The organism is Vibrio agarivorans (genome assembly GCF_030409635.1).
In the GTDB taxonomy this organism is placed as follows: Bacteria; Pseudomonadota; Gammaproteobacteria; order Enterobacterales; family Vibrionaceae; genus Vibrio; species Vibrio agarivorans.
In genome coordinates, this window is the sequence record NZ_JAUFQF010000001.1 from 1 (window position 1) to 230,686 (window position 230,686).

The 230,686-nt window shown below is 44.6% G+C and carries 196 protein-coding genes, 3 pseudogenes and 1 riboswitch; of the genes and pseudogenes, 116 read left to right on the forward strand and 83 right to left on the reverse strand.

Annotation, left to right across the window (positions count from 1 at the left end; genetic code table 11):
• Positions 1-112: 112 nt before the first annotated feature.
• The 16 genes from gmtY to QWZ05_RS00080 all read left to right on the forward strand — a co-directional run bounded on the left by gmtY (position 113) and on the right by QWZ05_RS00080 (position 15,638).
• The gene (gene gmtY, locus QWZ05_RS00005; protein ID WP_290295786.1) at positions 113-1,570 is read left to right on the forward strand and encodes a gamma-mobile-trio recombinase GmtY; all 1,458 of its coding nucleotides are present in this window, start codon (positions 113-115) and stop codon (positions 1,568-1,570) included.
• The gene (locus QWZ05_RS00010; RefSeq protein ID WP_290295788.1) at positions 1,570-1,839 is read left to right on the forward strand and encodes a VPA1269 family protein; all 270 of its coding nucleotides are present in this window, start codon (positions 1,570-1,572) and stop codon (positions 1,837-1,839) included. The genes gmtY and QWZ05_RS00010 overlap by 1 nt, the downstream gene beginning before the upstream one ends.
• Before the next feature lie 79 nt (positions 1,840-1,918).
• Positions 1,919-4,225 (forward strand): gamma-mobile-trio integrase GmtZ, encoded by a 2,307-nt coding sequence (gmtZ, locus tag QWZ05_RS00015; protein WP_290295790.1) that lies wholly within the window; start codon positions 1,919-1,921, stop codon positions 4,223-4,225.
• Positions 4,225-4,902 (forward strand): gamma-mobile-trio protein GmtX, encoded by a 678-nt coding sequence (gene gmtX / locus QWZ05_RS00020; protein WP_290295792.1) that lies wholly within the window; start codon positions 4,225-4,227, stop codon positions 4,900-4,902. Before gmtZ ends, gmtX begins: the two co-directional genes overlap by 1 nt.
• Positions 4,902-5,339, forward strand: a complete 438-nt coding sequence (locus tag QWZ05_RS00025; RefSeq protein WP_290295794.1) for a VPA1267 family protein — start codon at positions 4,902-4,904, stop codon at positions 5,337-5,339. The genes gmtX and QWZ05_RS00025 overlap by 1 nt, the downstream gene beginning before the upstream one ends.
• The gene (locus QWZ05_RS00030; RefSeq protein WP_290295796.1) at positions 5,336-7,504 is read left to right on the forward strand and encodes an AAA family ATPase; all 2,169 of its coding nucleotides are present in this window, start codon (positions 5,336-5,338) and stop codon (positions 7,502-7,504) included. Before QWZ05_RS00025 ends, QWZ05_RS00030 begins: the two co-directional genes overlap by 4 nt.
• Before the next feature lie 82 nt (positions 7,505-7,586).
• Positions 7,587-8,240, forward strand: a complete 654-nt coding sequence (locus QWZ05_RS00035; protein WP_290295798.1) for an AbiV family abortive infection protein — start codon at positions 7,587-7,589, stop codon at positions 8,238-8,240.
• On the forward strand, positions 8,222-8,767 hold the full coding sequence (locus QWZ05_RS00040; protein ID WP_290295800.1) for a hypothetical protein: 546 nt from the start codon (positions 8,222-8,224) through the stop codon (positions 8,765-8,767). Before QWZ05_RS00035 ends, QWZ05_RS00040 begins: the two co-directional genes overlap by 19 nt.
• A 223-nt stretch (positions 8,768-8,990) precedes the next feature.
• On the forward strand, positions 8,991-9,284 hold the full coding sequence (locus QWZ05_RS00045) for a hypothetical protein (protein WP_290295802.1): 294 nt from the start codon (positions 8,991-8,993) through the stop codon (positions 9,282-9,284).
• A gap of 31 nt (positions 9,285-9,315) precedes the next feature.
• Positions 9,316-10,086 (forward strand): sulfite exporter TauE/SafE family protein, encoded by a 771-nt coding sequence (locus QWZ05_RS00050; RefSeq protein WP_264875931.1) that lies wholly within the window; start codon positions 9,316-9,318, stop codon positions 10,084-10,086.
• Between the two features lie 148 nt (positions 10,087-10,234).
• Positions 10,235-10,441 carry a hypothetical protein gene (locus QWZ05_RS00055; RefSeq protein ID WP_264875930.1) on the forward strand — a complete coding sequence of 69 codons (207 nt, stop codon included), beginning with the start codon at positions 10,235-10,237 and terminating at the stop codon, positions 10,439-10,441.
• A gap of 314 nt (positions 10,442-10,755) precedes the next feature.
• Positions 10,756-11,469: an amino acid ABC transporter ATP-binding protein gene (locus QWZ05_RS00060; RefSeq protein WP_290295805.1), complete on the forward strand. Its 714-nt coding sequence runs from the start codon at positions 10,756-10,758 to the stop codon at positions 11,467-11,469.
• 1 nt (position 11,470) lies between these two features.
• The gene (locus QWZ05_RS00065) at positions 11,471-12,265 is read left to right on the forward strand and encodes an amino acid ABC transporter permease (RefSeq protein ID WP_264875928.1); all 795 of its coding nucleotides are present in this window, start codon (positions 11,471-11,473) and stop codon (positions 12,263-12,265) included.
• 20 nt (positions 12,266-12,285) lie between these two features.
• Positions 12,286-13,137, forward strand: a complete 852-nt coding sequence (locus QWZ05_RS00070; protein WP_264875927.1) for a transporter substrate-binding domain-containing protein — start codon at positions 12,286-12,288, stop codon at positions 13,135-13,137.
• A gap of 20 nt (positions 13,138-13,157) precedes the next feature.
• Positions 13,158-14,072 carry an amino acid ABC transporter permease gene (locus tag QWZ05_RS00075; RefSeq protein WP_390216820.1) on the forward strand — a complete coding sequence of 305 codons (915 nt, stop codon included), beginning with the start codon at positions 13,158-13,160 and terminating at the stop codon, positions 14,070-14,072.
• Positions 14,073-14,375: 303 nt separating this feature from the next.
• Positions 14,376-15,638 (forward strand): hydroxymethylglutaryl-CoA reductase, encoded by a 1,263-nt coding sequence (locus QWZ05_RS00080; RefSeq protein ID WP_290295809.1) that lies wholly within the window; start codon positions 14,376-14,378, stop codon positions 15,636-15,638.
• Positions 15,639-15,689: 51 nt separating this feature from the next.
• Here the strand turns inward: QWZ05_RS00080 and QWZ05_RS00085 are convergent, their stop codons facing one another.
• The 3 genes from QWZ05_RS00085 to QWZ05_RS00095 form a co-directional block, all read right to left on the reverse strand.
• Complete coding sequence (locus QWZ05_RS00085; RefSeq protein ID WP_264875925.1) at positions 15,690-16,082, reverse strand: ribosome recycling factor family protein; 393 nt, start codon at positions 16,080-16,082, stop codon at positions 15,690-15,692.
• Positions 16,083-16,143: 61 nt separating this feature from the next.
• The gene (locus QWZ05_RS00090) at positions 16,144-17,298 is read right to left on the reverse strand and encodes an MFS transporter (RefSeq protein WP_290295811.1); all 1,155 of its coding nucleotides are present in this window, start codon (positions 17,296-17,298) and stop codon (positions 16,144-16,146) included.
• A gap of 176 nt (positions 17,299-17,474) precedes the next feature.
• The gene (locus QWZ05_RS00095; protein WP_290295813.1) at positions 17,475-17,903 is read right to left on the reverse strand and encodes a VOC family protein; all 429 of its coding nucleotides are present in this window, start codon (positions 17,901-17,903) and stop codon (positions 17,475-17,477) included.
• Positions 17,904-18,005: 102 nt separating this feature from the next.
• On the opposite strand from QWZ05_RS00095, the gene soxR reads away from it, so the two are divergent.
• Entirely contained in the window at positions 18,006-18,428 is a 423-nt protein-coding gene (gene soxR / locus QWZ05_RS00100) for a redox-sensitive transcriptional activator SoxR (protein WP_290295815.1), read from the forward strand.
• A 70-nt stretch (positions 18,429-18,498) separates the two neighbouring features.
• Here the strand turns inward: soxR and QWZ05_RS00105 are convergent, their stop codons facing one another.
• The 4 genes from QWZ05_RS00105 to QWZ05_RS00120 all read right to left on the reverse strand — a co-directional run bounded on the left by QWZ05_RS00105 (position 18,499) and on the right by QWZ05_RS00120 (position 21,580).
• Entirely contained in the window at positions 18,499-18,996 is a 498-nt protein-coding gene (locus QWZ05_RS00105) for a YchJ family metal-binding protein (protein WP_290295816.1), read from the reverse strand.
• On the reverse strand, positions 18,993-20,222 hold the full coding sequence (locus QWZ05_RS00110) for an EAL and HDOD domain-containing protein (RefSeq protein WP_290295817.1): 1,230 nt from the start codon (positions 20,220-20,222) through the stop codon (positions 18,993-18,995). The genes QWZ05_RS00105 and QWZ05_RS00110 overlap by 4 nt, the downstream gene beginning before the upstream one ends.
• Before the next feature lie 82 nt (positions 20,223-20,304).
• Positions 20,305-21,030: a UDP-2,3-diacylglucosamine diphosphatase gene (gene lpxH / locus QWZ05_RS00115; RefSeq protein WP_264875919.1), complete on the reverse strand. Its 726-nt coding sequence runs from the start codon at positions 21,028-21,030 to the stop codon at positions 20,305-20,307.
• 55 nt (positions 21,031-21,085) lie between these two features.
• Positions 21,086-21,580, reverse strand: coding sequence for a peptidylprolyl isomerase (locus tag QWZ05_RS00120; RefSeq protein ID WP_264875918.1), 495 nt, complete (start codon positions 21,578-21,580; stop codon positions 21,086-21,088).
• A 202-nt stretch (positions 21,581-21,782) separates the two neighbouring features.
• On the opposite strand from QWZ05_RS00120, the gene cysS reads away from it, so the two are divergent.
• On the forward strand, positions 21,783-23,165 hold the full coding sequence (gene cysS, locus QWZ05_RS00125; RefSeq protein WP_264875917.1) for a cysteine--tRNA ligase: 1,383 nt from the start codon (positions 21,783-21,785) through the stop codon (positions 23,163-23,165).
• A 104-nt stretch (positions 23,166-23,269) separates the two neighbouring features.
• Positions 23,270-23,848, forward strand: coding sequence for a thymidine kinase (locus tag QWZ05_RS00130; RefSeq protein WP_264875916.1), 579 nt, complete (start codon positions 23,270-23,272; stop codon positions 23,846-23,848).
• 79 nt (positions 23,849-23,927) lie between these two features.
• Here the strand turns inward: QWZ05_RS00130 and infA are convergent, their stop codons facing one another.
• The 3 genes from infA to aat all read right to left on the reverse strand — a co-directional run bounded on the left by infA (position 23,928) and on the right by aat (position 25,679).
• Positions 23,928-24,146 (reverse strand): translation initiation factor IF-1, encoded by a 219-nt coding sequence (gene infA, locus QWZ05_RS00135; protein ID WP_001040192.1) that lies wholly within the window; start codon positions 24,144-24,146, stop codon positions 23,928-23,930.
• An 80-nt stretch (positions 24,147-24,226) separates the two neighbouring features.
• Complete coding sequence (locus tag QWZ05_RS00140; protein WP_290295818.1) at positions 24,227-24,925, reverse strand: arginyltransferase; 699 nt, start codon at positions 24,923-24,925, stop codon at positions 24,227-24,229.
• A gap of 46 nt (positions 24,926-24,971) precedes the next feature.
• The gene (aat, locus tag QWZ05_RS00145) at positions 24,972-25,679 is read right to left on the reverse strand and encodes a leucyl/phenylalanyl-tRNA--protein transferase (RefSeq protein ID WP_290295820.1); all 708 of its coding nucleotides are present in this window, start codon (positions 25,677-25,679) and stop codon (positions 24,972-24,974) included.
• A gap of 242 nt (positions 25,680-25,921) precedes the next feature.
• Here aat and aroA point away from each other — a divergent pair, with 242 nt between their 5' ends.
• Complete coding sequence (aroA, locus tag QWZ05_RS00150) at positions 25,922-27,202, forward strand: 3-phosphoshikimate 1-carboxyvinyltransferase (protein WP_290295823.1); 1,281 nt, start codon at positions 25,922-25,924, stop codon at positions 27,200-27,202.
• 113 nt (positions 27,203-27,315) lie between these two features.
• Here aroA and QWZ05_RS00155 read toward each other — a convergent pair whose 3' ends face one another.
• Positions 27,316-27,564, reverse strand: a complete 249-nt coding sequence (locus QWZ05_RS00155; protein WP_264875894.1) for a YciN family protein — start codon at positions 27,562-27,564, stop codon at positions 27,316-27,318.
• A gap of 323 nt (positions 27,565-27,887) precedes the next feature.
• Here QWZ05_RS00155 and topA point away from each other — a divergent pair, with 323 nt between their 5' ends.
• The 4 genes from topA to QWZ05_RS00175 all read left to right on the forward strand — a co-directional run bounded on the left by topA (position 27,888) and on the right by QWZ05_RS00175 (position 34,628).
• On the forward strand, positions 27,888-30,518 hold the full coding sequence (topA, locus tag QWZ05_RS00160; protein WP_290295825.1) for a type I DNA topoisomerase: 2,631 nt from the start codon (positions 27,888-27,890) through the stop codon (positions 30,516-30,518).
• A 452-nt stretch (positions 30,519-30,970) separates the two neighbouring features.
• Entirely contained in the window at positions 30,971-32,218 is a 1,248-nt protein-coding gene (gene glgC, locus QWZ05_RS00165) for a glucose-1-phosphate adenylyltransferase (protein WP_264876241.1), read from the forward strand.
• Between the two features lies 1 nt (position 32,219).
• Positions 32,220-33,677: a glycogen synthase GlgA gene (gene glgA, locus QWZ05_RS00170; protein ID WP_264875892.1), complete on the forward strand. Its 1,458-nt coding sequence runs from the start codon at positions 32,220-32,222 to the stop codon at positions 33,675-33,677.
• 150 nt (positions 33,678-33,827) lie between these two features.
• Complete coding sequence (locus tag QWZ05_RS00175; protein ID WP_264875891.1) at positions 33,828-34,628, forward strand: alpha/beta fold hydrolase; 801 nt, start codon at positions 33,828-33,830, stop codon at positions 34,626-34,628.
• Between the two features lie 41 nt (positions 34,629-34,669).
• On the opposite strand, the gene QWZ05_RS00180 is transcribed toward QWZ05_RS00175, so the two are convergent.
• The 5 genes from QWZ05_RS00180 to torD form a co-directional block, all read right to left on the reverse strand.
• Complete coding sequence (locus QWZ05_RS00180) at positions 34,670-34,981, reverse strand: putative signal transducing protein (protein WP_264875890.1); 312 nt, start codon at positions 34,979-34,981, stop codon at positions 34,670-34,672.
• 13 nt (positions 34,982-34,994) lie between these two features.
• The gene (locus tag QWZ05_RS00185) at positions 34,995-35,696 is read right to left on the reverse strand and encodes a TVP38/TMEM64 family protein (protein WP_290295829.1); all 702 of its coding nucleotides are present in this window, start codon (positions 35,694-35,696) and stop codon (positions 34,995-34,997) included.
• A 136-nt stretch (positions 35,697-35,832) separates the two neighbouring features.
• On the reverse strand, positions 35,833-36,423 hold the full coding sequence (locus tag QWZ05_RS00190; protein WP_264875888.1) for a TfoX/Sxy family DNA transformation protein: 591 nt from the start codon (positions 36,421-36,423) through the stop codon (positions 35,833-35,835).
• Positions 36,424-36,534: 111 nt separating this feature from the next.
• Positions 36,535-36,645: riboswitch (cyclic di-GMP riboswitch) on the reverse strand.
• Between the two features lie 143 nt (positions 36,646-36,788).
• Entirely contained in the window at positions 36,789-37,796 is a 1,008-nt protein-coding gene (gene purR, locus QWZ05_RS00195) for an HTH-type transcriptional repressor PurR (RefSeq protein ID WP_264875887.1), read from the reverse strand.
• Between the two features lie 191 nt (positions 37,797-37,987).
• Complete coding sequence (gene torD, locus QWZ05_RS00200) at positions 37,988-38,641, reverse strand: molecular chaperone TorD (RefSeq protein WP_264876240.1); 654 nt, start codon at positions 38,639-38,641, stop codon at positions 37,988-37,990.
• A gap of 369 nt (positions 38,642-39,010) precedes the next feature.
• Between torD and torR the strand changes: the two genes are divergently transcribed.
• From torR to secF, 7 genes are all read left to right on the forward strand, one after another.
• Positions 39,011-39,724 carry a two-component system response regulator TorR gene (gene torR, locus QWZ05_RS00205; RefSeq protein WP_264875886.1) on the forward strand — a complete coding sequence of 238 codons (714 nt, stop codon included), beginning with the start codon at positions 39,011-39,013 and terminating at the stop codon, positions 39,722-39,724.
• 287 nt (positions 39,725-40,011) lie between these two features.
• Positions 40,012-40,569, forward strand: coding sequence for an alkyl hydroperoxide reductase subunit C (gene ahpC, locus QWZ05_RS00210; RefSeq protein WP_290295831.1), 558 nt, complete (start codon positions 40,012-40,014; stop codon positions 40,567-40,569).
• 208 nt (positions 40,570-40,777) lie between these two features.
• A complete protein-coding gene (gene ahpF / locus QWZ05_RS00215) occupies positions 40,778-42,370 on the forward strand; it encodes an alkyl hydroperoxide reductase subunit F (protein WP_290295833.1) in 1,593 nt (530 codons plus the stop codon).
• Positions 42,371-42,591: 221 nt separating this feature from the next.
• On the forward strand, positions 42,592-43,248 hold the full coding sequence (locus tag QWZ05_RS00220) for a nitroreductase family protein (RefSeq protein WP_264875883.1): 657 nt from the start codon (positions 42,592-42,594) through the stop codon (positions 43,246-43,248).
• Positions 43,249-43,368: 120 nt separating this feature from the next.
• On the forward strand, positions 43,369-43,833 hold the full coding sequence (locus QWZ05_RS00225; protein WP_290295836.1) for a hypothetical protein: 465 nt from the start codon (positions 43,369-43,371) through the stop codon (positions 43,831-43,833).
• A gap of 133 nt (positions 43,834-43,966) precedes the next feature.
• On the forward strand, positions 43,967-45,760 hold the full coding sequence (secD, locus tag QWZ05_RS00230; protein ID WP_264875881.1) for a protein translocase subunit SecD: 1,794 nt from the start codon (positions 43,967-43,969) through the stop codon (positions 45,758-45,760).
• Positions 45,761-45,763: 3 nt separating this feature from the next.
• Positions 45,764-46,663, forward strand: a complete 900-nt coding sequence (secF, locus tag QWZ05_RS00235; RefSeq protein WP_264875880.1) for a protein translocase subunit SecF — start codon at positions 45,764-45,766, stop codon at positions 46,661-46,663.
• Positions 46,664-46,739: 76 nt separating this feature from the next.
• Here secF and QWZ05_RS00240 read toward each other — a convergent pair whose 3' ends face one another.
• The 5 genes from QWZ05_RS00240 to cmoA form a co-directional block, all read right to left on the reverse strand.
• Positions 46,740-47,705 (reverse strand): alpha-L-glutamate ligase-like protein, encoded by a 966-nt coding sequence (locus QWZ05_RS00240; protein WP_290295838.1) that lies wholly within the window; start codon positions 47,703-47,705, stop codon positions 46,740-46,742.
• 3 nt (positions 47,706-47,708) lie between these two features.
• On the reverse strand, positions 47,709-49,214 hold the full coding sequence (locus QWZ05_RS00245; RefSeq protein WP_264875878.1) for an inactive transglutaminase family protein: 1,506 nt from the start codon (positions 49,212-49,214) through the stop codon (positions 47,709-47,711).
• Positions 49,215-49,225: 11 nt separating this feature from the next.
• Positions 49,226-49,987 (reverse strand): ATP-dependent zinc protease family protein, encoded by a 762-nt coding sequence (locus QWZ05_RS00250; RefSeq protein WP_290295839.1) that lies wholly within the window; start codon positions 49,985-49,987, stop codon positions 49,226-49,228.
• 118 nt (positions 49,988-50,105) lie between these two features.
• Positions 50,106-51,077: a tRNA 5-methoxyuridine(34)/uridine 5-oxyacetic acid(34) synthase CmoB gene (cmoB, locus tag QWZ05_RS00255; RefSeq protein WP_290295840.1), complete on the reverse strand. Its 972-nt coding sequence runs from the start codon at positions 51,075-51,077 to the stop codon at positions 50,106-50,108.
• A gap of 95 nt (positions 51,078-51,172) precedes the next feature.
• Positions 51,173-51,901, reverse strand: coding sequence for a carboxy-S-adenosyl-L-methionine synthase CmoA (gene cmoA, locus QWZ05_RS00260; protein ID WP_290295841.1), 729 nt, complete (start codon positions 51,899-51,901; stop codon positions 51,173-51,175).
• Between the two features lie 313 nt (positions 51,902-52,214).
• Here cmoA and QWZ05_RS00265 point away from each other — a divergent pair, with 313 nt between their 5' ends.
• Positions 52,215-53,387, forward strand: a complete 1,173-nt coding sequence (locus tag QWZ05_RS00265) for a D-alanyl-D-alanine carboxypeptidase family protein (RefSeq protein WP_290295843.1) — start codon at positions 52,215-52,217, stop codon at positions 53,385-53,387.
• 3 nt (positions 53,388-53,390) lie between these two features.
• On the opposite strand, the gene QWZ05_RS00270 is transcribed toward QWZ05_RS00265, so the two are convergent.
• Positions 53,391-54,272: a DUF72 domain-containing protein gene (locus QWZ05_RS00270; protein WP_290295844.1), complete on the reverse strand. Its 882-nt coding sequence runs from the start codon at positions 54,270-54,272 to the stop codon at positions 53,391-53,393.
• A gap of 292 nt (positions 54,273-54,564) precedes the next feature.
• Between QWZ05_RS00270 and aspS the strand changes: the two genes are divergently transcribed.
• From aspS to QWZ05_RS00285, 3 genes are all read left to right on the forward strand, one after another.
• The gene (gene aspS / locus QWZ05_RS00275) at positions 54,565-56,343 is read left to right on the forward strand and encodes an aspartate--tRNA ligase (RefSeq protein WP_264875872.1); all 1,779 of its coding nucleotides are present in this window, start codon (positions 54,565-54,567) and stop codon (positions 56,341-56,343) included.
• Between the two features lie 399 nt (positions 56,344-56,742).
• Entirely contained in the window at positions 56,743-57,525 is a 783-nt protein-coding gene (locus QWZ05_RS00280; protein WP_290295846.1) for an SDR family NAD(P)-dependent oxidoreductase, read from the forward strand.
• A gap of 58 nt (positions 57,526-57,583) precedes the next feature.
• Positions 57,584-58,576: an AraC family transcriptional regulator gene (locus tag QWZ05_RS00285; RefSeq protein ID WP_290295847.1), complete on the forward strand. Its 993-nt coding sequence runs from the start codon at positions 57,584-57,586 to the stop codon at positions 58,574-58,576.
• Positions 58,577-58,732: 156 nt separating this feature from the next.
• Here QWZ05_RS00285 and QWZ05_RS00290 read toward each other — a convergent pair whose 3' ends face one another.
• Positions 58,733-59,437, reverse strand: a complete 705-nt coding sequence (locus QWZ05_RS00290) for an NAD-dependent deacylase (RefSeq protein WP_264876239.1) — start codon at positions 59,435-59,437, stop codon at positions 58,733-58,735.
• A 471-nt stretch (positions 59,438-59,908) separates the two neighbouring features.
• On the opposite strand from QWZ05_RS00290, the gene QWZ05_RS00295 reads away from it, so the two are divergent.
• Positions 59,909-63,349: a 1,3-beta-D-glucan phosphorylase, GH149 family gene (locus tag QWZ05_RS00295; RefSeq protein WP_290295848.1), complete on the forward strand. Its 3,441-nt coding sequence runs from the start codon at positions 59,909-59,911 to the stop codon at positions 63,347-63,349.
• A 77-nt stretch (positions 63,350-63,426) separates the two neighbouring features.
• Here the strand turns inward: QWZ05_RS00295 and QWZ05_RS00300 are convergent, their stop codons facing one another.
• Positions 63,427-64,425, reverse strand: a complete 999-nt coding sequence (locus QWZ05_RS00300) for a LacI family DNA-binding transcriptional regulator (RefSeq protein ID WP_290297078.1) — start codon at positions 64,423-64,425, stop codon at positions 63,427-63,429.
• A 385-nt stretch (positions 64,426-64,810) separates the two neighbouring features.
• Between QWZ05_RS00300 and QWZ05_RS00305 the strand changes: the two genes are divergently transcribed.
• The 3 genes from QWZ05_RS00305 (at position 64,811) to gltS (QWZ05_RS00315) (ending at position 69,828) form a co-directional block, all read left to right on the forward strand.
• Positions 64,811-65,911: an ABC transporter ATP-binding protein gene (locus QWZ05_RS00305; RefSeq protein WP_290295850.1), complete on the forward strand. Its 1,101-nt coding sequence runs from the start codon at positions 64,811-64,813 to the stop codon at positions 65,909-65,911.
• A 286-nt stretch (positions 65,912-66,197) separates the two neighbouring features.
• The gene (locus QWZ05_RS00310) at positions 66,198-68,411 is read left to right on the forward strand and encodes a glycoside hydrolase family 3 N-terminal domain-containing protein (protein WP_290295852.1); all 2,214 of its coding nucleotides are present in this window, start codon (positions 66,198-66,200) and stop codon (positions 68,409-68,411) included.
• Positions 68,412-68,610: 199 nt separating this feature from the next.
• Complete coding sequence (gene gltS / locus QWZ05_RS00315; protein ID WP_290295853.1) at positions 68,611-69,828, forward strand: sodium/glutamate symporter; 1,218 nt, start codon at positions 68,611-68,613, stop codon at positions 69,826-69,828.
• Between the two features lie 101 nt (positions 69,829-69,929).
• Here the strand turns inward: gltS (QWZ05_RS00315) and xylA (QWZ05_RS00320) are convergent, their stop codons facing one another.
• The gene (gene xylA, locus QWZ05_RS00320) at positions 69,930-71,249 is read right to left on the reverse strand and encodes a xylose isomerase (protein ID WP_290295855.1); all 1,320 of its coding nucleotides are present in this window, start codon (positions 71,247-71,249) and stop codon (positions 69,930-69,932) included.
• Positions 71,250-71,588: 339 nt separating this feature from the next.
• Here xylA (QWZ05_RS00320) and QWZ05_RS00325 point away from each other — a divergent pair, with 339 nt between their 5' ends.
• The 9 genes from QWZ05_RS00325 (at position 71,589) to QWZ05_RS00365 (ending at position 84,786) form a co-directional block, all read left to right on the forward strand.
• Positions 71,589-72,689: an AraC family transcriptional regulator gene (locus tag QWZ05_RS00325; protein ID WP_290295857.1), complete on the forward strand. Its 1,101-nt coding sequence runs from the start codon at positions 71,589-71,591 to the stop codon at positions 72,687-72,689.
• A gap of 236 nt (positions 72,690-72,925) precedes the next feature.
• The gene (locus tag QWZ05_RS00330) at positions 72,926-74,521 is read left to right on the forward strand and encodes an endo-1,4-beta-xylanase (protein WP_290295859.1); all 1,596 of its coding nucleotides are present in this window, start codon (positions 72,926-72,928) and stop codon (positions 74,519-74,521) included.
• 84 nt (positions 74,522-74,605) lie between these two features.
• Complete coding sequence (locus QWZ05_RS00335; protein WP_264875858.1) at positions 74,606-75,889, forward strand: carbohydrate porin; 1,284 nt, start codon at positions 74,606-74,608, stop codon at positions 75,887-75,889.
• 195 nt (positions 75,890-76,084) lie between these two features.
• Positions 76,085-77,131 carry an ABC transporter ATP-binding protein gene (locus QWZ05_RS00340; protein WP_264875857.1) on the forward strand — a complete coding sequence of 349 codons (1,047 nt, stop codon included), beginning with the start codon at positions 76,085-76,087 and terminating at the stop codon, positions 77,129-77,131.
• Positions 77,132-77,143: 12 nt separating this feature from the next.
• Positions 77,144-78,400: an ABC transporter substrate-binding protein gene (locus QWZ05_RS00345; protein WP_264875856.1), complete on the forward strand. Its 1,257-nt coding sequence runs from the start codon at positions 77,144-77,146 to the stop codon at positions 78,398-78,400.
• Positions 78,401-78,455: 55 nt separating this feature from the next.
• Complete coding sequence (locus QWZ05_RS00350) at positions 78,456-79,433, forward strand: carbohydrate ABC transporter permease (RefSeq protein WP_290295862.1); 978 nt, start codon at positions 78,456-78,458, stop codon at positions 79,431-79,433.
• Positions 79,433-80,263: a carbohydrate ABC transporter permease gene (locus QWZ05_RS00355; protein WP_264875854.1), complete on the forward strand. Its 831-nt coding sequence runs from the start codon at positions 79,433-79,435 to the stop codon at positions 80,261-80,263. The genes QWZ05_RS00350 and QWZ05_RS00355 overlap by 1 nt, the downstream gene beginning before the upstream one ends.
• Before the next feature lie 161 nt (positions 80,264-80,424).
• Positions 80,425-82,671 carry an endo-1,4-beta-xylanase gene (locus tag QWZ05_RS00360; RefSeq protein WP_290295866.1) on the forward strand — a complete coding sequence of 749 codons (2,247 nt, stop codon included), beginning with the start codon at positions 80,425-80,427 and terminating at the stop codon, positions 82,669-82,671.
• A gap of 147 nt (positions 82,672-82,818) precedes the next feature.
• Positions 82,819-84,786, forward strand: a complete 1,968-nt coding sequence (locus tag QWZ05_RS00365; RefSeq protein ID WP_290295867.1) for a methyl-accepting chemotaxis protein — start codon at positions 82,819-82,821, stop codon at positions 84,784-84,786.
• A gap of 87 nt (positions 84,787-84,873) precedes the next feature.
• Here the strand turns inward: QWZ05_RS00365 and QWZ05_RS00370 are convergent, their stop codons facing one another.
• The 3 genes from QWZ05_RS00370 to xylA (QWZ05_RS00380) all read right to left on the reverse strand — a co-directional run bounded on the left by QWZ05_RS00370 (position 84,874) and on the right by xylA (QWZ05_RS00380) (position 89,190).
• Complete coding sequence (locus tag QWZ05_RS00370) at positions 84,874-85,923, reverse strand: glycoside hydrolase family 43 protein (RefSeq protein WP_264875851.1); 1,050 nt, start codon at positions 85,921-85,923, stop codon at positions 84,874-84,876.
• A 167-nt stretch (positions 85,924-86,090) separates the two neighbouring features.
• Positions 86,091-87,704: a glycoside hydrolase family 43 protein gene (locus tag QWZ05_RS00375; protein ID WP_290295869.1), complete on the reverse strand. Its 1,614-nt coding sequence runs from the start codon at positions 87,702-87,704 to the stop codon at positions 86,091-86,093.
• A gap of 166 nt (positions 87,705-87,870) precedes the next feature.
• The gene (gene xylA / locus QWZ05_RS00380; protein WP_290295871.1) at positions 87,871-89,190 is read right to left on the reverse strand and encodes a xylose isomerase; all 1,320 of its coding nucleotides are present in this window, start codon (positions 89,188-89,190) and stop codon (positions 87,871-87,873) included.
• Between the two features lie 338 nt (positions 89,191-89,528).
• Here xylA (QWZ05_RS00380) and QWZ05_RS00385 point away from each other — a divergent pair, with 338 nt between their 5' ends.
• From QWZ05_RS00385 to QWZ05_RS22335, 6 genes are all read left to right on the forward strand, one after another.
• Complete coding sequence (locus QWZ05_RS00385) at positions 89,529-90,917, forward strand: glycoside-pentoside-hexuronide (GPH):cation symporter (RefSeq protein WP_290295873.1); 1,389 nt, start codon at positions 89,529-89,531, stop codon at positions 90,915-90,917.
• 89 nt (positions 90,918-91,006) lie between these two features.
• The gene (locus tag QWZ05_RS00390) at positions 91,007-92,131 is read left to right on the forward strand and encodes a substrate-binding domain-containing protein (protein ID WP_264875847.1); all 1,125 of its coding nucleotides are present in this window, start codon (positions 91,007-91,009) and stop codon (positions 92,129-92,131) included.
• Between the two features lie 134 nt (positions 92,132-92,265).
• Positions 92,266-94,623 carry a glycoside hydrolase family 3 N-terminal domain-containing protein gene (locus QWZ05_RS00395; RefSeq protein ID WP_290295875.1) on the forward strand — a complete coding sequence of 786 codons (2,358 nt, stop codon included), beginning with the start codon at positions 92,266-92,268 and terminating at the stop codon, positions 94,621-94,623.
• 103 nt (positions 94,624-94,726) lie between these two features.
• Positions 94,727-94,879 carry a hypothetical protein gene (locus tag QWZ05_RS00400; RefSeq protein WP_264875845.1) on the forward strand — a complete coding sequence of 51 codons (153 nt, stop codon included), beginning with the start codon at positions 94,727-94,729 and terminating at the stop codon, positions 94,877-94,879.
• Between the two features lie 352 nt (positions 94,880-95,231).
• Complete coding sequence (locus QWZ05_RS00405) at positions 95,232-95,543, forward strand: isoamylase early set domain-containing protein (RefSeq protein ID WP_264875844.1); 312 nt, start codon at positions 95,232-95,234, stop codon at positions 95,541-95,543.
• A gap of 210 nt (positions 95,544-95,753) precedes the next feature.
• Complete coding sequence (locus QWZ05_RS22335) at positions 95,754-96,419, forward strand: ComEA family DNA-binding protein (protein ID WP_290295877.1); 666 nt, start codon at positions 95,754-95,756, stop codon at positions 96,417-96,419.
• A 106-nt stretch (positions 96,420-96,525) separates the two neighbouring features.
• On the opposite strand, the gene QWZ05_RS00415 is transcribed toward QWZ05_RS22335, so the two are convergent.
• From QWZ05_RS00415 to QWZ05_RS00425, 3 genes are read right to left on the reverse strand one after another with little or no spacing between them, the layout of a single operon-like run.
• Positions 96,526-98,751, reverse strand: a complete 2,226-nt coding sequence (locus QWZ05_RS00415) for a heparinase II/III domain-containing protein (protein WP_290295879.1) — start codon at positions 98,749-98,751, stop codon at positions 96,526-96,528.
• Between the two features lies 1 nt (position 98,752).
• Entirely contained in the window at positions 98,753-99,301 is a 549-nt protein-coding gene (locus QWZ05_RS00420) for an acyltransferase (protein WP_264875841.1), read from the reverse strand.
• A 44-nt stretch (positions 99,302-99,345) separates the two neighbouring features.
• Positions 99,346-101,136, reverse strand: coding sequence for a sodium:solute symporter family transporter (locus QWZ05_RS00425; protein WP_264875840.1), 1,791 nt, complete (start codon positions 101,134-101,136; stop codon positions 99,346-99,348).
• A gap of 185 nt (positions 101,137-101,321) precedes the next feature.
• Between QWZ05_RS00425 and QWZ05_RS00430 the strand changes: the two genes are divergently transcribed.
• Complete coding sequence (locus QWZ05_RS00430) at positions 101,322-102,227, forward strand: LysR family transcriptional regulator (RefSeq protein WP_264875839.1); 906 nt, start codon at positions 101,322-101,324, stop codon at positions 102,225-102,227.
• Positions 102,228-102,276: 49 nt separating this feature from the next.
• Here the strand turns inward: QWZ05_RS00430 and QWZ05_RS00435 are convergent, their stop codons facing one another.
• Positions 102,277-102,534 (reverse strand): hypothetical protein, encoded by a 258-nt coding sequence (locus QWZ05_RS00435; RefSeq protein WP_264875838.1) that lies wholly within the window; start codon positions 102,532-102,534, stop codon positions 102,277-102,279.
• A gap of 401 nt (positions 102,535-102,935) precedes the next feature.
• Between QWZ05_RS00435 and xylF the strand changes: the two genes are divergently transcribed.
• The 3 genes from xylF to QWZ05_RS00450 are packed head-to-tail and all read left to right on the forward strand — an operon-like array spanning position 102,936 to position 106,696.
• Positions 102,936-103,931 (forward strand): D-xylose ABC transporter substrate-binding protein, encoded by a 996-nt coding sequence (gene xylF, locus QWZ05_RS00440; RefSeq protein ID WP_264875837.1) that lies wholly within the window; start codon positions 102,936-102,938, stop codon positions 103,929-103,931.
• A gap of 55 nt (positions 103,932-103,986) precedes the next feature.
• Entirely contained in the window at positions 103,987-105,516 is a 1,530-nt protein-coding gene (locus QWZ05_RS00445; RefSeq protein ID WP_290295884.1) for a xylose ABC transporter ATP-binding protein, read from the forward strand.
• Between the two features lie 4 nt (positions 105,517-105,520).
• Complete coding sequence (locus tag QWZ05_RS00450) at positions 105,521-106,696, forward strand: sugar ABC transporter permease (protein ID WP_289962859.1); 1,176 nt, start codon at positions 105,521-105,523, stop codon at positions 106,694-106,696.
• Positions 106,697-106,878: 182 nt separating this feature from the next.
• Here QWZ05_RS00450 and QWZ05_RS00455 read toward each other — a convergent pair whose 3' ends face one another.
• Positions 106,879-108,075: a XylR family transcriptional regulator gene (locus QWZ05_RS00455; protein ID WP_264875835.1), complete on the reverse strand. Its 1,197-nt coding sequence runs from the start codon at positions 108,073-108,075 to the stop codon at positions 106,879-106,881.
• A 250-nt stretch (positions 108,076-108,325) separates the two neighbouring features.
• On the opposite strand from QWZ05_RS00455, the gene xylB reads away from it, so the two are divergent.
• The 3 genes from xylB to QWZ05_RS00470 all read left to right on the forward strand — a co-directional run bounded on the left by xylB (position 108,326) and on the right by QWZ05_RS00470 (position 111,298).
• The gene (gene xylB, locus QWZ05_RS00460; RefSeq protein ID WP_290295887.1) at positions 108,326-109,777 is read left to right on the forward strand and encodes a xylulokinase; all 1,452 of its coding nucleotides are present in this window, start codon (positions 108,326-108,328) and stop codon (positions 109,775-109,777) included.
• 172 nt (positions 109,778-109,949) lie between these two features.
• Positions 109,950-110,762 carry a crotonase/enoyl-CoA hydratase family protein gene (locus QWZ05_RS00465; RefSeq protein ID WP_290295889.1) on the forward strand — a complete coding sequence of 271 codons (813 nt, stop codon included), beginning with the start codon at positions 109,950-109,952 and terminating at the stop codon, positions 110,760-110,762.
• 86 nt (positions 110,763-110,848) lie between these two features.
• Positions 110,849-111,298, forward strand: a complete 450-nt coding sequence (locus tag QWZ05_RS00470; RefSeq protein WP_390216815.1) for a YHS domain-containing (seleno)protein — start codon at positions 110,849-110,851, stop codon at positions 111,296-111,298.
• 168 nt (positions 111,299-111,466) lie between these two features.
• On the opposite strand, the gene gnd is transcribed toward QWZ05_RS00470, so the two are convergent.
• Genes gnd through zwf form a run of 3 tightly spaced genes read right to left on the reverse strand, consistent with a single transcriptional unit; the run spans position 111,467 to position 115,169 of the window.
• Positions 111,467-112,915, reverse strand: coding sequence for a decarboxylating NADP(+)-dependent phosphogluconate dehydrogenase (gene gnd, locus QWZ05_RS00475; protein WP_264875831.1), 1,449 nt, complete (start codon positions 112,913-112,915; stop codon positions 111,467-111,469).
• Positions 112,916-112,953: 38 nt separating this feature from the next.
• Positions 112,954-113,670 (reverse strand): 6-phosphogluconolactonase, encoded by a 717-nt coding sequence (gene pgl / locus QWZ05_RS00480; RefSeq protein WP_290295891.1) that lies wholly within the window; start codon positions 113,668-113,670, stop codon positions 112,954-112,956.
• Entirely contained in the window at positions 113,667-115,169 is a 1,503-nt protein-coding gene (zwf, locus tag QWZ05_RS00485; RefSeq protein ID WP_290297082.1) for a glucose-6-phosphate dehydrogenase, read from the reverse strand. Before zwf ends, pgl begins: the two co-directional genes overlap by 4 nt.
• 424 nt (positions 115,170-115,593) lie before the next feature.
• Here zwf and QWZ05_RS00490 point away from each other — a divergent pair, with 424 nt between their 5' ends.
• Complete coding sequence (locus tag QWZ05_RS00490) at positions 115,594-116,337, forward strand: phosphatase (RefSeq protein WP_290295893.1); 744 nt, start codon at positions 115,594-115,596, stop codon at positions 116,335-116,337.
• Positions 116,338-116,496: 159 nt separating this feature from the next.
• Positions 116,497-116,886 carry a cytochrome b562 gene (locus QWZ05_RS00495; protein ID WP_290295895.1) on the forward strand — a complete coding sequence of 130 codons (390 nt, stop codon included), beginning with the start codon at positions 116,497-116,499 and terminating at the stop codon, positions 116,884-116,886.
• Here the strand turns inward: QWZ05_RS00495 and QWZ05_RS00500 are convergent.
• Positions 116,869-117,786 carry a LysR family transcriptional regulator gene (locus QWZ05_RS00500; protein ID WP_264875827.1) on the reverse strand — a complete coding sequence of 306 codons (918 nt, stop codon included), beginning with the start codon at positions 117,784-117,786 and terminating at the stop codon, positions 116,869-116,871. The genes QWZ05_RS00495 and QWZ05_RS00500 overlap by 18 nt on opposite strands.
• 118 nt (positions 117,787-117,904) lie before the next feature.
• On the opposite strand from QWZ05_RS00500, the gene QWZ05_RS00505 reads away from it, so the two are divergent.
• From QWZ05_RS00505 to QWZ05_RS00525, 5 genes and pseudogenes are all read left to right on the forward strand, one after another.
• A complete protein-coding gene (locus tag QWZ05_RS00505; RefSeq protein WP_290295898.1) occupies positions 117,905-118,609 on the forward strand; it encodes a trypsin-like serine peptidase in 705 nt (234 codons plus the stop codon).
• Positions 118,610-118,765: 156 nt separating this feature from the next.
• Positions 118,766-119,449, forward strand: coding sequence for a spondin domain-containing protein (locus tag QWZ05_RS00510; RefSeq protein ID WP_264875825.1), 684 nt, complete (start codon positions 118,766-118,768; stop codon positions 119,447-119,449).
• 10 nt (positions 119,450-119,459) lie between these two features.
• Positions 119,460-120,167: pseudogene (locus tag QWZ05_RS00515) on the forward strand (spondin domain-containing protein).
• A gap of 70 nt (positions 120,168-120,237) precedes the next feature.
• Entirely contained in the window at positions 120,238-120,972 is a 735-nt protein-coding gene (locus QWZ05_RS00520) for a response regulator transcription factor (protein WP_264876235.1), read from the forward strand.
• 17 nt (positions 120,973-120,989) lie between these two features.
• Positions 120,990-122,366, forward strand: a complete 1,377-nt coding sequence (locus QWZ05_RS00525; RefSeq protein WP_290297085.1) for a sensor histidine kinase — start codon at positions 120,990-120,992, stop codon at positions 122,364-122,366.
• A gap of 83 nt (positions 122,367-122,449) precedes the next feature.
• Here the strand turns inward: QWZ05_RS00525 and QWZ05_RS00530 are convergent, their stop codons facing one another.
• Positions 122,450-122,929 carry a phosphate-starvation-inducible protein PsiE gene (locus QWZ05_RS00530; protein ID WP_264875823.1) on the reverse strand — a complete coding sequence of 160 codons (480 nt, stop codon included), beginning with the start codon at positions 122,927-122,929 and terminating at the stop codon, positions 122,450-122,452.
• 274 nt (positions 122,930-123,203) lie between these two features.
• Here QWZ05_RS00530 and QWZ05_RS00535 point away from each other — a divergent pair, with 274 nt between their 5' ends.
• Positions 123,204-124,397, forward strand: a complete 1,194-nt coding sequence (locus QWZ05_RS00535) for a glycine C-acetyltransferase (protein WP_264875822.1) — start codon at positions 123,204-123,206, stop codon at positions 124,395-124,397.
• A gap of 121 nt (positions 124,398-124,518) precedes the next feature.
• Positions 124,519-125,550, forward strand: a complete 1,032-nt coding sequence (gene tdh / locus QWZ05_RS00540; RefSeq protein WP_264875821.1) for an L-threonine 3-dehydrogenase — start codon at positions 124,519-124,521, stop codon at positions 125,548-125,550.
• A 97-nt stretch (positions 125,551-125,647) separates the two neighbouring features.
• On the opposite strand, the gene QWZ05_RS00545 is transcribed toward tdh, so the two are convergent.
• The 6 genes from QWZ05_RS00545 to QWZ05_RS00570 form a co-directional block, all read right to left on the reverse strand.
• Positions 125,648-127,105, reverse strand: a complete 1,458-nt coding sequence (locus QWZ05_RS00545) for a phospholipase D family protein (RefSeq protein ID WP_390216814.1) — start codon at positions 127,103-127,105, stop codon at positions 125,648-125,650.
• A gap of 76 nt (positions 127,106-127,181) precedes the next feature.
• Positions 127,182-129,365: a carboxylesterase family protein gene (locus QWZ05_RS00550; RefSeq protein WP_290295902.1), complete on the reverse strand. Its 2,184-nt coding sequence runs from the start codon at positions 129,363-129,365 to the stop codon at positions 127,182-127,184.
• A 210-nt stretch (positions 129,366-129,575) separates the two neighbouring features.
• Positions 129,576-131,240: a hypothetical protein gene (locus tag QWZ05_RS00555; RefSeq protein WP_264875819.1), complete on the reverse strand. Its 1,665-nt coding sequence runs from the start codon at positions 131,238-131,240 to the stop codon at positions 129,576-129,578.
• A gap of 294 nt (positions 131,241-131,534) precedes the next feature.
• Entirely contained in the window at positions 131,535-132,935 is a 1,401-nt protein-coding gene (locus QWZ05_RS00560; protein WP_264875818.1) for an FUSC family protein, read from the reverse strand.
• A gap of 12 nt (positions 132,936-132,947) precedes the next feature.
• Positions 132,948-133,808 carry an HlyD family secretion protein gene (locus QWZ05_RS00565; RefSeq protein WP_264875817.1) on the reverse strand — a complete coding sequence of 287 codons (861 nt, stop codon included), beginning with the start codon at positions 133,806-133,808 and terminating at the stop codon, positions 132,948-132,950.
• A 9-nt stretch (positions 133,809-133,817) separates the two neighbouring features.
• Entirely contained in the window at positions 133,818-134,021 is a 204-nt protein-coding gene (locus QWZ05_RS00570) for a DUF1656 domain-containing protein (protein ID WP_264875816.1), read from the reverse strand.
• Positions 134,022-134,422: 401 nt separating this feature from the next.
• On the opposite strand from QWZ05_RS00570, the gene aspT reads away from it, so the two are divergent.
• From aspT to QWZ05_RS00625, 11 genes are all read left to right on the forward strand, one after another.
• Entirely contained in the window at positions 134,423-136,138 is a 1,716-nt protein-coding gene (aspT, locus tag QWZ05_RS00575; protein ID WP_290295906.1) for an aspartate-alanine antiporter, read from the forward strand.
• Between the two features lie 116 nt (positions 136,139-136,254).
• A complete protein-coding gene (locus QWZ05_RS00580) occupies positions 136,255-137,850 on the forward strand; it encodes a bifunctional aspartate transaminase/aspartate 4-decarboxylase (RefSeq protein WP_290295908.1) in 1,596 nt (531 codons plus the stop codon).
• Positions 137,851-138,356: 506 nt separating this feature from the next.
• Positions 138,357-139,952: a bifunctional aspartate transaminase/aspartate 4-decarboxylase gene (locus QWZ05_RS00585; RefSeq protein WP_290295910.1), complete on the forward strand. Its 1,596-nt coding sequence runs from the start codon at positions 138,357-138,359 to the stop codon at positions 139,950-139,952.
• Between the two features lie 70 nt (positions 139,953-140,022).
• Positions 140,023-141,231 carry a sodium/glutamate symporter gene (gene gltS / locus QWZ05_RS00590; protein ID WP_264875812.1) on the forward strand — a complete coding sequence of 403 codons (1,209 nt, stop codon included), beginning with the start codon at positions 140,023-140,025 and terminating at the stop codon, positions 141,229-141,231.
• Between the two features lie 98 nt (positions 141,232-141,329).
• Positions 141,330-142,187, forward strand: coding sequence for a pyridoxal kinase PdxY (pdxY, locus tag QWZ05_RS00595; RefSeq protein ID WP_264875811.1), 858 nt, complete (start codon positions 141,330-141,332; stop codon positions 142,185-142,187).
• A gap of 128 nt (positions 142,188-142,315) precedes the next feature.
• Positions 142,316-143,221 (forward strand): LysR family transcriptional regulator, encoded by a 906-nt coding sequence (locus QWZ05_RS00600; protein ID WP_264875810.1) that lies wholly within the window; start codon positions 142,316-142,318, stop codon positions 143,219-143,221.
• 122 nt (positions 143,222-143,343) lie between these two features.
• The gene (locus tag QWZ05_RS00605) at positions 143,344-145,044 is read left to right on the forward strand and encodes a cation:proton antiporter domain-containing protein (RefSeq protein ID WP_264875809.1); all 1,701 of its coding nucleotides are present in this window, start codon (positions 143,344-143,346) and stop codon (positions 145,042-145,044) included.
• 211 nt (positions 145,045-145,255) lie between these two features.
• Positions 145,256-146,437, forward strand: a complete 1,182-nt coding sequence (locus QWZ05_RS00610; RefSeq protein WP_264875808.1) for a patatin-like phospholipase family protein — start codon at positions 145,256-145,258, stop codon at positions 146,435-146,437.
• Positions 146,438-146,456: 19 nt separating this feature from the next.
• The gene (locus tag QWZ05_RS00615; RefSeq protein WP_264875807.1) at positions 146,457-146,885 is read left to right on the forward strand and encodes a hypothetical protein; all 429 of its coding nucleotides are present in this window, start codon (positions 146,457-146,459) and stop codon (positions 146,883-146,885) included.
• Positions 146,886-147,090: 205 nt separating this feature from the next.
• Positions 147,091-148,290, forward strand: coding sequence for a BamA/TamA family outer membrane protein (locus QWZ05_RS00620; protein ID WP_290295915.1), 1,200 nt, complete (start codon positions 147,091-147,093; stop codon positions 148,288-148,290).
• 71 nt (positions 148,291-148,361) lie between these two features.
• Positions 148,362-148,625 carry a DUF3012 domain-containing protein gene (locus tag QWZ05_RS00625; RefSeq protein WP_264875805.1) on the forward strand — a complete coding sequence of 88 codons (264 nt, stop codon included), beginning with the start codon at positions 148,362-148,364 and terminating at the stop codon, positions 148,623-148,625.
• Positions 148,626-148,707: 82 nt separating this feature from the next.
• On the opposite strand, the gene QWZ05_RS00630 is transcribed toward QWZ05_RS00625, so the two are convergent.
• Complete coding sequence (locus QWZ05_RS00630) at positions 148,708-149,580, reverse strand: B12-binding domain-containing radical SAM protein (RefSeq protein ID WP_290295918.1); 873 nt, start codon at positions 149,578-149,580, stop codon at positions 148,708-148,710.
• Between the two features lie 177 nt (positions 149,581-149,757).
• Positions 149,758-150,552 (reverse strand): SDR family NAD(P)-dependent oxidoreductase, encoded by a 795-nt coding sequence (locus QWZ05_RS00635; RefSeq protein ID WP_290295920.1) that lies wholly within the window; start codon positions 150,550-150,552, stop codon positions 149,758-149,760.
• 245 nt (positions 150,553-150,797) lie between these two features.
• Here QWZ05_RS00635 and QWZ05_RS00640 point away from each other — a divergent pair, with 245 nt between their 5' ends.
• The 4 genes from QWZ05_RS00640 (at position 150,798) to QWZ05_RS00655 (ending at position 154,933) form a co-directional block, all read left to right on the forward strand.
• Positions 150,798-151,103 carry a DUF1330 domain-containing protein gene (locus QWZ05_RS00640; RefSeq protein WP_264875802.1) on the forward strand — a complete coding sequence of 102 codons (306 nt, stop codon included), beginning with the start codon at positions 150,798-150,800 and terminating at the stop codon, positions 151,101-151,103.
• A gap of 189 nt (positions 151,104-151,292) precedes the next feature.
• Entirely contained in the window at positions 151,293-152,906 is a 1,614-nt protein-coding gene (locus QWZ05_RS00645) for a glycoside hydrolase family 43 protein (RefSeq protein ID WP_264875801.1), read from the forward strand.
• Between the two features lie 338 nt (positions 152,907-153,244).
• On the forward strand, positions 153,245-154,000 hold the full coding sequence (locus tag QWZ05_RS00650) for an SDR family NAD(P)-dependent oxidoreductase (RefSeq protein ID WP_264875800.1): 756 nt from the start codon (positions 153,245-153,247) through the stop codon (positions 153,998-154,000).
• Positions 154,001-154,237: 237 nt separating this feature from the next.
• Positions 154,238-154,933 (forward strand): hypothetical protein, encoded by a 696-nt coding sequence (locus QWZ05_RS00655; protein WP_290295924.1) that lies wholly within the window; start codon positions 154,238-154,240, stop codon positions 154,931-154,933.
• Between the two features lie 43 nt (positions 154,934-154,976).
• Here QWZ05_RS00655 and QWZ05_RS00660 read toward each other — a convergent pair whose 3' ends face one another.
• Complete coding sequence (locus QWZ05_RS00660; protein ID WP_264875798.1) at positions 154,977-156,986, reverse strand: methyl-accepting chemotaxis protein; 2,010 nt, start codon at positions 156,984-156,986, stop codon at positions 154,977-154,979.
• A gap of 382 nt (positions 156,987-157,368) precedes the next feature.
• Between QWZ05_RS00660 and QWZ05_RS00665 the strand changes: the two genes are divergently transcribed.
• Positions 157,369-157,617, forward strand: a complete 249-nt coding sequence (locus tag QWZ05_RS00665; protein ID WP_264875797.1) for a hypothetical protein — start codon at positions 157,369-157,371, stop codon at positions 157,615-157,617.
• A 143-nt stretch (positions 157,618-157,760) separates the two neighbouring features.
• Here the strand turns inward: QWZ05_RS00665 and QWZ05_RS00670 are convergent, their stop codons facing one another.
• The 5 genes from QWZ05_RS00670 to QWZ05_RS00690 form a co-directional block, all read right to left on the reverse strand.
• Entirely contained in the window at positions 157,761-159,161 is a 1,401-nt protein-coding gene (locus QWZ05_RS00670) for an MATE family efflux transporter (protein WP_290295927.1), read from the reverse strand.
• Between the two features lie 157 nt (positions 159,162-159,318).
• Positions 159,319-162,597, reverse strand: a complete 3,279-nt coding sequence (locus tag QWZ05_RS00675; RefSeq protein ID WP_290295928.1) for a mechanosensitive ion channel domain-containing protein — start codon at positions 162,595-162,597, stop codon at positions 159,319-159,321.
• Between the two features lie 138 nt (positions 162,598-162,735).
• Positions 162,736-164,400, reverse strand: a complete 1,665-nt coding sequence (locus QWZ05_RS00680; protein WP_264875794.1) for a methyl-accepting chemotaxis protein — start codon at positions 164,398-164,400, stop codon at positions 162,736-162,738.
• A gap of 273 nt (positions 164,401-164,673) precedes the next feature.
• Positions 164,674-166,827, reverse strand: coding sequence for a heparinase II/III domain-containing protein (locus QWZ05_RS00685; protein ID WP_264875793.1), 2,154 nt, complete (start codon positions 166,825-166,827; stop codon positions 164,674-164,676).
• Positions 166,828-168,984 (reverse strand): heparinase II/III domain-containing protein, encoded by a 2,157-nt coding sequence (locus QWZ05_RS00690; RefSeq protein ID WP_290295931.1) that lies wholly within the window; start codon positions 168,982-168,984, stop codon positions 166,828-166,830.
• Positions 168,985-169,297: 313 nt separating this feature from the next.
• Between QWZ05_RS00690 and QWZ05_RS00695 the strand changes: the two genes are divergently transcribed.
• The 4 genes from QWZ05_RS00695 (at position 169,298) to QWZ05_RS00710 (ending at position 173,325) form a co-directional block, all read left to right on the forward strand.
• Positions 169,298-169,633, forward strand: a complete 336-nt coding sequence (locus QWZ05_RS00695; RefSeq protein WP_264875791.1) for a cupin domain-containing protein — start codon at positions 169,298-169,300, stop codon at positions 169,631-169,633.
• A 33-nt stretch (positions 169,634-169,666) separates the two neighbouring features.
• Complete coding sequence (kdgK, locus tag QWZ05_RS00700) at positions 169,667-170,593, forward strand: 2-dehydro-3-deoxygluconokinase (RefSeq protein WP_264875790.1); 927 nt, start codon at positions 169,667-169,669, stop codon at positions 170,591-170,593.
• Positions 170,594-170,624: 31 nt separating this feature from the next.
• Positions 170,625-171,248: a bifunctional 4-hydroxy-2-oxoglutarate aldolase/2-dehydro-3-deoxy-phosphogluconate aldolase gene (locus tag QWZ05_RS00705; protein WP_264875789.1), complete on the forward strand. Its 624-nt coding sequence runs from the start codon at positions 170,625-170,627 to the stop codon at positions 171,246-171,248.
• A 328-nt stretch (positions 171,249-171,576) separates the two neighbouring features.
• Positions 171,577-173,325, forward strand: a complete 1,749-nt coding sequence (locus QWZ05_RS00710; RefSeq protein ID WP_290295935.1) for a sodium:solute symporter family protein — start codon at positions 171,577-171,579, stop codon at positions 173,323-173,325.
• Positions 173,326-173,447: 122 nt separating this feature from the next.
• Here the strand turns inward: QWZ05_RS00710 and QWZ05_RS00715 are convergent, their stop codons facing one another.
• Positions 173,448-173,927, reverse strand: coding sequence for a copper resistance protein NlpE (locus QWZ05_RS00715; RefSeq protein WP_290295937.1), 480 nt, complete (start codon positions 173,925-173,927; stop codon positions 173,448-173,450).
• A 436-nt stretch (positions 173,928-174,363) separates the two neighbouring features.
• On the opposite strand from QWZ05_RS00715, the gene QWZ05_RS00720 reads away from it, so the two are divergent.
• The 3 genes from QWZ05_RS00720 to QWZ05_RS00730 all read left to right on the forward strand — a co-directional run bounded on the left by QWZ05_RS00720 (position 174,364) and on the right by QWZ05_RS00730 (position 175,965).
• On the forward strand, positions 174,364-174,759 hold the full coding sequence (locus QWZ05_RS00720; RefSeq protein WP_290295939.1) for a hypothetical protein: 396 nt from the start codon (positions 174,364-174,366) through the stop codon (positions 174,757-174,759).
• 496 nt (positions 174,760-175,255) lie between these two features.
• Entirely contained in the window at positions 175,256-175,453 is a 198-nt protein-coding gene (locus QWZ05_RS00725; protein WP_264875785.1) for a hypothetical protein, read from the forward strand.
• Between the two features lie 251 nt (positions 175,454-175,704).
• The gene (locus QWZ05_RS00730; protein ID WP_264875784.1) at positions 175,705-175,965 is read left to right on the forward strand and encodes a MarR family transcriptional regulator; all 261 of its coding nucleotides are present in this window, start codon (positions 175,705-175,707) and stop codon (positions 175,963-175,965) included.
• A gap of 223 nt (positions 175,966-176,188) precedes the next feature.
• Here QWZ05_RS00730 and QWZ05_RS00735 read toward each other — a convergent pair.
• Positions 176,189-177,311: pseudogene (locus QWZ05_RS00735) on the reverse strand (IS3 family transposase).
• Between the two features lie 239 nt (positions 177,312-177,550).
• Between QWZ05_RS00735 and QWZ05_RS00740 the strand changes: the two are divergent.
• Positions 177,551-178,198: a hypothetical protein gene (locus QWZ05_RS00740; protein WP_264875782.1), complete on the forward strand. Its 648-nt coding sequence runs from the start codon at positions 177,551-177,553 to the stop codon at positions 178,196-178,198.
• Positions 178,199-178,264: 66 nt separating this feature from the next.
• On the opposite strand, the gene QWZ05_RS00745 is transcribed toward QWZ05_RS00740, so the two are convergent.
• Both QWZ05_RS00745 and QWZ05_RS00750 read right to left on the reverse strand, forming a co-directional pair.
• On the reverse strand, positions 178,265-178,804 hold the full coding sequence (locus QWZ05_RS00745; protein ID WP_264875781.1) for a phosphatase PAP2 family protein: 540 nt from the start codon (positions 178,802-178,804) through the stop codon (positions 178,265-178,267).
• Between the two features lie 71 nt (positions 178,805-178,875).
• Positions 178,876-179,196 carry a DMT family transporter gene (locus QWZ05_RS00750; protein WP_264875780.1) on the reverse strand — a complete coding sequence of 107 codons (321 nt, stop codon included), beginning with the start codon at positions 179,194-179,196 and terminating at the stop codon, positions 178,876-178,878.
• Between the two features lie 353 nt (positions 179,197-179,549).
• Here QWZ05_RS00750 and QWZ05_RS00755 point away from each other — a divergent pair, with 353 nt between their 5' ends.
• From QWZ05_RS00755 to QWZ05_RS00770, 4 genes are all read left to right on the forward strand, one after another.
• Positions 179,550-180,824, forward strand: coding sequence for a serine hydrolase domain-containing protein (locus QWZ05_RS00755; RefSeq protein WP_264875779.1), 1,275 nt, complete (start codon positions 179,550-179,552; stop codon positions 180,822-180,824).
• A gap of 178 nt (positions 180,825-181,002) precedes the next feature.
• Complete coding sequence (locus QWZ05_RS00760; protein ID WP_290295947.1) at positions 181,003-181,785, forward strand: hypothetical protein; 783 nt, start codon at positions 181,003-181,005, stop codon at positions 181,783-181,785.
• Positions 181,786-182,061: 276 nt separating this feature from the next.
• Complete coding sequence (locus QWZ05_RS00765; RefSeq protein ID WP_264875777.1) at positions 182,062-183,333, forward strand: serine hydrolase domain-containing protein; 1,272 nt, start codon at positions 182,062-182,064, stop codon at positions 183,331-183,333.
• A gap of 328 nt (positions 183,334-183,661) precedes the next feature.
• Positions 183,662-184,480, forward strand: a complete 819-nt coding sequence (locus QWZ05_RS00770) for a hypothetical protein (protein ID WP_290295949.1) — start codon at positions 183,662-183,664, stop codon at positions 184,478-184,480.
• Positions 184,481-184,814: 334 nt separating this feature from the next.
• Here QWZ05_RS00770 and QWZ05_RS00775 read toward each other — a convergent pair whose 3' ends face one another.
• The 6 genes from QWZ05_RS00775 to QWZ05_RS00800 form a co-directional block, all read right to left on the reverse strand.
• Positions 184,815-185,420 carry a thioredoxin domain-containing protein gene (locus QWZ05_RS00775; RefSeq protein WP_290295951.1) on the reverse strand — a complete coding sequence of 202 codons (606 nt, stop codon included), beginning with the start codon at positions 185,418-185,420 and terminating at the stop codon, positions 184,815-184,817.
• A 776-nt stretch (positions 185,421-186,196) separates the two neighbouring features.
• Positions 186,197-187,087 (reverse strand): DMT family transporter, encoded by an 891-nt coding sequence (locus QWZ05_RS00780; RefSeq protein ID WP_290295952.1) that lies wholly within the window; start codon positions 187,085-187,087, stop codon positions 186,197-186,199.
• A 9-nt stretch (positions 187,088-187,096) separates the two neighbouring features.
• The gene (locus QWZ05_RS00785; RefSeq protein WP_290295954.1) at positions 187,097-187,345 is read right to left on the reverse strand and encodes a hypothetical protein; all 249 of its coding nucleotides are present in this window, start codon (positions 187,343-187,345) and stop codon (positions 187,097-187,099) included.
• Between the two features lie 172 nt (positions 187,346-187,517).
• The gene (locus tag QWZ05_RS00790; protein WP_290295956.1) at positions 187,518-188,666 is read right to left on the reverse strand and encodes a glycoside hydrolase family 5 protein; all 1,149 of its coding nucleotides are present in this window, start codon (positions 188,664-188,666) and stop codon (positions 187,518-187,520) included.
• A gap of 154 nt (positions 188,667-188,820) precedes the next feature.
• Entirely contained in the window at positions 188,821-190,152 is a 1,332-nt protein-coding gene (locus tag QWZ05_RS00795; protein WP_290295957.1) for a ferredoxin reductase family protein, read from the reverse strand.
• 325 nt (positions 190,153-190,477) lie between these two features.
• Positions 190,478-190,999 (reverse strand): DUF2058 domain-containing protein, encoded by a 522-nt coding sequence (locus tag QWZ05_RS00800; protein WP_264875770.1) that lies wholly within the window; start codon positions 190,997-190,999, stop codon positions 190,478-190,480.
• 109 nt (positions 191,000-191,108) lie between these two features.
• Between QWZ05_RS00800 and QWZ05_RS00805 the strand changes: the two genes are divergently transcribed.
• Positions 191,109-191,708 carry a pentapeptide repeat-containing protein gene (locus QWZ05_RS00805; RefSeq protein ID WP_290295960.1) on the forward strand — a complete coding sequence of 200 codons (600 nt, stop codon included), beginning with the start codon at positions 191,109-191,111 and terminating at the stop codon, positions 191,706-191,708.
• Positions 191,709-192,493: 785 nt separating this feature from the next.
• On the opposite strand, the gene QWZ05_RS00810 is transcribed toward QWZ05_RS00805, so the two are convergent.
• Positions 192,494-192,742 carry a DUF2860 family protein gene (locus tag QWZ05_RS00810; protein WP_290295962.1) on the reverse strand — a complete coding sequence of 83 codons (249 nt, stop codon included), beginning with the start codon at positions 192,740-192,742 and terminating at the stop codon, positions 192,494-192,496.
• A gap of 359 nt (positions 192,743-193,101) precedes the next feature.
• Between QWZ05_RS00810 and QWZ05_RS00815 the strand changes: the two genes are divergently transcribed.
• Positions 193,102-193,344, forward strand: a complete 243-nt coding sequence (locus QWZ05_RS00815; RefSeq protein WP_290295964.1) for a hypothetical protein — start codon at positions 193,102-193,104, stop codon at positions 193,342-193,344.
• 78 nt (positions 193,345-193,422) lie between these two features.
• Here the strand turns inward: QWZ05_RS00815 and QWZ05_RS00820 are convergent, their stop codons facing one another.
• Positions 193,423-193,914: a VOC family protein gene (locus QWZ05_RS00820; RefSeq protein WP_290295966.1), complete on the reverse strand. Its 492-nt coding sequence runs from the start codon at positions 193,912-193,914 to the stop codon at positions 193,423-193,425.
• 178 nt (positions 193,915-194,092) lie between these two features.
• Positions 194,093-194,467 carry a DUF2237 family protein gene (locus QWZ05_RS00825; protein WP_290295967.1) on the reverse strand — a complete coding sequence of 125 codons (375 nt, stop codon included), beginning with the start codon at positions 194,465-194,467 and terminating at the stop codon, positions 194,093-194,095.
• Positions 194,468-194,618: 151 nt separating this feature from the next.
• On the opposite strand from QWZ05_RS00825, the gene QWZ05_RS00830 reads away from it, so the two are divergent.
• A complete protein-coding gene (locus QWZ05_RS00830) occupies positions 194,619-195,362 on the forward strand; it encodes a nuclear transport factor 2 family protein (RefSeq protein ID WP_290295969.1) in 744 nt (247 codons plus the stop codon).
• Between the two features lie 49 nt (positions 195,363-195,411).
• On the opposite strand, the gene QWZ05_RS00835 is transcribed toward QWZ05_RS00830, so the two are convergent.
• A complete protein-coding gene (locus QWZ05_RS00835; RefSeq protein ID WP_264875764.1) occupies positions 195,412-195,600 on the reverse strand; it encodes a hypothetical protein in 189 nt (62 codons plus the stop codon).
• A gap of 228 nt (positions 195,601-195,828) precedes the next feature.
• Here QWZ05_RS00835 and QWZ05_RS00840 point away from each other — a divergent pair, with 228 nt between their 5' ends.
• The 3 genes from QWZ05_RS00840 to QWZ05_RS00850 all read left to right on the forward strand — a co-directional run bounded on the left by QWZ05_RS00840 (position 195,829) and on the right by QWZ05_RS00850 (position 197,202).
• Positions 195,829-196,116 carry a carboxymuconolactone decarboxylase family protein gene (locus tag QWZ05_RS00840; protein ID WP_264875763.1) on the forward strand — a complete coding sequence of 96 codons (288 nt, stop codon included), beginning with the start codon at positions 195,829-195,831 and terminating at the stop codon, positions 196,114-196,116.
• 82 nt (positions 196,117-196,198) lie between these two features.
• Positions 196,199-196,891 (forward strand): AzlC family ABC transporter permease, encoded by a 693-nt coding sequence (locus tag QWZ05_RS00845; protein ID WP_264875762.1) that lies wholly within the window; start codon positions 196,199-196,201, stop codon positions 196,889-196,891.
• Positions 196,888-197,202 carry an AzlD domain-containing protein gene (locus QWZ05_RS00850; protein ID WP_264875761.1) on the forward strand — a complete coding sequence of 105 codons (315 nt, stop codon included), beginning with the start codon at positions 196,888-196,890 and terminating at the stop codon, positions 197,200-197,202. The genes QWZ05_RS00845 and QWZ05_RS00850 overlap by 4 nt, the downstream gene beginning before the upstream one ends.
• Before the next feature lie 123 nt (positions 197,203-197,325).
• Here QWZ05_RS00850 and QWZ05_RS00855 read toward each other — a convergent pair whose 3' ends face one another.
• Positions 197,326-198,207, reverse strand: a complete 882-nt coding sequence (locus QWZ05_RS00855; protein WP_264875760.1) for an NAD(P)-dependent oxidoreductase — start codon at positions 198,205-198,207, stop codon at positions 197,326-197,328.
• A 343-nt stretch (positions 198,208-198,550) separates the two neighbouring features.
• On the opposite strand from QWZ05_RS00855, the gene QWZ05_RS00860 reads away from it, so the two are divergent.
• Positions 198,551-199,357 (forward strand): hypothetical protein, encoded by an 807-nt coding sequence (locus QWZ05_RS00860; protein WP_290295972.1) that lies wholly within the window; start codon positions 198,551-198,553, stop codon positions 199,355-199,357.
• A gap of 293 nt (positions 199,358-199,650) precedes the next feature.
• On the opposite strand, the gene QWZ05_RS00865 is transcribed toward QWZ05_RS00860, so the two are convergent.
• Entirely contained in the window at positions 199,651-200,370 is a 720-nt protein-coding gene (locus tag QWZ05_RS00865; RefSeq protein WP_264875754.1) for an SDR family oxidoreductase, read from the reverse strand.
• Positions 200,371-200,537: 167 nt separating this feature from the next.
• On the opposite strand from QWZ05_RS00865, the gene QWZ05_RS00870 reads away from it, so the two are divergent.
• The 5 genes from QWZ05_RS00870 to QWZ05_RS00890 all read left to right on the forward strand — a co-directional run bounded on the left by QWZ05_RS00870 (position 200,538) and on the right by QWZ05_RS00890 (position 206,552).
• The gene (locus tag QWZ05_RS00870; protein WP_264875753.1) at positions 200,538-201,437 is read left to right on the forward strand and encodes a LysR family transcriptional regulator; all 900 of its coding nucleotides are present in this window, start codon (positions 200,538-200,540) and stop codon (positions 201,435-201,437) included.
• A gap of 91 nt (positions 201,438-201,528) precedes the next feature.
• A complete protein-coding gene (locus tag QWZ05_RS00875) occupies positions 201,529-203,292 on the forward strand; it encodes an ABC transporter ATP-binding protein (protein WP_264875752.1) in 1,764 nt (587 codons plus the stop codon).
• Positions 203,286-205,064 (forward strand): ABC transporter ATP-binding protein, encoded by a 1,779-nt coding sequence (locus QWZ05_RS00880; protein ID WP_290295976.1) that lies wholly within the window; start codon positions 203,286-203,288, stop codon positions 205,062-205,064. The genes QWZ05_RS00875 and QWZ05_RS00880 overlap by 7 nt, the downstream gene beginning before the upstream one ends.
• Before the next feature lie 154 nt (positions 205,065-205,218).
• The gene (dmeF, locus tag QWZ05_RS00885; protein WP_290295978.1) at positions 205,219-206,136 is read left to right on the forward strand and encodes a CDF family Co(II)/Ni(II) efflux transporter DmeF; all 918 of its coding nucleotides are present in this window, start codon (positions 205,219-205,221) and stop codon (positions 206,134-206,136) included.
• On the forward strand, positions 206,136-206,552 hold the full coding sequence (locus tag QWZ05_RS00890) for a MarR family winged helix-turn-helix transcriptional regulator (RefSeq protein ID WP_290295980.1): 417 nt from the start codon (positions 206,136-206,138) through the stop codon (positions 206,550-206,552). Before dmeF ends, QWZ05_RS00890 begins: the two co-directional genes overlap by 1 nt.
• 103 nt (positions 206,553-206,655) lie before the next feature.
• On the opposite strand, the pseudogene QWZ05_RS00895 reads toward QWZ05_RS00890, so the two are convergent.
• The 3 genes and pseudogenes from QWZ05_RS00895 to QWZ05_RS00905 form a co-directional block, all read right to left on the reverse strand.
• Positions 206,656-207,838, reverse strand: a pseudogene (locus tag QWZ05_RS00895) (MFS transporter).
• Between the two features lie 52 nt (positions 207,839-207,890).
• Positions 207,891-208,397 (reverse strand): GNAT family N-acetyltransferase, encoded by a 507-nt coding sequence (locus tag QWZ05_RS00900; protein WP_290295982.1) that lies wholly within the window; start codon positions 208,395-208,397, stop codon positions 207,891-207,893.
• 64 nt (positions 208,398-208,461) lie between these two features.
• Entirely contained in the window at positions 208,462-208,833 is a 372-nt protein-coding gene (locus tag QWZ05_RS00905) for a hypothetical protein (RefSeq protein ID WP_290295984.1), read from the reverse strand.
• Positions 208,834-209,147: 314 nt separating this feature from the next.
• Between QWZ05_RS00905 and QWZ05_RS00910 the strand changes: the two genes are divergently transcribed.
• The gene (locus QWZ05_RS00910; RefSeq protein WP_264875745.1) at positions 209,148-209,273 is read left to right on the forward strand and encodes a hypothetical protein; all 126 of its coding nucleotides are present in this window, start codon (positions 209,148-209,150) and stop codon (positions 209,271-209,273) included.
• Positions 209,274-209,408: 135 nt separating this feature from the next.
• Here QWZ05_RS00910 and QWZ05_RS00915 read toward each other — a convergent pair whose 3' ends face one another.
• The 7 genes from QWZ05_RS00915 to QWZ05_RS00945 form a co-directional block, all read right to left on the reverse strand.
• Complete coding sequence (locus QWZ05_RS00915; protein WP_290295985.1) at positions 209,409-210,074, reverse strand: porin family protein; 666 nt, start codon at positions 210,072-210,074, stop codon at positions 209,409-209,411.
• Positions 210,075-210,083: 9 nt separating this feature from the next.
• The gene (locus QWZ05_RS00920; RefSeq protein ID WP_290295986.1) at positions 210,084-211,691 is read right to left on the reverse strand and encodes an Ig-like domain-containing protein; all 1,608 of its coding nucleotides are present in this window, start codon (positions 211,689-211,691) and stop codon (positions 210,084-210,086) included.
• Complete coding sequence (locus tag QWZ05_RS00925; RefSeq protein ID WP_264875742.1) at positions 211,688-212,221, reverse strand: hypothetical protein; 534 nt, start codon at positions 212,219-212,221, stop codon at positions 211,688-211,690. Before QWZ05_RS00925 ends, QWZ05_RS00920 begins: the two co-directional genes overlap by 4 nt.
• 111 nt (positions 212,222-212,332) lie before the next feature.
• The gene (locus QWZ05_RS00930; protein WP_290295987.1) at positions 212,333-212,566 is read right to left on the reverse strand and encodes a hypothetical protein; all 234 of its coding nucleotides are present in this window, start codon (positions 212,564-212,566) and stop codon (positions 212,333-212,335) included.
• A gap of 288 nt (positions 212,567-212,854) precedes the next feature.
• Positions 212,855-213,367 carry a DUF3299 domain-containing protein gene (locus QWZ05_RS00935; RefSeq protein WP_264875740.1) on the reverse strand — a complete coding sequence of 171 codons (513 nt, stop codon included), beginning with the start codon at positions 213,365-213,367 and terminating at the stop codon, positions 212,855-212,857.
• A gap of 81 nt (positions 213,368-213,448) precedes the next feature.
• On the reverse strand, positions 213,449-215,074 hold the full coding sequence (locus tag QWZ05_RS00940; protein ID WP_264875739.1) for an amidohydrolase family protein: 1,626 nt from the start codon (positions 215,072-215,074) through the stop codon (positions 213,449-213,451).
• 203 nt (positions 215,075-215,277) lie between these two features.
• A complete protein-coding gene (locus QWZ05_RS00945) occupies positions 215,278-216,219 on the reverse strand; it encodes a helix-turn-helix domain-containing protein (RefSeq protein WP_290295990.1) in 942 nt (313 codons plus the stop codon).
• A gap of 229 nt (positions 216,220-216,448) precedes the next feature.
• Here QWZ05_RS00945 and QWZ05_RS00950 point away from each other — a divergent pair, with 229 nt between their 5' ends.
• The 3 genes from QWZ05_RS00950 to QWZ05_RS00960 all read left to right on the forward strand — a co-directional run bounded on the left by QWZ05_RS00950 (position 216,449) and on the right by QWZ05_RS00960 (position 221,228).
• The gene (locus tag QWZ05_RS00950) at positions 216,449-217,579 is read left to right on the forward strand and encodes a DcaP family trimeric outer membrane transporter (protein ID WP_290295991.1); all 1,131 of its coding nucleotides are present in this window, start codon (positions 216,449-216,451) and stop codon (positions 217,577-217,579) included.
• Positions 217,580-217,614: 35 nt separating this feature from the next.
• Positions 217,615-218,346, forward strand: a complete 732-nt coding sequence (locus QWZ05_RS00955) for a hypothetical protein (RefSeq protein WP_290295993.1) — start codon at positions 217,615-217,617, stop codon at positions 218,344-218,346.
• 407 nt (positions 218,347-218,753) lie between these two features.
• Positions 218,754-221,228: a hypothetical protein gene (locus QWZ05_RS00960; RefSeq protein ID WP_290295995.1), complete on the forward strand. Its 2,475-nt coding sequence runs from the start codon at positions 218,754-218,756 to the stop codon at positions 221,226-221,228.
• A 642-nt stretch (positions 221,229-221,870) separates the two neighbouring features.
• Here QWZ05_RS00960 and QWZ05_RS00965 read toward each other — a convergent pair.
• Both QWZ05_RS00965 and QWZ05_RS00970 read right to left on the reverse strand, forming a co-directional pair.
• Positions 221,871-222,029, reverse strand: a complete 159-nt coding sequence (locus QWZ05_RS00965) for a hypothetical protein (RefSeq protein ID WP_290295996.1) — start codon at positions 222,027-222,029, stop codon at positions 221,871-221,873.
• Between the two features lie 310 nt (positions 222,030-222,339).
• Positions 222,340-224,475 (reverse strand): hypothetical protein, encoded by a 2,136-nt coding sequence (locus tag QWZ05_RS00970; protein WP_264875734.1) that lies wholly within the window; start codon positions 224,473-224,475, stop codon positions 222,340-222,342.
• Between the two features lie 241 nt (positions 224,476-224,716).
• Between QWZ05_RS00970 and QWZ05_RS00975 the strand changes: the two genes are divergently transcribed.
• Both QWZ05_RS00975 and QWZ05_RS00980 read left to right on the forward strand, forming a co-directional pair.
• Complete coding sequence (locus QWZ05_RS00975; RefSeq protein ID WP_290295997.1) at positions 224,717-226,099, forward strand: FAD-dependent oxidoreductase; 1,383 nt, start codon at positions 224,717-224,719, stop codon at positions 226,097-226,099.
• Between the two features lie 125 nt (positions 226,100-226,224).
• Positions 226,225-227,163 carry a LysR substrate-binding domain-containing protein gene (locus QWZ05_RS00980; protein WP_264875732.1) on the forward strand — a complete coding sequence of 313 codons (939 nt, stop codon included), beginning with the start codon at positions 226,225-226,227 and terminating at the stop codon, positions 227,161-227,163.
• Between the two features lie 107 nt (positions 227,164-227,270).
• Here QWZ05_RS00980 and QWZ05_RS00985 read toward each other — a convergent pair whose 3' ends face one another.
• The 3 genes from QWZ05_RS00985 to QWZ05_RS00995 all read right to left on the reverse strand — a co-directional run bounded on the left by QWZ05_RS00985 (position 227,271) and on the right by QWZ05_RS00995 (position 230,591).
• Positions 227,271-227,621 (reverse strand): hypothetical protein, encoded by a 351-nt coding sequence (locus QWZ05_RS00985; protein ID WP_264875731.1) that lies wholly within the window; start codon positions 227,619-227,621, stop codon positions 227,271-227,273.
• 289 nt (positions 227,622-227,910) lie between these two features.
• Complete coding sequence (locus tag QWZ05_RS00990) at positions 227,911-229,905, reverse strand: metallophosphoesterase family protein (protein WP_264875730.1); 1,995 nt, start codon at positions 229,903-229,905, stop codon at positions 227,911-227,913.
• Between the two features lie 293 nt (positions 229,906-230,198).
• Entirely contained in the window at positions 230,199-230,591 is a 393-nt protein-coding gene (locus QWZ05_RS00995) for a hypothetical protein (RefSeq protein ID WP_290296000.1), read from the reverse strand.
• Positions 230,592-230,686: the final 95 nt, after the last annotated feature.

Genomic DNA, 230,686 nt, shown 5'->3' on the forward strand with positions numbered 1-230,686 from the left:
TTAAAGGGTGTATATTGTGTATTAAGGCAGAGAAATCTGCCTTTTTATTGCACAACTAATTATATGGGTATATAGTAAATATTGTGTACACTGTGTATAAGGAAAGCATAGCTTGTCATCAGTAAAAGTCAGAGCGACGATTGTAGAGGACAATACGGGCATCAAAAGCCAACTGCCTATCTTGCTAACTGAGCAAGGCGAGTTGAGCACGGTGACAGATTACCTACTCAAATTAGAAGCTGACGGAGTGAGCAATTCAGTGATGAATGGCTTTCTTCAAGCGGTATCTTTGTTGTTGGATTATATGGAAGCAAATAGAGGGTTGTTCGACGATCCGAAGTTACTCTTCCAGACCTTCTCTAAACGTTTATATACAGGAACCATTGGTGAGGATGGGATTGACCCCTCTGGTTTATATTGGGTGCCAAGTTCAACCAGTAACGTGAATAAGCATATTCATCGACTGACGGCATTTACCGACTGGTTGGCAGAAAAGCAAGGTACTGCGTCCATGAACCCCTTGCGTGATGCTACCCCGCATGAGCAGCGATTGAATTACGCTGCATGGTATCGCAAAAACCAAAATGATTTCCTTGGTCATATCGAAGATAAGACTGTGAACAAAACCATCCGTAAGGCGCGAACCATTAAAGGACGCACGCCGCTCACCAAAACCGAAGATGACGCCATCGCCTTTCCTGAAAAGCATTGGGAAGATTTTTATATAAATGGCATCGGTGGCGCGAGCGACCCACGAGTGGCACTCAGGGACAAGTTAATACTCCTTCTAATGCACGGTGGCGGGTTACGCGAAAGTGAAGCTTTAACGCTTTGGGTGACAGACGTGTTTGAAGATCCCTATGAGCCAGATAGTGCTATCGTTCGAATTTACAACGAAACAGATGGCAAAGCCCCTGATGGTTGGCGAAGTCGTTCTGGTACACCAAACAGAGAAGCATATCTAAAGGAGCAATATGCTCGCATCCCTCGTCAGCGCATGAAAGGCACAGCTCATCTTGGTTGGAAGAACCGTGTGGTTGACCACAAAGACAACTACATACAGGTTCAATGGTTTCCAACTGACTATGGCAAAGTGTTTATGTCACTTTGGAAAAACTACCAAAAGTACCGAGCCAGCATCGACTGTCATCACCCTTATGCGTTTATTTCGTTTCATCATAGCGCTATCGGCAACCCTTACACCATCAACGCCTTCCATGATAACTACGCCAACGGCTTGAAGCGCATTGGTTTAGAGCCGAGCAAGGCAGAAGGCTTAGATCCACATGGGCATCGACATAATTACGGCAGACGATTAGAACGTTCAGGATTGAACCCGTTGGTAATTCGACGCTGTATGCACCATAAGTCCCTAGACTCACAAATCCCCTACACAGGCAAAGGCCAGCAGGAAATCTCTGATGAACTGACCCAAGCGACGTTGCAACTGGCAAACCCTGAATCCAAAGTCAAAGCGCTCGACTGGAAAGCACTCGTTGAGCATGGGTTTGATGACGTCGACCCGCAGGGCTATTTCACAGGCAAGCATCCTAAATTGAGAGGTAAATAATGGCGAGAAAAAATGACGGACGTTCATCGGATTCATCCTTCTCTTGGATGCTCACCACACTTGGTGCTGAGTGGCAACAATGGCAGGAGTTGGCAGCCGAGTGGATGGCCGCACAAACCACATCGATTGACACTAAACAATTTGCTTTGGCTCGCTTCTTCGAATCCTATATTAGAGAGCGCGCAAGCTATGCGATAGGCGACATATCATTATTTTTAAGGGACACCGAGGACACCAATGTTCTAGTGAAGAGCTGGAGACGTTGTTAAGAGAAACACAAAACTCTCCTAAAGTATCCAATCAGGAGTAAACATCTCCTGTGACTTTATTGACTTTGTTGTCCAAAAGGTGTTTTCTGAAGAGGATGACAATGGCGAGTTAGTGTCATTGGTTGAAAACCCGCTGAGCAAAATCAAACGACAGGAATCACTAACAGAAACTGTACGTACCCCCCTGCCGTATCGCTACATTCATAATTTGCGCCAAATCCTCTGTCCGCTACCTGATAAAGACGAACTCACCGTCATTGAACAAAACCTCAAGCAAGGTGAAACCCTGCTTCCCACTTATCACTATCGTAATTTCAAACACTGGACATGGGCGCAACAGCAGACAGGTCAACGTCTATCAGGTAATGATGGCGATTGGTTTGAAGTTGAACCAGAACTGATTGATAAAACCGACCCCGACTGTGTATGGCGTACTATAAAAACAACTCGCAAAGGCAATAAAATCATCCTTCACCAAATCTGGTCACCCGTCAAAGCGATGGTGGTTTTCATGAAGCTCCATCTGCCACTGCGTACCTATCAGGTGCGGATGCTAGATAGCGGTGAAGCCGATACGTGGCGCTACGAAAACGCTCAATGGGTACTTAACACTAAAAATGACTTTGCACTTGGCAGTGAAAAGCGCCCATTTAGTAAAGGCATATTCCGCCGAATTCACGACACCATGACAGGGCTGTATTCAACAGGCTTGTATATCAATACCAATAAGACCGCCGACCAAAACAAGGACGAACTAGAGCGTGGTTACATCATTCCGTGGCAAAATAATGAAGTATTGTACTGGATAGAGAAATTACGCAATTGGCAAGAAAAGTACAACCCAATTGATAAACCAACCGACTGCACCACATTACTTACCAAGCACACTGATAAGAAAAAATCGAAAGCACAACTGGAAAGTATGGGGGAAATTTCATTTCTATTTAGAGAGGCCTCGGCAAGGGGGGATGATAGAACTAAACCCATTAGGGACGATGCGCTAGACTCTTTCTGGTATCAACTCCTCTTCGCTCTAGAAAATCAATTGGCTGAACATGGTGATAGTCTCGATGGCGGGGGAAGATTGAGGTTAGTTTCCGAGTATCCAGAGGATATACCTAAGTCGCGACGTTACAAAACTAGCTTTCCATTGCACAGCTTGCGAGTCTCACTCATCACTGCCTATACGATGGACACCCAACTGCCATTACCTGTAATCTCTAAACTATTAGCAGGGCATACGCGTCTATTGATGACCATCTACTACAACAAGATTACCCCATCAGTAATGGCTGAAAAAATGGATGAAGCGCATGGAGAGCTAGACGCAAAATCCAAACAATCGGTGCGCAACTTCCTTAAAGATGCCTCATTGGAGCAAATTCAATGCAAGATGGTGTATCACAACGATGACAGCATTCAGGCGGCACTGGTTAATCGTAATCCGGTTGGCTGGGAAGAACGCTCGTGCGGTATGTGTCTGGTAGGCGGTAACACCGTGAAATCGGATGAAGTCAGTACCCTTGGTGGTTGCTGGAACGGTGGTAAGTTGATTAATGATGTAAAAGCTGCTACCCACCGCATTTACGGCAGTGTGCCTCACGGCCCTGAAAACTGTATTCGCTGCCGCTGGTTTATTACCGAAGCTCGATACCTGCCTGCGCTCAATGCCCACTTCAACCAACTGAGCTACAAAGCACATCAGGCTGCGAACCTATCTGTGGAAATTGAAGGTGAGCTGGAAGCCCTAAAAGACGAGCAGTTCTTTTGTGAAGAGCAAGGCAAACCGTTTACCAAGCACTATGAGCTGCAAGCCCTACAGCGCCGCTATGAAAAGCAGCAAGTTGAAGCCGATGAATACGCCAAAGACTGGATTGCGTGCTTTGAACTTATTCAGAAAATCATTCGTGTTGAAGAGACCAGAAATGAAGATGACAGCAAAGATAAACTGATTGCGGTTGGCTATGAGCAAGATGTCAGCCATGCCTTAAAGTTTATCGAAACCGACTCTGAGTTACTGCATCTATCACTGCTTTGTGATGATGCAGAATTCTTTCCTGATTTACAGGACGAACTGCGTAAAACCCCTGCTATTCAAAAGCGCTCGATGCAACTCAGTCGTGTGCTAATGAAAAAAGGCTTCGAGCCGATTTTCATGGAAATGGACGACAAACAACAACTCATAGCCGCCAATGCCATGCTGCGCCAAATGGCGAAAATTGCTGACCCTGACGATAAGCTCGAAGGCTACCGCAAGGTGGCGAACCACATCGAAGCGGAAGAATACCTGACCGATAACAAGCTGCTCTCTCAGGGTATTCATGCACTGACTAATAAAGCCATTAATCTAGATGGCATAGCACTACCGAACTTATTGGAGGACTAATGGAACTCGATATTGATGTTATTTTGGCTGACTTAAAAGAAGGCAAAGTGCCTCGCACGCAGCAAAACCTCGATAAGCTCAATGACACGCTGAAAGCCTATGCAGAATCAGGTCAGCGTGATTTCTCCATCACGCAAATTGGTCGGGTGTCTGCTGAAAATGGCGGATTGGCGTATGAAGCTTTGCGTGCTACCCGTAATAAGCACTACCGAACACTCATCGAAGCGTGGGCGGCAAAGTGCAATACCAGTACCAAAAAGCCGCTATCCAACACCTCACGGTCTAAATCCATCCCTGCGGATAATAAGCTGTTAGAGCGCATCCCAGACCCTGCGGTACGCGCCTTGTTTGGTCAAATCATTGCCGAGCGTAACCGCTACCGCAAAGAGGTCAATTTGCTCAAGCAACACGCCAATATCACTATCGACAAGCGCCCTGTGCGCCAGTTTGATACCACCGCAGAGCCAAGCGTCGAAGTGCTGCCATCCCTATCAGGCGTACTCACCGAATCAGAGAAAAAAGCCTTAGCGTATGTCATTTCTGATGAATGCATGGAAAAGAACGACTGGCAAACTACTCAGGCGGGTCAAGTAAAAGACATGGAATACAACAGCGAAGTATTCCCTAGAGGCTTTGTCACAGGGCTTCGCAAGCTATTGGGTGAGGTAGATGACTAATGGCAAGTGGGCAGCAAAAAGCACAGCAAAACCTTGAGGCATTTGAGGTCTGGAAAGCCACACAGACGGACGATGACTTTAAACAAATCGTGTTCAGAGGTCAGCTTAACCGTATTGAAGTGGCAAAGGGTATTGGTTGTGGCAAATCGGCGTTAAACCAAAATCCTGCCCTCAAGAAAGCACTCAAAGCCTTAGAAGATGAGCTGCGCAGTAAAGGTGTCCTGCCACCGTTGACCGCCGCTGCCAAGAAGAATGAGGGCAAACCTCAAGCCTACGACAACACAGCAAATCGAAAGCTGCTCGATTCAAAGCGGGTGTCATCATTAGAGGCTGAAAACATCGAGTTGAAAGCCAAGGTCAAGGAGCTTGAAAAGCGACTTGAGCGCTTTGGTGAGCTATCTGAAACCTTATCCGAAATGGGGTTGATGCCACGATGAATACCGCTTTGCATGAAGACCAAATGCGTGTCACCAGTATCCCTTATCACTCGACCAAGATGGTGATATTCAGCGGTGTACCGCTGGCGAAAGACTCTTACAAAACCAATAGTGGGAAGTATTACGTCACCATCAAAGCCGACCCCGATAGCATCCCTGTACTTCCAACGCTGGGTCAGCATTGGTCAGTCAGAGGTGCTCGACAGATAGAAAATATGGAGATGGGTGATTATGTAATGCAGCAGCACACGTATGAATCACCCAAGCATATTGAATGCACTTTACCCGAAACAGGTGAGCAACTGATACGATTTATCGCCAGAGAAAGTGACTTCAAGGGTATTGGCGAAAGCAAAGCTAGAGCGCTCTGGCAGCTCTTGGGTAAAGACTTCCATGCCACACTGAGAAATGACACCCCAGAGTCCAGAAAGCGTCTGACATCGATTTTGAGTGAAGATTCAGTGGAAGCGCTCTTTAAGGGGTACGCCAAATATAAAAATCTGGCTCATTGCAACTGGATGAGCGAGTACAACATCCCTGCCAGTGTGCAGCAACGACTACTCAAGCATCACGGTGAAGCCTCCATCGATGTTATCAAGGATAATCCTTATGCTTTAATGGGCTTTGGTCTTTCGTTCAGTGCCATTGAAGACATTATCAAGTTAACGGATTTTAAGAGCGATGTTGCGAAGGATGACCCAAGAAGGCTCAGCGCTGCTCTGGAAATGGCGATTCGCAAGGAGATTGAAAAAGGTCACACCTATACCACTCATGCCAATGTGCGCCCTTACCTCAACAAGCTATTAAGAGACAAAACACTGGTCACTCAGGCGTTCAAATCAGGTCATGATAAAGCTCAGTATGTTTTAAATCCCGACACAGGAGCCTACCATCCAACAGCGCAACTTCTGATGGAAAGTGTTGTTGCCAAGCGCTTAAAAACACTGATTAAGCGAAATAACTTGTTTGATGAAAACGCCAATGCTGCGTATTGCTCTGCGGCTGCGGAGCTTCCCTACGAATTAACCCCTAAACAAATCGAAGCCGTCACAACGTGTCTGGATAATTCGGTAAGCTGCATTACGGGTGGTGCAGGAACAGGCAAAACAACGGTACTCAGGACGGCTCTCAGGACATATCATCAACTTGGATTTGAAATACACGCCGTTGCGCTCAGCGGTCGTGCTGCAATGAGACTTCATGAGTCCATCGGTTTTGTTACCTCAACCATTGCCAAATTGCTGCGTGAAGAACCTATTGAACCCAGTGTCGAGAAAACAAATCATCTATTAGTGATTGATGAAGCGAGCATGATTGACCTGCCAACTATGTATCGCCTAGTAAATCACATTCACCCCTCTGTACGATTGATATTCAGTGGCGACCCTGACCAACTCCCACCAATAGGTTGTGGCAAGGTATTGGAAGACATCGTTGAAGCAAAAACGGTGGCGAATACGATGCTGGATATCGTCAAACGGCAAGAAGGTTCAACGGGTATCCCCGAATACTCAAAACTCATCAATCAAGGAGTGATGCCTGAACAATTAAGCTCAGGTGCAATACACTTTCACGAAACCAGTAAAACAGACATTGCCAAAGTCTGTTGCGAGCTTTATCAAGAGTTCCCTGATAGCAGTCGTGTCATGGCTCCAACCAAGGCACTCGTATCAGAAATCAATAAGCTCACCCAGCAAGCCGTTAACCCAGATAGCGCCAGCCTTGAGTTCGAAATCAATGGTAACAAGTTCTTTCTGCCACTTAGCCTCAATGATGCGGTGTTATTCACGCAGAATCATTACGATAAAGGCATTCAGAACGGCTCACTTGGCACACTAACCAGTACCAAACCTTCTGGTGACAGTTATGGTGAAGTGACGCTAGATACAGGTGAAAAGGTCGAGATAACACAATCCGTTCTCGACTGCATGGAGTTGGGTTACGCAATCACTCTACATAAAGCTCAAGGATCACAGTTTCCACGCATCATCATCGCTCTGCAAAACGGAAGAATAGTGGATAGAGCATGGTTCTATACGGCAATCACTAGAGCGGAAAGTGAAATCCATATCGTTGGTAGTAGTGATGACATGAAGCAGATCACCAAGGCACCTAGTCACTCTCATAAGCGGAATAGCTACCTGAAAGAACTATTACAATGCTGAAGTTTTATTGTGCAGACTTGCGTTTACTGCAATTCTGGTCTTGTACATAATGGCTTAATATTTAGGGGAACTAAAGTTATCAATGGAAAAATTAGACGGATTGAGCAAGTACAAGTTTGAGAAAATAGCGGTAGAGTCTTTACACAATGCTCTCAGACTCTTAAATGACTCAATATTACTATTCGAACATGGTTCATATCCATCCAGTTTTCAGTTAGCGGTACTTTCACTGGAAGAGTTTTCAAAAGCTAGTTGGGTTGAACACTATTATTACACAGCACTAACGAATGAAGGGTTCATGCCTGAAGACATTGAACAACAGTGGTTAAAGTTACTTTTCAATCACCCCAAAAAGCAAACTCATTTTATAAGTCGTGATTTATTTGAGTTTTCACCGAAGTTTGTAAAGAAGATTGAAGAGAAAGAGATTGAAGTAAAGAAGCAAAAGGCAACTTACGTTGGCTTAAGCAGGATTAAAGGTAAAGTCGATGTTGATAGCAGAGTGTCTATACCTATAAAAGTGACCTCTGAGAATGATGCAAAGCAATTTATTTCACTTATGGTTGGTGAGTTTAGGGATATAAATGAGAAAATTGCTCTAAATGACATGTATTGGGATATTCCTGATATGGATTTGATAACGCAAGGCCCCTTGTTCGATAGAGTTTTGGCATGGCCGTTTGAGAGTGGCTTGAAGGGTAAGCGTTGGTATGAGGAGTGGAAGAAGAAATTGTGATTGAGTCTCGTTACTGGAAGGAAGACTTAGCTGCTTATGCCAGAAGGTTTAAACCCGTTTCTAAACCGCTAAGATATACCGAGAAGCGGCAAGTCAACTTCGAAAAAGATGTAATTATATCGTTATTTATGGTTCGAAAGCTTACTGAAGCAAATAAGCTTTCCTCGCGCACAACGAGTAAACAATTTAATGTCTACGGTTCTAAATGTATCAAACCTGTCAATAGCTTGAACTTCTGGGACATTGATGAACTGTATGACCTATCTAAAGAAGATAAGCTTACAAAGACAGTCCAGTTTATTGCAAACCAATTAGTACATGGCAGTGCTTTGTATGCCTACAGAGATAAAGATCGCAACTGGGGAGGCGTCTATACTTGCTCTGATTTTGAGCGCCATAAATATGTATATAAAATCCCAGTTACTACCATTATCGAAATACTTGAAATTGCATCTGAAGATTACCCTACTGAGATTCATTATGATTACAACGAGGGGAAAGGTGACTATTCAGTCACCACAGATTAATAGAAAGTGTGAAATGTTATCGGCTCTTTAATCCTTGAGGGATTGAAGTGCGTACACACTATTATACATAGTGTGTACGTTTGTCACCTATGGGAAGAGCATTGTCAGTAATGGTCTTCCACTCACTCACTCGCAAATAGACACGATTTTTACTGTATACTCCATTTCGTTGGGGGATTTAACTAAAGAGCAAGAGGTACTTATCCAGCTTTGGACGAGTGAAATGGAAATTACGGTCAATGATTGGGTGAGCTATCAAACTCAAGTTCGCTTACAGATCAAAGAGATGCTTGCACAGCGAGCAGATACTGTTACTCTGGAACGCAAACTAAACAGTGTGTTAACTGACCCTGAGCGCTTTTACAGTAGCGAGTTGAATCGTAAGCTTGAGCATAATCGGCAGGTGATGGACCTCTATTTTGTCCAGCTGGTGAATATTGCGACAGACAAGCAGGCCCATCACTATCGAGAGACTCTTGAGGACTGGAAAGAAGTGGCTCTTGATATCATGCAGTAGTGCTGATCAATACACCCCAACGAATCAAGGATTGATTTTGGAATGGATTCTTCTGTTTCTTGCTGGTTTTGCAGGAGGCATTCTCAATAGCATCGCCGGTGGCGGTAGTTTCATCACCTTTCCTGCATTGATGATGGCAGGCGTGCCTCCCATACAAGCTAATGCGACGAATACCTATGCTTCGTGCGCTGGCTACATCAGTGGTGCAGTAGGCTTTCGTCAAGACATTGCACAAAATGCACGTCAACTCGCTTTCACAATAATCGGCAGTCTCATTGGAGGCGCATTGGGTGCCTATCTGCTCCTCACAGTCGATGAGCAACAGTTTCTTACTGCAATACCCTGGTTACTACTATTTGCAACCCTACTGTTTATTTTTGGAGCCAAGATTACACAGCTTTTGGGGCAATTAACCGGTAGTAACAAATCAAGTGCGGTATGGTCTAGTGGATTGATTGGCCTTTGCTTGATCGGAGTTTCTGCCTATGGCGGTTTTTTCAATGCTGGCTTAGGAGTTATTGTCTTGAGCTATCTGGTGATCGCAGGGTACAGCGACATCAACCAGATGAACGGGCTTAAATTGCTAATATCTTCTTGCGTCTCTTTGATCGCCATCGTCATCTTTGTTTATGAAGGCGCGATCGACTGGCAGCGGGGAAGTGTCGTCATGGTCGGTACTTTGCTTGGTGGCTACTGTGCTGCGAGAATCTCTAGGAATATTAAGCAAAGCTATGTTAAAAATTTCGTCGCTTTGTTCAGTATCGCCTTAACTGTTTACTTCTTTTATGACGTGTATATCTAGATCACGCTTTCACAAGTTTTGAGGATAATTTAGCCAATTTTTTGGTGATTTATGGCATATTGAATGTGGCCTTAAGGACACTGAAGTTAGCCCTAAAGTAGAGCCTATCGCTCCCTTTTATTGGTCTTTTCCATAGGTAGGAGGGGTTATGAATAAGAAACTAGGTCAAGTGATGACAAGCAGCCGCATGATATCGTTCATTGCGTTTTTAGCGGCTACATTCGCATGGGTCTTAGACCTCAAGGCACTGTTTACATTCTCAATCATTGCTTTCATCGCGAGTGCAACTCTCTATTGGACAGAGCGTTACCAATCCAAGCGCAGTGAGGATCAAGATGAGCACTCACAGCTATAAGTACCCGTCAGGGCTAATTTCTCCAAGAAGTTGGCCCTTTTTATTGCCTGCTAATTATCATGCCTGTCCCAGTTTAGATAACGTAATTATGCCTGTCCCATTAAGTTCGGCCTAGCTAGAGGGTTCTTTTCTTGATAGAGAATTTATGGTGGCTGTCCCATTAGTGCCATTAGTGCCATTAGTGCCATTAGTGAAGTTGTGTGTTTCTTGGCCAAGCACGGCAGCTATTCACATCTTGTTAAAATAAATACCCCTAAGGTGTGTATGGCTTGTTATGATAGGAGTCATCTAGGCGTAATAACTAAAGAATGAAAATGAACGCAATAGAGTTCAACAACATCAATAAATGGTATGGCAGTTACCAGGCTTTGAAAAACGTCAACTTGTCAGTGGCAAAAGGAGAAATCCTGGTCGTATGTGGTCCCTCTGGTTCCGGTAAGTCGACCTTGATTCGCACCGTCAATGGGCTTGAAGCTATCTCTAGTGGTGAGATTTCTGTCTTACCTTATCTTGAGCAAGACTTAACGGGTAAAGTGGGGATGGTGTTCCAGCACTTTAATTTGTTCCCTCATCTGACCGTAATGGAAAATTTAACCTTAGCCCCGATCAGAACCCTCAAACTCTCTAAACAAGAAGCGCAAGAGCGCGCTCGTCATTATCTTCAGCGTGTAAATATCAGTGAGCAGGCGGATAAATATCCTGTGCAGCTTTCTGGCGGGCAACAACAGCGAGTGGCTATCGCACGCTCACTATGTATGCAGCCTGAGGTGCTGTTGTTTGATGAGCCAACATCCGCACTAGACCCTGAAACCATTCAAGAAGTGCTTGATGTCATGATTGACTTAGCGCAAGACGGTATCACCATGATGTGTGTGACTCATGAAATGGGTTTTGCTCGCAAGGTAGCAGATCGCGTTATCTTTATGGATGAAGGTGAGATCCTGGAAGTCGCAACGCCAGAAGAGTTGTTTTCTAACCCTAAGCATCAACGCACTCAGCAGTTCTTGAATCAGATTTTGAGTCACTAATATGCAGAGGCTATTTAAACCTGTTCTATCCGCCATTCTACAGATTATCCTCTTGGTCATAGCGTTAAGCTGGGTGTTGGACTCTGGTGCACAAGCCATGGGCTATCGATGGCAGTGGGAGCGTGTACCAGATTATCTCTTCTTTTATGAAGACGGAGAGTGGTGGCCCGCTGAGCTTATGGAAGGGTTGTGGGTGACGATTAAGATCTCTGCGATGAGCTTACTCTTTACTCTGATTTTTGGTTTAACTACCGCGCTTCTAAAATTGTCGAACTCAATTGTCGGTCGAACTATTGCGAGTGCGTATATCGAGATCATTCGTAATACCCCATTACTGGTGCAAATCTATCTACTCTACTTCGTTTTCGGCCCCGTTATAGGCTTAGACCGCTTTTATACCGCGGTGTTAGCACTCTCTTTATTCCAAGGGGCTTATACAGCAGAAATATTCCGCGGAGGTTTAAATAGTATTGATAAGGGGCAGTTTGAAGCATCGAAAACTCTCGGTTTATCGCCGTTTTATACTTACCTTGATGTGATATTCCCTCAGCTGCTTCAACGGACTTTGCCACCAATGACGAATGAGGTGGTATCACTGATCAAGAACTCCTCGATCGTCAGCGTTATGGCAATTTTCGACTTAACGACAGAAGGGCGCAATATTGTTTCAGAAACAGCAATGCCTTTCGAGATCTGGTTTACTGTCGCAGCAATCTATCTCATGTTGACCTTAACGTTGTCAGGCTTATCGGCGTTACTCGAACACAAATTGGGCGCGCAATGGCGCACTCAATAACTTCCCTTAAGGAGAAAACAATGAAAAATAAAGGACTAGGCTCAATGTTCCGTTTGCTAGGAAAAAAAGGCTTTAAAGCTTCAATAACTGCGCTACTCGGGTTAGCGGTTAGCTTACCTTCGTTTGCTGCAGATACCCCAAACCTTGATCAAATCAATGAGCGAGGTACATTGCGAGTGGGTATGTCGACGTTTGTTCCGTGGGCAATGCGTGATAAACAGGGTGAACTTATTGGTTTTGAGATTGATGTTGCAAAGCGTCTTGCTCAAGATTCGGGCTGGCAGGTGGAGTTTGTACCAACTGCTTGGGATGGAATTATACCAGCACTGTTGGCACAAAAATTTGACGTGATTATCGGTGGCCTATCGATCACGGAAGAGCGTTCAAAGAGTGTTCTTTTCTCTGACCCATACTCTCACTCAGGCATTCAAGTCGCCGCTAGCAAATCTTTGGCGGGGGATATGACTGAGCTGAGTGATTATGATTCACGCCGTATTAGCATTGCGGTTCGTCGCGGTGCAACACCGGTGCAAGTTGCACGCGAAACCTTTCCAAAAGCGAAACTTCTTCAATTTGATGATGAAGCCCAAGCGTTCCAAGAAGTGTTAAACGGTAATGCTCACGCAGTGATAGCATCTAGCCCGAAACCAGAGCATGAAGCGGTTAAGCACGCAGATAAGCTGTTTATTCCATTTACTGAGCGTCTTGCTCAGGGTAATGAAGCTTTTGCCGTACGTTTAGGTGAAGAGGATAAAGCGGCATTCTTTAATGAGTGGATTGCTGCACGCACAGCCGATGGATGGCTCAAAGAGCGCTATGAATTCTGGTTCTCGACGCTTGATTGGCAAGATCAAGTTGCCTCTGGTCAGTAGACAATAATGATAGTGATTTTGTGGAAAGAAGTCGTACTTTAAACCAGCCAGAGCAGCATCAATCATCAAGCAAGCGCCTAAATAAATTAGATTGGGGTTTGTTATTGGTGCTTGGTGCCGTTGTGGCTTGGCTATATTACCGCTCCTCTGTTGGTGTAAATTATCACTGGCAGTGGGAGAAAGCGGTTGATTTGATATTTACGCCTAGAGCAGATGGCAGTTTACCGTATTTTTTTCAAGGCTTGGTGGCAACGCTGAGGTTGAGTTTGTGGGGAATACTGTTGGCATTAGTGCTTGGTACAATACTAGGCATTGCTCGCCATAGCAAGGTCATGCTGGTTCGTATCCCTGCTAACCTGTTTGTGCAGTTAGTAAGAAACAATCCACCATTAGTGTTCATCTTTATTTTCTACTTCTTTATCTCTAATCAGTTGATTCCGCTGCTTGGGCTAGAAGAAATGCTACGCGGAAATCGAGCAGAGCCCAATGTGTTACAGCTATTCTTGTTTGGCCCTGTAAACCTGTGGGAAAACTTGTTGTCCGGTGTCTTGTGCGTTGGCTTGCTATCATCGGCGTATGTCGCAGAAGTCGTGCGCTCTGGTTTGATAGCTGTTCCCAAAGGTCAGTGGGAGGCGGCCGATTCGTTAGGCTTGTCGTTTTGGACTAAATATCGTTATGTTATCGCACCCCAAGTGCTGGCGAGTATTACTCCTGCGTTGGCAGGTCAGGCAATTTCTCTGGTTAAAGACACCTCGATAGTCTCGCTCATTTCCATTCAAGAAATGACATTCGCAGGAACAGAGATCGCTAATTCATCCGGCCTCATTTTTGAAATCTGGCTGATTGTCGGCTTGGTTTATTTCTTACTCTGCTTTGGTTTATCATTGCTGTTTAAGAAGGTGGAAAAGCGGAGTCTACGACACCTCTCCCGTTAACCCTCAAGAGCCGCCATCGCGGCTCTTTCTTTTTCAAGCAGTATAGCCTTTGTTATATTTTTATAAGGACAGGCACAGCTATCACTTACTCGAACAAGGACTTATTGGGACAGGCACCGTTTTAAGGGGGTTGTATCAAACGAGGACAGGCATGACTTGGAGTTTGGCTTTGGGTGCATAGGTCATACTAGGACAGGCACCTTTGAAATTGTAACCTGGTATAGAAGGGGGGTTGTATCTAATAGGTGAGGCGGTAGAATCAGCGCTCTTAATTGTTTTGTCCCCAAACATAACGAACCACTTATGCCAAAAATCAATTTACATCGACGTGACCATGCTTCTGCACTAGCCAATGAAATGAGTCCTGAAACACTCCAACAAAAGCTTGCGCCTCGCTTTGGAAGACCGCAAAAGCGCCTGACACCTAGCCCTTACATTAGTGATAAGAACCTAGAGCGTCGTTGGAGTAAAATTGATAACCCTGAGTGGCAAACTTTGCTGCTAGATGATGTGACCTGTGAGCAGGCAGAACTCTACAACAAGAACATTGAGTACTTTATCGGTACGGTTAATGTGCCAGTAGGCGTTGCAGGGCCACTGCGTGTAAATGGACTTTTTGCTGAAGGCGATTATCTCGTTCCGTTAGCAACAACGGAAGCGGCGCTGGTGGCTTCTTATCACCGAGGCTCACAGTTGCTTACTGCAGCTGGTGGGGCAAGCGCCATGCTGCTTAATGAGGGAGTGACTCGTACGCCGGGTTTCGCGTTTTACAATCTTGCAGAAGCAGGGCAGTTTGTTGCGTGGGCAGTGACGCAATATGCCCAGTTTAAGCAAATCGCAGAATCAACCACGTCACATGGCAAACTTAAAGACATCAATATCAATATTGAAGGCAACCACGTTTACCTGGTATTCGAGTATCTGACAGGTGATGCTTCTGGGCAGAATATGGTCACCATTGCCACCAATGCGGTGTTTGAATTTATCATGCATAACTCACCCATTGAGCCGGAGTTCGCGTTCCTAGATGGTAATTTGTCCGGCGATAAAAAAGCCACAGCCCAAACGCTGCGTAGCGTGCGCGGTAAAAAGGTGACAGCCGAAGCTAACATTCCTGCTGAGCTAGTTGAAAAATACCTCCACACTACCCCAGAGAAGATGATGCAATTTGCACAGATGACAACGGTAGGCGGCACGTTGAGTGGCACTATTGGTATTAATGGTCATTATGCTAATGCACTCGCCGCGCTGTATATTGCTTGCGGTCAAGATGCTGCATGTGTTGCTGAATCGGCGGTGGGGATGACTCGTTTAGAGATCAACCGTGATGGTGGTCTTTATGCGAGTGTCACGTTGCCAAATATCATGGTAGGCACAGTGGGTGGTGGGACAGGCTTACCTACACAAAAAGCCTGTCTTGAAATGATGGGCTTACATGGTAATGGTCAATCGCAAGCGTTGGCAGAGGTAGTGGCAGCGCTATGTCTCGCGGGTGAGCTCTCTATTGTCGGTGCTTTTTGTGCGGGCCATTTCTCACGCGCTCACCATAAACTGGCTCGCGACTAGTAAGCGATCTTTATATTGTGCGAATCGCAGCTTCTGAACTGCGATCAGTGTTCACTCGTCTTCAATTTTGAATCGCGCGTGTCTTGCTTGAGTAATTGAGCATCGCGTTTGACTCATGAGCTGATGCAGAGTCATTTCAGGGCTCTCTTTTAGCAACCGTATCAGTTTGGCCTCTAGGGGCTCAAGCTTATCTTGGTGCTGACTGAGCACATCGTCGACTTTTCGGCATAGAAAACAACGCTCATTGATAGCGTAATGCCTAAATGCTTCAACAAAGTTTAAGAGATTGGGCGCGGCCCCAATAAGCTGCCAATTGCGCGAGCGCCTGACCCGTTTCAATGTGCAGTGATACTCCTGACTCAACTGCTTTGCGAGTTCAACTTGAGTACGCTCAAGTCGGTGCAAAAGAGAGGGCAGAGAGACGGTGATAAGTGAGTCGGGCATGAAAAAGGCTACAAGATACGGAAGTATTTGTAGCCTAGGTTAGAGTGATAAGCGTTTTACTTCAAGACATCATCACTTCGCGGCGTGCTTTCACACTCATCAACAGCATGTAGATGCAAGTTGCTAATAGTGACAAGAACAGATAGCTCATTAAGCCATGGTTTTGTCCCATTGAACGATCAGCAATCACAGGGCCAAGCACGGAACCAATACTGTAACTGAACAGCATGACTTGCGTTGCTGAAACAATATAGCGTGTATCGAGTTTGTCACAGGCTAGGTTAATAGCGATTGGGTAGAGAGCGAATGTCGCCATACCCAACAAAAACAAGTTAACGGCTAGCGTAGCGATATCACCCTGCAAAAACGTCATGGCTAATGCCCCTACGCCCAGTAGTGAGAACATGGCCATTAGTAATGTGCGGCCTAGGTACTTTGATAGCCAAGACACCATAGGTTGTACAGCCATTCCACCAAGAATGATCAACGCCATTAAACTGCCAACTTCTTCTCGAGCAATGCCACGATTAGAGAGTTCAAGTGGCATCAGGCCATAGATTGCCCCTAGGGTTTGCCCCGAAACGATGCAGCCGATAAGCGCTGCTTGGTTAAGTTTAGAGATCTGTTTTAGGCTTAAGCTGTCACTATGCCCTGCATCCGGTTGATCTGATTCACCAAACATTAGGCTAACCACAGCCAAAAGTAGCAAGCCTAAGATAGTCGCGACAGGTAGCATGCCTTCAATACCAATGATGCCGATACCGAGTTGCCCCAGTGCTGCGCCGCCATATAGCGACCCCATGTACAGGCCGAGTCGTTTCGCGCGACCCGCTTCGTCACCATGTAACAGCCAAGACTCTACGGTAACAAACACACCTGCAACCGCGATACCTGCCAAGAAACGCGCTGCCAACCAAACGGCGGCGTGAGGCAGGGCAACCAGCACAGCAATGGTGAAAATAAATACAACGAGAGAGGCAATAAAGGCGACTCGGTGACCAATGCGGTTGACCATCGGTTCCATCATCATGGCACCGACTAATAAACCAGCGTAAAACGCACTCGCCAGCCAACTCGCGAGTGAGCTTTCAAGGCCATATTGTGGCAACGCGAGTGGGATAATACTCATCAAATAACCCGAGGCTACGGCGTATAAAAACAGGGCAATAACCGGCACTGTGATGCGTGGTTTTGCTACGGCCAAAGTCGAGTTCATGATGATGCGCTCCTAAAATTGAGTGATTGGTTCGTTGATTTAGGGCGCGAATATGGGGGAAATAACTGTTAGGGTAAAACGATTGTTTTTTCTCTTTACGACAAAGAATTTTTATCGACAAAAAAGCACAGCTAGCGACTAGGCTAGCTGTGCTTTTGACTGCTAGAGAGGGCGTACTATGCGACGTTGTCGTAGCGATATCTCAGTTTAGGATCATTGGTAAAGTATTCAACGAGCTCCCATTCAAATCCGGCATTATCCCAGAAGTAAACCCGCTTGCGACTCGTCTCATCGGCAATTTGACCATTCATGCGATAGCCTTTATCGAGAAGGTTTTGTTTAATTTGCTCAACGTCGGTGACGACTAATGCCAGATGGTTAATGCCGATATCATAATAGGGGCGACGGTTGTCTTTGGCGGTTTGATCCAGTTGTGGCTCTTGAAGTGCGAGGTAGTTTTCGTTGTTCCCCACATGTGCCCATCGATAGCTATCTTCGGGCTCATTGTCTGCCCTCACTTCAAAGTCTGGGGCGACGATTTTCAAAAAATCAACGGCGGCATCAATGCTTGGTACGGTGATATTTGCATGCTCTAGTTTGGTCATCCTTCATTCCCTCTCGATAACGATATGTGTTTTTTGTTGAATTGTTTGTATAGATAGAGCGTAAAACCTAAACTTAACTTGAGGTCAAGAAGGAATATGAAAATGATGTTATCTGTAGGGCAAGTGGCCAAGCGTGCCGATGTTGCAGTATCGGCCATCCATTTTTATGAAAAGAAAGGTTTGATTACTTCAGCCCGAAATAGCGGTAATCAAAGACAGTACACAAGCGATGTCTTACGACGAATCGCTGTGATAAAAATCGCGCAGCAAGTGGGGCTCTCACTGCAAGAGATCAGGCAGGCGATGTCGGTCTTGCCGATCAATAAAGCTCCCTCGCAAGATGAGTGGCAATTAATGAGTCAAATCTGGCGTGAAGAACTACAAGCAAGAATCGACAACATGCAAAAGCTACATAGCCAGTTGGGGCACTGTATCGGTTGTGGCTGCCTTTCAATGAAAACTTGCCATCTTTACAACCCAGATGATGAGAAGGGGATAGACGCCAAAGGCGCAACGTTATGGTGACCAGTGAAATTAAGGTATGAAGGGACAAAAAAGGTGCCTCGTGGCACCTAGTTGTGTTTTATCTTAAGTGTTATCCGCAGCACTTTTTGAACTTTTTACCGCTACCACACGGGCACGGGTCGTTGCGACCGATTTTATCGTGAGCGAAAGGTTGCGGTTTCTTCACCGTTTCGATGACTGGCTCGGGGAATGTTCCGTCGATGTAGTACCAGAGGCCCTCTTCGCGCACAAAGCGTGAACGCTCCTCTAGACATAGCGTTTCACCGTCTTGATTCAGATACGCTTTAAAGGTGACAAAACCTTCGTCGCTGTGTGAACCATTTTCACGGCTTGTAACTTCGAGGTTGATCCAGTCACTGCGTACTGAATCTGCAATTGCATCGTAATCGTCTTGTGCATTGCAGCTTGGGTGATACGTAGCCACAACAAAATCCACTAGGTCGAGAACATGGGCGCAATATCTTGCGCGCATAAGCTGCTCAGGAATAGAGGCATTATGGTGGTTTTGATGTACAGGCTCACAGCATTGTGCGTAGGCTTGGCCGCTTTTACATGGGCATGTTGTCATGATGGTGTTCCAGTTTCTGCTGATGCAAGTAAATCTCCGGTCCATTGCACGGCATCATCGTAGCATTGACTGAGTGATTCATCAGATAATTTGAGAGTTGCAGAGAGTTCAGCGAGGGCTTGCCAGTTCGCTTGTTCGTAGCTGATGGCGGTACCAAGAATATTGGCTAGTGTGCCTGTCCCATCAGCCAGAGCGGTTTTGACGGCTTCATCAACAGGCATAGACTCAAGCAAGTCGGCAATTGGCTGATCAAGCAAGCTGTCGAGTAATGAGAACATTCCGGTCAAAAACGCATCGCCAGGGTCAACATCGCCTTTGACTTTGCGTGCAACCAACTCGCAAAAACGCGCGCGCTGAACAGAGAGGCGATACAGATAGTCTGGTTTCGACTCTTTGGTCGATGCGATTGCAACCAAAGCCACAAACTTTCTTAAGCGCTCTTCACCTAAATAGACTAGCGCTTGTTTAAAGGATTTTATCTTGGCAGACACCATCACTGAAGAGTTGACATAGGTCAGCAACTTATACGACAGCGACAGGTCTTGGCTGAATAGGTTTTCCAGCGCTTTGTAGTCGATGGAAGGTTTAGCCAATTGCTTACACAGTTGCACAACCGTGATGAATGATGGCTCAAGGGCTTTGCGCTGTATCATCTCTGGCTTACTGAAAAAGTAACCCTGAAAGTAATCAAATCCAGCATCATGGGCGCGTTGGAAATCTTCGTAGGTTTCAACTTTTTCAGCTAGGAAGCGAATTTTGGTGTGCTCAAGTTTGTGAATGAAGATTTCTGCTTTTTCAATTGAGATCGAGCGAATATCAAATTTGATGATAGAGACAAACGGCAAGAACGGTCTCCACTCTTTGCTCGGTACAAAGTCATCAAGTGCAATAGTGTAACCCGCGAGTGCCATTTCTCGAACAGCAGAGAGCAGTTCAGAGGTTGGTGCACAGTCCTCTAATATTTCAACAACGAGGTTGTCGCTCGGGAACAAGGTTGGAATGCGATTAATCAAGCTCTGGTAAGGAAAGTTAACAAAGCCGAGGTTATCCCCAAGAGTGCTGTAGTGGGTCGATAAAAAATGATCAGACAAAAGTCGACTGGTCGCGAGATCAGGATCGATTTCAGGAAAGGTATTGTTCGGGCCATCACGGAACAGCAACTCGTAACCAATGGTCCGTTTGGAGCGATCGAGTATCGGCTGTCTTGCTATATACGAGTACTTCAAGGGTGTTCTTATTTTTGTCTGCAGACGTTTAATATTACTGATAGTAGAAACAATTACTCAATGCTATCTCAAATTTGTGACATTAATCGATAGCGAATGAATCGAGAGACATTGTCTCGTCATCGATACGTAAAACGTATCCTTGATCTCCCCAGTCGCCAAGTACGACACGACTGGCTGGTTGGTGGTTGAGCGTAAAGCGATGTACGTTAGGGCGATGAGTATGACCATGAATCATTAAGTCGACTTGATGATCTCGCATCACTTTTTCCACTTCGCTTTGCGTCACATCCATAATATCGAGAGACTTACTCTGTTTATCGTGCTTAATATCCCCTTTGATCTTAGCGACGATTTTTTCGCGCACAGAAAACGGTAGATGATTAAACAACCATTGAAGCCATGGAAGGTGCACTTTTTTACGGTAGTTGAGATAGGCTTCATCAAGTGTACACAGTGTATCGCCGTGCAGCACGACCGCTTTTCTTCCGTAGAGATCGATCACGGTTTCATCACCAAGCAGTGTTACCCCAGTCTCTTTCGTAAATCGCTTTCCTACTAGAAAATCACGGTTTCCTCGCGTGAAATAACAAGGCACGCCCTGGCTGGTGAGTTGCTTGAAGGCTTCGATAATGGAGCGACAGAACGGTGAAGGGTCATCATCCCCAGTCCAAAAATCAAAAAGATCACCTAAAACATAAACGGCATCTGCGTGAGGCGCTTCTTCTTGCATGAAGTGAAAAAAAGCCTGGTTGAGCTTTGGAACATTAGGAGAGAGATGAAGATCAGAAATAAACAGTGTGGTCATAGAGTCATACTTAATCAAATGATTGGGGCAGCAAAAGAGCCGCCCCGATATCGAATTATTCTTCGATAGTTGTACCCGTGATCAGTACGTCTTCTAGCGGTACGTCTTGGTGCATACCGTAAGAACCCGTGCTAACCCCTTTGATTTGGTTTACAACGTCCATGCCTTCAATAACTTCAGCAAATACACAGTAACCCCAACCGTCTAGGCTTTCGCTACGAAAGTCTAGGAATGTGTTGTTGTTTACGTTGATAAAGAACTGAGAGCTTGCTGAGTGCGGTTCCATAGTACGCGCCATTGCTAACGTACCTACTTTGTTGCTTAGGCCGTTGTTTGCTTCGTTTTTGATTGACTCGCGAGACGCTTTCTCACGTAGACCAGATTCCATGCCGCCGCCTTGGACCATGAAACCGTCAATAACACGGTGGAAAAGCGTGTTGTCGTAGAAACCATCACGACAGTACTGTAGGAAGTTTGCACATGTTACTGGTGCTTTCTCTTCGTTAAGTTGGATTTTGATGTCACCAAAGTTTGTGTGAAGGGTGATCATGATGATGTCCTTTGTTCATATAGATAGGTTTAGGATAGCAATTCTATCTTAACTACTTTGATAATCCTACGTGAAAAAGGGCCCTTTGATTGAAATTGGTGGTGTTTATGCTGCGTTTTTGCACGATAGAGGATTACTTAAGTCCGGCCATGTTGGTATACTGAGCGCCAGATTTTTTTACACCAATATTTAGATAGAGATCATGCTGAAAATATATAACTCACTTACACGCAAGAAAGAGGAATTCAAGCCAATCGAAGCCGGTAAAGTCGGTATGTACGTGTGTGGGGTAACCATCTACGATCTCTGTCATATTGGTCACGGTCGTACATTCGTTTCTTTTGACGTGGTATCACGTTACCTACGCTACCTTGGGTACGACTTGAACTTTGTTCGTAACATCACTGACATTGATGACAAAATCATCAAGCGAGCGGCTGAAAATGGTGAGTCTTGTGAAGCATTAACTGAACGATTAATCGGTGAAATGCACGCAGACTTTGATGCGCTAAATATGGCACGCCCAAATGTGGAGCCACGCGCAACACAATATATCCAAGAGATCATTGATCTAGTAGAAAAGCTCATCAAACGTGGCTTTGCTTATGTTGCCGATAACGGCGATGTGATGTTCGAAGTAAGCAAGTACGATGATTACGGCAAACTATCAAAGCAAGACCTTGACCAGTTGCAAGCAGGCGCTCGTGTAAGCATTGAAGTGACTAAGCGCAGCCCGCTTGATTTTGTACTTTGGAAGATGTCTAAGCCGGGCGAACCAACTTGGGAATCGCCTTGGGGTCCTGGCCGCCCTGGTTGGCACATCGAATGTTCAGCGATGAACTCGTCTATCTTAGGCGATCATTTCGACATTCACGGTGGCGGTTCTGATCTGCAGTTCCCACACCATGAGAATGAAATTGCGCAATCATGCTGTGCACACGATACACAATACGTGAACACTTGGATGCACAGTGGCATGGTGATGGTTGACCGCGAGAAGATGTCTAAATCTCTGGGTAATTTCTTCACTATTCGAGATGTTCTTGGTCACTACGATGCGGAAACTGTACGTTACTTCCTAATGTCAGGTCACTACCGTAGCCAGCTTAACTACAGTGAAGAGAACTTGAACCAAGCACGCGCTTCCCTTGAGCGTCTGTACACGTCATTACGTGGTTTGGATACAACAGTTGAAGCCCAAGGTGGCGATGAGTATGTTGCACGCTTTGAAGCTGCAATGAATGACGACTTCAACACACCAGAAGCGTACTCAGTGTTGTTTGATATGGCTCGTGAAATAAACCGTGTGAAAGCGGAAGATATTGCAGCGGCAAACGCAATGGGCGCAGTGATGCGCAAGCTTGCCGAAGTGATTGGTATCCTATACCAAGACCCTGAAGCCTTCCTTAAAGGCGATGCAGGTGACGACGACGAAGTGGCAGAGATCGAAGCACTGATCAAACTGCGTAACGACTCTCGCGCTGCAAAAGACTGGGCGAATGCAGATATGGCTCGTGACAAGCTGACGGAGATGGGCATCGTTCTAGAGGACGGCCCGGAAGGCACTACGTGGCGTCGTAAGTAGTTTATTTTAAGTAATCTATTATTAAGCAAATAGTGGTTTAAGAAGGGCTGAGGTTTCAGCCCTTTTTCTTAACTCAGTTTTAAATTTCAACTAGGTAATTTCTCTTGGCTCAGATGTACTTCTATTACTCTGCAATGAATGCGGGTAAGTCGACAACACTTCTTCAATCTTCTTTTAACTACCAAGAACGTGGCATGAATCCATTGATTTTGACTGCCGCGTTAGACGATCGTTACGGCGTAGGAAAAGTCAGTTCACGTATCGGTTTGCAAGCGGAAGCGCAATTATTCAATGCTGAAACGGATCTGTTTGCTGAGATCAAAGCAATTAATGAGCAAGAGAAGCGTCACTGTATTCTGGTGGATGAGTGTCAGTTTCTAAGTAAAGAGCAGGTCTATCAGCTCACTGAGGTTGTTGATAAACTGCATATCCCAGTACTTTGCTACGGTTTGCGTACCGATTTCTTGGGTGAGTTATTTGAGGGTAGTCGCCATTTGTTAGCCTGGGCAGATAAGCTGGTTGAGCTTAAGACGATTTGTCATTGTGGTCGTAAGGCAAACATGGTGATCCGTACTGATGAGCACGGTAAGGCGATTGCAGAGGGTGATCAGGTTGCGATTGGTGGTAATGACCGTTATGTCTCTGTATGTCGTCAGCACTACAAAGAAGCGCTAGGTAAGTAACTCAGCTTACCAACCAAGAAAACACACAATAAAAAACGGAGCATCAGCTCCGTTTTTTATTTGGCTTGATAATCTAAGATTAACGAGCGCGGAAGACGATGCGACCTTTAGATAGATCGTATGGAGTCATCTCTACAGTTACTTTGTCACCAGTAAGAATACGGATGTAGTTCTTACGCATTTTACCTGAGATGTGTGCCGTTACTACGTGGCCGTTTTCTAGCTCAACTCGGAACATAGTGTTTGGAAGAGTGTCAAGGACAGTGCCTTGCATCTCGATTACGTCTTCTTTAGCCATTTAATCCTCTTATGTAAATGGTTTGTTTTGCACCACTAATCATGGGTACAAAAGCGGAATAAATAAAGTTGGGCGGTATTCTACCCCTGCCAACGCTGATTTACTAGCCTTTGATGGCGATGAAATCTAACTTTATAGTTCATAGCTGGGCATTCATCGATTTGATAGCCCAAATAAAGCCAGTGATTTTGTTGTTTTACACAAAACTCAATCTGTTTTAACACCGCCAACGTGCCCAGTGAAATAGGGTAGTCTGGGTCATAAAAGGTATAGAAGGCACTGGCACATTGAGGCATTACATCAGTCACTGCAACCGCGATGAGTTTATCGTCATCGTAGAGGTGTAAAAACTGTGGAGAGAGCCACGAGCAATGAGCGAACTTGAAAAAATCGTCCTTTTTCGGTGGATACATAGTGCCATTTCGATGACGCGCTTCGATATAACGGGCGTACAAGTCAAACCACCCATCATCTAACTCAGGCTTCATTTCACTGCGAATAGACTTCGATTTGCTAAGGATACGCTTTTGGCTCTGAGTAGGTTTGAAATCACCGACAGAAAGACGAATCGCTTCACACGCTTGGCACAGTGTACAGTGAGGCTTGTATATCACATCACCGCTGCGACGAAAGCCATTAGCAAGCAGGATTTGATAACCCTCAGGTGAATGGTTGGGTTCATCCAATGCGACCGCCATTCTCTCCTGATGGTTGGGGAGATAAGCACATTCATGTGCTGCTGTGAGTCCAATCCTAATGTGGTACAAATCCGAGTTCATTGATGACCTAGTGGGAAATTACAGCGGATACGATCAACGTAGTTGATCAATCCAAACAGATCCATTGCTGCTCAAAACAGTTTGAATCGATTTTTTGGTTTTTAAGGTGCTCTAATTGTTGCATAAAATCGGCTCTTAGCAACTCTTGTGCGCCCAATGAGGCTAAATGTGGATTCATGATTTGGCAGTCAATGAGCTTGCCCCCATGTTTAGCAAAGTGTTGGCAAAAGAACCAAAGACCAACTTTCGAAGCATTAGTCTCTAAACTGAACATCGACTCACCACAAAACAGTTGTCCTATCGACAGTCCATACAAGCCCCCCACAAGCACGTCATCTCGCCACACTTCGACAGAGTGGCAGTAGCCTAACGAGGCAAGGTGCTTGTAGGCTTCGCGCATTTCTGGGTGAATCCAGGTTTCTTCGGCGCTGCGGGTTGATGCGCAGTAGTCAATGACTCGCGCTGTTGCTCGGTCAATCGACACCATGTAGTTGTGTTTGCGCTGGAATTTTTTCAAGCTTTTCGCAGGCTCGAATGTCACAGGGTCAAACACTGCCCGAGGAGCAGGGCTCCACCACAGAAGAGGTTCGTCGGGGCCGTACCATGGAAAAATACCATGGCGATAAGCATTTAATAGTCTGTGTGGTGATAAATCGCCGCCAAAGGCCAGCAAACCGCTTGGGTCTTCCAGTGCGTCAAAGGGAGAGGGAAAATCGATTGAGTTAGGGTCAAGTTCAGTTAGATAGATGGCCATGCGCGGGTTTTCATTCACCGTTTATGCAAAAATGCGTTGAGATGGCGTGATTGTATTACTCTATGTCGCCAATTGCCAAAGTGTTCATTTGTCAGCCTAGGTTTACGCGACAAATACTTCATTTTTCACTGTTATCGAGTCTGGAGTTATGCAGTTTTTTTGGTTAGTCTGCCAATACGAAGAATTATTGCTAACTGCTGCCCTCCCTTATCCAGCAGTAGACCTAAGGGAATAAATAGTTAATGGAAAGCCTGACTTTAAATCCAATCCAACGTGTGAATGGTGTGGTGAACCTGCCAGGTTCAAAAAGTGTCTCCAACCGTGCTTTGTTGCTTGCAGCACTGGCGAAGGGAACAACAAGACTGACGAATTTACTTGATAGTGACGATATTCGTCACATGCTTAATGCGCTTACCAAATTAGGTGTGAGCTACCGTTTGTCAGATGATAAAACTGTGTGTGAAGTTAAAGGGCTAGGTCGTCCGTTTGATGTCTCGGAAGCGCAAGAGTTGTTCTTAGGCAATGCTGGTACTGCAATGCGTCCACTTGCAGCGGCACTGTGTCTTGGTCGCGGCGAATACGTGTTGACGGGTGAGCCTCGTATGAAAGAGCGCCCAATCGGCCATTTAGTGAATGCGCTCAAAGAAGCTGGCGCCGAGATTGAGTATTTAGAAAACGCAGATTACCCACCACTCAAGATTACCGCTACAGGCCTAAACGCGGGCATGGTATCTATCGATGGCTCTATTTCAAGTCAGTTCTTAACGGCATTTTTGATGTCAGCACCGCTGGCTGAAGGTGAAATTACCATCAATATTGTTGGTGAGTTGGTGTCTAAGCCTTACATCGATATTACGCTGCATATCATGAAGCAGTTTGGTGTTGAGGTGATTAATAACGACTACCAACAATTTGTCGTTCCAGCAGGTCAACAATACATCGCACCGGGTGATTTCTTAGTGGAAGGCGATGCGTCTTCTGCCTCTTACTTCCTAGCTGCTGCCGCTATCAAAGGTGGTGAAATCAAAGTAACGGGTATTGGCAAAAACAGTATTCAAGGTGATATTCAATTTGCTGATGCGCTCGAGAAAATGGGTGCTGAGATCGAATGGGGTGATGATTATGTGATCTCTCGTGTCGGTGAGCTAAAAGCGATTGATATGGATTACAACCACATCCCAGACGCAGCGATGACGATTGCGACAACGGCACTGTTCGCAGAAGGCACGACAGCTATTCGCAACGTGTACAACTGGCGTGTAAAAGAGACTGATCGTTTGGCGGCGATGGCGACAGAACTGCGTAAAGTCGGTGCAGAAGTGGAAGAGGGGGAGGATTACATCATTGTAAACCCACCTAAGCAACTTCAGCATGCTGCGATTGATACCTATGACGATCACCGTATGGCGATGTGTTTCTCGTTAGTCGCTTTGAGTGATACACCAGTGACGATTAACGATCCAGGCTGTACGTCAAAAACATTCCCAGACTACTTCGATAAACTGGCAGAACTTAGCTGCTAAGCGAAGCTGTTTGTTAAACGGGTATAAATGATTAGGGGAGCCTTGCTCCCCTAATTGTATTCACGGTTACTTTGTATTCATGGTGACTGTATTCACGATGACTAAAAGAAATATTAGCCTTCTAGTGTGAACTCTTTCGACAAGTGATGCGCTAAGTATTTGAACATATTAAACACGGCGGTGGTGTTTTGAGTAGGAAGGCCATTATCGTCTAAGAAGTACTCACCTTTAAACACCAACACCCCTTCTTTTTCTTCTACGGAATCTGCGCGCATGCCTTTGATGTAATCATCGTGCTCTTGGATGATTTGGTTTGCGATGAGAAGGAGATCGAATTTCGAAATGTTTTTCTTTTCACTCATGAGTTTTTCTGTCCGATTAGTTGTGCTTGGCGCAAGTCTAGAAAAAACTGCACAGAGAATCTAGTGACTTTTTAGTACCTGACCAGATTGTTTAATGCCACCTACTTAAAGGGTCAGATTTCCACTATGTATTTCCACTATATATAGAGGGAAAATAGGGGAGTTTTAGCGGCGATTTGATTGCCCAAATGTCAACCAGTCAGAAGTTTTTTTGCAAAAAGATATTGATCTTCTGAAAATCTCGCTCAATAGTAAAAAAAGAACGAGACATTGAGTATGTCGTACTGTAACGGCGTGCCAACAAAATAGAGTATTGAATTACTATGGGTAAATCACTGGTTATTGTGGAGTCGCCAGCCAAGGCGAAAACCATCAATAAGTACCTAGGTAAGGACTTTGTTGTAAAGTCGAGTGTAGGCCACGTACGTGATCTCCCGACAGCAGGACAAAGCACTGGGCAAAAAAAAGCAGCGCCGGTTTCTACCAAAGGGATGAGTGCGGAAGAGAAAGCACGCATCAAAAAGGAAAAAGACCGCAAGTCTCTCATCAAGAAAATGGGTATCGACCCATATAACGGTTGGGAAGCAAACTACCAAATCCTTCCAGGTAAGGAAAAAGTAGTTTCAGAACTGCAAAAGCTAGCAGAAGACGCAGACTACGTTTATCTCGCAACCGATTTGGACCGTGAGGGAGAGGCTATCGCTTGGCACCTTCGCGAGATCATCGGTGGTGATGAAGAGCGATACAAACGCGTGGTGTTTAACGAAATCACCAAAAATGCAATTCAACAGGCGTTTGAACAACCAGGTGAGCTAAATATTGATGGCGTAAACGCGCAGCAAGCACGTCGATTTATGGATCGTGTCGTTGGCTTTATGGTTTCACCACTTCTTTGGAAGAAAGTGGCGCGCGGTTTATCTGCCGGTCGTGTTCAGTCAGTTGCGGTTAAGCTGCTGGTGGAGCGTGAGCGTGAGATCAAAGCGTTTATCCCGGAAGAGTTTTGGGATATTCATGCTGACACGATAACCAAAGATACGACCGACTTCAGATTGCAAGTTGCACAGAAAGCTGGGTCTGCCTTCAAGCCAGTGAACGAAGCAGAAACAAAAGCGGCAATGAGTGTACTTGAAAACGCCACTTATGAAGTTTGCAAGCGTGAAGATCGTCCAACAAGCAGCAAGCCATCGGCCCCTTATATCACGTCAACACTGCAGCAAGCGGCGAGTACTCGTCTAGGCTACGGTGTGAAAAAGACCATGATGCTCGCTCAGCGCCTCTATGAGGCGGGTTACATCACTTATATGCGTACTGACTCGACTAACTTGAGTAAAGAGGCTGTAGAGGCCGCTCGTGAGTTTATCGGGAGTGAGTATGGCGATGCGTACTTGCCAGCGAATCCATTGGTTTATGGTAGCAAAGAGGGCGCACAAGAAGCGCACGAAGCGATTCGTCCTTCTGATGTTGCAGTCAAAGCTGACGACCTTAACGGTATGGAAGCGGATGCTCACAAGCTCTATTCACTGATTTGGAATCAATTCGTCGCGTGTCAAATGACACCTGCGAAATACGATTCAACCACAGTGAGTGTCAAAGCGGATGAGTACACGCTAAAAGCGAAAGGCCGCATCTTGAAGTTTGATGGTTGGACTCGCGTTCAGCGCCCATTGGGTAAAAACGAAGACCAAATACTCCCGGCTGTGCAAGTGGGAGATGTGTTGAGCCTGAAAGCGCTTGATCCGAAACAGCACTTTACGAAGCCGCCGGCACGCTTCACCGAAGCCGCTCTAGTTAAAGAACTAGAAAAACGTGGCATTGGTCGTCCGTCGACTTATGCATCCATCATTTCAACGATCCAAGATCGTGGTTATGTAAAAGTTGAGCAACGTCGTTTCTATGCTGAAAAAATGGGCGAGATCGTTACAGATCGCCTTGACGACAGCTTCAATGATCTAATGAACTACGACTTTACGGCACGTATGGAAGAGAAGCTCGACCAAGTGGCGGAAGGCGAAGTGAATTGGAAGAAGATGCTTGATGGCTTCTTCGGCGACTTTACTGGCGAGCTTGAGAAGGCTGAGCTAGACGAAGATCATGGCGGTATGAAGCCAAATCATATCGTGATGACAGATATTGAGTGTCCAACATGTTCACGTCCGATGGGGATTCGTACCGCATCAACAGGTGTGTTCTTGGGCTGTTCAGGTTATGCACTTCCACCGAAAGAGCGTTGTAAAACAACGATCAACTTGGGTGATGAAGAGGGCATTATCAATGTTCTTGAAGAAGACGTAGAAACAGCTGCACTTCGTGCGAAAAAGCGTTGTCCGATCTGTGAGACTGCGATGGACGCTTACCTTATCGATGATAAGCGCAAGATGCATGTGTGTGGTAACAACCCGAACTGTGAAGGCTACGTAGTCGAACACGGTGAGTTTAAGGTCAAGGGTTACGATGGCCCTGTGGTTGAGTGTGACAAGTGTGGTTCAGACATGGTGCTGAAAAACGGTCGATTTGGTAAGTACATGGACTGTACCAATGAGAACTGTAAAAACACGCGTAAGATCCTCAAGAACGGTGAAGTTGCTCCACCGAAAGAAGATCCCGTGCACTTCCCAGAGCTGCCTTGTGAAAACTCGGATGCGTACTTTGTTCTGCGTGACGGTGCATCAGGTCTGTTTCTGGCGGCAAGTAACTTCCCTAAATCTCGTGAGACACGTGCTCCGTTAGTGGAAGAGCTTGCTCGATTTAAAGACCGTATTTCACCGAAATTCCAATACCTAGCAGATGCACCTACTCACGATCCAGATGGTCGACCAGCGGTTGTACGATTTAGTCGTAAGACAAAGGAAAACTACATCCGATCTGAGGAAGAGGGTAAGCCTTCAGGCTGGACCGGTCTTTATATTGACGGCAAATGGGAAATCACCGACAAGCGTAAAAAGCCCAAAAAATAGACGTAAACACGAATAATACGTAATAACAAAGCAGCCTCAGTGGCTGCTTTGTTGTTTTTGTGTGTTTTGTATGAAAGTTACATTAATAAAATGTAGCCAAATCCGAAAAAACCACTGGTATGAGTTCTGTTGAATAAATTCTGTGACACGTGCCCTACTGTTTTCGTAATTTTTCTTCATAATGGGGAATCTCTGGTAAAAACTAGAGTCATCGAAAGTTCGCGCTTTTCGTTTCGTCATGCTGGCTCCAACCGTTTGGTTTAATCTTCCCGAACTCAAACACAAAAAATACAGCAGTCGATAAAGAAAGTTGTAGACGTCTTTTCGATTAAGTCTAAATAGAATGCAATGGAATGCGTTAATACTAACCCCAAACACCACTCCATTTGCGTCCATTTAGGCTTCGCAAACGTTTGCTTCGCTCCCCCCTCAATATAAGCGACGCAAAGGTGATATATAAATATAAAAATGGAGAACAAACTATGGCTGGTGTTTTAGGGATGATCCTTGCTGGTGGCGAAGGCTCACGTCTTATGCCTTTGACTGAATCTCGCACGAAACCTGCAGTACCATTCGGTGGCAGTTACCGTCTTATCGACTTTGCTTTAAACAACTTCCGAAACGCAGACTTGATGAAAGTTTACGTTCTAACTCAGTTTAAATCGCAATCTCTCTACCTTCACATGAAAAAGGGCTGGAACCCGACCAGTATTACTGGTCGTTTTATTGACCTTATCCCAGCGCAGATGCGCGATGGTAAGCGTTGGTATGAAGGCACTGCTGATGCAATCTATCAAAACGTCGGTTTCATCAAGGAAGAAGATCCTGAGCAAGTTGCTATCTTTGGTTCTGACCACATCTACAAGATGGATATTCGTCAGATGCTTGATTTTCATAAAGAAAAAAAAGCAAGTTTGACGGTGTCTGCACTGCGTATGCCACTATCTGAAGCGTCTGCATTCGGTGTGATAGAAGTCGATGAGGATGGTAAAATGATTGGCTTTGAAGAGAAGCCGGCTAACCCTAAGTCGATTCCGGGTCATCCTGATATGGCTTTGGTCTCAATGGGTAACTACATTTTTGAAACCGAGTGTCTGTGTAGCGAATTACATGAAGATGCGAAGAATACAGAGTCTAGCCATGATTTTGGTAAAGACATCATTCCAAAGCTTTACCCACAAGGTGAAGTGTATGTGTATGACTTCTCAACCAACGACATTCCAGGCGAGAAGCCAACAACATATTGGCGTGATGTAGGTACTATCGGTTCTTACTGGTCAGCGCATATGGATCTGCTTGAAGAAGATGCGCCGTTCTCTCTTTATAACCGTAATTGGCAGTTGCACACTTACTACCCGCCATTGCCGCCAGCGACGTTCGTTGATGCGGATCACCGTAAAGTGAAGATCACAGATAGCTTGATCTCTGGTGGTAGTTATATCCAAGGATCAACGATTTACAAATCAGTTCTAGGCTATCGCAGTAACATTGCATCTGGCACAACCATCTCAGAATCTGTTATTTTAGGTGACGTGAAGATCGGCGCTGGGTGTAAAATCCGCCGCGCGGTTATCGATAAAGACGTAGAAATCGCACCAGGCACTGTGATCGGTGAAGACCTAGAGTTGGATGCAAAACGCTTCCACGTCTCATCTGAAGGCATTGTCGTGATTGCGAAAGGAACTAAAGTAGGATTCTAAAGTGGAAAAACTCAATCTCTGGTTTACCGTTTCAGAAGCTCAAGGATTGGTGAAAAGTGGTGGGCTGGCCGATGTGGCTAAAGCCCTACCTAAAGCATTGCAGGACCTCGGTCATCAGGTAGCTATTGTGCTACCTGCTTACCAGGCAATTCCTCATGTGTCTGATGCACCAGTGCTGTTTGAAACTGAGCTGAACCATTGGCCGCATACGGCTTATAAAGTCCGTAAATCTCAGCTTGATGGCGTTGATGTTTATCTCATCGATTGCGCTCAGTATTATGATCGCCCAGAACTGTACGCTGAGAATAATCACGCTTATCAAGATAATGGTGAGCGTTTTAGCTTCTTCTCTGCGGCGAGCCTTGATGTTTTGCCTAAGCTAGAAATTTGCCCTGACATTGTTCATGCCAATGACTGGCATACCGGTTTTGTCCCATTCTTGCTGAAAACTCGCTACCGTGAAGACCCATTTTTCGCCAATGTGAAAAGTGTGCTAACGGTGCATAACGCCGTGTTCAAGGGCATTTTCCATTACCATCAAGTTCAAACTATTCCGGAGTTAAACTTATCGGGTATGGAGTTTTTGCGTTACGGACATGATCAAGTGAGCATGTTGAGAGCGGGTATTGCGTTTGCGGACAAAATCAATGCAGTTAGCCCTAACTACGCTTCTGAACTGCTTACTGCGCTGGGTGCTCATGGCCTAGTCGATGACTTTGTTCATCGCGCGTGTGACCTGCACGGTATCGTTAATGGTTGCGACTACTCGGAGTGGGAGCCTTCTCAAGACGAGTTCTTGCCAACACCATACACTTCAGAAGCGACCTCACTGAAACAAGGCAAGGCGGATGCGAAGTTAACTCTGCAGCAAGAAGTTGGTCTTCCTCAAGAGAACAAGCCAATGTTTGGCATGGTGTGTCGCTTGACGCATCAAAAAGGATTCTCTTATTTGTTGCCTATCCTTGAGAAGTTTCTCAATAACGATGTGCAAGTTGTGATCATCGGGACGGGTGAAGCAGAAATCGCATCGTGGCTTCGTGGCATCGCTAAGCGATACCCAGAGAAATTTGCTTTCTTAGAAGCCTACAGTAATCGTTTCGCTCACTTGATTGAGGCGGGTGCTGACTTCTTCTTGATGCCTTCTGAATTTGAGGCGTGTGGTTTGAACCAAATCTACAGCATGGCGTACGGAACATTACCTATCGTGCGTGAGGTTGGTGGCCTTAAAGATACGGTTGTCGACTATGACTTGGCGCCTCAAGAGGCAACGGGTTTTAGCTTTAAAGAGCCTACGCCAGAAGCTTTGCTTATTACGATGCAGCGCGCTCTGTTATTGCTTTTGCAAGACCCTGATGGATTTACCAAGGTACAGCAACGAGCAATGCAACAAGACTTCAGTTGGAAAGAGTCAGCAGTTCAATACGTTAAGATGTATGAGCTTGCCAAGAATGGTGCTTAACACGGCCTTAGTGTGATTCAACAAAGGGCTGAGCCTTACGTGGCTTGGCCCTTTGTCATTTTAGAGCAATGCTTGTTTACAAATCCTGATGCAGTTTAGTTAGGTTAATTGTGCTAAACTCACGTCACTAGAAACTCTATATTTAAATTTATGTCAGATAGTTTGCTTTTCCATAAGACGTTTTTACATCCCACCAGCAAGGAGTGGGTGGTCTTTGTGCATGGAGCAGGCGGCAGCTCGTCGATTTGGTTCAAACAAATTAAGTCTTATCGTGAGCACTTCAATTTGCTGTTGGTTGACCTGCGTGGTCACGGAAAGTCGAATCAATTCATCAAAGATATCATCAGCCATAACTACACCTTCAAAGACGTGACGAAAGATGTTGTTAAAGTGCTCGATCACCTCAAGATTAGCTCTGCACATTTTGTTGGTATGTCTTTGGGAACCATTATTGTTCGTACGCTTGCTGAGCTTGAAACTCAACGCGTCAGAAGCATGGTGCTAGGTGGTGCTGTAACTCGCTTAAATGCGCGTTCTCAGGTACTTGTAAAGCTCGGGGACTGGTCTAAGAACTTTGTCCCGTATATGTGGTTATACAGCTTGTTTGCTTATATTGTGATGCCGCAACGTAATCAAAGAGAGTCAAGGCACCTGTTCATTCGTGAAGCGAACAAGTTGTGTCAGAAAGAGTTCAAGCGGTGGTTCAAGTTAGCGGCTGATGTTAACCCGTTGATGGGCTACTTTCGTGATAGAGAGTTACCGATCCCAACGCTCTATTTGATGGGAGACCGTGACTACATGTTCATCAAGCCGGTGAAAGAGATGGTTGCGCGTCACGACAAAAGTGAGCTGTTGGAAATTGAAGATTGTGGCCATGTGTGCAATGTAGAAAAACCCGACGAGTTCAACTCGCACTCCATCGGATTTATTCAACGTCACTCGCTCGCATAGGTTTACTCGCTAACATAGTTTTGTCGAGCCCATAGAATCAATTAATGTGGAGCGGTCGCTCCACATTGCCAGCAAGCTCCAAATTGCCCTTCGTTTTCTTCGTTACACTCTAGGCACTGCCAATCCTTTACCTCATTGCGTTGGCGAAGGTACTCTTCAACCAGTTCTTGTGCGTGTGCATGCTTAGCAATATCAATTAGCCAAACATGAGGGAAAGTCTCTTCATTAAAGGGTAATTCACCCTGTAGGCTAAATAGAGACTCTCCACGGACCTCACACTCAATACCCGACTGCTGTAGCATCTGAGCTACAATGTGCGCTTCTGGTGGGTGTTTCGCAAAGTAAATCTTCATGAGTTCTCGCTAACTATTTGCTAGGGGCAACATTACGTTTTTGATCAAGTCGGTTCATCACCCACTTCATTATCACCGGGAATAACCCTAGCAGCGCAAAAGACACTAAAACTGATGGGGAGATGATGCCGGCTAGTGAGTCGATTTGCGCCAACTGTGTACCGGCATTGAGATAAACCGCAGTACCAGGCAGCATACCCAGTTGACTAAATAGGTAGAAGCGACCGACCGAGATTGGGGTGAGTCCCATTAGAAGGTTAATTAGAAAGAAAGGAAACACCGGGATCAAGCGCAGTGAAACAAGATAAAGTGCACCATCTTTTTCAACGCCTTGGTTGATGACGCTCAGTTTGTCGCCAAACTTACTTTGTACCCAATCACGAAGCAAAAAGCGGCTGCTTAAAAACGCCAACGTTGCGCCAATAGTACTGGCAAAAGAGACCAGTAGTAAGCTCGTCCAAAAGCCGAATAGCGCTGCACCCAATAAGGTCACTACGGCAGCGCCAGGAACAGAGAAGGCGGTTATTCCGACATAGGCAAAGAAATAGATTGCTGCGGCAGTAAGAAAGTTTTCATCAATGAAACCACGAAGGGCAGCTTGTTGCGCTTTGGCGTTTTCTAATGTGAGATATTGACCAAATTGAGTCGCCAATATGATGATGATTGTTACGAGCACTAAGCCAATAATGACTTTGGGGTTTAAGAGTTTGCTCATCACGTTGACTCCTGTCGCTGATTTAAGATGATGAATCACTTACGTATAGAGACAGGATAGGTGTTAAATTTCTTTCAATCAAAATAAACAAAGTCAGCAATTAGCTGACTTTGTTTATTTTATAAAATCCGATTGGCTAGTTTATTTGATTCGCTAGGCTTTCACGTTGTGTCTGTGGAATCACTGTCCAGTGAGTGCCACGAATTGCCCCTTCAAGAGAGTAGAGCAGCTCTAAGCTAACAGGCGTCGTGTGGGATTCTTGAATGGCTTGATAAGCGCGCACCGCCCCCGCTTCTTCAAGTTGGGTGACAGTCTCGATTCCTGCTTTTTTCAACATTCGCTCGGTCGCTAGGCGAAGATTTGGCAGATCTTTCAAGCGTTGTGGCTTGGTTGTCTCTTGCTTTATCTTGTCTTCAGTTGCGGCTTTAAGTGCAACTTGAGCAACCTTTAGCAGTTGATTCTGTTCATTGACCCAGGTGTCTGGCAGTTGAAAATACTTAGTGACAACGGGGAAACCACGCTTTTCATAGACGTAAGGTTCCAGTTTATGTTCTGAAATAGCAGAATCCAACGCAGCACATTTACGCACATGCAGTTTGTTTTTGACAACCAATGCAAACATGGTGTCATTGACGAATATGCCAAAGCCGCCAAACATTGATCGGGACTTGACACTGCCAAGTTGCTCGAATAAGCGCATCGAGTCTTTTAATATCGGTTTATCCATGCTTTGTAATCTCGGTGAAGAAACATTCACGCCACCAAATTCAGGCCCGAGAGAATAGCAAAAACAACACAAACTTATGTCATAGAAAGGTTATGCTAGTGTAGTTTTACCATCGGCAACCCCGCTACCTTTCCATAATTATATCATAAACATGAATAAAATGACTGGTTAAGGCCGGAGGCTTTGCGTCCCACCTTCTCAGATGGTTTGCCCTGTGCGTGGCTTTAAGAGAGCATAATGAAAAGCGGAATAGGTATCACATCTTCAAGATCGATAGTGTGATGTTGATTCCAAAAAATAACCCTGACATTTTGCATTTGTATGCATAGTGTCAGGGTTATTAAATTTGTTATGAAATCAGACGCTTAATTATTAAGGTTGCGTACCGTTAAACGCTCAACAATTTCTGGGTGCATTTCAAACACACGCTTATCGTGCTCTTTGTCTTTGATGCGCTCCAGAAGGATTTCAAATGCATTCTTACCCACACGGCGTTTCGGCTGGTGAACGGTCGTTAGTGGTGGTGAGAAGTATTCTGCAAGCTCGATGTTGTCATAACCGATAACAGACATATCATCAGGAATACGGATGCCATTCTCTTGTAGACGACTCATTAGGCCTAAAGCCATGGTGTCATTGAAACAGAACACAGCGGTTGGCTTTTCATCCATCGCTGCGATTTTATCTGCCGCTAATACCGCAGTATCACACTCGAAATTACCTTCTAAAATCCAGTCTTCCACAACGTTAAGTTTTGCTTCACCCATCGCGCGGCGGAAACCGTTAATTCGCTCTTTACAAGCCGCCTTCTCGAAGTGACCGCTCAAACAAGCGATGTTTTTATGGCCATTGTCGATAAGGTATTTAGTTGCGAGATAGCCACCTTCTTCCGAGTTATCGATAATCTTATCGGCTTGTGATGTTTCAGGACCCCAATCCATGATCACTTTAGGAATATCAGGGTGGCCGTTTAACATTTCACTCAGTTCTTCAGTCAGGTCTGAACACATCACCAAGATACCATCAACACGCTTTTCAGCGAGCATGCGGATGTAGTCACGTTGTTTCTCGTAGATACCGCCCGTATTACAAAGGATAAGTGTGTAGCCTTGACGGTAGCAGTAGCTTTCTACGCCGTCGATAACCTCAGAGAAGAATAGATTGGTAGATTGAGTCACCAGCATACCGATGGTACGCGTGGTATTACATTTCAAACTACGAGCGACAGCACTAGGAGCGTAGTTAAGCTCTTTTACTGCCTTATTTACTTTTTCTTGAGTTGTTTCAGCTACAAATCGCGTTTTGTTGATGACATGCGATACAGTGGTAGTAGAGACACCGGCAAGACGCGCAACATCTTTAATAGTGGCCATAGGAGTGGTCCTTAATTGTATTTCTTATTTACCGCACGTTGCTCAGCGTTGTCTTCAACCAAATATGAGCCGTGTTGCGGTAGTCGCCTAGGGAAAAAACCAAATAAAAAACCGCTTTATCGAAAGCGGTTTAAAAATATCCGAGTATTCTAGACTGCTATCGTTAGCGACGCAATCTTAATCGTTTTTGATTAAGATGGTTCGTCCAGTAGATATAGACAGTCTAGCTCAAGAAATGCAACTAATAGACTACTCACGGCAGAATAGAAGCCAAACTCGTCTTTTTGCTGACAAAGTGCATTAAATTGCGGGGTCCAGCTCAAGATATGTTGACGAATGAACTCGGCTTGTTCAACCAAGGCACTATTAAGGTGTTTTTCTTGTTCTAATTCGTTTGAGCGAATGATTAGGTTACCAAGAAAATCGAGCTCTATTGCAATGTGGTCTGCGGGCTCGTTCAGAGCTTGGCTGACTTGAATGTTGTGAGCCGCTAAGACTTTGGTCATTTCTTCAGCCGGCTTACCGTTGAGGTTACCCGATTTGTCCAAATAGATAGAGGCATAAGGCAACGCGCCTTCTTTATCTGATTTTAGAAACAGTTCACAGAAATCTGCGGAAAGCTCAAGCTGGGCATCTTCACGGTCTTGTAGGCGATTGAGTGCATCCACCAACTTATCAACGGGCTTTTTCAGCTGAATATTTTCACCAAGGCCTGCCAAGAATGCGCGAATTTCAGGGCTTTGGTATTGCTCAAGTCCTTGTTCATCAAGCTCACTGGCGAATAGGCTAGACAGCCACCAATAAATCTCTGCGCGTTTTTCGTTGAACGCTTTGATCTCTTCAATCACACGAAGCTCCAAATCATCTATGGATAAGTTTTAAGTATAATCTGACTCTGATGCAGTTGCTCATTAGAGTCCTATCTATCTGATAGGTGGAGTATAAAGGGAAAATGTGAATAGTGTTATCGGCATCTGTGTCAGAAAGTGATGGTTTATAGCTAATTGTGTTTAGCGCTGAGCGGGACGAACAACTTTCAGTTACCAATTTAGAGCATAGAGTTGCTTATTGAAATGAAGGTGTAGGCGGCGAAAGACCGGGAGAGCTTGCTGTTTATCAATAAAATCGGAATAAAGCGCATCTTCAGGTTGAATACAATCTAAATATGTCTAATTATGAATGGGACTAAGTAATTTCCGAGTAAAGAGAATAACATGAGCTATCACGTTCTAGTTGTTGAAGATGATCTAGTGACACGCAGCAAGCTTGTTGGGTACTTTCAAAATGAAGGGTACACAGTAAGTGAGGCGAGTTCAGGATCAGAAATGCGAGAGTGTCTACAGCAAGCTGAGGTTGACTTGGTGATGCTAGACATTAACTTGCCAGGAGAAGATGGCTTGATGCTGACGCGAGAGTTACGCGGACAATCAGACATCGGAATTATTTTGGTAACAGGACGTACCGATAGCATAGACAAGATTGTTGGCCTAGAAATGGGGGCCGATGACTATGTGACCAAACCGTTTGAATTGCGTGAGCTTCTCGTTCGGGTAAAAAATCTGCTTTGGCGTATCTCACTGACCGGACGAGAGGCGGTGAAAGAGGAAGAGCCAGAGCAAGATGATAATCTCGTGCGTTTTGGTGAGTGGACATTTGATATTCAGCGCCGAGCTCTGAGCCGCGATGGTGAACCCGTAAAGCTGACGAAGGCGGAATATGAACTGTTGGTTGCACTATCATCGCATCCAAGACAAGTGTTAAGTCGCGATCGTATATTGAGTATGATTAGCCATCGAGTCGATGCCCCTAATGATCGTACTATCGATGTGCTGATTCGACGCATGCGCGCAAAGATGGAGTTCGACCCGAAGAACCCGCAAATTTTTGTCACGGTACATGGTGAAGGTTATATGTTTGCAGGCGATTAGCCGTGAGCGATTTCCCAACATGAGAAAATGGAGCCTATAACCTTAGGCTCCATTTTTTGTTTCTGGTGGCTGCTCTGATTCTTTTTTCTGTGGCCTGTTATTAGTTGAGGTTTAATAGGTGCTTGTTTTCATGAATTTCTTTTTGATAGGCATTGCCAATGATGTTTGATAGGAATCTTCTATTGATTTGATAGAAACAGACAATTTCTAAAATTTCTCTCTCAAGTGCATTATTACCTCAACGACACAGCGAAGTGTCAAACAATCACATAAAGAGAGACTAAGTCATGATCAACACTACTATCAAACCATTTAACGCTACAGCATTCAAAAACGGCGACTTCGTAGAAGTTACAGAGCAAGACGTTCTAGGTAAATGGGCAGTATTCTTCTTCTACCCAGCTGACTTCACTTTCGTATGTCCTACTGAACTTGTTGACCTACAAGAGAAATACGCAGAGCTTCAATCTCGCGGCGTAGAAGTTTACTCAGTATCTACAGATACTCACTTCTCTCACAAAGCATGGCATGATACTTCAGACAAAATCGGTACTATCGAGTACTTCATGGTAGGTGACCAAACTGGCACTATCACAAACAACTTCAACGTAATGCGTGAAGGTCAAGGTCTTGCAGACCGCGCTACTTTCCTAATCGACCCAGAAGGTACGATTCAAGCAATGGAAATCACTGCAGAAGGTATCGGTCGTGACGCAGAAGACCTACTTCGTAAAGTGAAAGCAGCTCAATACGTAGCAAACAACCCAGGTGAAGTTTGCCCAGCTAAGTGGAAAGAAGGCGAAGAAACGCTAGCTCCTTCTCTAGACCTAGTAGGTAAAATCTAATCAACCTTGATTAGACTCTAGTTTGCATGCTCCGCTTCTTGCTCCTAAAGGGTGGGGTATGCACCTTAGTTAACTAGGTTTCAATCAATAATCCAGCAAAAACAAATAACTAAGCATCAATAAGATAACCCTTTTTTATTATCCTTTTTTGAATCTTACTGATGCCATAAATTCAGTAGTCACCAGTTTACAGTTAGCAGGTATTCCCATGTTAGACCAAGCCATGAAGCAGCAGCTTAAAGCGTACTTAGAAAACTTAAAAAACCATGTTGAGCTTGTCCTAAGCCTTGATGACAGCGAAACCGCAGGCAAGCTCGATGCACTTGCGCAAGATATTGCTTCACTGACCGATAAGATTTCGGTGAAGCGCGATGATCAAGCAAGTGAGCGCAAACCTGTAATGCAGGTGCGTAATGAAGAAAAAGGCACGGCGATCGGTTTTGCTGGTCTGCCAATGGGACATGAGTTCACATCACTAGTCCTTGCACTGCTGCACAGTGGCGGTCACCCAATTAAGTTGGAAGCAGATGTAATTGAGCAGATCAAACAGCTAAATAAGCCACTTAATGTCGAGATTTTTATCTCTCTATCTTGTCAGAACTGTCCGGAAGTGGTTCAAGCCTTCAATATGATGTCGGCAATTAACCCGCTAGTGACAGCGACTATGGTAGATGGCGCAGCATTCCAAGATGAAGTGAAGCAGCGCGATATTATGGCTGTACCAAGTGTTTACATTAATGGTGAACTGTTTGGTCAAGGGCGCATGTCTTTAGCTGAGATTTTAAATAAAGTCGATACGGGCGCAGCAGAGAAGCAAGCACTGAAACTAAACGAGAAAGAACCGTTTGATGTCCTTGTGGTTGGTGGTGGCCCTGCTGGCTCATCGGCAGCAATCTACGCAGCACGTAAGGGTATTCGCACCGGTGTGGTTGCAGAACGCTTTGGTGGTCAGGTTATGGATACTATGGCGATTGAGAACTTCATCTCTGTGAAAGCAACGACAGGTCCTAAGCTGGTTGCTAGCCTAGAAGAGCACGTAAAAGAGTACGGTGTCGATGTCATGACAGAGCAGCGTGCAGCAAACATCATTGATGCGAAAGACACCGAAGATGGCTACACACATGTTGTGCTGGAAAGTGGTGCGGTACTGCGTTCAAGAACAGTGATTACAAGCACGGGTGCAAGATGGCGTGAAATGAATGTGCCGGGTGAGCAAGAGTATCGCAACAAAGGTGTTGCATACTGCCCACACTGTGATGGTCCACTGTTTAAAGGCAAGCGCACTGCGGTAATCGGTGGCGGTAACTCGGGTATCGAAGCGGCAATTGATTTATCGGGTATTGTTGAGCATGTAACTGTATTGGAATTCGCTGACACACTACGCGCTGACCAAGTACTTATCGACAAAGCCAACAGCACACCAAACATCGACATCATCACGATGGCACAAACCACAGAAGTGTTAGGTGATGAAACACGTGTAACGGGTCTTGAATATATTGACCGCAACACAGGCGAGAAAAAGCAGATTGATCTTGCGGGCATTTTTGTTCAAATCGGTCTAGTGCCAAACAGTGAGTGGCTGAAAGACTCTGGTGTTGCCCTTTCACCTCGAGGTGAAATTGAGATTGACGCACATGGTGCAACCAGTATGAGTGGTGTTTTTGCCGCAGGTGATGTTACGACAGTCCCTTACAAGCAGATTATCATCGCTATGGGTGAAGGCGCGAAAGCAAGTCTCGGTGCATTTGACCACCTGATTCGTAACCCTGCACCAACAAAAACATTAGCCGAAGCATAATTGTACAAGCGTAGAGCTGGTTAATAATGATTGAATGCCACTAGTGACCCTGGTGGCATTTTTGCGTTCTGTCTACTCAATAAATGAATAATTTTCTGATTATCAATTTTTGATTGAAAGTGTTTTCATTACTAGGTGGCTTATCAGAGTTCGTTTTTTGGATAAAATGCTTGGCACTTGTTAAGAGTACGAATCACGACCCATCTGTTAGGAGTATCCACGTGTCTCATCAAATTCTTAAAGATCTTCACAGCCGTTACACTGCGAAAAAATACGATGCAGCGAAAAAAATCTCTGCAGAGGATATGGAAGTTATTCTAGAAGCACTTCGCCTGTCTGCTTCTTCTATCAACTCTCAGCCTTGGAAGTTTGTTATCGTAGAGAGTGATGAGGCAAAACAGCGTTTGCACGACTCATTTGCGAATAAGCACCAGTTCAACCAACCACACGCAAAAGAAGCATCACACACGATTTTGTTTGCTTACGATCCTAACTTTACGAAAGAGAAGTTCGCGAAACGTGTTGATGCAGAAGTAAGCTCAGGTCACTTACCTGCTGAAATGTACGATCAGTTCATGGGTGCTTATGCATTCGCTGAAATGAACACAGACGAGTCTGGTTACAACGGTACTTGGACTAAAGCGCAAGTTTATCTAGCACTGGGTAACATCATGCACGTACTGGCTCGTATGGGCATTGCATCAACTCCGATGGAAGGTGTTGATGGCGAGCTGCTTGGCGAACTCTTCAAAGACGAGCTTGATGGTCACGTTTGTGAAGTGGCACTGTCTATGGGTTACCACAAAGATGGCGAAGACTTTAACTTTGGATTGCCAAAAGCACGTCTAGCGCGTGAGCAGATCATTGAAGTTGTCTAATCTTCAATAAAACATTCCAAGGCGTAGGTTCTGACGAATCTGCGCCTTTTGTTTTATTTGTGTTCCCAAATGCCGAACTGTGTTTATAATGCACGGTCTTTTAGTTAATCCAGAATTATTGTGTTCAAACTGACTCGTCAACTTCTTCTAGCCCTAACCGTTATGCTGAGCTTTATCGCTTCGGCAGCGCCGTTACAGCTTGAGGTTGGCTCGGTGACTCAATCAGTGAGCACATTAAACGTTGTCAGTATCAATCTGGGAGCTATGGATCAAGCCGATCCTGTTTCTATAGATAGTGAATCCCAAGATGGATACCTACTGCTCGATGCGGGAGCCGATGTTTGCTTACCCAACACTCGACGCGTGTTCAGTGTCGATGAAGTGGCTTCACAAGGTGAAGAGCCCGATTACTACTTGCTGATTGCTTTTGATAACCCTGACCTGTTGACTGCGGCACAACGTGCGGAGTCGAGTACCTATTTTATTCCATTCTGGCAACTCGCTACGCCCGATAGCAGTTTACGCCTCGGCGGCTGGAAAGAGAGCAACCTTCAATACCGTTTCCTACAATCTTCTCTGTCTTAAAGAGTTAACACAGCTTGGCTGTGTCTAATTTCTATCTCTAAACCCCAATTTTTTGTGGGCACTATTTGTGTTCGCAGAGCACTATCTTGTGGTGGTTTAGATGCAATACTCATCTTATTGAGAAGACAGATTTATGAGAAAAAAACCTTCTAAGCCAGCGATCAATCGTAATCGCTTTTGGCACTATCTGACATTGTGTTTATGTGTCGTTCTTATGGCGTTAAGTGCTTTACCATCATGGTATGGTGAAGACGCGGCTTTGCATATCAGCGCGAGAGGTGCTGACAACATAGACGCGACCGAAGTCGCTAACCTATTAACTCAAAATAATATTGATAGACGAAATATCGTTCAACAGGACGATCGAATCGTAGTCACTCTAGTTCACGCGGAGCAGCAAGCTGCGGCTCAATCGCAGCTCTCTAAGCAGTTACCAGAAGGCACAACAATTGCGCTTGCCTCTGAAGCGGCAGCGCCTGGTTGGCTTTTGGATATGGGCTTTAACCCGGTGAAGTTGGGTCTCGACTTGCGGGGTGGGGTGCAGTTTTTGTTGGACGTGGATATGGAGCCGGTCTACGCGGCTCACCGTCAAATGGTGATTGACGATTTAACTGCGGAGTTGCCGCGTTCACGAGGTCGTATAGTTCATGATTCAGCTCAGATTACGCTGCGTAGTCAAAATGATGCGAGTGAGTTAAGAAAACTGGCTCGAGAGCGCTTCCCTAACTGGCAGTTAAGTGGCTCAGATCGCCAGTTTAGCTTGTCATTGACCAATGAAGAGCAAAATGAACTGCGCCGTTTAACGGTAATGCAGAACCTACAAATCATGCGTAGCCGCTTAGCTGAGCTAGGGATTACCGAAGCCTCGGTGCAGCGCCAAGGTGAAAACCGGATTCGTATAGAACTACCTGGGGTACAAGACCCAGCAGCTGCAAAAGATGTGATAGGTGCGACAGCATCATTGGCCTTTCACTCCGTTCCGCACGCACCCACACGCGACACTCTCGTTATTGAAGATCAGCAAGGTCAATCGGTCACGGTATCACGGAGAGCCGTTCTTGGAGGAGAACATATTGTTGATGCTCGCGCGGGTGTGGGTGAGTTTGGTGATGCCGAAGTGAACATCAGCTTAGATGGACTAGGCGGTAGAAAAATGGCGAATTTCTCTCGCCAGAATATCGGTAACCCGATGGCGACTGTCTATAGCGAGTACAGCCGTGCTCATGATGGTTCAAGCCAAAAGAGCAGCGAAGTGATTAGTGTAGCAACGATTCAATCTCAGCTAGGCAATCGTTTTAGAATCACGGGCGTTGGCAGCATGAATGATGCTCAGGAACTGGCACTACTACTGCGCGCGGGCTCGTTAACCGCCCCAGTGACCATTGTCGAGGAGCGTACTATTGGCCCATCTTTGGGTGCAGAAAACGTGAAAAATGGCTTTGCGGCTTTGGCGCTGGGTTTGGGGATCACATTTACCTTTATCGCAGTATGGTATCGACGACTCGGTTGGGTTGCGAATGCGGCGTTGATGACGAATATGGTGATGCTGTTTGGTCTTATTGCCTTGTTACCTGGGGCAGTGTTAACCCTGCCGGGTATCGCGGGCTTAGTCCTCACTGTTGGTATGGCAGTGGATACCAATGTGCTGATCTTTGAGAGGATCAAAGACAAAATGGCAGAAGGGCGCAGCTTTGCCGCTTCAATCGATCGAGGTTTCCAAAGTGCTTTTTCATCTATCTTCGATGCTAACTTAACCACGATGATTGTGGCACTAGCGCTTTACGCAATTGGCAATGGCCCTGTTCAAGGTTTTGCGTTAACACTCGCATTGGGCTTACTAACCAGTATGTTTACCGGCATTTTTGCTTCAAGGATCTTTATCAATCTGATTTGGGGGCGTGACCAACGCCGTGATGTGAGGGTATAAGCAATGAAATCGATGATGAATCTAAGCAAAATCCGTTTAGGGATGTCTCTGCTGTCACTGGTTATGGTGTTAAGCGCGGTGATGACTATTGCGGTTAAGGGTTTTAACTGGGGGTTAGATTTTACTGGCGGTGTAGTGAGTGAATTTCAGACCGAGCAATCACTGACATCGGATCAAATTAAACAAGCGTTTAGTCACGCGCTTGAACAAGATGTTCAATTGACTCAATCGGGTGAAAATGGTCGTTGGTTGGTGAGATATAGTCAGCCAGAAGGTGAAATGCAGTCTGTTGCGGTTATTTTGGCCGAGATAACGGATGATGTAAAAGTCTTAAACAGCAGCATCGTTGGCCCGCAAGTCGGACAAGATATGGTAGAAAAAGGCGGACTGGCGGTATTGACCTGCTTTGTCCTGACTATGCTGTATCTCAGTTGGCGTTTTGAGTGGCGCTTAGCCCTAGGTGCTCTTGGCGCGCTTATCTATGATGTGGTGTTGGTGTTAGGCTTGTTCTCTATAACGGGTTTAGAGTTTAACCTGACGGTATTGGCCGCCGTGTTGGCGGTACTCGGTTATTCTCTTAATGACTCTATTATCATTGCTGACCGAGTTCGTGAGTTGTTCAAGGGCAAACCGAACGGTGATACGGCTGAGTTGATTGACTCCGCGATAGTGGCTACTTTCTCTCGAACTATGATTACATCTGGGACGACGTTCGCAACAGTAGCGTGTCTATGGCTGTTAGGGGGAGCACCATTGCAAGGCTTTGCGATAGCACTGTGCTTCGGTATCGTGAGTGGTACTTGGTCATCAATATCTGTGGGCGTTACATTGCCTCAACTGATTGGTCTGAAGCCTGAGCATTATATTGCAAGGAAAGATGAGTATGAGGAGGAGTACCCTTAACTCGTTACTATAGCGATAAAAAATGCCGCTCTTGTTTTAAGAGCGGCATTTTTGTTTTGGTTATGGGTAAATTTAGTTATTTATTAAAAACACCAAACTGCTTTGCAGCGTAGGCAACACGTTCAGCCGGTTTAGGGTATTCAGCAGGTGTGCCTAAGTTTTCAATGTGCTGGAGGCGAGGAAGTAACCCACTACCGTTCGCGATTTGGATAGCGAGACCAGGACGAGCGTTAAGCTCAAGTACCATCGGTCCTTCTTCTTTATCCAAAACCATATCGGTACCCATATAGCCAAGACCGGTCATTTCCCATGCACTCGCAGCCAGTTCGAGCAGGCGATCCCAGTGAGGAACTTGAAGCTGACTTAGCTCTTGTCCTGTATCAGGGTGGTGGGTGACGGGTTGATCAAACTGAACGGCTCGAACCGCGCGTCCAGTCGCAATGTCAATACCGATTCCGACAGCTCCTTGGTGAAGGTTGGCTTTACCATCAGAGGCTGTGGTTGAACAGCGCATCATTGCCATGACTGGGTAGCCTTTAAATACGATAATACGTACATCTGGCACACCCTCGACACTGTAGCCATCAAAGCAGTCATCGAACTTGATCAGGTTCTCAACGACTGCGACGTCATTTTTACCACCCAAAGAGAACAGGCCAGCCAACGTGTTACTGATGTGGCGCTCGACGTCTTCTTCGTTAATAGTAGAACCCGAAGGCTTGGTATAAACGCCATCTTTGTGTGAAATCACAACCAGAATGCCTTTACCACCACTGCCTTGCGCGGGCTTGATAACAAACCCAGGCCACTCTTTAACCATCTTATGAATGGACTTTACATCGGCTTGAGTATGAATAGTGCCAATAAGGGCAGGGACAGTACACCCTGCCGCTTCAGCAATGATTTTTGTTTTTAACTTATCGTCTACCAAAGGGTATTTTGAGCGATCATTGTAGCGGCCAATGTAACTGTGGTTACGTTGGTTCATGCCCATGATACCCTTCGCGCGTAGCTTACCTGGTGAGGTCAAACGTGAAAACATCGTTTAGTCCTCCGCAAGTGGCTTAAAGCGACGTAGCTCAGTTAGACGGTAGCCAGTGTATGTACCAAGGAGCAGAATACCGCCCAGTACAATCAGCTGAAGACCGATGAAGTTAAAGGTTAAGTGCTGAACATAGCTGTTAGTCATTGCAAGGTAAACGAGTACCGCGGTTAGCAATGAACCACCGCCTTGCATCACAACTTCTTTAGGCCCTTCTTCTTCCCACAAAATCGACATACGTTCGATCGTCCAAGAAAGGATGATCATCGGAAAGAAAGTGATAGATAGACCTTCTGTTAAACCAATGCGGTAGGCCACAACAGTAAACACAGAAATGATCATAATTACGGTGATAATTACCGCTGATATCCGCGCGACCAATAGTAGGTTGAGTCGTGACAAGTAGCTACGAATCACTAGACCTGTACCGACAATCAGCAAGAAGCCGACAATACCTGTTACAAGCTGGGTTTGGACAAATGCCACCGCTATGAGAACGGGCATGAAGGTACCGGATGTCTTCAGGCCGATAATCACACGCAAGAATACGACAATCAGAGCACCAATCGGGATTAGCATGATGGTCTTAAACATCGCTTGCTCTTCTAGCGGCAAGCTATGAATCGACATATTGAGTAGGCCATCAGCATCGACTTTATTGTTGGTCGCTGTTTTCGCAGACACTTCTTGTGCAATCATTGAAAAAAGAACTTGGCTGTTGCTACCGCCAATAAGATCAAGCAGAGAAACGTTGGACTCATCCCAAATAAGAATGTTCGGGCCGGTGCCTTGTAGACCGGATTCAGGGTTAAACAGTTGCCACGCTTTGCCATCCCAAACTTGGTTCATTGGCTGAATGCTTTGGCGACGACGACCATCTTCTAACTCAATCACACCAGCAATCTTGCTTGGTACACCTGCGTAAGCCAGAATCTTATCCACGGCTTCGACTTTCGGCATGTCGTTAAGAATTAGCGCGGCGTTTTGGCTGTCACCATCATTTAGTGTTTTGATGAGCTCGCGAGCAAAGGTAATGTCATCAGCAGAGCGTTGCTCAGAGCGATCAATGAGTGCGATAGCGGCGGCTTCTACAGGGCCACTGAATGTTGGTTTGTTGCGTTCTCCCTGAGGGGGAATGACTTCAACATCGGCGTTCGGGTCGACTAAGAATTGAGTGCGGTAGTAAATGGTTTGTGGGCCAGTCGCTTCACGAATCGACCACTCAGCGCGGCGCCCAGTGTCTGTTTCAAGGTACGCAACGCCATAGCCTTGAGATGAAGCGGATTCACTGATGAGCGTGTAACCTGGTTGAGTGTGAGGAGCGGCTAAAGAAGCTTTGATTGGCTCGCCTTGACCAGAAAACTCAAGTCTTGCTTCAATATCCCATACTTGACGTGTTTCTCCTGGCGTCCACGGCACACCGTACGTTTGGTGTCTAAAAACACTCAGTACTATCCCTGCAACTACCAGTAACACGACCGATACATAAAATGGAATTTTAGACGTCATAAGTTACCTTGTTATTTTTGTTTATTGTCCGTATGAATATATTGTTTGCTCACATCGACGACTGCAATGTCACGGATAAATTCACGCCCTAGAAGTACTGGGTGGCTCATCTGTGAACGGTCTGCCAATGTAAACTGTGCTTTCTCATGGAGATCACCCAATCGAACCCACAATTCAATGACGAAGCGACGTTCTGCTTCTTCACTGCTAGATTGACGAATTTTAGCCATTCTAACCACAGGGGCTTCAACCCAGACTGGCTCATCTTGCTCGTTTTGAACCACGTTGCCGTCATCATCTGCGATATGGAAACGAACCCAACGCTTGCCGTTTCGTTCAAACTGCTCAATATCCGCAGCGTTGATAGACGATGTAGCAGCCCCAGTATCTATACGGGCATCGAATGTGGCATTGAGTGCATCAAATTGCACGCGCTCTACTGAGCCTAATACCACTCCATGAACAGGTGTTGGCGCTTGTGTTACAACAACCGGAGGCTGAGCACTTTTCTCTGAAATATCGTCTAACTGCTCGTTAAAGACAGAGCGACTTTGTTCCAAAGCAGACTGCAGCTCCATAACTTCGTACTCTAGACTTTCAATGTAGTCTGTTTGGTTAGAAATTTGTAGCTCTAAATAACTCATTTTGTTAAGAATCGAGAGCTCTGATGATTTTAGCTGCTCAAGAGTTTCTTCATGAAGAGCGACATGATCTGTCGAGGCACAACCAGAAAGGGCAAGAACCAGTAATGCTGGGAAAAGTCTTGATGTCATGATGTTTCAGTGGTGATGGACATAATTAGCGCGAGTGTAGCGCATTAAGGAGAAGGCGAAAAGCCTTCTCCGGCATGAGAGAGTAAAAGGTAGAAGAGTTTAGTTAAGTTTCTGTCAATTATGGTTTATTTGCTACCAGAATCGCACGGCGAGGCGCCGGATGCCCTTCGACCGTTCGGCTTGGATCGTTCGGGTCTAGGTAATCTGGCAGAGAGTTGTGTGTCATCCATTGTGTTGTACGTTGCTCACCAATCGAAGTGGTGTTTTCATCCACAATTCGCACATTTTCAAAACCCACTTGCTCAAGCCACACTTTCAGTGCTTTTGCTGAAGGGAAGAAGTACACATTGCGCATCTGCGCATAGCGATCAACAGGCACAAGTACCGCATTTTCATCACCTTCAATAACCAGTGTCTCAAGGATCAGCTCACCTCCAGACACCAATTGATCTTTCAACTGAATCAAGTGGTCGAGCGGAGAGCGGCGGTGATAGAGTACCCCCATACTAAAGACAGTATCGAACGCTTCAAGTTTAGGGAGTTGCTCGATTCCTAGTGGTAATAGGTGCGCGCGCTGGTCATCTCCCATGAGCTTACGAATCGCTTCAAATTGGACTAAGAACAAGTGAGATGGGTCGATACCCACACATAAACGCGCACCTTCGCCCAGCATGCGCCACATGTGATAGCCATTACCACAACCCACATCAAGCACTGAGCGGTTCTCAAGTGGAGAAATATGCGGTAGAACGCGATCCCATTTCCAATCACTGCGCCACTCGGTATCGATATGAATACCATGTACGTGGTATGGCCCTTTGCGCCAAGGGTGGAAAGTGCGCAGCAGGTTTTCAAGTTTCTTTAACTCACCTTGATGCATCGGCTCGCTATTTGAAAGGTCCACCTTGGTTTTTAGGTCAACCGTATCTGGCGAACCCTCTGGAATCTTATTCAGTGCACGAACCCAGCGAGCAAAGTCGCCATGCTCGGCATTTTGCCAATCTGTTAACTGCTGTGGCAATGTATTTAGCCAAGGCTGTAGGCGCGTATCTTGAGCAATCAATTGGTAAAAATTGGCAAAATTGAACATAGTGTGGAATCCAGTTTAAAAATCAGTTCCCTAGAAAAGTGATCGTTGCAGACGTCTAGGGTCAGCCTACAACGAAATCATTATTTGATTGCGAACTATTTTACAGCGAACATCGAACCGAAGTTAAAGCATTGGAACCAAACCTCAAAGCTTGAGAAACCAATGTCTGCAAAACGTTCTTTATGCATGGCGATAGAGTCAGGGCGCATAACGTTTTCAATCGCACTACGTTTTTGGCTTATCTCTAACTCACTGTAGCCGTTAGCGCGCTTAAAATCATGGTGAAGATCAATCAACAGGTCGTTAGACACACTGTCTTCAAAAACGAACTTCTCAGACAAAATCAAAATACCGCCAGGGCGTAAGCCCGCGTGAATTTTTTTCAGTAGCGTATAGCGATCTTCTGGTGAGAGAAACTGTAGCGTAAAGTTCAATACAACAACAGACGCATTGTCAATATCAATTTGACGAATGTCGGCTTCAACCACATCAACAGGGGTATCACTGCGGTAAGAGTTGATGTGCAGCTTACAGCGCTCAACCATAGCAGGAGAATTATCGACTGCGATGATCTGACAACCTTCTTGATTAATATGGCGGCGCATAGAGAGCGTGGCAGCACCCAGTGAGCAGCCTAAATCATAGACATTGGTGTTCGGTTTCACAAAGCGCTCAGCCAGCATGCCAATTGCCGAAATGATGTTACTGTAGCCAGGCACAGAACGCTGGATCATATCAGGGAAGACTTCTACCACTCGCTCATCGAAGGTGAAATCACCAATTTTGTCGATAGGCGCTGAAAATATGTTGTCTTTGTTGCTCATGCTGCTCTCGCTCACGCAATGTCTGATGGTGCTTCACCAGTCGTAAAAAAGGCGCGTATTTTACGGTAAAAAACTAAGTTGCTCAACGACTTCATTTTAGACGCTTTTCGTGAATCTAGAACCTACTTCCTTTGTTTCAATTTCTTTATATGTGTGGTGTGCAATGAATAGTCGACTATGCTCAAAGAGTGTCATCACACATAAGATTAAATTATATAACTATCAATTATCTACCCTGCATTTTATTAATGGAGGGTCTCAGGTGGCTTCAAGGAGGTAGCGTAGCCATCGCTATTCTTGGGGGGAATGAAGTGTGAAAAAATTGATTCTAACTACGATTGGGTTGTTATATGTGTCTAGCTTTTCTGTTGCCGCAGTCAGTGTACCAAACCCACCGGAATTAAGTGCAAAAGGGTATGTCTTGATGGACTACCATTCGGAAGTCGTCATAGCGGAGCAGAATGGAAGAGCAGGACTTGCTCCGGCCAGTTTGACAAAGTTAATGACCGCCTATGTTGTTGGGCAAGAGATTATTGCAGAGCGTCTCAATTGGGAAGACAAGGTTACGGTCGGGGTCAATGCGTGGTCTCAAAAGTTCCCGGATTCTTCCAAGATGTTTATTAAGCCCAAAGATGAGATTAGTGTATCCAACTTGATGCGCGGTGTGATTGTTCAGTCTGGCAATGATGCCTGTGTCGCACTTGCTGAGCACGTCGCGGGCAGTGAGGCGGCTTTTGTCAGCTTGATGAATGAGTGGGCTGACAGTTTGGGTATGTATGATACTCGATTTATCAACTCTCACGGTTTAGATGCCGAGGGAATTCAGACATCACCAAGAGATATGGCGATCTTGATGAAGAATATCATTGAGGATGTTCCTGATGTTTATGAGCTCTACAGTGAGAAAGAGTTTACGTGGAATGATATTAAGCAATACAACCGCAATAGTTTGCTATGGGACAATGCGATCAATGTCGATGGTGGCAAGACAGGCTACACCTCTAATGCAGGGTACAGTTTAGTCAGTTCAGCGATTGATGGTGACACTCGCCTAATTTCCGTTGTTATGGGTACCGAGAGTAAAAACGCACGTATTGGCCAATCGAAAAATTTGCTGAGTTATGGATTTCGTTTTTATACCACTCAAAAGATTGCTGATGCCGGACAAGTAGAATCAATGGTTCGTGTTTGGAAAGGTGACCAAAGCGAAATAGAGGCCGGTTTTCCTCAAGATGCTTATATAACCTTACCTCGCTCACAGACCAAGGGGCTCGAACGTTCTGTTGTTATTGAAGAGCCCTTGATGGCACCGGTCAAACTTGGCCAAAAAGTGGGGGAAATTGTTTGGACAAAGGAGAACGAAGTTGTCGCTCGCTATCCTATAGTCAGTGGCCAAGCGGTTGAGGAAGGGAACTGGTTTTCAAAAATATGGGATAGTGCAATACTTTGGTTCAAAGGGCTATTTTCCTCATTTTTGAGCAGTTGATGTTCAGAACAGGTTGAACTGAGGCTGAGTGCTTTTCGCTGGGAAATTATTCAGTGAATCCAGAGGTGTGTTAGTTTCAGTCAGTCTGTTTTGCAGTTGCGTGTAGAGTCGAGTCGCCAACTCTGGCGCGAGAACATTATCTGGTGTATGAATCATGACATAGGGTTGCACACCTTGCTCAATCCATTGAGGCAGTTTATCGAGCCAAGGAGCAAAAAAGGTGTCGTTGGCCTCAAGATCAGGGTGACCAATGAAACGGATCATAGGCCTTGTTGCAGTAGCGATAGCATGCACTGGCACCCGTGGCTTTTTTTGGTGAGCATCAATAACCGCTTCTGTGGTAGGTTTTGCTGCAAATACTGGGCGGCTATCCATAATCACGCGATTAATGCCATTCTCATTTAACCAACTATTTAGTTGTGATTCCTCATCGCCTTTAGCAAAAAATATTGGGTTTCGAACTTCAATGCCGAGGTTGTAATCTCTTGGGAACAGTTTGGTAAAGCGTTGAAGTTTTTCTAGAGCGTCGAATCCAAAAGAAGAGGGCAGTTGAATTGTCCATTGACCGACTTTCTCGGCTAGCGGTTCCATGACTTTTAGAAAATGAACTAGCTCCCCTTGGCTTGCAGTCAATTGTTGCTCGTGGGTAATTTGCTTGGGAAGCTTAAAGGTAAACCGAAAGGTTTCAGGTGTTGCATCTCGCCAGTTGAGGACAGTTTGAGCATTCGGTGTTGCATAGAAAGTCGTATTGCCTTCAACGGTATGGAATACTCGAGCGTATTTCTCAAGCCGCTCTGAGGGTTGTGTGCCTTTGCCATAAAAGCTCTGTTGCCATTGGTTGTGTGACCATAAAGTCAGGCCAAGTCGTACCGGAGTGTATGTCATGCTGCGTAATCTAATCGTGAAAGCTTATTTAATTTAGAGCAATTTGACGTTGTTTTCACTCTATATATCCTTACCAATTATCGGTATAATCGCCGCCTAATTTTGCTCGATTGACGCACTTTTGCCTACTAAATAGTCGAATTGTCGTCAGTCCGGTATAAAACACACCAAATTATCAGCTGAGGAGTCGATTTAATCTGACTTTCAGCGTATAAATGGAACTTTGAACCGTCAGCATTGCAAGTGCTGGTGGAGAGTCATCAACAAATTTTAAGATATTGGGAATTTCATTATGCGTACCCATTACTGTGGTCACCTGAACAAGTCCCTTGCAGGACAAACTGTAGAACTATGCGGCTGGGTTAACCGTCGTCGTGATTTAGGCGGTCTAATTTTCATCGATATGCGAGATCGTGAAGGTATCGTTCAGGTAGTCGTTGACCCAGATATGGCGGATGCTTACGAAGTGGCTAACACACTACGTAATGAATTCTGTATCAAACTAACGGGTGAAGTCCGTGTTCGTCCAGACAGCCAAGTCAACAAAGACATGGCGACAGGTGAAGTTGAGATCATTGCTAAAGGTCTTGAAATCATCAACCGTGCCGACGTTCTGCCACTAGACTTCAACCAAAAGAACTCTGAAGAGCAGCGCCTAAAATACCGTTACCTAGACCTACGTCGCCCTGAAATGAGCGATCGCATCAAGCTACGTGCGAAAGCGTCTAGCTTTGTTCGTCGTTTCCTAGATGATAACGGCTTCCTAGATATCGAAACACCAGTACTAACAAAAGCGACGCCAGAAGGTGCACGTGATTACCTAGTACCAAGCCGTGTTCACAAAGGTTCGTTCTACGCGCTTCCTCAGTCTCCACAGCTATTCAAACAGCTGCTGATGATGTCTGGTTTTGACCGTTACTACCAAATCGTTAAGTGTTTCCGTGATGAAGACCTACGTGCTGACCGTCAGCCAGAATTCACACAGATCGATATCGAAACCTCATTCATGAGCGCAGAGCAAGTTCGCGAAACGACTGAAAAGATGGTTCGTGATATGTGGCAAGAGCTTCTAGATGTGGATCTAGGTGAGTTCCCAATCATGCCATTCTCTGAAGCGATGCGTCGTTTCGGTTCTGACAAGCCAGATCTACGTAACCCACTAGAGCTAGTAGACGTTGCTGACCTAGTAAAAGATGTAGAATTCAAAGTATTCTCTGGCCCAGCTAACGACGAGAAAGGTCGCGTTGCTGTTATCCGCGTACCAGGTGGCGCTAAACTAACTCGTAAGCAGATTGACAGCTACGGCGAGTTCGTTGGTATCTACGGTGCGAAAGGTCTAGCATGGATGAAGGTTAACGACCGTGCTGCAGGCATGGAAGGTATCCAATCTCCTGTTGCTAAGTTCCTAAACGAAGAAGTTATCAACGGCATTCTTGAGCGCACTGGCGCTGAGACTGGCGACATCATCCTATTCGGCGCAGACAAGGCAAACACAGTATCTGAAGCAATGGGCGCACTACGTCTGAAGCTAGGTACTGACCTTGAGTTGACTAACGAATCTGCATGGGCTCCGCTATGGGTTGTTGACTTCCCAATGTTTGAAGAAGACGACGAAGGCAACCTGCACGCAATGCACCACCCATTCACATCGCCTCTAGGTGTGACAGCGGAAGAGCTAAAAGCAAACCCAGCGGCTGCTAACTCAAACGCATACGACATGGTTCTTAACGGCTACGAAGTGGGCGGCGGTTCTGTACGTATCCACAACGCTGAAATGCAATCTGCAGTATTCGATATCCTAGGTATTGAAGCCGACGAGCAGCAAGCGAAGTTTGGTTTCCTACTAGACGCACTGAAGTTCGGTACACCACCACACGCTGGCCTAGCATTCGGTCTAGACCGTCTAGTAATGCTGCTATGTGGTACTGAAAACATCCGTGACGTTATAGCATTCCCGAAAACAACGAACGCTTCTTGTCTACTAACAGACGCCCCAAGCCTTGCAAACCCAGCATCGCTTGAAGAGCTAGCGATTGCTGTAACGGCAGCGAAAGAGAAAGACGCTGAGTAAATTGCGAACGTCTTTTAGATAGTTGAAAGCCCGCTAAAGCCCGCTTAAGTTGAGCGGGCTTTTTTAATGTTTTGGATTTTGTACACTGTGCTAAAACGCTTTTGGACAAAAGTGAGTCACGAACAAAAACATACTTTGATTCTTTGGATTACCTCAGGTATTACCACCATATACTCAGCAGACATGAATGTAGCCAAATTCACTTACCCTCTACATTCCCAATAGAAAATGAGATAGAGAAACAAAAGATGCAGGCTTCGATTCAATACTGAATGATTGGCACGATCTGATTGAATACTGTCGTCATTGGATGTTGAGTGGCGTGATTTGAGAGCCTATAATGTATCCATCAGCTTACGACGTTAAGCAAATAATGGCATACGAAAAGAGGCACTCAGCATGACAAACACAGCATTAATCACTGGCGCATCAAACGGTATTGGTCTTGAACTGGCAAAAATTCACGCAAGCAAAGGTGGTAACCTGATACTTGTGGCTCGCTCTGAGTCAAAACTCAATGACCTTAAATCAGAACTAGAAAATCAGTATGGTATTCTAGTCACTGTCATTGCTTTAGATCTCTCTCAACCTAGCTCAGCTCATGCGCTATTTGAACAAACCGAAGCGCGCTCTCTACAAGTTGATACGCTAATTAACAACGCAGGTTTTGGTGGCCACGGCAAATTCCATCAACGTTCTCTGGCCGATGAGCAAGCAATGATGCAGGTGAACATGGTAACGTTGACTAACCTTACGCACCTTTATCTAAAGGGAATGGTTGAACGTAAGCAAGGCAAAATCCTTAATGTGTCATCAACCGCATCATTCATGCCAGGTCCATTACAGGCGGTGTATTACGCAACAAAATCGTATGTCACCTCATTTAGTCAGGCGGTAGCAGAAGAAGTTAAAGATAACGGTGTAACCGTGACGGCACTATGCCCTGGTACTGTGGCGACTGGGTTTGTACAAGCGGGAAATTTAGAAGGCGTTGATGCGTGGAAAAATGCAAAAACACCAAGCTCTGTTGCAGAGTGCGGCTATAACGCTATGGAAAAAGGTGAGCTAGTGGCATTTAATGAGCTTTCGTTAAAGTTCATGCTTAACTGGATTATTCCGTTTTTACCGCGCAAGCTTGTGTTAAAAATATCACGCCAAACAATGGAAAAGAGCACAAAATAAAGTAGCGGGCCATTCGATATAGTCGGTATCTGAAGTGTCAATAGGTAGAAGTGTTGCGATGAAAAGAGCAAGTAAGTTTGTTGTACCTCCAAACTGGAAAGTGCTATTTAAAGATCTGGGAATAGAGCTTCAACACATATTAGGTTTTGCCGAACTGCCACCACGGTTGTTTGACCAAAATAAGGTGCAACTAAACCCGTATCAATACTTCCAACTATGGCATGGTATAGAAGCTGCCGCTCAGGTGAAAGGCATTGATATCGCGCTAAAATTTGCGCAAGTTATGAGTTTTGAGTCATTTGATGCTCCAATATTAGCCGCAATATGCAGCGCGAACCTTAATGCGGCAGTCAAACGGCTTCAGGAATACAAACCTCTAATCGGGCCAATGTTGCTCACGATTGAACAAACCGAGCAACACACCCGTATTGACATTGGTTGTTACGGCTATGACGGTGAACTGCCGAACATACTTAACCTTATGGAATTAGTATTTTTCACTCAATTGACACGACTTGCTACTCGGTCAAACGTACAACCTGTCGAGATTATTCTGCAAGAACTGCCGAAAAACTTGAGTGCCTATCAAGCTTACTTTGGTTGTCCCATTTGCCAAGGTTCCAAAACAAGCATTACGTTTCGTGCTGAAGACGCTCGAATGCCATTCCTAACAGATAATCAGATGATGCTGTCTGTTTTTGATGGTGAGTTAAAACAGAGGTTAGAGGCAATAACCCATCGTGGTACGACTTCTGATGCGGTTTCTAAAATTTTGTTAGATTTACTTCCTCAAGGTGAAAGCTCTATAGAATCTGTTGCGTCTCACATCGCAGTCAGCAAACGCACTTTACAAAGAAAGCTAACTAATGAAGGGGTTCGTTATCAAACCATCCTACAGCAAGTACGCCTGCAATTGGCCGAACATTACTTGAATGAAACCGAGCTACCACTCATTGAGGTATCTTTCTTGTTGGGTTATCAAGAGGCAAACTCGTTTATTCGGGCGTACAGTACATGGACTGGAGTTTCACCTGGACAAGTTCGTACCTAGATTGTGATTAGATTATGTAATTGTTGCTTACTTACCTCTGGCAAGCTTTGGGGCAGAACTTTGTTAGCCGAACAACAGCCCCCCTATCCTTGGAGCAGAAATGAGTTCCCAAAACTACTCAGCCAGCATGATTTAAGTTCTCTCAGCAAATGCTCCCTAACACCCAAGCAACTCTTCCACCAATTCCGGTATCAACTCAGTCGCTTTCCCCTGACGGCTTTCATCAAACTCAGCACAAAGATCGCCGGGCTCTAGATTGATCTCAATCGTTTTCGCGCCAAAGTGATTGGCTTCGTGAACAAACCCGGCTGCAGGATAGACCTTTCCTGAAGTGCCTATGGAGATGAAGAGATCAGCTTTAGCCAATAGAGATTGAATCTCTGTCATGCGATAGGGCATTTCGCCGAAAAAGACGATATCGACCCTTAATTGTGATGGGGTTTCACAACAGGTGCAGTATGAGCCGTCGACAACGATATTCTCTTTCCACTCTACTCGCTGCCCTGATACCGGGCACAAAGCCGAGTTCAGTTCACCGTGCATATGGATCACATCAGCGCCTGCCATATCAAGGAAGTTGTCGACGTTTTGGGTGATAAGGTGACATTCACCATCAAATTCGCGTTGCAGCTTTGCTAGTGCGTGGTGGGCAGCATTGGGTTCAATATCGACCATTTTTGAACGAAGATTGTTGTAAAAATCATTCACTAAAAATGGGTCATGCTCCAGTGCTTCCGGGGTGCATACATCTTCAATTTTATGATCATTCCATAGGCCATTGCTGTAGCGAAAGGTGCGCATGCCTTCTGATTCTGCACTAAGACCAGCACCGGATAGGATCACGATATTCTTTGGTTTCATTTCATTGCTCATCATCATTATTTTATGTAGTAAGCCCATCATAGCAGTGTTATCAAAGGCTTGTGTAGTTCGAGATAGTGACGTGACGAATATTGGTTTCATAGCAGTTGCACGATAAGTGCATTGTTCGTGAAGTCTCGCGCAAATGGGTGAAAACCCCCTTGTTGGGTGTGGCAAAGGGAGTAATATCGAATCAAAAGAAAGCGCTTTCTTTTTGGTTTTTGCCAAACGATAAGCGCTGATATGGACAAAGAAAAGCCGCGCTGGTTAGCCCAAACTCATAAGAGCGTAGCTACAAATACCTATCTGCCAACAGGTTAAGTAGTGAAACGGGTATCTGATATGGTTAGCGCAAGGCTTTGGTTGATGCCGACAAGCCTTAACTTGTTGTTATCGAAACCGACACTCATTGAAAGTGAAAAAGAAAGCGCTTTCTTTTGGGGTTAACTCTTTTGAGGTTCAAAGTTTTCTATGATTCAAAGATCTTTTCCAGAGCATGCTGTCAGCGGTAAGTTCGTTGATAAGCAGGGACAACGTTTCTACAAAATTGCCAATGTTGACCAGATGGCGCCGTTCTTCATAAGCGTTGTATCCTCAAGTGACCACTGGCTGTTTATCTCATCTACTGGCAGCTTATCGGCGGGGCGTATTCGACCAGAAAATGCGTTGTTCCCTTACAAGTCTGTCGACCACATTCATGAGAGTGCTGAAAATACCGGCTCAAAGACTATCGTGCGTGTTCACCTTGAAAATGGCGTTGCACTTTGGGAACCGTTTAATACGCAGCATGACGGTCTGTATCAAGTCACACGTAACCTGTATAAAAACACGGTTGGCGACAAAATCTTGTTTGAAGAGATTAACCACAGCTTAGGTTTGAAGTTTGAATATAGCTGGGCAAGCAGTGAAGAGTTTGGCTTTATTCGTGAAAGCCAAATCAGCAATCTAACTGATTATGCGTTGTCAGTTGAAGTGTTGGATGGTTTACAAAACCTGCTGCCTTCGGGGGCTCCTTTGCAAGCACTTCAAACTCGCAGTGCCTTGGTGGATGCCTATAAATGGAATGAGCGTGAACAAGACAGCGCTCTGGCACTGTTTACCATGTACGCCAAGTTGAGTGATCGCGCGGATCCTGCAGAGTCCTTACTTGCAACAACGGTCTTTAGTCTTGGTTTGCCTGCAAAGGTTCTGCTTACAAGTCGTCAGTTGAGTCACTTTAGAAAAGGGCAGCCGATCGAAGCGGAAACTCTTACCAAGGGCATTCGCGGTAGTTACTTACTCAACCACACAATGACTTTAGCAGCGCAGTCAAATCAGTCTTGGCAGATTGTTGCAGATATAGATAAAAACCACAGTGATGTCGCTCAGCTAAAACAAGCACTGAACGCTCCAGAAACTCTGGCGAGAGAGATTAGTGAGACTATTGAACGTAATCAACGTGAACTAATGAGCTTGATGTCTGGCGCTGATGCTTGGCAGTTGACTGCCGATGAAAGCACCAGCGTGCATCATTATGCGAACGTCTTGTTCAACAATATGCGTGGTGGGGTAGTGACGAACAACTACACACTAGACAAGGCGGACGTTGAGAAGACGATGCGTTCAGCCAACCAGCAGGTTTGTTCGCGCCATGACAGTTTCTTTGCTCAGCTGCCAGACAGTTTTACTCATGCTGGTCTTGTCAACAAGGCGAAACAGACTGGAGATAGTCAGCTTGTACGTTTGAGTTATGAGTATCTGCCACTGACTTTCGGTCGTCGTCACGGCGATCCAAGTCGCCCATGGAATCACTACGAAATTAAACTTAAAGATGAACAAGGTGAGCGTTTACTCTCTTATCAAGGCAACTGGCGTGACATTTTCCAGAACTGGGAGGCGATGGCGCTCAGTTATCCGGGATTCATTCACTCTTTCATTGCGAAGTTTGTGAATGCTTCAACGGTTGATGGTTATAACCCTTATCGAATTACCAAAGACGGAGTGGATTGGGAGTTGCTTGAGCCAGACGACCCGTGGAGCAACATCGGTTACTGGGGCGATCATCAGATCATCTACCTGCTTAAATTCCTTGAGCTTGCTGATAAGTTTGATCAGCAAGGGCTGGTGGACTCTTTAAGTGATGGCCGATTTAGCTATGCCAATGTGCCTTACGAAATCTGTGATGTTGATGAGCTATTCAAGAACCCAAAAGACACTGTAAATTTCAACCAGAAAACTCAGACGTTGACCGAAGAGAAGTCTCAGTTGCTCGGTAGCGATGGCAAACTGGTACTGACCAGTGACAACGAAGTGTACCTCGTCAACTTAATGGAGAAGATCCTAGTACCGCTACTCGCGAAATTGAGCAACCTCGTGATTGACGGTGGTATCTGGCTAAATACGCAGCGCCCAGAGTGGAACGATGCAAACAACGCGATTGTGGGCAATGGTTTGTCTATGGTGACCTTGTATTACATTCGTCGTTACGTTGCGTTTGCACAGGCGCTTGTTAACAAAGCTTCGAATCAATTTTGGCTGTCGTTGGAAGTCGCGGATTGGATGACCGAGGTGACTGAGGTTCTCGCTAAAGCGGCACAAGAAATTCGTCAAGAAACCATTAACCCACAGACGCAAAAAGCGCTGTTAACTCAACTTGCTAGTGCAGCGGAGCGTTACCGCAAAGCCGTCTATCAACAAGGTGGTTTTTCTGCGAAATCAGAAACGCCTAAAGCGTGTATTGAGCAACTGCTAAACGTGAGCTTAGAGGTGATTGATTCGAGCTGTCGCAATAACTTGCGCCAAGATGGCTTGTACAACGCATACAATATTCTTACGAGCAGCTCTGAGACATTGCAGGTTGAAGAGCTTTACCCAATGCTGGAAGGTCAGGTCGCGGCACTAAGCTCAGGGCTATTAACACCTGAAGAAGTCCTCAACTTGTTGGATACACTGTTTGATAGCGACATGTATCGTGAAGACCAACAGAGCTTTATGCTCTATCCAGACCGTGATCTCGCTTCGTTTATGCAAAAGAACCAAATTCCAGCCGCGAGTGTTGAGGGCAGCCCCGTGTTACTGGCTATGATCGAAGCAGGGGATCAACGAGTCGTTAACCGTGATAGTGAAGGGGTATATCACTTCAATGCCGCTTTTGAAAATATCGGTTTTGTTCAGGCAACGCTTGAGCAAGTGAAGCAAGAGTATCGTTTTGATGATTCGGCTTGGGAAGATATTGAGCTGCTGTATGAGCAAGTCTTTAATCACAAAGCGTTTACAGGTCGCTCAGGCACGATGTTTGGCTATGAAGGTTTGGGTTGTATCTATTGGCATATGGTCTCGAAGTTATTGTTGGCAGTGCAAGAGAACTACCAAGCCGCATGGCTGGCTGACCCATACGCTGACGTCACCAACAAGTTAGCGGAGCACTACTATCGAGTACGCCAAGGTATTGGTTTCAATAAAACACCAGATAATTACGGTGCGTTTCCAACGGATCCATACTCTCATACTCCGAAGAGCGCAGGCGCGCAGCAGCCGGGAATGACTGGGCAGGTGAAAGAGGAAGTGATTACGCGCTTTGGAGAGCTAGGTGTAAAAGTTCAGGACCGAGAGATTGTCATTGAGCCCTCTCTGTTGAAACCTAGTGAGTTCCTAGTTAATGACAGTGATTTTATTTGCCTAAACACCGCAGGTATTGAATGTCGCTACTCATTGAAACCGGGACAACTAGCGTTTACTTACTGCCAAGTGCCGTTTATCTATACAGTCAGTTCTGTTGGCAATGAGTTGGTCAAAGTGACGTTCAGCAACGGCCACTCAGAAACACTTGATCGGTTGGTTTTGACAGAGAGTCTGAGTGAGCACCTATTTGCTCGAACTGGGTTGATTGAGAAAGTTGAAGTGACACTGCCTCGAGGGAGGCTGTTTCGATAATTCTGTTGTGACAACAGATTAAAAAATCCCCGAAGCTTGTTTATTGGTAAGCTTGCGGGGATTTTTCATCATTAGTGCTAACTTATCTTGCAAACCGAATCCCTCAAAACCAACTCAGGAAGCAACTGGTGACTTTCTGGCTGAGCCTGTTTGTTCAACATACCCAAAACCCATTCGACAGACAGTTTACCCATCTCTGCCACCGGAAAGTTTACGGTGGTGAGGCTAGGGCGAATGTGCTGACTATAAGTGTCATTGTCAAAGCCGATAATCGATAGGTCTTGGCCGACTTTGATGCCTTGCTCATAACAGACATCATAAAGCGCTAGCGCGATGGCGTCATTTTGGCAAAATACGGCGGTTGCCTCTGTGTTTCTATTTAACAGTTTAAGTGCAGCCTTATGATTACCACAGTGATCAAAACGACCCTCTACGATCAGGTTTTGATCGTAGTCTATTCCAGATTCTTGCAATGCACGCTGATAGCCTCGTAGGCGCTCTCGGCTATCTATTTTGCTACTTTGCCCAGTGATGGTGGCGATTTTTGTATGACCTTGATTGAGGAGATATTGAGTCGCGAGGTATCCGCCTTGCTCATTATCAAAGCTGAGGCAGTGCTCGGCAATTTCAGGGATATAGCGGTTAAGAATTAAGGTGGTAGGATTATTTCTTACCACTTCAATGAGTTCATCATCAGACAGTTTATCGGTGTGCAATATCATCGCGTCGACACGTTTGGATTGAAGAAAACGAATTGAATCCAATTCGCGTGAGCGCTGTTCTTGCCCGCTGGTGACAATCAGATATCGATTATTTTCACGAGCGGTGTTCTCTGCTTGATGCATGAGCGGGCCATAGAAAGGGCCATCGAGGGAGCCCACAAGCATGCCAATACTATTAGAACGGCTAGAGGCTAAAGCCTGAGCGAACGCATTTGGGGTGTAGCCTAGTTGTTCAATAGCAGCAAAGACCTTTTGTCTGTTTTTCTCCTTGACCGAGGCATGCCCATTGAGCGTGCGAGACACCGTAGATTGAGACACTTTGGCGAGCTCAGAGACTTCTTTTATCGTGATCAAGGTAACATCCATATTAACAACTATCGACAAGCCGCATTGTAACGATTGAACTGCGAAATAGGGAATAAAAGTTGTCATATTTCTATTTCAAGTTATTAATTTTCGTCGCTCATATTGATTAATTTTCCTTTCCTATTTATGAAAAATTGTATTTGTTTTTGATTGTTATACCAGTCACATTTGTGCGCTTGATTACCATGGCCCCTTGACCACAGAATAACCCATCTGCCGAATTTCTGGCTTTTGTTACTCACCAATATTGCCACATGAATTGATAACAAAGTGGCGAGTAATACGTCGTTTTTTAATGGGCTAGCCAATGGCATTGCACCAGAAAACGCATGTTGGTGACAGACCGAATCGTTAACGCAAGGATATAGTAAGCATGGCATCAGTATCATTTAGGAACGTCGACAAAACCTATCCAGGTAATGTTCAGATTGTAAAAAACTTCAATCTTGATATTGAAGATGGGGAGTTCATCGTATTTCTAGGCCCTTCTGGCTGTGGTAAATCGACGACACTACGAATGCTTGCTGGACTGGAAGAGATCACGGGAGGCGAGGTGTCGATCGGTGATAGCGTGGTGAACGATCTCAAGCCTAACGAGCGTGACATTGCGATGGTATTTCAGAGCTACGCATTGTATCCGCATATGACGGTCTACGATAACATCGCCTTTGCGTTAAAAATGGCGGGCACCAAAAAAGATGAAATTGATCGTCAGGTGCGCCCGGTAGCCGATATGCTTCAGTTAACGCCGCTGCTAGAACGTAAGCCTCGAGCCCTCTCTGGTGGTCAACGTCAGCGTGTTGCCATGGGACGAGCAATGGTTCGTACACCAGAAGTATTTCTGTTCGATGAACCTTTATCCAACCTCGATGCGAAGTTACGCAATGCCATGCGTGGTGAAATCAAGTTACTGCACAAAAAGCTTAAAAAAACCACCATCTATGTCACTCACGACCAAGTGGAAGCCATGACGCTGGCGGATCGCATTGTTATCTTGCGTGATGGCAACATTGAGCAGGTAGGTACACCGGAAGAGATCTATCATCACCCTGCCAATAGGTTTGTCGCGGGCTTTATCGGTAGCCCGACCATGAATTTGTTACCTGCCAATATGTATCAAAACGAAGGTGCTTGGCAGTTGGAAGTGGCCAATCAAATCTTACCGCTGCGCGGTCGCCTTTCTCAAGAGGTTGAATCACAAGTGACGGTCGGGCTGCGTCCTAGTGATATTTATCTAGTTGCTGATAGTCTGGTTAACCCGATTGAAATTACTGCGACCGTGGAAAGCTTTGAGCTACTAGGGACAACGATTCAAGTGACTTACGACTTTGGTGAGCACAAGTTGGTGGTTGAAGCGCCATCCAGCTATAAAGTTGAGCCAGGACAGGAAATGACGCTCTATGTTGATGCTGCACAACTGCATGTTTTTGATAAAAATACCGAGTGTGCGATTTACGATAATCACAAGCATTAATCTCTAATTTTTCTTTGTTCAGCGCCTAACCTCGGTTAGGCGTTGTTGTTTCTGCTGACATGTATTCTGAGTATAGAGTTTGAACAATTCTTGAAAGCGATTTCATGGAAGTTTCACAACCATTGAGGAAAATCACGATATTGAAATCGTGACTAAAAAAAGTAACAAATTAAACAAATATTCCAATGATTCATTACGCTATTGCACTTTATATTGAGGCTATTCCTCTATCGCAGTCATGCCTTGAGCAAGACCTAGAGACAGCCCTCTCTTTAGGAGACATAACGTGAACAAAATCTATAAAGACAAGCGCTATACAACCGCAGAGCGCGTCGAAAACCTATTAAGCCTTATGACCGTCGAAGAAAAAGTCGGGCAGTTAGTCCAGCTTCCGGCTCACTTTGGTGGTTATACAGAGAGACTCGAAGAGTGGCATGTTGGTAGTTACTTACACTGTACGGGTAATATGGTGCACGAACTTCAGGAACGCGCAGCCAATACCCGCTTAGGCATACCATTGATCTTTGGTATCGATGCTATCCATGGGCACTGCTTTGACAATGATTCAACCGTATTTCCGACTCAACTTTCGGCCTCTTCAAGTTGGGATCTCGATTTGGCGTACCGCATGGCACGTGTGACTGCAAAAGAGACTCGCGCAACGGGTCAACACTGGACGTTTTCTCCTGTGCTGTGTATTGGGCGTGATGCGCGCTGGGGGCGCGTAAATGAAACCTATGGTGAAGATCCATGGTTAATTGGCGAGATGGCAGCAGCCACTATCAAGGGCTATCAAGGTGATAGTGCAAGTTCGACAGACAACATCTTAGCTTGCGCTAAACACTATGTGGCGTATGGTGAGGCTTTGGGGGGCCGTGATTCTTATGAAGTGGATGTATCACGTCGTAAACTGCTGTCAACATTCCTACCGCCATTTGAAAAAGCCGTGAAAGAGGCAAATGTGGCCTCGTTGATGACGGGCTACCAAGCGATCGACGGCGTGCCGGTGACAGCAGATAAGTGGTTACTTACTGACGTAGCAAAAACGGATTGGGGCCTCGATGGTTTTATCGTCACCGACTGGGAAAATGTACGCTCACTGCATACCAAGCAAACCGTGTGCGCAGATGAAAAAGAGGCATGCTATCAGTCATTGATGGCGGGTAATGACATGATGATGTCAGTGCCAGAGTTCTACCCTTTAACAGTAGAGCTTGTGAATGAAGGGCGAGTGCCACTTGAAATCCTCGATGCGGCGGTGAGTCGTATTCTGACTAAGAAGTTTGAACTTGGCCTGTTTGATGAACTGCGCTCTTACATGGGGAATCGAGAGAGTGATATGTCGACACCAGAGCATATGGCAGTATCGCTCGAAGCAAGCCGTAAGTCTCTAGTATTACTTAAGAACAGTGGTATTCTTCCTCTTGCAGCCTCGCGCTTGAATAAGGTGTTAGTGATTGGCCCTAATGCTGATGACGTGATCGCCCAACTTGGAGACTGGTCGTTTGGCTCAATGCAGGCAGGGGCGACCAACGATACCTTCCATCGCGAACAAACCATAACCACCCTTCAAGCGCTGACAATGGCTGGAAACGAACACGGCTTTGAAGTCCAATATATCAAAGGCTCTGATTGTGAAGACAACAGCTTTGAAGAATTTGATGCGATTAAAGAAGCGGCTCAATCTGCGGATGTGATTGTCGCCTGTGTGGGGGATACTTTAGCGCAAAACGGTGAGTTTCATGACCGTGCTGATCTGGACCTGACTGGTCAGCAGCAAGCGATGCTTGAAACCGCAAAGGCATCAGGCAAGCCGCTGGTGGTGAACTTTGTCGCGTCTAAACCTCTGACGATTCCTTGGGTGAAAGACAATGCCGATGCGATTGTATGTGGCTTTAATGCAGGCCCGAAAGCCGGACAGGCATTTAAAGAGTTGCTACTTGGCGAGCTTAACCCAAGTGGTAAATTGACGATTTCGTTCCCAGTGCATGTAGGGCAATCACCGGTTTACTATAACAAGTATCAAGGATGGCATGCGCAAAACTGCGCCAAGCTAGAGGGCCAAGAGCGCTATATCGATATGCCTGTTGAACCTCTGTTCTCATTTGGTGAAGGAATGTCATACAGCGAGTTTACCTATAGTGAGGTCAAGCTAAATACAACACAGCTAACTAAAGGTGAAGCGCTGCAAGTGACATTTAGCGTGACCAATAATTCCGAGCGAGATGGCGTCGAAATCGCCCAGGTTTATTTCAATGATCGTTACTCATCGGTGACTACCCCAATCAAAAATCTTTGTGGATTTGCGCGAATTGAGTTGGCCGCAGGTGAAACACAACAGGTTACGGTGACAGTGGAGCAAGAGCAGCTTGCTATCGTGATGCCAAACCTTGAAAAGAGAGTAGAAGCTGGCGAGTTTGACTTGATGGTAGGATCCTCTTCGAAAGACAACGACTTGCAGAAGGTAGAGTTCAGTGTGGCTGAAACCTATTCACTGTAATCTTTAACAAATCGTCTCAATATCGTACCAATAAAAAAGCATGCTTCGGCATGCTTTTTTATTAGTTTTGCTTATGCATTTTGTGGCACTTATCACTGTTCTACCTAGCGAGACACTGAAATACTCTTTCGCTGCCTAATGGTGAAGAGTAATTGTGTGTAAACTGAACGTATTTTCAACACTAGGCTAGAGACATCATATGGAAGTTATCGATAATCAAATTCTTGTCGACTCATTTTTTACGTTCACTTTAGGCATTATAGTCCTATTTATCGGACGCCGATTGACCCAAGCGATCAAACCCCTAGCACACTTCAATATTCCTGAGCCTGTAAGTGGTGGCTTGTTGGTCTCGGTGTTGATTGCAGTGTTCTATTTCGCTTCTGGCTATGAGGTGAGCTTTAATTTAACCAGTCGTGATGTCTTATTGGTGTATTTCTTCACCACAATCGGGATCAATGCCAGTTTGCAAGACCTTGTAAAAGGCGGGAAGCCTTTGATTGTGTTGTTGGTGATTACTATTTCCTACATGTTCGTTCAAAACTACGTCGGTATTAGTGTCGCTGGCCTGTTTGACCTGCCAAGACAGGTCGGTTTGCTGGGTGGTAGTGTGTCGTTGATTGGTGGGCATGGAACGGCAATAGCGTGGGCACCGCGTATTAGCGAAAACTTTGGTATCAGCAATGCGATGGAGATCGGTATTGCTTGTGCGACGTTCGGTTTGATTCTTGCGAGTTTAATGGGTGGTCCAATTGCACAGTTCTTGATTAAACGCCACCAATTGACTCCAAATAGTGTTGAACCTTTGGATATGGGCGTAAGCCAAGATGATGATCAGCAACCTGTCACGGCCATGGGCTTTCTAGATGCTATTTTGGCAATTCACGTCTGCATGATTTTCGGTTTTATCCTTAACGAAGCCCTAGATGCATGGGGTCTGCAACTACCTCTGTTTGTGACGTGTCTGTTTGCCGGGATTATCGCCACTAACTTAGTGCCGCAATCATTGCCACGTTTAACAGGCACAAAATGGCCAGCACGTCAGCCTGCTATTGCGCTGATCTCTGAGGTTTCATTGGGTACTTTCTTAGCGATGTCATTGATGAGTATGCAGTTATGGACCTTGATCGATCTCGCTGGGCCAATTTTCGCTATTTTGGGGGCGCAGTTCCTTGTCGCAGTGTTGGTGACGATGTTTGTGGTATTTCCGGCCATGGGGCGTAATTACGATGCTGCCGTCGTTTGTGCGGGTTTTGGTGGTATTTCACTCGGCTCAACACCAACAGCAATGGCAAATATGTCAGCGGTCGCGACTCGATATGGTAACTCCCACCTTGCTTTCGTTGTTGTACCTTTGGTGTGTGCATTCTTTATCGACTTAGCAAATGCATTGATGATTCCATGGTTGCTGGGCTAGCGAATTTAGAAAGGAATACATAAAAAAAGAGCCGCTGAAACAGCGGCTCAAACGACTCTAAGGACAGGAGGCGTTACTTGAATATTTAAAAATCCCGTTTTCTACCCAAAAATGTAACGATTTACGATGTTTTCTAGGTGCTCTTGGCGACCAGAGATTTGGGTAGGCGCGATATTTTTATCAACGGCATAGTTGGCAACCGCTTCAAGTGAAATATCACCTGCAAGGATCTTTGTACCGAGATCATCGTTCCAATCAGCGTAACGTTGGGCGATGTTCTTAGACAGTACATCGTTTTCAATCATATCGGCAGCGCGTTTAAGCGATAGTGCCATCGTATCCATACCGCCAATATGACCGTGGAAGAAGTCTGCAAGATCGGTAGAAGGACGACGAATACGGGCATCAAAGTTAAAGCCACCTGTAGTAAACCCACCCGCTTTTAGGATTTCGTACATCACTAGCGTGTTTTCTTCAACGCTGTTTGGGAATTGGTCAGTGTCCCAACCCAGCTGCGCGTCACCACGGTTAGCATCAATTGAACCGAAGATACCGAGTGAGGTTGCTGTTGCCACTTCGTGATGGAAACTGTGACCAGCGAGAGTCGCGTGATTCGCTTCAATGTTTACTTTGATCTCTTTCTCAAGGCCAAATTGTTTCAAGAAACCATATACTGTTGCTGTGTCGTAGTCGTATTGGTGCTTAGTGGGCTCTTGTGGTTTTGGTTCAATCAAGATTGAGCCTTTGAAGCCAATCTTATGTTTGTGCTCAACCACCATCTGCATTAGGCGACCAAGCTGCTCACGCTCTTGACGCAGGTCTGTGTTTAGCAGTGTTTCGTAACCTTCACGACCGCCCCACAATACGTAGTTCTCACCACCTAAACGCTTGGTGGCACCCATAGCATTGAAAATTTGTGTCGCAGCATAGGCAAACACTTTAGGATCTGGGTTAGTACCCGCACCAGCCATATAACGTGCATTAGAAAATGCATTCGCAGTGCCCCAAAGGAGCTTCATACCTGTCTCTTCTTGTTTCTGCTCAAGTACGTCAACCATAGTTTGGAAGTTGTTTACGTACTCTTTTAGAGAGCTGCCCTCTGGAGCAACGTCAGTATCGTGGAAGCAGTAATAAGGCACGCCAAGCTTTGCGAAAAACTCAAATGCAGCATCCGCTTTAACGCGTGCTTGTTCCATTGGGTCTGAAACTTTTAGCCACTCATGGTCGAATGTACCGTCACCGAAGATATCTGCACCACCCCAGCGGAAGTTGTGCCAGTAGCAAGCAGCAAAGCGCAGGTGCTCTTTCATGCTTTTGCCTAAGATCATCTGTTCAGCATCGTAGTGACGGAATGCGAGAGGGTTGGTTGAGCTTGTTCCCTCGAACTGTATTTTTTTAATGTCTTTGAAGTATTCGGTCATTGGGCATTATCCATAATTATCAGGAGTTAAACATGTCTTTTATGCCAGTAAACTTAAATTAATACACTGGGGGTGTTGTTTGCTGGTGTGTATTAATAATTTAACGAATATTGAAAGTGAACAATTACGAAATCTATTAACGTAATTCAGCTATTTAGTTAATGTGCAATATGTCTCACTGTATCAGTTAACATTTTTGGCAATGATATTTTGATATTTGGCAAATTGCTGTAAATATGAATTTTTGTGTCACAATAGTTGGTGCAAACAAAATACTGTAAATAACAGTTGTTCTGGTGACTTTAACATTCACTGTTGGGTTGCAATAGGAGAGACAATATGAACAAGGTGCTGGTACTACTCGATGTGATGGTGTTTTACGATCGTGAGGTCTTTCAAGGCATCAAATCGAGTATCAATAGTCGCGACGAAGAGGCGAGTATTTACATCAGTAGTGAAAGCAATCTTCCACAGCTAAAACAAGAGCATTGGGACATTGTGATTGCCGATGGCGATAAACTCAATGACCTTGAAGCGGTGAGTCGATTGGCCGCTAAATGCCTTATCTATTCTAGCTATCAGCTGTCAAATGTTCCCGCCAATGTCACCACCTTAGCGCTCAAAAATGAACAGTTCTCTGATCTTGCACTGGGTAAGTTTATCGAGTTGGATATCAATAAAGTCGCCTTCTTTGAGAATGAATTTGATAGCACTTTTGAGTGGAGTCGAGAGCGTAAAGAGGCCTTTGTCAGCAAAGCACGCAACCTTGGCTTTGAATTGGTGGACATTAATCGAGCGAGTGCCTTAATAGGAGGTAAAAAGGTGGGGGTACTTTGTAGTACAGATCGCTCAGCTCGCACCTTGATACAAAGGCTCGCAGATGAAAATATCATGGTTCCTCAACAAGTGAGTATTATTGGCATCGACTGTGACCCGATAGAGAATGAGATTTCACCGATATCAATCACATCGATAGACATTAGCCCGTTTGAAATAGGCAAGCTTGCTGCAAATGTCATCTCTAGCTATCGACCGGCAAACAATCAGTTTTATGTGCCATGGCGACTAGAGGAAAATGACTCATGTAGCAGTACTGAAGAGAGCGACTGTTTAGTGAGTCGAGCACTGTTTTTCATTTACAACAACTATCAAAACAGTATAAAAGTCACTGATGTGGCGAGGTACTGTCGGGTGTCTCGTAAAACTCTCGATAATCGCTTTTATGCTGCCAAGAACATTACCGTGCATCAGTATATCGCTGACCAGAGGTTAGACAAATGTAAGCGACTTTTGAAAGAGACTGAGCAGAGTGTTGAAGACATTGCACTTCAGTGCGGCTACCCTCATCAAAGTTATCTGTATCAGGTGTTTAGAAAAAATGTTGATTGTACGCCACTTGAATATCGTAAAGAGCATTTATTGGCAATGCAGTCGGTTTAATATCTTCTGAAAAAGAAAAAAGAAAAAAGAAAAAAGAAAAATGGAAAAACAGAATTAACACCCACTATTTGTGGGTGTTTTTATTTGTGGTAAATACGGTGAATTTGCTATCTATCACATTTATTAATCTGGCAGGAAAATTACTCAATTCATTTCCAAAATCTAGTAAAGAATCCAAGTTACTTCTATTTCATATTATTTGCGAACCCCAAAATACTAATTAGAAGGTCGCAAAAATGAAATGGAACTCTGTTTGTCTGCTGTTAGGGACATCTGTTGCACTACAAGGCTGTTTGCTCGATTCAGCGGATACTGAAACGGTTGAGATTCCTCAACCTGAGGTCGAAAGTCTACATGCCCTTGCTGATGGCTACCCTATTGGCACTGCACTTCCGGCTGGTGATGCGGAAAACTCGGTTCATGAACGCAATGATCTGCAAGTGTTGGTGAAGCAACACTTTAATCAGATTACTGCTGAAAACATCATGAAGCCGCAATATTTACAGCCAACTCAAGGAGAATTCTTCTTTGATGATGCTGAGGCATTGATAGGCTTTGCTCAAGAGTTTAATGCCACCGTGCATGGACATACCTTGGTATGGCACTCGCAAATTCCTGATTGGATGAAGGCCTGTGCAAGTGCTTCTGAGTGTAGTGACATTATGGTTGATCACGTTACAGCAGTAGCGAGCCAATTTGAAGGCAAAGTACAAAGCTGGGATGTGGTCAATGAAGCATTTAACGATGATGGCTCTTATCGTGATGAAGGTGAGAGCGGCAGTGTTTGGTACCACAACATTGGCAAAGAGTACATCGCACAAGCGTTTACTGCAGCGAGAGCAGCTGATAGCACAGCGAAGCTGTATTACAACGATTACAACATTGAGTATAACGGCGCAAAACTTGATGCAGTATTAACCATGGTTGATGAGCTCAATGCAGTGAATGCACCGATTGACGGTATAGGCTTTCAAATGCATGTGGGGTTAGAGCAACCGACAATCGATGTGATCTCGGCAGCACTGAAACGTGCAGCGGATACAGGCTTACAAGTAAAAATTACCGAACTAGACACTCGTCTCAATCATGATGGTAGTTATTCGATGTTGACTGCTGACTTGGCAGAAAAGCAGCAACACCGCTATCAAGAGATCATTGAAGCCTACCTAGATATCGTCCCAGATTCACAGCGTGGCGGCATTTCCGTGTGGGGTGTATCTGATGCGGATAGTTGGATTCGAGATCTTTATGGCGACCCAGATTGGCCGCTGCTGTTTGATGACCAACTTGCTCAAAAGCCAGCAATACAAGGCTTTGCTGACGGCCTTGCAGGTGCAGTGTCTGAACCTGAGTTTATTGATACGTTTGAAGCGGGTGTCTACTGGTATGAAGATGGTGCGTCTAGTGTCAATGGCGAGTTTGTTCACAACGCAGAAGCGCAAACGATGGACCTAAATATTCAATGGTCCAACGATGGTGATAAATACGTCGTTGCAAGAGCCTTTGACGAACAAACCATAGATTTCACAACCGCTCGTACTCTCTCTTTTGACATTTATGTGCCTGCAGAAGTGGGTAGCGATGGTGTTCTTGCCATACAGCCTTTCATTATGGATGGCACCTTTACCCCGGCATACCTAAGTTACCAATTTGGCTATACAGCTGGTGATTGGGCAACGGTCACTATCTCAAATATCGACCCCGACTTTGAATTTGGTTGGAGCGGAGACCCAGACTTCACTGCCATTGACCGAGTCGGCCTAGAGTTCATTGCCAATGGTGCTCAAGTCCCACAGGGCACAATTCAAATCGATAACGTAACGATTCGCTAGTCAACCCAGCTAGCTAATAAGCAAAAAACTAAAAGCGATGGAAATCGCGACTTTTACAATAAAACCATAAATAAGGAAAGAAAGATGGACACTTTAAAACTCTTACCTCTATCTGCTGCCATTTCACTGTCACTGTGTGCCTTCGGCGCATCGGCTGATGATGCTGAACTGCAAGCGCTTAAAGAGCGCCTACAGGAGCTGGAGGAAAAAGTTGAAACTGGTTATGTCTATGATCAACAACCCGCAGTGTTAACACCAGAAACTAAAGTGCCGGCAGGTGTGATCTTCTCTGGTTATGCTCGCTATGGTGCTCACTATGCAGATGGTGATTCTCGTTATGTTCAAGTGGGTACGACAGGAGCCGCTGTAGGCCGACTTGGTAATGAGGGAAATGGTGGTGAATTCCAATTAGCGAGAGCGTTTCAAGCAGATAACGGCGCAATTTGGGATGTCGTTGTCATGGTTGATCATTGGTCGAATGATCAATGGGGATCACCTGGTGGTGTTGATTTGAAGAAGGCTTATGCAGGCGTTACTAATGTAATCGCTAGCCAACCAGAAATGTATTTCTGGGGTGGTCGAGATTTCCATCAACGTCCACAACAAGGCATCAACGATTACTTCTGGATGACGCATGATGGTCAAGGTGGTGGTTTCAATAACTACAACTTTGGCGGTGCTAAGTTCGATCTCGGTTTCATTGGTAAAGTTGATTATGGCGATGGCGGTTCATTGGGCAACGATGCAGGTATTTACGCTATTACCAGTAAGCTGCACAGCATCGACGCCGGTATCGGTAATTTAGACTTGTACGCGAACTATGGCTTTGCATCAGATGAAGCGGGAGATGAGAAAAAAGACGAAACCTCTTGGCAAGTGGGTGCCGTGTTAGGGCTAGGCAGCAATAACAAAGTTATTGTTCGCTATTCCGACGGTGCAGATGACTCCTCTTTTGACTTAGCAGGAGATGTTCAAGCGCTGTATGCAAGTTTTGAAGGCAGCTATAACTATGGTAACCCTTGGGCCTTAGATTACCTTGCATCATACAAAGAAGTGAAAGGTGCTGATGCGGCTAGTCTCAATGGTAAAGATGAGCGCAGTGAGTACTCTGCAATTGTGCGCCCAATGTACAGCTGGAACGACGTTCACTCGACATGGTTTGAAGCTGGCTATGCCATGGAAGACTATGAAAACGGGGATGAAGTGACAGGCTGGAAGGCCACCATTTCACAGAACATCTCTCTTGGCGGCATGCCTTGGAGTCGTCCAATGTTGCGCTTCTACGCAACGTTCGGCGAGGTGGACGACGCTTCTAGCAACAAGATCGATACCACAAGCGTTGGCGCTATGTTTGAAGCATGGTGGTAATCGTTTCACAGCACATACATAAAACATGATGTTGATCTAGTCATTGCCCCAAATACAGGGCAATGACTAGCTGCAAATCACACTTTAATCCTTTAGTAAAAATAGAAAATAACGTTAATAAATAAGGTAATTGCTCGTTAAAAGAAAAGATAACAATATTAAAATCACGAGTGATTGTTTAATCGGGTAACGGATATGGCATCAGTAACATTTAGAAGCTTGAAAAAGAGTTATGGAAATACTCAAGTCGTAAAGAATATCGACCTTGAGATCAAACATGGGGAGTTTATTGTTTTACTTGGCCCTTCTGGCTGTGGAAAGTCTACTACACTACGCATGCTTGCAGGTCTAGAAGATATTACTGATGGTGAGATCATGATCGATGATCTTGTTGTTAATGACCTACATCCTATCGAACGAAACATCGCGATGGTGTTCCAGAGCTATGCGCTTTACCCACACATGACGGTGGAAGAGAACATCGGTTTCAGCCTTGAAAATATGGGCGTTGACAAAGAAAAGCGCAAAGAGATGGTGGCCGAAGTTGCAGAGGTTTTAGAGCTAACACCCTTATTAGAGCGTAAGCCCAAAGACTTATCAGGCGGCCAGCGCCAAAGGGTTGCAATGGGCCGTGCCATGGTGCGTACCCCAGAAGTGTTCCTTTTTGATGAGCCTTTATCAAACCTTGATGCAAAACTCCGTGGTCAAATGCGTAAAGAGATTCGCGCTTTGCATCAAAGAGTAAAAACTACGGTCATTTACGTTACGCACGATCAAGTGGAAGCGATGACCCTTGCTGACAAAATCGTTATCCTGAATAACGGAGTGATTGAGCAAGTCGGCACACCTATTGAAATATTTGAAAATCCAAAAACAGAATTTGTAGCCAGATTTATTGGTACGCCAGAAATTAATATCTTTGATGTCGATAATACCGATATAGCGAAGTGTTTTAATAATAGTGATCTAGGTAACACTATTCAAAAGGTCGGTATTCGCCCCCAAGACATTGTTATTAATAAAAATGAAATCGATTCAGAGTTTTGCTGTGAAATGCCGTTAAGCGTGATTGGCAGTGAAGTTCTAGGTTCGGTTATTCACCTCGATTGTCGTTTTAACGATAAACGTATTGTTCTTGAAACCAATTATGTTGAAGAGCAAATAACAGGAGACATTACTGCCTATTTCGACCAACGAAAAGCACATTTTTTTGATCTAAACGATAAAGCTACCCTACGATAAAAAGGAATTAAAATGAAAACGTTGAACATCAAACTCTTGCCACTCACCATTTCTGCTCTACTTGCATCAGGATCGCTTGCTGCGCAGACAGAGATTACGGTTGCTTCATTCCCTAACTTCAACCAAGCGGCAGAAGTAGCGATTCCATTGTTTGAGAAGCAAAACCCTGACATTAAAGTGAAACTCGTCACTCTAGCGTACGGTGACCACCACAACGCAATGACGACAGCGCTGGCGACAGGTGCAAACCTGCCTGACGTGATGGGTATCGAATACGCGTATGTTGGTCGCTTTATTGAAGGTGGCGGCTTAGAAGATCTGAATGCAGCACAATACAATGCGGGTTCATTTACTGAGCAGCTGATTCCGTTCTCTGTTGCTCAAGGTACCAACTCTAAAGGTGTATTATCAGGTATCCCAGCTGATATCGGCCCAGGTGCGACATTCTACCGTGCAGACATTCTTGAAGCAGCAGGCGTTACCGAGCAAGACTTGCTAAAAGATTGGGACTCGTTCATCGAATCAGGTAAAAAAATCAAAGAGAAAACCGGCAACTACACGCTGGCTAACGCAACCGATATCAAAGACATCATCATCCGTTCAAACCTAAAAGCGGGCGAAGGTATTTACTTCGATAAAGATCACAACATTCTCGTGAACTCTGATCGATTTAAAGAAGCGTTCCGTCTAGCTAAGAAAGCGCGTGATGCAGGTATCGATGCTGAAGTTGGTGCATGGTCAAACGAATGGACAGAAGGCCTACGCCGCGGCACGATTTCAGTTCAAATGATGGGTGCATGGCTAGGTGGTCACCTAGAAGATTGGATTGCACCAGATGCACAAGGTGTATGGCGTACTTCTCAACTGCCTAATGGCGCGATGGCAAGTTGGGGTGGGTCATTCTACTCAATTCCAGTACGTGCAGAGCATAAAGAAGAAGCATGGAAGTTCATTGAATTCATGGCGACTAACCCAGAAGTTCAAATGCTTGCCTTCAAAGAGATCAATGCCTTTCCAGCATTGCTAGAAACTCATGGTGATAAGTTCTTTAACGAGAAATTGAGCTACTTGGGTGATCAACAAGCGCGTCTTATCTGGAAAGAGTCGGCAGACCATATTCCTGCAGTGACGGTTGACCGCTACGACGAAGTTGCTCGCCAAGTTATCGATGACGCTCTTGAGAAAGTATTAGAACAAGACGCGAACATTGACGCTGTTCTGGCTGATGCAGAGAAGCAAATTAAACGTCGTGCACGTCGCCGTTCGTAACGATTTAAGCGCCAGAGCAATCCTGGCGCTATTTTAGATGTCGAGATAAGATCCTATGAGTACTATTACTGCTACACAAGTTGCGACTAAGCAGAAAGGACGCTTTTGGCTGAGAAAAGGCAATAAGATCGCCCCTTATCTGTTTGTAAGTCCATTCTTTATTATTTTTGGTGTGTTCGGCTTATTCCCGCTGATATTTTCACTTTATCTGTCCTTCCACTACTGGGAGCCTGCTGCTGGCTTAGCCGCAATGGAGTGGGTAGGCTGGGAGAACTACATGTTTGCGTTGGAAGACGCATGGTTCCAGAAATCTATTCTAAATACCATTGAAATCGCATTGAAATCGGGTATTCCACAGCACGCAGTGGCACTGCCACTCGCATTCTTTATTCATACCAGCTTTACACGTATGCGTAACACGGTGATTGGTGTCTACTTTGTGCCATACATCACCTCAACAGTTGCGATTTCACTCGTGTTTACCACGCTGTTCTCTCGCGATTTCGGCATGGTCAACCAAGTTTTGACGTCGTTGGGTAACTTTAGTATTGGTGATGTGAAAGTACTGTCTTGGATTTTCCCAACAGAAAACATTGATTGGAACCGCCCGGCTTACACCAAAGACATGATTTCATTCGTTGTATTCTGGCGTTTCGTTGGTTGGAACACGGTATTGTACTTGTCAGCGCTACAGACCATCCCTAAAGATATCTATGAAGCCGCAACCATTGATGGTGCAAGTCGTTACCAACAGTTCTGGCACATCACGCTGCCGATGCTAAAACCAATGGCCTTCTTCGCAGTGACGCTCACTATCATCGGTAACCTACAGTTATTCGAAGAACCGTTCATCATCACTGGCGGTACAGGCGGTATCGAGCAAGCCGGTAAAACGGCAGCAATGCACATGTACATCACCGCATTCGTAGAGAGTGATTTCGGCACCGCATCCGCTATCTCTTGGATTCTATTTATGATGATTGCAGGTCTAACGTGGGTGAACAACAAGCTACTTGGTGGGAGTAACCAATAATGAATAAGTTAGGTAAAGATAAGCTGGTCGCCTACATTATCGTAGCGCTAGGTGCTGTCATTATGTTGGCACCATTCTACTTCATGTTTGTGTTTTCATCGCACTCAAACACGGGGATTCTCTCGGTACCACCACCGATTACATTTGGTGACTACTTAGTCGATAACTTTAATGCACTACTCGAGTTCTTGCCTTACTTCTGGCACAACTTGGGCTTGAGTTTGTATGTCGCCATTGTGGTGACGATTCTCAACTTGCTGTTCTGTTCATTGGCAGGTTACGCGTTCGCGATGTTTGATTTTAAATTCAAGAACGTTTTGTTTGTCGCAATTATGGCCACCATGCTGTTGCCACCGTTCCTAGGCATGATTCCAACAGCAATGATCATGTCGACAATTGGTTGGATGAACAGTTCGAAAGCTCTGATAGTACCAGCAGCATGTGGTGCGATGGGTATCTTCATGATGCGCCAGTTTATCTCAAGCTCAATTCCAAAAGAGCTAGTAGAAGCGGCACGCATGGATGGCTGTGGTGAGTTTAAGATCTACTATCGTGTGATTGTTCCATTGATTAAGCCTGCATTTGGTACGTTGGGTCTGATTACCTTTATCGGTACTTGGAATAACTTCATGGGACCATTGGTTGTTATGAATGACATGAAGATGTTCACAGTGCCACTTGCGCTTCGAGCACTGCAAGGTACCGGACAAGTGCCTTGGGGCGCGGTGTCTATCGGTGCAGCAATTGCTGTATTACCGCTCCTGTTCCTGTTCATCTTGGCATCTCGCCGTTTGATTGATGGTCTGACAGCTGGCGCGGTGAAAGGCTAATTGTCGACTTAATGCCTAATTAAGAGCTTGCTTTTGATAAGTGACACAGCTTAGAAAAAGCAAGCCTTACAGGTGTGATACCCAAGCAATCTTACATCTGCCTTCCTTTTCAGTTTGCTTGGTTATTACACTTAACTATCTAAAAATAATAAGGATTACCAATGAAACGTGTATTCTTTCCTGCCGTTGCGGCATCGGTTTTGCTCGGTTGCTCTGGACAAGCCCAGCAAATCGATACAGCGCAAGTTGCCCCACAATCTAATTCTGATGTTGTGATGCCACTGAAAACCTTGGCGGACCAAATCAATCTCGCAGTTGGTGCTGCGCTTGAAACAAGGCACCTTGAAGATCCTCAATTCCGTGAAACGCTGATTCGTGAATTCAATCAAATTACACCGGAAAACGAGATGAAATTTGGTTACGTTCAGCCACAGCGAGGTGTGTTCGATTTTGAAAAACCAGACCAACTTGTCGATTTCGCACAAGAGCACGATATGGTTGTCAAAGGGCATGCGCTTGTTTGGCACATCCAAAATCCTAAGTGGCTTGAAGAGACAGAGTGGACTAAAGAAGAGTTGACTAAGGTCCTTGAAGAGCACATTCATACCGTGGTCGGCCATTATAAAGGTCGCGTACTGTATTGGGACGTCGTGAATGAGGCTTTTGATGATCAAGGTGGCTTCCGCGACACACTTTGGTATCGCACACTTGGTGAAGACTACATTGAAATGGCTTTCCGTTTTGCACACGAAGCTGATCCAGACGCAATCCTTTTCTATAACGACTACTCATCTGAAGGTATGACCGCGAAGTCAAACGCTATCTATCGTCACGTTGAGATGTTGGTTGAACGTGGCGTGCCTATTCACGGCGTCGGCACACAGCTTCACTTAACTGCGGATAACTCTATCGCAGATTCATCGATTGCACGAAATATTGAGCGTATTTCTGACCTTGGCCTAGACATGCACTTCACTGAAATCGATGTGCGCATCCGCGATAACGATGGTGCGATGGGGTTACAAGACCAAGCGGATAAGTACGAAATGCTGATGAAGCTGGCGGCCTACTATCCTGAAGTGGATATGTTCACGACATGGGGTATTGGTGACCGTTATTCATGGGTGCCACATTGGTTTAACGGCTATGGTCGCGCTCTGATGTTTGATGAAAACTTTGAAAAGAAACCGGCTTATGATGCTGTGCAAAGTGTGTTAATTGATGCGGTGACGGGCAATTTTGCTTATGAGCCAGTGACGGATCTTTCAAACGCACAGCGTTATGTATTGCCGTTTAATGCTAAACCATTATCTCAAGCCCGTTTAAAAGCGGATGAAGTGGTGTTCTATCCGTTTGCGTTTAACCAGCTTGGTGGTAAAGATCAGCGCGTACCCGATGCCAACGTTATTGATGGTAAGTGGGCGGTTGGCTACCACAAGAACAAGTTAATCGGACAAGTGAGTCGTCAAGACAGTAAAACCGTCGTCAACAAATCAGAGTCACACGAAAACGACAATGTTGAAGTGTTTGTGCGTCTTGGTGAGCAGTTCTGGCAATTCCGTTCTATTGTCGGTCAAGATTTCGCACCTATCGGCTTCCCTGGTAAAGCAACAGGTAAGTGGAGCAAAGATGGCACGACATTCGACTTTGAAATTTCCTTCAACGAGTTTGAAGACCTAGTGGGTGAAACCATTGGCTTCAATATGGCGCTATCAGACAATGATGGTGACACAGCAACAGGCAACCGCCATGCGCAGCTTTACCCTCTAACAGGGACTAACATCGGTTGGCAGGGTGAAGAGTTTGGTGAGCTGTTTATGAATGGTCAAAACGCGGTTGTGTCTACGATCCCTGTATCGACACCACCAGCATTTAAAGCGATGAAACTGAATGCAAAACCTGCTGGTGCAGACAGCTCTATTTGGCAGCAGGGATACCGCTACACATTCGCCTTCAACCAACTTAACCAGCGTGACATGACGGTCGATTCGCAAGATGACATTTCAGGTGACTGGACAATGGGTCATCATGGTAACTGGTTATACGGTGTGGTGAATCGTAAAGACGACAAGACGTTTACAGATGCGCAAGAGAGCTATGAAAACGACAATGTAGAGGTGTTCATTCAACGTGGCGAAGGTGACCTGTATCAGTTCCGTACTGTCGTAGGAGAGGACTTTGAACCTTCACGCTACACTGGGGACACATTTGCTCAATGGAGTGCGGATGGTAGCCAGCTGTTCTTCGGTATTGAAATGAGTGAACCTCTTAAGTCTGGCGAAGCACTTCGTTGGAACATCGCGTTAGCCGATAACGATGGTGAGGGGCGCAAGTATCAACTGTATTCCGTTCCAGGCAGTAACATATCTTATCTCGGTGAAGAGCTCACGAAGTTAATCGCTGAGTAACTCCAAAGGTGGCGTTTCATGCGCCACCTTTTTTCATTATCATCAATTCCCCCCAATCGCAGTCTCATTTGATGTTTCTGTGGGCTTTTTGTGCCTGTAAGAATGTGGTTTGAGGCTGTGAGTCATTCATAGGATGTGAAGATAAAAATGAACCTGTTTAATATCAATATCAGCCGTGCGGTACTGATGTCGTTTATCAGCTTTATTGTCGCAATTTGCTCAATTGGTTATTTGTTTACCGATCAGTTTAGGCAAACGCAGAATACGATTAAGATTGTGACCGATGAGACGTTTCCGATTATGTCAAAAGTCACCGACATTTCAGAGTTAATGGCTGAAATTGAAAATGCAACCAATCAAGCGCTTTTTAGTCAAACCGAACAGGATGTTGAGCAGTGGTCTACAGCGATAAAGTCAGATATTGCAAAGCTCAACACACTACTGGTTGATGAGGTGATCTCTATAGACAGCATCTCAAAACAGTCTGAGCAGTTAATTGATAATCACAAGGCATTGCTGTCCTTGTCTTATGAGCTTAACGACCTTAATGCCGCATTGCAGGTAATGGCCCAGAGGTTCAGTGTGTTGACAGGTCAGCAGTATGCGGATGACTTAACGAATGAACAGTCAGTGCTGTTGACTTCACTTGTCGAAGAGTTCTCAAGCATGCAAATAGAGACGATCAAAATTCTTAACAGCCAAGACGCGCAAGAAATAGCGAAGGTACTTGAACTTAACTATCAGAGTCGGGAATACATACTTGAGGATTTTTCTGAATATAGTCAGTTGAGTGAGTCTATGACAGACCAAGGTGGTCATGAACTTACGGCTAACCTACCCTGGCTTTTGGATACGATGACCAAAGAAAGCGGTATTGTGGGCGTACATTTAAAGCGTGTTAGGCTTTTGACTCAGCATAATCAGCAGCTGCTTAGTTTTCGTGAAGACCTTGCGCAACAAAGAGAGCTGATTCAGCAAAATGTTGATGCCAGCCGCATCGAAACGGTCAATCAATTAGACAATACGTTGATGAGTATTGATAACGTGATTCAACGAATGATGGTGGCGATTCTTGTTGTTATTGTGCTTATTGTAGGCGTGTGCTGGTGGTTGTACCGTTCGATCAATACCCCTATGAAATCGATAATTGCAACGCTCAATCGGGTTGCTAATGGTGACTTATCTAAGCCCTGCCAATACAACATGCATAATGAGTTTGGTGAAATTTCGAAGCACCTAAATCAGGCTCTCGATAATCAGCTTAATTTGGTTAACAGTATTATTGAGAACAATAAAAAGATCACACTGTCATCCGATAACAATGCCACATTAGGTGAGACACTTGCTCAGCAAGCGGTTGACCAAACGGATTTATGTACCTCGGTCACACAAGCAATGAAAGAGATGGACTTGAGTGTTAAAGAGATCAGTGAGAGTGCTGAAGGGGCATCGGTGGCTGTTCAGCAAATTAGTGTTAACGTTGGCCACAGTGTGGAGGTTTCCAGCTCTGCTTATCAGCAAGGGTGTGAGTTGAGTGAGCAATTAAGTCAAGCTTCAAAGGCCATGGAAAAGGTCAACAGGGGAAGCCAGTCTATCATTTCAATCTTAGAAGTGATTAACAGCATTACTGAGCAGACGAATTTACTCGCTTTAAATGCCGCAATCGAAGCGGCTCGCGCTGGTGAGTCTGGTCGCGGGTTTGCCGTGGTCGCTGATGAAGTTCGTCAGTTGGCAAAACGTACGAGTGATTCTACCGTCGAAATACAGCAGGTGATCTCTGACCTTCAATCTGACATTCAGAATACTGGAGAGCAATTAACCTCATGTAATGAGCGTATGTCATTGAACATGAGCAGCTTCAAAGAGATTCAACAGCAAATTGACGAAGTTTCGCAAGGTGTTATGAAGCTTTCTGAGGTCAATAGAGTGGTGAGTGTCTCGACGACTCAACAGTCGAGTGTTTGCTTCAATGTGAGCCAAGACATGCAGGCAATTCTGAGTGCAGCTGAAAAAGTCAAAGATACAACCGAGGCGTTGAAGAGAAATAGTAACGACCTTCAAGGAGTTGCGAACACTCAGCAAGCCTTGGTGAATCAGTTTCGCAGTCAATCCTAGCTTAAAATGTTAACCTTATTTAGGTCGGGACATGGATACAAAAAAAGAGCTGATTATCAGCTCTTTTTTTGTTTTATATGGCAGGGCTTAATCCAAATATGGCTTAATAGTCTCAATCGATCCATCTTCATTATGAGTCAGTTCCGCCATCTTGATGCTACGTAAGTGTGTTTGGCCAGCAGATAGAGAGCTATCGTGGTAGAACAGGTACCACTTACCTTGGTATTGAGCAACAGAGTGGTGCGTGGTCCAGCCTAAAACAGGCTCAAGAATCACACCTTGATACTTAAACGGGCCGTATGGAGAGTCACTAGTCGCGTAAACAATCTTGTGCGTGTCGCCAGTTGAGTACGAGAAGTAGTAGACGCCATTGTGCTTGTGCATCCAAGGGCCTTCAAAGTAACGGCGGTCATTATCGCCTGCAAGCAGAAGCTCACCATTTTCATCTAAGATTTCAATTTCACGCGGAGCTTCAGCAAGATCTACCATGTTGTCAGCAAGTTTCGCCACAAGCGGCTTTAGCGCTGGTTCGTGATCTGCAGGGAAGATCTCTTCGCCGTATTGGTTATCGCGGTAGTTCTGTAGTTGACCGCCCCAAAGACCGCCAAAGTACATGTAGTAGTCGTTATTGTCTTGGAATACTGCAGGGTCAATACTGTAAGTCCCCTCAATATGAGACTCTTCTGGTGTAAAAGGACCTTCAGGGTTATCACCGACCGCAACCCCAATATGGAAAATGCCATCGTAATTCTTCGCCGGGAAGTAAAGGTAATATTTTCCCTCTTTTTCAGCTGCGTCAGGAGCCCACATTTGACGCTCTGCCCATTTAACGTCTTTCACATCAAGAGCATTGCCATGATCAGTGGCTTTACCAAAAGGACGGTCAAGTGAGATGACGTGGTAGTCACGCATATCAAAGTGATCGCCGTTGTCATTGAGTGGCTGATCAGTTTCGACATCGTGTGATGGATAGATGTAGATACGGTCGTTAAATACATGTGCTGAAGGGTCAGCAGTATACATGTGTGTCACAAGAGGAGAAGAGATTGGTGTTAGTGAGCTTGCTCGGGCTAGATCTTGTTCTGTCACTCGTTCTGCATCGCTGACTTGTGGTTTTTCTATTACGGATTCAGTCATTTTTTGTTCTCTACGTTGGACTTAAATTACTAAATTCAATATACAAACTCAGGCTTTCGTTATCTATTTGTAGTTTGGTAATCGATATATGATATTTAGTAGTCAGTTTTATGGTTTTTTTACAGGTCAGCTATCTTGGGTGATAACTGACCGTAATCTCGTTGTGATTAAGACCTTTCTTGATAGTCGAAGTAGTCAAAATCAGCGTGAGCATTTTGCCCAGTAATATCGGCAGCGAATAGTGCTGCGAAACTACCAGTGAAGCGGAAGATGTCGGGGCCACCTTCATCTGACAGTGGCGTACTATTTAGCGCTGGGCCTATTTGCTCCCAGTTAACACCGTCCAATGAATACTTAAATGTGTACCATTGATAGTTCAAATCGAGTTTTAAATACACTTCACAGGCATCACCAATCAACACATCTTCTGAATATTCACCGTATGCGTCATTGATGTTACCGACAACTTGCAGAACGCGTTCCCCTTCATCATTGCAGGTCATTTTTAGGAAATAATGACCATTGCGAGAGTAGTAGGCACACAAGCCAGCCATTTGATATGGGGTTTGTGGGTTAAATTCCATCTTGGTTTCTACGCTGGCAAAATGTGATTGGAAGCGACGCGCTACCATGCTTTGCTCATAGCGAGAGGACAGGTAGTGACGCCCCTTTAAGCGCAGATGTCCAGGGCGCTCAGTGAGTGAACCCCAGCTCTCTTCCATCGGCTCACGCAGCGTTTGAAAATTGACATCAAGAGTGGTGGTTTCAAAATTCTCTCGCGCGGGTAATTCAGGCCAAGGGCAAGGTTCTAATTCTGGCGCGACAACATTAGTGACAGGCGTTTTACCCGTGGTGACATAAGGCCAGTCATTTTCCCAGTGCGCTTTTTGAATAGCACTTTCGCGACCTAAAATTGAGAAGCCGTTGTCATACTTAGGCATGAACTGGTAGCCCTCAGGGTTCGGGATACGACGGCCGCAAAGATGACTTAAATACCACTCACCGTTTTGCGTCTCTACTAAGAAGCCATGGCCTGCACGAGAGAGCTCTGCATGCTCTTGAAAGCGGCTTGTTAGGATCGGGTTCTCAGGGTGCACCTCATAAGGTCCCCAGATGTTTTTAGAACGGCAAACAGTCACTGCGTGGTTACGCTCAGTGCCACCCTCAGCAGTAATGAGGTAGTAGTAGCCATCCTTTTTCATCATTTGCGGCCCTTCAGTACAGCCAAGCTCTGTACCTGCGAAGATGTTTTTGGGCTTTCCAATCAGTTTCCCGGCCTCTGGGTCAAACTCTTGCAGCACAATACCACCGAAGAAGTTGGTGTTAGCGCGGCCATCCCATACCATATTGAGCATGTATTTTTTGCCATCATCATCGTGGAAGAGGGAAGGGTCGAATCCATAATTTCCAATTGAAACCGGTTCGCTCCATGGGCCTTCGATATTATCGGCAGTGATCACAAATGATGGTGTCGCCATCCAGTTGCCGCCACGGCACGCGTGAACATTAGAGAAGCAAAGCCAGAATTTGCCATCAGAATAGGTTAGGGCAGGGGCATAAACACCCTCGGAGTTGTCCATGCCTTTCATGTCAAGTTGACTGGTGCGAGTTAGTGCATGGCCAACTAAGCGCCAGTTCACCATATCTTTAGAGTGATGCAGTTGGATGCCAGGAAACCACTCAAATGTTGAGGTTGCGATGTAGTAATCATCCCCGACACGAACAATCGACGGGTCTGGGTTAAAACCTTTGAGTACTGGGTTTTGAATCATGTGTGTCATTTTAGGGTTCTCAGATCAGGAAACAGTTAAGGGGTATCCCAATAAAATTGGGAAAATAAAAAAGCCCAAGCATCTCCCCCTGAGTATACTTGGGCCTGTGACATAGATTCATGTAGCGTTGCGAAACTTGAAGCAAGCACACCAAAATATCGCAACGGTTACTGCATTACTTGTAGATGAATCCGTTCACAATATTTTCTAGGTACTCTTGGCGGCCTGAAACTTTTGCCGGTGAGATGTTGTTGTCTACCGCGTAGTTAGCAACAGCTTCTAGTGACAGGTCACCAGAAAGAATCTTCTTACCAAGATCCGTGTTCCAATCTGCGTAGCGTTGAGCGATGTTCTTAGAAAGAACGTCGTTTTCAATCATCTCTGCCGCACGTTCTAGTGATAGTGCCATTGTGTCCATACCACCAATGTGACCGTGGAAGAAATCTGCTAGGTCTGTAGATGGACGGCGTACGCGAGCATCGAAGTTGAAACCACCGGTAGTGAAGCCGCCCGCTTTCAAGATTTCATACATCACTAGTGTGTTTTCTTCAACGCTGTTCGGGAACTGGTCTGTATCCCAACCTAATTGAGCATCACCGCGGTTCGCATCGATAGAGCCGAAGATACCTAGTGAAGTCGCCGTAGCTACTTCGTGATGGAAGCTGTGACCAGCCAGTGTAGCGTGGTTTGCTTCGATGTTAACTTTGATCTCTTTCTCAAGGCCAAACTGCTTCAAGAAACCGTAAACAGTTGCTGTATCGTAGTCGTACTGGTGCTTAGTTGGCTCTTGTGGTTTTGGTTCAATCAAGATTGAGCCTTTAAAGCCAATCTTATGTTTGTGCTCAACCACCATCTGCATTAGGCGACCAAGCTGCTCGCGCTCTTGACGTAGGTCTGTGTTAAGCAACGTTTCGTAACCTTCACGACCACCCCAAAGTACGTAGTTTTCGCCGCCAAGGCGTTGTGTTGCGCCCATTGCGTTAAAGATTTGGGTAGCCGCGTAAGCAAACACTTTAGGGTCAGGGTTAGTACCTGCACCCGCCATGTAGCGTGGGTTAGAGAAAGCGTTCGCTGTGCCCCAAAGGAGCTTCATGCCAGTCTCTTCTTGTTTCTGCTCAAGTACGTCAACCATAGTTTGGAAGTTGTTTACGTACTCTTTTAGAGAGTTACCTTCTGGAGCAACGTCAGTATCATGGAAACAGTAGTAAGGCACACCAAGCTTTGCGAAAAACTCAAATGCAGCATCCGCTTTAACGCGTGCTTGTTCCATTGGGTCTGAAACTTTTAGCCACTCATGGTCGAATGTACCGTCACCGAAGATATCTGCACCACCCCAGCGGAAGTTGTGCCAGTAACAAGCAGCAAAGCGCAGATGCTCTTTCATGCTCTTACCAAGAATCATCTTGTCCGCATCGTAGTGGCGGAATGCAAGTGGGTTGGTTGACGCTTTACCTTCGAATTGGATCTTTTTGATGTCTTTAAAATATTCAGTCATAGCCAAAATTCCGTTAGCAGTAGTTGTGGACTTCGTTCATGTTCAATGTTTAACGTTTTCACTAACATCGGCAATTATGATTTTTGATACCAAAATTCTTCTATTTATCAAACGTGCGGAAGGTCTCAAAAATAAACATAAAGAATCATGGGTATGAAAAGCAATTGTCTTTAAGTTATTGATTTTGCTGGGTTGGTTTTGTTTTTGTCAGTTTTTTATGCAAGATGGGTCACACTAAGTAAATATCGTAACGGGGTTACTAATTTGGGCAAATTGATTATATTTGTTGCCCGGCCAAAATGGATGGCAGAAAAAACTGTATCCCGGAGAAAAATATAATGAGTACAATTAAGTTATCAGTGAGAGAGAAGATAGCTTACGGTTTGGGTGACACCGGCTGTAACTTTGTTTGGCAAACTGTCATGCTTTTCCTTGCCTATTTTTACACTGATATTTATGGCCTGTCGCCAGCTCACATGGGAACGATGTTCCTGCTTGTGCGTTTTATCGATGCGGTGACTGACCCATTAATGGGCTCGATTGTTGATAGAACTAAATCAAAACATGGTCGCTACCGACCGTATCTACTTTGGATGGCAGTGCCATTCGGCATTGCATGTATGCTGGCGTTTTTTACTCCAGATCTTGGTGAAACGGGCAAAATAGTTTATGCCTATGCGTCTTATATCTTCTTAACTCTTATGTATACAGCCATTAACGTACCATATTGTGCGATGGCAAATGCCATGACCGATGACTCCCAAGAGCGTACCTCTTTGCAGTCTTATCGCTTTGCTTTGAGTACTGCTGGTGGTCTAGTTGTTGCTATGGTAGCGCTACCTCTTGTCGATGTTATTGGTCAAGGTGACGTCCAAAAAGGCTACTTAGGCGCTATGGCGATTATGGGCGTAGGTGCGATTGCCTTGTTCTTCTTGAGTTTCGCGAATACGAGAGAGCGAGTTGTCTTAGAGGAAGAAGAGAAGCAGTCTGCGCTTGCCGACCTGAAGCTGCTAGCAAAAAATAACCAATGGCGTGTTTTGTTTATTGTCAACACTGTGCTGCTGACAGGTGTGGTACTAAAAGCTGCCTCAACGATGTATTACGTAAACACTGTAATGGCTCGCCCAGATCTTGCGACGACATTCATGGTTGTTGGTATGTTGGCGGCGATTGTTGGTGCTATATTCTCTGCTCCAGTACTAGGGAAATATGACAAGCCTAAGGTGTATCGTGCGCTAATACTTGCATCGGGCTTCTTATCTGCACTACTTTTCTTGGTTGACCCATCAAATACAGCAATGGTATTTGCATTGGTGATTATTCTGGGTGTCGTTCAAATGAGCACGACACCGATTCTATGGAGTATGATGTCGGACGTGGTTGATTACGAGAAGACACGCAGTAATCGCTCACTGAGTGGAATGGTGTTCTCTACAAACCTATTTGCTATCAAGTTGGGTATCGCTCTTGGCGGTGCAGGTGTTGGTTGGATTCTCGCGTGGTTTGGTTATCAGGGTGGTTCGGAGACCCAATCTGCCGAGGCAATGATGGCAATCAACTTGCTTTACACTGTTATTCCAGGAGTGTTCTTTATGTCTCTTGCTGTCATCATGATGTTCTACAAACTCGATAATCACAAACTGGCACAGATCAAAGCAATGCTTGCATTAGATGCAAAAGAGCAGGAAGCACGTAAAGCGGTTGCTCACAACGCAGAGCTAGGCTAATAGACCCCCGAGAGACGCTTGTCGCTCCTGACATGCGCTCTAAGCCCTGCTGAACTGTGGGGCTTTTTCCATTTCTAAAAGGGAGAAGTATGGAAAAGACATTGCTGCTGCTTTTAGACAGTATGATCTATTACGATCGTCAGATATTAAAAGGCATTAAGGCCAAAGCGGATGAATTGGACAGTCGTTTAGATATCCACCTTGAGTGTCCTAGCAACCTCGATTTTATCCTATCGCGCCAGTGGGATTACATCATTGCGGATTATGATAAGCCAGAGAATCGTCAGATCGTAAACACGCTCAATAGCAAAACTGTCGTGATCACTAATCATCAGGAGCCAGGCTTACCCAGTGCGTTCTCAGTTGTGCAATTAGATAATGCAGGCCTTGCTAATACGGCGCTGCAGGCGTTTGCCAAACGCAATATTGAAAATGTGTCCTATTTCGCTAACCAAAGAGATTTTGTCACTCCGTGGAGCAGTGAAAGAGCATCAGCTTTTGCTAAAACAGCACAGCTTAGTGGGCTAAATTACATCGAGAATGCTGAATCAGCCCTGAAAGAGCGCAAATTTCCCTTAGGTATTTACTGCTCATCCGATCGTTCAGCTTGTCGAATGGCGAGCTTGTGTAAGAGTATGAAACTCAAAGTCCCAGAACAGGTATCTATCATAGGTACCGATTGTGATGATACGGAGCGAATGCTGTCAGCGATCCCCCTATCATCGGTTGAGCTGAACCCTTTAGAGTTGGGAAAACTGTGTTTTGAGACATTGGATAAACTGATTCGTTACAAGCGAACGGTGCGTGTTGAGTTCTCGTCGTATAAACTGATCCATGCTCAAACGACACTGGAAGATAACTCGGTTGATCCTATCGTGGTGAAAGCTGAGAGCTTCATTCGCAATCATTTTCACATCAATATGAAAATTAAGCAGGTGACGGATCATTGTCGTGTCTCGCGTAAGACTCTCGATACACGCTTCCTGATTGCTCATCGAATGACAGCACATCAATACCTCACACACTTGCGACTTGAGCGAGCAAAACACTTGTTGTTAACGACCAATGAGAAGCTTGAAGCGATTGCTAAACAGTGTGGTTATCCGGGGCAATCTTACCTATCTCAGGTGTTCCTAAAACAGTTTGGCTTAGCACCGGTTCGTTATCGAATCGAGAAAGGTCAAGGAATGAAAAAAGAGACTGAAGCGGGATAAACCTAATAGAGCAGCTATATAAGTTATTTTTTTAGTAACTCATGTATGTAGTTTGGTAATTCTTGCCTTTCCCCAAGAAATATAACGCAAAAATGTAGATAGTCATATCAAAGCAAAAAAGCGGAGATACCTCAATGACTATCTACAAAAATCCTAGTTACTCAACCCAAGAGCGCGTTGCTGATCTGTTGAGTCAAATGACCCTAGAAGAAAAAATAGCCCAGCTAGGTGCACAGTGGTTACTGTTGGATGAAAACGGTGATCACAGTGAACGTGAATTAGAAATGACCTCTAGCCATGAGCAGAAAACGGTAAAAGAGAAGCTCCAATACGGTCTTGGACAGATTACTCGCCCACTGGGGACTCATGTTGTGACCCCCCAGCAAGGTGTACAAGCGCTGAATCAATTGCAAAAGTACTTGGTGGAAGAAACCCGTTTAGGTATTCCAGCCATGTCTCACGAAGAGTGTTTGGTTGGCTTGATGGCAAAAGACGCAACACTTTACCCGTCTTCTCTTAACTATGGCCACACATGGAACCCTGAACTTGTTGAGCAAGCGGCGCAAGATATTGGTCGTCAAGCACGCGCAGTCGGTGCAAAACAGGGCTTAGCGCCCGTTCTAGATGTTTCACGAGATGTACGCTGGGGGCGCACTGAAGAGACACTTGGTGAAGATCCATATCATGTCGGTGTGATGGCCTCTCACTATGTTAAAGGTCTTCAAGGGCCTAAACGTGACTTGCTTGCGACATTGAAGCATTACGTCGGCCACTCTGCGAGTGAAGGCGCACGCAACCACGCGCCAGTGAACTTAGGCTTTAAGGAGCTTAATGACACCTTCATGCTGCCATTTGAGATGGCGGTGAAAGTGGCAAATGCGGGCTCTGTGATGCCAGCTTATCACGATATTGATGGTGAACCTTGTCACTCTTCTCACTACCTATTGACGGAAGTGTTGCGTGAACAGTGGGGATTCGATGGACTGATCGTAGCTGATTACGGCGGCGTTGATCTTCTTAAAGCCCATCATGCTGTGGCTCAAGACAGCACTGAAGCAGCTGCGCTGGCCTTTAACGCTGGTTTAGACGTTGAGCTTCCAGACGATGCATGTTCTAACAAGTTACATCAAGCACTTGAGCTTGGGTTGATGACGCATGAGAAACTTGATGAAATTGTTTCGCGTATCCTTACATTCAAATTTGACCTAGGGCTGTTTGAAAACCCATATACCGAATTGCCAAAAGAGGCTATCCATAATCAACACAGCACTGAAACGGCCTATCAAGTGGCCAGTGAGTCGATTGTGTTGTTGAAAAATGATGGGACGCTGCCACTAAACCGCAATCAGTCGATTGCGCTTGTTGGTGCGACGGCGGATGATCCTCTAGCGCTGCTGGGTGGTTATAGTTTCCCAGTGCATTTGATCTTAAGCGGTGATGAGTCGAGCGAACGTGTTACTAAGTCGATCAAAGAAGCGCTATCAGAGCGCATGCCGAATCTATCTTACGCCAAAGGTTGTGACATTCTAACGCAGCGTCATGCAAATGCCCCTGTGTTCCCAGGCGATGTTGATATGGCTGTTGCACAAGCGAGTGAATCACCGGTGAGTATGGACGCAACAGGTATCGCGCAGGCAACCTCTTTGGTTGAGCAAAACGATGTGGCGATTGTTTGTGTCGGCGACCTAGCTGGGCTATTCCAAACGGGTACAGTCGGTGAGGGCTCCGATGCTGATAGCCTTGATCTTCCGGGTGTTCAGCAGCAGTTGATTGATCACGCGCTTGATACGGGTAAGCGAGTGGTTGTACTTGTGACAGGCGGTCGCCCATACAACTTGGGACGTGCAGAAGAAGAAGCGGCAGCCATCGTTTATGGTTGGGCTCCTGGTCAAGAAGGGGCGAATGCGTTAGCAGATATGCTGGTGGGAGATACCAACCCAAGTGGCAAACTAACGGTCTCGATTCCTAAAAGTGTCGGTGCGGTGCCATACTTCTATAACCACAAGCTAAAAAGTGCTGGTACCCCAATCGCTTATCACTTTGGCTCACGTTACAACTTTGGCCATGGGTTGAGCTACAGCGAGTTCGATTACAGTGACTTTCACGTTGAGCAGACAGAGCTAAAAGCGACAGATACGGTGCGCGTTTCTTGCAACATCACTAACACATCAACCCGTGATGGCGCAGAAGTCGTGCAGCTCTATTCACGTGACGTGTTGTCAACCGTTGTGCGCCCGGTGAAAGAGCTGAAAGGTTTTAAAAAGGTTGAGTTAACAGCAGGAGAAACCAAGCGAGTTGTGTTTGAGTTGCCTGTCGATATGCTCAATTTCACTAACGCCAAACATCAACGTGTTGTCGAGGGCGGTGAGTTTAACCTGATGATTGGACGCTCTTCAAACGAGATTGTCTTCAATCAGGTAATCAATGTTGAGAAGGGGACATTTGTGCTGCCAAAGCATTGGCGAATGGTGTGCAACGCTTACGCTGAATAAACGCGGATTTGTTTTGTCGTCACGATTAATAACTTGATTAGTTGGATCAATAGAAATCCGTTCTAATGCGCTCGAGATATTTTTGTCTAGTTAGGGTTTAGATATGTTTTCAATTGATGATCGTGTCGTTGCAACTAAAGGCATCGAGTTAGGTACTATGGTTGTTACTGGCTTAAGCGCAGGCGGCTTCTACGTCCACGTTACTGTAGACGGCATGACGCTGACTTACCCAGCTCAAGACCTTAAAAAAGCATAACAACGCATTCTCAGTTGGTTGGGAATAAAGGAAAAGGCAGCTTCGGCTGCCTTTTTCTATTGGTGCACATAGGGGGTGATATCATCAATACAGAGGTCATCTACGCCCCAAATAATAGAGGTTCGTCACGTTTTGTAGTCCTACCACTCATTATGAGTCAGTATTCATAGCAATTTCACGCTACTTATTGCTTAATATAGCGTGTGGATAAAATCCGCACTTATTGTGTGCGGATTGCACTCTTTCAGTGAGAATTGTGAGCAATGGTTTGCTACAACCCCATATTCTAACTGTTTGTTTATTTGGCATTTTAATTGCAGCTGTCGTGAGAAAGGATTGATTAGGAGTTGATATGATCACAAAACGTTTTTTCAAAACTAAAGATGAAGTCGAGGTTACGTTTCAGTGGCCACAGGGTGACTCAAACATTACTACTGTATCGCTAAGTGGCGATTTTAATGATTGGCAAGCGACGCCGCTTAAGCTCAATCGCCAAAAAGTGTTTACAACAAAAATTCGCTTACCTAAAGAGCAGTCATTTCAATTCCGTTACCTTCTAAATGATGAGGTATGGGAAAATGATCACGCAGCAGACGAGTACGTGCCAAACGGCTTAGGTAGTGACAACAGTGTTGTGAAAACATACGCGCCAGTCGAAGCTTAACCCCAACTTATTTTGTCTCCCCAAAGAGCGCTATGTGCGCTCTTTGTCATTTTTCCGTGCCTATTTAATTTATTAAGTTTGATACAAGCTGATACTTCCTAGCACTTTTTCACTACTTTTCTCTGCAAACCCGCAAATTCTGTGCTGTTCTTTCTATGCTCGACACGCCTTTCATACAAAGTTAGGCTCTTGTTTAATTAGGGGGATAGAATGAAAAAATGGATTTCCGCTGTGCTTATTGGCTTGTTTGCGTTCGTTTCAACCGGTCATGCCGCAACCAGTGATCTCAATTCAGCGATCAAGAAGTGTGAGACAAAATACAAGAACGACAAAACCGAAAAAAGCAGCTGTATCAAGAAAGCCAAAACAAAATACAAAGATAAGAAAGACAAGAAGGCAACTTCAACCAAATCAACATCGACCCAAGCTAAGAAAAAATCTACGACCAAGAAAGACATCAGCGCTGTGTGTAAGGAGAAATACCCAAAAGACAGTACTAAACAGAAAACCTGTGTAACGGATGCCAAAGAAAAAGCGGCTAAAGCGAAAGAGAGTGAAAAAACCAAAGCAACACAGGCAACCGCGTCATCGAAAAAGTCGCTTGATTCCAAGTCATTAGACTCGACTAAGAGCAAAACAGCAAAAGCCACAACTGCCGCAACGGCAACCAAAAAATCGCTGAAAGCAGTCAATGTGAACAAGGCATCAGCGCAAGAGCTGGCCGAATCACTACCCGGTGTGGGGGAAAAGAAAGCACAGGCGATTGTCGATTACCGAAAGAAAAACGGCTCGTTTAAGTCCGCTGCAGATCTTGAAAACGTACCCGGTCTGGGTGAGAAGTCGGTTTCTAATATGAAGGCTTACTTGAAGTATTAGCTTCTATCCGTAATGAGTTGAAAAGTTGCCCGATCTAACAGCCAATCAGATCGGGCTCCCGCCATTACTTAATTACAGAAGGGTTTTGTAATTGCGGGGTATTCTTTTATACAGATACTAATTGTTTGAGGTCGAGCTGATGAAAGAGTCGATCTATCGTTAGCGATTCATTTAAATACTCAATAACTAGCTGACTGCCTATATGGGTTAAAGTTACCTCAGACGATTTAAGACAACTCATCACGACTTGGTGTGATGTGCTGCTAGGTAGCTGCCATTCGATATGGTTAATCTCTTTTTGAGCGTCTGACTCAACATCGCCATGGAATCCATCTGAATCGTTGATTTCTTCCGTAAGGGTTGGGTGCGAAATACCTTTTGCGATGACATCAATTTGGTAATGCTTGTCTTCGTTGTTCAGATAAACCATATCGCCCTCAAATGTCACTTCTAACGGTGAGTGCAAGCGCCATTGAAGGGTATCTGAAGAATCGAGTTCTAGCTGATCACAAACAATTAGCCCTTTGTCGGCTACCTGAACTAGTGTTCGGAGGTATCGCTGACATCCTGAATACGCTGCTGTTAGGTCGAGAGTGACAGCATGAAAGAGTTCTGACTCTTTGCGTGTAACGACATGGGCAACTGATGAAGCACAGTCCAGCACCTGACCTTGATGACCAATCAATGGCAAGTTGTGAGCTTGCGTTTGACGAGTCCACTGGCTGTGATGCTTACTCGCAAAACGATACCCGTAGCTGCCACTTGGCGTCAGTACATTCACGCCTTGATCAACCAAGGCAAAGTTACCCTGATCACCGTGTCGGTGCGAGCTGTTACCAAATTGACTTGCTCTATAGTAGAATGAAAGCGCATTGTGAGCACTTTTTCCTAAACCGGCATAATCGTAATAAGTGGTACTCGAGTTTTTGTCGGTTGAAGCACCGACATTAGTATTCGAGAGAGCTCGATCTTGATTGCGATAACTTAGCTGTGAGACCGTAGGGATGATGTCTAACAAGTGCAGTTTGTAACTTTGAATCTCCGACTCAAGTTGCTCTGATAGGGCAATGGAGTCATGCCCGCCAAAACGTTCTGCGTAGATTCGTAATGGATTTTGCGCGAAGAATCCAGGCCACTCTTTGCCTTCTCTTAAGCACCAAAAGCCGTCACCGAACGGGTGAATACGCTCTTGTGTCGCGACAAATTCCATCGCAAAGTTAACATAGTTTTTGTAGAACGGGTGGTTGTAGAAAGAGAACCCGCTTAATCGCTCTACGGTTAAGAAGAAACTATGTTGCCACTTACTGTATGACGATGAATAGAATGGTCCTTCAGCCCAACTGCCATCACGGCCACCATAAAAAGGCAGAACGCCACGATAAATCATAAGAGCATAATTGAGCCAGCGTTCACACGTTGTAATGTCGTACTCTTTATGCAGTGCAAGCGCCGCTACGCCAAGATACGCTGGCAAGCGAGAAGTATGTGAATGTCCTGGGAACTGTTTAAATTGGTCTTGTTCTAGACGTTCCTCCATCTGAAAGACGATTCTAACCAAGAAAGGGCGGACAAAGTTTTTCTCTTCGGCCGTAAGCAAAGGTGCTAACCAGTGATAAGCTAAGAACAGGTTTCGAGATAAAGAGAGGCCGACTTCATCGCCCCAAGTTAATGGACGTACCAACGTAGCAGGGCCTTCTGGGCTCCATTCTGCAAGACGAAGGAGAATATCACGTGCTTTCTCACCACTCTCTTGGTCTTGCCAAATTTTGTATAGCAGCGTCAATGCCATTAATTCTCGGTCGATCCAATTACGTGCATTGGCAATAGCTGTGCGTTTACCTTCCTCTTGTCCACGGCGGTAGTGGGTTGGATAGAGAATGGTATTGATGTCGAGGTCAGTGAGACTTGCAATCAGCTTCTCTTTTACGCCACTTGATGCTTGTTGTACTTGTTCAATATCTTGGTCGAAATACATCAAGAATTGCTCTTTATCTGTACATTGAGCAAACAGCTCTTGTGCAGTAGGCGCAATATACCCAGCAGTGTCACTCGAAACTGAAAACAGCATCCAGTCAGAGGTGTGCTGTGTTGCCTGACATGTCACTCGCCAGCGATACTCGGCAGCATCGAGTAGGAAGTTGAATTGGAAGGGGGACTGAACGTCTTGCCATAACCACTTTTGGTCACTGCCGACTTGCTCTAACTCAAGAACATAACGGTTTTCATACTCTTCCTGAGGCCAGTTGAATGATGGCGGGTTGACTAGAGCGACTTCATTGTTGGGAGCGGTAAAGATCTGAAAGTCATGATTACGTTGTAGTGACAGCATCATCTTACTCCTTGTTTATCCATTGATATTCGCCAGTTTCAGCATCAATATGGCCTAACTGTTTCGCTGGCGAGCCACCAAAAATGGTATAAGCGGGTACATCTGTAGTGACAACGGAGTTCGCACATATAAGCGAGCATTTCCCAATGGTGTTACCCGGAGTGATGACTACCCCAGTGGTTAGCCAAACACCATCTTCGATAATGACTTTGCCTTTTTGTAAGTCGCTTCGACCACTGAAAGAGTGCGTTGATGGTTCAAATACGTGGTTAGATGCCACGATAGAGACATGAGGCCCGATTAGAACGTCTTCACCAATGGTCACGTCGCCATTGACGTAGCTATAGAGACCCACGTAAGAGTTAGTGCCAATCTGGTTTTCGCCAATTCGTACAATTGCGCCCGGTGCGATACGTACATCCGAATTAGTGAAACCTAAGATTTGAGCGCGTGCTTCATCATCGTGCTTATTATTGCTTTGAGCGGTGTAGAGTGTGAACTTACGGAACTCCTCATCGGTAAGTTCGCCGCCAAATTTTTGTTGTACTGACATGATTTTCCTTATTTGGCAGAGGGCGAACCCTCTGCCTTTTATTATTATGCGTTGCTAGTCGCTAAGGTCGCGTTTAGATTTTTGCTTGCAGCGCGTTTTGCTGCGTTGAGTAGGAGTGCACCGATACCACCAATGATGAGTGCGACAATGACAAACAGCATACGGCCCCACAGTGGGTTTGGAATTAATACAAGTAGACCCAAGAACCCTGATGCCATCAGCAACATCTTACCGAGCATTTCACGTTGTTTGTTGTCCATTGCGATGCTAGTCGATGTTTCTTCAACAACCACTTCGGTATCAACATTATTGAAGAATTTGTTGATTTCAGCCGCACGCTCAGGAGTAGGCTCTTTGTAGAAGAAGCGAGATAGTACGAAGAACGGTAGTGTAATTGACATGTGACCAATAACACCGAGTGTCACCGACTTCATCTCAGAAAATTCACGGGCTGTTAGCGGTTGTTCTAGACCAAGAATGTTTTGAATCATCTGTGGTGTGATAACAAATGCGATGACAGCAGAAACAATCATACCGACAAGAATAGTACCCCAGCCAGCCCAATCCGGTGTCTTACGTACGAAGAAACACATGATTGAAGGAATCAGTACCGGGAAGCCCACGAGAGTACCAACCAGCATCATAAGGTCGAATAGGCCAAACTCTTTTAGAGACGTGAGGAATAAACCAGTAATGATGATAATGATACCAAATGCAGCAGTTAGCACGCGGCTTGCGTTCATCAGTTGTTTTTCAGTGGCATTCTTACAGAAGTACGGTTCGTAAACACTCTTAAGGATGATACCGGCGTTACGGTTTAGCGCTGAGTCCATAGAAGACATTGTTGCAGCGAACATAGCAGCGAGCATCAAACCAACCATGCCGACAGGCATTTCGTTCTTAACAAACATGTAGTAAGTCGCATCCGCTACTTTACTGCCTAGACCTTCAAGGCCCCATGTTGCTGTATCAGGGTAGTTACCCGCAACAAACCATGCTGGTAAGAACCAAATCAGTGGGCCAATAATCATTAGGCTACAAGCAAGTAGTGCTGCTTTACGCGCGTTCTTGGTGTCTTTGGAAGCGATGAAGCGATAAGAGTCTACCATGTTGTTAGTACTAAAGAACTGCTTCACAAAGATACAGATGAACCAGCCAACGAATAGGTATGAGTAGCTGTAGCCGTCACCAATTAATTGTTGGGTAGGAAGACCAACCTCCAACAGATTACCAATACCACCTGATTTCCAGATAGCGACCATTGCAGCGATAAACGTCATTACCGTAATGATGATCATCTGCATGAAGTCAGATGCGATTACCGCCCAACTACCGCCAACCAATGAAATGAAGAGTACAACTAGGCCTGCACCCACAATCGTTTGCTCTAGTGGTACGCCGACAACAGCACTCGTGAAGACAGCAAGGCCGTTTAACCAAATTGCCGCTTGAAGAACGCTTAGAGGAACGTTAGCCCAAGTAAAGACCTGTTCGTTAACTTTACCCATGCGTAGGCGTATACCTTGAATTGGGCTAATCACACGCATCTGACGAGCCTTGGCTGCAAAAAATAGGTAGTTAATGAAATAACCAAGTGCATTCGCGAAGAAAACGATAGCGACTGACATACCGCTAGTCAGGGCTTTGCCCATTAATCCGGTGAATGTCATGGCACTTAACGCCATCATGAAGGCACTAGAGCCCACCATCCACCACAGCATTTTACCGCCGCCTCGGAAGTATTCACTGGTGTTTGCTGCCGCAGAGCGGAAGACCCAACCTAAGCCAATGAGAAAGGCGAAGTAGACCAGCACTATTATAATATCGATATCCATTGTTCTTATCCTGTTTTGTAGGGGGAGGTAATGAAATCGCATTCGTATTGTTGAAGCCCTGTAAACAAATAAAGGCTTTCTTTGTAGAAATGAGATTTGCTCCATGAATAAAACTAAAACGGCTTATCAAAACTTGGAAATGAATTTAATGTATAACAATAATACAAATAACGAATAGGCATCATGTGGACATCAAAACATTAAAGACCTTCGTCAAAGTGGCTAGGCTAAAGAACTTCTCTGCAGCAGCGAAAGAGCTGCATTCCGTACAGCCAACCGTATCTCGGCACATCTCGGATTTAGAATCTGAGTTGCAAACAAAGCTGTTTGACAGAACGACCCATCAGGTTGAGTTAACGGCATCAGGGGAGCGGTTGTTACCAGAAGCTCTCAAGATCATTGAGAACGATCATCGAGTTAAAGCGACAATCGCTCAAACTGTAATGGAAGGGGAGCATGAGCTAAGGATTGGCTATCTGGCAACGGCTTGCGCCTTTTTCCTTCCTAAGCTCTTAAAGGGCTTTTTAGAGGCAAACCCAGGCTCTAGTGCGCGCTTGTACGAAATGACGCCAGCCGATCAAGCCAATGCACTGCAAGAAAGCAAAGTCGATATTGTTTTCACACGTGAGAGCATTCCACTAGAGCGTGGAGCGTATGACTCAACTTTGATCTATACCGACTCATTGGTAGCAGTTCTGCCTGCTACGCATCATTTAGCGACGCGCAAGAGTATCTGTTTAACGGAGTTATCTCAGGAGCGTATGCACCTGTTTCATCGCAATGAATGGCTTGATGTCTATGAACAGATCGTCGCATGTTGTCATGATCAAGGGTTCACGCCGAATGTGTCGGGTAATCCAATGAATATGCGTCATCTTGTGACATCAGTAGCGTCTGGTTTAGGTATCTCTATCGCGCCAAATTGTATCAAGTCAATCATGGACGAGCAGTGTGTTTGCGTGCCGGTCGAGCAGATTGAGATCAATATCCCGCTTATGGCCTACTATCGCCGAAATAGTGCAGGAAAACTGGTTAAGCAGTTTATTCAACACTGTATTGAGCAACGCGAGATGGTTCAAAACTTAATTTAGCGTAAAGCCTCTCAAGCTGTGTGCCATGCTTGAGAGGCTCTAAACGTGTTTAATCATCACTCATCATATCTTCGACATCAAAGTTGTAGTCGTGTTTACCACGTTGAATGTAAACATTGCACTCTTCCATGCTGAGTGTCCATGCGCCTGAAGCGGATTGAGTGGTGAGGTGTTTTAGGAATGTGCTCTGCTGCTCGGTAGAATTACTGGCAAGATCTCGACCGTATTGCTGGCACATTTCCGCGTCAGTTGCGGCGACCGTACTCATCGAAAATAGTAGGGCAGATGTGGCTAATAGTGTTTTCATTGTCTCTTCTCCTTTGCATCACTTCCGATCAAAACATAGGTTAGATCACACTATTGATAAAGTGGATTTACATTATTTACACAGATATACACGGCTTTACAGTTAATGTTATTAATAAATCTATTAGTAAAATTCTTTATCTATTAACGACTTTTATGAATTATTAGAGTGGATATTCAATAATGTAAAAATCTCGATTTTCATATGAATATGGGGAGTGTGAAGCAGTTCAAAGTATGAGTTTGGTGGTTTTTTAATCACTGTCACAGATTGGAATAAAAACCAGATATTGTAAAAGATGAACTAAAAATGCCAAAAGCACAGCACGAAGAATAGCGCTAATTTATCCTTAGCTCCCGATTTGTGGGGCTCCAATAACGGTGAAACACAAGGATAGAATAATGAAAAAACTAATTTCCACTCTATGTGCTCTGTTTGTTGCTTTTGCTGCCTCCCCGGTGATGGCAAAAACGGTCAAAATCGGTATGGCGATTGATGATCTCCGTCTAGAACGCTGGCAGAAAGACCGCGATATCTTCGTAGACAAAGCGGAAGAACTCGGTGCGAAAGTTTACGTTCAATCAGCAAACGGCAATGAGCAAACCCAAATTTCACAAATTGAAAATATGATCTCTCGTGGGGTTGATGTCCTCGTCATCATTCCTTACAACGGTGAAGTCTTGAGTAATGTCATCGCAGAAGCAAAGCGTGATGGAATTCAGGTCTTAGCGTATGACAGATTAATTAATAATGCGGATATCGATTTTTATTTGTCATTTGATAATGAAAAAGTCGGTGAGATGCAAGCAACTGCGATGCTTGAGAATAAGCCATCAGGTAATTACTTCTTAATGGGTGGAGCACCAACCGATAATAACGCGAAGTTATTCCGCCAAGGTCAGATGAATGTCTTACAACCTAAAATTGACTCAGGTGACATTAAAGTGGTCGGTGACCAATGGGTAGATTCTTGGTTGGCTGAAAACGCTCTGAAAATAATGGAAAATGCACTGACTGCAAATAACAACAACATTGATGTTGTTGTCGCATCAAATGATGCAACTGCAGGTGGTGCAATTCAAGCATTAGACGCTCAGGGCTTAGCAGGTAAAGTGGCTATTTCTGGCCAAGATGCTGACTTAGCAGCAATCCGTCGTATCGTTGCTGGGACACAAACAATGACAGTGTATAAACCGATCAATACATTGGCGAGTCGCGCAGCAGAAATCGCAGTTGAGTTGGGTAATGAAGAAGCGCCAGAAGCCAACTCATCGCTAAACAACGGATTAAAAGATGTTCCAGCTTGGTTGCTTGAGCCAATCACAGTTAACCGCACTAACATCAAACAAACTCTTGTGGCTGACCAATTCCACAAAGAAGCAGATATCTACCAATAATTAGACCGAATAGAAGAGCCAACAGTGTTGGCTCTTTGCTCTTGAGGAGGGAACTATGGTTCCGTTGTTAGAGATGCAAAACATCGTCAAGAAGTTTGGTTCTGTGAAAGCACTTGATGGTGTCAGCATAAAGCTCAATAAGGGTGAAATACTGTCTCTTTGCGGTGAGAATGGCTCAGGGAAATCCACCTTAATGAAGGTGCTGTGTGGTATCTATCCACATGGCGATTATGAGGGCGATATTGCGTTTAAGGGCGCAGAGGTAAAAGCGAAGGGTATTGCTGATACAGAAGCGCTAGGTATCGCGATCATTCACCAAGAACTCACCTTAGTGAAAGAACTTTCCGTTTTGGAAAACCTATTTTTGGGTGCAGAGTTAGAATCCTATGGAATGCTCGATTTTGACCGAATGCATGCAGAGTCCATCAAGTTACTACAAAAAGTTCAGCTGAATATATCGCCAGAAACCATAGTAGGTGACTTAGGAGTTGGTCAGCAGCAGTTGATTGAGATTGCTAAAGCACTATCAAAAAACGCTGAACTGCTCGTGCTGGATGAGCCGACAGCACCGCTTACTGAGTCTGAAACAGAAATCTTGCTTAATTTAGTGAAAGACCTGCGCTTGCAAGGGGTGAGCTGCATTTTCATTTCTCACAAGCTCGCAGAGGTAAAAGAGATATCAGATCATATCTGCGTGATTCGTGATGGTACGCACATTGGTACTCGTAGTGCGCACAGTATGACGACAGATGACATCATTACCATGATGGTAGGCCGTGAAATGAAGCAGTTGTTTCCTCGCGAGGAGCACGATATCGGCGAGGTCATTTTACAAGCGAACAATATCTGCGCATGGGATAAAGCAAATTCCAATATCCCTAAAGTAAAAAATGCCAGCTTCGAATTACGCAAAGGCGAAATCTTGGGTGTTTCTGGGTTAGTAGGGGCTGGAAGAACAGAGCTGATGGAGTGTTTGTACGGATGTTATCAAGGCAAACACTCGGGGAACATTTCGCTTTACGGTGAGCAACTGGAACTGCACAGCAGTCATGACGCTTTGGATGCAGGCATTGCGATGGTGCCTGAAGACCGTAAACGTCACGGTATCGTGCCGATATTGTCGGTCGGGGAAAATATCACGTTGGCAGGACTTGATGCCTTTGCTCCTGCTGGGTTACTCAATGATGTCGAAGAGGCATCGGAAATTGAGAAGTCGATTCGTCGGCTGACGGTCAAAACACCGAGTGCTGAACTTGCTATTCGTAATTTGTCTGGTGGCAATCAACAAAAAGCGATTCTGGCGCGTTTCTTAATGGTGAATCCACAAATATTGATCCTTGATGAGCCAACAAGAGGCATCGATGTCGGTGCTAAGTATGAGATCTATAAGTTGATCTTCCAGCTAGTTAAGCAAGGTATCAGTGTCATTATGGTGTCATCAGAACTGCCGGAAATATTGGGTATTAGTGATCGTGTATTAGTCATGCACGAAGGTGTGATTAAAGGTGATCTGATCAACGACAATTTGACTCAAGAACAAATCATGGATTGCGCATTAACTGACAAAGTGGCTGTAGAGGGTTAACGTCATGGAACAAGTCAAACCGATTGCCGGTGAGGCAAACAAAAATCAAATGAAACAATGGTTAGAAGGCTCGAAACTGCAACTCGTTGTGATGGCTGCAGCAATCATTATTATTATGCTGTTTTTTAGTGTCATGACGGATTGGGCTTACCTCTCTCCAAGAAACATCTCTAACTTATTCAGACAAACCGCGATTACTGGCATTTTGGCGATAGGTATGGTGTTTGTGATCATTAGTGGTGAAATTGATCTGTCAGTCGGCTCAATGATGGGGTTATTAGGGGGGGCTGCAGCCATATTGGATGTCTGGTTTGGTTTACCATTGCCACTGACCATTATTATTACCTTGGGTGCTGGCTTATTGCTGGGTACTTGGAATGGCTGGTGGGTCGCTTACCGAAAAGTGCCCTCATTTATCGTTACGCTGGCAGGGATGTTAGCATTTCGAGGCATTCTCATCGGTATTACCGATGGTACGACGGTAGCCCCTACGTCTGCTGAAATGGGCATCATTGGTCAAAGTTATCTTCCAAATATGCTCGGCATCATTATTGGTGTCGGTGGGTTGGCACTGTATTTTGGTTGGCAACAAAAGCGCCGTGTAATGCGTCAGCATTATCAATTACCCGTGCCTTCTGCGGGTTCGGCTATCGGTAAGCATGCACTGATTGGTATCGCTGTATTAAGCATTATCTTAATCTTGAATGACTATCGAGGTGTGCCAACACCAGTATTGCTTCTTGCTAGTTTCTTAATTGCCGGGACATTTATTGCCTCAAAAACCAAGTTCGGTCGTCGAATCTACGCTATCGGTGGCAACATTGAAGCCAGTCGTCTTTCAGGCATTAATGTCGAGAAAACCAAACTGTCTGTTTATGCGATGAATGGTTTCCTTGTTGCAGTTGCAGCGTTGATCCTATCAAGCCGCTTGGGAGCGGGTTCACCCTCGGCGGGTAACATTGCAGAGCTCGATGCGATTGCTGCATGTGTCATCGGTGGAGCAAGTATGGCAGGCGGTGTCGGTACGGTCATTGGTGCGGTGATTGGTGCCTTTATTATGGCATCATTGGACAACGGCATGAGTATGATGGATGTTCCAACCTTTTGGCAATACGTCGTAAAAGGCGCGATTTTGTTGCTAGCGGTTTGGATGGACAGTGCAACTAAGGCGAAGCGTTAATAATGAGTGGGGAGAAAGAGTCTCCCCGCGTTACTAAATTTATAACATTACATTATAAATTTAGTATTGATGAATATGGCGTATTTTGCTTGTTGAACGGGTTCAACTTCTCAAACAAAAGACCCCGGACGAATATGTCTGGGGTCTTTGATTAATAAGCTAAATGTTTTTCGCGCGATAGGCTAGGAGACTTTTCCACCCTCACGGTAATCTTTTGGTGTTTGGTCTAGGTTCTTTTTGAATACCGTGTACATATATTGCAGCGAAGGGTAACCACACAATTCGGCCACTTCGACAATTGGTAGCGAGGTGTTCTTGAGCAAGTTACAGGCACGATTAAGTTTTGAGTTGTGGATCTCTTGGTGAATAGAATGCCCACGTTCATCTTTGAATCGTGCTTCCATGTTCGAACGAGAAATACCGACATAGTTAAGCACTTGGTCAACTTTGATCCCTTTACATGCGTTATGACGAATAAAGTGCATGGCCTGAATAACATAAGGATCTTTTAGTGCTTGGTAATCGGTACTTTGGCGTTCATAGACGCGAGTTGGTGGCACAAGCACTCTTGCATGCTTCACCACTTGGCCTGGTTGATAGTCAGCTTTATTGCGGCTCTCAACCAACTTATGCAGCATTTTCGCGGCGCGGTAGCCCATCTCTTTACTGCCTTGGCCTACTGAGCTTAGAGAAACTCGCGTGAGATAACGAGCTAACTCCTCATTATCAATGCCTATTACGGAAACTTTATCTGGCACCATGATATTGAGTTGCTCACACACTTGCAGCAGATGACGTGCTCGTGAATCGGTGGCTGCGATGATACCGGTTGGTGTTGGCAGCATTTGTAGCCAGTCCGCTAAGCGGTTCATGTCATATTGCCACGTCTGTGGGCTGGTTTCGTTACCTAGATAGACAGAACCATTGTACCCTTCACGCTTAACAATCTTTTTAAATGCTTTGGTTCTCTCGTAAGCCCAGCGTTTGCTAGGGTCTTCAGGGATGCCATAAAATGCAAAGTTCTCGAGCCCTTTTTCACGCAGGTGGTGAAAAGCGAGGTCCACCAAGGCTTCATTGTCAGTCGCCACATAGGGCACATTCGGATACTGCTCTTCTTTTTCATAAGAGCCACCAACGCCAACGACAGGAATGTTGGTTTCTTTCAAAAGCTCTTCGATTCTTGGATCGTCAAAGTCAGCGATCACACCATCGCCTTTCCATGCCTTGAAATTGTCCAAATGAGCGGTGAAATCTTCCTCTAAAAAAATATCCCACTCACATTGTGAAGCCTGCAGGTACTCACCAATTCCCTCAATGACCTGACGGTCATATACCTTGTTAGCATTGAATAGCAGAGTAATACGAAAGCGCTTGTCCATGAATCCTCGAGTGTACGTCTGAACGATTGGCATGAATCTTATCAGGAGCAAATTGCACTTGGTGTGATCGCAGCCTCACTCGTGAAATCAGTGAAGGGAAGTATGAAATTTCGTAATTGTGGAGAGGCGCAACGAGGTGAATACTAAAAAAATATAACAAGCTCATTAACGGTTAATGTACAAATGAAGATCATCTTACTGATCTCGTTTCAACGAAAAATGACCGTTCCACAGTGTAAGGGGAACACTTATGTATATTGGTATCGACTTAGGCACATCGGGTGTAAAGTCTATCGCTATGTTAAGCAGTGGCGAAATCGTGGCGACGAAGAGTGTTTCACTCGAAGTATCGCGACCAGCGCCACTTTGGTCAGAGCAGGCGCCACAAGATTGGTGGAATGCGACTTGTGAATCAATTAAAGGCTTAGGTGAGTCTGTTGATTTGAACGAAGTAAAAGCGATTGGGCTTTCTGGTCAAATGCATGGTGCAACGCTTTTAGATGCTGAGGGTGAAGTGCTTCGTCCAGCTATCCTATGGAACGATGGTCGCTGTGAAGCTGAATGTCACGAGCTGGAAAAGTTAGTTCCAGAAAGTCGTGCAATTACTGGCAATATCATGATGCCAGGTTTCACTGCGCCTAAGCTTAAATGGGTGGCGAATCATGAGCCTGAAGTCTTTGCTAAAGTGAAGCAAGTTCTGCTGCCTAAAGATTACCTGCGATTCAAAATGACCGGCGATTACGCCTCTGAGATGTCTGATTCTGCGGGCACATGTTGGTTAGATGTGCGTGCTCGTGATTGGAATGATGAGTTACTTCAAGCGACAGGTCTCACTCGTGAGCAAATGCCAAAACTGTTTGAAGGTAGTGAGGTTACAGGTGTTCTTACTGAAGAGATGGCGAAAGACTGGGGTATGAGCCAAGTTCCAGTCATTGCGGGTGGTGGTGATAACGCTGCCGGTGCGGTCGGCGTGGGCATCACCCAACCGGGTCAAGCGATGTTGTCTTTAGGCACATCAGGTGTTTATTTCGCAGTCAGTGATGGGTTTATCTCGAACCCTGAATCGGCGCTGCATAGTTTCTGTCATGCACTACCAAATACTTGGCATACCATGTCGGTCATTCTGAGCGCAGCTTCATGTCTACAGTGGGTCGCTGATCTCACAGGGTTTGATGATGTGGGTGAGATGATTCAGCAAGTTGAGCAATCAGCGGACAAATCGTCACAAGTGATCTTCTTACCTTACCTATCTGGTGAACGTACGCCGCACAACGATCCAAACTCAAAAGGTGTGTTCTTTGGTATGACGCACTCAACGACCAAGCTAGAGCTTGCTCAAGCCGTGTTGGAAGGGGTTGGCTTTGCGTTTGCTGATGGCTTTGATGCACTGCACGTGACTAAGATGATCCCTGAAGAGGTCTCTCTAATTGGTGGCGGGGCGAGAAGTGAATACTGGCGTCAAATGCTGGCTGACATTGTTGGTTTGCCATTAGTGTACCGCAAAGGTGGTGATGTGGGCCCGGCATTGGGTGCGGCACGTCTCGCACAACTTGCGACACAAGAAGGAGCGGATATTAACGCTATTTGCCCTGTACCAGAGCTGGTTCAACGCCATGAGCCAAATGCCGCACAAGCAGATTACTACAAGGAGAAACGCGCCACTTATCAAGCGCTCTATCCAAAAATTAAGTCGTTGTTCTAAACAGGACTGCTAGCTTGACCCCGCAAATGCGGGGTCTTTTTTTGATTGCGTCGACTCTTTTTCACGAATACTTATTTAGACTGTCATCTTGAACAGGCGTCAGGTCTGAACTTCTGCTATTTATGGTCTACATTAATGACTGGTATGACCAATCAAGGAAGAAGCACGTATCATGTCAGACACACCACGTTTAACCTGTGATATCGATGATAATCAAATAGCCACCGTTACCCTCAACCGAGCAGATAAGCTCAATGCCATTGATATGGCGATGTTTCAGGCGGTAAACCAAACCACCAAGCGCCTAAAAAATGACAAGTCGGTCCGCGCTGTCATTGTCAGGGCTAACGGCAGTGATTTCTGCTCAGGCTTAGATGTGAAATCGCTTTTGACCAATCGAAATGATGCCTTAAAGTTGCTGTTTAAGTGGTGGCCGACGTTACCCAATGACGCTCAACGTTTCTCTATTGGTTGGCGAGAAATACCCTGTCCGGTGATTTTTGCTATCCATGGCCGCTGTTGGGGTGGGGGCTTGCAACTTGCGAGTGGTGGTGATTTTCGCATTGCGAGCTCAGAGGCGAACTTCTCAATAATGGAAGCGAAATGGGGCTTGATACCAGACATGGGAGGAGCATTGGCTTTTAGGGAGTTGATGCGCCAAGACCATACGCTTGAAATGGCGATGACCGCTAAAGTGATTGATGCTGAAACAGCCAAAGAGTATGGCCTACTGACTAAACTTGCCGATGATCCGTATGCGACGGCTTATGATCTAGCATTAGAGTGCATCAACCGTTCACCAGATGTACTCGCGGCAAATAAAAAACTCTACCACCGCACATGGTGGTCAAGCCCTGGAAAAGCGCTGTGTTTAGAAACCTGGTATCAAATTAAAGTTGCCTTGGGTAAGAACCGAGCGATAGCGGCACGTCGAGAGAGAACGCCTGAAGATAAACCGAGCTACACCAAGCGTCAGTTCAAATAGAAAGTATAGGGAAAAATTTTTTGAAAGCTTTTGCTGATGCGATCTGTCCTATTCTTTATCAATAACGGTAAATATGGAGTTCACGGATGAGAGCATTGATTAAACTCTTTAGTGTCTTTGCACTGCTGATGAGTGTTTCAAAAGCGGCAAGTGCGTTTGAACCAGTTTATAGCGACTTCTTTGGTAAGGCGATTAAGGGCTATGATCCTGTTGCCTATTTTACTCAAGGTAAGCCAGTAAAAGGGGATGCTGATTTTGTTTATGAGTGGAATGATGCTAAGTGGTATTTTGCGTCAAAGCAGCATTTAGAGACCTTTATGAGTAACCCGGAGAAATATGCACCTCAATATGGTGGATATTGCGCGTGGGCGGTGAGCAATGGTTACACGGCGAAAATTGATCCTAATGCTTGGCGTATTGTCGATGACAAACTCTATTTGAACTATAACAAGTCCGTTCAGGAAAAGTGGCAGCAGGATATTGCCGGCAATGTTGCCAAAGCCGATAAAAATTGGCCAAGCTTGTTAGCAGAGTAGTCGGTCAGGCGACTTGAACCGTATAAAGAATGCCTTGAAGGAATTCAGGCAATTTAGGTGTCAGCAATGCGATTAGCTGATTAACGAAAAAGGCTAGACACTGAGTGTCTAGCCTTTGCATTAATTATTGCTAACGAATATAGCTAACGAAGTTAAATGTTAGCTGACTTATACGTCGTAAGTTGTAGAAGCCGTGTCGCCGCCTGTACCAGTCCAGTTTGTGTGGAAGAACTCACCACGTGGACGGTCAGTACGCTCGTAAGTGTGAGCACCGAAGTAGTCACGTTGAGCTTGAAGCAGGTTCGCTGGTAGACGAGCAGTTGTGTAACCGTCTAGGAAAGATAGCGCAGAAATCGTACATGGCATTGGGATGCCTGACTCTAGAGATTTCGCTGCTACTTTGCGCCATGCCGCTAGGCTGCCTTGTAGGATGTTTTTGAAGTACTCATCAGAACCTAGGAACGCGATGTCTGGGTTTGCTTCGTACGCATCACGGATGTTGCCAAGGAATGCAGAGCGGATGATACAACCACCACGCCACATTAGCGCTACGTTACCGTAGTTTAAGTCCCAGCCGTTCTCGTTAGACGCTTCGCGCATTAGCATGAAGCCTTGAGCGTAAGAGATGATTTTTGAAGCCAGTAGAGCTTGACGTAGTGCATCAACCCACTCTTGCTTGTCACCTTCAACTGGAGTGATTGTTTTGCCGAATAGAGATTCCGCTTCAACACGTTGGTCTTTCAGTGCAGATAGGCAACGAGAGAATACAGACTCAGAGATAAGCGTTAGAGGAATACCTAGGTCTAGTGCGTTGATACCCGTCCATTTACCAGTACCTTTTTGGCCTGCCGTATCTAGGATCTTCTCTACTAAAGGCTCACCGTCTTCATCTTTGTAGCCAAGGATGTCAGCAGTGATTTCTACTAGATAGCTGTCTAGCTCAGTCTTGTTCCAGTCAGCGAATACCGCTTGCATCTCGTCAGCAGACATACCAAGACCGTCTTTCATGAACTGGTAAGCTTCAGTGATAAGCTGCATGTCGCCGTATTCGATACCGTTGTGTACCATCTTAACGAAGTGACCCGCACCGTCGTTACCAACCCAGTCACAGCAAGGCTCACCAGCGTCAGTTTTTGCAGAGATGCCTTGGAAGATTGGCTTAACCGCTTCCCAAGCTTCAGCCGCGCCGCCTGGCATGATTGAAGGGCCAAAACGTGCGCCTTCTTCACCACCAGAAACACCTGTACCGATGAAGTGAATGCCTTTTTCGCGACAATGAGCAACGCGACGGTTTGTATCAGGGTAGTTGGTGTTACCACCGTCAATGATGATGTCGCCTTCGTCTAAAAGTGGGATTAGGTTGTCGATGAACGCATCAACAACAGCACCAGCACGCACCATGAGCATCACTTTACGTGGTGCTTCTAGTTTTTCTACCAGCTCTTCTAGAGAGTATGCACCAACAATGTTAGTACCCTTTGCTGGGCCTTCTAGGAACTCGTCTACTTTCGCAGCAGTACGGTTGTGAGCAACAACTTTAAAGCCGTTGTCGTTCATGTTTAGGATAAGGTTTTGACCCATTACTGCTAGGCCAATTACACCGATATCACCTTTCATTGTGTCTCTCCAATTAATATATTTGGACGAGCAACCGCTTATGCGATTTTCGCCGCTGCGTCTGAATCTAAATACCACTCTGTTTCACCAGTCTTAGACTGGATCTTAGCCGCTGGATAAGGCAGCTCTGAAGCAGGAGTGTTTTGAATTTCGTGTACGATATCGACTTTGCCAGCACCCAGTACCAGGTAGCTAATACGCTTAGCGGCTTCAAGTACTTTTGCGGTTTTCGATACGCGGATTTGGCCTGACTCTGGATGAGGAGCCGTAATAGCGAGATTTTCATCCGAGTAGTTTGTTTGACCTGGGAATAGCGATGCAGTGTGACCATCGGCACCAACACCCAATAAGATCCAGTCAAAAACAGGTGTGCCATTTTCTGTTGGGATGACTTCAGTCATCTCTTTCGCGAAACGGTCGGCTTCTTGTTGAGGCTCGTTTTCACCACGAATACGGTGGATGTTCTCCGCCGGAAGGTTCACTTTACTGAATAGGAGTGCGTTAGCTTCACCATAGTTGCTTTCTGCATCATCAGGAGCAACACAACGCTCATCACCCCACCAGAAGTGTAGATTTTGCCACTGTATGCTGTTCGCGTAAGCGTCAGTTGCTAACAGTTTAAACAGCATCTTTGGTGTGCTACCACCAGAAAGAGAGATGTGAACAGGGCGGCCTAGCTCACTAAACGACGTCATGTCGTTGGCTAGGCTCTCAACAACCTGCTCTGCAGTTTGAAAGATCTTGTGGTTGATCATAGTTCGCAGTAGTCCGTGTCTGTTAGGTTTTTACATGGGAATCGCCAAGCACGATCGTCGCGATTAAGCAGCGCATCCGCTTCTTTAGGGCCCCATGTACCACAAGCGTAACCAAATAGCGCTTGCGGATCTTGTTTGAAATCGAGGATAGGTTGAACATATTTCCAACACGCTTCAACCGCATCGCTACGAGCAAATAGAGTAGCATCACCGTTGAGAGCATCAAGCAATAGACGCTCGTAAGCGGTAAGCATATGTGTCTCGTGCAGTGATGCGTAATGGAAGTTCATCTTCACTTCTTTGGCTTTAAAGCCAGCGCCTGGCTCTTTCAAGCCAAAGCTCATTTGAATACCTTCATCCGGTTGGATGCGAATAATCAGCTTGTTTTCAGGTGCGTTCTGACCAAATACAGGGTGTGGTGTGTTCTTAAAGTGGATAACCACTTCGGTTACGCGGGTTGGTAGGCGTTTACCTGTGCGAACGTAAAACGGAACACCATTCCAGCGCCAGTTGTTGATGTACGCTTTTAGCCCCACATAGGTTTCTGTACGAGAGTCTTCGGCTACACCATGCTCTTCACGATAACCCGGTAGATGCTCTCCGCGGACGTCCGACGCAGTGTATTGACCCAGTACCAAGTTGTTACGCAGGTCATGCTCTTCAAGAGGCTTGAGACATTGAAGCACTTTCACCACTTCATCACGCATTGAGTCAGCGTTAATTTGGGCTGGTGGCTCCATGCCTACCATAGCTAAAACTTGTAGTAGGTGATTTTGGAACATGTCACGTACTGCACCTGAACCATCGTAGTAACCGCCGCGCTCTTCTACGCCAAGGAATTCTGCGCCCGTGATCTCAACATAGGAGATGTAGTTGCGGTTCCATAGTGGCTCGAACATCGCGTTCGAGAAGCGGAATACCAATAGGTTTTGTACCGTTTCTTTACCAAGGTAGTGGTCGATACGGTATATTTGGTGCTCTTGGAAGTGCTCGTGAATGTCTTTGTCGAGTTGACGAGCAGAAGCGAGGTCATAACCAAACGGTTTTTCAACGATTAGGCGTTTCCAGCCATCCGCTTCGTTATTAAGGCCATGCTCAGCAAGACTTGCAGGAATCACACTGTATAGGCTTGGTGGGGTTGCCAAGTAAAATAGCGTGTTTGCCGAATCGAACTTGTAGTCGTTGCGTAGATCGCTCAGGCGGTCTTTAAGCTTTACGTAATCAGCACTGTCAGCGGTATTAACTGCTTGGTAATGCAAATGTTCAATGAAAGCATCTAGGATAGCAGGCTCAGTTTTCTCCATCTCTTGTAGAGACTTCTTGAGCTTTTCACGGTATGAGTCGTCGCTGTATTCGGTGCGACTGACACCTAAGATGGCAAATGATTGGGGAAGCTGCTTATCTGCGTATAGGTGATAAAGCGCAGGGATCAATTTACGGTACGTTAAGTCACCGGAAGCACCAAAAATAACGATGCAGCTGTTTTCAGGTATTACCATCATCTTTCCTTCATTCAGGGAGGCGAAGAACACTTTTTCTCTTCGTCAGTGTAGGTCATTGTTCATAAACTGCGCGTTTTAAACAACGCAGTAATCACCTAACTTTTCATACCCGTAACCTATCAAGGCGCAGGGTATAGTGACATATGAAATTAGCTATTGATTCAATAGGTAATTTCTATAGTGCCTAAACTGACGTGCTACTTAATAGTGGGCTATTGTCTATGAGAATTTGACACACATCAACCTTTCCAAAGCGTTTTGCATCGATTTGTCGCAAGATCACACATTGCTAAGTAAACGATTGCTTAATGCGTGGAGTGATTTTTGTTCATATCGTGCCCTTTAGTCATTTTTCTAGAACTTTTGCGGTGTACACTAGGGCGAATAAATAGAACGAAAACATGATAAATGAGGAAGATAAATGCAGTTAGTTGTCGATACCCATACCCACACTTATGCCAGCGGCCATGCTTATAGTACATTGAACGAAAATGCAGCAAGTGCCCAACAGAATGGCTTAAAACTCTTTTGCACCACTGACCACGCAGAATCGATGCCGGGTGCGCCTCACTATTGGTTTTTTTCAAATCAAAGAGTGCTGCCCCGTATCATCAACGGTGTTGGCGTTGTTCGTGGGGTTGAAGCAAATATTCTCAATGTCGAGGGTGAGATAGACCTGCACCCGAGTGTTGATCGCAACCTCGACTGGGTGATTGCAAGCTTTCATGAGCCCGTATTCCATCCTGCCAATGTTAGCACTCACACCCAAGCACTGATTAACACCATTAAGTCTGGTCGAGTCGATGCGCTGGGTCATTTGGGTAACCCTAATTTTGACTTTGACTTCGAGTCAGTCATCTACAGCGCGGCGGAACATAACGTGGCGATTGAGATCAACAACACAACACTTGTGGGCAATAACCGAGTAGGCAGTGTTGAGCGTTGTTATGAGATTGCAGAAGTGGCTAAACGCGCAGGTGCTTATCTTACAACCGGCAGTGATGCTCACTATTGCAGCGATGTAGGTAATCTGTCTTTAGTGAACAGCTTGCTCAATCAAGTAGGGATTCCAGCCGAGCAAGTGATCACCTCAAGTGTTCAACGTTTCACTTCGTTTTTGGAGTTGCGTGGCCGCGCAAAAATTGAAGCCTTTGGTACGCTGTAGCACGAGGTTTTTGTAAGTAACTGATAACTTCGAGCCACCCTTGGATATTGGGTAACAAGATGTTAACGTTCATTTGCATTTTATGTGTTTGAGGTAAAATATTGGCGCTCTCGATTTACATTGTAAATTGCCAATATGATTAGAATAAAAGGAAGTTTTATGAAGCACACCGCAGTTGCCGCGTTGTTAGTGATGAGCTTTTCACTCTCGGCAGGTGAGTTTGATCTAAAAGCCAACATGCAAGAGATGCGTTTGTCATTCAAGCAGGCAGCAGAGGCTGCGTCAGTCGATGAGATGCAAGCGCCAATTGCGCAATTGAGTAAATTGATTCAAGCGTCTAAAGGGGCGACCTACCCTGAAGAGAAGTCCCAGCTTTATATGGAAGGGTTCAAGCGTTTGTCTTATTCCGTTGTTGAAGTACAACAGCATTTAACCGACGGCAATTTTGAGCAAGCTCAACAAAGCTTGCGTCAAATCGATGAGCTACGTATTGAATATCACGATAAGCGCAACCCATCGATATGGCAGCGACTATTTGGCAAGGCCTAGATTGTCATTAATGTAATCAATAAATACCCTTAGGCGGGCTGGCATATACTTGGTTTGCGCATATTGCATCGCAATTGCGCCGTAATAGTTACTCTTAATATGCCAGTCGTCTAACACCCTGACTACCTCACCACTTTCTAGCGCATCTGTGATGACAAAATCGTGGAAGATGCCAATTCCCAGCCCTTGCTTGACGCCGGTTAATCGCATTTGTGAATGGTTTACCGCATAGCGTCCATGAACTTCAACTGTTTGAAACTCTTCACCACGAATAAAGCTCCAGAGGTTATCGTTGTTTGTTTCTGCAAGATATAAACAGTCATGAAGGTTGAGGTCGTCGGGATGCATCGGCGTCCCCCTTTGAGTAAGGTATTCTGGGCTTGCGCACAGCACCAAGTCGGTTTTACCCAGCTCTTTTAGTACCAACGCCTCATCCGGCGTATCAGTCAATTTAAACGCAACATCAATACCGTATTTAAATAGATCTATCTCTCCGTCGACGGCACGTAAGTGCAGGTTTATCTCCGGATATTGCTTGAGAAATGGTTCAACGAAAGGTTGCAGTACAGAGTTAAGAAATGCTTCGGGGGCCGCAACCGTCACGGTGCCAGCAGGTTCAGAGTGGTCAATCGTAGAAACCTCGACCGCTTGTTGTGCCGCATTGAGCATCACTATTGCTTGCTCATACACTTTCTGGCCTGAGTCGGTCACTATGAGTTTACGCGTGGTACGTTGGATAAGCTTTACATTCAGCGCTTTTTCAAGCCTTGTCATGAGCTTACTGAGCGCTGATGGCGAGACATCCAGCTTTTTAGCTGCTGCGGTAAAACTCCCTTCTTTTACAATGAGTATGTAAGAAGCGAGATCGGGTAGAAGCGCGATAAGCTTAGCGTTGACCATAATCGGATTCGATGAATTGGCGAAATATAGCGACTAGAATAACACAAACTGAGGGTAGGAATTCAATCATCCTTGGACTAGCTTATTGAGAGTAGGTGATAGGGTGGAGGAAGCGCTTATGAAGGCGTTATACTTGATGGGGATTATTAGTGGTGTATTGCTCAATGTCTCATGGGTTTCAGCCAAAACTCCTGCGATTGATGCCATTGGTTGGCTAGAGGCGGGGAATAAGCAGTGCACGGCCACCATCGTGCGCTCTCATCAAATCGTCACGGCAGCGCACTGTCTTTATGACAATAAAACTCGATCATTCTTTCCTCCTTCTAAAATCCAGTTTTTTGCCGGCTTTGCTTCTGGAGACTACCGACTATCTTCATTTGCTAAAGATTACACGGTTGGTCTTAAGTCACTTCCCAAAGGCGAGTTTGATGAGGCGCTGATATACAACGATTGGGCGGTTATCACGTTAAGTACCGCGGTTGGGTGCAGTATTGATCCCATTGATATCGATAAAGATTCATTCAAGAACACCAGTCTATCCATGTTTGGTTATGGTAATAGTGGCTCGGGAAAACTACTGGCGATGCATGACTGTCAATATGCACTGCCACCGCGCGATAAGACGGGGCTTAGAATCAAAAACTGCGATATTGAGCTAGGATATTCAGGCGGACCATTGTTAAGAAAGAGGTCGAATAAATGGGTGTTGGTGGGTGTGATTTCCGCAGAAGCTGAGGACTCAAAAGGACGCATCCGACAAGTTGCGGTGCCCAATATCGCGTTTAGAAATAAGTTAAAGCCCTCTGCCTGTCGTCGCTACTAACAAGATTACCGGGAGTGAATATTAACAAGCACGAATATTAGCAAGTAAAATGACCCCGTGAAAAACTTGTGAGACTTTTATGAGAATTCAATGAAAGCCTCGTGAGAGTTGAAGCGCATTCTATAAGTGTTCTCAACACAAATGGATGGATTCAACATGTTAAAACTCTCTCAACTTAGTTTATTGGTTTCAACTTCAGCGATAGCCATGTCAGCGTCGTTCACACAAGCGGCTGAACTCGAAATCACCGTCACTAATGCCACCAAAGGCATCTACTTTACACCACTAATCGTGGCTGCCCACAGTGGTGACCTTTATATGTTCCGAACCGGAGAGGCGGCTTCAAGCGAGCTAGAATCGATGGCTGAAGGCGGTGATATATCAGGACTCTCTACAGTGATTGGTAACGCTGGGGGTGTTGTAGTGGAAAACCCTGCCGGTGGAATTCTTGACCCAGGAATGAGTACGACCTTTGATTTAGACAGTGGCTCTATGGGTTACTTATCACTGAGCGCGATGCTTCTGCCAACCAATGACGGCTTTGTTGGATTAGACAGTTGGGTGATTCCAAGTGAAGCCGGCACCTATACGGCGAGCTTATATGGTTACGATGCCGGCACGGAAGCGAACGATGAGTTGGCAGGTAGTATGCCAAATCCACCTTTTATTACCTTTGGCTCTGGTGGTACGGGTGTTGAAGCAAGCGTGACAAATGACAAGGTGCATATTCACCCAGGCAATATTGGTGACAGTAACGCTTCTGGTGGTATCAGTGATTTAGACAATGCCTCGCATCGTTGGTTAAACCCAGTGGCGACCATCACTATTGTTGTGAAGTAAGGGGGGAGATATGAAAAGTCGAATTTTAGTTCTCGCTGGTACTTTAGCGATAATAGCAGGGTGTCATCACAATGATGATGATAATAATGTCAGCGCCTTGAGTGACGAGGCAACGATGCGTTACAGCGTGTCAGTATCAAACCTCACCGTCAATCAACCGATGTCACCTCTGGCGATTTTGACACATACAGGCGACTACAGCTTATTTGAAGTCGGCAGCGCTGCATCGGTTGAACTTGAATACCTTGCGGAGGGTGGAAGCAATGCAGAACTGATTGCATTGATGGAGAGCAATAATGCCATTGAACAAGGGTTATCTGGCAATGGTCTGTTACTACCGGGGGCATCCGACAGAGTTGAGGTGACACTTGACTCGAGTTACCCTTACCTATCTGTAGCGTCAATGCTGGTTAATACCAACGATGCATTCGTGGGGGAAACTGGTATCAGTGTTTCAGGCTTAGCCGTTGGTGAGAGTTATTCAATGAACATGAGTGTATGAGATTCTGGCACGGAAGCGAACGATGAACTCGCAGCAACGATTCCTGGCCCAGCTGGCGGCGGCGAAGGTTTTAATGCCGACCGAAATGATGACGATCGCGTAGCCTTTCATTCAGGTGTGATCTCGCAGGACGATGGTCTGGCAAGTTCGATATTGTCTGCCAACCACCGCTTTTTAAATCCGGGAGCACAGCTTGTGATAACCCGAATCGAGTAATCCAATGAAAGAAATTCCTCTCTACCTCGGTCATGTCACGAGTAGGCAATCTCTAGGGTGGGGAGGAGTCATGGATTATCAGGTGGGAAGTCGTGTCGCAAACATTTTGCTAGTAGAAGACGATGATGATTTGGCGGAACTGATTCAGATGCATATTAAGTTTCAAGGTCATCAAACAGTCAGAGCACGTCACTGCGCAGAAGCGTTAACGTGTTATCAACAACATAGCTTTGATTTGGTTGTGCTCGATAGAGGGCTTCCTGATGGTGATGGGCTCGATATCTGTTATCAGCTTAGGCAGCAAGACGACTGGGTGCCGGTGCTGGTGTTGACGGCACGAGGCAGTGAAATGGAAAAAGTCGAAGGTCTTGAAGCTGGCGTAGACGACTATATTGCTAAGCCTTTTAGTGTGCTTGAGTTTCAGGCAAGAGTACGCAATATTCTAAGGCGAAGGAATGCTGCGCCTAAAACCGATTTAGACACTCAACCGCAAACACCGAACTCGATTCATTTTGGCACCCTAGTGATTATGCCAGATTTACACCGAGTCTCTTTGAATGACCAAGATGTTCCCCTTACTGCCACAGAGTTCTCTCTTTTGGCCTTTTTAGCCAACCGCCCCGGTCGAGTCTATAGTAAAGACGAGCTATTGCAGCATGTTTGGCATACTGACCACGTGGGTTATCATCACACCGTCTGTTCAACCATCAACCGTTTAAGAACCAAGCTCGCACAGCCTGATGAAGCCGCTCAGTTTATTCAGACAGTCTGGGGTGTGGGCTATAAGTTTCAGCCACAAGCGTAGAGGCGACACGTATGGCAATGAGTTTCAAATCGAGATTGGTTGTTTTCACCAGTATCTGGTTCTGTGTTGCTATGTTGGCGATTGTCACTACCTATAACTGGCAACGAGATATTACAGAGCAAGTCACCAAACAGAGTCTACACAAAGATCTCGCAAGTCACATGCGCGATGATAATCCTCTGATGATTGGCACCGACTATAACCCCAAAGCCCTCAAATCGATCTTTCATACCTTAATGCTGATTGGCCCTGATTTTGAGATCTACTTTTTAGACAGTCAGGGTAAGATCACTACGCATGCTGCGCCAGAAGGTGCCCAACTCATGGGGACTGTTGATATTGCGCCAATCAAACGTTTTCTGGCGAATGATAAGTTTCCTATCTTAGGGGATGACCCAAGAAACCCTCACGAGTCGACCGTGTTTTCAGTGGCTGCGATTGAGGAGTTAGGATCTATAGTGGGTTATCTGTATGTGGTGATTGGCAGCACACAACACAGCGTAATCGCAGAATCGATTGTAGGGACACCTTATACCGCACTAACTGTTTTAGTGTTGCTCTCGATTTTAGGCTTTGCTGTCGGGGCGTATTGGTTGGTTAAACGCAGTTTACTCTGCCCTATTCAGAAGGTAACAGAGGAACTTCAGCAGCAAGCCGAACACGAGTTTCGTTTAAGCCCAGACTTTACCCACCAAGTTCCAGAGCTGATTCCAATAGCCGAGTCTTATCAGTTGATGGCCAAGCATATTCAACAACAGTTTCTGTTATTGGAGTATCAAGCCTCGGCTCGAAAACAGAGCCTATTTCAGTTGAGCCATGACTTAAAAACGCCGCTATCTAGTGTGCTGGGTTATTTGGAAACTTGGCGGATGCAACATGGCGAAGAAGATCCCTTTATTGAAGTGGCTTATCGAAACAGCAATAAACTCTCGAGCCAGCTTGAGTCCTTGCTAGACACAGCTAAGAAAGAAGCGGTGGTGCCGAGCTATGAATACCAAGCGGTATCGTTGAACAGATTGCTCGATGAGTGCCAAGAAATGCTGCGAAGTCAGTTTCAACGTAAAGGCATAGAATTAGTGGTCAGTGTTGACCCTGGCACCGCAGTTATCGGTGACAAAGGGTTACTGGAAAGGCTGTTTCTCAATTTGCTGGATAACGCATTGAGGCATAGCCCTCACGGTGAGCGTGTCGAGTGCAATGTTACTGCTGATGCGACATTGAGTAAGATCCAATTTGTCTGTCGAAATGCCATAGATCAGGCTGCACCTTCTGGCTCTCTGGGTATCGGTACGAGAATAGTAAAATCAATATTAATGCTTCACTACAGCGTGTTAGAAACCACGGAAAGTGAGCATAGCTATCAACAGGCCTTCTATTTGAATATGGCTAAGTAGCATCAGCTCAGTTTATCTATGTTAGAGAGCTGCGCGGCAAATTAGTGGGTTTCATCATAGCGTCAGCTCTCCTGCTTATTGATTCATTCGGTTTTACTTGTCTGGTCTTGTGCTTTTTCCTTTTTAGTTTCTTCAAGTAGCGCAGCAAACCCCAACATTGAATTTTTGTATGGCCAATAGTGATGACCAAAACGAATCACTAAGGTTGCCAGAGCCAAAATTAAGGCGGCTAGAGATAACCAAACCACAAACACACCATCTAACTCTTTCATGCCTAAAGTTATGTAGCGGGCAATCGCCATAATGGCGATATAAATAGGGTAGCGAACGGGGATCTTCCCGTGTGCAACGAACTGATGAACCATCGACAGCACTTCAAGGTAAATGAACATCAATAGAATGTCGGTTAACAAGACCGCTTTGTTGACAAATACATGATGGAATTCTTGAAAGATCGCAACAAGTGTCGCTAACGTTATCGCCACCAAAAGCACGGCTTCAATTGTGTGGTAAACCTTGAGAAAGGTCTGGGTAAACCTTTTGGGTAAAGGAGAAGAGTTCACAGTTTTTTTATCCTTAAAAATGAATCCATTACTCTAATTAAAGGTAGCAAACTCCTGTGAGCTTGGTGGTTTAATTGTCGTGCATCTTAGATACAGAAATGATTAATGCCTCAGATTCACTAATGATTTTCCACCTAAAGGGATAATCCTTCTGAAAGTGTTGAATTACACTAGACTTAATTGATAACGAACTGCCTGTGACCCCTATCACATAAAGGCTAAAGTCACTGAGTTCTTGAGTAGGTACTCAAGGCGAAATTAGGAAGGAACAACAATGTCTTCTGCATTTTACCAGCAAATCCAGCAGCAAATTGAAGAAGTTAAAGCTGAAGGTCTTTACAAATCTGAACGTGTGATTACATCTCAGCAGCAAGCTGAAGTGAAGATCTCAACAGGTCAAGAAGTACTAAACTTCTGTGCAAACAACTACCTAGGTCTTGCTAACCACCCTGCACTTATCGAAGCAGGTAAAGCAGGTATGGATGAGCATGGTTTTGGTATGGCTTCAGTACGCTTTATTTGTGGTACTCAAGACATTCACAAAAATCTAGAGCAGAAGCTGTCTACCTTCCTTGGTAAAGAAGATACAATTCTTTACACATCATGTTTCGATGCGAACGCAGGTCTATTTGAGACCATCCTAGGCAAAGAAGATGCAATCATCTCTGATGCTCTAAACCACGCATCGATCATTGACGGTGTTCGTCTGTGTAAAGCAATGCGTTTCCGCTATGCAAACAACGACATGGCTGAGCTTGAGCAACAACTGATTGCGGCTAAAGAAGCCGGTGCTCGTCATATCCTTATCGTAACTGACGGCGTGTTCTCTATGGACGGCGTGGTAGCAAACTTACCGGCAATCTGTGACCTAGCGGACAAATACGGCGCATTAACTATGGTTGATGACTCTCACGCTGTTGGCTTTATGGGCAAAACTGGTGCAGGCACTCACGAGTTCCACGACGTTGTTGATCGTATCGACATCATTACTGGTACGCTTGGTAAAGCAATGGGTGGCGCTTCAGGCGGTTACACTTCAGGTAAGAAAGAAGTGATCGACTGGCTACGTCAACGCTCTCGTCCATACCTATTCTCTAACTCGGTTGCACCTGCAATTGTTAATGCTTCTCTACGTGTTCTAGAGCTTCTAGAAGAGAGTGGCGATCTACGCGAGCGTCTATGGGAAAACTCTGCGCACTTCCGTACTCGTATGGAAGCTGCAGGTTTCACTATGGGTGGTGCGGATCACGCAATCATCCCAATCATGCTAGGTGATGCGAAAGTCGCTGCCGAGTTCGCTGAGCGCGCACTTGAGAAAGGCATCTACGTTGTAGGTTTCTCATTCCCAGTCGTGCCTAAGGGCCAAGCACGTATCCGTACACAGATGTCTGCAGCTCACTCTCCAGAGCAACTTGACCGCGCTATCGATGCCTTCATCGAAGTGGGTAAAGAGATGGGCATCATCTAATTATCTTGATTGCTTGGCTTTCTCACCTTTGTCTGAGGAAGCCAACTATGGTTGAGGTATAAAAGTGATTCTTTGTTCTGCACCGAAAATCGTTAGTGCAGAACAACATTAGGTAAAAAGTATGAAAATCAAAGCACTCTCTAAGCTAAAGCCTGAACAAGGCATCTGGATGACTGAAGTTGAAAAGCCAACGATTGGTCACAACGATCTGCTTATCAAAATCAAGAAAACCGCTATCTGTGGTACTGATGTACACATCTACAACTGGGATGAGTGGTCGCAAAATACCATCCCTGTACCTATGGTTGTTGGTCACGAATATGTAGGTGAAGTCGTTGAAATCGGTCAAGAAGTTCGTGGCTTTGAGATTGGCGATCGCGTTTCAGGTGAAGGCCATATCACTTGTGGTCACTGTCGTAACTGTCGTGGCGGCCGCACTCACCTGTGTCGCAACACGATCGGTGTCGGTGTAAATCGTGAAGGTGCTTTTGCTGAATACCTAGTGATCCCAGCATTTAACGCATTTAAGATCCCTGAAGGTATTTCTGATGATCTTGCATCAATCTTTGACCCGTTCGGTAATGCAGTGCACACGGCGCTGTCTTTCGACCTAGTTGGTGAAGATGTGCTTATCACAGGAGCAGGCCCAATCGGTATCATGGCTGCAGCAGTAGCGAAGCACGTAGGCGCACGCCACGTAGTGATTACCGATGTGAATGAATACCGTCTAGACCTTGCTCGTCAAATGGGTGTGACCCGCGCAGTTAACGTAGCGAAAGAGAACCTGAAAGATGTTATGGCTGAACTTGGCATGACAGAGGGCTTCGATGTGGGTCTTGAAATGTCAGGTGTTCAAGCAGCATTCAGCACGATGCTAGAAACCATGAACCACGGTGGTCGTATCGCTCTACTCGGTATTCCGCCATCAGATATGGGCATCGACTGGAACCAAGTGATCTTTAAAGGCCTTGTTATTAAAGGAATTTACGGGCGCGAAATGTTTGAAACTTGGTACAAGATGGCTTCATTGATCCAATCAGGCCTAGATCTATCACCAATCATCACTCACCACTACAAGATTGAAGACTTCCAAGAAGGCTTCGATGTGATGCGTAGCGGTCAGTCGGGTAAAGTGATTCTTGATTGGGAATAATACTGACTTTCTCGTTTAGATAAGTAACAGCCTCGGTTTTTTAGCCGAGGCTGTTTTATTTTTGTAGTAATACTTGAGTTACGAATCTTTAAATTGGCTACAGCTCAAACTCGCCATCCATTTTCTTAAAAATCCAATCTGGAACTTTATGCCAAGAACCATAATTCGGATCTTTAGAGTGAATCTCTGCGTTTGACTCCCAAGTTGTTTTTCCCTCATCATCTTTGGTTACATGCCAGTAAAGTGTGCTTTGCTGCTTGGTAAGATAGTGGTGCACATCTTTAGCGAATGCTTCGCTTTGGATGAACACGCCAAACTCGACATTGAGAAAATCTGAACGTGGGTCGAAGTTAGATGAGCCGATGTAAGTCAGCTTGTCATCTACGATCAACGTTTTGTTGTGATAGTAAGTGTCAACATGGAAGAAATGGTCTTCGTTGACGGCTTGGTCACGATATTCATGAATATCTACCCCCATGTCCAGCAAGGTTTGACGATGCTGTTTGTAATAAGCAGGGATAAACAGTGAGTCATTGGATGCCGATGAGTTGGTAAACAGGGAGACTTCCGTTCCTTGTTCAGTCAATTGTTCTATAACATCAAATTTATTCTGTGATGGTACAATGTACGGCGTTGAAATCGTCACCTGTTTAGCCGCCTCTAACTCTGTTTTTATCGTGTTTTCGGCACGTGAGCGGAAGTAGGGCTGTTGGTCGTTAAGCTTATCCAATGAGTCAAACACCGGTGTTGCCACGACATCAATCATTTCAAGCGGCTTTAAGCGACGAATGTTGTTTTCAATATCCATTACAACACCAGGGTGTTTGCGTTTAGACTTACTTACTGCCTTGTTAAGTACTTTATATTGTGCTCCCGCTTTCACTTTTATCTGGGTGCTGATAGGTTGGACATGCTCACTATCCCAAAGCGCTTGGTAGTTGTCAGCAAACGGTGTGATGATGTCACCTTTAAATAGGGTGTCCATATCAAAGAAGTTAGCGCTGTCACTGTAGCCAAAATACGCATCACCAATGTTACGACCACCCAATATCATGGTGACATGGTCTACATTAAAGTATTTTTCATGTAAACGGTGATCAAGCGTCTGTTGATTGAGCATAAAATTGGGTGCTCGGCCTAACCAACCCATTTTTCGCGAACCAAACGGGTTAAACAGTTTGATTTGAATATTGTCGTGCTGATCCGCTTCTGCTAGCCACTTTTCGTTGAATACCAGCAAGTCATCAAGAACAATACGAACCTGCACACCACGGTCTGCTGCTTTCACGAGTTCGTCAACCAGCATTAGTCCGACCGTATCTTTGTCCCACGAAAAGTAGGTGAGGTCGATGTTTTGCTGGGCGTGGCGCACCAAGTCAATGCGGCGAGCAAGAGCTTCTGGCGCGCTCGGTAAAAGGTGAACTTGTGCGTTGTATTCTTGGCTTTGCCAATCAGTTTGGAAGTCTTCCTCTACATGAGGGTAAGGGCTGGCACATCCTGTCACCAGTATCGAAAATGCAAGCGCCATCAGCGCATGAAAACGCGAGAAATACATAGTGAGATTCCGAAGGTAAAGTCGATATGAAAGTGGCCAGATAACTGGCCACTTATTGATTGTTGTTTGGTTTGGATTATTGCTGCGGGATTTCGTAATCCAACATGTAATTTAGCATTAGTCCGAGGTCGTTAAGGCCTTGAAGTCGACCATTGCGAAGGTGTGTGTCAGTGGCTTCATTGTGTACTGAGTCCCAATCTAGCTCATGAGAAAACTCACCAGATGAATCAATGAACAACATGTTGTCTTGAGAGGCATTGTATTCATAGTCAGTAAACAACTGCTCGCTAAACCACAGACGAGACATTTCGTTCATTAGCGCTTGATCTTTACTCATCGGGCTCACTTCAGTGCCATCCATTTTGAATGGTTTATTGAAGATAAACGGTAGCTCTGAGCCACTGCATGCACCTGACAAACAAGCTACAGATTTCAGCAAATCACCAATATCTAGATCACCTTCTTGTCCACCAGTGTTGTGCGTCCAAACGTTGAAGCTTGGTTTAAACGCAAAGTGATAAAGCGTTGCTGATGCTTCAGGGTTATTGGCTGCCTTGATCGCTTGGTTGCGAGCAGGACCTTGGAACAACATATCGTTCATGAGCATTTTAAATTGAGCCATGTTCTTGGTTGCTCCGCCAAGTTCGCCCTCTGCCCATGGTGCATAATCAGTCAGCTCAAGTAGGCTATTGTTCATATCTGAATTACCGAGGCCGAAGAACAGTTTCGTCACCGCTTCGTATGCAGATGATGGAAGTAGCTCTAGAATATCACCCAGCTCAATCTGTGCGTTCACTTCGTCCGCTGACATGCCAGAAACCATATCGACTACACGTTGCTGGTTGTCATCTTGTTGCAGCCAAGCTAATAGATTCAGTGCAGTGTTATCTTCCTCGATAGGTTCGAATGTACCGTTATCAATATCTTCTTGAAGCAACTCCAAAATTGTTGGAATCAAGAATGTGAGTGTTGGTAACATGCTCATTGTGTTTGCATCTTTTGCGTTGTTGCCGATAACGGTTGGTACAACGAAGTCACTGTTCACTGGCTGAGACTGAGGATCTTTACAGCCAGATAGCAAACTTGTCTTATGACATTCTAAGTAAGGAGCAAATGGCATAAACTCTGAATTGGGTGTATTGTCCGCACTCGTAAGTACACTTAATTTTCCTAAGAAGTAAGATATAACATCACCAAGCTCGATATCTGTTGTTACTTCATCACTGGAACTTAATAGACCAGTCCAGTCAATATCTAAAGCACCGACATTACGTAGAAGCCAGTATTCGATTTTCTTCAAAGGGTTTAGCATTTCACGCTGCTTATCAATGATAGTATCCAGAGACTCAGGAATCTCTTTGTCTGTCGGCAGTTTGGCAAGTCCTAGATCATCATAACGTGCTTTGCGAGCATCATAACTAGAGTATTCAAAACCATATGGTGTACTTTGCATGATGGCGCGCTCGATATATTCACCATTCAGCTCACCTTGTTCAACTTGTTGTTGAAGAAGAGCAATCGACATAGCACCAGAGCCCTGGCCCATTAGTGTAACGCGATTCTTATCACCACCAAAAGATTCAATATTTTCGTTTATCCACTTTAATAGAGCTTTTTGGTCTCCAATACCGTAGTTACCATTCGTGTTCGCACCTTTCACCCAGCGCGTTCCTAGTAGGCCCAAGCGATAGTTGAAAGAGACATAGATAAACTGATTTCCCTCACTCGCACCTTGCGCGACAACAGTATCCCCTTGAACAAGTGCATTTGAACCTGCACCGTACTCGAAATCACCGCCATGAATGAATACATATACCGGTAGTGCCTCATCAAGATTATTTGAAACTGGACGCCAGATATTCAGGTTCAAGCAATCTTCAGACTGTTCTAATTCTGTTTTCTTGGTTTGAGGGCAAACATCACCAAATACAGTGGCATCAACAAAATCGTTGTCTGCAAGTAATTCGGATAAATCAACAGTCTCACTGTGCTCAAATCGCTCAGCTTCAGCAAACTTGATTCCTTTAAACGCCTCAACATAACCAATTTTGTCATTTTCAGTGTTTGACGTGATCACCAGCGATTCTTTCATCGCTTTTACTGCGGTGTCGCCGATTTGTACGGTGATCTCTTCTGCTGGTGCAGGCACTAACGGCTCTGGATCAGTTGGTAATGGAACGGTTGGATCGCTGTCTACGTTACACCCGGCAAGTACAGTTGTCAGGGCGATAGCGATAAGTGAACGATTTGAAATAGTCATAAAAAATGTTTCCACAATAGTAGTGTTCGGTAAAGTAACGAGTTACGCATCAGTACCGTCAAACCTGCAGATCCATCGGTTGTAGGTCTCCATCACTGGAGCATTTGACGTGGCTATTTAATTCAGGTGCCATAATACGGCGATAGTTTGGAATCGCGTAATCTCGTATGAAGGATGCCGCCCTACCAATTCAGTAGGGCTGTTGAACTATTAGAATCGGTAACCTAGGTTTACTGTGAATGAATCACGCGTCTCACCTTTGTTATAGAGAACCGATAGGTTGTAGTTCTTACCGATTTGCTTGTTAAAGCCGGTTAAGAACGCCCAGCGATTCAGGTCGATACCGACATCGTAGTCAAACTCAATGTCACCCGTTTTTACCGTACCTTGCATACGTGAATCTAAGCCTTGGTACTCTGCACCAACGAATAGCTGTGCGCGGTAATCGACTAGCTGATAACCCAGCATAGGTTGCACTGTTACAATACCGTCACCCCAGTCATCCAAACCTTTAAGACGAGTTTGAGAGTAAGTGCCTGTTACAGAAGCGAAGAACTCGCGGTAACCGACGGATAGAGTAGTACCCACACCACGAAGGTCATACTCTAAGTGAAGCGGTACATTCAAGCGGCCAGTGTTACAAAGTACTGATAGACCGTCACAGAAAGCGTCACCTAGACCGTCTAGCTTGTCGTTAAGTTTGTCACGAATCGCTTCGCCCGCTTTACCGGTATATTGTGCATCGACATTCGCATCTACTTTTACTTGGCCGAGGTAACCAAACACATTCCAGAATGGAAGAATATTCACATCACCACGGACTGTGAAACTCTCTGCGTTAACAGTTGCCGTACTCTCGCTTGGATCAAACAGATCGTTTAGTCTAACCCCTTGAATAACGAAGTCATTCATTGGGATATCCATGTCTTGGTTACGGTAAGCGACAGAAATGCCGAACGGCATAGGCAAGTCGATACCTTGACGACGAACCATATCCCCCATAAGTGGGAAGACACGGTCAAGTTTCACGTTTTGAACTTGCATACGTGGATCAGAGACTTCCGCTAAGCCATCACGGTCAACAACCGTCACACCTTCGTTGTCATCAAAGAAGGCGACAGGCGTGATCTCAGATTCGTAACGCATGGACTTTTTACGGTGTTGACCTTCAATCAAAATGTGTTTGCGTGCAATGTAAGACTCACCGTTATCAAGTTGGTTAAACTCAATGACTTGTTCGTACTTTTTAGCGTCATATTTGTCGTATTTAAAAGGTTTATTATTGGTGATCAACATACGTAATGGCACACCGTCTTTCGCTTCGATCGTTACATTGAAGAAACGGAAATAAGCGATATCTTGCGGTAGCCCATATTTAGAATATTGGAAACTGACTTCGACTACGCCATCCTCACGCTCAACGGCTTTGACCGAGGAAGCATCATAGCTTTGTGCGTAATTGCGAAGGCGATATTCCGTGCGTGTCGTCTGCTCAATTTCGTCTAGGATCTTTTCATCTTCATCCATACTACCAGGGTTGTATTTGATGCGTAGATCGATATTGCCTTTGTTATCAGTATTTTTCACCATATAAGCTTCAGATTGCTTGGTCTTGCCATCAATCGTGAGCGTTCGAGAAACATGTTCTACTAGATGCTCGCCTTGAGCGAGTGAGCTCATGCCAAGTTTTGGCAGATCATCACTTAACCCATGTTTCTGAAAAATTGCTTTACCATGCAGTGATGCAACCGCTGCTTCAGGGTCACTATGTTTTGCATCAGCGTGAGTAGAAAATGCCACAGCCAAAGAAGCCGTCAGTAAAGAAACTAATAGTTTTTTGTTATTTGATTTTTTTGCTTGAATAGAAACTGTCATGTCGTTACTCATAATATGAGTTACCAAGTCTATGGAATACTCATTTGGGTAAAGAAGCAGAGAACACCCCTTGTTCGCTGTTTGGTTACCGCACTTCTCGAATTTCATTCTGCAGAGAAGCGGAACGTTGCTACGCTGTTTCGTCCGTAGCAATCAATGTGGGGGTATCTTAAACAGGGCGAGTAAAGTACGTTAATCTCATATGTAGGATGTTATCCTCATAAGAGAAAAATCAGCTTGCAAAAACAGTATAGTCTTATTTATCTATATGATTTTTATCAAGTTAATTTACCTCTAACGAAGTAGAGGCTTATAAAGGTCGGTGAAAAAACGTGCAACTAACAGTGCTAACATGACGCAAACGATCATGGAAATAGAGGTCGTCACGTCATAAACCGGAGTTAGATTTAGCGCCCCCATCGTCATCACCATCATTAAGTTTCCGCCAAGAAGGCGATAAACAACGTGTTTAGGCGAGGAAAACACTTTCCAAAGAACGATGGTATTAATGAAGTACAAACCACACAGCTGCCAAATTTCACTCAGCGTTGGCATGATTAGGACGTATTCGGCGGTATAAACGGCGCCAAATAGGATCACGCCATAGAACGCATGTTTCATCATCACATCAGGCAGGGAAGGCAGCATACAAGCAAAAATCCCCATGACCATTGGAAACATAGGCCCCATCGGAATAGGTAGGTGTATCCACATCAGTAATCCCGACACAAACATACTCATGCCCTTGAGTGCACGAACAAAGTTGGGTTTGCTGAGCGTTACTTCGCGATACGCTTCTTTGATGTGTTTTTCAATCGAGGTATAGCGACTTTCCACAAGAGAGAAATAGTGTGCACTGGCATCATCTAGCTCACTCACTTCAGTGTGTTCAAGAATGTCTGCAAGACCGAGTGAAGTACGATCGGTATTGTCTGAGTGAGTAGTGTCTGAGTAAACATTGCTATTTTCGTCATTTAGTTGCTGTAACTGATAGTCAATAAAAACGACTAAGATCATGACACGGCGCTGCCATAGCTCATATTCATATTGCAATCTATGGCTATAGCTCAATGGCAAGGAGAGGATTTCATGCAGCTTTTGGGCTTGCTGCTTACATACAGCCAGTTCCGTCACGAGCTTTTCACCAGTAAAACTCTCTGGGTGTTGATCAAGGTGCACGAGTCTGAGCTTCAGCTGTTTGTAGCCACTAAAGAAGACTTCTTCAGTAGTATGAGGCCAAATAAAACGGAATACCAAAGAAAAGACAGTGACGCCCAAAATGGTTTCTTGAATACGGAGTACGACCAAATTAAAAGTCGTCACACTATCAAAACCCCCGATACTGGCCACAATAAAGCAGACAGGAACACTGATTTTAAATGCGTAGCCAAATTTAAGGTGGTTGTAGAACACCATACAAAAACCAAGATATAGGGTGATCAAGGTTAAAAATATCAGTCGGTCTTGTGAGAATAGGCTCACTAAAGTCACGCCTACGCTGATACCGAGCAGAGTGCCTAGGATACGGTTTCGGCTTTTCTGCACAGAGTGCCCGTAAGTTTCCGTGATTGATAGAACGAACACAGTGATGCCAGCCCAGTAAGGTTTCTCCCACTGAAAGAAGATTGCCAAACCAATAGAGACACTGATTGCAATCGCTACCTTTATCGCTTCTTGAGTAGACCGACTAAACATAACAAAACCCTATTATTTAATGATTTGCACTGATGCTGTGGTGCCCACTCGAAGTTGAACACCTTCAGGTACGCTGTTTAGCTTAATTTTGATAGGGATACGCTGAGCCAAGCGAATCCATTGAAAATTAGGGTTCACATTGGGAAGTAGCGTATTGCCCGTACTGCCATCTGTTTTTGAGATGCCGTAGCCCAAGCTTTTGATCTCACCTTCAAGTACCACATCATTTTGCATAAGCAGTGTCACATAGGCTTTATCGCCCGGGTCGACGCCTTGTAGGTCGGTTTCTTTGAAGAAGCCCTCAATCCAAAAACTGTCTTCATCAATCAGTGCTACGACCGGGTTATTGGCGATGACATGCGAACCTTCTCTTAGGTTGAAGTTGGTAATGTAGCCATCGGTTGGTGCGTAGACTTTGGTGTATTCAAGGTTAAGCTTGGCTTCTTCAACCATAGCTGCTGCTGATTCTTGGTTAGCAACGGCGGTTTCTACTGCGTTGGCGAGATTGTTGAGCGTCAAGACTGGCACAGAGCCTGGCGTGCGTTTTTCTAGTTTTACTGCACGAGTCTCTTCGTTTTTCGCCTTTTTAACCAAAGCAATGGCTTGTTTTTCAGCAGCTAACGCCTTGTTAAGACTTGCGTTGTACATACTTGAGTCGATTTCAAATAGTAGATCACCCTCTTTAACGCGCGAGTTATCAGTGACTGAAATGTGAGTGACTTGTCCTGTGACGCGTGGTGTCACTTGGATGATATAAGCACGGACTTGGCCATCACGTGTCCAAGGGTTTTCAGAGTACGTTTGATATTGAGTGTACAATATGTTGCCTGCGATAAGAGCAAGAACAATGGTTATGATTGAGCGTTTTAACATGACAAAACCTTAAAATATCGGTATGTATTTACTGATCAGCCCACAGCAAATAATAAACAGACTCAATTCTGCAATTGCGGGTGAGGCGATGTATTTATGTGCACCAAGTTTAATTGCTACATAGAATATGAATGAACAAGCAATATAAGAAATGGCTATTACGATAATAATAGGTGGGATGTAAATCTCACCCCAAGCAATTTCATGAGGCATAAAGCACTTCTCTTTATTTAGCTAACTGGGGCTTATTTTACCTATAAGGGTTAAAGAGCGGTAATCGTGTTAGATGGGTTCGATCCATCGAAATCCTACCTGAGTAAATTCTATGGAGTTTTTGTAACCATAAAGAGGTAAATAAAATTTATTTTTGAGTTGTTTTTAAATTTATTAACTCATGATTTTTATATTAATTTCAGTGTTTTACTGTTGATTTTAGCGTCGTTCAGATCCTTGGGAGGATTTTGTCCATCAAAACGAATTATCTGTTTCTTCACAACGTAACTAATATGGCCTCACTCGCTAAGCACTGCGGGAAACAAATTCGGTTTTAACTTTACTCCTTAGCTTCTTGTTTATGTAGTTAAGGTGATAATAAACAAAGAAGTGATTTAGTTATGAGCTTAATATCAGATTTATTCAACTTATCACCATTTATTGCGTTATTTATTACGCTATCTTTAGGTTACCTAGTAGGTAAAATTACCATCGGACGTTTTGTTCTTGGTGGTGTTGCAGGTACTCTATTGATGGGCGTAGTCATTGGGCAATTTGGTGTTCATATTGACCCAGGAGTGAAAAGCATCTTCTTTGCACTCTTTATCTATGCTGTTGGTTATCAAGGCGGTGCACAATTCTTCAAAGCACTCAACTTTAAAACCATCAATATCCTGCTTTCAGCAGTAGTGATGACAGTTTCTGGTCTATTGTGTGTTCTTGCAGCAGCATGGATGTTTGACCTTGACCGTGGTACGGCAGCAGGTCTCGCGGCTGGTGGTCTTACTCAATCAGCAATTATTGGTACTGCCGGTGATGCGATTGGTCGTCTTGGTGGCTTGACTGAAGAAGCTAAGCACCTAATGCAAACGAATGTTGCCGTTGGTTACGCTGTAACTTATATCTTCGGTTCTCTAGGTCCAATCCTAATGGTGACATGGGTATTCCCAACACTAATGAAGTGGGATATCCGCGCTGAAGCAATCAAAATGGCAGAAGCGAATTCAGATGGTAAAGCAGAGCTTGGTGCTGGTGAATTCAATGCGATGACAAAACTTGAGACTCGCGCTTTTGAAATCAAAGCAGAGAGTAAAGTGAATGGTTTGACACTGGCTCAAATCAACCAAGATTCAGTAGACGCATGCATCGAAGTTATTGAGCGTGACGGCAAAGCGATTGAAGCAGACAAGTTCACTAAACTTCAACAAGGTGATGTTCTGGTTATCACGGGTACTCGTAAAGCCATTGGTCAGTTGAAAGGCGACTCTGTTGGTTCTGAAGTTGTACTTCCAGAAGAGTACGAAATTATTGAAGAGAACCGTCAGCTTATCGCAGACAACAAACAGCTGATTGGTCGTACATTAGGTCAAATCAAATCAGCAGCGAACAAAGGCACTTACCGTGGTGTTTATGTGACTGATTACCTTCGTGAAGGTGCATCAATCCCAGTTCACGCTGACCTTGTTGTTAAGAAAAATGATGTTATCCAACTAACAGGTTCACCAAGCGATATTAACCGTGTTCAAGGTACTATCGGCAAGCCAATGAACTCAGCAACAATGACCGATTTCATTGTACTAGGCATGGGTATGGTATTGGGTCTTTTGATTGGCCTAATCAACTTCAAAATTGCAGGTATCCCGGTGACAATCGGCTCTGGTGCAGGCTGTCTAGTGTCAGGTCTGATTGTTGGTTGGTTGCGTAGCCGTAACCCACATGTAGCGCAGTTCCCTGAATCAGCTGCTGGCTTTATTCGTGACTTCGGTCTTGCAGCTTTCGTGGGTATTGTTGGTCTAGAGGCAGGTCCTCAAGCGGTAGACACCATTAAAGAACATGGTATGACATTATTGTTCTTAGGTGCTGGCGTGACAATCATTCCACAGATCATTTCGTTCTTCTTCTCTTACTTTGTTTTGAGAATCAAAAACCCAATTGAAGCACTTGGTTGTGTGACTGGTGGTCGAAGTGCAAACCCTGCGTTTGCGGCATTGATGGAAAAAACAGGCAATGCAACTCCAGTATTCTCATTCACAGTGACTTACGCAGTAGCAAACGTGCTATTGACCCTTTGGGGACCAATTATCGTCGGCATTATCTCCGTCAACGCTGGTATGTAATTCAGACTATAACGTCAGTCTAAGACGTAAATCCAATTAAAACAGTAAGCGATTCCCTGGCCAAACATAGGGAAGGGGATCGACTTGCTAAAATTTATGAAAGTAAGGTATCTATTATGACTACTCAAACTCCAACTATCGATTTTTCAAAATTCGCTGACCTAAGCCCATTCGAGCTAAAAGACAAACTGATTGAAGTGGCGCAAGCTGTGCCAGATCGTGCACTTCTTGATGCAGGTCGAGGTAATCCTAACTTTCTAGCAACGCTACCTCGTAAAGCATTCATCCGTCTTGGTGAGTTTGCGGTAGCAGAAGCAGAGCGTAACTACGCTTACCTAGGTGGTGATTTCGGTGGTATCCCTGATGGTGTTGGCATCGTTGAGCGTTTCGACACGTTCGCAAGCCAATATGCAACAGACAAAGGCGTTGATTTCCTACGTCGTGCACTAAGCTACGCAAAAGACCGTCTAGGCATCGAAAAACAAGCGTTTCTAAACGAGCTAGTACTGGCTTACCTTGCGTGTAACTACCCAGTGCCACCACGTATGCTAGTGAACATTGAGAAAGTGGTTAAACAATACATCGCAGAAGAGATGTACGGCCCAATGCCAATGACGACTAACTTTGACCTGTTCGCAACAGAAGGCGGCACAGCGTCAATGACCTACACATTCGCAACCATGTTCAACAATGGTCTATTGAAAAAAGGTGACAAAGTTGCGCTAATCACGCCAATCTTTACACCTTACCTAGAAATCCCAGAGCTAGCAGAATATGAGCTGGAAATCGTTGAGCTACGCCTTGATGAGACCACTTGGCAGCTACCAATGTCTGAAATCGAAAAACTTGCAGATACAGACATCAAATTGCTTTGTGTTGTTAACCCAGCAAACCCAGCATCAGTGAAATTCTCTGATGAAACACTGGATAACCTAGCAAACTTCGTTAACGTGCAGCGCAGCGACCTATTCATCATCACAGATGACGTGTACGGCACATTCGCAGATGAGTTCGTTTCGCTGTTCGCAAAACTACCGTACAACACACTATGTGTTTACTCATTCTCTAAATACTTCGGTGCAACAGGCTGGCGTCTAGGCACTATCGGTATTCACGATGAGAACGTGTTCGACGATACACTTCGCTCATTCAGCGAAGAGACACAGTGCCAATTGGATGACCGTTACAAAACACTGACTCCAGAGCCACGTGACATCAAATTCATCGACCGCATCGTCGCTGATAGCCGCAGCGTAGCGCTGAACCACACAGCAGGTCTGTCTCTACCTCAACAAGTACAAATGGCGATGTTTGCATTAACTTGTCTAATGGACTCAGAAGGTCGCTACAAAGCCGCTTGCAAACGCATCATCCGTGAGCGTTACACAACGCTTTACAAAAACATGGGTGTAGCAATCGAAGAGAACAAAGACCGAGTGGATTACTACACACTTCTAGAGCTAGACACTCTAGGTGGCAAACTTTACGGTCAAGAGTTTGTCGACTGGTTCAAAGCGAACGAGAAAGGTAAAGACTTCCTATTCCGTCTTGCTCATGAAACTGGTGTGATTCTACTACCTGGTAAAGGTTTCGATACTGTACATGCTTCAGTTCGTGTATCACTAGCGAACCTAACTCACTACGAGTACGAGCTAATCGGCCGCGCAACACGCACTGTGCTTGATGAGTACTTCCAAGAGTTCTCTGCTTAATATTTAAAGTAATTAGAATGAATATTGCCCCGCTTATGCGGGGCTTTTTTATTTGTTAATTTAAATTAGTGATGTGGGTTAATTTGAACCGTGAGTATGTTATTTCCATTTACAGTAAATAATCGAGGGTGATATCTAGTTTTGTATAGCCATAAAGAGTTATATTATGTTTTTATTTAACGTCACTCTTGTGTGGGTTTTGATTTAAGTTTTTGTTTTTATTCGTTTAAATTGTGGCTCTTGGTGTTTGATGGGTTTTGTCCATCAATATGAATTGTTGGTTTTTAAATACCTACCTTAAGATGAACGCATTCGTGAAGTTGGTCTGGCAGCGTTTACTGCACTGTGTGAACCTTTCAACGTTAACAGTATTAATGTAAGCGCTGGCACGTAATGTAAATGTGTTTAATCACATTGTTTATTTTCCTATTTATTCATAGATGCATCCCTCATGGTTTTATGGGAGGGGTACGTCTTACCTAAATTTAAGAAGTAAGGTATCTATTATGACTACTCAAACTCCAACTATCGATTTTTCAAAATTCGCTGACCTAAGCCCATTCGAGCTAAAAGACAAACTGATTGAAGTGGCGCAAGCTGTGCCAGATCGTGCACTTCTTGATGCAGGTCGAGGTAATCCTAACTTTCTAGCAACGCTACCTCGTAAAGCATTCATCCGTCTTGGTGAGTTTGCGGTAGCAGAAGCAGAGCGTAACTACGCTTACCTAGGTGGTGATTTCGGTGGTATCCCTGATGGTGTTGGCATCGTTGAGCGTTTCGACACGTTCGCAAGCCAATATGCAACAGACAAAGGCGTTGATTTCCTACGTCGTGCACTAAGCTACGCAAAAGACCGTCTAGGCATCGAAAAACAAGCGTTTCTAAACGAGCTAGTACTGGCTTACCTTGCGTGTAACTACCCAGTACCACCACGTATGCTAGTGAACATTGAGAAAGTGGTTAAACAATACATCGCAGAAGAGATGTACGGCCCAATGCCAATGACGACTAACTTTGACCTGTTCGCAACAGAAGGCGGCACAGCGTCAATGACCTACACATTCGCAACCATGTTCAACAATGGTCTATTGAAAAAAGGTGACAAAGTTGCGCTAATCACGCCAATCTTTACACCTTACCTAGAAATCCCAGAGCTAGCAGAATATGAGCTGGAAATCGTTGAGCTACGCCTTGATGAGACCACTTGGCAGCTACCAATGTCTGAAATCGAAAAACTTGCAGATACAGACATCAAACTGCTTTGTGTTGTTAACCCAGCAAACCCAGCATCAGTGAAATTCTCTGATGAAACACTGGATAACCTAGCAAACTTCGTCAACGAGCAGCGTAAAGACCTATTCATCATCACAGATGACGTGTACGGCACATTCGCAGATGAGTTTGTTTCTTTGTTCGCAAAACTACCGTACAACACACTATGTGTCTACTCATTCTCTAAATACTTCGGTGCAACAGGCTGGCGTCTAGGCACTATCGGTATTCACGATGAGAACGTGTTCGACGATACACTTCGCTCATTCAGCGAAGAGACACAGTGCCAATTGGATGACCGTTACAAAACCCTGACTCCAGAGCCACGTGACATCAAATTCATCGACCGTATTGTCGCTGATAGCCGCAGCGTAGCGCTGAACCACACGGCAGGTCTGTCTCTACCTCAACAAGTACAAATAGCAATGTTTGCACTGACTTGTCTAATGGACTCAGAAGGTCGCTACAAAGCCGCTTGCAAACGCATCATCCGTGAGCGCTACACAACGCTTTACAAAAACATGGGTGTAGAAATCGAAGAGAACAAAGACCGTGTGGATTACTACACACTCCTAGAGCTAGACACGCTAGGTGGCAAACTTTACGGTCAAGAGTTTGTCGACTGGTTCAAAGCTAACGAGAAAGGTAAAGACTTCCTATTCCGTCTTGCTCACGAAACCGGCGTCATCTTACTACCTGGTAAAGGTTTCGACACAGTACACGCTTCAGTACGTGTATCACTAGCGAACCTTACTCACCACGAGTACGAACTCATCGGTCGAGCAACACGCACTGTGCTGGATGAGTACTTCCAAGAGTTCTCTGCGTAATTCGTAGTTGCTAGAAAATATAAGCCCCGTCAAGTCGGGGCTTTTTTATTAGGTTGTTTAGGTCGTGATAATGAATGTAATTTCTGTAAATGCCGTTGAATCTGCCATTTTGGCACTCTTAATGTTGTTGTTTGGTGAGATCACCAAAAAACACACACCATTATTAAGTAAATATCATATCCCAGGGCCGGTGATTGGTGGGTGCATTGCAGCCTTAATTACTACTTGCCTATATCGCATGGGAATGGAGTTCGAATTTGAACTTCCCTATAAAGAGACGTTGATGCTGATGTTTTTCGCAGGCATTGGTTTAAGCGCAAATATCAAGCAGCTATTCCAAGGCGGACGATTGTTTGTTGTCTTTCTCGGAATCGCCGTTGTTTATATTATTTTTCAGGACGCTATCGGTGTCGCTGCAGCCTCGTTCTTAGGACTGGATCCTAAGCTAGGCCTGATGACGGGTTCTATTACCCTATCAGGTGGGCATGGCACTGGTGCTGCGTGGGCGTCGATGTTTCATGACCATTTTGGTGTCGATAATGCACTCGAAATCGCGATGGCCTGTGCCACTTTTGGTCTTGTCATTGGCGGTATTATCGGAGCGCCATTAGGTACGTATTTAGTTGAAAAGAATCAACTTTCAACACCGAACGTACATGCAACAGATGTGGGCCATAAAAAGGCCCATCACATGCCGAATAAGGGCAATGTACTTCATGGCATTGGAAGCGTTGTTCTTCTTGCCTGCTGTGTTGAACTTAGCCAAATGCTGCACAGTTTAGTGCTTGTGCTCGATGTGCATTGGCTGAACATGGTGCCAAATTTTGTCTATGCGTTATTTGTTGGTGCACTATTCTCAACACTATTTAGCGAGAGCAAACCTGCCAAGATTGCGATGGTAGAAGTGGCACGTTTAAGCTCAATTGCCCTGAGTATATTCTTATCTATGGCACTGCTTGAAATCAAACTTTGGCAGCTGTTTGATATGGCGTTGTCGCTGGTGGTCATCCTAACGATTCAAACATTGTTTACTATTGTGTTTGTTACGTCCGTTACCTATAAGCTACTCGGTAAAAATTACGATGCCGCGGTGATGGCAAGTGGCCATGCGGGTTTTGGTTTGGGTGCGACACCGACAGCCATGCTCAACATGAATGGTATCACGGGTTATTACGGCCCATCGGCACAAGCGTATTTTATCGTGCCATTAATTGGCGCATTCTTTATCGATCTCTCTAACCTAATTGTAATAGAGACATTTTTACATTTCATGTCTTGATGGATCTTCCCCATCAAAGGGGATTAACAAAGTTTTGCACTTTGACATTAATATTTACTCAAGACATCAAAAACTATATTCAGAAGAGGAGTGACGGTTTGAAAGGTGTAATTTCAATTCAGTCTCATGTGGTCTTTGGCCATGCTGGCAATAGCTCTGCCGTTTTTCCTATGCAACGTATGGGACTCGAAGTATGGCCAATTCATACGGTGCAATTTTCCAACCACACACAATACCAACAAGGTTGGAAAGGAAGAGGCTTTGATGCCTCAGACATCAGCGATTTAGTCCAAGGTATTGATAATATTGGCAAGCTAAAAGATTGTTCAGCCGTAATTTCTGGTTACATGGGCAGTGCTGAGCAGTGTATTTCGGTGGCGAAATCAGTAGAACACACAAAACAGAAGAATCCGGCAGCGATTTACGTCTGTGATCCGGTGATGGGAGACCCTGACAAAGGGTGTATCGTCGCTGAAGGCGTGCAAGAGCATTTGATGGAAACACTGATGCCGATGGCTGATGTTATCGTTCCGAATCAGTTCGAATTATCTCAGTTCGCCGGCATGGAGATTAACTCTGTCGAGGATGCGGTTCACGCTTGTGAAAAAGCACTGCAAATGGGACCGAAAGTGGTGCTAGTGAAACATCTGCACTCGCTATCTAAGGATCTCTTCACCATGATGCTGGCGACATCTCGCGCTTGTTATTTATTGCAGCGCCCAATTTTGGATTTCGACAAGCAGCCTGTCGGGGTAGGTGATTTGATCACAGCCGTGTATACCGCAAGTCTTGTTAACGGACTCACACCTAGCACTGCGTTTAAACACGCGAATGATGCAGTGTATGGGGTATTGAAAGCGACAGAAGAAGTCAATCAATGGGAGATTCAAACGATACTTGCACAACATGAATTTGTCGAGCCAACGTATGACTTTCCGCTTCTGAAGGTGAAATAAACATCGAGTGTGTAATGGGGTGTTGCTTAATGATTTGTTATGTAACACTCTAATGCAGCATGTGATCCAGTTGTCATTCTTGAGATCAGTGTTAACTTTAAGTAATACAAACAATAAAAAGTGATGCCATGAATTTTAGTATTGAACAGCTTCTTGCCTTTGTAACCGTTTATGACCAACTCTCTTTTAGCAAAGCCGCAGTTAAGCTCAATAAACACCGCACCACGATTGGACAAGTCATTAGCAACTTGGAAGATCAACTCGCCGTAACGCTTTTTGAGCGTATTGGTCGTTCAGTAGAGCCAACGGAAGATGGCCACCTGCTTTATCACTACGCCAAACAAACCCTTGAGCAAGCTCGTGTGTTTGATAAAGTCGCACTGAGTCTGTCCTATGGAGGGCTCGAAAGCATTACGATTGCGACTTCTACCTTAATACCACCTAAAGTGCTCGTGGGTATTCGTGAAACGCTAATACGAGATTTTCCATCGATGCGCGTTAATTTCGTTTTCAAAGATAAATCAGCAATTAAGCGCGGCATTGAGGAGGGAGAAGTTCATTTTGGCTTGGTCAATATTCACGAGAGCCGGGCAATACACAGTTTTGATGCAACCTTCTTAGGGCATATTGAGTTTACGCCATTCTTAAAAGAAGACAGTGAAGTCTTCGGTATGGAGTATGACGACGTGGTGAGTGAGCTGAAAAGTAGTCGCCAGTTTGTGTTGAAAAGTTTGGTGGACGAAGGGCTGAAAGAAAAAGTCGTGTTTTCTGCCAATCATGAAGAAGTTGAGAGTGTTGCTCTCATTATAAAAATGATCAAAGCGGGGTTCGGCTGGGCTTGGCTTCCAAAAGTGATCGCTGCTTCAGAGTCCACCAAAGGAATTAAGGCACTAGGTGAAGAGAGTGGGCTTAAAAATGGGTTTAAATTCCCTATGGCACTTTGGTGTCCGCACTCGAAACAAATTACGACCATTAAGAAATCTATCCTTACAGCCATAGCCAATTACATAGAAATGTATGAAGGTAAAATATAAGGTGGACGACCGGCGCTCGCGATGCTTTGAATGAAGGATAGCGTGCATCAAACCTGATTTAACGATCGACTGTGACATCGGTACTCTAGCGAGATTACTATTTTATCGAGTTAGAGTACCTGATGGAAAACCTCAATTTCCTCCATTTTGCGACCATGGTGATGCTTACTATCACCATTTGTATCGCGCTATCATCCTTTCTTCGCCTCGGTACCATTATTGGTTTTATTGCAGCGGGGATCGCTCTTGGCCCGCATACACCGGGTCTAGTTGCCGCTACTGATATCGAGTTTTTGCAGCAAATTGCTGACTTTGGTGTTGTTTTATTCCTGTTTACGATTGGTTTAGAGGTCAAGCCCCAAGAACTTTGGAAAATGAAAAAAGGGCTTGTTATTCAAGGCCTCGGGCAAGTGGTACTAACGGCACTCATTTTCTCAGGTATATACTTTTACGCCGGTTTTTCTTGGCAGTTGGGGCTGGTCTTTGGTTTGATTTTTGCTCAGTCAAGCACCGCAGTTGTTATGACAATGCTCGAAGAAAAAGGTGAAGTGAACGCTGCCCATGGTAAGAATATTTTTACCAACTTGATGGGACAAGATTTGAGCATTGTACCTGTTATGGCATTGATTCCTGTTCTTGCTCATCAACAAGCTCCAGAAAGTAGCGGTGTGGTGCTTCCATTATTGCTCGGGGTATCAGCAGTTGCCGCTATCTTTGTTATTGGTCGCTACTTGTTACCTAATGGCCTGCGTTGGGCAGTAAAAGTTCGCAATAAAGAAGGCTTTGTATTGTGCTTGTTCGTCGCATTAGTTGCCACGTTATGGCTTGTTGATGAGGTTGGGCTGTCATCCACGCTAGGTGCGTTTCTATTAGGGATGTGCTTGTCTAATTCAGATTTTCGTTTTTCACTAGAGAGTGTTGTGTCTCCTTTTAAAGGCGTGTTGATGGGGTTGTTCTTTATCTCTGTCGGTATGTCCGTAGACCCTATTATTGCGAGCTCAAACTTAGGTCAGGTTTTGCTGACGTTAGTGGCCATCGTTATCGTAAAGCTAGTCGTTTTTGTGGTGCTAGCAAAAGTGGACGGCAAAAGCAATGGCATCGCAATAAAAACCGGGTTTGCATTGAGTCAGGTCGGTGAGTTTGCATTTGTTTTATTAGGGCTAGCCGCGACGATAGGTATTATCAGCACGGATCAAGGTGCAATAGGTATCGTTGTCGTAAGCCTTAGTATGGTGATCACGCCTTGGCTATACCAACTCGGAAATAAGCTAGTGAGTCGCAAGTTGCATAAAAGTACGCCAAGTACCTTTCTCCCTAATGATGACACCGAACAGGCGCTAGTGGTTGTTGGTTTAGATGAAGTTGGCCGTTTGATAGCTCTACTGGCAAAGCGCGCTCAAATTCCTTATGTCGCGGTTGATATCGATTATGATTCAGTACAGCGAGCGAAAGCGCTAGGTTTAAATGCGCATTTTGGTGACATTACCCTGCAAAGTGTACGCAAAAAAGCGGGTCTGAATAAAGCGAATGCTGCCTTTGTTTCTCTCACTCACTCAGAGTCTTTGCGTAAGGTTTGTTTGATGCTGGCGCATTATCCCCAACTGGATATCTACGCACGTACCAACTCCCGTGCGGATGAGTTCTACCTTAAAGATCATGGCATTGAGTTTGTTGGGGCAACTTATATTGAAAGTACGCTGCTGCGTGGACGTCAGCTGTTGAAGAACTTTGGGTTAGCAGACGATGAAGTTATGACGTTAATAGATGATGTGAAATCTGATTTGTTTGAAGAGGAGTATTTGAAGTTTAAACAAAATCAGTAACTAACGAGGTAATTAGTCGAAGCCAGTCAGTGAAATGACTGGCTTTCGCGTTTGGTGAGACAGCAAAAATGAATGATGAGGATTGTGTCCTACATACCTGATTATCGCCTTTGCCTATTCATCGTTAATATTCACCCATCAGCACAGAGTAGAGAAAATTTCGTGGATCTCTCTAGTGCGAAACAACGTTTAACTTCTGAGATTCATTTATATGCAAATTAAAAATTACTCGAACAAGGTAACAATCGTTTTGTTCTCCTTATTCCTTGTTGCTTGTAGTTCGACTCATAACTTGGATATTCGTGTTTCAAAGGACAATTATAAGGATGTTTCACTTGTCTCTGAACCGAATAATACTCAAGAGCCTTTAAGGTTTTGGGGCAACGAACAACCGAGCTTTCTATATTCTGATACTGACAATACAACACCGATTACCGTTGAAGGTGACCGCTTAAATATTCTTGCGCTTTCTGGTGGCGGTGCAAACGGTGCATACGGTGCCGGAGCGATTATTGGTCTGCGTGATGCGGGTCAACTGCCTGACTATTCAGTGATTACAGGAATCAGTGCCGGGGCGCTTATCGCACCTTTTGTGTTTGCAGGAAACGACGAACTCGATCATCTCAAGAGCGTGATGCTGGGCATTAACGATAAGGATGTTCTGGGTAAGAAGAACTTCCTAAATACGCTGTTTAAAGACGCGTTTACCAATGGTGATCGTATGTTTGAATTTATTGAAAATGCTTACACCGAAGAGATGATGGTGAAAGTGGCTGAACAGCATAAAGCAGGCAAGCGACTATTTATCGGCACAACACAGTTTGACTCGGGTGAGTTGATGGTATGGAACGTTGGAGCTATCGCCGCGAGTGAGATGCCAAATAAGATGCAGCTTATTCACCAAGTGTTAGCCGCAAGTGCGTCGATTCCAGGAGTGTTCCCTCCGCAGTTTATTCAGGTGGAGCATGACGGTGAGCAACTTGAAGAGCTTCATGTTGATGGCGGGCTTGCTGCGCAAGTGTTCTTCAATCCATCGAACTTCGACTACAACAAGGTTTCTGATGCATTAGGGCTGACTGAAAAGCCACGTGTGCACGTCGTACGAAATGGTTCACTAACGCCACCGTACACCAAGCTAAAAGATAAAGGAATGCCGCTTCTAACTAAGTCTGTGGGCACGATGACAGTGCTACAAGCTAAAGGCGACATCTACCGAATTAAATACCTTTGTGAGATCAACGATTTTGATTTAGGGGTGACATACCTAGAGCAGAGCTACCGTCCTTACAAGGCATCAAAAGATATGTTCGACAAGACGTACATGGAAGCAATCTATCGCTACGGATATGACAAAGCGTCTCGCAACGAACTTTGGACAAATGACATTCCATAAAATTGAGAAGGTAAATGACATGAAAAAAACACTATTAACTCTATCGCTTGCTCTTGTAGCAACGGGCGCAATGGCACACTCAACTGTGGATCCAGAAATCCAAGATGTTTACAACGATCTAGCAGAGCTTGCAACAGTACAAGAGCAAGGCCAAGCGCACATGATGGTTGATGAAAACTTCAACCTAGAGAAAGTTGAGTACGTTGGCTTCTTGACTGAAAAAGAGATCTTTATCACTAAGAAAGAAGCGAAAGAAGCGGGTCTTGGTAAAGTGAAAAAGCACTTCATCACGACTACACCGGGTGAAGATCTTGCAGATCTAGAAGTTAAATTGGTTGATTACATTGATGCTGATGAACCAACTTACTTCACTGTGAACATCTTCCGTAACTACCACGGTGATTCTGGTAACTTCAACTACATCGCACAAGTGGTTGAGTACCGTTAATTTGGATATGGCCAGCTTTGGGCTGGCCGTGTTTAAGTTGTAGGGTCTTGATGGATTTGATCCTTCATAAGCGATTTTCATCGCGTTCAATACTGGGCTTACACTCTCTATGTGGCGCAAACCACACGCTAGTTTATTTAAAGTCCAAAGCATGGATGCATAACTAATTCCGGGCGGCAACGCCCGGTTTTTTTAAGGTATGCAAATGTTTAATAAAAACCAGCCACTTCTTCTTGCCACTCTGACCTCACTGATGGCACCTTTTTCTCTGGCTTCCTCTTTTGTCGATCCTGTAGACGGTAAGTTCGATATGGGCCATTACATAGCCGAAAATGCCCATGGATTTTTACCTGTCCCAATTATTATTACTGAGCCTGCCGTGGGTTATGGTGGTGGTTTAGCAGGTCTGTTTCTGCACGAAAGTGAAGAAGAAAAACAGGCACGTAAACAAGCTGCGCTCATGTCTGTGGACGGAGGCGCTCGACTTGTTCCTGCTGCGATGACGGTAGTGGGCGCGGCGGGGACGCAAAATGGCTCATGGTTCGCGTTTGCTGGCCACAGGCACTCATGGTTTAAAGATGCGATTCGTTATTCTGGTGGTGCAGGTTTAGGGCAGGTGAATTTAGATGTTTATCGAGAGTTTTCAGATGTTCCTTTAGTTGGTGATCTTAGCTTTGAAATAGGCACAGAGAATAAAGGCATCGCTGCACTTCAACACTTACAATTTCGCGTTGCGAGAACACCTTTGATGCTCGGTATTAAACAGATTTGGATGAAAACAGATGTGACACTAGACACAGGTAATGATACGGCAAATAAAATTCTCGAGAAAATTGGAGATACTGGTTTAGTGCCGGGGTTAGGAGAAACAACCAACTCTGCACTCGGTTTAACCGTGGAGTATGACACTCGAGATAACATCTTTTATCCCACCACAGGCTATATCTTAAATGGTGACTACATGTTTTATGATCGTCAGTTAGGTGGCGATTATGATTATCAAGTGTTTAACTTTGACGGTGAAGGTTACATTCCTTTAGCCGAAAAGTGGAACCTTGCATTTGCAGGAAACTATCAACAGTTTGAGACGGACGACCTGATGGTGCCTTTGACCTCAAAGCCTTACGTTGACATGCGTGGCGTACCCTCTTTCCGCTATCAAGGCGACAAGATCCAAACCGTGCAGTCGCAAGTGACTTATGACATCGATAACCGCTGGAATGTGTCCGCATTTTACGGTTATGGTGAGGCACTGAACGACAGCAGTGAAGATCAATCAGTACAAGCGTACGGTGCGGGCTTCCGTTATAAGATTGCGCGTCGTTATGGATTAAGAATGGGTATGGACTTGGCTATCAGCGAAGGTGAAGTGACCACATACATCAATGTCGGAACGGGCTTTTAAACCGAATCACTACCCATTGAGACCCGCTTCAAGCTATAGTGTAAGCAAATGTATATCTGGAATAAGAACGAATGAAACGAACACTGCTATTGCTATCGACACTGGTTATTTTGAGTGGCTGTGAAGCTGAAGTTGGCACACAAGCGTGGTGCGATAACCTGAATGAAACCCCAAAAAGTGAGTGGACAGCTCAGGTAACATTCGATTATGCCAAACATTGTGTATTGAGCGATGCGGTGGGCAGTGCCCAGTGGTGTGAAAGCTTAGAAGACAAGCCTAAAGGGGATTGGAGTGCGAACGAAGCGACGAGTTATGCCAAGCACTGCGTATTCTAAGTGTCGCGATTGACCGACCTGTTAGCTTGATCGGGTAACCGCTAATGACACTGATAACCTCTCCCAACGGAGAGGTTTTTTATTACCATGCGAATGTTTGAATCACATTCTCTTTTGCCATCGGATTGTTATCGATAGCTGCATTGATGCGTTTGAGCATTAACGCTTGTGAGTCTGGCAGATAACCACGCTGTGGAACGATGTTGTTGCCGTGATCACCCCAGTAGAAGGTATCAATATCCAGATTCTCGAGTAGGTGTTTTTCCTCTTCCAGTATTTGTAACTGAGTTGGAAGAACGAACTCACCGCGTTCCACTTCTTGCTCTAGTTCGCTGCCAGGTTGCACAGCCAGTGCCATTGGTGCAATTTGTTCTGGCTTAACAATGTTAAGCAAGCGTGTGGTCTCCTCAATATGCTCTTTTGAGCGTCCACGTCCACCCAAACCGAAGATAAATGATAGAAGCACTGGGATACCTGCTTCTTTAGCGCGAGCCATACCTTCAATTACATGCTCTTGTGTCATGCGTTTTTTGATCTTCTCAAGCACAGCAGGGTCGCCAGACTCCAATCCAGAGTAGACAAGGCCTAAGCCTGCTTCCTTCAGTTGTTTGAGTTCATCAACACTTTTACGGCGAAAGTCATTCATACCACCGTAAAGGGCAATATGTTTACACTCCGGGAAGGTCTCGCGAATCTTTTTTAGCACCTGAAGTAGATAATCTGTGCGCGCTGCCAGTACATTACCATCGGTCAAAAAGAGTGATTCGACATGAGTATAAACACGTCTTACTTGTTCGATATCGGCAAATACGTCTTCGATATCGCGAATTTTAAAGCGCTTGTCATCAAACATCGTGCAGAATGTACAGGTGTTGATGCTGCATCCCAGTGTCACTTGAATCAGTACACTGTTTGCTTCTGGCCAAGGTCGGTAGATTTTGCCCTCATATCTCATGAGTTACTCCTGGGTTGTTCACCCTCTATAGCAATTATGCGACACAGCTAGCCTATCAATCACATTCCTTTTTGATAATGGAGCTGTTTATATAATGAGTTTTTACTAATTATTGATAATTGAACGATAAAAAAGCCCAGCTTGTGCCGGGCTCGCTATTGATGTCTAGCTCGACGTTTAGATGATGGATTCGATGGTATTGATGACCGCATCAACTTTACTGTTGTTTAACGCATCAGGGTGCGGTGAACTTAGACGGCCAATGTCATTGTCAAAATATTCACCATGATTTTGAGCGAACTCATCAGAGAGCGCTAAACGGGTAAGAATGTCCGCACCAATCGACAAATCGCCACCATTGACACCGTAAGCGTCTTTGACCATTTTGCTGCCCAGCATTGAAGCAGGGTTCACGGAGATCACCAACGGTCCTTTGCCTTTAAGCTCTAGCCCCATTTTGCGTGACCACATCGTTAGTGCCAGTTTACTTTGTGCATAGGCCGCATTGTCGCTCAATTGTGCTTTACCTAATAATGCTTCAATAGAGACGGGTGCTTGTGCTGCCGATGAAAGGTTTACGACGCGACTCTCCTTGCTCAATGTTGGCATCAAGGCCTTGGTCAGGAGATAAGGCGCGATGGTATTAACGACAAAACGAATATCCAAACCGCTGTCCGTTGTCGTGACAGGTGTACTGAAAACACCCGCATTGTTAATAACGACATCGAGGTGCGAATGCACTTTTTGTACATCGTCCGCTAGCTGTTTTACCTGTTCTAAATCTGATAGATCAGCAAGATAGCCTTCAATATGTGCGCCGGTGTTGGTGTTCTTCAATGTCGCCATTGCAGCTTCCAGTTTGGCTTTGCTGCGACCGTGGATCAGCAAGTTATGACCGTGTGCAACCAGTAGTTTCGCTGTCTCTAGACCAATACCGTCTGTCGCGCCGGTTAATAAGATTGTTTTACTCATTACTGAATCCTTATTTGAATGTCGAATTATTCTCAACTGAACGCCGATAAGCATAGCTCAATAACAGTCGGGTGATAATTCCATATAATTAGCAAACAGTTTATAGGTTTTGTTGATAATCTAGATTTTGAATAATTACTATCAACCAACGCTATAAACTGTTTCTTTGTAGAGACGGTTAGTCATTTTTTTCTGACTTGCTACAGTGTAATGGCATTCACTAATGGCAAGCAGAGGAATACGACATGACTTACTATTCAGTTTTAGAAGTGACACCAACCAATGATACTTGGGTAGCCGATTATATCGAGCCCGCAAATCGACTTGTCGCACAATATGGTGGCAAATACTTAGCGCGTACTTCAAGTCACGAGCGTGTTGAAGGTGAGGGTGGAGCACCTGCACTGCGCATTATTATTGAGTGGCCGTCGAGACAAGCGGCAATCGACTTTATGAATGATCAAGAATATGCACCACATCTGAAGGCGCGCACTGCTGGCTCTGTGAGTCATCACTTTTTGATAGAAGGTAAAGATGATCTAGCAAGCTAAGCACATTTGCATAAGCCCCTATTTAAAAACAGGTTCGGTTATCCGGCCTGTTTTCGTTTTTACGCATTCGACTTTTGATTTTTGGTAACTTTTACTCTCCTCTCAACACCAAGGTGTCCTGCTCTTTATAGTTGTTTCTATTGTTACGCGTAACGTTAAGCGGACAATTTGACTAAATAAGGGACTTCAATGATTCAAAACCCAATCATCAAGGGCTTCCATCCCGATCCATCAATATGCCGTGCGGGAGATGACTACTATATTGCGACTTCCACATTTGAATGGTTTCCGGGCGTACGCATATTCCACTCAAAAGACCTTAAAAACTGGAAGTTAGCATCCATGCCGTTAGATAGCGTGGACAAACTTGATATGCGCGGAAATCCGGATTCTGGTGGTATTTGGGCTCCAGCACTAAGTTATGCCGATGGCAAGTTTTGGTTACTTTACACTGACGTTAAAGTCATTGATGCTCCATGGAAAAATGGCCGTAATTATCTTGTGACTGCAGAGAATATAGAGGGCCCTTGGAGCGAACCTATTCCGATGGGAAACGGAGGTTTTGACCCTTCGCTATTTCACGCAGAAGACGGCGAAAAATACTACCTTTCACGTACTTGGGGACCAAGAAATCACAGCGACCCAATCAATAATATCGTGATTCAGAAATACGATGCCGTTCATCAAAAGCTTGGACAGGAGCGAATCACGATTTTCACTGGTACTGAATACAAGTACACCGAAGCGCCTCATCTCTATAAAATAGGCAGCTATTACTATCTACTCACAGCTGAGGGTGGTACCAGCTTTGAGCATCGAATTACCGTAGCTCGTTCTCGGGAGATTACTGGCCCTTACGAAGTCTGCCCACATGGTCCATTGCTTTCAACTTGGCATACTCCTGACAACCCTTTGCAAAAAGCGGGTCATGGTTCGATGGTGGAAACACCAACGGGTGAGTGGTATGTCACTTACCTTGTTAGCCGCCCACTGCGGTTTCCTGAGCGTGCTCGACTCGCTCGATGGGGAAGAGGGGCATGTTCGCTAGGGCGAGAAACTGGCATAGATCGTATCGCTTGGGTCGATGGCTGGCCTCAAGTTGTTGGCGGCAATAGCGCCAAACTTGAGATCGAGGAAGCATCTACTGGTTATGAGAGTGAAGCGGAAAGTGAGTCAATTATTGATGACTTTTCACAACCGACTCTGGCTGGGCATTGGCAGACCTTAAGAATCCCTTTTACAGATAAACTGGGTAGCCTGACAGATCGAGAGGGCTATCTGCGTTTGCGCGGTAATGACAGCTTGCTGTCTACCTTTGAACAGTCGACAGTGGCCACTCGCTGGCGACATCATAACTTCACCGCAACGACACGCGTTCAATTTCATCCGACCAACTTTCAGCAATCTGCTGGCATATGTTGTTATTACAATACCGCGAATTGGAGCTACTTGGCTTTGGAATACGACGAAGTACTTCAGAAGCGTTGTTTGCGCCTTACTGTTGTCGATAAGCAGAATGCGACTTTCTACTTTTATGATGAGGAATCTAGACCCATTCCAAATGACATTGAGGACATCTGGCTGAAAGTGACCGTACAGGGCTTGAAGTACCATTACAGCTATTCACTAGATGGTGAAGAGTGGCACAAACTGTCTATCGAGTTAGATGCATGGCGTCTATCTGATGACTATATCGATGGTCGTGGCTTTTTCACTGGTGCTTTTGTGGGGCTGCATTGTGCTGATATTAGTGGTTTTGGTTGTCACGCGGATTTCTCTGATTTTCAATATCTGCCAAATTGAGATAGTGGATACAAACTAAAAAGTATGACTAATGAGTTAGATGTTACTTCCTAGTTGTAACATTATGTTTCGGCCATTCAGTGGGGTAAAGAGGCACTCTAGAAGCATTTAAACTACAGATTCTTTGATAAGATCTGTTAAATAAAGCCGTTGTACTGTGGTTTTGGGTTGTGTCGGTTTGATTAAAAAAAATGAGAACCAGATCAATTTCCCTAATCATGGTTTAACAGTTTTGGTTGCAAGTTGAATTAATTGTCATACAATAAGACTCAAATTCAGGTGGGTTTGAGTTTTTACTCTTGGCCATCGCATTCTACTCAATCAAAAGAGAACATCACATGTCTAAGAAAATTGCATTTATCTCTGGCGCTACTGGCGGTATCGGCTTTCAAGTAGCTAAGCGTCTAGGTCAAGACGGTTACACTGTCGTTCTTAACGGTATCGAAAACGAGAAAGGCGAAAAGTGTGTTGCTGAGCTAGTAGAAGCTGGTATCGAAGCAGAATACCGTGGCTTTGATGTTACTGATGAGCACGCTGTAACTGAAAACATCAACGCAGTTGGTGAGAAGTACGGTAAAATCGATGTTGTTGTAAACAACGCGGGTGGTCTTGGTGGCCGTAGCCCAATCGAAGGCATGGAAACTGACTTCTTCCGTAAAGTAATGGCTCTTAACCTAGATAGCGCTTTCTTCGTATCTCGCGCTGCGATCCCATTCCTTAAGAAGTCTGACAATGCGTCAATCATCAACTTCACATCTAACGCTGCTTGGAACGCAGGTGGCCCAGGTGCTGGTATCTACGGTACGTCTAAAGCTGCTGTACACACGCTAACTCGCGCTCTAGCTAAAGAGCTAGCGCCAGCAGGCATCCGTGTTAACGCTGTATCTCCAGGTACAATCGATACTCCGTTCCACGCGCAAATCAAAGCGACTAAGCCAGAAGTATTCGCTTCTTGGGCTGACAGCATCATGCTAGGTCGTCTAGGTCAACCAGAAGAAGTTGCTTCAACAATTTCTTTCCTAGTAAGCAAAGATGCATCGTTCATCACAGCTGAAACGCTACAAATCGGTGGTGGCCAAGCTCTAGGTATCTAATCCTTGAGCATTGAATAAAGCGATTCGCTTTTTCAGTTTTTAAAAACGCCACAGCTTTTCGAAGCTGTGGCGTTTTTTTATTCTTTTAGATTTGAGAGGTGTTTTTGCATGATTCAACCCATCAAACATGATTAACGGGTTTCCGCCGTCATTAGTATCATCGCCTTACTCTTAATAACCACGTACTGACAATGTTACCTGCATTGGGAGTACAACAAGTCTGGCGGTCTGATACCAATGAAAAAAACAGTGTTGGCTCTTATTTTTCTCTCTTACCCTCTCGGAGCCTCTGAAAACCTTGAACGACTTAGTCCTTCCTATGCAGGTGGGGCACTGCAAGGGGAGTATGTCAAAACAGAATCCAATGAAGCAGCAGGCATTAAATTGCAAGTTGGTAATGGAAAAGTGGCAGGCACTCTAGACTACGTCAATATTGAGGGCGATGATGACCACTACGGGACGACTAATCTTGGTTTTAAGTTCAAAACCAGTGGCTTGTTTGGTGGTATTGAAGCCAATCTTCACTCCGATGTGCATTTTCAGCACTATGGTAAATTAGAGCCACAATACGCATTCCACTTTGGTTATGAGTTCACGCCGAATATGTATCTCATGTGGGCACGTGACAAATCTGAGCTGAAGTTTGATAGCAGCTCGACTTCATCTGGTAAGGCGGATATTAAATCAGATTTAGTGAAGCTGGGCGGGCAAATGGCGTTTACCGATACGGTCTATCTAACCGGAGGTATTGGTTGGCATCAAACAGAATACGAGGTGGATGGTAGGCACACTAGTCTATCGGATAGAACAGAAAGCGGTGGCACGGCTGATGTAGGCATACACTATATTAATGCTAATGGCTTTAATGTTGGTGTTGATGTCGGCTATCAAGATGAAGGCGCTGTGAATCTTGTGATTGGCCGCTATTTCTAGAAAAACGGAGTGGTTAATCCCACTCCGTTTTTATTGTGTTGCTTTAATCTAACTTGAAGCGATTAATCGTATTGTTCAGATCATTCACGACATTACGTTGTGACTCAATCTTCTCAATGATGTTTGCTGTACCCACTACCGTGGCTTGCGCAATTTCATCAACAGAGTGCGTTTGTTGGGTAATTTCTCCAGAGGCAATGGCTTGCTCTTGAACCATTGAAGCAATCTCTTGCGACTGGCTATCAATACGCTGCACCGCTTCGGTGATTTCATTGAGCTTAGTGTTTACCTCAGTGATGATCTCCACCCCTTTCTCAGCGCGTTCGCGACCAACATGCATCGATTCTACCGCACCAACAGCGGAGGCTTGCAGCTTGGTAATGATGGTTTCAATATCGACTGTTGAGGCTTGTGTGCGGCTAGCGAGTGTGCGAACTTCATCAGCGACGACTGCGAAACCACGGCCCTGCTCACCCGCACGCGCAGCTTCGATAGCCGCGTTAAGTGCCAACAAGTTGGTTTGTTCAGCAACGCCTTTGATAACTTCTAGGACACTGCTAATTGAAGCAACATCATTGTTGAGTACAGACACGACTTCTTCTGAATTGCTGACATCAGAGTAGAGGTTGCGCATCAATTCAGTCGTTTGTTCAACAATGTGATGACCTTGTGCTGTTGAGTTTGTCGCTTCTTCTGCGTATTGACTCGCCATTTTTGCATTGTCTGCGATGCCGTTGATGGTTTCCGACATTTCTGTCGACGCAGTTGCTATCTGTTCAATCGACAGCTTTTGCTGTTCAACTCGAGAAGACAGTTCACTAGACAGTTGAGAAATCTCTTGTGACTCGTGATTGACCTGCACTGTCGCATTGCGGCTGATTCTAACCGTGTCTTGAATGTTGGTTAAGAAAGCGTTGAATGAGCGACTTAGTTGGCCCAATTCATCTTTGCTTGTCTCTTCAAGGCGCTGAGTGAGATCGCCATTGCCTGTCGCGATATCATCCATCGCCGCAACCACTTTTTTCATTGGTTGCGTCAGCAGTCGATTAATCACAAACGTCATTAATACACAAACAGTCAGTAGAATGGCGATTGTGCTGCCAAGCGAGCTAAGAATGCTCTGTTTGATTGGCTCAGAGATCAGCGTTGATGGCACCATAAAGCCAATACGCCAATCGAGATCCATTGTGTTATCAGTGATTGGCTGAAGGAACACGCGTTGTTTTTCGCCTTTATAGGTCACATCTAACGTGGCAAATTGCGAAGACTTAGAGCGTTCCCATACTTGCTTGAAGCCCTGAGTGTTAGCAAAAATAGAATCAATCTTATCGATCTTTGGCAATGTCGACATGTCGATTTGGCCACTGTTCTCATTAAAGGCGATTAAATCACCGTTGGATGAAAAGAGGAAACCGACGCCTTGATTTTGATATGACATGCGGTCAATCAGATCGGCTTTGATTCGGTTGGCAAGAATATCGATACCAAGCACGCCAATCAGTTTGCCGCTGTCGTCTTTAACGGTTGTTTTTACAGAGGTGACGATGCTCTTATCGTTGGCATCTATCTGTGGTTGAGTGATGAATAGGCGATCAATGCCTAGCGCTTCAGGCCACCAAGGACGTTTACTGGTGTAGTAACTTAGGTCGTTATAACGGCCATTGAGGTCGAAATATTCGTGGGTGTTAGCTGGCGCATAAAAAACGGATTTAATCGCAGGGTCGTGAGCAGAGATGTCTTGAAACATCCTAACGATGGACTGATAGGTTTTATCTTGGTCGATGTTTGAGCCACGTTGAGTGTAGTTGGCAAACCAATCATTCATCGTACGGTTAACCGCCAATGACGTGACAACACGTGAACGCTCACGGAAAAATTCTCGAATCTGGTGTGAGGCATCATCTACGACAAGCTTCACATCTTGGGTGACTTGATAATCCACCTCTTGGGTTCGTTGATTGATAATAATTACCGAAGCAATCAACGAGATCATAATTAAAGTAGCGGCAATAGAAATGATCAGTTTCTTTGCGATCGTATTGAAGATATTCATAGCCAATCCGTTTTACATCTGTGTTTGCCAGCATAGGTTTACTGACCTTCATTTTCGGCGCTGCAGTTGGTCAATTTATTATTATCTACAAGCCCGTGTTTCTATATCGACAAAACTTTTGACTACTTGAGGTGTTTTTTATAACAAAATGTAGCGTAAGGTTTGCGTGCTTGAAACGCCAACCTGAGGGAGTCTCAGTAAGCAATCGTTTGCTTTGTCTTATCTCGATTTTTACACAGCTTGAAATGTAACATTTGCACTTTCTGTGCGTTTAACAGTTTGTTTTATTCCCCTTTCAAAGCCATATAACTGTCATCTATGTTGGTTAGTGTATGCGCCAACCAATAACGTAAAACGACCGACAAGAGCTTGGAACAAAGGCATGGCACGAGCAGTAAATCCCGCCGACAAAATGATCATTCAGTTATTACAACGACAGGGCTATATCAAAAGTGAAGCAGAAAAGTGTTTAAAGCGCGATGTGTATCAGTTGAAGGCAGACGAAGTGGCGAAGGTAAAAAACTATGCCACCCATTTTGGCATTCAAGCTAAGCAAAAAATCATCGATGAAATTCTTGAGCTGAGAAGAGAAGCGTTGATTGGCAGACTCAATCGAGAGCTTAGTGCTTAGATAAGGCTTAGAATTGAACAGTGAGGCCTACGAACAGCAGACCTCAAATATAGTGAAATTATAAAGATAAGTCGTTACAGTGGAGAACAGCTAAAGCATTTTTTGTCGTGACAAACATCACTAGCGACAAAGATAAATAACCACTAAGCCATTTCAGCTTGCTTTACACCACTTTGACATTTTGATTGTCTATGGCGGATGACGAGCGTTAGACGAACAAGCATCACAATCGCGGCAACACTTAGGCCAGTGACAATACCTACCCAGAAGCCTTTTTCTCCCATCGCGGGTACGATATGGTCTGTCATCCCAAGAATGATACCCAGTGGCAGAGCAAGCCCCCAATAAGCAGCAATCGCGAGCATCATAGGCACCTTGGTGTCTTTATAACCACGTAGAGCTCCATTAGCAGAGGTCTGTAGTGCATCACTGAACTGATATACAGCAGTAAAGACTAATAAGGTCGCTGCCGTGGCACTCACAGCAGGGTCAGTGGTATAAAGACGAATGATCCAGTCTGGGAACAGTAAGAAGAAAGCTACGGAGATCAGTGACAGTAACGCTGCGGTGATAATGCCAAAAATACTGCGTTCGATAGCACTTTGTTCTTGCTTCGCACCGAGTGAGTGACCAACGCGAATCGTGATACCAAACGAGAGGCTCATAGGGATCATGTAAGTCATACTCGAGATATTCAGGGCAATTTGGGCTGCGGCAACGTTCTCTGCACCAATACGACCAATCAGTAGTGCAATCACAGCAAAGATACTGCCACACACCGCGATATTCATGCCAATAGGAACACCGAGAGACAGGAGGTGTTTAATCTCTTTTAGACGAGGTTTAATATCCGCAAAGTGAAGGATCTTTTTGTAGTAGTGGTGATACTTAATGTAGCTCCATAACAAAGCTGACATTAGCCAATATACAAGGCTGGTGGCCCAACCACAGCCAACCGCACCCATCGCAGGGAAACCAAACTTTCCGTAGATCAACACATAGTTGACCGGAATATTAATCAGAAGTCCTAACACCGATACAATCATAGGTGCACGCGTGTTATTCATTCCTTCACAGAAACCATTCAAGGTATAGAACAAGGCAATACCCGGCACACCAAAGGCAAGGGCGACCACATAGTCGCTGGCAATTGGGATGATTTCTGCCGCGACACCGATGGTGTTGAGGATAGTTTCACCAAGGAGCAGGTAAATAATGAGAAGGCCACTGACAAACGCCGCAACCCAGAGCATTTGAATAAACTCTATACGGATATTGTCGGTGTGCTGTGCGCCTCGGTGAAAGGCTACAACGGGCGTTAATGCCATGATGATGCCACGCAGTAGCAATGAAACTGGAACCCAAAGGCTGGCACCAAGAGCAATGGCGGCAAGGTCTGCAGCGCTCACTTGTCCGGCCATAGTGGTATCAACAAAACCCATTGCTTGGGTCGCGAGTTGGGTCAAAATAATTGGGATTGACAGATGCAATAAAGCACCCGATTCTTTGAAAAAGCGAGAAATGGAGGATTTCTGGTTATGCATGGGGTAGCTATAACACCAATATCAATACACGAATGGATGCAGGATGGCGTGTGTGTATTGTAGGGTGTGCCCTATAGGGCGGCGGTAATATAACCACCTTTAGCCCTATTTTCAACTTATCATACAAGTTCACTTGGAATTGAGTGCCATACCCTCATTAACTGTCTTCTGCTGGGCGTGGCGGCCAGTCACGAACATGGACATCCATCTGAGGGAAAGCGATTTCGATTTGATTTTCTCTAAATAGGCGGTCGATGCTTTTGTTGAGCAGATGGATGGTAGAAAGACGATGATCAATCGCGGTAATGTGCACTCTTAACTCAAAGTCTAAACTGCTCGCTCCAAAAGAGAGGAATACCACCGAGGGTGAAGGGTCATCCAATACTAATGGGTGTTCGTCCGCAATTTGATGAAGAAGCGCTTCCACTTTTTCGACATCAGACCCGTAGGCAACACCAATCGGAATAACAATTCTTGTTATAGGGTCGGTTAAAGACCAGTTGATGAGCTTTTCAGTAATAAAGGTTTTATTCGGCACGACGATCTCTTTGTTGTCCCAATCAATGATTGTGGTGGCGCGGGTTTGAATTTTGCTTACTGTCCCTGAGAGATCATTGATCGTGACGATATCTCCAATACGGATAGGGCGCTCAAAGAGCAAAATCAAGCCAGAGATAAAGTTGGCGAAGATCTCTTGTAAACCAAACCCTAAACCGACACCAAATGCAGCGACTAGCCATTGTAGTTTTGACCACTGAAAGCCAAGCAAAGCGAAGGCAGAGAATAAACCACCCATAACAATGAGGTAGCGCATAAGTGTTGTGATGGCATAACCTGTACCGGGTGCGAGTGTTAAACGGCGTAATATTAATAGTTCAAGGATACCCGGTAAGTTGCGTACCCCAACCCAAGTAACAATCGCGGTGATAAGGGCATAAACCACTGACTGCAAGGTAATGTCGACGAGCTTTACACCCGACTGTGTGGTTTCGTTAACTTGCCATAATACGACTTTATCAAGCAGGCTAGTCACCTCAAGAGCGCTCGACCAAAGCGTAAGGATCGCAACCAACAACCCAATTAGGGAGAGACCACGCAGCAATGTCATCGATTGTTCACTGATCACCTCACTGCCTAAGCTTTGATCCTCGACCTCAGGAAACGATTCACGCAATTCTGAAACCTCAGGGGGTTCTTCTGTCTGCTCAGCTTGCTGTGCAATCAACTCTTCTCGCCTAGCGAGTAGGCGCTGATAATTCAGCTGGCGATGCTCGAGTTTTAGCCAGCGTTCGCACATTTGGTAGGTAAGTAAAAAGCCCAAAACCACAAAGATCGATAGTTGTTGATAGATAAGTATCAACCAAGACGCAATGTAGTAGCCGAGGATCGCCATGATGGCGATAGCGATAAATGACCCAATAATGACACTTCGAATCAGCATCAATGGAAAACCTTGATTAAAAGGGGAGGGGAGAGTTGATGGGAGTCTTTCTGTTCGAAGAAGCGATGTATAAACCAGCACCATACCAATTATAAGTTGCAAGAATAGAACCCTTGATAGCTCCGCTTCATGATTACCAGAAAGTAACTCGGTGATAAAGATGAGTAAACATAAGGCAAGGAATGGCCAACGGATTCGATAGCTCTCTTTGTGTAGATACGCTCGGATGTGTTCGGGCCAGCCAAGGTGAGTAGATAATAAACCTTGCCTAAAGCTCAACGCATGCAACATCTCATTGGCAAAAAGCCCTACCCCTGCAGACCAGATTAACGTTTGCACTTCATAAGTCGTTTCACTTGGCCAAAGCTTACTGATGGCTAGTGTTGTAATGGCAAACCAAGCAGGCAAAGCGCATGAGCGCACCAGCGCATAAATAACCAACTTAAAAGAATGACTGAATCGGTCTTTAAGGGGATGACCAAAGACTTTGGCATATTGTTCTCGTTTTTGTGCGGACTGTTGATTAAAGTAATAACGAATAACGAGCAATAAACCGGTATACACAAAGAATAACGATAGAAATGTACCCATCTGCACGCTGGTGATTGCCCCTTTCAACGTCGCTATTGGAGTTGCATTGCCTGTCCATACCTGTGGTGTGAATGTGGTGAGGTGCTCCCAAAGTGGCACGTTACTTTTTGTCCATAGTTGTTGCTCGTTCAAGAACTTACGCGCATTTTCAACTTCGAGTGAGTATTGATTCTTTGCCAGTTGTTGCTTGCTGAGGGAAACAATGAGCTTTTCGTAGTTGTTCAATAACTCAACATGCAGTTGATGGGCAAGGGCATTGACCGGTTGATTAATCGGCGCCGCCATGCGGGTTTGCTTAATCGCACTGCTCATCGCTTCATCATCGAGTAACTGACCAATCTCATACTTTCTGATATGCGCATTCGCGATTTGATCTGGAATTGTATCTTTAGGAACAGAAGCGGGAAGGCGTTGCAGTTGAGCTCTAATTGAAGCACCAAACGAGGTACTACCGCTAAGCCAGCTTAAATTATCTTTAATTAACCGTTGCTCGTCGGCGAGGCTTCTACGTTCAGTATCGAGTCGTTGTGCCTCGATTCGAGACGACTCGATAGAAGATAGGACAGCGTCTAACTCATCGGCGTCGCTGACGAGGGTATCGAGCTGCTTACCAAGTTGCTCATCGACTTCTCCACGACTATCGCTTAGTGAACGAGCGCGGTTGATGAGCTCTTTAACAGACGCCTGCTCAACACTGGTTAGGCGCTCTTGCCACTGAACAAGTAGTGGGCTCCCCATTTGGATTTTATTCTCTGTGAGCTGTTGTTCGAGGCGAAACAGTTCCGTTCTTTCATCTAAGCTCTCAAGCTCTGCAGTCATGACGTCTTTTTGCAGTTGTAACTGGGTGAGATCGGCTAAACCTAACCAGTCATCAATCGTGATCGACTGTTTAGGTGCGTTGATGGAGGCTTGTTCTACCTTTTGCTCTAGCTGCGCGAGCGACTGGGGGAGCGTTGTACGATCTAAAGCGAGTTTTTTTGATTGGTCAGTATTGCTCTGTAAAGAGGAGCGCCACTCACTCATGGCTGCCTGTAATGAATTGATACTTTGAGAGAGATCGGCTGAGTTATCATTTACCCCAACGCGAAATATATCGAGTGTCGGAACTTCACTAATCTTGGCCTGCAGGCGATCTTTTTGCTCAGGAAAAGTGCTAATGGTTTTTCTATATTCATCTCGCTGCGACTTTAGCTTTTTAAACCCGTCAATTTGATTGATGAGAGTTTGGTATTGGCTAATCAAGAGTTCGTTCTTTGGGTTCTCGGAATTGAGTCTTGTAAATTCAGTTTCTAACGCTTGCTTCTCTGGAAGTAGGGCAGCGATGAGCGGTTGACTCACCACCATTATGAAGACAGCAGACAGGACAGTGAATAAGCGAGTCATTGATAGCAGAGTCTTTTGCACAGCGATTCCCCTTCAAGATGCAATAGGTAGGAGCAAAATGAACAGTTCTAAGTGTATACCCAACAACACGATGCCGCTGAAATAGGACAAAAAAAGAGCCGCTATGAAAGCGGCTCTTGAACAGGTTAAGTGAATAAATTACGCGATCTTGAAACGTGAAATCAGTGTTTCGAGTTGAGAAGCGCGCGTGTTTAATTCTCCACTGCCTGAACGGTTAAGCTCGGCAAGTGAGGCTGAGCGGGCACTTTGATCCGAAATGGTTACGATGCGCTCAGCGATGTCACGACCGACTGCGGCTTGTTCTTCCGTTGCCGTTGCAATCAAGGAGTTCATGTCATGAATGTTAGCTATGGCACGTTGGATCTCTTCAATCGCGCTCGCAGCGGCATTCGCCTCTTGGACGGTATCATCACCACGTTCACGACTGGTATTCATTGACTGTACGGCTTCATCAGAGGCTTGCTTCAATCGTTCGATCATGGTGTGGATGTCGCCCGTACTTTGTTGAGTACGACTTGCCAATTGGCGAACTTCGTCGGCTACCACAGCAAAACCACGACCTTGCTCACCGGCACGCGCGGCTTCAATAGCGGCATTGAGCGCAAGTAGATTAGTCTGCTCTGCGATGTCTTGAATCACGACTAGTGCCGTTGAAATGCTTTGTACATTGTCCTCAAGGCGGGAGATAACCGTGCTTGCCTCTAACACCTCGTTGGCTAGTGATTGTACAGAGCTAGCTGCACGGTTAACGGTTTCTTGTGCTGATTTCGCATTACTATCGGCTTCTTGTGCTGATTGCGCGGCGCTTAGTGCATTTTGTGATATCTCATGCGAGCTCGAGGTCATTTCGGTCATAGCAGTCGCAACTTGTTCCGTTTCGCGGTTTTGCTCAGCAGCTAGCGTATCGACATCTTCAGCACGCGACGACATTGCGTTCGTCTCTTCTACCACCGCCTGGCTGGTGGAAGAGACATTGGCGATGATCTCTTGCAGACTCATCACAAAAGCGTTGAAGTTTTTGCTTAGTTGCTTGAATTCTGGTGCAGTAAAGTCTTCCATTCTTGCCGTTAGGTCAGCATCGCCTTTGGCAAAGGAGCTTAATGACTTATCAAATAGCTCCAATGGTTTCATGATACTGCGGGTGATAAAGGTAGCGAGCAGTGCAACAACGAGAATGACACCGAAACTAATAGTGGCAACAGCAATGATCTTTGAAACTACCGCAGCGTTAGATTCCTGTTCCATTTGAGCAATAACAGAATCAATCTCATCCGTATAGAAACCCGAACCGAGCACTAAATCCCACTCAGGAATATAAATAGAGTAGCCAAGCTTAGGCAGAGCCTCTGTTTGACCTGGTTTTGGAAAGTAGTAAGTGGTGAAGTCACCCGTTTTCGCATTTTGGATCAAGTCTTGAATAAATCGGTTACCTCTTGCATCGACCGCATTATAAAAGCTCTTACCGATATCGGCTGTGCTTTTACCTACAACGACGCGATGACCTTTAGAGTCATAACCGAAAATGTAGCCGTCTTTACCAAACTCCATATTACGAAGAATAGGCATGGCTTGTTCTAGATCCGCTCCAGCATCAATGAGCGGTTGGACAGCCGATTCAGCCATCTGCAGATAGTTTTTAAGCTCGGCCTCTTTCGAGCTCAACATGCTTTCTCGCGTGTCCATAAATAGTTGGTGGGTGAGATCTTTAGTTTTCAAATACGTCACAGATAGCATGCCGATAGAAACCAAGATTAAGGGGATTATTGCTAAAATATACAAGCGCTTACGAATAGATACGTCCATGGTGTAACCTTTTTATAATATGTTGTGTTTTGAATCGTTTGGTGGATTGTACATACATGTTTCAAAATGTAACACCGAGTTAGTAACAAATTTATTAATTGTTGTGGAAAAATATTATTATTGTGCTAATACGCTTTAGTAAGTAATTGAATTCTAGTTGGTTGTTATTTATACCGTGCGAACTGGTCGGATCACAAAAAGCCAGACACATCCTGTGCCTGGCTTTTTATTAGTTCCCGAAATAAGTGGCTATGACTAAGTAGTGCTACTTAATTACAGCTGTGCGAATGCGCCTTCCCATGTGAATGACTCGCCGCCGAACTCAACAGTGTGAGAGCCTGCTTGCTGGTCTTCGCTTAGGTTGCAAATCGCGTATTGGTAAGTGTTACCTGTTGTTGTAGCGATACTAACAACAGTACCAATCTCGTTGTGACCGACAACAGTTACTGACTCAACTAGGCCACGAGCGTTTACTGATTGCTCGAACTCTTCGTTGAAGTAACCGTGAGTCTCTAGTACAGAAGCGAATACGTGATCTTTTGCCGTTTGACGGTGGATCATCGCAGGTTCGCTACGTAGGTTGAAGTCATGGTCGTTAGCGCCTAGACGAGCAAAGATAACTTCGCTGTCTGCCGCAGTAGCGCTTGTTACTAGTGAGTAGTAGCTATTGTTTACTAGCCAGCTTACCAGTGAGCTGCCTTCTACTTTACCAGAGCCTAGGTTCCATAGGTGTTGGTAGCCATCAGACTCACCTACAGGCTTAAGCGTGCTTTCTGTTTGGTATTCAAAGTCAGTACGGATGATCTGACCTGTGTAGTGTACAGGTAGGTCGTACTGGTTCTCTTGCTCAGACTCAATGCGGTAAACATCAATCACTAGTGGTTTTTCAAACTCAGGAAGGTCAGCAAGAAGGATGCTGCGCTGCATCTCTGTGCCTTCGTAGTAACCTGAGATACGACCGCTCATGCCTTGTAGTTTAGCGTTGTCAGTGTTGAAGAAGTGCTTTTGACCAAACTTAGACTCAGCTAGCGCTGTGTTGAAGTTGTTTTGTGTCTTCTGATTAACCGTCACTGTGTTGTGAGCAACAGTTTGCTTACAGTAAGATTTGTTCTCTGGGATGTAACGACCGCCGAACTTAGGCTCAACGTTTACCCAACGGCCATAGCCGTAGTCATGTAGTACTTCAAGGCCGCGGTTGAATACGCTTAGGTGAAGACCGTCGTAGTGACCGTGATCCAGTGCTGAGTGGTACTGGTGATCAGAGCCGTGCTGACCGAACCAGATAAGCGCCATTGTGTCGTCATCTTGCGCGTCACGGTGACGTAGGATACCTAGACCACCTTTTTCGCCTTCTGGACCATCGGTGATGTATAGGCTGCCCCAGTTAAATGGCTTGATTTCATCAGCGGCTTCTACAGCGTTTGATAGAGTCAGGCCTGAGCTGTGAACCCAAACGTTTTGCTGGTGGTTAGCCATTGCAAGTAGCGTTTCAGCTTGCTCGTAACGGTGGAAACATACCGATGTTGCCATAACAACACCTTCATCATTGATAGAGATTGTCTTTGATGAGTCGTTACATGCAGGTAGAGAGCCGTCAGGGAAAGCCGTTTTAAATACTGCGTAAGAGGTTGTCTTAATCACAGAGTCGTTGAACTCGTAAATGCCGATTTCTGGTTGACGACGCTCAATCGCTTCTGCAAATAGGTAGATTGGGCGTAGAGAGAAACGGTGGTAGTAAGGACCTTCCATGTAGTAGCCATCAGGCGAGAACAGTTGGTCTAGCTGAGCTAGGAAACCACCGCTCACTTTGTCTAGTTTTAGACCGTAAAGTGCTTTGTCTACCGATTCTTGGTCGTTGATCGCGTAACCACAAATACCTACAGCAGCAACCGCCCAAAGGCCGTGGTTGTGTACGATATCGAAGTCGTGACCGTAAGTCACAACGAAAAGGTCGATCATCTGCTTGAACAGGTCTGTTTCAATCAGTGTTTTTTGATCGTCAGAAAGCGTGTGGAATACACAAGAGTATGCACAAGAAGCGTAAAGCATCCACATGTTTTCGTTGAGCGTTTGGTGGAAGATCTTACCTGGAGGGTTAGTATCTTTACTTACGTTGCTCTCAAGAGTTGGGTACACCTTAGCGTATGCTGTTAGCATGTCTACGATGTAGTCGCGGTACTTCTGATCTTCTGTAATAAGGAACAGGCGACCCGCAATATCCATGTGAATGTAGTTTTGCTTGTGACGGTTGTGCTCGTAACCGCCACCTTCACCGTGACCCGGAACCTCGATACCCACTTCTGACATGTAAGCGTCGGCTTGCTTGATGTCACGCGCAAGTGCTTTACCCAATAGGCTATCCGTGCCTAGTGCGCCACGAAGTTCTGCTGCTTCGTCGAAGTTAAGTAATAGTGGTTGATAGCTCATTTAAACTGTCTCCTGAGGGATAGCTTGGATTTCAACTGAATAGAAACCTGTCCAGTTGTAGGTTTTATCATTAATGATTATTTGGTTATTTGTTGTCACAGATGCATTCGCATCGTTAGACAGTAGCAGAGTCACAAGAGATTGCGCGGTTTCAATCTCAACTGCGGATGCAGTATCTGTATGACCCAGTACTTTAATGTTTTTAACCTTACCGCGTGCATTGACTGACTGTTCGAACTCTTCATTGAAATAGCCATGTGTCTCCACCACAGAGGCAAATAATGAAGTCTCGCCCTTGCTACGCAAGATAAAGGCAGGCTCACTGCGAAGGTTAAAGCTTGGATCATTGGCACCAGTGCGTGTGAAGATCACTTCACCATTATCATTCGAGCTTGTGCCAAGCCAAGTGTAATAGGTGTTGTTTTGTAGCCAACTCACCAGCGCCGTGTCGTTGGCTTCAGCTGCACCGACTTTCCATAGGTGCTGATAGCCAGCATCTGAACCCAGTGTTTCAAGGGTTTTGAATGTCTCGTACTCAAAGTTTGTGCGGATGATTTGACCTTGATATTGGTGAGAGTAGTCATATTGATGCTCCCCCTCACCCTTAATACGGTATAGATCGATAAGTAGCGGCGCTTCAAGCTCATCAAGAGTGAGAAGGAATGCGCTGCGCTGAAGGCCAAAGCCATCGTAGTGCTCGTTGGCAAACGCGCTCATGCCCTTAAGCTTTTCATCGTTCACTTGGAAGAAATGTGGTGTACCGCTAACGGAATCAGCACGGTCTACGTCAAAGTAGTTTTGGCAAGTTTCATCAATCGTGATCGCGTTGTGAGCGATAGTTTGACGCGCATAGCCTGGGTTTTCAGGCAAATAACGGCCACCAAACTTAGGCTCGACATTGACCCAACGGCAGAAGCCGTATTCGCGCAGAACTTCTTGACCGCGGTTAAAGAAGGTAATGCCCAATGTGTCGAAGTGACCATGCCCCATGCCGTGCATGCCATAGTTCATAACAAGTTGGGTAACGTCACCACTGTTATCCTGCATACGAACAAAGCCCTGTGCGCCTTGGTCGCCATTTGGACCCTCAGTCAGTTCCATACTAGGCCAGTAAGGAAGGCCGATTTCGCGTTCAGCTTGTGCTTTTTCATAAGCTTGAGAAAGCTTAAGGCCACATGGGTGCATCCAAACACCACCTTGGATTTTAGCCATGCCAAGAATATTGTCGTCGAGCTCGTAGTGCGCTCCGTAGATGCCAACAGCTACCTGTACGCCAGCGTCGTTGATGCCCATGCTTTGTGATGCGTCGTTTAGCGCCGGGAAAACACCATTTGGGTAAGCCGTAGCAAGTAAGGCTTGAACCGTATTACCCACTACGCCATTTTTGTAGTTGTAGATATCGACTTGTGGCATGTGGCGATGGATGATCTCAGCAAAGAGAACTAACGGACGGATTGTGAAGCGAGAGTAGTAAGGGCCTTCAAGGTAGTAACCTGATGGAGCAAATAGGTTTGAAACCTGATCTAGGAAACCACTGGTTGCTTCGCGGTCTTTACCGTAAACCGCCATCTCAAGATATTCAGGGCGGTTGATGGCCACAGCACAAGTACCAACAGCGGCAACGGCCCAAACACCGTGGTTATGAATATGGTCAAAACGGTGAGCGTATTTTTCAATGCTCATCTCAATCATTGGGATAAACACACGTTCGACAATACGGTCACGCTCTTCTTGAGTCATGGTTGAGGCAACGCAAGAATAAGCAATGCTGGTGAACAATAACCAGCCATGCTCATTGAGAATTTGATGGAATAGACGCCCAGTAGGGTTAGTATTCTTTTGAACCTGAAAATCTAGGGTAAGGTATTTGTCTGCATACCAATTCAGTAAATCTTTGACAAAGTTTGCGTACTTCTCTTCTTGAGTAACAAGAAATAGACGACCCGCAATATTCATATAGGTGTAGTTTTGCTTGTGGCGATTATGTTCGTAACCACCCGCTTCGCCATGGCCAGGCACATCTAAAGGTAGTGCCATAAAAGCATCCACTTCTTTGCGATGTGCTTCAATGGTTTGACCCATTAAAGTTGATTTACCGACTTCTTTACGAAGTGCTTCAATTTCTTCCTGAGAAAGAAGGACTGGCTGTGTCGTCATTGAGCTATTACCCTGAATATGTACGTAGATTCTATAAGCTACAATAAAGTAATACAATAAGATGGTTTATGATAGCGAGACGAATCAAAACAATGATCAATATCACGTGGCTCAATATAAGTTGCTGATTGTTATGGGTTATGTGCTTTGTTGTCTTGTTATTACAATAAGTTATCGGGGCAGAAGTAGGAGAGATTTCTTGAGACTTAGTTGATTTAGGTCACATAATCATGGATATATTGTATGACAATTGAGTCTGTTGGGCTATCATTACCCCAACAGAAAGACATCGAACTTTATTCGGAGATTAGAAATGAATCCATTTTTTGTAAATTCAGAGCACCCATGGGAAGACCTAGGCGATGGTATCAAGCGTAAAATCGTTGCTTATACTGACGACCTAATGGCAGTTCACCTGAACTTTGATAAAGGCGCTATCGGCCACCCTCACACTCACGAAATTCACGACCAAATCGGTTACGTTGTTCGTGGTAGCTTTGAAGCTGAAATCGACGGTGAGAAAAAAGTACTGAAAGAAGGCGATGCTTACTTCGCTCGTAAACTCGCAATGCACGGTGCAGTTGCTCTAGAACAAGACAGCATTCTTCTAGACATCTTCAACCCAGCTCGCGAAGACTTCTTGAGCTAATCTCCCGACCAATTCAGTTACTAAGGTAATTAAATGAAAACATTCAATATTGCAGTCATTGGTGAGTGCATGGTTGAGCTGCAGAAGAAAGAAGGTGAGCTTAAGCAATCATTTGGTGGTGATACACTAAATACTGCGCTTTACCTAAATCGTCTGACTAAAGCTCATGACGTTAACGTAAGCTACGTATCTGCACTAGGTTGTGATCCTTTCAGCATGGAAATGCTTGAAGCGTGGAAACAAGAAGGTATCGATACAGAAACTGTTCTTAACGTAGCTGAAAAAACACCGGGTATCTACTACATCGAAACTGATGACACTGGTGAGCGTAGCTTCCACTACTGGCGTAGTGATTCTGCAGCGAAATTCGTTTTCGACCAGCCAGAATCTGACCAGTTAATCGACAAGCTATACACTTACGACGCTGTTTACATGAGTGGCATTACCTTAGCTATCCTTACAGAAACAGGTCGTGAAAAGCTTCTGACTTTCCTTGAAGCATTTAAAGCGAAAGGTGGCAAAGTTATCTTTGATAACAACTACCGTCCTAAGCTTTGGGCTAGCGCTCAAGAAGCTCAGTCTTGGTACCTAAAAGTACTTAAGCACTGTGATATCGCTCTTCTGACTTTCGATGACGACCAACTTCTGTTCGGTGACATGTATGTTGAGCAGTGCATCGAGCGTACTTCTTCTCTAGGTGTTAGCGAAATCATCATCAAGCGTGGTGGCGATGCGTGTCTAGTTGTTGAAGGCGATGAGCAAAACTACGTAGCGGCGAACAAGATCGACAACGTTGTGGATACAACTGCAGCGGGCGACTCTTTCAGTGCTGGTTTTGTAGCAAAACGCTTCACTGGCGGCTCTGCACGCGACGCAGCATTCACAGGTCACTGTGTTGCTGGTACGGTAATTCAACACAAAGGCGCGATCATCCCTAGTGATGTGATGCCTGAGCTGTAAGCTAATACTCCTAAATAAAGAGAAAGTTTCAATGACTACACTAAATGAACAGCTAGCTAACCTTAAGGTTATCCCTGTAATTGCAATCAACAAAGTTGAGCACGCAATTCCATTAGGTCGCGCTCTAGTAGAAAACGGCATGCCTTGTGCTGAAATCACTCTACGTACTGAGTGTGCTATCGAAGCAATTCGTGTAATGCGTAAAGAATTCCCAGAGATGCTAATCGGTTCTGGTACAGTTCTTACTAACGAGCAAGTAGATGCTTCTGTTGACGCTGGCGTTGACTTCATCGTAAGCCCAGGCTTCAACCCACGTACTGTTCAATACTGTCTAGACAAAGGCGTTGCGATCGTACCTGGCGTTAACAGCCCAAGCCTAGTAGAGCAAGCAATGGAAATGGGTCTACGTACTCTTAAATTCTTCCCTGCTGAGCCATCTGGTGGCGTTCCAATGCTTAAAGCACTAACAGCTGTTTACCCAGTAAACTTCATGCCTACTGGCGGTGTTAGCCTTAAGAACGTTGATGACTACCTATCAATCCCTTCTGTACTTGCGTGTGGCGGTACTTGGATGGTTCCAACGAACCTAATGGATGAAGGTAAGTGGGATGAGCTAGGTGCTCTAGTTCGCGATGCAGTTAAGCACGTAAACTAATCTTCAGTCTTTTTTAAGAAAGCGAGCCTCAATGGCTCGTTTTTTTTGGACTAAGCTTAGTGAACTTATGCTAAGCATCTAATATGATTAAGAAATAAATTCGGCTTAAATAATAATACAATATATCAAATGATTTTGAGTCGAAAAACGCGCTAAGTAACTAATATATAAGGCTATGAGCCTTGTTGTAGTTGCGTTTGTAAGCAAAAGAAATTTAATCATAAACAGTTGCTCTAGATCACATAAAAAGCTTATTGTAGTACAAATAAGGTTAATAAAAGAGTAACCTTACTCGCAGTAAATGATAAACCTTTTAAAGGCTGAAAAAATGACTATTGATACTCTCGTTGTTCTTGCCTACTTCTTCTTTTTAGTAGCAATTGGCTGGATGTTCCGTAAGTTCACAACATCGACCAGTGACTACTTTCGTGGGGGCGGTAAGATGTTATGGTGGATGGTTGGTGCAACCGCCTTCATGACCCAGTTTTCAGCATGGACGTTTACAGGTGCCGCAGGACGCGCGTTCAGCGACGGTTTCGTCGTTGTAATCCTATTCTTAGCCAACGCATTTGGCTACTTCATGAACTACATCTACTTTGCTCCAAAATTCCGTCAACTTCGCGTTGTTACGGCGATTGAAGCGATTCGTCAGCGCTTCGGTAAGACGTCAGAGCAGTTCTTCACTTGGGCAGGTATGCCTGATAGCCTGATTTCAGCTGGTATTTGGTTGAACGGTCTAGCAATCTTCGTTGCAGCAGTATTCGGTATCGACATGGAAGTAACTATCGTTGTTACTGGTCTGGTACTAATGCTAATGGCTGTAACCGGTGGTTCTTGGGCGGTTGTTGCCTCTGACTTTATGCAGATGCTCGTTATCATGGCAGTAACCATTACCTGTGCGGTAGCGGCATATTTCCACGGTGGTGGTCTAACCAACATCGTTTCTAACTTTGAAGGCGACTTCTTCGTTGGTAATAACCTAAACTACATGAGCATCTTTGTTCTTTGGGTTGTGTTCATCTTCATCAAACAGTTTGGTGTAATGAACAACAGTATCAACGCATACCGTTACCTATGTGCGAAAGACAGTGACAACGCTCGTAAAGCTGCAGGCCTAGCTTGTGTACTAATGATTGTTGGTCCACTAATCTGGTTCCTTCCAGCTTGGTATGTAGCAGCATTTATGCCTGACTTCGCTGACCAATACGGTAGTGTAGGTAGTGACGCAGCTTACCTAGCATTCGTACAAAACGTAATGCCAGCAGGTATGGTTGGTCTACTAATGTCAGCAATGTTTGCGGCGACCATGTCTTCAATGGACTCAGGTCTTAACCGTAACGCTGGTATCTTCGTAATGAACTTCTACAGCCCGATTGTTCGTCCAAACGCAACACAGAAAGAACTTGTGATTGTGAGTAAGGCAACAACGGTACTAATGGGCTTCATCATCATCGGTATCGGTCTGTTCATCAACTCACTACGTCACCTAAGCCTATTCGACATTGTACTGAACGTTGGTGCGCTAATCGGCTTCCCAATGCTAATCCCTGTACTACTTGGTATGTGGGTTCGTAAGACTCCAGACTGGGCTGGTTGGGGTACGCTAGTTGTTGGTGGTTTCGTTTCTTACTACTTCGGTATCTCTCTACAAGCAGAGCACATCGAAAACTGGTTCAACATGGATCAAGCACTAACTGGTCGTGAGTGGTCAGACCTTAAAGTAACGCTTAGCCTAATGGCGCACGTTGTCTTCACAGGTGGCTTCTTCCTAGCAACGACTCTAGTTTACAAAGGTCGCACACCAGAGCGTGAAGCTGAAGTTGAGAAACTATTCGAGAACTGGAACACGCCTGTCGTTGCAGACTCTGAAGAGCAGCAAAACCTAGATACCAAACAACGTGGTATGCTTGGTAAGCTAATCTCAGTAGCAGGTCTTGGTATCCTAGCAATGGCTCTGATTCCAAACGAACCAACAGGTCGTATGCTATTTATCCTATGTGGTACGATGGTTCTAACAGTAGGTATCCTACTAGTGAACGCATCTCGTGCACCACAGAAAGAGCTAGCGAAGTCTTAATCGACTAAATAACGCTAATATTGAAAAGCCGCTGAATTATCAGCGGCTTTTTTACGTTTGGGGCTTTGGCGTTTGGGCTATTTTTGTTTGGATTGCGGGAAATGAGTCCCCCGAATTCTTAGCTATTGTTTTGCTAGGTTATAACGCTCAGAAAGATCGCCCGTGATCTGCTCGCCATTCATATCGAGTTTGATCAAGCGTCCTTCAGCAACAAAGAATTGATTGGGTGTACTTTTATTATCTAGCGTAACCACTGAACCCGCTTCGTTCCATGAGAAAGGACCATCACTCTCAAATGAGTGATCTTCTTCACCGCGGTATGTTTCCGTGAGGTGGTAGGTATTATCGATATTGAGCGTTAACGTAACATCGATACCACTACAATCGGCACACGGCAGAGTACCTGAGTACAAACCATGCCAATCGAGCGCATTTCTCGCGCTATGAGCACTGTCTATTAAAATGGGTGTTTCGAGCTCACTTTCCACGACCGCCTTAACTATCGGTTCATCAACTTGGTTATTTGATGTTGCTACGTCAGCGTCTTGGCAGCCAACGAGTAACAGTGGAAGGGAAATCAAAGGGAGAAGTATCGGCTTCATGAGCGTTCCTTTTTATCATCATTAGTGTATATGCTTCTGATTATAGGAGGTATTTGCTAGGTAGGGATGATGCCGAGGTTAGCTTTGAGTCAGAGGTAAGGGGTGAGAGTCTATACGCTTTACTAACTTCATTAGGTTCTTAACTCGATGGGGACACTGTAAAGCTAAGTGCTAAAGCTGAACCGTGTTGCCGGAAACGTTTTTTTCGTTCATTCTCGATCGATAAGCTTATGATCTAGCCTTTTGAACTTTTTTGCTAGTTCACCTATTTTTATTTCCAATCATTTCTAAAAGCCATTTAATTCACTTGAAAAAGTGCTCTTGCCAAAATAAACCCATCAAAGACTAGCAGCGCATAAGGATGCATTGCACGGTTATAGAATCATCAAGGAGGTGATTTGGTCTGGGTTGATCAAACAAAAGAAGGTAATGAGCTATGAAAAAAAGCATCTCTATTGCGCTACTAAGCGTGATCACACTGTTCACTTCCGTTGCTAGCGCTAACGTTATATTCCCCATCTCAAGTGCAGCGAGATCTGCGACTGCTGCCTACAATTATGTCATGAGTGATTATGATGAGTTCACGGATCAAGAGGGTGAACAGTATCACATACATGCGTCTGAACACTCAGCGGATCGCACACTCATTATGGATACGACTTGGTCGCCGATTGCAGTACTTACCAGTGGAATGACTGAAGACAAAGCCCGACAGGTCGGTGTTGACTATGCAAAATCACTGGGACACGACATCCAATTAACAGAAGCAGAGTTATATTACTACTGTGGTGCTTATGGGTACGCCTTCAAAGTGAATAAGATAGAAAAATAACGATGAACTATTTTATATGTTTGTACGATTATTTTTAGCGTATAGGTAGGTTGTAAGTTTGCCATAACAGGCTATATTGTCTCGCATCAAGAGGGGCACTATTTAATAGTGGTTCTTAGTTATTATTAATGATGTCGCCGGTTAGATTGCGACATTAAACCGTTCGGCTCATGATGAGCTTATCAAAATTGATGTCACTATGGATAGTGTTAATCTACCTGTGTAATAGGGCATTGAAGATGAATTTATATGAATCCATTTATAACTTGGTTCGGATTGATGTAATTCGGTTATTATTAAAGTACATTCTTATCATTCTATGTTTGTTGGTGTTATTGTCTGCTATTAATCAAATGGTTGGCATTGTGGTTTCAAGTTTTTATAGCAAACATATAGTGCATCTTTTCTATATTAAATTATTTATACTTTGGCTTGGGTTTGTATGCACAGCCTATTGTTGGGTGGTTTGGCATGATTTATATGGTGCTAGAAGACCATGCGATTAATTGGATTAATGTTTATGGCAGGGTCATTGCTTATCTTGATGTATCTGTTCTTGTCAGAAGTTAAGGAAGTGCTCACATACTCAATTCCATGCGATATCCACTATGAACAAGATGTACGTGTATTTGAATTAGACCAACGACAAGTATTGATCTTGAATCAAACCATCAGCGATGAAGGAAGTGATTAGCCGGATTTGCTGCACGGTTAACGAGGTAATGCTGATGTTTCGTTTGATGTTATTGAGCATATTAATGTTGGTAGCAATATATTTTACTTACCACTAAGCGTGAAATTGTAGACTTTGGATAAGTCTTTATAAAGTTATGGAAAACTATTGAAATAGTATGAATTGGCGAGTCATTTATAGACTTCACCATCCTGAAGTCGTTTACGACCCTACCTACTATTTATATTTAATCGATAGATAGAGATAACAAAATGATATTTGATATTTGGGGTCAATTAGATGACCTACGCCGTTCAGAGAAGGCGGTATTAGGCTGGCTTGCCAGCAATGCAGTGGGAAATACTTGGACTGTCAAATTCTCCCAAAAAGAAGTGATGTACGAACTTGGATTTACCCAACCTACGGTGAGTAAGGCTGTATCACGACTGAAAGAACTTGGATATGTGAATGGAAAACCCAGGGCTCGAAGTGTATATGTGGATTTTGACAAGTTAGATTCGTTGCGAATGTGATTGTACGACATTAATTCAGACTTACTAACTCAGCGATTTGTTAAGTTTAACACTTTGATTCTACCTAATAATTATTTATCCATGATTATGGATGCTAATGGATGAAAAGTAAGGAAACTATTATTTATTTGAGTGATATATATGAAAAGAATATTAGCTTTAATGCAGAAGTGGACCCCAATGGTTGGACACATAAGCTAACTTCTTAAGTGGTTGAGCCAGCTCATGCAGCGTATCTCTGCCTACCAAAGTAGGCTTCATCAGGGGTGAGGTCATTGAGTCCCTGATGGTTACGCTCCTCATTATAAAACACCATGTAGTGGCCGATTTCAAGCTCTGCTTCTCGGGGTGTGGTGTAAGCTTTTAAGTAAACCTCCTCATATTTCAGGCTTCTCCATAATCGCTCGATGAAAACATTGTCGACCCAGCGTCCTTTCCCATCCATGCTTATCCTGACTCCGTGGTCGATTAGCTTCTGTGTGAATTCGGTGCTGGTAAACTGACTGCCTTGATCTGAGTTGAAGATATCTGGCGGTTCATAATGTTTAAGCGCCTCTTCAAGGGCTTCGATACAAAAGCTCGTGTCCATCGTGTTGGATAGCCGCCAAGAGAGCACCTTTCGGCTATACCAGTCGATAATGGCGACTAAATACAGGAACCCCTTAGCCATAGGGATATACGTGATGTCAATCGCCCAAGCTTGGTTCGGGTAAGTGACTTCGATATCACGCAAAAGGTAGGGATAAACCTTGTGTGCTTTGTTCGCCAGGGTCGTTCGAGGCTTGGGGTAAATAGCCCCGATACCCATGTCTCGTATGAGCCGAACGACACGTTTACGATTAACGTTATGGCCTTTTTTAGCCAACTCATTTCGAATGCGTCTGCTCCCCATGAACGGATACTGAAGGTGAATTTCATCAATCATGCGGCGCAGTTCAATCTCTTCAGCAGAGAGTCCTATGGGTTGATAGTAAGCAGTAGAGCGAGCAATACTGAGAAGCTCACACTGGCGCTTTATTGGCAATTGGGTGGATTAACCAGCGAGCTCTTTCGCTGGGCTCGGTCTAACGACCGAGCACTTTGGCCAAAAAATCATTTTCCATCGTCAATTGACCAATCTTAGCGTGCAGTTTGTCCACTTCTTCAGAGCTGTCCTTGCCTGACTGGCTTTCAGAGGCAAAAATCATGGCTGCATTTTCGAGCAGCTCTTTTTTCCATGTAGAGATTTGGTTAGCGTGAAGGTTGTATTTCTGAGCTAACTCAGCGACAGTTTTATCACCTCTAGCAGCATCAAGCGCCACCTTAGCTTTAAATTCGGGTGAGTGGTTTCTACGTTTTCTAGTCATAATCTGTTCCAGTATTTTTAGGTACTATACAAACAGATCAATCACTTAAAGTCATGTCCGAAAATTGGGGGCCACTTCTGAGTCTTAATATTTGGACTTGTCACTAGTGGTAAGTTAGTCGAAATGTGACAAGAACTTGAAGAAGGATACTATTAGTTCTAATCTTGCGTTCTACCTCTAGAATAAACACCTATATTTGTCATATTCTGAATAATTCAACATAAAGATAAAGGCTAAATATGGACAGTAAAACTCGTGCCGAACTAGGAAATATACTGACAGATCAGGAAAAGCTGTTAGAGATCTTATCGCAAAATCCTGCTGCTCTTGAAGGTTACCCCAACTTGCAGTCTCATGTTACGGATAAGAATCAAAAGTCGATAGAATATAGGCGTGCGATTAGAAATAAAGAGTTTACCAAGGATGATTATCGAGACGAGATCCTGTCAAAGCTGGATTGGTTTGGGTATGAGGCCTGTTGTGAATTAGATATGGATTTCATTATTAATACTGTTGCCGCCAAGTGTGGTGCAGATATTGATGCAGTTAAACACATTACTATAGAAGATATTGGTGTTGATAGAGTCAGCCGCTTACTGCATATGATCGGTGAGGCGATGTACTCTAAGTTAGATTCGTTACCTTCTTTCCCTTGGGAGGCAAAAAAAGGTCAGACGAATCATGCCTTTTGGAAAAAGTGCCACTTAGCCTACGACGCGATGATGATTGAAGGTTATAGCAGTCATTATAAACTGAATGAATGGGCGCAACTGACACTCGGTGTGTCGTGTCCACAAAGTTTTCCTAGATTTGCCAGAACTTATGGTGACCCTCGATTGATCGAAAGTTGGGTTAAATGGTCTGAGTGGACTGAAAAAAACGATTAGCCAAAAGTTTGATAGACATTGTGAAAAAAAGGGAGGTCAGCATTGAGCTGAACTCCCTTTTTTTGCCTATTTGAAAGACAGATTTAATGATATCCCTTGGGTATCACTTCGCCCAAAATTTGTTGGAGTCACAGAGAAGTTGTTGGGCGCAAATCTTGTAGTAACAGCGTAACTCACTGTATAGGCTAGCAACGCACCGACCAAAACATCACTGGACCAGTGCTTTTCGCCATACATGCGCGAATAGCCAACATAGTTTGAAGCAATGTAGGCGGGTAATCCATAGCTAAGTCCATATCGATGATGCAAAAAAGCAGCACCACTAAATGCTGCAGCGGTGTGGCCTGAAGGGAAGCTGTCAAAATTACTGCCGTTTGGGCGCTCAGCATCAACTAAAAATTTTGTGGTATGCGTTATCCCTTGTGTAATCGCAAATCCTTTTGTTAGTTCCCACATTCCTTGATTGTCATCTTTAGACCATGCAATAGCTAGTGCAGAAAGTGGAAGGGCAAATTGTCCAATATCTCCGGCGGTTTCTGTTTTGGATTTTGCAATTACCGATGTGCTGATGGTTGCGGCAATAATTAAGGTTGCTTTTTTTTTCATGGAACTCTCTTAGGTGATGATTGAGCGAGTTCCCTTCGCAATAAAACAAGGCACAGTGAATGGTGTTGTGCTTAGTGACTGATATTCCCACCGAGGTTGATCATTGTGACACCCGATACGATCAGTAGAAGCCCGACAATCACTTGCCCATTTGGGACTTTTCCAAACATTGCTTGAACCAAAGCGATAAGCACAATTCCAACACCACACCAAATCGCGTAGGCGGTAGAGCTTGACATGCCAGAAGCCGTTGCCAGAGATAAGAAGTAAAAAGCCGCAGCATAACCCAGAGCACACCCTACCGAAGGAGCAAACTTGGTGAAACCGTTTGTGAAAGGGAGAAGTGTGGTAGCGATAACTTCAGAAATAATGGCAATAGCTAAATAGAACATGTTGTTACCTCTCTTTGTGTTTGGAGTTCCATCATGTCTGATTTTGTTTTTCTAGAGTAATACGTCGTTTTTGGAAAGCGTTAGAAATGAGCTTCTACTGGATAGTGAATGTTTAAATTCTTCAATTTATTGAGTCTTATGAATTACATATTATGGTGGGATGTAGTCAACCGAGGCTGCGTAAAGCGCTTTACTAAAAAACAATTAAATACTTTTCTAATTATCTCCAATAGTCTTCAAATTGCTTAGAAAGATTTGAATGAATAAATTGGCCTCATTGAGATTCATAGTGACATCGAAACCTTTAACACGATAGGTGCTGTGAATAAAAAACGTTGAAATGAGGCTTAACAATGAAGAAATCAATCTTAGCAGCAACTTTTGCTTTAACGACAGCTTTCGCTGCTCAAGCGTCAGAGGTGCACAAACCAGACATGCAATTTCTCGAGAAGGTGGGTGCTGTTGGTATTACTCAAGACAACTGGGATCGTGAAAACGAGTCAATGACTTATCAGCAGGCATACAAGTTTACTCATCATATCAAAATGAGCCCGGGTAATTATGTTTGGAATCTGGGAGACACAAAGCAGCGTTTAGACCTAGATAAATTAACCGGCAACGATTTTGATGGTGAATACCCGTTGAGCGTTATCTTACCGGGGCGCTTAAAGGCCGATTCGCTTGTTGTATTGAAAGATGGCGAACTTGTTCACGAGCAATACTGGAATGGTATGCACAAGGCAAAAACTCACTTAGAGATGTCCGCCACTAAGTCTTACACCGCCATTCTCCTTGCGACGTTTGTTGCTGAAGGTCGCGTCAACATGAAAGACCAAATCACACAGTACCTCCCAGAACTAAAAGGCTCTGGGTTTGATGGTGCAACTGTTGAGCAAGTCGCGGATATGCGCTCTGGTATCTTTGTTCATAAGAATGTTGGTGGCATGTACAGCGACAAGATGAGTGAAACTCAAGATTGGAATGGACCATCTAAATACGATTACAAGAATATTATAGAAGTGGCTCAAGAGCTAACTTCACGCACAGACGTAAAACGCGGTGAAGCATTCGACTATCTATGCATGAATACCGAGATGCTCGCTCAGGTCATGGAGCGCCTAGAAGGTAAGCGGTACGCGGAAATTCTAGAAGAAAGGCTATTTAAACAGATGGGTGCGGAATACGGTGCGGAAATGATGACGAACCGAGACGGTGAAGCCATTGCATCTGGTGGCCTGCACATCACCGCTCGTGACGGTGTGAAGTTAATGCACATCCTAATGAACGAAGGTAAAAACAACCTTGGTGAACAGGTAGTACCAAAGCAGTTCATTGAAGACCTCATTGAAGGAAATGACGAAGTTAAGAGCGCTTGGAAACATGACCCATTCTCAGCACTACTTGCAGACGCTTGGTACAAAGATCAAATCCGTGTTCTCAATGTTGACGGCCGTCGTTACATCACGTTTGTCGGTGTCTCTGGTCAAGTCACGGTCGGTGAACCAGCAACCAAAACGGTGATAAAAATGCATGGCTCTCAAGATGATTGGCAGCATCCACGCACGGTATCTATGACGTTTTTAGATGTCGTGCCAACACTTCTCAAAGCTGTTGACGAGCTTAAATAACAAGTTTGTAGCGGCACAGTAGCCATGCTGCTCAATCATAACGGATTCCCAAATGGATGCGGTAGAAACGATAGGGATGTTGATAGCTTCAGGAATAAGCAAGAGGGCTATTTATGAGGTGCATAGGAGTATTTATTTAGCACCTTGAATACACACTTAATCGTAACGAGTAACAACAATGAAAAAATCAATTATCGCACTAGCTATGGTGTCATCTTTCGCAGCTAACGCAGCATACCTAGATGAAAAAACAGGTGAAGTAGTCGTAGCAGAGAATCCAGAGCTATTAGGTGATTCCAGTGGTTCTCAAGAAGAGAAGGTTAACTATGGTGATCCAACCGCTAGCTATACTGGTCTTGGCCTAGAGCGCGCTGGCTCAAACTCTAAAGTAACCGGTGTTTGGGGTATGGGTGAGCACATCATAACGGGTGAAGTGGGTTATCACCATCGCGATAAAAACGTTAACTTCCGTGGTCGATACTTCAATATCGACCGTGATACTAACTTTGGTTGGTCTGTAGACGCTATGGGCCACAAAGCTAAGAAAGATGGTGTCTCTGATTCTTCACTCGTTGGTTTAGTGGGTGGTCTATACAAATGGCAAGCCACAGACAACATTATTATTGCTCCTATGCTTTACGCTGGTTATGGAAGCTTAAGCGTAGAGGGTAAACAAGACGGTGATAAGAAAAAATACTCGCGATCTAGTGGTCTGATTCAGACTGGTGTTTATGGTATGTATGGATTTGAGGCAGGCCACTGGCTATATGCAAACCCTAAAACAACCTACATTGAGAACGCACCGATGAAGGCGAGCGAACGCTTTCAGAATGAAATTGAACTAGGAGCTGGATTCATGGTTTCTGATAACCAATCACTGGGTGTTAAATATACAGTAAGTAAACTAGGCAGCAAGAAGACCGAAACCCAAGGCGCGGTAAACTATTACCTCTACTTCTAATCAAGCTAGCTTGCCTGCAAGGGCAAGTTATCTTGCTCCAAGTGATTTCAGAACCACAATACTCAGGCCTTGCCGGAGTGTTGTGGTTTTTTGTTTTTGTAGCGCAGTAACTCTCGCCGTAAATCGCTTTTCAGTATTTCTAATCATCTCTAGCAGCCACCAAATTGCTTGGTAAAAGTTAGATGACTAAATTGACCTTATCAAGTTTCACTGTGACAAGGAAAGTAAACCAATTTTAACGGACCGGTGAGCACATAACCCTGAAATGAGGTAATCATGATGAAGAAAACTATCCTAGCCGCAGCAATCGCTTTTACTACAGCTTTTGGAACACAAGCCATCGAACTTCACCAACCAGACCGTGATTATATTGAGGCATCCACGGCTGTTGGTGTTTCGCAATCAAACTGGGACTCAGGCCAATCGGCTAAGTTAACGTTTAAAAATGCGTATCGATATACATATAACCTAGAGATGTCAAAAGGTGAATTTACTCATGACCTCGGTAAAGCAAAAGGGTTCGATTTAACGGGGGTCAAAGGGCACGATGTTGATGGCGAGCTCCCAATGGATGTTCTACTGCGTGACCGCTTGAACATCGAATCTCTCGTGTTACTGAAAGATGGCCAACTGGTAGACGAATACTACTGGTCAGGAATGGATAAAGATCATCTTCACTTGATGATGAGTGTAACTAAGTCATTTACTGCTCTTACTGTGCAAACATTAGTTCAAGAAGGCAAAATTGAACTGAATAAACTAATTTCTGATTACTTACCAGAATTGAAGCAATCAGGCTTCGCCGATGCAACCGTTCAAGAAGTGCTTGATATGCGCTCTGGTGTTAAGATCGAATTTACTCCAGGCAAGATTTGGGATGAGCGTATGACAAACGTTCAAGAGTGGAATGGTGTCAACAACTACCCACAATTGAACTCGATACTCGATTTTGCAGCGACACTGGGTCAGCGAAGTGATGTACAAACAGGTCAAGCGTTTGACTATCAATGTGTGAATACAGAGGTGTTAGGTATGCTGATTCAGAGGGTGACAGGCATGTCTGCTGGTCAAGCGATGGAGGAGCGTCTTTGGAAGCGCGTCGGTTTTGAACATAATGCTCGTCTACAGTCAAACTCACAAGGTGAAGCGGTTATGTCTGGTGGCCTAAATGCAACCACTCGAGACGCTGCAATCATGATGGATGTATTAGTGAACGGTGGTAAGAATCGTGCTGGCGAACAGATCCTAGCTCCGGAGTATATTGATAACCTGATGAATGGTAATGACGAGGTTAAAAGTGCTTGGAAACATGATGGATTCTCTGCTCTACTTGCCGATGCTTGGTATAAAGATCAGTTCCGTGTGCTTAATGTTGGTGGGCACAGATATATCTTAATGGTGGGCATTCATGGTCAGGTGATTGTTGGAGAGCCGGCAACAGGCAAAGTAATCGCGATGAATGGTGCACAAGACGAAATGCAAGCAGTGCGTACTGTGAGTATGCTCATGATAGATGCGGTACCAGCCTTGTTAGACGCTATTCAATAATATCTACAAACACAACAATGAGTAAGTAAAACAACGTCATTGTCATGCTAACCCAATGGAGTTGAGCTAGTTCGATAGGGATGTCGATAGCGATTCAATCACCTTGTAAAAATTAAATTCGGCAATAGGCAATGCTTGCTACTTTAATTATTAAATCTTCTCTTTGTTAATTTAAATTGAATTATATTCTGGCGGTTATAACTTCAAGGTGCTGATGTTTTAAAAGTTACACCATTCGAATAGTATTCATTTCGTTCCTTGAATAGACCTATATTTCTTGATGATGCCTAGGTCAGAATTATCCACTAATATATATTCGGAGTTTCTCGTGAAGAAAACTATTCTATCTGCACTAGTATTAGCTGCAGTATCCGCTCCTTCATTCGCAACCGTCAAAGTAGATGTTTACAACGAATCAAAAATGGAAGGTGACCGCCACTCTAAGCAGGGTGTTGAAGTACAGTATGCAATGGATATGGGGCTAGGTTTCGGCATTGAAGTTGATACCAATAAAGCGGTTGAGTTGAGTACTAACTATGTGTGGGCTATGGACAATGGCTTTTATTTAAAACCGCAGATGAGCTACGTTTTTAAAGGTGAAAAGTCTCAAAAAACACCATGGATAGATATGGCGAGTTCTGCTCCAGGAGAGGATGAAAAATACACTTATCTTCAATTGGAAGGGTTTGATGGTGAAAACTCAGACACATTTAAAGCAGGCCTAGAAGGTGGCCTCCAGTTTGGTAATGGTTTCTATACTGCATTACGTTACCGTTTTGATAAGCAAACTGATGCTACATCAATTAAGTTTAATATTGCCCAAAATGCTAAAGGAAAGTCTGCTAAAGAGTATAGTAAGTTGGCGGATAGTCGCTCACTAATTGGTCGCACAGATATTGTATTGGGTTATGATTTTGGTTTTCTCACACTGCAAGGTAAAGGTATTCACAAGGCTGAGCTAAATAAAGACATTAAAGATGCATACAAGGCAGTCCACATGAAAGATAGCGGTTGGGGCACTGAACTAAAAGCCACAATCACAGCTTTCGACGGTGTTGCACCATACCTTCAATTAGCCTCTCGCGAGACAACAAGAAAAGGCTTCGATAACAACGAAGTTAAGCTAGGTGTAGCATTCTCATTCTAATATAGATGCTACTGAGAGGCCAACGGAAGGCCCTCACCTCACACACATCTTGTTCGCTCTGATAGGGCGTTTAGATACAGACTCGTCAAATACTCTTGTTTCACTCCAAACTTTCCGTTCACAAAAATTTATTGTTCATGAGTTCAAAACAAAAAATCCTTGCAAAAATATTGGCTTGGTTTTCATTCTTCGTTGCTTTCTACTTATCTCTACCATACATTGTCATTAAATTAGTATCGCTGAATTACTAATTATTCTCGTTATTTCAGCCAAGAAAAAACCGCTTTAAAGCGGTTTTGGTGTCTTTATAGCAATAGGCTAACCCCATTATGGCTTAAGAATCGAGTTCGATGAGGTATTCAATCAATTCATTCAACTCACCGAGTGATTTTAAGTTATGTAGAATGACTTCCTTGTTGCCATTAACAATAATGGTGGGGGTCGCACGAATACGGTACTGCTTAACCAGCATGTTCATTTTGTAGACGCCGTCTTCAAGTTCTTTGCAATCACATAGCAGGACTTCACCGTTCACATCACACTCTTGCAAAACAGATATGATGTCCTGAACGCACTTGGGTGCAGCATTGCGCTTGTGGTGAACTCGGTGGATCAGTTTTCCAATGTACTGCTGGGCCTTGCCTTCACGATGGGCAAGCACATAGCCTCGCTGAATATCGTCATAAAGCGCACCAAAAGGTACTGGTACTTCTTGAAATTCAGCCCCCAACTTATTTACAGCTTTAACCAGAGGGCCATGTACAATCGCACATGGTTTGCAGTAAATGGATTGAAATACGGTGACCGTAGCGGTTTGCGTTGTTGGTTGTTCAATCGTATTAAAGTGGGTGCCTTCGTCAAAGGCATAAAGAACATTTGATGATATAAGTGCTAACAAGCTAGCAATAGGTGCAAGCCTGTGATTTTTTCTGTGAGTCATGTTGGTGTTAACTTATATAATAATTGATTAGTTATCTAGATTTTAATCGGTATTGATGGCACGCCATTAAAAGTGTACTAATGCTAGAACTGATCATTAAGACAAATAGTAGGATAGTAACTCTATTGGACTTTGTTCTTTGATATAGCATTTCTTTTATTTGACGTGACTGTTTGGGATGCGGCAGTGTAAGGTTGCCAATGGGCACATAGTCAATAATGGTTCGTACTCCTCCTTTATCGTATACAAAATTAGAAACCTGTAACGCTTGTCCGTTGTGGGTGGCAATTAATTCTGTATCGACGGCCTGTAGTGATTGCAGATCAATAGCATCAAAGAGATGAGTTTCATTGGGCTTGCAATCAAGATAGCTATAGCCAGAGGGAGATGTCTGCACTCGACACCGAGAGTGATGAGAAATCTGGTATCGTGGTGTCGTCATTTGCGTAGTACAAATCGCTTGTGTAGCCTCAATAGTACATTTAGATAAGGCATTTATGTCGGCAAATGTGTTTGGCGCGATTAATAGACTTAGCGTATTAACTACGATTAAGTGTTTGTGTTTAAACTGCATTGTTTTTCATCTTTTCAGTCAGCATGCTCCTTGCGTGGATAAATAAATGTTTCACTAAAGATGATATTTTGAATGCAGGGTTTCGTTAATGCAATCTAGGTTAATGCCGTATGGTTATATAAAGTGATTGTTACTCGCAGAAATAATAAAGCCGCTAGTCAATCCATATTAACTAGCGGCTTTTAAACTTTAAGTGCCAGATTTAGTTTGTTGTTAATACCGCTTTGGGCTTCTTTGGCCTTACCCCTTGCGCCACACTCGCGACAATAATAATTGCGCAACCTAGGATCTGAATAGGCTCTAAAGCTTCAGCGAAGACGATCCACCCCAGTAATACGGCAGAAATAGGTTCAACATACGATACGGTGCTGTAAGTTGCCGCAGGCAGGTGTTTTATTGCGTAGACGGCCAACACTATCCCCATGAACCCAGGAAGGAAGCCAGCTAGCAACATCCAGCCCCATTGTTCAGCAGTCAGTGACAAATCGACGTTAAATAGAAGGGGTAGCACGCAAAGTGCACCGACTAAGAATTGCCAGCTACATTTACTAAACTCAGGGTAGTGGCCTGGAATTTTACGGTTGATTAAAATAAAACTGGCATAGCACAGCATCCCCCCTAAGGCGAGAGCAAGCCCTTGCCATGAAGCTTGTGTATCTGAACTTTGTTGTGGCTGATAGATCACTAACATAAATCCAAACAATACTGTCGCAACAGAAAGAACGGAGTATCGAGTGAGCTTTTCAGACAGTATAAAATGCGCAGCCACGGTTGCTACGGCGGGGGCTAAATAGAGGGCCATCACAGCGATCAGCATGGTGGTGTAGTTGAGTGAGGCAATAAAAAGCGTCATAAAGCCCGCTAGCATAACGCCATTAAGCAACATCAGTGGGTGAGGCTTTGTTTTGAGCTGTTTTGCTTGTCCGGTTAGCAGTATGAGCAGCAAAAGCAGTGCGCCACCAATAGCGAGCCTGAAGAAGGTGACAGTGGCTGCATCGAGCTGTGAAAGGCGCGATATGACGCCAATGGTGCCCATAGATACCGCAGCCACGGCTGCGACAGCGATCATTTTTGAAGAGGTTTGGCTAGACATGGTTTTCGCTTATCGCTCGGTGGCTAGTGCCATTAACTCGTCTTGAGATAGCGCTTCTGCCGCTTGCCCTTTTGCGATCAAGTCAATGACCGTAAATTCACTCATATCACCAAATTCTTTGGTTAAGTACGCCCGAAAAGCTGGCTCGTTTGGCCATTTACCTCGAACGGTGTACCCGTCTTCTTTACTAAAGTCTTCACTTTCAAAGTGCGAGAAGTCCGTCATACCAATATTGTGGCAATACAGAACAAGATACATGTCAGCTCCTATGTATTGTGGATGGGGTCTAGGCTCAAGAGTTTACCACCTAAAGACCTGTCCGGGGGGCATAATACCACGATACTCTGAGACAAATTAGGGTCACCAGATAGCGCAGAAAACACAAAAGGCTCTCAGCGGGAAGAGCCTTTGTGTTTTGCTAATTTGATGGTCAATCTTGAGGAATCAGCCCTTCAATCAGTGCAAGTCGCCATTGTTCACTGTAAGGGTCATAGGCGCCAAATCCTGAACTGTATTCCCAGTAGTGCCAGCTAAAGCCGCGTTTTTCAGACTCTCTTGCAATAAAGGCAGTCCAGGCACGTTGGTCTTCCGGATGGGAGACTTTACTGTAAACACCGAACTCGCCAATATTGACTTCATAGCCTCGGTCTTCTTGATCGTTCCAATCAGACACGGCATCAAGATAATCAAATAAAACCTGCTGTTGTTCGGTCGTTCCTAACCAGCGGGTCCCAACCCAACTCTGCGCGCCATCAACCCATTCCGCTCCTTGGTGGGTGAACTTAAAAGGTTCATAGAAGTGGACGGTGATAATGGTGTTTTCTGGTGTTGCTTCTGCTGGCAGTTTTAGGTCTGGGAGCTTAAATGGGCCTCCCCAGTCAGCTGTGCCAATCATGATCTTTCGTTGACCACTGGGATTATTTTGTGTGTTGGCATTGTCTTGCCATAGAAGCGTGGTGAGATCTTCGATCAACAGATTCCATTCTGCTACGCCGACCTCTTCGTGAGGTTCATTGAGCAGTTCAAATACAAGTTTGTCCTCTGAATAGGTGTCTAATGGAAAATGCTGTGCTAGCTGATACCAAATCGCGTTCAAGCGCTGTCGGTGGTGCTCAAACTCTCCATTATTGTAGAAAAGCTCATTGTAGTGATGGGTATTAATGATTACCCGTAGATCTTCCTGAATGGCTTCATCAACGACTTGTTTCACTCTATCGACGAAGGCTGAATCTAGAGTGAAAGGCGCATTTTCTTGCGCGTGTGCGTTCCAGCGCACGGGAATACGAACACTGGCAAAGCCTTGGTTGGCAATGTTGGCGAAATCGCTCGCTTGAATGGTTAAATCACCATTCCATTCGCCTTCATAGTTGGGAGACTCGAAAAAGTTACCCATATTGATGCCACGACCTAAAAAGCTTGATGCGAGGCCTTTGCTTTCATTCCAATTGTAGATATCGCTATAGTAGCTTTCGTCCAGAACTACCTGTGCCTGTTCGTTGTTTGAGCTTGAGCCGCAAGCTGACAAGACTAAAGCACCAAGTAGGGCGGTGCCAATAACATACCGTTTTTGCGCTTTCACAGTGAGGTCTCCATTTTTCTGCTGAACTAAGTTGAGCACAGAGGCCTTGTACGGAATGTAGATTAGCTCACAAGTGTTTGTTTATTTTTGATAAATACAAATTCCTTCACATAACTATGAAACAAAAAGAGCGCCGAAGCGCTCTCTGTCATCATTATCGAAATTTAAACATTTCTTGATGGAAATGGAGGCGAGATAAGCCTTTTTTTATCAGACCTTTTTTGAGTATTTTGCCGAACTTATCAGGGCCGCAAAACCATATACTAGTGTCATTTAAGCTCCCAACGCTTTGTGAGATGAACTCAGCGGATAGGCGTTTTCCTTCTGAGTCGAGATACCAGTGCACAGTGACGCCGGCCTTACTTGCTCGAGTTTCTAAGCGTTGTCTTAATTCATCAGAGACATGATCTGCGCATACAAAGAGCGAGATCGGAGCCTGCGAAGGTGTTTGCTCGAGCTCTTTGAGCTTGGCGATAAAGGGTGTAATGCCAATACCTGCACCAATCCAGATTTGATTTTTTGGTGAATCGCTAAAATTAAATTGACCATAAGGCCCTTCAACAGTGACGGGCATATCAATTTTGAACCAGTCTTTGAGTTGACTAGTCCAGTCTCCAAGCGCCTTGATGATGAATGTGAGCTCACGGCTCTCTGCATTCCATGATGAGGCTATGGTGTAAGGGTGCGCACCTTCAGCACGTTTTGATGTTAAAAATGCAAATTGTCCAGGTTTGTGCCCTTGCCAATGCTCGTCGACCACAACCGTAGCTTCAACGACATCAATATCTGGGTGTTTGACAATGTGCGCAATTCGCCCAGACGCTTTGTTTCCATGGCCGATTTTCCCCATTAAGCTCATCACTGCAGCAATTGTGCCGAGAAGCATAATCAGACCATAGATAACACCAAATGGCGTTGCCCAATATTGGCCTTTGGTGAGCAACACAGAGTGAAACACCAGAGAGAGGAAAATGATTGCAATGACATGATGGGCTTTACGGAAAATATGATAAGGAATAAACCGAGCTAACGCGATAAATACAAACGCAACTAGCGCATAAAAACCATATTCACCTACAACTTCTGCAAGCTCACGATTCTGGTGAAAAAAGTCGATAATAAAATGACCCGATTCACCATGCTGATGTCTTGCGCGTTTACCGATTTCTTTCAACGGCACAATTTTCGAGGCGATATCACCGGCAAGCCAATGGATAACCGAAAAAATAAAGCTCGCTACGCCAAACCACTTGTGCAGCCGATAGGTTTTGTCTAATCCCCCAACCAGCCTATTTATCAGCGACAGGCGTAGGCTTGTTATCATGCACAAACTCATCGTCACGATGGCAATAACGCCAGTGAGCTGCACGAAAGCATGTTTGTAGGCCATATGTGTCAAAGGTACAGGGCTCAAGGTGTCGACACTCATCCAAAGCAGAATGGTTGCAGCGAGAGAAAGCCCAAATGCGATAGCAATTTTATTCATTGTTATGCTCGAAATTTCTGAATTAATTAAATTGTAGTTCACGCAAAATTACAGCGCTGAACAGAGGGTGCGCACTATACCAATCTTGTCTTAAATGGACATGGATTGAAGATTAAAAATAGTTAATGGTTAGTGCGAAACGGTGGATTCAACCCAAAATAGACACACTTTGTAGAGGACTTGTTTGGAGAGGAGTTGTTTGTTGACGACTTGCTGTTGACGACCGGTTTGTTGGTATTGGAAGGTAGCTTGGGAGATGAATAAGAAAACGCAGAGGGAATAGGAAAGCAGGGCAGCGTGAATGCGCAACCCTGCTTGGTAGTGTTTACCACATAAGGTCATCTGGCACGACGAAGTCTGCGTAAGGGTCATCTTCATCTGGCGCATCATCGGCGGCGGTCTTGTGATCAATGATAGAGTCCACATCACGCTCAGCGATCTTGTTAGCAACGACACCTGGAATTACAGCGTAGCCTTCCTCTAAACGGGCAATGGCTAGGATGCCTTTACTAAGCTGCTCTTGGGTTAGAGAGTCTACGTAGAGTGATTTAACTAGCGTGCCATCAGTGAAGTTATACTTGATCTCACCATCAGCTAAATCAAGTTTGTTCATTTGAATCAGTTGCTTCACTTGTGCGCGAACTTCTTTAGACAGGCGCTCAGCATTTTGTTGTTCACTTAGTGCTTTGTCGCGTTCTTGTTGAGCGCGTTTTTGTTCTTCTACTGCTGCTTTAACTTCGCGAGCTTGAACGCGAGATTTTTTTGAGCCTTTTTTCGCTTTCTTGAGCTTTTTCTCGTTAACTAAGCCCGCTTTCAGCATCTGCTCCTGAAGTGATAGTTTTGCCATGGTATGTCCAATCTTTAAAGTTTGCGCTATTTTAACCGTTCAAAATAGACAAATAAAGCAGTTGCGATCGCTAAGTGGCCGTAATATTGAAACCAACAGAAGGTGTAAAATGACCCTTATCAAGAATAATGAAGAGTATTACGATCAACAGTTTGATAAGTACACCTTCAAGGGTGAAACACAGCTTGAAACGGTGTTTGAAGAGTGTGAGTTCATTGATTGTGATTTCTCTGACGCTGTGTTTCGTCGTTGTCGCTTTTTAGACTGTTCCTTTGTCAGTTGTAACCTCAGCTTAGTGCAGTTTTCATTGACTCAGTTTTTGAATATTGAGTTTCGTCAAAGCAAGCTTGTTGGTGTTGATTGGACTAAAGCCGATTGGCCAACCTACCGAGCTGACCCAGAAATGCGTTTTATCGAATGTATTCTTAACGGAAGCTCCTTCTATGGGCTGACCTTGCAAGAGATAAAGTTTGACCAATGTCAGCTGGTAGATGTTGATTTTAGAGAGGCCGATCTATCCCAAGCACAGATGACAGAATGCGATCTCAACGAAGCCCAATTTATGCGCACCAACTTGACTGGTGCTGACTTAACCGATTCACACAGTTTTTCAATGAGTGTGTTAGACAACCAATTAAAAGGCGCCCAGTTCTCTAAGCTTGAGGCACTGAACTTACTTGAGAGTTTAGGGGTGAAGTTGGTTGATTAGTGCTGATGTCAACTGCGGGCAAGATCAACTGCAAAAAGAGCAGGTGTAGTCTTGCTCTGGTAATGTTCATTCAATTCACGAGTAGTATAAAGGGTTGGCAAATCGCCAACCCTTTTTGTCATTGATAATACCTGTATTGATAAACTCAATATTAAGGTAACGATAGACTTTTCGGTTTTGTATAGCATGCAATGATCAAGGCAGTAATGATCACAACAAAATCAATAGTTACTGGTATCAGCATTTTATGCTCCTAAGAGTTAGGGGATGGCGACGACTAGAAATAGCAGCATCGGAAAACCAATCATTGCTTACCTCTTTGTTTTGGATCGTAAGTTTGGTCGAAAATAATCTTGATTAATGTCACTTTGCTCTGTTTTTATCGCTTATTGAAGGAATAAAGTCAGTGTAATGAATAATTGCATTAATAAGTGAATATCAGTTGCTCAATCTATAGTGAGTGTCAGTTTTTAATTTGTAGGTAATTTGTTTTGTGACTAACTGATATTCACAACTGAAAGAACACGTTTGATATAAATGCGCCTCAAAATTAGTGAGGTATATATGACACTGGAACGAGCGAGAGAGTATCATCTAAAATACAAGAGAATTGGCGTAAGACAATACAATCACGATGCCGTGATTATCTGGACGTTTTCATGTTTCGAACGCATATTGGCACTGTATGATTGTGAGCCTGAATTTCTCTACTTCTATGAGGGTTAAGTCATGGCCCTTAAGTCACCTACGGAAAGGTCATCACGTGAAGTACCTAAGTAAATACGTTAGTTACGAGTCTTACCTAAATCATACTGGATTTGACCAAGAGGCATGACGACAAAATCATTACTGTGACTACCTTTGCTGTTTAGATCGTCAATTTTGCTGTCAGTGTTCACGCTGAGGTTAGAGTTGGTAGACACGTAGCCCGTTGCAAACATGATTTCACCAGATAGGCGATTAGCTTCAAAGGCAGAAGTTGAAACAGATACAGTAGTTAGAGCAGTAAAAGCCAGTACTTTATTTATACGCATTAGATTATCTCAGTTAAATTAGTTTCCCTGTTTTCTCTCCAGTCCCTTTAGATGAGGTATATATTAAATATCTACCGAACTAATAATACGTTTAACTGTTATTCATTTTTGCACACCACTCTGTCGAGATATTCAAATATGAATTTCTCGTATTGCTTTAGCGGGAATGGAAAGCCATTTAGATTGAATAAAAGAAATTAACTAAGAGGTAAAAAACGATTCAATATATTATGCGAGCATGTGATAGCTACAGAAATAAAATTTACTTGAATGACAGACCTTATAACGTGATTGATGTTGGTGAGGGCGAGTGTAAAATCTACCTTGTCGCAGGAGTTCAGAACAACTACGTTAGGGAAATGACCAGGTTGTACCATGGAAGAATAATCTTTATCGATATATCAATGGCTTGGGGTTATGGTTTGCGAGAGTTGAGTGAGGAGAGTTTAAGCCTGTTGACTCAAGATATTCACTTACTCTTTGATGTGTTCTGGTTAGACCATGTATCCGTTGACTGTCCGATTAAGGACTTTGATATGAGAGGCTTGTTTGATGTGATTAAAAGTAGAGAATACTCAAAAGAGTTGAGAGCTTATGCTTAGTTATAGGTGAAAATAAAAAAGGGTGGGGGACAAACCCCCACCCAATATTGGTCAATACAAAGTATTGCTTAAACTATATTACTCGTAATCAGAAGCGTAAGTATCTTCGTAACTGTGCGAGTAAAATTCGAACAAATTGCCAAACGGGTCTTCTAGGTAAACCATTTGCGCTTGTTTAGAATCATCTTCTGGGTGGTAGCGCATGATGTCCATACGAACCTTACCACCAAACTCTTCAACGCGTTTGATTGCTGAAGCAAACTGCTCTTTTGGTAGTTGCAAACAGAAGTGGAAGATACCTAGACGAGAGAAGTCTACTTCGTGACGCTCTTGACGCTCTTTCATTTCGAAAAGCTCAACACCGATGCCATCAGAGGTTACTAGGTGAGCGATGTTGAATCCATTAAAGCCTTCACCAAATACTGCGATACACATTCTGCCGATAGCAGACTCGCGCTCTTCAATGACTTTAGTATTGTTCATTACGATTCTTAGGCCTAGCGCTTTAGTATAAAACTCAACCGCTTGATCCATATCGCCAACCATGATGCCTACGTGATTCATTTTCATTTTGTGCTCTCCGAATAAGGAATTTGTTTCTTTAGTTGAATCGAGGTTTAACCCGATGTCGTTTCGATGAGGAAAGTATATGGAGATAAGTTGATTTTCTAAAATTATTAAAAATTTTAATTGTGATAACTTAAGGTTATCAATGTCAAGAGACACCTCATGTCCAACGCTTGGATGTCTAGTAATTACTAGTTACAGCATAAAGCTCTAGTACTTCCATTGGTACGACATCCAAAGAGCTTTCTTCACAGCTTGATAAAACAACCAGTGGAGCACAACCTGCCTCCCATGCTTCTTTCCAACGCTGTGCGCAAAGGCACCAACGATCTCCTGGGCTTAGGCCCTTGAACCCATACTCGGGTAATGGCGTGGATAAGTCATTGCCTTGATTTTTTGTGTACTCTAAAAATGCCTCCGTTACTTCCGAACAGATAACGTGACGGCCAAAATCGCTCGCGTCGGTTCTGCAATACCCATCGCGAAAATAGCCAGTCATTGGGGTGCAACTGCACGGTGATAGTGGGTCACCGTATACGTTGAGTCCTTCTTTCATGGTTATGACACCTTTAGTGATGTTTAAGTACTTACGTTACATTGTAGCCAATCAATTGATGGTCTCGAGTCAAAGAACATCTGGCAAAAAATCTAGAGAGTATTGCAGCCATCAACTAGCCTTGTTAGGAAGCAGATAGCGGGAGAGTTAGATGAGCCAGAAACTAGAAAATGCCACCAATCTCTATATGGAAGGAATCAGGGATGGGTTTGCACGTGAAGCGGTGACCAAATATACCGGACGTCGTTATACCCAGCACAGCACCGGGGTACGAAATGGTATAGAAGGGTTTGTAGAGTTTTTTGAGCCTTTCTTGGAGCGTTGTAAAGACCGCGACATCCGAATCGTGCGTGCAGTAGTCGATGGTCAGTATGTGTTTGTATCAGCCTTTCAAGATATTAATAATGGTGAGGCTAAGTGGGTAACAACCGATCTTTTTGATACAGATAGCGATGATAAGATCATTGAGCATTGGGACGTCATTGCTGCCTATGACACTGAACCTGGCTCTGATACAGACCAAATCAGTGGCCCTAGTTATCCTTCGACGGATGAAGGAACTGAGGAAAATAAAGAGTTAGTAAGAGAGTTCCTGTGTGACGTGATGGTGTTGGGGCAGTCAGATAAACTCGAACAATATTTAGATAAGAGCCTTGTCAGTCACCAAGCGAGTGATGTGAAATCATTCGAGAGCTATACTGGCTGTTACGACCAAGTGTTCAAGATCATTGGTCAAGGTGACATGGTAGTGGCATACAGCCGCGTCATAGAGGGGAACCAAGAGATTGCTCGCTTTGATGTATTTAGGTTAGAGGCTGGATTGATAAATGAAATCTGGGTAAACCAAGAGCCAGTACTGCCAAAGCACGAGTGGGTTAATGGTGGTAAGTTTTAAACTGAGAGTACCCCTAGGGATCATTCACCTAGGGGTATCATGGGCGTCGTTAAACTTCTTCTAATAGCGCTTTTGGCTTGTCACTAATACAGTGGCTACAGCACATATCATTTTCGCCTTGGCAAATTTCACACAATACGATTTCTCCGTCATCAGTGAAATCACTCGTCGATTTTGCTTTCCAACAAGAGCAGGAGCTACTGATCGTGCTCCCACAGTAAACACATTTATCACTCATTAGTTGATCCCTCAATGTTGTCGTTGATTGAAGTTAGGATCGTTTTTACCCATACCCTATAAAACTATAGGAAGAGGCATAATATAATTCCATAATATTTTTATGGTTATTTGAGTTTTTGAGAAGTTGGCTAAGCGACAGAATACTGATCTTAGGTAAGGAATATCGGATAGCATGGTGTGACTATAGACTGCTCACAGTTACTGTACACAAGACAAGGAATGTTAAATGTTAGGTAAACATACTGATTCTTATAGTCAATTCTATAGTTCAACTCACGATAACGAACACTTGGATAGTAAAACTGAGCTGCTTGTGGGACTTTCCGCTGCGATGGCAATGAATTGCTTACCTTGTACTCACTATTATTTAAAACAAGCCAAAAAAGCTGGTATCACTAAAGGTGAAATTTCAGATGTCACTGCGAAAGTGATGGCGGTTTCGGCTGGGCAAAAGAAGCTGCAGATGCAAGAGGTACTGCAGCGTTACAAAATCGACCTAGACACTTATGTTTAAATATCGTTGTTGAATCTCATCTTGAACACACAGACAGGTTCAAATAGCGTAGCCCTATAGATTAAATAACAGTGATATTTACATGAACAAGGAAGTGACTAAGATCCGTTCGCTAATGCAAGGGACGGTTGCCATGATGCCATTGAGCCTTGCTGTTGTCCCTTGGGGCTTTTTAGCGGGTTCGTTTGCCATCGATTCAGGTTTGACCGCACTTGAAGGGCAGGCTATGAGCGCAATCTTGTTTGCTGGTGCGGCGCAGCTGGTCGCAATGGGAATGATAAAAACAGGTGCCAGTGTGATGACGATGGTCGTGACCATTTTTTTCATCACCTCTCGTCATTTTCTTTATAGTTTGTCGATGCGCAGCCATATTGCACATTTACCCTTGAGGTGGCGTGTTATCCTCGGCTTTCTGCTAACCGATGAGTTGTTTGCGCTTTGCGGACACCATAAACCAAACAGCTTTGATCGCTGGTACGCACTGGGAGCCGGTTTTTCCTTTTACTTGATTTGGAACTTTGCGACCTTCGTTGGGATTATCGTTGGAGCACAAATACCTGATCTACAAGATTATGGATTGGAGTTTGCAATTGCAGCGACTTTTATCGCTATTGTGGTTCCGAATATAAAATCCTGGCCAGTATTACTGGCGGCATTGTCAGGACTTGTTAGCTCTGTGGTCCTGGCCTTTTTGGGTGTCGATAGCGGTCTTGTGATTGCTAGCCTTATAGGCATGAGTGTTGGCTATTTGTCAGAAGGGTGGTTTAAGTCATGATTTATGCATTGATACTGCTCCTCACAGTGATCGTGTTTGCTAGTCGATACCTATTTTTAGAACCCAGTGTACCTCTACGCTTGAATAGCAAGGCACAACGTTTCTTGAGTTACGCTAGCCCTGCGGTGCTTACTGCGATTTGGGGACCTATAGTATTTATGCCGCATGGAGAGCTCATTCTTGAAGATAACCTAGCATACATACTTGGTGCGGTGTTTGCGGTGGTATTAGCTCGGATTACTCAAAACGTATTGTTAACGACGATTGTAAGTATCTGCTTCTTCTTATGGATTAAACTCGTTATTTTATAGCGAAATAACGGTTTGCATTTAACTCACTGTTTTATAAACGTAAAAAAGGGTCAACCGAAGTTGACCCTTTAAATTTTGATAAGGGATGAAAATCATCACCCCTTAAGCAATTTTTCTATCGAATTACTTCTTAAGACCTGTGAAGTAGTCGAAGATTACTGGTACGTCGTTTTGACCTAGACCAGCGTCTACAGCAGCTTGTAGGCTTGTAGAAGTACCTTGAGCGATTAGAGACTCAGTACCTAGCTCTTCACAAAGAGCAAGGAAGTAACCAAGGTCTTTGTTAGCGTTAGCAACAGAGAAGCCTAGTTTTTCTTCGCCATCTACAGCGTAGAACTTACAGAACTGCATGAATGGAGAGTTAGATGGACCAGCTGACATGATGTCAAATAGTTGCTGACCGTCAACGCCTGCTAGTTTAGCAACTGCGAACGCTTGAGACATAGTAGCAACAGTAGTCATACCCATGAAGTTGTTAACTAGCTTAGTAACGTGACCTGAACCTAGAGCACCTAGGTGGAATACGTTTTCGCCTTGCTCGTCAAGAACTGGCTTAACTTTGTTGAAAGTTTCCATGTCACCAGCAGCCATGATGTTCAGAAGACCATCTTTAGCGTGAGCTGGAGTACGACCTAGAGGAGCGTCGATCATGCCAGCGCCTTTCTCTGCAAGGTCAGCACCAATCTTCTTAGTAGAAGCTGGGATAGAAGTACCGAAGTCGATTAGAGTCTTGCCTTCAGACATACCCGCAAGGATACCAGTTTCGCCGTAAACTACTTTCTCAACAACTTCAGAAGTTGTTAGACAAAGCATAACGATGTCACTTTTCTCAGCTAGTTCTTTACCAGAAGCTGCTTCAGATGCATTGCCGCGAGCTAGAACAGCTGCAACTGCGTCTTTGTTAAGATCCATTACGTTAACTTCGTAGCCACGGTTTTGAAGGTTCTCAACCATGTTGCCGCCCATAAGGCCAAGACCGATGAAACCAATTACAGGTTTAGTCATTTCAGACTCCTAAAATATACTATTGTATGATTTAATGTTGGGGCAATCATAAACGCTCCCGTTCGTTTTAACAATAGTTGATTTACAAGAAATAGTGCTTTGATTGGCTTTGTGTGATCACACTCAAGAAAAGCGCCTGCTTGGTCAGACCTAAGTCATCAGGTGATTTCATGAAAATGCTTAACAATAATGCAATCTTCGTACAATAAAACTAATGTGTTTGTCTTAGTTTAACGATGTCATTTCCCACTTTAGTATGTTTTTTCTGCTTTCTATCAATAGCACTGTCAATAAAAGTGAAACAAAAAGTTCTTATTATCAGACCACAACAGGGAGGGCTATTATGATAAAAAGGATTAATGGTTGGCTTTATTGCGGAGTTTTGGAGCTATGCCTCGCTGCCATCATTCACTGGTTAGTTTCACGCCACCGCATCGACGATATGGCGCTCAATACCAGCCTAAACAAAAGCTGTGAAGTTGCCGAATCTCAGGGTGAACGTACTTTTACGATTTTTTGGCCTTCATTTCCTTTAGCAGAGTATATTGCCAAAACCTTCTGTGAATTATTGCTGATTTATAGTGAGTACAGTCGTGTTGTAGTGGTTGTCATGCCTCGAGATAGGCTTGAGACCCGTCATATGACAACTGAGGCTTTTGATCTTATTTTCTCTCGTCATTATGTTCTTAACAGTATTTTTCCTAACTATGAGAGTTTCTATCATTCCTTAGTGTCTTGGCCGACTTATTCTGTCTACTGGCTAAGTCATGAACCATTGTCGGTAGGTCGTTATGCTTCTTCAAAAATTGGTGTGTTAAACGATCATCGAAGCCAGTCGGGTTATATCGAGCCAATGAAGTTTCTCAAACATCAAAATCTCGATCTTGACTCACTCGATATCCATTACTACGACAATCGACAAGCGCTAATGACGGCGTTTAGGAATGAGAAAGTGGATATGATCCCTAATCTAACACTTAAATCTGATTCGGGTGCTCTTTCGGAATACCACGAAACACTGATCAATGATCGACTTGAAATCAGTAGTTGGTATGTGAATAACGATATACCTGAAGCATTGCTGTTACGAATTAATGGTTTCTTGCGCCTGCTTTATACAGAGAGTATTGAGGGTCAAGCAAATGGTTAATACGCTGAATGACAATAAACAACACCTTATCATTTACTTGGTAATGGCAAGTCTCATTGCTGTCGTACTGGTAAATAGGCACAACTTTGCGACAGAACCTAAACTGCTTTTGTAGGGAGATAATCGTCATCGGCTTCACGGTTGGTGTGGGTGGTCTGTTTGGCGACGATTATCTGATCATAAATGAAGCCTTTTTTCTATCTAAATAAATAGCTTAGAGCTTAAGATCCTGTCTATGAGTGGTACTTAGGGTCACTGAGAGAGTGACCCTAAAACAAAATCAATAAGAACAATTATGGCTGTTGCTTAGTAGGCGCTAGTGCAATCTCACGAATACACACATTTTGCGGTTGGCTATAGGCAAACTCTACAGCGCGCGCTACATCGTCAGCGGCTAACACGCCGCCCATGTCTTCTTTCCATGCATCATAGCCATCTTTGATCTCTTGCGAAGAAGTATGAGACAGCAGCTCGGTCTCTACTGCACCCGGGGCAATAGTGGTTACACGTACGTTGGCAGCAGCAACTTCTTCACGGACATTTTCTGAAATCGCGTGAACAGCGAACTTAGTGCCACAATAAGCCGCGTGGTTCGGGAATGTTTTCTTACCCGCAATTGAGCTGATGTTAATGATAGTACCGTGGTTGTTTGCGATCATTGGTGCAAGTACAGATTGTATACCATTGAGTAAACCCAGCACGTTAACATCGAACATGCGTTTCCATTCTGATGCGTCTTGAGTATCGATTTGACCTAGTAGCATACAGCCTGCGTTATTGACTAGGCCATCAACAGGACCAAACTTCGCTTCAGCTTTAGCAATAGCAGCTTCAAACGAGGCTTTCTCGGTCACGTCAACTTTTTCACACAGTGTATTCGGAAGATTAAGGGCTTCTAAACGTTCAACACGACGAGCAAGAAGAAGTAACGGATGGCCAGCTTCGCTCAAACGACGCGCGATAGCTTCACCAATACCAGAGCTTGCACCAGTAATTACGATCAGTTTTTTCATTGTTTACTTCCTCAGTGTTTTCATTCTTCAATGTTGAGTGACAGCGGGTGGCGCTGTGATAGTGAGTATCTTAATCAAGCTTTCTTTGTTGATATATATCACTCTGATTGAAACACTGTTGCTGTAGTGCAACAATAATAAGATGGTTCCCAATAGATGCCTCAATTATGTTAGACCAAGTTAACCTTGCGGATATTCGTTCATTTGTCCTTATCGCTCAGAAAGGCAACTTTACTAAGGCGGCTGAAACGTTAGATGTTTCGCGCTCTCATGTCTCACGTCAAATTAGCCAACTAGAAAAGCATATGGGTGTGACGCTCTTTATTCGCACCACGCGAACGCTACGTCTAACCGATGCAGGGAGAACCTTTTTCTTACAATGCGAAAAGGCATTGCATGATATTGACCAAGCACTGTTGTCAGCCGTCGATGAAGTTGAAGTTGCACGAGGTGAGGTGAGAGTCAATTGTGTCGGTGGTTATCTAGGAGAAGAAGTGATAGCTGAAATTGCTTCACAGTTTATGCAGCAACACCCAGAAGTCACAGTGCATTTAGATTTTAGTAGCCACCGCGTCGATCTCATTGATGAACATTTTGATGTTGCGTTTCGAATGGGCAAGTTAGAAGATGCCGGTTTCATTGCTCGGAAGTTGATGGACATTCAGATGAGCACTTTAGCCTCTCCCAATTATATAGAGCGCAATGGCAAGCCCTACCACCCAAAAGACTTAGTGCAACATCGATGTTTGACGGGCTCAGTAAAGCGTTGGAGTTTTCAGCACGCAACGAGCAGCAGCCATTACGATCTAACGGTTAATGGCCCGCTGCAATGCAAAAATGGCAGAGTATTGGTGAAGGGCGCAGTTAATGGCAACGGGATCATTCGTGTACCTTATCTATACTGTTCGAGTGAAGTAGAAAAAGGTTTGTTAGTTGAGGTGTTTGATGATTGGGGAATACCGAGCGTCGACTTTTCGATGGTTTATCACCGCGATAAGTTTCAACCCAAACGGATTCGAGCATTCATTGACTTTGTACAAGGGCAGTTTGCACGTCAATCGGGTTGATGGTTGACGGTTAAAGTGAGCCCAATGTGAGAGGTTTGTGATAACCTACGCGCCCTGAGAATACGAATTATATTTATTATTGAGTCGTTTGATGACCAAAACACAATTAATATTGCAATACCTGAAACTCAATCGCGTCTCTTACTCCTTGGCGATCGTGTTTATTTTTCTTGTTAACTGGCTTCAAGTAGAGATCCCTCGCTATATTCAGTTAGCGATTGATTTGATTGAAGACGCATCAACACAGGGGCATGCGCAGCTCAAAAGCTATGTCGGTATCGTTGTTGCCATGTCGGTCGCTATGATGGTCGTGCGAATCTGGTCTCGCATCTATGCACTTAATCCGGGTCGTATCACGGAAGCGGCTCTCAAGAACACCTTACTGCAAAAGCTCAATCAGTTACCCAACAGTTTTCATGAGCGTTTTGCTTCAGGCAAGCTGATATCTATCATCAACAATGACCTATCTGGCGTTAGATTGATGTTTGGTGTCGGCTTTTTGCAGTTTTTTAATGCCTTGCTCGCTTTATCTCTGACTCCGATATGGATGTGGCGCATCTCACCAGAGTTAACCCTGTATTCGGTGATCCCAATTGCTGTCGCTTTTGTCGTTTTCCGTATTGGCTTCAAGCGAATGAAAAGCCTGCATATGGAGCATATGGCGCGCTTGCAAGATCTCTCTGCTCAATTAATGAGTTACTTATCGGGCATTGATCTCATCAAGAGTCAACAGATGTCGCGTTGGGTGATAGTGGAAGTAGAAAAATTGAATCAGCTGTTACTTGAATGCCGAATGAAGATAACACGTATCCAAGTGTTCTATATGCCAGTGCTCGATTATGGTAACAACATCATGAAAATCCTTATTCTTGGTTTAGGTGGCTACATGTTGATGAATCAAGAGTTGAGCTTGGGTGAGATCACCGCTTTTCTGACGTACTCGGTGTTATTGGCTATGCCTCTAATGGGGCTGGGTCGCATTGCGACAATTTTTCAGCGAGGTATGGTCGGACTAACCAGTGCACAAACCATTCTAAATGCAGAAGTTCCAACTAATGACACGCGTCTGCTCGAGGAAAAGGCAGTCAGTGAGCTACGTGGCCAAAGCTTCTCTGTTAAAAATTTGAGCTACCGCTACACCGATGAAGAACGCTTGATTCTTGATGATATTAGTTTTGATATCCCGGCTGGCAGAAGAGTGGGAATTTTAGGCAGTATCGGCTCTGGAAAAACGACTTTAGTTAACTGCATCAACCATCATTTAAACGTGCCGGAAGGGCATATCTTTCTCGGTGATAAAGACATCACCAGCTTTTCACGTAGTGACCTGAGACGTTATATCAAGACGATTACGCAAGATCCGTATCTATTCTCAGCATCGGTTGAAGATAACATTCGCTTTGGTAGCAAACATTCCGAAGTATCCCAGCAGCAAGTGGATGAAGTGTTGGCACTGGCACAGTTGTCTGAAGATGTGTCTCGATTCGAACATGGAAAACAGACCTTGGTTGGAGAGAAAGGCATTATGCTTTCTGGTGGTCAAAAGCAGCGTTTAAGTATTGCACGAGCGCTACTCGAACCTGCTCAATTGATCATTATGGACAATGTTCTCTCAGCAGTGGACTACGAAACAGAGCGTAAAATTCTTGAAGGTTTGTTTGCACGACTAGATAAACAATCGCTATTGGTAGTATCACATCGTGTCAACGCGCTTGAGTATATGGATGAAATCATCGTTTTACATGAGGGAAAGGTTATCGCGAAAGGTAATCACGATACACTGTTAAGAACATGCCCGTACTACCTTGAAACTTGGCAGTTACAACAAGACCATCCGGAGGCAGCATCATGCTAAAAGGGATGGATATACAATACCTAAAACACTTCTTTCAGTTTGCCAAAAAATATAAGCGAACGGCGTTACTTGGCATTGCCATGCTGCCGCTATCAGTGGCGACAAGTTTGCTGTTTCCATGGCTGATCATTCAGGTGATCGATGTTCAGCTAAGCCAGCGCAACATCGATGGGCTACTGCTGTATGTCTTCTACATGTCATTGGTATTGGTCGCAAGCTACATTGTAGATTCGACCTATTCCTATTGTTTGCGTAAAACGGGTCAGTACACGATTACTGATATGCGTTCAGTGCTCTTTGCTCGCGTATTAAAGCTGCCGAGAAGCTACTTTGATAGCCGACCGATTGGTGTGACGTTATCGCGTTTGACCAGCGATTTAGAAACAATCGGTGAGTCTTTTGTACAATCGGTTGTTGGTTTAGTTAAAGACACGTTAAACACTATCGCTCTGATCACCATGATGCTGTTCATTGATTGGAAACTGACGTTGATCGTTTTAGTGATTATGCCTCCGGTTATTTATCTCACGGTTTATGTTAGAAACCGACTGCGAGAGCTGCATTTGATCACTCGCTCGACACTGGCGAGAGGCGTTGGCTATCTGCAAGAGGCACTGCTTGGGATGAAAACCGTGCAGTTTTATCGAGCGGAAGAGCAGGTAGAAACTAAGTATCAAGGCTTTACCAATGAGTTTCTGCGGGCGCAGAAGAAGGTTAACAAATACGATGCGATTCTGTTTTCATTTATCTCGGGTATCACCTCCATCACGATTGCATTGATGATTTGGTATGGTTCTGAGCAGGTGCTTGAAGGTGCATTGACTCTTGGTGTACTGATTGCGTTCATCAATACGTTAGAGAAGGTGTTTGTGCCAATACGCGACTTTACCTCGCAGATAGCCTCAATTCAGAGCTCATTTGCTGCCTTTGACCACATCGAAGAGTTGTTTATCGAGCCAACTGAGGAGCAGGAGCGCCAATTACTCTCTAGAGAAGAGATTGGCTTCCAACTAGATGAGTTTAAGAGTTTGGAGTTCAAGAACGTAAGCTTTCGCTACCGCGAAGACAGTCCTTATGTTCTGAATAATGTCTCTTTTGCGTTGGAAAAAGGTCATCAGATTGCTCTGGTCGGCTCTACGGGGTCAGGTAAGTCGACCATCATGCGCTTGATTACCAAAACCTATCAAGATTACGAGGGGAGCATTTTGCTGAATGGACTCGAGCTTTCACAGATCCCTCAAGAAGCCAGCGCTCACCTGTTCTCATTGATGATGCAAGATGTTCACTTGTTTGAAGAAACGGTTCATTTCAATATCGCATTGGGTAAAGAGCACATTGATCGCGCTGGCGTTGAACAGGCTGCAAGCTATGTTTATGCCAATCGATTTATTGATCAGTTGGCTAATGGGTATGATTTCCGTTTAGACAAAAACGGCTCAAATCTATCAGCAGGCCAAACTCAGCTAGTTTCGTTTGCCAGAGCCGTCGCTCATGGTGGGCAAGTGATGATGCTCGATGAAGCCACTAGCTCTGTCGATTCCATCACAGAAGACTTAATTCAAAAAGCGATGCAGCGTATTTTCAAAGAGAAAACCGTTATTGCTATCGCTCATCGACTTAGCACAGTCAGACACTCAGATACGATTCTGGTGCTGGAAAGAGGCGAAGTGGTAGAGCGTGGTAATCATAAGCAACTGGTTGAGATTAATGGTGTGTATGCTGGATTGTTGAGTCATTCGTTTGATGAGGGACAGGATTCAAAAATCGCTTAACAGCTAGCTGTACAGCCGTTAAATCACAAGAGCTATGTACCTCACTATTTCTAGTTAAAGGTACATGGCTCTTTTTTATACGCGGTTGACACAGTTTGATGATCAAACTATTTTTAAGTTGGATACTTTGATTATCAAACTAATGGAGCTAAGGATGAACTCAGCAGTACAGCATGACCATAATTTTATCGGTCATAATCATCAGGGAGAAAGGCGTACGTTTTATGTCCTGCTTTTAACTCTGGTGACAATGGTTGTCGAAATTGTCGCGGGCACCGTGTATGGATCGATGGCGCTACTTGCAGATGGCTGGCATATGGGAACCCATGCTGCTGCGTTTTGTATCACGCTATTTGCTTATCGCTACGCGAGAAAGCATGAGAATTCCGGAAAGTTTAGCTTTGGTACAGGAAAGATCAGTGTTCTTGGTGGCTACACAAGTGCCATTGCGTTAGGGATTGTGGCGCTATTGATGCTGGTGGAGTCTGTTCACCGTTTGCTATCCCCACAAGCGATTCAGTTTAATGAGGCGATTATTGTTGCCTTTATTGGTTTGACCGTGAACGTGGTGAGTATTTTCCTGCTTGGTGAGCACAGTCATGATCACCACCACTCTCACAGCAATCATGAACATGAACATATCCATGAACATCACCATCATGATCATAATTTGCGTGCGGCTTACATGCACGTTATGGCCGATGCCTTGACGTCGATCTTAGCAATCGTCGCACTCTTGTTTGCCAAATTTTATGGCTGGAACTGGCTTGATGCCGTTATGGGGATCGTGGGGGCGATGGTTATCTCTAAATGGACCTACAACTTGATGAAACAAACGAGTCCAATCTTGCTAGATGAAAGTATCGAACAAGCCTATCGCAACCAAGTCATCAAGGTATTAGCTGACAGTGCAGATGTCGTAGACCTACATATCTGGAAAATCAGCAGTGATCACTATGCTGCTGCGATTACTTTGCAGACGAGTTCCGATCTTACTATGAGCGACTTCAAGGAAAAATTGAGTCAGTTTGATAAGATAAGCCATCTCACATTAGAGCTTAATTACACATAATGGATACGATCAATCAACTCAACCAATTGCTCACCGAGTTTTATGACAAGATGTCGTCTTGGGAGCAGTCGGTGGTTAAAGAGACTGGTTATTCACTGGCACAAGTTCACACCATTGAAGTATTGGGTGTACATGGCGCGATGCGAATGAAGGAGCTTGCCGAGAAGCTAGGCATCACAACGGGCACATTGACGGTTCAGGTGGAAAAGCTAGTGAGCAGTCAGTTACTAGAAAGACTGCCTGATCCAAGTGATCGCAGAGCGATTGTGGTGGCACTGACCGAAGAGGGGAAAGCAATCCATAAGCGGCACAATTTGTTGCATCTCAACTTAGTTAAAGATCTCACTACTGATGTTCACTCTGACCATCAACAGGTTCTGATTAACTGTCTCAAGAAAATGAACCAAGGATTTTAGGTTTAACCATTCTAATGTGGATATTCGTAAAAAGGAGAGCTAAATTTTTCGGCTGCACAGCTTCAAGAGTTTAGCTCTCCTGTTTTGATTGTTTGTATTAGGTCTATTTCCAACTTAATACATTTACTTCGTTATTCTCACTCGGTTTCGCGGGGATGTTGAAAGATAGCACCAATGACATACCCGCCATCGCAGCACCTGCCAAGAAGACAAACGACGGGGATGTGAGCCAAATTATGCCAAACGCAGCAGGGATCACTACCGCCGCAATATGGTTAATTGTAAAACTAACCCCTGCTGTTGAGGCCATATCGGCAGGGTCAGCAATTTTTTGAAAGTAGGTCTTGATGGCTAAAGCGAGAGCAAAAAATAGATGGTCGATAATGTATAACGCCGCAGCCCATTCCGCTGTCTGCACGAAGGCGTAGCCAACAAATACACCAATAAGTCCGATGTATTCAAAAATGAGCGCTTTTCTTTCTCCAACTTGGCCGATAAATCGCCCAATCTTTTTGGCGAAAAGGAAGTTAAAAAGGTAGTTCACTAGGAACAACAGGGTGACATCTGCCGCCGAGTATCCAAACTTCTCAACTAGTAAGAACCCTGCGAATACAGTAAATATCTGACGACGCGCACCACTCATAAAGGTTAGTGCGTAATACAACCAATAGCGCTTGCGAAGCACCAGCTTGGTTGTTTGCTGTGTGTGCGATTCGAACATTGGGAATGCAAACGCGATCCACACCAGTAGGATAAAGCCGATACCACCAAACAGTAAGTACACCCACTTATAATCGAGTTTAAAGTACTCTAGACATAGCCACAGTGTTCCATAGGTAAACAATGAGGCGAGTGCGCCAACTGAGATGAGTTTACCGAGCATCTCAGGCGCTTCGTCTTTCATCTAACCATTGGAGCGACAATGATTGTTTGAGAGTTTCGAAATAGTGAAAGCCAACAGACATCAGTAACGTGGTAAGCATTAAACCGACAAAACTAGGGAAGAATCCGGTGGCAGCGACACCAATGGTTAGCATGGCTAAAGAGAGCAACATGAAGCGCTGTTCACGCACGAATGCTAAAAGGAAGATAGCGGTAAATGCGAGAAAACCTGGAATTTCACGCACGCTTTGTAAAAGACCAATATCGGCGCCATCGAAGTTGGCTTTTTCGATCACAAAATTATTGAGTAACGCCATCCAGCTAGAGAAGGCTATCGGCACGATGATCGAGACGATAATGAGAAAGTTGTGGGGCGTTTTCCATGATTGTGACTTATTGAGCATACCTTTGCTCCGTTTACGGCTTAAACCTCTAATCTAGCCTCAATTGATACGTTCAGCCAATATCAAATGGCGCTATTGCTGATAGGTCAATGCATAAGCGCAACATATCTTTATGTTGAATACCGTCTTCCCAGATTTCATCAGAGTAGTTACGCAAAAAATAATCTTTATCGATGCTCTCAATACGGAAGCCAAGTTTTTGATAGAACGCCAGTTGATAGCCAAAGGTTCTGGTTCCGAGCACGACACTTTCCACGGCGTCGAGTTTGAGGCTATTTAGAGTAAATTTCATTAGCTCAGATCCAATGCCATTGCCTTGAAGGTGTGGAGCAACCGAAACGTTGAAGATTTCTTGATGGCCTTGAATATTTTCAGCGAGAACCACCGCACCGACTATCTGCTGATTTAACTCACAGATGAAGCATTGAGCTTCTGGGGTTAGGTACTTGGTTATGGCCTCAAGGCTTGGGTCAGCTTCAAGCAGAAGTTGCTCTGGAAGCTCAGAATGAGGCGCGACACGAAAAGTGAGAGCCTGTTGGTTAAAGTGTTGGTTTTTCATTGGTGTCGTGAAAGGTCAAATCAGCGCCACAATGATATGCAGCGCTGTGAATCCAAAAGTATTCTTATACTTCTTTCATTGCTGAAACAACTGAAGGGTCATTTAGTAGGTTAAATAGCAGGCTTTTCGCCGACGAACGCTGTGAATCTGAAAGCACTTTTTTCGGGTTTTCACGAGTTTGCGTCAGAATGTTTTTAACAAAACGGCTATTCGTGCCTGACAGCTCATAAACAAAGCGCAGTGTATCAAGAAGCTCACCTTGTGGCAGGCTGTAAACCGCCATTTCACAGCTCAGCTTGTCCATTGCAAGAAAGTCATTCACGACAACTTTGCGTTCTTGTTTAAACTTCTCTTGTGCATCGTATGAATCGATTAAGGCTTGTACTCTGTCTGCAATAGCCACCGGCACTTCCATTGTTCTTGTTTCGCGAGTCATGACAGATTCTCCTGCTTTTCGATAGTTTTTCTGCTTTGTGTCTGAATACTAACAGCTATTGAAACAGAAGACACAACGAAAGGGAGGAAATGTGGCTGTTCGGTGATTTATAGGGCAGGTAGTAACGAAACATAAACCGGGAAAACTATCGCAACAACCCAAACCAATTGACGATGGTCAGTACGAGGGGGCCAAAAGGGGATTCAGTTTTAACTAAAGCAACTTTCATTAAGCATAGTAGCCAGTGTTCTTATGACTTAACGTCCATCATTCATTCTTCCAAGTCTTGTATCGGTTACGCACAGGAGATGTCGATGTTTGATTATGTCGCTGAAACGGGTGACTACATTTGGATGCAAAACAAAGGTGGTGTGAATATGCTGCTACACCCTGCAGGTTCTGGGTGTGTGGCTACTTTTACGTATGATCAGAAGGCTTAATAGCAGGCTATTCCAATGAACTACCAATTACGCAATTTTTAATAAGAGTTAAACCTGATACCCTGATTGCGTTTTGAGCAAGTAACAAAGCAAAAACGCCTCATTTAAAGAGAGGCGTTTATCTCGATGTTGAACCTATCGATTTTTTTCTTTTATAAAGAAGGTCTTTTCATTAAAACCAAACTTCCAGTTGAGAGAGACGTTAAGACGGTGCATTGTGAGTTCGCCCGTTGAGCCTTTGCCTAGTTTAGGGACGATCGCATAGCCGAAATCGACTCCCAGTTTCGAAGAAAGAGCATATGAACCACCCAGTTCACCAATGAAAGAAAATCCATCAGATGAGCGGCTGTCACTGAAATGCGGATCCGCTGGGTAGTGTTTATCGAGGTCCCACTTAGCAAGGCCAAAACGACTATATACTCCCCAGCGTGAGTTGAGCTCGTGTGTATAACGCCCAGTCAGCTCCCATTGGTTGTAGGAGAGTTCGATATTGTGGAAGTCAAACTTGGCCTTTGTCAGATAGTTGAACTCCAGCCCCCAGCTAGGTGCGAGCTCCATCCCAAACATAAGGTTCATACTTGGTTCTATTGGGTCCTTACTAGCACGGTCATCACTAGGAAGTAGATAGTTTGCACCTACGGACACATAGTATTGATTAGGGAATACCAAATAGTATGCTTCGGATCGCTCCGTTGTGTCCGTTTGTGAAACTTCCAATTCACTATTTGATTCGTTTTGTGCCATAGCCATATTAGTGAAAATAATTCCAATCAGGCAAAGGAGTGATACCAGTTTATTCATGCTCATCATTTACTCCACCAACTCAGGATATAATTGAACATTCGGCTCAATTACATGAATATTGACGGACGTTTCATGAATTTGAAGATCTGGAGCAATGTAGGAGAAACGAACATCCACATCAGTTGTTGTTGGTGCGATCCCCTTAAGCATATGTCGGTCGTTGCTATATTCATACTCAAGGTAAGGCGATTCTTCTAAACCATCAAAGGAGACTAGTAAACGCGTTGCCCCTAATGGATGAGAATCAAAACCATCATTATATTCTGCCAGGATGTTAAAGGTTTCTGCATTGCCAACTTCTATCTGATTATTTAGACCTTCCAAACGAATGCCTGTAATTTCGAACTGCTCAACATTGACGGTAATCGATGGGCTTTTAAAGTCTTCATAGTGCGCTTGAATATTGGCAACCCCTTCAAGTGAGCCAGCCTTGATATAGAAACTACTGCCGCTAATGAAAGCGCGTGCAACATGGTCATCAGTACTGCTCAATCGGGAGCCATTGGTTATATTGATGGGTGTGTCGCTGTTATCGCTGTAATACGCTAAAACCTGATAGTTTTCTTTGCTACGTTGTTCCGTTGGAAGTGTCAGTTTGGATGAGTCATTAAACTCAATCGATACAATATCGTAAGGTAATACTTCAACTCTAACTGAGCCACTAATTTGGGACGAGATCGATGCCTCTATGTTTGTAGTACCCGCTGAGTGAGCGACAATTTCACCCACGCTGTTCACCGTTGCAACGTCAGGATTACTACTTTTCCAAAACACCAACTCGGTGACATCTTCTTCACTTAGCTGCTCTTTCAAAAGCACTGTGGCTTTAGATTGAGCACTCTGCTTTTTGTAGAGCTTGTCATTGTTAACTGATACAGAAAACTCAGAGAATGGGGTATCTTCTGAAATAAATAACCATTCTGTTGCGACAACACTGTTGGTGTGTTGTATTGCAAGCGGATGGTCAGCAGTCACCTCTACAATAGCTTCGCCAACATCTGTTGATGTAAAACCAGGGAACCGACCTTCACATTCTGGGATATTGGAATCGGCATTACAGATCACGACCGAGTTAGCGCCTTGTGTGATCTCGTTGCTCCAGTGCGTACCGTAAGTCACGTCCTGCTCAAACACTCGTCCTTGGTAAGAAAATTCAACAAAGGCTCGATAGTGAAATTCAGTTTCTTCCTTTACGTGGTAAACGCCGGGCTGAACGCGAAAGGCGAGGCTTTCGTTATCTGGTGCGATAATCGTGACTTCAATATGGTCACTGGTGTAAGCATCCAAGTATGTGGCGTATATGTTCGTTTCAGTAGCGCCTTCTTGGCTGATGAAAGTACCGTTATCCTTAATGACGGTATTTGAATTGGTACTGTACCACTCGACTTGGTTAGTCACATCGATTTGTTGGCCTGACTTGTTGTCAACATAAACCGCAGTAAAATAACCTTCTATACCCTGAGTTAGAGTGTTGTTCATTCCTTCAATAGGATTCACTAACGTAACCTTAAGCTCTCGCTCGTTAACCCCAGCGCCAGAGTTGTCATTGCAACCCACGAGGGTTAGCATCACGATCGACAGTGCTGCGATCGTTCTTAATATTACAGTATTCATTGTTGCTCTTGTTCTTGTTTAAATTCACTAAAGTGAGAAATTACGAATGCCGTGGCATAGTCAGAATGTTGGTTGATTTCATTGACAATCTTTTGGGTCTGTTCGGGTTCTAGCGGGCCAATTAAGACGCGGAAAATACCTGAAGATCGAATCACGGAAGTTTGGCTCGGGAAGTAATGGTTGACATCGTTGACTACCTTTTCGGCAGTGATGCGATCTTCGGTTGCAAATACCTGAACATACAAGGCCTCTTCAAGCACTATCGGAGACAACGAAGTGCTAGCGATAGTCTCCGGCTCGTCGTTGGTATTCAGTTGTTCCACGTTTTCTTCAGTGATTGGTTCTTCGTTACGTTGCGCTGAAACTGGCTCGTCGTTATTCATGTCCGACGTATCTTCTTTGGCTGATAGTTCAGCCACACCTTGCGACCGATGAAGTTCTATGGGTTTGTCATAAGGCCTGACTTGAACACAGCCAGAAAGTAAGCTAGTTAAAGTTAAGGCGAGTAGTAATTGGGGTGGGTTGAGCATTCGAATAAGTACTTTGGTTTATTTGTTAGGTTGATTAGATTTGCTTAATTGGAGCGTCTTTCCCATCAATGCTGCGTTGTGCAACATCAATAAGAGTTCGGAGAGCTTAAGTTAACGGTGGGACTGCTTGATGTACTTCTCTAACGTGTCTGTAATGGTGCCACCGACATACCCTACAAAGGCACATACGCCAATGTAGGGCAATATCCGATACATAATGCTGAAGAAGTGCATCAATCCTAAATCGCTGGTAGCCTGCATCATTCTTGAATTTAGCGTGATGTAGATACATATCACGTACAATGAGATTGTGACGCTCAAAATGACTAAGCTATCTCGCTTCATCTCGCATCTCCTCAGCAAACCGGTGAGTTGAATACACGACTTTGGTATCGAAACTAAGTTGTGGAGCAACGTTAGTGAAACGAATTCGTACAAGTCTGTGATTATTAATAGTATTTTTACGCGCGCATTATTGACTATCGAAGAGTAATTAACAGGTCATTAAGTGACATTTTGGTACTGGTGTACTTATTTTTCGGAGGTTTTAGATACAGTAAACATGATAATTTTCTGTATTGCCGCCAGAGATGATAGTAAATCAATTTTACGTTAATAAAGGGCCAACAGTTTTCAGAGTTTCTCTATATCAATCAGATCCATACTGTAACCAATGGTAGCAAGTTCGTTATCGATGGTTTCTGCTTTGATGGTGCCTGTTACTGCAACACCAGCCCACAGCTCTTGAGCAGCGATACCTTTTTCCGATTTCACATAGATCATTTGATTTGGTGGGGGAGGTGGAACATGGATACAAGCTCCAATAAAGGGCACCAATAGGAATTCTCTTAATAGAGTGAAGTCACCTTCCAGTGGAATAATAAATCCTTGGATACGAATATTTGTATCGATTAAGTCTTCACGTGTTGAGCCAAATTTGATTTGTTTCGCAGCAAGATCGCTGTTGTGGTCAATCATCATCATCGAAGCACTTTGTGCTTCCATAATGAGGTTGTAGCGCTCATGCTCATGTTCTGGAATAAGTTCAGTCCATGTTAGGTCGGTCACTTGCGCAAACGCAAATAAGGGCAGAGAAAGCCAACTCAGTAGTATGACAGCAAGAAGCTTTAGACGATTTATTTTCATAAAATAGAACTCATTGAAAGGTGGAGCGAGTTCGCTCCACCTTGATAAGGTAAATAATTAGTTTGTATTGACGCTTAAGCCTTATTTATGATTTGACGTTGCATCACTAAAGTCGACTTTACCCTCAGAAAAAGAATACTTTTCAGCCCACTCTGTATCGCCTTCGTATTGATATTGTGACTTAACAGGTTGGTGGCGAATCGCTTGACCACCGCGAGCCTCCTTCAGCACTTCATCATCTTTTACCGTAATTTCGCCAGATACTAATACGGCGGTAAACCCTGTTGATGGCACTGGACCATTGGCATATGTCGAATTATCACGAACGTTTTCTGGGTCAAAAACAACGATGTCAGCGATCATACCTTCTTGCATACGACCACGTTGTTGCATTGCTTCAAGCCCTGTTAGGCCAAGGTGGTAAGCCGAGTTGTAAGAAAGAAGAGCCAATACATCCATAAGCGGAAGCTCTGCTTCACGAGCTAATCGTAACGTTGCTGAACGTGCGCCAGCGTTACGTGGGTGACCATTACTAATCTGATTCCATGGTGTATCCCAACTACCTTCAATCGGAGCCATTGGCATACCGTCACTTGCCATGGTTACCCCCTCTAGAGAGATCCAGCGAGCAATGTCAGCTTCCGGTGCTTTAAACAGCAGAATCTCAGTCGTTGGTGCTTCTTCTAATGTTTTTTGATATTTTTCAAGTGTGTAAAACTCATTCGCTTCTGGGTCGTACATAGTGTCTTCATATCGATTACCTAGTTTCTCTACCCAGTTTTCTGGACGAAGGAATACCGAATCAATTGTGGTTGCACCGGCATTATATGGGTAAACCTCACCCCAAATGTTCATGCCATTGTTACGCAGTTTTACAATCAGCTCTTGCGTGAGTTCCCAACCTGGATTATTGAAGTGTAAGATCGAAACAGGTGCTCCTAATGCTACAGCATTACCAATCACTTCCATTGCCCCTAAATTCTCAAAGGTGGCACCGTCTGGAGTAAATCGTGTATGAGCGCCTGTATGTCGACCATAGCTTGCGGCGACTTTCTGTAGCTCATACAGCTCCTTACTAGTTACTCCATCACGCATGTAGCCCAGTGTACTAGCAAAGTTGATACCACCAGCCATCATGCCTTTGTTTACCTCATCAGCGATTTGCTCTAACTGCTCTCGAGACGCAACACCTTCAGACCAGCCACGAGTCCCACCACGCGTTTTGAGTACAGAGATCGTGTCATAGAGCTCTTCGGCGCTGTGACCGTCCATCACAAGAGCACGCGCTAGTTCATGACTAACACCACAGCCATAGTTCATTTGAGTGACACCCTCGCGGTCTTGATACCACTTTTCAACGGCAGTGCCTGCGCAGCCTATTTCTAGATCCATAGCTGATGTCATACCATCACGTAGACCAAGTTTATAGCCAAGCTCTCGCGGCCAGTGCCAGTGTGTATCAATGAATCCCGGTGCAACGACTTTGCCTTTAGCATCAATGACTTTCTTACCTTGAATGTCGTCTTCTGTAATCGTTACGATTCGGTCATCAATGATGCCGACATTCGCGGTTTGGTCATAGCGTGTTTCAGGGTCCATAACTCGACCTTTTTCAATCACGACGTCATAAACTTGCGCAGAGGCCGCTGTGCTGACTAGGCAGGCAAGCGCAAAGCTAGCAGGGGAGAGGATATGTTTTACTTTCATCATTTAGACCTTATAAAAATGTTCAGAGCGGGCAAGTTGCTATCGAGTCAATGCCCAAGGTTTACTTTTATTGTGATCATTGCATGCACTGTTTGATGCTGTGAAACTCAATAAAGTGTAGCGCATACTTTTTCCGCGGCGATGATAGTCGTGATGGGTGTGGGTCAGTAGGTCAGTTTCCGCCAAGCAAAGTGATTAGTTAACTATGGCTTAGGTCGATATCTTCGATACTCGGGTGCGGTTTGCCCAGACCATCGTTTGAAAGCTCGATTAAAGTTAGAGACATCGTTGTAGCCGCACAGGTATGCAATCTCTTCGATCGAGAGAGTACTATTGCGCAACGAATGACAGGCACGACGATATCGAGCGTTGTTTCGCAGTGTCAGAAATGACGTATTATTTTTATGCAATTGGCGCTGCATTGTACGAGTTGATACACCGATAAGCTGGCAAAACCAGTCGATGTTAAACCAAGGGAGATGGGCGTAACTGTCCACGAGCTTAATCACAGTTGAGAACCAATCACTTGATTGCTGCGTGTTGTTGAGCACCTCAAAATCTTTGGTGAGTTCGATTTCAATAGCACCAAATTGTTCATTTAAAACAATCTGCTGTTTTGTATAACCTTTTGGCAAGTCGGGATGAATATGATCAAGTTGGACATGAATTTTGTTAGGTTGCCATTGCTGACCTAAGAAGCGTTTGCAGAATTCAATAAAGGCAAAGCAGCGAAACCACTCTGTCTGTTCAAAACCAATACTGTCACTTGAATAGGCAGAACGATAGCAAAGAAACCATACACCGTCGATTTTCTGTGTCCATACGGTCACGTGGCTGGATATCTGGGTCATGGCATTGATGAGCTTTGCAATCGCTTCTTCAAATGTCGATACCTTGTCTAACAGTTGCGGAAACAACTGATCAATGGATGATAACGTACCAGCATGCGCACCAATATTAAGCCCAGTGAGCGCACTCATTGAAGACAAGAACGCAAACACCTTGTAGCTAGGCACCCAACTCGGCGTATCGATAGCGGTAGAGGGAATATCGTGCTGCGCAGCGTGTTCTTGCCATGGAATGTTTTTCGATTCGAATAACTGAATAAATGGAAGTAAGTTCAATGTGTTACTTGTGTTAATCATAATTCAATTCGTGTTTGTATGTGTTTAAGAATTATAAACGGTCGACGATAAGACCAAATTATTAAGTTAGGAACTAGGTCATATGGTGACGACCGATAGCTGGCGCTAAGTGACCTATTTATACATTAGTGAATGTTTATACTCCTCCGCCTTCAATACTAATCCAAGAATCGCGATTAACATTTTTCGTTGAGGTAAATGTGAAAGCGAGCCGACGAGAAAAGATTTTATGCAAATTAAACACTCACTATTGGGACTGGCTGTCCTTACGTCTCCCGTTATCGTTATGGCTTCAAATACTGCCTTTTCTGTTGGAGGGACTATCCACACGGTTTTGATGCATGACTCAAACGTAGCTGGCGTTGGTGTAAACGTGCCAGCCAATGCGTTGTACAACAAAAGCAACCACTCTGATACCAAACTTGATGCCTCTTTATCGCAACTGCGTTTTGGTTCGAACACTGAGCTTTCTTCGGGCGATGGTTTGTCTACGAAAGTGGTAATGGATTTCAATAATGACAATAACAGTTCGATGTCTCCCCGCCTTAGAGAAGCTTACTTGCGATGGCAAACCCCAGCAGGTGACGTGACTGCAGGTCAAACGTGGTCAACATTTATGGACATGCGTAATTATCCTAAAACTCTAGTAGAGCCGACGTTAAGTGGCGTGGTGTTTAAGCGACAACCTCAAATCCGTTGGTCGAGTGATATAGGTCAGTGGAAGTATGAGTTAGCAATCGAAGAAGGCACCAATAGTGACATAGTTGATGCTGCTGAGAGTGAAGTAACAGGCAACAGTATTGATACCAGTGGCTCGCTTCCTGATTTCGTTGTGGCGTTAGAGTGGACGAACGAAAATGCTTGGGTGCGAGCGACTTCAGCTATGTCTAATGCGCGGCTTTATAACGACGGCGCCCATCAGAGTGTGTTTATTTATGGTGTACAGCTTTCGGGCGGGATTGACATCACTGAAAGAGATCGATTTACCTTACTGCTTAACCATGTTGAGGGTATGGAGCGTTACTTACTCGGCTTGTCGGGCATTGGGCCAACTTGGAATGCAAACCAAAGCCGCATAGAGCTTTACCGTACATCGAGTGTGATGAGCTCGATTACGCATGGCTGGAGTGACACAGTAAGCTCAACACTGGCCTATAGCTATGTTGAGCCAGAACAGCCTAGCGCTCTTCACGGCAGCGAAGCTTTTTCCTCGACCCAGTATGGCTACGTCAATGTGCTTTGGGATGCCGAAGAGAATTTGACGCTGGGCATCGAGTATCAATATGCGCAATTTGAGCGCACAACGAATAAAAGCGAAGACAATCACCGATTACTCGTAGGCGTTAAATGGACCTACTAACGACTCCAATTTTTACTATTTCATAGAATTAAAGAATGACTTATAAACTAGAAGCGAACCGAGCAAGCCTATTAATTTTGTGTGCAACGGTAGGATTTACCTCTGTTAATGTGCTGGCACAAAGTAATGACAATAGTGAGAAAAACCCAGAAGACCCAACGAAGATCATTACTAAATTGGGTGTGGGTTATTCAAACGAGAAACTCACACTGTCTGTAAATATTGGGTTAGATGATGTAAGGATGCTTAATGGTCGGATCAACGACGACGGTTCTGAGTGGAGCTTAGGCGGCTCTTGGTTATTTGATGCGGGCATTGTTAACTTTAATTTCCGAAAAACAACCTACGATGACGACTCAACCAACACATCTTATAACTTAGGTAGCTACTTTCCTTTAAGTGAATTTGGTTTCTCTCCATATGGTTGGATGCCGTTTATTACAGCCGGTTATAGCTACAATGATGGTGAGAAACTTGATGCAGATCAGTCAGTGTTACCAGAGGTCCCAGTCTATACACCGGTAACCAGTCATGCAGGGTATGTTGGCATGTTTGCTCTCAAACCTTGGTCAAAAAAGTGGACAACGATGGCCTTTGCCGGCACCACTCAAGGCAGCAGTGACTTATCAGTTTACTGGGGCGGGGCAGGGTTGAGCTACCGCTTAAGTGAACGAAGCTCTGTTAACGGTATAGGTATTTATTCAGATAGCTCAATTTATGGTGGTGATACTACATATAGTGTTAATTATCGTTATGAATGGAATTAAATCATTAATTGGAGCTAGATAAGTAGTTAGGGCTAAATTTATTTGCCTCTAACCTTAAAAATATTTTTTATTCACGAGGCGCAAAAATGCTTATGTGGTAATTGTGGAAGCCTTCCTTATTTAACTTAATAATCTGATTATTAACGCTATTATTGTTTTGTGGCTGGTGAATGCTGTGATTGTGATGCATAAACTAGACCTTAAGATAATATGTCTAATATCTGAGAATGATTAAGTTGTTGAATGTAATAGATCCTCAAAATTGAGATTTGTGATTTTGAGACTTTTGTCACGCTAAGAAGGCTGCATTTTAGACCTAATGTATTAGCGCAACTATATTTTGTCATTGTTGTTGGATGTCTGCTGTCAATAACAAAATAATACTTAATAACGTCAAGGCAGAAACTATGGATATAAAAAAAGTCGCACTGGCAGTGTCATTGTCAGTGATCGTCACAGCATGTGATGATGATTCAAGCACGTCTTCAAACAACGTAGATACTTTCAGTCTTTCTGGTAGTGTCATCGATGGATATATTTACAATGCACTAGTGTGGATCGATGCAAATCGAAATGGAGTCCTCGACGATTCTGACCCTCAAGCTTTTACTGACCACAACGGAGAATACAATCTAGAACTCACAGAAGAGCAGGCAAACAGTTTAGTCGGCCTCCCCATTTTAGCGAAACTAACCAATGAATCTGTTGATGTTGGGACTACAACGCCAGAATCAGTAGAAGCTCTTCAACAAATGATTGAAGATGGTGAGTTAGCTCCTCTTTTTACGGCCGACCAAACAGAACATTCAATTACCTTAAGTATGCCTCCTTTAGATCAAGACTCTTTAGATCAACTGATAAGCGGAGATCTTGAAGGGCAAGTGATTAACCCATTTACAACTCAAATCTATGAGGAAATTGAGGAGACGTTAGATGGGTTTGTTGGAGACAATCTTGATAGTGATGATCTGTCAGATCTTATCGCACAAATTTCCGCTTTAGTGGATAAGGCAGTGACGGAGCGTATTGAAACATTGAAATCAGAGCTTGAGTTGGAAGACGATAGTCTTAGTGATGATGAGATTGCTGCACTCCTCGAAGGTGACTTCATTGATGCCAACCATACGTTGACTAATAATTTGGTTTCGCTAGCAACCACTGTAGTCGAAAGCAAAAAGCAAGATGAAATCGTTGTACAGCAGATTGTCGCTGAATATCCAGAGGGTTCCACAGTCACTTATTCATCATTTTCCGGTACTGATACATTTACTCCAGACAATACAACATCCTCGATTACCGTGGATTATGCGGGATTCGATAAGGAAATCACCTCGGGTACGTCGATTAGTTTTGAAACCGAAGAAGATCAATATCGTGATGTTCAAGGCACGGCAACACTATACAGCCTTTTGCGAGAAAATGGTGTTGAAGATACAAGCACGGGGGCGTTCACCGCTACGATTCATTATGAATCTGACTTAAACCGTGACGGAACACTTAACTTTACTTCGTTTTTGTACGAAGTAGGAGTGGGCAGTATTGAGGACGGTGTAGAAACTTACTCGTTTACACGTTATATCGATGAGGACGACCCGTATTCAGCTGCAGGTGAATATGCGACTTGGAGTGAATCGAGTGGGCGCCAACTTGACTATGACACGGTTGATGAATTAATGGCTGCTATTGATGACGATGATTTATCGGGTGTTGATGTCTTGCAACGCATGACTGAGACAATGGGCGTTACTTCTGAATATGAGTTTTATACTCGAGAATTTACAGAGTATGACTTAGCCATGTCCGATCCTTTTGAGTATCCGACCTACCGTCAGGTATACCAATCATGGGATTATTATGATGGCTCTGAGAAAGAGGTGATCTCACATGATTGGGAGGCCGATGGTTCTTTTAATCAGATTGTTATCAATGAATATGACAGCGAGTTAGATATTGATTCAAGCTCATGGGCTCAAGCTATTTGGGGTGATTATTATGAGGGCTATACTCTAAACTATTGGCAAGAGTGGACTTTAACTGATTATCCGGATGAAGATGGCAATGAGGTATACACGAGTGCTGGCACTAAGTTTATCCTCAATGATGAGACTGGACTGAAGCAAACAGAAGGCTCGGATGAGGGATATGCATTCAACCGTTGGGATGAGCTAACGACGATGTATTCTGATTCAGATTCTCGAACTTTGGTTGAGTGGCAGCATTTTGAAGTGGAAGGTTATGACTTCACCTTTGACGGTGCTGGACAAAAGTACACCACGAACATTGATGGAGAGTCTTATTCCTACGCTGAATATTGGGGCCCATATATCGATGACTTACCGACGTTGGTAGATGGACTGCTCGAAGAACAACTCGATGAACAAGCGATTTGGTTAAGAGTAATTAATGAGGCATTAAGAGGTGCAAGAAACCTAGAGTCGTTTGAGAGCTGTGAAATATCACTTCAGGGTGATGATGCGACAGAAGCGGCGTTTAAATCTCATCTAGAGTCATGTGGTGGGACGCAAGCCTTTAGCTACGATGATCTTAATGACATTCTCATTGCTAGAAGAAAAAATAGTGGGACTGAAGTGCGGTTCTGGGATCTGTATGAAGGTGGTTATGCCGAGCGTATCAACTGGAGTGCGGATGAGGAAGAGTTCAGAGATTACTCATGGTCTATCAACAGCGATGGCCATTTGGTACTCACTAATGGAGACTTTACCCGCATTATAGCTGCCTATCATAAATTTACTGGTGACGAGGTGTATGGTGCGGCTGTGATCGTCTATGACTATGAAGAGGGTGTATTTACCGAAGTTTGGAATACCTACTTCATTGATATCACAGACGTATGGTTACCTTATGATGTGACAAGTAATTAACGTTATAGGATCAGAGTAAAATGGACTAATTTCATCCTGACCTTTTTTATCTAGTGAAAAGCACACAGAAAAAAACCGCCCTTAAATCGAAGGGCGGTACGTTACATAGACAGATTATATAAAAAGGTATTTCTATTACAACCAGTTGACTGGGAAGTGCCTTCGATTGCAATAGGTACCATCATAGAGGATAGAGTTAGGCTATAAAATGGGGATATGTTCATACGGCATAACTTCGTGTTACCACTTTACAATTCCCTTAGTTACGTTTAGTCCACCAACGAGAGTCGACCCTCCATAGTCTTTAGCAAGACGCAATAAGGTGCTGTGGAAGCCATTATTTGGGAAGGCCGCTTCCACCTTTTGTATCGTCTCTTTACTCAACCCCTTTCGAACCATCCCTTTCGAAGCGTCAATCCAGTCAGCTTTTCGGCACGCTTCAATCACCTTAGCGTTTGGACCTTTGTAGGGAGTGATTTTGTGATGCCAATGTATTTCACCACGCAATAACTCAGGATCAAGTCCCCAGTTAAACGACTCATTGTCAGCGAGCGCTACTGCTTCTGATGGCTCAAGATAGGCAAGCTCATTGTCTGTCCACAGCCCAATATCATGATAGACAAACGCAGTTTCGACAATTTGCTAAGACTCTTCTGCGTTACCAAGAAAGTACATCGCATAAGTGATGGTTCGATAGACGTGGTTTCGATACCCCTCATAGTCTTTACCAATCAGCTCTTGATAACGAACAAACAGCATTTCGACTCGTGGTCTTTCTAGTTTGATTTCGACTTCAGGCATGCTTCCCTCCATTAACTGCTCAAGAAGAATAAATCTAAGTGCATATTTTGGCTGTTATAAGCATAGAGCATGATACAGATAAGAGGATTGGTTAAGGTTCTATGTTTAAACGATTGAAGTTCATTGCTGTCTGCCTCGGTGATGACTCGTATGTATTGACAATGCGATTTATCCAAAGCGTCTCAAGAGTTACTTAGTAAAACGATCGCGAAGCTTCACATAAGCTTGGTTTGTTTCACTTAATAGAAGCAAAAACAGCAATCTAACAAACAAAGTCGTAGGTTGCTGTTGAGTTACTAAAACCTAGAGTTTACATACCTAACTCTGCTTTTAGCTCTTCCATTTGGCGACGTCTTTGCCAGAAGGCTTCAGCTTTTAATTCCGATTCCGTCATATTCGGTTTTCCGCCGATATAAGGAATGTTCATCTCAGCTTCTAGACTTGCAGCGGTAAAGGTGGTTGCAGAGGTTAACTTATCGATAATCGAGTTTTCAGCTTTACCGAGGGCGATTACTTCACCTGGATTAAACGTGCTGCCTTGCCAGATAACTAGCTCATCAAGTAAGGCTGCGTGCCCGTTATTATGACTTTGTGCGTGGTCGTTGTTGATTAGCCATGGCAGGCCCGTATGAATGGTGTCAGTGCGAGAGCCGGTGAGGTCAACGCTGCCATAGTGTAGGTCACCATTAGCATCGTAAACACCAAAGGTCATAACACCAAAGCCTTCACCATTAGACCATGGAAGCGTTTTATCTACGCTTGCAACTAATAAGTTCCATTTAAGCTCATCGCTATTTGTGGTTGGTGTATAAGGGAGTTGCACGAAACAGCAGCTGCCTTCGCCATCAACACCAACTTGCAGCTTCAGGCTGTCGTTAAGTTGAGCTAGGATCATACCGTTAGCTGACGATGCCCAACGTTTGTTGGTGATTACTGCTGGATCATAGGAAGTACCGTCGCCTACAAACCAAAGGGATAGGGTAAATTTATCGGTATTGGTCACAGTATCTTCAAGTAACAGATCATTGTTGAAGTTACGTACGTGGTATAAAGACTGACCATACTTACCCGGTCCATTAGAGATTTCGGGAGTACCAGTCGTTTTCAGGTTCTCACCGCCAGAAACTGCATTATCTGTTAGCTCATCATCAAACGCGTAGAGCGCGGTGATCGTATTGAACGGCAGGTCATCGTAATCGACATCTTCAATGATTGAGAAAGAGGCTGAGATAGATTTTGGAATCGAATTATTGATGAGGGTAAAAACAATTTGGTGGTGACCAGGCTCAAGGTGGTCTAAATTTGGTGTGAACGTGTAAAGCTCACCTTCAGCGGTATCCGTTAGTTGTTCAACTTCTTCGCCATTCACTAAAACTTGAACTGGAAGGTTGTTTGAAGGTGTAAACTGAAGCTCAATTTGATTCGATTCTTGCGATGTTTCCACAAAAAGACCTCTAACCCCAATCTCACCAATTAATGGTGTACCTTCGATTTCCCATTCAGGTTGAATTTCAACACTGTGCCATGTCAGCATGGTTGGAGTTACATCGGTTTGAGCAACATAGCGGTATATTCCATCTTTGTCACGGTTACCCACCGCGTGCAATGGAGAAGTAAACTGTTCATTTAACAGCTCTTCATGACTTGATGCCACCCAGATCTTTTTAGCATCGATATCTTGTGAGCCGTGGGCGCAATCGACCGAGCCATTGTCTTTTTGGCGGTTAAAACCATGGTCAGGTGCCACCATGACAAGCCACTCTTCATCAAACTCGGCTTCACGTTGCTCAACTGCATCTAACATGTAGCCAAAGATAGCATCGGCTTCTTCGATGGTTTTAACGTAATCATCTGACCATGCGCCACCACTGTTGCCATAGTTACAGTGCCCTGAGTAATCTACCATATCAATCGTTGTAAACAGTGAATCGTAATCGCCTGACAGGATTTTCTCTGCAACAACAGCGCTGTTTTCATGTTCTGCAGCGCGATCTGTACCTGTGCGAAACGCTTTCTTGTGTTCAATTTCACTAAGGTTGAAGTTTACGTAGTCAAAGATTGGCCAGTTTGGGTAGAGGCCGATTTGAAAGTCCTCCTTCTCGGCTTTGATATGCTCCCAAACTGTTTTAAAGCCGTCTTCACCTGACTTTTGGATAGTATGCCAACTGCCTGTCCAAAGCGTCGATTCACCCTCAACAGTGCTGGTACCTGATTGTGATAGAGTGCCTGAGATACCTCCGGTATACGCCTGCTGTATTGCCAGTTTGTCTAGGTTCGGTGTGTTGGCATTGAGTAAGGCTTCATAACGAGTCCCATCGATCATCACCAAAAGAGACTTTCGTTCTTTGATTGGGTCTGGTGTCACTTCGCCATCTGAAGAGCTATTACAGCCTGCTAAAGCTAATATGGCTGCGACGCCACTTGCACATTTCGTTAATTTAATCATTAGGTTAACTCCATCGTTAGTTGATGGGGTTAGGTTAGGTATGTGGCATTTCAAGTTTGTTTCACTGCTGGATAGGTTTTCTAACCCATTAAGGCAAGGATTATTGCTTGTGATCTAACCAAAATGACGGTAACGCTTTACAGGTAAGTTTTTGTAGATGGCTCGTAAAGAATATCTAACGCAAAGTTTTCGAGGTTCATGATTACTCTATGACTCATCAATGTTCACAGGAATTATGACGATGTCAGACAAGTACAGTTATTGGATCAACAATGCGTTAGAAAGTGATGAGCAAGTGGTTACATCTCTTGAGCAAGATAAAAAAGTCGATGTAGCGATTGTTGGTGGTGGCTATACCGGTTTATGGAGCGCAATTTTACTAAAGCAAAAGCAGCCGAATCTTCGTGTTGCGGTTATTGAGCGTGATATTTGTGGCTCTGGGGCGTCGGGGTTTAATGGTGGGTGTCTGCTGACGTGGGCAACCAAATACCCAACGTTGAAAAAGCTCTACGGGGAAAAAGAGGCAAGATGGTTAGTGCAAGAATCGGAGCAGGTGATTAGCGAAATTCAGACGTTCTGTGACGAGCATAAAATTGATGCGGAGCTGTTTACTAAGGGTACTTACTACACCTCAACCAACAGTGCTCAGCACGGCTCGATGACCCCTGTAGTGGACGAGCTGGAAAAGCAAGGAATCAACAGTTGGAGTGATGTCGATGCCAATACGATAGCAGAGAAAACGGGATCTTCGGTTCATCAGCAAGCTCTTTATTCACCGGCAGCAGGCAGTGTTCAGCCAGCGAAATTGGCGTTTGGGTTGAAAAGGGTAGCGATAGAACTAGGCGTAGAAGTATACGAAAAGACGGCAATGGAGAGGCTCGAGGAGACGACACCTGCCAAGTTAGTCACCACAAATGGTGTGATTGAGGCCAAGAAAGTGATCATGGCAACCAATGCTTGGATGATTGATCAATTTAAGGAGTTTAAGCGCTCAATTGTGGTGGTGTCATCAGACATGGTGCTGAGCAAGCAAATGCAGAAACGCCCAGAAAAAGGGGCAACCGTGGTAGATTCGCGTATTTTCGTACACTATTACCGAGATACCGCAGATGGTCGTATCATGCTCGGTAAAGGCGGGAATCGTTTCTCTTTTGGTAACAGAGTCGATCAAATGTTTCAGTCAGGAACACCTTACATTGAACTGTTGAAGAAAAGCTTTTGTTGGCTATTCCCTCATACCTCTGAGAAGGATATTGAGTATTCTTGGTCGGGTGGTTCAGATCGCTCCGTTACGGGTTTACCGTTTTTTGGTCATCTGCGTGGTCATTCACACATTGTTTATGGTTTGGGCTATTCAGGAAATGGTGTCGCACAAACTCGAATCGGCGCTAAGGTTCTAACGAGCTTAGTGTTAGAAGAAGATAACGAATACACCCAAAGTGGGTTGGCGAAAGGGCCAAGAGGCTATTTCCCGCCAGAGCCATTTCGATGGGTCGGAGCGATGGTAGTGCGCAATGCCGTGCGAAGAAAAGAAAATGCCGAGCAAGACGAGAAGCAACCAAACTTGATTGACAAATGGTTAGCCAAACTCGCAGGTCCAGCAGGTAAAGCTGACAAAGCTTAACTATGCGTTAAGTTGATCTGCGTATGTAATTAAGGGAACAAAGGTCAAGATTTTGGCCTTTGTTCATTGTTGTTTAACACAAGCCGAATAAAACGTTGTCACTTATCGAAACTAGAAGAATACGAATGAAGCTGAATAAACCGCCTAGTCCACATAACTCGCGACGACTCCCACCGTTTAAGGCTTTAAGGGCATTTGAGTCGGCTGCGCGTCATGAAAGTTTTTCAGAAGCAGCTTCAGAGTTGAATGTCAGTCGCGCTGCAGTCAGCCAGCAGATCAAACTATTAGAGAGCTACCTCGACGCTAAGCTGTTTGAGCGTGTGGGAACCAAATTGGAGCTTACTGAGCAAGCCAATAACTATTTGCCCCTGTTGACGGACATGTTCGATAACCTTTCTCAGGGAACGGATCATCTATTTGGCAGAAAGAAGCGCCAAACACTAACAATTCGGGTGGCACAGAGTTTTTGTCATACTTGGTTATTGCCAAGGTTGGCCGATTTTCACCGAGCACATCCAGATATTTCGATTCAGTTTTATTCTACAACCAACCTTTATCCAAGTAATAACAATGCCGTTGACCTTGAAATTGTCAATGGTTATGGCAACTGGCATGGCAGCGACTATGAGCCGCTAGGGGATTCGGAAGAGTGGTGTGTCGTAGCGAGTCCAGAATTTATGTGTCGCTACGACTTTACAGGCTCGATAGAGCAAATTGCACAGTTCCCCAAGATCGCCACTCTGGGTTATAGCGAGGGGTGGAGAGACTGGTTCAGTCTCCACGACAGCAGTATTTTGTTCTGTGATCCTCAAATGCAGTTTGATAGTACTCAGCTGTCTGTTGAAGCAGCAGTTCAGGGCTTAGGTATGCTCTTGGCCAAATCTGTACTAGTGGAAGACTCACTTAAGCAAGGGGCTTTGGTATTGGCGCACGAGAGAAAAATGGCGAGTCAAAGCCAGCACTACTTAATTAAGAACATCAGCCATCACAATGAGGCAAAGATCCAGTTGTTTGTTGATTGGTTGAGGCGTTGTGGGATGCTAGGAATAACGGGGTCAGATTAGAATGCGTCGATTTTGTTCTTAATCATGTTTATGAAAGCCCAGTAAACCTCATTATTACTTGTTAAAGTCATATAAAAGACAACTGGGCTCGTTTCAAAGTTTTGAGTTTATTGGTGAATGAGTTCGACACCATCGAGCTCAACAATAGCACGTGACATAGGCAATACCTGACCTTCTGATAATAGCGACTCGAACTTTTCATTTGGTAGTGTCACTGAATACGCGCAGCGATCTTCGATACATACCAATGCTTTATCACCAGAGCGACGAATATCGGTTACTTTCTGCGTCATCGCCATACCAGCAACGAGCTGCTCACCAGAAGGCGATACGTCAAACAGGGTAGCTGTACTTGGGTACAATACATCAATTTGCTCAACACTCTCATGTGGCGCAGATGTACAAGCACTCAAAACTAGTGCAGAAAAAGCGGATAACAGAAGGGTCTTGGTTTTCATAATGTTCCTTAGTAACTGAGTAGCAACGACATCCTACATCATAGGAAGAATTTCGCTACTTAGCCTCGGTTGGCTAGGCATTAAATGTCACCAAATGACCGATAAATATGCCAGAGTTAGAGTTATGTGGGATATTCAGATAAATGAAGCTCAGGATGCCAAATATTGCTAACACTTGATTAAGTAAGATAGGTAGGAGCAATTCATCACGATAGAAATCGCGAATGACATATAGCTAAAATTTCAATACTTAGGCTCATATACGAGCCTAAGTATTTTTGAAGGCTGATTACTTGCTGATAAGCGCGATTTCTACATCACGGTCAGCCACAAGCCACCAACGGTTTTCATAGTTACTGTCGTAACCAACGACTGGGTATGCTTCACAGCCTGCTTCACGCTCAGGTGCTGTGCCATTGGCAAAGTCTTCATTCCAAGCCATATCAAGCACACAGTTTTCAGGTGCGATAGCGTTCCATTCACCATTTATGTACTGACCAAGTGTCACGTAGTCAGCATCGATGGCATTGTCGGCGGTGAACTGCACACCATATTGGTCAGCCACAATCTCTTCTACATCCCAACCTTGAGTTGCAGTCGATGGTAGGAGAGTGTGCGGTGCTTTTGCTGTGCCATCAGGTTGAGAGCCAGGCAGGCCTTCCTCTTTAGTGATGTCTTTTAGGCCACCGTAGGCATTTTGATAGGTACCGCCATGGACTTGCATACCACTAACAATCAAGACATCTGAAGCTGTTGCTTGCTGTTTAGGCAGCCAGCTTAGTGTGACGTGCTTTTTCATATCGATGGTGGTTGCAGGAACAACAATGTTGCCTTTAAGCGCGCCAGTTTCATCCGTTTCTTGGTCACCATTGACGATACGGTTTTCGGCATTCAGGTTTGGATCCCACGCTTTGTTCTGAGTAAATAGGAACTGATAAGCAAGACGCGTCAAATCATTCATTGTCTCAGCACGCTTAAAGCCTTCATGGAAGCTCAATGAACGTTCGGTAGTATCAACACGGTTGAAGGTGTTGTTTGTGCCACCGACTAACTGAGCTTCAGAGCCATCTGTACCCACACAAGCTGCTGTTTTATATTCAACAATGTGGTTCAGAATAGGACGTTGACCCTCAGGAATTGAGTTAGGGTAGATCAGTGCTTCACAGCGGTCGAGTGTACGACTGAATGTATCCATCATTGACCATTGTGGGTCAGCTAGCTCTTTAGGGCCATCATCATTGTGCTTGATGGTGTGCGGCGCAGAATAAGCATGGTAGTCAACGCGGAGGTTATCAAACGTCAAGATTGCGGCATTCGCATCATAGTGCTCTGAACCGTCATTCATGGTATCCATTTTATGATGAATCACGTCTTGGATCAGTTCACGCTCACCGTAGCGGTACTCATAACCCTTGTATGAAGCGTTACCACTAACGATTTGTGTGTAAGAAGGCATACGGTAGTTGCCGCCACTTGGTGTAGACGCAAGAGTATCAACATTGCTGCGACCGCCTGGATCGTTCGAGCCGTAAGTACGCGCATGAATTTGTGAGCGCTGATACATGTGTTCATGGCCTTGTACCCAAATCACATCGTGCTCTGCGAAGGTTTCACGGATCTCTTTATGAATGTCGAATAGACGATTGTCATCTTTGACACCTTCAACAATTTGCTCACGCGTTTCACCGTATTTTGCACCGACAAGGCCATCGTGACTGGCAATGATAACGTGGTCAAAGTTGCCTTCTTCGTCTGCTAATACTTCTTGAATCCAACCAAAAGCGATAGGGAGGTTGTAGTAGGCGAGACCGATCATCAGGACATTTTCACGAACGATGTAGTAGTTCAGCCACTCAGCAGAAGGCATATGTTTAGCGTCTTCAGGAATGAAGTGACGCATGTTTTCGATCCACTCTACCGTGTATGCCCAGCTTGTCTCGTGGTTACCCATTACAGGTAAGAATTCAATGCCTGCATCGCGATATTTCTGCGCCACGCCTACCCATTGTTCCCACTCATGAGTAGAACCATTGTCCGTAAGATCACCCACAGGGATAACAACGTTGACCCCCTCTTCTTGGTGCTTAGCCATTACGGCTTCCATCGGGTGAACTGCCACATTCCAGCCACCACCTTGAGTATCAGGGAGTAAACCAACTTTTAGTGAGCCTACTGGCTGTGGTGTACCCGTATTGTCGTCAGAAGAATTTGAGCTGTTACAGCCAGCAAGAATTGCTGAGATGCCTAGTGCCAGCATCGAACGCTTTAAAGTACTGCTTTTCATAATTAAACCGTAATTATTGTATTGAAGATGAACATATATGACTTCAATGAGTCGTTTAACATATCTAATGTTGTCTAGATGAAAGGCAGGCTAGGGCTCGACTATGAAGTTAATGTTTCACTTTTGTTTGGTGTATACCATGGCGTGTATAGATGTGAAGTTGCTCCAACATGCCGTGCTTCACTTACATGACAAATACAATTAGTTGGAAACGAAAATTGGCGAGTTTGATTGCGATAGATACAAAAAAGCTCAGCCGAAGCTGAGCTAATGAAAAGTGACATTAAGTATTTTTAAATGGTTGGTGGTTCGCTATTAAACTCTTTTCGCGCTTCGAAACCGTTCATGAATTCACAACGATGCGTATAGGCTGAAACTAACATCGAAGGGAGTATCTTTTTCTCATAGCGTTTGTTAGCCCGTTTGATAAAGTGCATATACTGCTGGTGGGTCATTTGAATGATGTTAGCTTGCACCTCTTCCGGTACTGCGTATTCCTCCACCAATTCGGCATAGTTTTGTCTGTGAACATGCTGGCGGTCAAGTTCTAAGTATTGTGAGGCAGCAATGCAGGTTGCCTCTTCAGTCAAATCGAACATCATCTGCTCTGGAGAGGGCAGGTTAGGATTAGCGAGCGCCTGAGTGGTGATTAGCGCAAAGCAAAAAGCGGTGAGTTTTGTTTTCATAGTGAACAGCTAGATAAAATAAAGTGCTACGTTAGAGCGTGTTTATTCCACAAATATGACACTTAAAAGGCGAGCTTAGATTTCATATAGCTTTA

Coding starts and splice junctions, on each gene's coding strand:
- QWZ05_RS00710 (WP_290295935.1), top strand. CDS start 171,577: ATGACTATTGATACTCTCGTTGTTCTTGCCTACTTCTTCTTTTTAGTA.
- kdgK (WP_264875790.1), top strand. CDS start 169,667: ATGAAAACATTCAATATTGCAGTCATTGGTGAGTGCATGGTTGAGCTG.
- QWZ05_RS00960 (WP_290295995.1), top strand. CDS start 218,754: ATGGATATAAAAAAAGTCGCACTGGCAGTGTCATTGTCAGTGATCGTC.
- torR (WP_264875886.1), top strand. CDS start 39,011: ATGAGCTATCACGTTCTAGTTGTTGAAGATGATCTAGTGACACGCAGC.
- QWZ05_RS00630 (WP_290295918.1), bottom strand. CDS start 149,580: ATGAGATATGAGGGCAAAATCTACCGACCTTGGCCAGAAGCAAACAGT.
- QWZ05_RS00525 (WP_290297085.1), top strand. CDS start 120,990: ATGAGTTTCAAATCGAGATTGGTTGTTTTCACCAGTATCTGGTTCTGT.
- QWZ05_RS00090 (WP_290295811.1), bottom strand. CDS start 17,298: ATGAACTCGACTTTGGCCGTAGCAAAACCACGCATCACAGTGCCGGTT.
- soxR (WP_290295815.1), top strand. CDS start 18,006: ATGATGTTATCTGTAGGGCAAGTGGCCAAGCGTGCCGATGTTGCAGTA.
- xylA (WP_290295855.1), bottom strand. CDS start 71,249: ATGACCGAATACTTCAAAGACATTAAAAAAATACAGTTCGAGGGAACA.
- purR (WP_264875887.1), bottom strand. CDS start 37,796: ATGGCCACTATTAAAGATGTTGCGCGTCTTGCCGGTGTCTCTACTACC.
- QWZ05_RS00645 (WP_264875801.1), top strand. CDS start 151,293: ATGATTCAAAACCCAATCATCAAGGGCTTCCATCCCGATCCATCAATA.
- QWZ05_RS00560 (WP_264875818.1), bottom strand. CDS start 132,935: ATGTTTAGTCGGTCTACTCAAGAAGCGATAAAGGTAGCGATTGCAATC.
- tdh (WP_264875821.1), top strand. CDS start 124,519: ATGAAAATCAAAGCACTCTCTAAGCTAAAGCCTGAACAAGGCATCTGG.
- QWZ05_RS00355 (WP_264875854.1), top strand. CDS start 79,433: ATGAATAAGTTAGGTAAAGATAAGCTGGTCGCCTACATTATCGTAGCG.
- QWZ05_RS00640 (WP_264875802.1), top strand. CDS start 150,798: ATGACTTACTATTCAGTTTTAGAAGTGACACCAACCAATGATACTTGG.
- aroA (WP_290295823.1), top strand. CDS start 25,922: ATGGAAAGCCTGACTTTAAATCCAATCCAACGTGTGAATGGTGTGGTG.
- QWZ05_RS00250 (WP_290295839.1), bottom strand. CDS start 49,987: ATGACATCAAGACTTTTCCCAGCATTACTGGTTCTTGCCCTTTCTGGT.
- QWZ05_RS00585 (WP_290295910.1), top strand. CDS start 138,357: ATGACTACTCAAACTCCAACTATCGATTTTTCAAAATTCGCTGACCTA.
- QWZ05_RS00445 (WP_290295884.1), top strand. CDS start 103,987: ATGGTTCCGTTGTTAGAGATGCAAAACATCGTCAAGAAGTTTGGTTCT.
- QWZ05_RS00505 (WP_290295898.1), top strand. CDS start 117,905: ATGAAGGCGTTATACTTGATGGGGATTATTAGTGGTGTATTGCTCAAT.
- QWZ05_RS00490 (WP_290295893.1), top strand. CDS start 115,594: ATGCAGTTAGTTGTCGATACCCATACCCACACTTATGCCAGCGGCCAT.
- QWZ05_RS00420 (WP_264875841.1), bottom strand. CDS start 99,301: ATGTCAGTACAACAAAAATTTGGCGGCGAACTTACCGATGAGGAGTTC.
- QWZ05_RS00930 (WP_290295987.1), bottom strand. CDS start 212,566: ATGAAGCGAGATAGCTTAGTCATTTTGAGCGTCACAATCTCATTGTAC.
- QWZ05_RS00955 (WP_290295993.1), top strand. CDS start 217,615: ATGACTTATAAACTAGAAGCGAACCGAGCAAGCCTATTAATTTTGTGT.
- QWZ05_RS00665 (WP_264875797.1), top strand. CDS start 157,369: ATGGCACGAGCAGTAAATCCCGCCGACAAAATGATCATTCAGTTATTA.
- QWZ05_RS00620 (WP_290295915.1), top strand. CDS start 147,091: ATGTTTAATAAAAACCAGCCACTTCTTCTTGCCACTCTGACCTCACTG.
- QWZ05_RS00345 (WP_264875856.1), top strand. CDS start 77,144: ATGAAAACGTTGAACATCAAACTCTTGCCACTCACCATTTCTGCTCTA.
- QWZ05_RS00385 (WP_290295873.1), top strand. CDS start 89,529: ATGAGTACAATTAAGTTATCAGTGAGAGAGAAGATAGCTTACGGTTTG.
- QWZ05_RS00980 (WP_264875732.1), top strand. CDS start 226,225: ATGAAGCTGAATAAACCGCCTAGTCCACATAACTCGCGACGACTCCCA.
- QWZ05_RS00175 (WP_264875891.1), top strand. CDS start 33,828: ATGTCAGATAGTTTGCTTTTCCATAAGACGTTTTTACATCCCACCAGC.
- QWZ05_RS00890 (WP_290295980.1), top strand. CDS start 206,136: ATGGATACGATCAATCAACTCAACCAATTGCTCACCGAGTTTTATGAC.
- QWZ05_RS00395 (WP_290295875.1), top strand. CDS start 92,266: ATGACTATCTACAAAAATCCTAGTTACTCAACCCAAGAGCGCGTTGCT.
- QWZ05_RS00035 (WP_290295798.1), top strand. CDS start 7,587: ATGGAAAAATTAGACGGATTGAGCAAGTACAAGTTTGAGAAAATAGCG.
- QWZ05_RS00535 (WP_264875822.1), top strand. CDS start 123,204: ATGTCTTCTGCATTTTACCAGCAAATCCAGCAGCAAATTGAAGAAGTT.
- QWZ05_RS00305 (WP_290295850.1), top strand. CDS start 64,811: ATGGCATCAGTATCATTTAGGAACGTCGACAAAACCTATCCAGGTAAT.
- QWZ05_RS00055 (WP_264875930.1), top strand. CDS start 10,235: ATGAATAAGAAACTAGGTCAAGTGATGACAAGCAGCCGCATGATATCG.
- xylA (WP_290295871.1), bottom strand. CDS start 89,190: ATGACTGAATATTTTAAAGACATCAAAAAGATCCAATTCGAAGGTAAA.
- QWZ05_RS00760 (WP_290295947.1), top strand. CDS start 181,003: ATGAAAAAATCAATTATCGCACTAGCTATGGTGTCATCTTTCGCAGCT.
- QWZ05_RS00465 (WP_290295889.1), top strand. CDS start 109,950: ATGTCAGACACACCACGTTTAACCTGTGATATCGATGATAATCAAATA.
- QWZ05_RS00920 (WP_290295986.1), bottom strand. CDS start 211,691: ATGAATACTGTAATATTAAGAACGATCGCAGCACTGTCGATCGTGATG.
- QWZ05_RS00880 (WP_290295976.1), top strand. CDS start 203,286: ATGCTAAAAGGGATGGATATACAATACCTAAAACACTTCTTTCAGTTT.
- QWZ05_RS00925 (WP_264875742.1), bottom strand. CDS start 212,221: ATGCTCAACCCACCCCAATTACTACTCGCCTTAACTTTAACTAGCTTA.
- QWZ05_RS00900 (WP_290295982.1), bottom strand. CDS start 208,397: ATGAAAAACCAACACTTTAACCAACAGGCTCTCACTTTTCGTGTCGCG.
- QWZ05_RS00105 (WP_290295816.1), bottom strand. CDS start 18,996: ATGACAACATGCCCATGTAAAAGCGGCCAAGCCTACGCACAATGCTGT.
- QWZ05_RS00120 (WP_264875918.1), bottom strand. CDS start 21,580: ATGATCACCCTTCACACAAACTTTGGTGACATCAAAATCCAACTTAAC.
- QWZ05_RS00910 (WP_264875745.1), top strand. CDS start 209,148: ATGTTTGATTATGTCGCTGAAACGGGTGACTACATTTGGATGCAAAAC.
- QWZ05_RS00080 (WP_290295809.1), top strand. CDS start 14,376: ATGCCAAAAATCAATTTACATCGACGTGACCATGCTTCTGCACTAGCC.
- QWZ05_RS00425 (WP_264875840.1), bottom strand. CDS start 101,136: ATGGATATCGATATTATAATAGTGCTGGTCTACTTCGCCTTTCTCATT.
- QWZ05_RS00845 (WP_264875762.1), top strand. CDS start 196,199: ATGAACAAGGAAGTGACTAAGATCCGTTCGCTAATGCAAGGGACGGTT.
- QWZ05_RS00060 (WP_290295805.1), top strand. CDS start 10,756: ATGAACGCAATAGAGTTCAACAACATCAATAAATGGTATGGCAGTTAC.
- QWZ05_RS00270 (WP_290295844.1), bottom strand. CDS start 54,272: ATGACATACACTCCGGTACGACTTGGCCTGACTTTATGGTCACACAAC.
- QWZ05_RS00840 (WP_264875763.1), top strand. CDS start 195,829: ATGTTAGGTAAACATACTGATTCTTATAGTCAATTCTATAGTTCAACT.
- QWZ05_RS00010 (WP_290295788.1), top strand. CDS start 1,570: ATGGCGAGAAAAAATGACGGACGTTCATCGGATTCATCCTTCTCTTGG.
- QWZ05_RS00810 (WP_290295962.1), bottom strand. CDS start 192,742: ATGCGTATAAATAAAGTACTGGCTTTTACTGCTCTAACTACTGTATCT.
- infA (WP_001040192.1), bottom strand. CDS start 24,146: ATGGCTAAAGAAGACGTAATCGAGATGCAAGGCACTGTCCTTGACACT.
- QWZ05_RS00950 (WP_290295991.1), top strand. CDS start 216,449: ATGCAAATTAAACACTCACTATTGGGACTGGCTGTCCTTACGTCTCCC.
- QWZ05_RS00780 (WP_290295952.1), bottom strand. CDS start 187,087: ATGTCTAGCCAAACCTCTTCAAAAATGATCGCTGTCGCAGCCGTGGCT.
- gltS (WP_290295853.1), top strand. CDS start 68,611: ATGGAAGTTATCGATAATCAAATTCTTGTCGACTCATTTTTTACGTTC.
- QWZ05_RS00915 (WP_290295985.1), bottom strand. CDS start 210,074: ATGAATAAACTGGTATCACTCCTTTGCCTGATTGGAATTATTTTCACT.
- QWZ05_RS00945 (WP_290295990.1), bottom strand. CDS start 216,219: ATGATTAACACAAGTAACACATTGAACTTACTTCCATTTATTCAGTTA.
- QWZ05_RS00545 (WP_390216814.1), bottom strand. CDS start 127,105: ATGTATTTCTCGCGTTTTCATGCGCTGATGGCGCTTGCATTTTCGATA.
- QWZ05_RS00860 (WP_290295972.1), top strand. CDS start 198,551: ATGATAAAAAGGATTAATGGTTGGCTTTATTGCGGAGTTTTGGAGCTA.
- QWZ05_RS00715 (WP_290295937.1), bottom strand. CDS start 173,927: ATGAAGCCGATACTTCTCCCTTTGATTTCCCTTCCACTGTTACTCGTT.
- QWZ05_RS00705 (WP_264875789.1), top strand. CDS start 170,625: ATGACTACACTAAATGAACAGCTAGCTAACCTTAAGGTTATCCCTGTA.
- QWZ05_RS00370 (WP_264875851.1), bottom strand. CDS start 85,923: ATGACTGAATCCGTAATAGAAAAACCACAAGTCAGCGATGCAGAACGA.
- QWZ05_RS00450 (WP_289962859.1), top strand. CDS start 105,521: ATGGAACAAGTCAAACCGATTGCCGGTGAGGCAAACAAAAATCAAATG.
- QWZ05_RS00785 (WP_290295954.1), bottom strand. CDS start 187,345: ATGTATCTTGTTCTGTATTGCCACAATATTGGTATGACGGACTTCTCG.
- QWZ05_RS00990 (WP_264875730.1), bottom strand. CDS start 229,905: ATGAAAAGCAGTACTTTAAAGCGTTCGATGCTGGCACTAGGCATCTCA.
- QWZ05_RS00570 (WP_264875816.1), bottom strand. CDS start 134,021: ATGCCTCATGAAATTGCTTGGGGTGAGATTTACATCCCACCTATTATT.
- QWZ05_RS00185 (WP_290295829.1), bottom strand. CDS start 35,696: ATGAGCAAACTCTTAAACCCCAAAGTCATTATTGGCTTAGTGCTCGTA.
- QWZ05_RS22335 (WP_290295877.1), top strand. CDS start 95,754: ATGAAAAAATGGATTTCCGCTGTGCTTATTGGCTTGTTTGCGTTCGTT.
- QWZ05_RS00390 (WP_264875847.1), top strand. CDS start 91,007: ATGGAAAAGACATTGCTGCTGCTTTTAGACAGTATGATCTATTACGAT.
- QWZ05_RS00670 (WP_290295927.1), bottom strand. CDS start 159,161: ATGCATAACCAGAAATCCTCCATTTCTCGCTTTTTCAAAGAATCGGGT.
- aspT (WP_290295906.1), top strand. CDS start 134,423: ATGAGCTTAATATCAGATTTATTCAACTTATCACCATTTATTGCGTTA.
- QWZ05_RS00605 (WP_264875809.1), top strand. CDS start 143,344: ATGGAAAACCTCAATTTCCTCCATTTTGCGACCATGGTGATGCTTACT.
- QWZ05_RS00155 (WP_264875894.1), bottom strand. CDS start 27,564: ATGAGTGAAAAGAAAAACATTTCGAAATTCGATCTCCTTCTCATCGCA.
- QWZ05_RS00375 (WP_290295869.1), bottom strand. CDS start 87,704: ATGACACACATGATTCAAAACCCAGTACTCAAAGGTTTTAACCCAGAC.
- QWZ05_RS00775 (WP_290295951.1), bottom strand. CDS start 185,420: ATGACTCACAGAAAAAATCACAGGCTTGCACCTATTGCTAGCTTGTTA.
- QWZ05_RS00140 (WP_290295818.1), bottom strand. CDS start 24,925: ATGAACTCGGATTTGTACCACATTAGGATTGGACTCACAGCAGCACAT.
- QWZ05_RS00340 (WP_264875857.1), top strand. CDS start 76,085: ATGGCATCAGTAACATTTAGAAGCTTGAAAAAGAGTTATGGAAATACT.
- QWZ05_RS00765 (WP_264875777.1), top strand. CDS start 182,062: ATGATGAAGAAAACTATCCTAGCCGCAGCAATCGCTTTTACTACAGCT.
- QWZ05_RS00975 (WP_290295997.1), top strand. CDS start 224,717: ATGTCAGACAAGTACAGTTATTGGATCAACAATGCGTTAGAAAGTGAT.
- QWZ05_RS00550 (WP_290295902.1), bottom strand. CDS start 129,365: ATGACTATTTCAAATCGTTCACTTATCGCTATCGCCCTGACAACTGTA.
- QWZ05_RS00970 (WP_264875734.1), bottom strand. CDS start 224,475: ATGATTAAATTAACGAAATGTGCAAGTGGCGTCGCAGCCATATTAGCT.
- QWZ05_RS00470 (WP_390216815.1), top strand. CDS start 110,849: ATGAGAGCATTGATTAAACTCTTTAGTGTCTTTGCACTGCTGATGAGT.
- QWZ05_RS00730 (WP_264875784.1), top strand. CDS start 175,705: ATGATATTTGATATTTGGGGTCAATTAGATGACCTACGCCGTTCAGAG.
- QWZ05_RS00580 (WP_290295908.1), top strand. CDS start 136,255: ATGACTACTCAAACTCCAACTATCGATTTTTCAAAATTCGCTGACCTA.
- QWZ05_RS00295 (WP_290295848.1), top strand. CDS start 59,909: ATGATTCAAAGATCTTTTCCAGAGCATGCTGTCAGCGGTAAGTTCGTT.
- QWZ05_RS00725 (WP_264875785.1), top strand. CDS start 175,256: ATGCGATTAATTGGATTAATGTTTATGGCAGGGTCATTGCTTATCTTG.
- gnd (WP_264875831.1), bottom strand. CDS start 112,915: ATGAAAGGTGATATCGGTGTAATTGGCCTAGCAGTAATGGGTCAAAAC.
- aat (WP_290295820.1), bottom strand. CDS start 25,679: ATGGCCATCTATCTAACTGAACTTGACCCTAACTCAATCGATTTTCCC.
- QWZ05_RS00635 (WP_290295920.1), bottom strand. CDS start 150,552: ATGAGTAAAACAATCTTATTAACCGGCGCGACAGACGGTATTGGTCTA.
- QWZ05_RS00650 (WP_264875800.1), top strand. CDS start 153,245: ATGTCTAAGAAAATTGCATTTATCTCTGGCGCTACTGGCGGTATCGGC.
- QWZ05_RS00085 (WP_264875925.1), bottom strand. CDS start 16,082: ATGCCCGACTCACTTATCACCGTCTCTCTGCCCTCTCTTTTGCACCGA.
- QWZ05_RS00065 (WP_264875928.1), top strand. CDS start 11,471: ATGCAGAGGCTATTTAAACCTGTTCTATCCGCCATTCTACAGATTATC.
- QWZ05_RS00365 (WP_290295867.1), top strand. CDS start 82,819: ATGAACCTGTTTAATATCAATATCAGCCGTGCGGTACTGATGTCGTTT.
- QWZ05_RS00330 (WP_290295859.1), top strand. CDS start 72,926: ATGAAATGGAACTCTGTTTGTCTGCTGTTAGGGACATCTGTTGCACTA.
- QWZ05_RS00805 (WP_290295960.1), top strand. CDS start 191,109: ATGACCCTTATCAAGAATAATGAAGAGTATTACGATCAACAGTTTGAT.
- QWZ05_RS00245 (WP_264875878.1), bottom strand. CDS start 49,214: ATGACGTCTAAAATTCCATTTTATGTATCGGTCGTGTTACTGGTAGTT.
- aspS (WP_264875872.1), top strand. CDS start 54,565: ATGCGTACCCATTACTGTGGTCACCTGAACAAGTCCCTTGCAGGACAA.
- QWZ05_RS00695 (WP_264875791.1), top strand. CDS start 169,298: ATGAATCCATTTTTTGTAAATTCAGAGCACCCATGGGAAGACCTAGGC.
- QWZ05_RS00855 (WP_264875760.1), bottom strand. CDS start 198,207: ATGACTAAACCTGTAATTGGTTTCATCGGTCTTGGCCTTATGGGCGGC.
- ahpF (WP_290295833.1), top strand. CDS start 40,778: ATGTTAGACCAAGCCATGAAGCAGCAGCTTAAAGCGTACTTAGAAAAC.
- QWZ05_RS00290 (WP_264876239.1), bottom strand. CDS start 59,437: ATGAAACCAAAGAATATCGTGATCCTATCCGGTGCTGGTCTTAGTGCA.
- QWZ05_RS00600 (WP_264875810.1), top strand. CDS start 142,316: ATGAATTTTAGTATTGAACAGCTTCTTGCCTTTGTAACCGTTTATGAC.
- QWZ05_RS00280 (WP_290295846.1), top strand. CDS start 56,743: ATGACAAACACAGCATTAATCACTGGCGCATCAAACGGTATTGGTCTT.
- QWZ05_RS00180 (WP_264875890.1), bottom strand. CDS start 34,981: ATGAAGATTTACTTTGCGAAACACCCACCAGAAGCGCACATTGTAGCT.
- secD (WP_264875881.1), top strand. CDS start 43,967: ATGAGAAAAAAACCTTCTAAGCCAGCGATCAATCGTAATCGCTTTTGG.
- QWZ05_RS00985 (WP_264875731.1), bottom strand. CDS start 227,621: ATGAAAACCAAGACCCTTCTGTTATCCGCTTTTTCTGCACTAGTTTTG.
- QWZ05_RS00935 (WP_264875740.1), bottom strand. CDS start 213,367: ATGAAAATAAATCGTCTAAAGCTTCTTGCTGTCATACTACTGAGTTGG.
- xylF (WP_264875837.1), top strand. CDS start 102,936: ATGAAAAAACTAATTTCCACTCTATGTGCTCTGTTTGTTGCTTTTGCT.
- QWZ05_RS00905 (WP_290295984.1), bottom strand. CDS start 208,833: ATGACTCGCGAAACAAGAACAATGGAAGTGCCGGTGGCTATTGCAGAC.
- ahpC (WP_290295831.1), top strand. CDS start 40,012: ATGATCAACACTACTATCAAACCATTTAACGCTACAGCATTCAAAAAC.
- QWZ05_RS00520 (WP_264876235.1), top strand. CDS start 120,238: ATGGATTATCAGGTGGGAAGTCGTGTCGCAAACATTTTGCTAGTAGAA.
- QWZ05_RS00190 (WP_264875888.1), bottom strand. CDS start 36,423: ATGGATAAACCGATATTAAAAGACTCGATGCGCTTATTCGAGCAACTT.
- QWZ05_RS00660 (WP_264875798.1), bottom strand. CDS start 156,986: ATGAATATCTTCAATACGATCGCAAAGAAACTGATCATTTCTATTGCC.
- QWZ05_RS00940 (WP_264875739.1), bottom strand. CDS start 215,074: ATGAAAGTAAAACATATCCTCTCCCCTGCTAGCTTTGCGCTTGCCTGC.
- QWZ05_RS00495 (WP_290295895.1), top strand. CDS start 116,497: ATGAAGCACACCGCAGTTGCCGCGTTGTTAGTGATGAGCTTTTCACTC.
- QWZ05_RS00360 (WP_290295866.1), top strand. CDS start 80,425: ATGAAACGTGTATTCTTTCCTGCCGTTGCGGCATCGGTTTTGCTCGGT.
- QWZ05_RS00655 (WP_290295924.1), top strand. CDS start 154,238: ATGAAAAAAACAGTGTTGGCTCTTATTTTTCTCTCTTACCCTCTCGGA.
- QWZ05_RS00800 (WP_264875770.1), bottom strand. CDS start 190,999: ATGGCAAAACTATCACTTCAGGAGCAGATGCTGAAAGCGGGCTTAGTT.
- QWZ05_RS00405 (WP_264875844.1), top strand. CDS start 95,232: ATGATCACAAAACGTTTTTTCAAAACTAAAGATGAAGTCGAGGTTACG.
- QWZ05_RS00745 (WP_264875781.1), bottom strand. CDS start 178,804: ATGAAAAAAAAAGCAACCTTAATTATTGCCGCAACCATCAGCACATCG.
- QWZ05_RS00610 (WP_264875808.1), top strand. CDS start 145,256: ATGCAAATTAAAAATTACTCGAACAAGGTAACAATCGTTTTGTTCTCC.
- QWZ05_RS00690 (WP_290295931.1), bottom strand. CDS start 168,984: ATGACGACACAGCCAGTCCTTCTTTCTCAGGAAGAAATTGAAGCACTT.
- topA (WP_290295825.1), top strand. CDS start 27,888: ATGGGTAAATCACTGGTTATTGTGGAGTCGCCAGCCAAGGCGAAAACC.
- pgl (WP_290295891.1), bottom strand. CDS start 113,670: ATGATCAACCACAAGATCTTTCAAACTGCAGAGCAGGTTGTTGAGAGC.
- cmoB (WP_290295840.1), bottom strand. CDS start 51,077: ATGTTCAATTTTGCCAATTTTTACCAATTGATTGCTCAAGATACGCGC.
- QWZ05_RS00045 (WP_290295802.1), top strand. CDS start 8,991: ATGGAAATTACGGTCAATGATTGGGTGAGCTATCAAACTCAAGTTCGC.
- QWZ05_RS00625 (WP_264875805.1), top strand. CDS start 148,362: ATGAAACGAACACTGCTATTGCTATCGACACTGGTTATTTTGAGTGGC.
- lpxH (WP_264875919.1), bottom strand. CDS start 21,030: ATGACCACACTGTTTATTTCTGATCTTCATCTCTCTCCTAATGTTCCA.
- cmoA (WP_290295841.1), bottom strand. CDS start 51,901: ATGAGCAACAAAGACAACATATTTTCAGCGCCTATCGACAAAATTGGT.
- gmtX (WP_290295792.1), top strand. CDS start 4,225: ATGGAACTCGATATTGATGTTATTTTGGCTGACTTAAAAGAAGGCAAA.
- QWZ05_RS00615 (WP_264875807.1), top strand. CDS start 146,457: ATGAAAAAAACACTATTAACTCTATCGCTTGCTCTTGTAGCAACGGGC.
- QWZ05_RS00825 (WP_290295967.1), bottom strand. CDS start 194,467: ATGAAAGAAGGACTCAACGTATACGGTGACCCACTATCACCGTGCAGT.
- QWZ05_RS00335 (WP_264875858.1), top strand. CDS start 74,606: ATGGACACTTTAAAACTCTTACCTCTATCTGCTGCCATTTCACTGTCA.
- QWZ05_RS00750 (WP_264875780.1), bottom strand. CDS start 179,196: ATGTTCTATTTAGCTATTGCCATTATTTCTGAAGTTATCGCTACCACA.
- QWZ05_RS00415 (WP_290295879.1), bottom strand. CDS start 98,751: ATGATGCTGTCACTACAACGTAATCATGACTTTCAGATCTTTACCGCT.
- QWZ05_RS00830 (WP_290295969.1), top strand. CDS start 194,619: ATGAGCCAGAAACTAGAAAATGCCACCAATCTCTATATGGAAGGAATC.
- QWZ05_RS00435 (WP_264875838.1), bottom strand. CDS start 102,534: ATGAAAACACTATTAGCCACATCTGCCCTACTATTTTCGATGAGTACG.
- QWZ05_RS00815 (WP_290295964.1), top strand. CDS start 193,102: ATGACCAGGTTGTACCATGGAAGAATAATCTTTATCGATATATCAATG.
- secF (WP_264875880.1), top strand. CDS start 45,764: ATGAAATCGATGATGAATCTAAGCAAAATCCGTTTAGGGATGTCTCTG.
- QWZ05_RS00025 (WP_290295794.1), top strand. CDS start 4,902: ATGGCAAGTGGGCAGCAAAAAGCACAGCAAAACCTTGAGGCATTTGAG.
- QWZ05_RS00865 (WP_264875754.1), bottom strand. CDS start 200,370: ATGAAAAAACTGATCGTAATTACTGGTGCAAGCTCTGGTATTGGTGAA.
- QWZ05_RS00070 (WP_264875927.1), top strand. CDS start 12,286: ATGAAAAATAAAGGACTAGGCTCAATGTTCCGTTTGCTAGGAAAAAAA.
- QWZ05_RS00995 (WP_290296000.1), bottom strand. CDS start 230,591: ATGAAAACAAAACTCACCGCTTTTTGCTTTGCGCTAATCACCACTCAG.
- QWZ05_RS00835 (WP_264875764.1), bottom strand. CDS start 195,600: ATGAGTGATAAATGTGTTTACTGTGGGAGCACGATCAGTAGCTCCTGC.
- QWZ05_RS00870 (WP_264875753.1), top strand. CDS start 200,538: ATGTTAGACCAAGTTAACCTTGCGGATATTCGTTCATTTGTCCTTATC.
- zwf (WP_290297082.1), bottom strand. CDS start 115,169: ATGGTAATACCTGAAAACAGCTGCATCGTTATTTTTGGTGCTTCCGGT.
- QWZ05_RS00350 (WP_290295862.1), top strand. CDS start 78,456: ATGAGTACTATTACTGCTACACAAGTTGCGACTAAGCAGAAAGGACGC.
- QWZ05_RS00400 (WP_264875845.1), top strand. CDS start 94,727: ATGTTTTCAATTGATGATCGTGTCGTTGCAACTAAAGGCATCGAGTTA.
- xylB (WP_290295887.1), top strand. CDS start 108,326: ATGTATATTGGTATCGACTTAGGCACATCGGGTGTAAAGTCTATCGCT.
- QWZ05_RS00510 (WP_264875825.1), top strand. CDS start 118,766: ATGTTAAAACTCTCTCAACTTAGTTTATTGGTTTCAACTTCAGCGATA.
- QWZ05_RS00795 (WP_290295957.1), bottom strand. CDS start 190,152: ATGAATAAAATTGCTATCGCATTTGGGCTTTCTCTCGCTGCAACCATT.
- QWZ05_RS00685 (WP_264875793.1), bottom strand. CDS start 166,827: ATGAGCTATCAACCACTATTACTTAACTTCGACGAAGCAGCAGAACTT.
- QWZ05_RS00555 (WP_264875819.1), bottom strand. CDS start 131,240: ATGACAGTTTCTATTCAAGCAAAAAAATCAAATAACAAAAAACTATTA.
- gltS (WP_264875812.1), top strand. CDS start 140,023: ATGAATGTAATTTCTGTAAATGCCGTTGAATCTGCCATTTTGGCACTC.
- cysS (WP_264875917.1), top strand. CDS start 21,783: ATGCTGAAAATATATAACTCACTTACACGCAAGAAAGAGGAATTCAAG.
- QWZ05_RS00285 (WP_290295847.1), top strand. CDS start 57,584: ATGAAAAGAGCAAGTAAGTTTGTTGTACCTCCAAACTGGAAAGTGCTA.
- QWZ05_RS00565 (WP_264875817.1), bottom strand. CDS start 133,808: ATGTTAAAACGCTCAATCATAACCATTGTTCTTGCTCTTATCGCAGGC.
- QWZ05_RS00875 (WP_264875752.1), top strand. CDS start 201,529: ATGACCAAAACACAATTAATATTGCAATACCTGAAACTCAATCGCGTC.
- dmeF (WP_290295978.1), top strand. CDS start 205,219: ATGAACTCAGCAGTACAGCATGACCATAATTTTATCGGTCATAATCAT.
- QWZ05_RS00095 (WP_290295813.1), bottom strand. CDS start 17,903: ATGACCAAACTAGAGCATGCAAATATCACCGTACCAAGCATTGATGCC.
- QWZ05_RS00820 (WP_290295966.1), bottom strand. CDS start 193,914: ATGAAAATGAATCACGTAGGCATCATGGTTGGCGATATGGATCAAGCG.
- QWZ05_RS00500 (WP_264875827.1), bottom strand. CDS start 117,786: ATGGTCAACGCTAAGCTTATCGCGCTTCTACCCGATCTCGCTTCTTAC.
- QWZ05_RS00720 (WP_290295939.1), top strand. CDS start 174,364: ATGAAAAAAAGCATCTCTATTGCGCTACTAAGCGTGATCACACTGTTC.
- QWZ05_RS00455 (WP_264875835.1), bottom strand. CDS start 108,075: ATGGACAAGCGCTTTCGTATTACTCTGCTATTCAATGCTAACAAGGTA.
- QWZ05_RS00740 (WP_264875782.1), top strand. CDS start 177,551: ATGGACAGTAAAACTCGTGCCGAACTAGGAAATATACTGACAGATCAG.
- QWZ05_RS00850 (WP_264875761.1), top strand. CDS start 196,888: ATGATTTATGCATTGATACTGCTCCTCACAGTGATCGTGTTTGCTAGT.
- QWZ05_RS00030 (WP_290295796.1), top strand. CDS start 5,336: ATGAATACCGCTTTGCATGAAGACCAAATGCGTGTCACCAGTATCCCT.
- QWZ05_RS00325 (WP_290295857.1), top strand. CDS start 71,589: ATGAACAAGGTGCTGGTACTACTCGATGTGATGGTGTTTTACGATCGT.
- QWZ05_RS00240 (WP_290295838.1), bottom strand. CDS start 47,705: ATGTTTTCACGTTTGACCTCACCAGGTAAGCTACGCGCGAAGGGTATC.
- QWZ05_RS00965 (WP_290295996.1), bottom strand. CDS start 222,029: ATGCCTGAAGTCGAAATCAAACTAGAAAGACCACGAGTCGAAATGCTG.
- QWZ05_RS00755 (WP_264875779.1), top strand. CDS start 179,550: ATGAAGAAATCAATCTTAGCAGCAACTTTTGCTTTAACGACAGCTTTC.
- QWZ05_RS00680 (WP_264875794.1), bottom strand. CDS start 164,400: ATGGACGTATCTATTCGTAAGCGCTTGTATATTTTAGCAATAATCCCC.